We start from the raw sequence: 228,975 nt of genomic DNA, 5'->3' as shown, positions 1-228,975 counted from the left end.
GATGTCATCGGCCTGAACCTGATGAAGCACTGCTACACAGAGTTCACGTTCCTGTCGCGCTTCCTGCCGTCGCTGTACTACGGGGAGCACGCCAATGGGGAAGTGGTGCCTTTGCCCTGGTGACGGCAAGGCCGTTGCGGCCGCCAATGTTGTGCGGATCAAACCATGCAGCAAAGGCGGCTGCTATCGATGGCGGCTGGCGGGCAGCGCAGTGGGGAAAAATGGTGCGTGGACCGACCGATGTGGGACCTTTCCGATAAGCCATAAAGATGGCGGGGACATGCTGCGCGATACCGCTTGATGCCTTGGCCACGCCCGGCGCTGGCCGGCACCTCCGAAAAATCGCGTTCTCACACGGGCCTTCGACTTTATCCGTCGCGCGGCGGTTGGGAGCCGGTGGCGTTGAACTACCGGGCGGCCCCGTCCACCCGATCCAGCATCAACAGCAACACCACGGTAGGCTCAGCGACATTCTCGCCGTTGGGCAGTGCGCCCAGCGCGAAGCTAGCGCGGAGGGCCGTAAGGGCTCACCCACGTGCTGAAATTGAAGCCTGTCTGCGGGGTAGTCTTGTCGCCCTGGATGCGTTGTCTGGATAGCTGCACGCTGGATCCACCTTGATACGGCGTGGCAGCTCTGACGTTGGGACGCAGCCTCCGATGACGTTCTGCAACTCATTGTATGGACCGTTGCACAATGGGGGCAGACAATTCCGGCATATTTTTCCGGCCGACCCCTCATGCGACTCCAATTTTCTGAGCTCTGCGACCTGCTTGGACAACGAATTGACAGCCAACCTGTGCTGTCGATCGCAGAGCGTATTGATGCGAAGCGGCCAAAACCCACGTCTTTTGCCGGTTCCAACTCCATAGGCTACATGCGCGCCAAGGCCATTGACCTGGAAATCGGCTGGAGCCATGAAATTTTGGCACCGGACTACTACCCCCCTCGCAAGACGGGGCGTCATTACATTTGCTGGGTCGACTCAATATGGTTTGACCCACGGTGGCTGGACGCCCTGCCGTTCGGGCTGACGCCCGGTGCCGCAGCCAATGATCTGATCAATGCGGCACCCCGGTACATCAGTCGCGATACACCCGATTGGACGGAGGCACGGATGCCATTTCGGCAGGGCGTTACGCTGACTGTTCCCAGAGAGATCGGTCGCTGGCACATTGAGCTTTCCCAGATGCGCCGATACGCGACGTTGAGCCGTGATGCCGAGGGGAATCCTCGCCCCGTGTTTGACGGATCGCCGCAGCACTACCCCGAACAGATTGACCTAGCTACTGGATTCTTTGTTGAGTGGTGTGAGCGGCAGGGCTTCCTGGGTGAGCGGCACACTCGCGATCACGCAGCGCTGCTAGAGGCCCTGCGTGAGCGCCGGTTGTCAGGAAAGGAATATGCCTACGCAACCTTGTTCGTAGGTGAGCTATGGAGTTGGGATGTCTGCGAGCGTATCCGGGACTTCACCTTTAAGTACTTCGCCGCGCTCTGTAATCGAAACTCTGCTCATCCTCACGTCGGCATGCTGGATCGATGCCATCCTCGTGACGACCTGGACGCCCTACTGAACTATCTCTCGACGAAGGGTGATCCAGGGATTGACGACGAGTGGCAGCTGTTCGATAGGTTCTCGTTTTTGCTGGAAGCGCGCTGGCAGGACTATCTGCTCACCAGCCTTGAAACAGAGGTCAGCGCAATCCAGGCGGCACGGCTCTCCGAGTTGTACGGCAGAGCAGTAGACGATCTGTCCAAGTAGTAGCTACATCGTGTCGCGATGGATGGGCATATTCTGCGATGTTGGTAGTCAGCGGCGCGCAACCATGGCGTGCGCATTGAGATCGGCCCGTGCTGCATGCTAGCGTCGCACTGGGCGCCGTGCCCGTGGACAGGGATTGTCGATGCATCGCACGCTGGTCTTGCTGTTGATCCTGGGGGTATTGGGGGGGTACTGCAGGTAAGGAAACGTTACTTCAGCGCCCCACCGCCGCTGGCCGAGCAGGCCGCGCCTGCCGTTTTCGAGGGCGCCCCCGCGCTTGCCGCGCTGCCGGCCGACGGCCAGTTGGTCGAGGTCTACGGCCGCGATGCCTGCGGCTATACCCGCCGCATGCTGGCCGACCTGCAGGCCGCCAACGTGCCGGTGCGCTACCACGACATCGACCACCCGGCCGAGGAAGCGGCCTTCCATGAACGCTTCGAACATGCCGGGCTGATGCACAACGGCAACTACGCGTTGCCGGTGGTGGCGGTGGCCGGGCAGTCGATGGCACGTCCTTCTTCTTCCAGCGTGGTCTATCGTTACAATGCGCGCTGAGCGCGCCGCTCTTCGGCGTCATGGATCCTGCATGCATACGCTTTCCGATATCGAACAGGCCATCGGCCAATCCTTCCCGCCGCTCTACCGGCAGCTGGATGCCGAAGGCCGGTTGGACTTTGGTGCCCCGCACCCGGAGTGGTCCAAGGTTGTGTTTCCTACCCTGCAGGCCGCGCCGCCGGTGTTGTTGTATGCGTACGACTACGAGCCGATCGCGCGTGAGCACCTGCACGAAGCGTGGTCCGACCTGACCGCAGCCGACCACTACAACCGGCTGCGGTCGGACATGCAGCTGCTGCCGTTCGCCGAGACCGGTGCGGGCGATGCGTATTGCTTCTGGACCAACGCACCCGGCTTTGCCGAGCCGCCGGTGCTGCTGGTCTGGCACGACGACGACCGCGCCGACCTGCTGGCAGCGAATTACCAGGACTTCCTGTTCCGCAAGATGGTGGAGTCGGTGCTGGACCTGGAGGATTCGCTGCTGGACGACGGCGTGCTGGCCGACAACCTGCAGCGCTGGCTGGGCACGCACCGCGCGTGGCTGCGCGCTGACCAGGTGCAGGCGCTGGAAGCATGGTTCGCGCAAACCGAGGCCATTGCCGACGGCGCACTGCACGAAGACCAGGCCCATGCGCTGATCCGCCAGGTGATCGGGTTCGAGCGCATCGACGAGCGCATTCCCTACGTGCAGGCATGACGGCCACCATGCCTGCGCCTGCCGCCGTGCAGCTGGACCACACGGTGTGGCCCTGATGTTGCGGTGACCCCGCGGGGGTAGAGCCACCCCATGGGTGGCTGCACGCAGCAACGGACCGTCCAGCCCGACCTGCGGCATCCCCGGCCCGCGCCGCCCCCGAATCAGCGGGCTGCCGGATAGTCGGTATACCCCTCCGCCCCACCACCGTAATACGTGGCCCGATCCGGCACCGCCAGCGCCACGTCGTTTTCCAGCCGCGCCACCAGGTCCGGGTTGGCGATGAACGGCTGGCCGAACGCAGCCAGGTCGATGACGCCGTCGTCCACCAGCTGCAGTGCCCGCGCGCGGGTGAGGCTGCCAGCCAGGATCAGGGTGCCACCGTAGCTCTGCTTGAACGTGCGCAGGAACGCCTCGCTCAGGACCGACACGCCCCGTGCATGGTTGTCGTTGAGGTGCACGTAGGCCAGGCCGCGCTTGCCCAGTTCCTGCGCCAGGTACAGGTAGGCCGCTTCGTTGCCGACATACTCGGGCATGTCGAACTGCAGGTTGTTCGGTGCCAGCCGCACCCCGACGCGGTGCGGCCCGATCCGCGCGGCCATCGCATCGACCGTCTCCAGGATCAGGCGTGCGCGGTTCTGCAGCGTGCCGCCGTAGCCATCGGTGCGGTCATTGGTCACCGGGTTGAGGAACTGTTCGAACAGGTAGCCGTTGGCCGCATGCAGCTCGATGCCGTCGAAACCGGCGGCGATCGCGTTGTCGGCCGCGCGCGCGAAGTCGTCGACGATGCCGGGCAGTTCGTCGGTGCGCAGGGCACGCGGCGGGGTTGGATCGGCATGCCCACGGCTGCCGTCCTGGCGATACACGAACGAGGTGTTCTTCGGGTCGCTCGCCACCGGGCGGGTGCCCGCGCTGACCGGCTGGCCGCCGTCGGGCTGCAGCGACGCGTGCGACATGCGGCCCACGTGCCAGAGCTGGGCGAAGATGACGCCCCGTTCGGCATGCACGGCGGCGGTGACCTGCTTCCAGCCCTCCACCTGCTCGGCCGACCACATGCCCGGCACGTCGATGTAGCCCTGGCCCTGCGCCGACACCGGAGTGCCTTCGCTGATGATCAGCCCGGTGCTGGCGCGCTGCCGGTAGTACTGCGCAGTAAGGGCATTGGCCACGCTGCCGGGGTTGCGTGCGCGGGTCATCGGCGCCATGGCGATGCGGTTGCGCAGGGGGGTGCCGGCGAGGTCGTAGGGCTGGAAGAGCAGGGCGGTCATAAGGTGGAACTCGTGGGAATGGGGCGCCAGCGGCGCGACCCCTTCAAGATAGGGTTGACTTGGAGGTGCATAAAGCACTTCAATTTCCCGGCAAGCGGGATATTTTGTCCCCAATGGAGCGCGGCGATGCTGCCAATGGAATCGTTGAACGGGCTGGTCACCTTCGTCACCACGGCGCGCTCGGGTACGTTCACCGAAGCGGCTGAGACCCTGGGGATATCGCGCTCGGCGGTCGGCAAGGCGATCGCGCGGCTGGAAGAGCGCCTGGGTGTGCGGCTGTTCCATCGCACCACGCGGCGCATTTCGCTCACCGCCGATGGTCAGGCCTACTTCGCTTCCTGCGCCACCGCGCTGGAAGAGATCGCCTCGGCCGAAGCGTGCCTGGGCTCGGCCTCACACCTGCCCGCGGGCCGCCTGCGCATCGACATGCCGTCCTCGTTCGGGCGCCTGATGATCCTGCCGGTGCTGCTGCGCATCTGTGCCGATCACCCCGAACTGCAGCTCACCATGACCTTCACCGACCACTTCGTGGACCCGGTCGAAGAAGGTATCGACCTGTTGATCCGCTTCGGTGGGCTGGACCAGGCCCAGCACCTGGTCGCGCGACGGCTGGGCACCCAGCAGCTGATCACCTGTGCGTCGCCGGCCTACCTGGACAGGCACGGCACGCCTGGCACCGTGGACGACCTGCATGCCCATCGCAGCATCGTCGGTTATCGGTATGGCCAGCCGGTAGCGTGGCGGATCGGAGAAGACGCTGCACAGGCGCGCTTCATTCCCAGCGGCACCCACCAGCTCAATGATGGTGACGCGGTGATCGAGGCCGCCATCGCCGGCCTGGGCATCTGCCAGATGCCGCACTTCCTGGTCAAACAGCACCTGCAGACCGGCGCGTTGCAGCAGGTACTGGGCCACTGCATGCAACACCATGTGGAAATCCACGCGCTATGGCCGCAGACCCGGCACCTGCGGCCGAAGGTGCGGTATGTCGTGGATGCGCTGGCGAAACTGGCCGATGCCGGTGCATTCGACTGACGAAGCCATCGTCGCTGCAGCTGTCGGTGATGACGAGGCAGTCGCGCAATGACGTGCGCATGTCGTCATGTATACTATCCCCCAGTATAGTTCTATGGTCATTCGCCCGTGCCCCATTCCCCCGAAGAAAAGAAGAAGGTCCTGGCCCGCGTGCGCCGCATCCGCGGCCAGTGCGATGCGCTGGACCGGGCGCTGGAGGGCGGCGCCGACTGCGGCCCGGTGCTGCAGCAGATCGCCGCGATCCGCGGCGCCGTCAACGGGCTGATGTCCGAGGTGATGGAAGCCCACCTGCGCGAAGAATTCGGCCAGCCGGCGCAGTCCGATACACAGCGCGCCGAGCGCGTGCGCGACATGAGCGCGCTGATCCGTTCCTACCTGAAATAAGCGTGCGGGCCACCGCGCGCTGTCCCGTCCTGTTCCCTGTCTTGGAGAGTTTCCGATGAAATCCCGTGCCGCTGTTGCGTTTGGTCCCGGCCAGCCGTTGAAGATCGTCGAGATCGACGTCGCCCCGCCGCAGAAGGGCGAAGTGCTGGTGCGCATCACCCATACCGGGGTCTGCCATACCGATGCGTTCACCCTGTCCGGCGATGATCCCGAAGGCCTGTTCCCGGCCGTGCTCGGCCATGAAGGCGCCGGCATCGTGGTCGAAGTGGGCGAGGGCGTCACCAGCGTCAAGCCGGGCGACCACGTGATTCCGCTGTATACCGCCGAGTGCGGGGAATGCCTGTTCTGTACCTCCGGCAAGACCAACCTGTGCGTGGCCGTGCGCGCCACCCAGGGCAAGGGCGTGATGCCCGACGGCACCACCCGCTTCAGCTACAACGGCGAGCCGATCTACCACTACATGGGCTGCTCGACCTTCAGCGAATACACCGTGGTGGCCGAAGTCTCGCTGGCCAAGATCAACCCGGACGCCAACCCGGAGCATGTCTGCCTGCTCGGCTGCGGCGTCACCACCGGCATCGGCGCGGTGCACAACACCGCCAAGGTGCAGGAAGGCGATTCGGTGGCCGTGTTCGGCCTGGGCGGCATCGGCCTGGCCGTGATCCAGGGCGCGCGCCAGGCCAAGGCCGGGCGCATCTTCGCCATCGATACCAATCCGTCCAAGTTCGAGCTGGCCCGGCAGTTCGGTGCCACCGACTGCGTCAACCCGAAGGATTTCGACAAGCCGATCCAGCAGGTGATCGTGGAGATGACCACCTGGGGCGTGGACCACACCTTCGAGTGCATCGGCAACGTCAACGTGATGCGGGCCGCGCTGGAATGCGCGCACCGTGGCTGGGGCCAGTCGGTGGTCATCGGCGTGGCCGGCGCGGGCCAGGAAATCTCCACCCGCCCGTTCCAGCTGGTCACCGGCCGTTCGTGGAAGGGCACCGCCTTCGGCGGCGTCAAGGGCCGCAGCCAGCTGCCGGGCATGGTCGAGGACGCGATGAAGGGCGATATCGAACTGGCCCCGTTCGTCACCCACACCATGGGCCTGGAACAGATCAACGATGCCTTCGCGCTCATGCACGAAGGCAAGTCGATCCGTTCGGTGGTCCACTACTGATGGCTGCCGGCGGCGTGCCACGCGCCCGCCGCCCGGCCAGGGAGACACCCATGCAACGTATCGAACACCGCGCCGCCTGCGGCGGCTGGCAGGACGTGTACCAGCACCACTCGCAGGTACTGGGCTGCGAGATGAAGGTCGCCGTCTACCTGCCCCCGCAGGCAGCCACGCAGAAACTGCCGGTGCTGTACTGGCTCAGCGGGCTGACCTGCACCGAACAGAACTTCATCACCAAGGCCGGCGCGCAGCGGTATGCGGCCGAGCACGGGGTGATCCTGGTGGCGCCGGACACCAGCCCGCGCGGCGACGACGTTGCCGACGCCGACGGCTATGACCTGGGCAAGGGCGCCGGCTTCTACCTCAACGCCACCGAGCAGCCCTGGGCGGCGCACTACCGCATGTACGACTACATCGTCGACGAACTGCCGGCGCTGATCGAAGCCCATCTTCCGGCCAGCGATGCACGCAGCATCAGCGGCCATTCGATGGGGGGGCATGGCGCGCTGGTGATCGCCCTGAAGAACCCGGGCCGCTACCGCAGCGTGTCGGCGTTCTCGCCGATCGTGGCGCCCACCCGCGTGCCGTGGGGCCAGAAGGCGTTCACCGCCTACCTGGGCGAAGATCGCGCCAGCTGGTCGGCCTGGGATGCCAGCGAACTGGTGGCCACCGCCCAAGAGCGCCTGCCGCTGCTGGTGGACCAGGGCGCGGGCGATGAGTTCCTCGACACCCAGCTGCAGCCGCAATGGCTGCAGGCCGCGTGCACCGCCGCCGGCCATCCGCTGCAGCTGCGCCTGCAGCCGGACTACGACCATAGTTACTACTTCATCAGCAGCTTCATTGGCGAACATATCGCGCATCACGCCAAGGCACTGCAGGGCTGATCGCGACAGCGCGCAGGCGGCAATCGTGCTGCCTGCGCGGTCGGTCACAGCAACGGGTCTGGCGCTGACACTAGTATCGGTAGCTAAACCGTGTGCTGAGAGGTAGAGGCCGATGCCGTTGGAGAGGGTGGTGGCCGATGTGCCCAGCGAGGCTTCGCCGGCGCTGCTTGCGGCGGGGTTGGATGCGTTCAATCGGAATGCTGTCGGCCAGGCCAAGCGCCTGCAGGCTCAGTTGCTGTTTGATTCCGGCGGCAGCGCGGTGCCGGGATGCCTGCGCGATGCCTTGTCGATGGTGGAACACTTCCAATGAGTGTATTTGATTGGATCCAGTTCCCGGAAGGGCGTGCGCGATTTGGTGGCGGCGTTCGCGGATGGGATGAACTCGGCCATGAGACGTTCGCCCTGGAGCTTCGCGGAATCGAATGGTTCGGTGAGATCAAGCGAACGTATCTGGCCAATGGCAACGACTACAACCTCGTCATTGAGTCCTTTGGCTACCGGTGGGAGCGCGACGTAGGTGTGCCTGGGGCGGGGGCGCGTTTTGTCTTTGCGCTTGGTGAAGAGGCTACTGCCCGTAGCTTGATAGTCCAACTCATAGAGGCTGGCCTCAACTTCGAGGCGCCGCCTTACCAGTTGGGCCAGCTGGAGCATTCCCACTTCATGGGGGAGATCATTTTTCAGGGCGGATGGATGCTCGTCGACGCAGGCTATGCCGGGCCGGTTGAGTGACAGAGTTTCCAGCTTCTGTGCTGTGAATAGCACCATTCGAGATGCAGGAAATCTATCACTTCGGATAGTGAGGAATGAGCCCCAGGTCTCCTGCGAGACGATAGCGATTGTGCGAGCATGCAAGCGTCAGCCGCAGCAGGTTGAGCAAATGATTACTTGTCTGAAATCACCGGGAACTGTGTTAGATGATGCAACAAGCTGCGCAAACTACTTCGCTGAAATCGTTGAATTGGATGTGTAACTGCGCATGGCGGCTGGTTGGTTAGTGCATTTTGAGCTAAATTGCATGGCAGTCAAGGCGTTGCGGCCATATTCTATTTGGAATTTCGCGCGGTTCAAATCGGAGGGTTGAATTTGAGTAAGACATTTGATTGGATACAATTCCCGGAGGGAAGGGCAAGGTTTTCTGGGACTTTCCGCTGCTGGGACGAGCAGGGGCGGAAGACTTTCGCCTTGGAACTGCGCAAGAGAGAGTTCTTTGGCGAGATTGAGAGGTTGTATCTGGAGAACGATAGCGACTACAACATCGTTGTAGGCGCTTTCGGCTACGGGCGAGGAGAAGACGTCGATATGCCGGGCGTTGGTGCCCGCGAAACCTTCACGTTGAACGAAGAGGTCAATGCTCGGTCCCTGGTGGTTAAGCTAGTTCAGGCTGGCCTCGATTTCGTCGATCCTCCTACGATTTTAGATCAGGCGGAGGACTCGCGTTTCATGGGCAAGGTCATCTTCAAAGATGGATGGATGCTTGTCGGTTCGGACCATGCTGGGGAATAATGGTGACCGATTTCTCAGCTCATATTGCCCAGATCCAGCAGGCGAGGTCCTTGGAGGAAATCCGGGGGGTTGCGCGTCAGTTCTCGGCTCAGGCTAGTGGAGAGGGTGGAATTCTCTACAGTCGACCTGTTGGCAATGTAAATTCTGAGGTCATTGCGCTTGAGGTCGCCAGGGAAGTAAACGTTCCTATTATTAATTCCACGCCTCGCGCTGAGTTTTTGTCAGGCAGTGATGTCAAGCAGGCAATCGAACGATCGGCGACGAGAATTTTTCGCGCTGAAGGGAATGCCCCAGGTGCAGCAGAAAGACTGGCCGCGAGCTTTCAGTATGGAGACCCGAAAGCCGCTGCCAATTCTCTCACCTCGCTGGACGGTTGCCTCTGGGGCGATGCATCCCGCGAATTCGCCGCTTCCTTGCGCGGTGACATCAAGGTGGTTGCTTCCGCGGCCAACATGGAGCGGGTCTTCGGCAAGGTTGAGCTGCCGACCATCCTGGACAACCCGAATGTCCAGACATTGGGCGGTCGGTCAGTGACAGAGCTGCGCGCTATAGCTGCAAGGGATGGCATGCATGCGTTGCTGGATCCAGTCCAGGCGCAGTTCCTGGATGCTGCCCCACGCGGTATCTACAGAGCACCTGGTGAACTCTCGGTCATGCGGGCTCCCGTAACGCTCTCGCGCGAGTTCGCTGATGCCATGGGTGTCGATTCCAGCAGGTTCCCCCCCGCCGCCAATCTGTCGACCTCCGGCGCGGTGGTGCGCGCCGATATCGGCATGGCATTCCAGGTTGCGCAGGATGAAGTCAGTGTCATGCGTGGATCGGTACTGCGGGAGCATCCGCCAACGCAGGGCATCCGCCTTCCTGGCGTTGCGGTTGAAGAGGTTGCGTCCAGGCCCGCACCTGTAGAGAGAGTCACTGTCCATCCCGGTGGCAGCCCCGGCCTCAAAGCCGCCGGCATCGCCGGCACCGCGCTGCTGGCCCACGACTTCGCCACCTCCGGCCACAAGTGGGTGCAGCTGCAGTCGCAGGGCAACCAGACCGGTGCGGACTCCACCGCCGCGCATTTTGTCGGCCGCAATGTCGGCGGCGCGATGGGTGGGTTCGTGGCTGGCGCCGGCGTGGGCCTGCTGAGCGGCTCCTGGACCGGCCCCGTTGCGCTGGGCGCCGGGCTGGGCGGCGGGGTGATCGGCGCCTATATGGGCGAACGCTGGGCCGAGCAGAAGGATATCGACCGGATCTACACGCAGGAAGATCCGCTGGGCCGGGTGTGGACGCGCCAGCCGGGCGATGCCGATGGGCGTTGGCTGCGCGCTGCGCACCAGCAGCAGGTACAGACCACCGCGCTGGGCGGCGAGGTGGAGGTGCGGCCGGTGCAGACCGCGCTGGGCCAGGACGTGTACTTCCGCGAGCAGTATGTGGCTACCGGGCGGCTGGAGCGGCTGTTGAACTATCAGGCCGCCAACGCCTCTTACGCGTTGGGCCTGACCAACCCGCCGCCGCCGAAGGATCCCTACCGGCTGGACGCCAGCGCGCAGACGCAGCCGCCGCGCGCGCCGTTCGAGCAGCAGCGCGACTTCGTGCGCGATGCGCAGTCCGGGCAGTGGCAGTTGGAGATCAAGGAACTGCTGGACGGCCGTGTTCCCAGTATCCACAAGCACCCGGTGGAGCCCGAACGCGCGCTGGACCTGGACCAGCAGGCGCGCACGGTGATCGCGCAGAACGCGGCCAATACCCCGGCGGCGATGGCGGCACGCTACGCGGTGGCCCATGCGCAGGGCCGCTGGAGCGACTTCGACCCGGCGCTGCCGCCGGCGATCCGCGCCGCGCAGGCGCAGGCCGATACGCTGCGCGCCAGCGACGGCAACGCGTACACCCGCCAGGACGATGGCCAATGGGTGCGCGGCGGGCCGGTGTTCGACAGCACCGCCACGCTCAACCTGCGCGACGAACTGGAACTGACCTGGCAGAGCCAGCAGGCCGGCGTGCAGGACACCCGGGCGATGGCCCGGGAGGCGGCGGCCACCCTGCAGCTGGCCCCGGAAGGCGTGCGCGCGCAGCTGGCGGCGCTGTATGCCCAGCACGGTATCGAACGCAGCGAGGCGCAGCTCGATGCCAGTGCCGCCACGGTGGAACACCACCATGCCCGCGATGGGCTGCAACACGACTTCACCCTGGCACTGATGCCCGACCCGCGCACGCACGCGCCCAGCGCGGACAGCGCCATTGCCAGCTTCGCCGCCGACGGCGGCAACCGCATGCTGCTCAGGAGCACCACCACCGCCGAGGAGGTCGCGCAGCTGCAGGCGCTGCGCGCACCGGCTGGTGCGGGCGGGGAAAACCCGCTGCCCGATGCCCTGGAACTGCGCATCGATGCGCTGTCGCCGCAGCAGCGCGAGGCTTACCAGCAGGCACTGCGCGAAGCCAACCGGCAGGGCGTGTCGACCCAGGCTGCGCAACAGGCGGCCAGCTTTGCGGCGGTCAGTCTGCATGCGCCGCCGGCGGAAGCGACCCGGGCGCCGCAGGCGGTGGTCGAACTGGAGCGGCAGCGCGATGCGCCCGGCCCGCCTGCCGCTGCGGCGCAGGCGGTGCCACCCGGGCCGCCGCCGAGCGTGCCCCACAGCATCCCGGCGCACCTCGCAGCGGCCGGACCGGTCGCGCAACCTGATGCTGCCCAGCCCCGTTACGAGCGGGAAGCGCCGCCGGCACCGGCCGCCACCGAACATGCCGCCCCGCCACAGCCCAGCCAGCCGGCTGCCGGGCAGGCCACGCCAACGCCTGGGACGCCGCCCGCGCCGGAGCATCCGCTCCCACCTGCCCAGCCTCAGGACACAACGCGACAGGCGGTGGCGCCCGCTGCACGGGAACCGCTGGCACCACCGTCGCCACCGGATACGCCGGCCGAGACCATGCAGCGCCACGCTGCCGACGATCACGTCCATCAGCATCCCGGGCTGTCGGGCCACACGGCAGCCTCCGTGCAGGGCGCACCGATGCGCCCGTTGCCGGACGCGGCAGCGCAGGCCACGCCCACCCCGGCGATCACGCCGGATATCCTCCAGGAACGACAGCACCCGCCGGCACGGCATTCCGCGCCAGCCTCCGCGACCGACGCGCGCCCGCACACCGGCACCGAAAGCCCGCACAGCCCGCACCCGCAAAGCACACCACCTCCCACCGCTCCCGCCACGCCCGCAACGGCGTTGACGCCGATGCAGGCCGGCCATCCCGACCACGCGCTCTACCAGCAGGTGCGCGACGGGGTAGCCGCCCTGGACGCCAAACACGGGCGCCAATTCGATGTGACCAGCGAACGCATGACCGCCAGCCTGCTGGTACTGGCCAAGGGCAGTGGGCTGGAGCGGGTGGACCATGTGCTGCTCAGCAATGCCACTGCCCAGCTGCCGGCGGCGCACAACGTGTTCGTGGTGCAGGGCGAGCTGAACGATCCGGCGCACCAGCGTGCGTTGATGCCCACCCTGCAGGCCGCGCAGACCCCGGTGGACGAATCGCTGCAGCAGTTCGATGGGGTCAGCCGCGAGCAGCAGCAACGCCTGCAGGCGCAGCAGCTGGAACAGCAGCTGCATGACGAGCGCGAGCAGCAGGTCATCCAGTCGCGTGCGGCCAGCATGGGCTGAGGCCCGGCCGCGCACCACCGCTGCCGCCGCTTGAATCGCGTCGGCGCTGCTGAGACGATTCCCCGCCGGTGTCCGGCCGCAGCGGTTCGGCGCCGCCGACGGCATGACCGTCTGGATCGGATGGATCTATCGGCTGGCCCATGATGCGGCCGCCACACACGGAGGTAGCGGCATGTTGTTCATGATCGGCCAGGGCAAACGCGTGGTAGTGGTGGGCCCGCCCGAGCCGCGGCATTGCCCGCGTTGCGAGCAGGTCACCGCGTTCGAGCCGCAGCTGAAATACCGCTACGCCGAGTTCGACCTGCTGTTCGGCATGGTCTACGCCAAACGCTATCAGCTGGCCTGCCCGCAGTGCGGCCACGGCTGGCTGCTGGATACGCGGGAAACCGAGCGTAGCCTGGGCGCGGTACCGATCCCCTTCCGGCTGCGCTATGGCCTGTTGATCGGGCTGGCGCTGGCCGCGGGCATCGCCATCGCGGCATGGCGCTTCAACCACGGCGGTTGAACGCGCTGCTGCGCCGCCTCAGTCCTCGTTTTCTTCGGCGGCCTCGCGGCCCTGCTGGCGGATCAGGGCTTCTTCGCGCGCATCGTTGATGGCGTGGCGCACGCTGTCCAGGTCGATGGTGCTTTCATCGTGCACGAAGGTGCCGGTCAACGGGCTGTCCGGCAGCAGCTCGCCTGACTCGAACAAGGCCCACATCTCTTCGCCGTACCAGCTGTCCAGCAGTTCCGGGGCGAACCGGCCCAGGTAGGCGGTGAGGTTGTTGACGTCGCGCAGCAGCATGCTGCGCGCGGCGTTGTTGCCGCCGGCACTGACCACCTGCGGGAAGTCGATCACCACCGGGCCGTCGGGGCCGACCAGCACGTTGTACGGCGACAGATCGCCGTGGATCAGGCCGCAGCACAGCATGCGCACCACCTGGCGGACCAGGATCTGGTGGAAGGCGCGGGCCTGTTCCGGCGGCAGTTCCACTTCTCCCAGGCGCGGGGCGGAGAAGCCCTCGGCATCGGTGACCAGTTCCATCACCAGTACGCCGTGGTAATAGCCGTACGGCTCGGGCACGCGCACGCCGGCGTCGCGCAGCTGGTACAGCGCTTCCACCTCGGTGTTCTTCCAGGCCGTTTCCTGCTGCTTGCGCCCGTACTTGCTGGCCTTGCCAACCGCACGCGCCTCGCGGCTGCCGCGCACCTTGCGGCCTTCCTGGTACTGCACGCGCTGCTGGAAGCTGCGCTGGGCCATGTCCTTGTATACCTTGGCGCAGCGCACATCCTCGCCGCTGCGCACCACGTACACCGCTGCTTCCTTGCCGCTCTTGAGCGGACGCAGTACTTGGTCGATCACGCCGTCGTCGATCAGCGCCTGCAAGCCTTGGGGGGTCTTCACGGAATCTCGGGTCTGGGGCCGGCGCCGATGCGCCCGCCTGGAAGGGGGAGGGATTTTCGCATCTTCGGGGCGCCCGGGCCATCGGCGGCCTGCGGCGGCGGTTCAGGCCGGTGGCCCGGGCGGCTCAGGGCAGGGGCTGCCCGCCCCGCAGCAACGGGTAGGGGTTCAGCGCTTGGCCCTTCCACCACTGCTTTTCCGGGCCCAGCCGGTGGATTTCGAAGTGCAGGTGCGGTGCGTCGGGGCTGGCGTTGCCGGTGCTGCCGACATAGCCGATCACCTGGCCGCGGGTAATGGCCTGGTGTTCGGCCAGGCCCTCGGCGTAGCGTTGCAGGTGGGCGTAGTAGTAGCAGTACTGCCCGCCCGGCTCGAACTGGTACACGGTCAGGCCGCCGCGCTCACTGCGGAACAGTTTCTCCACCGTGCCATCGGCCACCGCCAGCACGGGGGTGCCGGCCGGGGCGAGGATGTCGATGGCATCGTGCACGCGGCCTTCGCTGCGCGCATCGGTGAAGGTGTCGCGCAGCTGTGCGGCGGTGATGCCCTGCACCGGCAGCAGCAAGGCGCCGGGAGCGTCCTGGGCGGCGGCCATCCTGGCCGGGGCCACGGTCGGCGCGGCGGCCGCGGTTGCGGCGGCGGACGGCGCGGTGCGCGCGGGTGTGGCCGGCACCGCCGGGGCAGTCGTCGCCACGGCAGGCGCCGGGGTGCGCGGGCCCAGCCACCACCAGCCGGCTACGCCGATCACCAGCCCCAGCGCCAGCAGTTTTGGCAGGCTCATCGGATCACTCCTGCATCACTACCGGCACCGAAGCATCCACCGCATCGGCCACCTGCAGTGCGTCCCAGTTGGTCATGCGCACGCAGCCGTGCGATTCGGTCTTGCCCACGTGGCCGGGCTCGGGCGTGCCGTGCAGGCCGTAATGCGGCTTGGAAATGTCGATCCAGACCCGGCCGACCGGGTTGTTCGGACCCGGCGGCAGGGTGGCCTTGCTGTCGCCACGCTTGGCGTCCCAGAACAGCTTGGGGTTGTAGTGGAAGGTCGGGTCGCGGGAGATGCCGAGGATCTTCCAGGTGCCGATCGGCAGCGGATCATGCCTGCTGCCCGAGGACACCGGGAACTGCGCATAGACCTTGCCCTGCGCGTCGTACAGCCGCAGCGTGGCATCGGACTTGTCGATCACCAGCTTGGCCGCCTTCGGCAACGCCGCCAGGGCGATGTTGGGCACCTGGATGACGCTGCCGGCGCGGGCCAGGTCCACGCCGGGGTTGAGCGTGCGCAGCAGCTCGGGCGAGGCATGGAAACGCTCGCCCAGGGCCTCTTCCACCGAGCTGTAGCCCAGGGTTTTCAGCGCGGCCTGTTCGGCCGGCCGCTTGGGCACCGGCTGGAACGGGCCGGCCACGTCCTCGGCGGTGAGCGTGTAGCGGGCCAGCACCGGTGTGGCGTCCGGCTGCAATGCCTGCCAGGTGGCCGCGTCGAGTTCACCGCTAACCGCCAGCCCGCGCGCGGCCTGGAAGCCGGCCACCGCGCGGCGCTGGTTGGAGCCGGGCAAGCCGTCGATCTGGCCCGGCGAGAAATGCGCGCGGTCCAGCAGCACCTGGGCATGCAGGTCCGAGCGCGGCGTAGTGGCCACCGCCGGGGTTTCTTCCAGTGGCGCCGGCAGTGCGGCCGGTGCCGGTGCCTGTGCCAGCACCGGGGCGGTGGCGGCCAGGGCCAGGGCGATCAAGCTGGAGGTCAGCGGGCGGTGCAGCGGCATCGGGTGCTTCCAGGGGCAAGGGGTCGGTTTCACCATGCCGCAGCGGTCTGCACGGGGGCCGTGAAAACGCTGACGCGCAGCTGAGTGCGGGGCAGGTGGTGCTGGCGCGCATTGCCGTGTGCAAGCTGTGAAGCGCATCACAGTGGGCGGCGGCGTTTGCCGCGAAAAGCGGTATGGTTGGGCCACACCGCATCCGGATGGGAAGTCGCATGGCGGCATGGTTGGCGGCGTTGTACCTGCTTTGCCACGGACTGGCCATGGCCTTGCTGCCCAGCCACGCCACGGCGCTGTCGTTCTCCTTCCTGGTCGGCGCCCCGCTGCTGGCGGCGCTGGCCTGCCTGTGGCGCATGCGGCGCAGTTCGGCCTGGGTGGGTTGGTTGGCGCTGGCGCTGGGCATGCTGTTGTGGGCCGGTGGCATGGCGCTGAACATGTACCAGGAAATCGGCGCGGGCATGGCCGATGCGGTGCCCGGTGCCAGCATGCTGTTGTATGTGCTGTACGGCGTGCCGCTGACCTTCGCCATGGCGCACCCGCGGCATGAGCCATGGCAGCTGATCGTGATCGACGGAGCATTGGCGCTGCTGCTGGGCTACCTGTTCTTCGTGCACACCTTTTCCTTCGCCACCCTGCACGCCACCGGCGAGCAGGGCATCGCCAGCCTGCGGCTGATGTTCGATATCGAAAACCTGTTCATCGCGGTGTTCGCGCTGGTGCGTTTCCTGGCCAGCGAAGACGCCGCGCGGCGGGTGTTCTTCCGCGCGCTGGCGGTATTTGGCTGGGTCTACCTGGGCGTGGCGGCCTACATCAACCACCTCGCCGCCGACGACAGCTACGGTGGCATGGTGGACCTGCTGATCGATGTGCCGTTCCTGCTGCTGGCGGTGCTGGCCCTGCGCAGCGGCACCAGGGCGGCGGTGGCCACGCCACGGCGGCTGGCACTGGCGGTGCGCGCGGGCAGCCCGCTGATCCTGCCGGCGGGGTTGCTGGTGGTGTCGGCGCTGCTGGTGCGCCCCCATCCCTATCTGGCGGTGATGGGCTTTGCCTTGGCCACGCTGGGCTCGGGGTTGCGCAGCGTGGTGATGCAGGTGCGCTCGCTGGAGCGCCAGGACCAGCTGGACGTGCTGGCGCGGATCGACAGCCTGACCGGGCTGGCCAACCGCCGCCAGTTCGACCAGACGCTGCAGGCCGAATGGAGCCGCGCACGGCGCAACGGCCAGGGCGTGGCGCTGCTGATGCTGGATATCGATCACTTCAAGGCGTTCAACGACCGCTTCGGCCATCCGCTCGGCGATGCCTGCCTGCGCGCGGTGGCCACCGCGCTGGCTGGCTGCGCCACGCGCGGCACCGACGTGGTGGCGCGTTACGGCGGCGAGGAATTCGCGGTAGTCGTGCCGTCGGCCTCCCGCGATGGCGTGCTGGCCCTGGCCGAGACCATGCGCAGTGCGGTGGAGCGCTTGCGCCTGCCTTCGCAGGATCCCCAGCGGCCGGTCAGCGTTACCGTCAGCATCGGCATGGCGCGGGTCGAGGCGGTCGGCGGATCCGACCCGGCCGCGCTGGTGGCGGCCACGGACGCGGCCCTGTACCTGGCCAAGCACCGCGGCCGCAACCAGGTCGCCGAAGGCGCGATGCCGTTGTAACCGACGCCTTCGCCGACCGCAGCGGCAGGCCCGGTTCACAGCCGTTGCAGCAGGGCGCGCGCCACCGCCAGTGCCGATGCCGGGTTCTGGCCGGTGATCAGCTCACGGTCGACCACCACCTTCGGCGTCCACGGCGTAGCGTTGCTCTGGTAGCGCACGCCGGCCTGCTGCAGGGCGCTCTGCGGATAGAACTTCATGCTGCCGCCGCCCAGCTGCGGCTTGGCCTGTTCTTCTTCCTGGTTGCTGATCACGGTGACGTTGTAGTCGCGATAGATCCATTGCGGATCGATGACGGGCCGCTGGCCGGCTTCCATCGCGGCGACGAAGCCACGCGCATCGGGCAGCGTGGACAGCAGTGCGATCGGGCCATGGCAGACCAGCGCGGTGGGTTTGCCGTGGCGGTGGAACTGGGTGAGCAGCCGACCCAGCGCAGGGTCCTGCAGCAGGTCCTGCATCGGCGCGTGGCCGCCGGGGATGTAGACCGCATCGAACTGCGCATGGCCGATCTGTTCGATCCGCGCCAGGCTCAGTACCGGCGAGCGGTTGCGGTCGGTCAGGGCCAGCTGCTGCAGCAGATCGGCATGGGCCTTCATCGCGGTGGCATCGTTGTTGAAGTACATCGGCTGCACCGAAGACGCATCCACGCTGGGGGCCATCCCGCTGGGGGTGGCGAAGGTGAGCTGGTGGCCGGCGTCGAGCAGCAGCTTGACCGGCTGCATCAACTCGTTGAGGTAGAAGCCGGTCTTCAGGACCTGGCCGGCCTGGAGGTCCAGGTGGTCGGCATCGGACAGCACCACCAGCACGTTGTCGGCATGGGCGGTGCCGGTGGTCATGGCAAGGGCCAGGGCAAGGCCAAGGGTGTGCTTCAGGGACATGGTGGGCTTCCGGTCGTGGCGCGGGCTGCGCGGGAGCCGGCACTGTATTGGGTGCCTGGATGCGCATAAACTGGCGCAAAAACAATGTACTTGTTCCCAGGAGGATCAAATGGCGCGCCAGTTCGATTATCTCGGCGACGTGGAGGCCTTCCTGGCCGTCGTCGACCAGGGCTCGTTCACGGCCGCTGCCGTGCAGTTGGCGACCACGCCATCGGTGCTGAGCCGGGCGGTCACGCGGCTGGAAACCCGCCTGGGCCAGCAGCTGCTGCGGCGGAGCACGCGCAGCATCGGCCTGACCGATGCCGGACGCCGCTACCGCGAACAGACGCGCGCGGCGTTCACCCAACTGGAAGACGCCGGACGCGAGCTGCTGGGCGACCCACAGCACGTGACCGGTCGGGTGCGGCTGAGCGTGCCGACCACCTATGGCCATTACCGCCTGCCGGCCGTGCTGGCGCGTTTCAACGCGCGCCACCGGCAGGTGCAGGTCGAGGTGAACATCAGCAACCGCAATGTCGATCTGGTCGCCGAAGGGTTCGACCTGGCGGTGCGCCTGGGGGAACTGCCCGACAGCGGCCTGGTGGCGCATCGGCTCGAAGAAGCGGCGCTGTGCCTGGTGGCATCGCCGGACTACCTGCGCCGCGCGGGCGTGCCGCAGGCGCTGGATGACCTGCGGCAGCATCGTTGCCTGCCCTTCGTGATGCCCAGCAGCGGGCGCATCGCGGTGTGGGCGCTGCGCGACCAGGGCGGTGACGTGGAATGGTCGCCACCGCCAGCGCTCACCGTGTCCGACGATGTATTGGGCGTGGTGTCGCTAGCCGCGGCGGGCTTGGGCATCTGCCAGAGCTACGACTTCATCGTCGGCGCGGCGATCGCGCGCGGCGAACTGGTCGAGGTGCTGCCGGCGCTGCGCGGGCGCAGCCGGCCGTTTTCGGTGGTGTATGCACCGCACCGGCGGCAGTCGGCGGCCAGCCGTGCGCTGGTGGAAGCGCTGCGCGCCGGCTGAGTGTGCAGCGCGACCGCGCGGGGCTCAGGAGCCGGCGTCGCGGACCTCCACCAGCACCGGGCAGGGCGCATGGTCGATGGTCCATTGGCCGACGGAGCGGTCGAACAGGCGTTCCACCCGGGAAAGATGCCGGTGGCCGATGACGATCAGGTCGCAGCCATGCTGCCGTGCCTGTGCGCACAACACCTCGGCCGGGTCGCCGGCCGGATGGCGGGCCACCGCGTCAATGCCACGCTCGCGCAGGTCGGCCAGTGCGGTGTCCAACAACTGCACCGCCTGGCGGCGCTGGTCATCGGCGGCGCGGTACTCGGTTGTGTCGCTGCGCGGTGTGTCATCGTCCAGCGCATAGGAGGGGTCGAGCACGCACACCAGGTGCAGCCGGGTGCGGGGCGTGGCCAGCGAGCCGGCCAGGGCCAGCACCTGTGCGTGCTGGGGACCGCCATCAAGGGCGACCAGGATGTGCTTGAACATGGGGGAGTGCCGCAGAAGCCTGCAAAGGGGGAGCACGATGGTGGCGCAAAGCCGCGCGCGCACCCATGCCGTGCACCGCAGGCAAGGATTGCGTTGAACGCACGGGTGAGGGCGTTGGCATGTCGTAAAGTGACTGCCCCCCCCCCGTGATGCTGCCGCAGCCATGCCCGACCTGAACCTGTTGCTTGCGCTGGATGTCCTGATCGAGGAAGGCAGCGTGGTCGCCGCCGCGCGGCGCATGAACCTGAGCGCGCCGGCGATGAGCCGCACCCTGGGCCGCATCCGCGAGGCGGTGGGCGACCCGGTGCTGGTGCGCTCGGGCCGCGGGCTGGCTCCGACCCCGCGCGCGCTGCAGCTGCGCGAACAGGTGCGCGGGGTGATCGAGCAGGCCCACCTGGTGTTCAATGCCGGCCGCGAGGTCGACATGATGACCCTGGAGCGCACCTTCAGCATCCGCGCCAACGATGTGTTCGTGGGCACCTACGGCGGGCGCATGCGCGAACTGTTCAAGGCGCAGGCGCCGCGCGCGGTGCTGCGCTTCGTGCCCGAGGGCGACGTGGACGACGATGCCATGCAGCAGGGCCGCATCGACCTGAATATCAGCGCGACCGGCAAGCTGGGCGCCGACACCAAAGTGCAGAACCTGTTCAGTACGTCGTTCTTCGGTGCGGCGCGCGCGGACCATCCGCTGTTCGACGAGGACATCACCACCGAGCGCTTCGTGGCCTACGACCACATCGCGGTGTCGCGGCGCGGGCGACCGCATGGGCCCATCGACGAGGACCTGGCCAGCATGGGCCTGACCCGCCGCGTGGCGCAGATCATGCCGACCTTCCATTCGGCGATCTTCGCCGCGGCCGATTCGGACCTGATCCTGCCGCAGATGCCCAGCGTCATGCTGGGCCGACTGGAGCGCCTGGGCGTGCCGCTGCGCCTGTTCGAACTGCCGATCCCGGTGCGCAGCGCGATTGTGGTGCAGGCATGGCACCCCCGCGTGGACAGCGACCTGGCGCATCGCTGGCTGCGCCGCAGCATCAAGGCGATGTGCGACGGCGAGGCTGGATTTGCCTGAGCGCAGGACGCCTGCGGGCGTCCTGGAGTGATCGTGCCAGGCGTGCGCTGCACGCACGCCTGGATTGGGGGATACACCATTTTTCGCAGCATCGGCGCTGCCTAGACTGCCGCTCCCTGTCGTGGAGCGGATTCCATGTCGATGTTGTTGTGCGTCCACCGCGCCGATGCTGGCGGTGCACGATGAGCGTGCTTGCCACGCCCCTGCCGGCGCCCCCCGCCGCACCGCCACAGGTGTTCGGCCTGCGCCTGGCGGTGGGCCTGTGCGGCGTGCTGTTGGCAGTGCTGATCTCGGGCATCAATGAAAACGTCACCAAGGTTGCGTTGGCCGACATTCGCGGTGCAATGGGTTTCAGCGTGGACGACGGCAGCTGGATCGTCGCGCTGTACACCGCGATGTCGGTCGGCGCGATGGCCTTCGCGCCGTGGTGCGCGGTCACTTTTTCGCTGCGCCGTTTCGCGATGTGCATGATCGGCGCGTTCATGCTGTTGGGCGTGCTGTGCCCGCTGGCACCGGACCTGCCCTCGTTTCTGATCCTGCGCGCGCTGCAGGGCCTGTGCGGCGGTGCGTTGCCGCCACTGCTGATGAGCGTGGCGCTGCGCTTCCTACCGCCGGGCATCAAGCTGTACGGCCTGGCCGGTTATGCGCTGACCGCCACCTTTGGGCCCAGCCTGGGCACGCCGATGGCGGCGTTGTGGGTGGAATACGTGGGCTGGCACTGGGCGTTCTGGCAGATCGTGCCGTGGTGCCTGGCGGCCATCGTCATGGTTGGCTGGGGCCTGCCGCAGGACCCGCTGCGGCTGGAGCGCTTCGGCCAGTTCGATGGCTGGGGCCTGGCGCTGGGCCTGCCGGCCCTGGTGATGCTGGTGCTGGGCCTGGTGCAGGGCCCGCGGCTGGACTGGTTCGCTTCCCCGCTGATCTGCACCTTGCTCGGCGGCGGCAGCGGCCTGCTGGCGCTGTTCTTCTACAACGAGTGGTCGCATCCGCTGCCGTTCTTCAAACTGCAGCTGCTGGCCAACCGCAACCTCACCTACGCGTTGATCACCCTGGGCGGGGTGCTGTTCGTGCTGCTGGCGGTGATCATGATTCCGTCCAGTTTCCTTTCCAAGGTGCAGGGCTACCGCCCGCTGCAGACCGCGCCGGTGCTGCTGTGGGTGGCCATTCCGCAGTTGCTGGCACTGCCGCTGGTGGCCACCCTGCTCAACCAGCGCCGGGTCGATTGCCGCTGGGTGCAGGCCATCGGCCTGGCGATGCTGGCGCTGGCCTGCTGGCTGGGCGCACAGCTCACCAGCGAGTGGAACCGCGACAACTTCGTGCTGCTGCAGGTGGTGCAGATCTTCGCCCAGCCGATGGCGGTGCTGCCGCTGCTGATGCTGTCCACCGGCAGCCTGGCCCCGGCCGACGGCCCGTACGCGTCGGCGTGGTTCAACACGGTCAAGGGCTTTGCCGCCGTGCTCGCCGGCGGCCTGCTGGAAGCGGCCACCACCGTGCGCAGCCATTTCCATTCCACCGTGCTGGTCGAACGCCTGGGCAATGCGCCCTGGCTGGACCCGGCCGCGACGCCATCGTTGGCGGCCCGCCTGCACGCGCAGGTGGTCAGCCTGACCTCGGCCGATCTGTACCTGATGGTGGCCGTGGTCGCCATCGCCCTGATCGCGCTGATCCCGTGGCTGCCCTCCCGCATCTTCCCGCCACGTGCCGTGGCCTGAATCCCTCAGAGATCCCCCATGTCCCCGCAAAGAAAACATGTTCCCGTGGTCATCGTCCTCGGCGTGGTCGTGCTTGCCGCCGGTGGTTGGCTGCTGCTGCGCGACGGTCGCCACCAGTACACCAACAATGCCTACGTCACCGCCGACTTCACCGTGGTCGCGCCGAAGATCGCCGGGTTCGTCAGCGAGGTGCGCGTGGCCGACAACCAGCGGGTCAAGGCCGGCGATGTGCTGGCCCGCATCGACGACCGCGACTACCAGGTAGCGCTGGTGGCCGCGCGTGCCGACCTGGCCAATGCGCGCGCGCAGCTGGCCAACGCACGGGCCGCGCTGGCCCAGCAGGGCTCGCTGATCGACCAGGCGCGCGCCAACGTCGATGTCAGCCAGTCCGAACTTACCCTGGCCCAGGCCGACCAGCAGCGCTACCGCGAGCTGGCCCGCGATGGTGCCGGCACCGTGCAGAACGCGCAGCAGGCGCAGTCGCGCCAGGCCGTGGCCAGCGCACACCTGCAGCAGGGCCGTGCCGCGCTGCTTACCGCGCGCCAGCGCACCGATATCCTCGGTGCCGGCGTGCAGGCCGCGCAGGCGGCGGTGCAGCGCGCCGAAGCCGCGCAGGCGCGCGCCGAACTGGATCTGTCGCACACCGAACTGCGCGCCCCCATCGATGGCATGGTCGGCCGCCGCGCGATCCGCGTGGGCGCTTACCTGACCCCGGGCACCGCGGTGCTGGCGGTAGTGCCGTTGCAGCAGGCGTTCGTGGTGGCCAATTTCCAGGAAACCCAGCTGACCCGCATGCGTGCCGGGCAGCAGGTGGACCTGCAGGTGGACGTGTTCCCCGGCCAGCGGCTGCGTGGGCACATCGACAGCATCGCCCCGGCCACCGGCGTTACCTTCGCCGCGGTCGCCCCGGAAAACGCCACCGGCAACTTCACCAAGGTGGTGCAGCGCATCCCGGTCAAGATCGTACTGGACAAGGACCAGCCGCTGGCCGACAAGCTCCGTGCGGGGATGTCGGTGGAGGCCAGCGTGGACCTGGACAGCGGTCGCCGCGGGCTGCCCGGGGAGGGTGCGTGATGGTGTCCGCGACCGCGCGCGTACTGGCCGGCAGCGCGCTGTGCATGGCACTGGCCGCCTGCACGCTGGGACCTGATTTCGTGCGTCCGCAGGCCCAATTGCCGGCGCAATGGCAGGGCACGGCGGTCAGCGCCGGCGCGCTGGCCGATGACAGCCAATGGTGGCAAGGCTTCGACGACCCCATTCTTGCCACGCTGGCCGCACGCGCGCTGCAGGCCAACCTGGATATACAGCTGGCTGCCAATCGCGTGCAGCAAAGCCGTGCCGCGCGCGGGGTTTCCGCTGCTGAGCGCTGGCCCGGTATCAGCGCCGCGGCCAGCGGGGTGCGTGCACGCAACAGCGAGGTCGGCTTGAACGATCCCTCGGGCAATGCCGGGCGCGACGACTACGGTCTGTTCCAGGCCGGGATCGGGTTGAGCTGGGAGCTGGATCTGTGGGGGCGCGTACGCCGCCAGGTCGAGGCAGCCGATGCGCGCGTGCAGATCGCCGGGGAGGATGCGCGCGCGGTGCAGACCGTGGTGCTGGCAGAGACCGCGCGCAACTACCTGCAGCTGCGTGCCACCCGCCAGCTGCGGGTGATCACCGCAGACCACCTGCGCATCGCCCGCGATATCGCACACCTCACACAGGCGCGCCAACGGCAGGGCGTGGCCAGCACGCTGCAGGTGGCCAGCGCGGCCGCGCAGGTGGCCGCGCTGGAGGCGCGGCTGGTACCGCTGCAGCACCGCGACGCGCAGCTGCGCAATGCCCTGGCGCTGCTGCTGGCACAACCCCCGCATGCGCTGGATGCCACCCTGGAAGGCCAGCGCACGGACTGGCCGGCGTTGCCGTCGATGGCCGCCGGCGTACCCGGCGAACTGGCTGCGCGCCGCCCCGACATCCGCCGCGCCGAAGCGGCGCTGCATGCCGCCACCGCGTCGATCGGGGTGGCCAAGGCCAGCTTCCTGCCGCGCATCACCCTCAACGGCGATGCCGGCTTCCAGGCCAGGCAGCTCGACGACCTGGATGGCTGGGATGCACACCGTTTCAGCATCGGCCCGGGCATCAGCCTGCCGATCTTCCAGGGCGGGCGGTTGAAGGCCAACCTGGCACTGAGCCGGCTGCAGCAGCAACAGGCCGCGGTGCAGTTCCAGCGCACGGTGCTGCAGGCGTGGCACCAAGTGGACGATGCGATCGACAGCTACGCGGCCGAGCAGCAGCGTGGCGAGCGCCTGGCGCTGGCGGTGAACGAAAGCGACCGCGCGCTTGGCGCCGCGCAACGGCAGTACCGGGCGGGCGTGGTGGACATGCTGGATGTACTGACCACCCAGCGCATCGCGCTGGACAACCAGGCCGCGCTGGCCGACAGCCAGGCCGCGGCGGCGATCGCGCGGGTGGACCTGTACCGCGCGCTGGGCGGCGGGTGGTGAAGGGCAGTGCCAGCCTGCGGCCGGCACTGCCGGTCAGGATCAACGCACGTCGCGCAGCTCCCAGTGGTGCCCGGCCAGCAGCCGCAGGCGCTGCTTGAACACGTCGCTGTCGATGCGCGTGGTGGCCACCAGGTTGATGCGCAGGTCCTTCTGCTCGCCGGTGACGGTGGCGTCCGGATCGGTGGCGCCCCATTGCGGCTCGACCGCGTCCGGGTCGGGCTGCTTGGCGCGCCACTTTTCAAACAGCGTGGTGCTGCGCAAGGCGTCCTGCAGTTCTTCGGCGAAGCCGGCCGCGCCCTGCGAGTGGAAGGACAGATCCGAATCGGTGCCGCGGGCCTTGGACGGGTCCGGCAGGCTGATGTGGTACTGCGTTGGCATGGTTATCTCCGTGGGATGCGGCAAGGCTGACAGAACCGCGGTGGATTCGGCGTGCACGCCGTGGCCGCCGGCCGGCCTGCGCGGGCGCAGCAATCGTGGCATAGCCACGACCGCGCCTGCCAGCCTCGCTCAGGCATGGAACGTATGCGGTTGGTCGGCAAAGCCAATCGTCAGCGCGCCCTTGCCCACGTTGACCATGCCGGTCAGGCTCATCACCGCTTCGAACACCTCCACCCCATGGCTCTGGCAGGTCTGGCGCAGCGTGGCATAGCCGGGCAGGGCATGCAGGTCGGTCAGTTCGCCGCCGTAGCTGATGCAGACGGTGGGCGTCATCAGCCCGGCCTGGACCCGCTGGCCGACGAAGTCGAACAGCTTCTGCACCGCGTTGTCGAAGCCCTTGATCTTGGCCACCGGCCCGGTCTGCCCGCGGTAGCCGTGCAGCACCGGTTTGATGTCCAATGCGCTGCCCAGCGCGGCGCTGAGCAGGCCTACGCTGCGGTCGCCCTTGTGGCGGGCACGGGCGCGCAGGTAGTACAGGTCGCGGGGAACCATGTAGCCATGCACGTTGAGCGCCAGCTGCTCCAGTCGCTCGCGGATCTGCTGCACGCTGGCCCCGCTGTCGCGCAGCCGCACCGCTTCCACCGCGGTCACGCCCTGCGCGGCGAACAGGTTCTGGGTATCCAGCACCCGCAGCGCGAACGGCGTGTTGAAGCCCGCCGCCTGGCGCACCGCCTTGTAGTCGCTGAGGATGGCGAAGCTGGCCTGCATCGCGTTGTCGTGGATCGGGCTGCGGGTCCTGGCGATGGTCATGCAGAACACATGGTCGTAGTCGATTACCAGCTTGCTCAGGAACAGGTCCCGGATCTGGGCGACGCTGAACGGAATGGTCTCCGCTTCGGCGCCGTTCTCGGCCACGTGGGCATGCAGGAAACTGAGCGTGGCCTGTTCGTCGCGGTGGTCGGCGAGCATGGCCTCGCCGATGCGTACGGTGATCGGCAGCAGCACGATGTGGTGTTGCGCGATGAAATCCTGCGGCAAGTCGCAGGCAGAGTCGACGACGATCCCGATGCGCATCCTGTGAGCCCCCTCCAGGCAGGTTGTGGGTTCGAAGCTATCCCAAAAACGCGGTGACTGTCTGACCAGGCGGTCAGCCCGCCGGGCGGCGGCGCTCGGCCGCGACCGGCAGGTCGTCGATCCGGGCCCACTGCTCCCGGTGCAGCAGGCCGGGGTCGGCCAGCACCGCCTGCATCAACCCATGCGACTCGTTGCCCCAGAACAGCTCCCCGTCGATGGCCAGGGTGGGCACCCCGAATACCCCGGCGCCGATCGCCGCCTCGGTGTTGTGCCGCAGCTGGTCCTTGACCGCCGGTGCGGCCACCGCGGCGGCCACGTCGGCCACGTCCAGCATCGCCCCGGGCAGGGCCAGCGCCGGTGGGCTGTCGGCGGCCTGGCCGTCGCGCCAGATCCAGTTGAACAACACCTCCACCGCCGCGTGGGTGCCGCCGGCGGCCAGGCACAACCGCAGTGCGGCCAGCGGGTTGAACGGATGGGCGGGCGGAAAGCGCAACGTCACGCCCTGCTGCCGGGCCTGCCACAGCGCCTGGCGGTAGATGAAGCGGCGCTTGGCCGGGATCTCGGCCGGGCCCAGGTTGCCCAGGTGCGCCAGCACGGCGCCGAAGGCGATCGGCACCGGGGTGATCTGTTCGAACTGCGGCAGCTGTTTGAGTTGCTGCCAGTGCAGGTAGGCGAACGGCGAGACGAAATCGAAATACCAGCGCAGGTCCATGTCGATCCTCGGCGGTGTCGGGCACCGCGTCGATCATGCCGCAGCCGGGCGGCCGGCGCGAATGCCGGCCGCCGGGGCGCTTACCGCGAGTATGCGCGCGGTTCGCTGCCGGCCGGGGCCAGGTAACGGTCGCGCAGTTCGGTCTGGCGCGAACGCATCGGCATCGCCCGGCCGCCCAGCCACACCTGCTCGGCGTAGTGGCCCACGTCCAGCGGGTCGCCTTCCCACAGCACCAGGTCGGCCAGCTTGCCCACTTCGATGCTGCCGATGCGCTCGCCCACGCCCAGCACCTGCGCCGGCACCCGGGTCAGCCCGGCCAGGCCGTCCTGCCAGGGCAGGCCGTTGGCCACCGCGTTACCGGCCAGCTGGCGCATCTTGCGTGCGTTATGCGAGGCATCGTCGCGCTGGGCGAAGCTGACCGGCACGCCGGCCGCGCGCAGCCGCGCGGCGTTTTCCAGGGTGGCCCCGAGCTGGTCGAAACTGGCCGGCAGGTTGCCCAGCGCATCGACGAACACCGGCACTCCGGCCCGGGCCAGCTGCGGGGCCAGGCGCCAGGCCTCGGCGCCACCGGCGATGGCGATCTTCACCTTCTCGCGGGCAGCCCAGCGCAGCAGCTGGCCGATGTCGGCGGCGCGGTCGACCTGCACCACGATCCGGCCCTGGCCGGCCAGGTAGCGCGCCAGGGTGCTGCGCCCGGCCGGGGTCAGCAGCGCGTGCGGCGAATCGGCCGGTACCCGGCCGCGCGCCTCGCTGACCATCTGTTCCAGCAGCATCCACTGCGCCGCGCGCGAACTGCCGGTGAGCTCGGCACCGGACGCGCCCAGGCGGATGTACAACGCCAGCGGCCCGATCGGCTCGGCACTGCCGTCCAGGCGCACCACGCCGCCCTGGCCGGCAATGAAGCCGCCGCCACTGTTTGCCCCAAGGGCGGTGAAGCCGATCCCGTCCAGGCGTGCCACCGGCACCAGCACCGAGGCCGGGTTGTAGGCCAGGCTGACATCGAACTCCGGCCGCAGCGGTTGGTCGGCCAGTTTCAGGGTGCTGTCCACTGTGGCCGCTTCGCCGGAGACCTCCTCGATGCCGATCTCGGTGATGCCGCCGAACAGGGCCGGGGTCAGCGGCTTGCCGGCCGCCTCCACCACCGCCACCCCGGCCGGCGCGGACAGGCCGCTGCCGACGGCGCGGATCACCCCGCCCTGGACCAGTACATCGGCGTGTTCCAGGCTGCCGCGCGCGCTGACGGTATGCACCGTGGCGTTGCGGATCAGCAGGTCCTGGGCCTGCAGCGGCAGCGCCGCCAGCAGCAGAAGGGTAGTGCCGAGCCATGCCCGGCAACGCACTACCCGGCAACGCACCGCAAGGCGGATCACCGCGCTCATGGGCGGGCCTCCTGGCCGAGCATGAAGTCCGACAGCGGTTGCCGGCCCGGGTCATGGCGGTCGTAGACCTGGTGGCCGTCCACGTACACCTTCTCGGCCAGCGCATAGGAGCTGAAGGGGCTGCCGTTCCACACCACCACATCGCCCATCTTGCCCACCTCCAGGCTGCCGGTCTGCCGTTCCACGCCCAGCGAGCGCGCGGCGTTGAGCGTCAGCCACATCATGGCCCGCTCCGGCGCGATCTCGATGCCGGCACGGCGCGCATTGGCGATCACCTTGGCCGCCTCCTGGTTGAGCCGCTGAATGCCCTCGGGTGAATCGGAGTGCACGATCGCGCAGCTGTTGGCCGGGCGGTCGACCAGTGCGATGTTGTCCTGGATGCCGTCGAAGGCTTCCATCTTGAAGCCCCACCAATCGGCCCACAACGCGCCGCAGACGCCTTCGGCGGCCAGTCGGTCGGCCAGCTTGTAGGCTTCCACCGCGTGGTGGAAGGCGGCGATCTTGAAGCCGAACTCCTTGGACAGGTCCAGCATGGTGGCCATTTCATCGGCGCGGTAGCAGTGGATATGCACGCGGATGTCGCCCTGGATGGCGCCGGCCAGCGTATCGAGCTTCAGGTCGCGCTTGCCACCGGCATCGCCGGCGCTGTCGCCCTTGTCGCTACCGCTGAACCAGCGTTTCTTCTGCGCCGGCTTGCGCGCGGCGTTCTTGGCGATGTACTCGCTGGCATCGATGAAGGCGGCGCGGTAGCCGGCCACGTTGCCCATCCGCGTGCCCGGTGCGATGCCCTTGCCGCCGCCATAGACGCGCTTGGGGTTCTCGCCGCAGGCCATCTTCAGGCCCCACGGCGCGCCCGGGAATTTCATCGCCTGGTAGGTGGTGGCGGCCACGTTCTTCAGGGTGACCCCGCGCCCGCCGACCAGGTTGGCCGAGCCGGGCAGCACCTGCATGGACGTCACCCCGCCGGCCAGCGCGGCGGCAAAACCCGGATCCTGCGGCCATACCGAATGCTCGGCCCAGACATTGGCGGTGACCGGCGCGGTCATCTCGTTGCCGTCGCTGTGCGCGCCCACGCCCGGGCTGGGGTAGACACCCAGGTGCGAGTGCACATCGATGATGCCCGGCGTCACCCACTTGCCCTGCGCATCCACCTGCCGCGCATCGGCCGGCGCGTCCAGCGCGGTGCCCAGCGCGGCGATGCGGCCATCGCGCAGCAGCACGTCGGTGCGTTCCAGCCGCGCCCCGGTGCCGGTCAGCACGGTGGCATTGCGGATCAGCACCGGCGCCGAGGCGATCGGGGCGTAGGTGCTCGGGTAGGGGTCCTGCACGAAGCGCGAGGCGGCCGGTGCCGCCGGCGCGGCCAGTGAGAACAGCGCCAGGCCCAGGCCGGCGGTCAATCGTGTGCGCATGGTTTCCCCGGTATGGCATCGACGTAACAGGCGACGCTAGCGGTGGAACGAGGGTTTGCCAAGTGACCAGGCGCACGGGCGCGGCAGCGGTGCATGGCCGCGCCTGCGCCAAAAGACGGCCCATGGCCGCCTTTTTCTTGCTTGTTCGTCGTGTATCCCCAGAATAGGTGGCCGATGAACCAGGTGCCGCACGGGAACTACAGGATGAAAAGCAAACAGGAAATCGTCGAAAACTGGCTGCCGCGTTACACCGGGGTGCCGCTGGACCAGTTCGGCCAGCACGTGCTGCTGACCAATTTCGCCGGCTACCTGCATGCCTTTTCGCAGCTGACCGGGGCGCCGGTGCAGGGCCTGGACCGGCCGATGGCCAGCGTCACCAGCGACGACATCACCCTGATCAACTTCGGCATGGGCAGCCCCAACGCGGCCATCGTGATGGACCTGCTGTCGGCGGTGATGCCCAAGGCGGTGCTGTTCCTGGGCAAGTGCGGCGGGCTCAAGCGCAAGAACCAGCTGGGCGACCTGATCCTGCCGATCGCCGCGATCCGCGGCGAGGGCACCTCCAGCGACTATCTGCCGCCGGAAGTACCGGCGCTGCCGGCATTCGCGCTGCAGCGGGCGGTGTCCACCACCATCCGCGACCTCGGCCACGATTACTGGACCGGCACGGTCTACACCACCAACCGACGGGTCTGGGAGCATGATGAGGCATTCAAGGAAAAGCTGCGGCTGATGCGCTGCATGGCCATCGACATGGAGACCGCCACCCTGTTCGCGGCGGGCTTTGCCAACCATATCCCGATCGGGGCGCTGCTGTTGGTATCCGACCAGCCGATGATCCCGGACGGGGTGAAAACCGAGGCGTCCGACGCCAAGGTCAGTTCCCAGTTCGTTGAAAACCATATCCAGATCGGTATCGAGGCGCTTAAGCTAATACGGCGCAACGGCAAGTCGGTCCGCCATCTGCGCTTTGATGAGTGATTGCAATGGTACCGGTGGGCGTCTCGGGGACGCACCGCCGACAGGGGTAGTGAATGGACGTGGCGGCACAACAAGTAGTGGAGTTCTGGCACGAGGCGGGACCACAGCAGTGGTTCGCGCGCGATGATGCGTTCGACGCGCGGTTCCGCCAGATGTTCCTCGAGGAACACTACGCGGCGGCGCGCCGTGCCCGTGAGCACTGGCTGGGCACGGCCGACGGCGCGCTGGCGTTGATGATCCTGCTCGACCAGTTCCCGCGCAACTGCTTCCGCGACACCGCCCATTCCTACGCCACCGATGGGCTGGCTCGGCATTACGCGATGCGCGCGGTGGAGGAGGGGCTGGATCTGCAGTTGGTGCCCAAGCTGCGCGCCTTCATCTACCTGCCGTTCGAACATTCCGAAGACCCGCAGGACCAGGAGCGTTCGGTGGCGATGTTCGACGTGCTGGGCGACAAGGAATACCTGCAGTACGCCGAACTGCACCGCGACATCATCCGCCGCTTCGGGCGCTTCCCGCACCGCAATGCGGTGTTGGGCCGGATGCCGACCCCGGAAGAACTGGATTACCTGGCCGAGGGTGGGTTTGCGGGCTGATCCGGCGCTGCGTCATCCACGCATGGCGTGGATCTACGGATGATGTGTTTCGGCAATTGCCACCACCGGCGTGTGGAGGTCCTGCGTGACACCGGGTAGATCCACGCCATGCGTGGATGGCACCCGCCGACGCCACCGACAAAAAAACGCCGGCAATGCCGGCGTTTTTCGTTGGCCGCCTTACCTCTGGCGATCAGTACTTCGGCACGCTGTTGTCCACATCGTTGGACCAGGCGTCGATGCCGCCGGTGATGTTGTGCACGTTGGTGAAGCCCAGGGCGTGGAACTGTTCGGCCGCCTGCGCGCTGCGGCCGCCGTGGTGGCACAGGAAGGCCAGCGCGGTGTCCTTGGGCAAGGCTTCCAGACGCGCGCGGTTGTCGCCGTCGAAGGTGTCGAACGCGGCGTTGATCGAGGCGATCGCACGCTCGTCGGCCGGGCGCACGTCCACCACGGTGATGCTGCCGGCGCGCAGGCGGTCGTCGGCATCGCGCACCGCCAGTTCCTGTACCTTTTTCGGCGCGTTCGGGTTGTCGATCGCCAGGCCCTTGCCGCGGATGTCATCGACCCAGTCGATGGTGATGCCATCGGCGCGGCGTGCGCTGGCCAGGTCGAACTGCACGCGCAGGCCGTTGGATTCGGCGGCGATGGCATTGTCATCGTGCGGGGCCAGCTGGAAGTTCGGCTGGAAGTTGGCATCGATGCCCAGCTGCAGCGACGCGCCCGGGGCGTCGGCCAGCGCACCGCGCAGCATCTCCACCGCAGCCGGGGTCACCGTGATCGACGGCGCGGTGCGGTCCGGTGCGGCCAGGCCGAGCATGCTGCTCAGCTCACCGCTGCCGGCCATCTGCAGCAGGATGTCGCTGCCGCCGACCAGTTCGCCGTCGATGTACAGCTGCGGGATGGTCGGCCAGTCGCCATAGGCCTTGATGCCTTCGCGGATCTCCTGGTCGGCCAGCACGTTGACGTGGGCAAACTCCACGCCCAGGTCCTGCAGCGCGCCCACGGCCTTGGCCGAGAAACCGCACTGCGGCATGCCCGGCTGACCCTTCATGAACAGCACGACGCGGTTGGCGTTGAGGATGGATTCGATGCGCGAGCGCAGGGCGGGTTCAAGGGACATGGCGGTCGGTCCGGCGTTTGGAACCGGACATTCTACGCGGCATGGCATCATGGGGTATGACCGTACCGGAAACGTTGCATCGCATTCCCCGCCACCCGTGGCGTTGGCTGCCCTGGCTGCTGCTGTCCCAATTGCTGGTGGCATGGGCCTGGGTGGCGCTGGGCTGGCTGGCGGGGCTGCCGTTGATGCTGGCTTCGCACGCGCTGTTCATGGTGCCGGTGTTCCTGCCCAACAGCCGCTTCTACGCGCCGGTGCTGAGCCGCCTGCCGGGCCCGGCGCCACGGGTATGGCTGACCATCGATGACGGCCCCTCGCACGAGACCCCGGCGGTGCTGGACCTGCTCGACCGCTACCAGGCCAAGGCCACCTTTTTCCTGGTCGGCGAGCGTGCGCTGGCCCAGCCTGACCTGGTGCGGCAGATGCTGGCGCGCGGGCACAGCCTGGGCAACCACAGCCACGGCCACCCGCAGGCCCGCTTCTGGCGGCTGGGGCCGGCGGCGATGGCCGATGAAATCGCCCGGTGCCAGCAGGCCCTGACCGCCATCGCCGGCCAACCGCCGCGCTGGTACCGCTCGGTGGTGGGCATGACCAACCCGTTCGTGGCCCCGGCCCTGCAGCGCTGGAACCTGACCCGGGTAGGCTGGAGCGCGCGCGGCTTCGATGGCGTGGATTGCCAGCCGCAGGCGGTGGTGGAGCGCATCAACGCCGATCTTGGCCCCGGCGCGATCGTGCTGCTGCATGAAGGCGCCGCGCACGGCCACAACCTGACCATCATCGAGGCGGTGCTGCAGGCCCTGCAGGACCGCGGGCTGCGCGCCGAGCTGCCCGACGCCGCGCTCAGCTGAGCGCGCCGATCACCATCAATCCGGCCGTTCCGAGCAGCGCGCCGCAGGCGAACACCACGCCCAGGATCGCCAGCACCCGGCGCCGGCCGTGCTGCACGATGCCGGCCACACCCAGCGCCAGCGCCACCATTTCCAGCAGCCCGGCGCCGATGATGCCCAGTCCCAGCAGTACCGCCATCGGCGCGCCTTCGTCCAGCCCGCCGGGGGTATTGATCTCGGCATAGCCGGCCAGCACCACCAGCAGGAACAGCACGATCCCGCCGCCCAGCGACAGGATGAACGAGGCGATGCCCAGCCCGGAATGACGTATCTGCATGTGAAACTCCTGTAAGGGGGCCGCCGGGCTCAGGCCCATGCGGCCGGAAGGATGGCCACGGCCACCGGATGGGAATGCCGCCATTGCTGGCGCATCCAGCTGCCCAGCGACACCTGCGCCATCAGCAGGGTGACCGACAGCCCCAGCGCCAGCACCCCGGTCACCCGGCGGCGGCGGTGCTGCAGCAGGCTGCCGATGCCCAGCAGGGTGGCCAGCACGGCCAGGCCGGCGCTGATGCACAGCACCACCAGCAGCACCACCGGCAGCTCGCGCATCTGCGCGTGGGCGGGGGTATGGGCGTAGTGCGCGCTGATGGCGAACATCACCAGCCCGCACAGGCTGACCACCAGCGCGGCGATGCCCAGCGCGGAATGGCGGGGCGCTTGCAGGTTCATGTGGGGCTCCATGCCGGGACGGGGCGTGAGTATGCGCGCGCGGTCACGGTGCCGCAGCGCGCTCGGCGCAGATCAGCCAGTTGTTGAACGGGGTATTGCCGTACAGCGGGGCCATCTGCAGGTGCAGGCCGGCCGCTTCCAGCGGCGCGCGCACGCTGGCCGCATCGGGGTAGTGGCGCGGGCGGGTGCCCATCCAGCCGACCAGGTGGGCCAGCATGTCGGTGATGCGGGTGGTGCGGTCGCGGCGGCTGTTGTCGGCCAGGGTGGTGCGGATCACCAGCCGCCCACCGGGCGCCACGCGGGCGGCGGCCTGGCCCAGCAGCGCGGCCTGGGCCTGCGCTGGCAGGTACTGCAGCACGTCCAGCAGGGCCACGCTGCCGTGGTGGTCGGGCAGCTCGGCGCTGGCATCCAGGCAGGCAAAGCGCGCGTCGGCCAGCCCCGCGCGGGTACCGGCGCATTGCGCGCGCGCGATCTTGTCCGTGTCGATGTCCACGCCCAGGTAGGGCTGCCGCTGCCCGGCCTGGCGCAGCACGTGGGCCAGCAGGCCCAGCCCGCAGCCGATGTCCAGCAACGGCGCCGGGGCCGGGGCCAGCGCGGCCAGCACGCCCGGGTACAGCGGGTCGCTGCCGAGCTTGCCGCGGCTGTAGTAGTAGTCGCGCCGGCTGCCCAGCTGCCGGGAGGGCCGGAAGGCCTCGGCGATATGGCGGGCCTGTTCCCTGGCCAGTGGTGTGGCGTCCGTGCTCAGTGTGCTGCCTCCGCGGCCAGGTGCAGGCGCGCCACCGGGTAGGCGCGCTGGTTCCACAGCGCATACATCGCCGCCGAGGGGTGCAGGCCGTCGTCGGCCAGCATCACCGCTTCGCCGCCGCCGGTGCGGGTGAGGTCGGTGATATCGATGAACGCCACGTCGTGTTCGGCACAGATCGCCGCGGCGGCGGCGTTGTAGGCATCCAGTTCGTGGCCGATCTGGATGCGGTCGCGTCCGGCTTCGGCTGCGAAGGGGGTCACCCCCCAATCGGGGATCGACAGCACCAGCACGCGCTGTGCGCGGTTGCCGGCAAAGCCGAGCGCGCGCTGCAGCAGGGCGGCGAAGCGCGGACGATAGTCATCCACGCTACGCCCGCGGTACTGGTCGTTGACCCCGATCAGCAGGCTGACCAGGTCGAACGGGCCCTGTGGCGCGGCGGCATCGATGCCGGCGTCCAGTTCGTCGGTGGTCCAGCCGGTGGTGGCGACGATGCGCGGGTCGTCCAGCGCGATACCGCCCTTGCGCAGTGCGTCGGCCAGCTGCAGCGGCCAGCGCCCGGCCGGGTCGACGCCTTCGCCGATGGTGTAGGAGTCGCCCAGCGCCAGGTAGGACAGCGCCATCGCTCAGGCCACCGCGCTGCGCGGCTTCAGCGGTACCACCTTGGTGTTGGCTTCGGCGCGGCGGGCCAGGGCACGGTCGATGCGCGCGAATACATCGGCCATGACCTCCGCTTCGGGCAGCAGGGTCACGCGGAAATGGTGGCGGTAGGGCACGTTGAAGCTGGAGCCGGGCACGACCAGCACGCCTTCTTCGTTCATCAGTTCCAGCGCGAAATCATGGTCGTCGAAGCTGCGTGCGGCCGGCCCGACTACGGCCGGGAACGCGTACAGCGCACCGGCCGGGGCCACCAGCGACAGGTGCTCGCTGGCGTTGCAGGCCTCGATCACCGCCCGGCGGGTTTCATACAGGCGCCCGCCCGGCGCGCACAGCGCCGAGATGGTGTCCGGCCCGTTGACCGCCGCGTCGATGGCGTACTGGCCGGGCACGTTGGCGCACAGCCGCAGCGCACTGAGCAGGTCCATCGCCGCGCGGAACTCGCCCAGCCGCTCGGCCGCGCCGGACAGCATCGCCCAGCCCACCCGCCAGCCGCAGGCGCGGTGCACCTTGCTCAGCCCGCTGAAGGTGATGCACGGGTGCTCGCCGGCCATTGGCGCCACCGGATGGAACTGCGCGTCGTCGTAGAGGATCTGGTCGTAGATCTCATCGACCATCAGCAGCAGGTTGTGGCGGGCGGCGATGGCGACGATGCGCTCCAGCAGTTCGCGCGAGTAGCTGGCGCCGCTGGGGTTGTTGGGGTTGATCAGCACGATCGCGCGGGTGCGCGAGGACACCAGCGATTCGATTTCGACCGGGTCCGGCTGGAAGCCGTTCTCCGGCGCGCAGCGGTAATACACCGGGCGGCCGTCGTTGAGGATGGTCGCCGCCGACCACAGCGGGTAGTCGGGCGAGGGCACCAACACTTCATCGCCGGGGTTGAGCAGGGCGCGCAGCGACAGGTCGATCAACTCGCTGACCCCGTTGCCGACGAATACCCGGTCCGGATGCGCATCGGGCGCGCCACGCCGGGCGTAGGCGGCGGCGATCGCTTCACGTGCCTCCGGCAGGCCCTGCTGGTGGGTATACGGGTCGGTACGCCCCATGTCGTCGGCGATCGCGCGCTGCAGGTGCTCGGGCGCGCGGAAGCCGAAGGCGCCCGGGTTGCCGATGTTCAGCTTGATCAGCTTGCGGCCCTGGGCCTCCAGCTCACGCGCTCGTCGCGCCAGTTCGCCGCGGATCTCGTAGCGGACTTCGGACAGGCGCTCGCGGGTGGCGAGCGGCTTCAGCGGAGGCGTGGACATGAACGGGCCGTCATTCAGGCATGGAAACCGCATGGTAGCGGAATTGTTGCGTTGCGGGGCATCGCTTTCCGGGACCAATTCCCAGCCCTGGCGGGCAGTTGCGGGTGAAAGGGCTGCCGGCTCGCCCCCCGCATGCCAGCGCACCGCAGCGACGGCCGGTCGCCACACCCTCTAGAATGGGTGCGATGAGCGAATCCACTGATTACCTTGCCCTGCAGACCATCGGCTGGCCCTGGCCGGGCGGGCCCGAGCTGCCGGCATGGCAGGCCCTGTTCGAACAGTTCCCGCAGGCGCGTCCTGGCCGGGTGATCGAGCAGCACCGCACCGGGTACATCGTGTCCGATGCGCCCGACGCGGCGATCAAGACCGAATCGCCGCCGGAGTGGCAGCGCCCGCGCTTCCCCAGCCATGAGCGCGCCGCGGTGGGCGACTGGGTGCTGCTGGACGGCATCAAGATCGTCGCGCTGCTGCCGCGGCGGACCGCGATCAAGCGCGGCGCGGCCGGCGAGCATTACCACCAGCAGGTGATCGCGGCCAACATCGATACGGTGTTCATCGTCTGCGGGCTGGATGCGGACTTCAACCCGCGCCGGATCGAACGCTACCTGCTGCTGGTGGGCGGTGGCGGCGCGCAGCCGGTGGTGGTGCTGACCAAGGCCGACCAGACCGAATACAGCCAGGATGCCCTGGATGTGCTGGAAGAACTGGCCGCGCAGGACATCCCGCTGCTGGCGATCAACGGCAAGGACCCGGCCAGCGCCTCGGCGCTGCTGCCGTGGCTGGGCGCCGGCCGCACCGTGGTGCTGGTCGGTTCTTCCGGCGCCGGCAAGTCCACGCTGACCAATACCCTGCTGGGCGAGGAGCGGATGAAGACCGCCGATGTGCGCAGCAACGATTCGCGCGGGCGCCACACCACCACCCACCGCGCGCTGATCCCGCTGCCGGCCGGCGCCTGCCTGATCGATACCCCCGGCATGCGCGAACTCAAGCCGACCGGCGAGGAGGCGCTGAGCGAAGGGGGCTTTTCCGACGTTGAAGCCCTGTCGGCGCAATGCCGCTTCCGCGACTGCGCGCACCAGCGCGAGCCGGGCTGTGCGATCCGTGCGGCGATCGACGATGGCTCGCTGGACGAAGAGCGGTTGTTGAACTACTTCAAGCTCAAGGAAGAAGTGGCCGCCGCAGCCGCCAAGCTGGCCGTGCGCCAGGCCCAGCAGGCGATCGAACGCAAGCATGTGGGCAAGGGCGCGCAGTGGCGGCCGGGCGGCAAGGGTGGGCGGCGCTGATGCGCGCTGATGCGCATTCGCGCATCAGCGCCAATGTTTGCAGGGCAAACATCGGGCCCCGGCTCACCCCCTCCGAATCCCCGCGCCTGTCGGCGCGCCCCCTTTACCAAAGGGGGCTGTTCCTCCATTGGGGTGGATGAGGGGCTGGCGGTATCCCGGTAGATCCTCGCCGCGCCTCATGAACGAGGTTTGCCGATATATTGAGCGCATCGCCACGCGAGGAGGTATCTGAATCCACGGGATACGCGTGGTTGCGTGGATGCTCTCCGTTCTGCGGTCATGAACGCTTGAGCGCAGGCTTCGGCCGGTGATCAGCGCCGATGGGATGCCGGAGGCGTCGTTGCCTCGGCTCCGGACGCCTGTGCCGCGCCGCGCGCGGTTTCCACGCGCGGCGTGGATCTAGCCCCGGTTGCCGATGGCTGCGGTGGCGGTGCGGGGACCTGGGCAGTGATCGACGGCCTGTTCACCGTTTACTGCCGACCCTGCTAATGTCCGCCCATGGACACCCCGATGACCGTGGATGGTGAGGTGGCCCGCCACACCGCGCTCGACGCGCAACTGGTGGAGGCGGTGGCCGGGATCAAGCTGCTGGGCCTGACCAGTTGGCCGGCGGCGCTGCAGGCGCCGTTCCTGGCCAGCGTGGCGCGCGGCCAGCCGGTGCTGCCGCAGGTGGACTATCCCAGGCTGGACTTCGGCGATACCCGCCGTGCGCTGGCCGCGATCAGCGCCCGCTGCGATCCGGACCATCCGATCGGCCTGTACGTGCAGCGTTCGGCGCATAGCTGGGACCTGGCCGCAGGCCTGCTTGAATCGCTCGGCACCGCCGCGGTCGACCGCTATTCGGTGCAACTGTTCGGCGCGCCCGAAGACCCGCTGCCGGGCAACGGCCCCAGCACCCGTGAGGCCGCCCGCCACTTCATCCAGATCGCGCAGGAACTGGACCACGAACTGCTGGCGCCGGAAGAACAGGTGCCGGTCTCGGCCACCGCGCTGCAGCTGCAGCTGCAGGGCGACCTGGATGCGTTCTTCGAATCGCGCATCATCAGCGTGCAGCTGGACCCGGAGCTGATCTCCAAGGCCGCCGCCGGCCCGACCCGGATCCGCCTGCGCACCAGTGCGCGCTTCAGTGCCTACGACCGGGCGCAGTTGTTCCACCACGAGGCCTTGGTGCACTCGCTGACCGCGCTCAATGGCCGCGAGCAGCCGCACCTGCCCAGCCTGGCGCTGTCCTCGCCGCGGGTCACCGCCACCCAGGAAGGGCTGGCCACCTTCGCCGAGCAGATCACCGGCAGCATCGACATCGAACGGCTCAAGCGCATCAGCCTGCGCACCGAAGCGATCGCGATGGCGCGCGAAGGCGCCGACTTCATCGCCGTGTTCCGCTACTTCTGCGCGGCCGGGCAGAGCAACGAAGAGAGCTTCGCCTCGGCCCAGCGCGTGTTCCGCGGGGTGCCGCCCGGCGGCGGCGCGGCCTTCACCAAGGACACCGTGTACCTGCGCGGGCTGGTCTCGGTGCACACCTTCTTCCGCCACATGCTGGCCGAAGACCGCCTGCAGGTCTGCCGCTGGCTGTTCGCCGGCAAGATGTCGCTGACCGATGCGATCGCCTTCGCCCCGCTGTTCGAAGAGGGCATCCTGCGCCCGCCGCGCTGGTTGCCGCACTGGGTCAGCCGCGCCAATGGCCTGGCCGGCATGCTGGCGTTTTCGCTGTTCGCCAACCGCATCCGCATGGACCAGCTGGCCGCCGAATAACGCAGCGGCGCCTGTTCCATGCACTGCGTCGCATTTCGTCGGCCGCGCGCGCCACCGTCAAAATGCTTTCATGTTCCGCTCGCATGATGGTCATGTCCCTGCATTGCGCAGGTCATCACCCCCCATGCAACGGATCACCATGCTTACCCGACCCCTGACCATCGCCGTGGCGCTTGCGCTGTGCGCCGCCCACGCCCACGCCCACGCCGCCGATGCAGATGCCAACGGCGAAGCCAATGCCGCGCCCAGCGCGCAGACCCTGGACACCGTGTCGGTGATCGGCCAGGGCGAAACCCGCCAGGTGCAGCGCATCACCGCGGTCGACAAGGAAGTGCTGCCGCCGGGCACCAGTGGCCAGAAGATCCTTGATCGGCTGCCTGGCGTGTCGGTGCAGTCCAACGATGCCTTCGGGGCCAACGAGGAATCGCAGAGCATCAGCCTGCGCGGCTTCGACAAGAGCCGCCTGGGCTATACGCTGGACGGCATTCCGCTGGGCGACAACAGCTACGGCAACTACAACGGCCTGAGCATCGCCCGCGCGCTGATCGCCGAGAACCTGGCCGGCGCCGAACTGTCGCAGGGCATCGGTTCGCTGGGGGTGGCCTCCACCAGCAACCTGGGCGGCACCATCCAGTATTTCTCGCAGGACCCGTCCACCGAGTTCGGCGGCCGTGCCAGCGTCACCGTCGGCGACGACAACCAGCGCCGCGGCTACCTGCGCGTGGATACCGGCGACCTCAACGGCTTCTCGGCGTATGTGTCCGGCGTGCACCAGGACTCGGACATGTGGGCCGCGCCCTACCAGAACCAGACCACCCGCCAGTTCAACGCCAAGGCCGTGTGGAACGTGGGCGACCACCGTTTCGGCGCGTTCGCCGCCACCTCGCGGGTGAGCCAGGCCAACTACGCCTACCTGTCCAAGAGCATGCTCGACCGTGGCCTGGGCTACGACTGGAACATCTACGCACCCGATTGGGACCGCGCCGTGGCCGCCGCCTACTGCGCGCCCGGCACCTACAATGCGCAGAAGTGCGCGTTCAGCGGCGGCGTCAACAGCATCGACGATGCGTACTACCAGAGCCGCGCGCTGCGCGATGACAACCTGTACGCGCTGGATGCCGACCTGGCGCTGGGCGACAACGTGCGGCTGAAACTGCTGGGCTACCACCACGAAAACCGCGGCCAGGGCCACTGGTGGGCGCCGGGCCAGCCGTCCAACCCGGGTACCCCGCAGGCGCTGCCGATCTCCATCCGCAGCAGCAACTACACCATCAACCGCCAGGGCATCACCGCCGCACTGAGCTGGCAATGGGGCATACACGCGCTGGAAGCGGGCCTGTGGTACGAGCGCAACGACCACAACATCGAGCGCAACTTCTATTACATCACCGGCCCGTTCCTCGACGACGGCTACCTGAACCATCCCGACCGCCGCCTGTTCGACCAGGACTTCGACATCCGCACGCGCCAGTTCTACGTGCAGGACCGCATGCGCTTCCTCGACGACCGCCTCACCGTGGATGTGGGCATCAAGAGCCCGAACACGCGCATGACCGCCACCGCCAGGCCGGGTACCGAAGCCAGCTATGCGTCGGGCACGCTGACGGCCAAGAAATCGGTGTTGCCGCAGGCCGGCATCGGTTTCAAGCTGACCCCGAACCAGGAGCTGTTCGCTTCCTACTCGGAGAACATCGCCGCCTTCGTCGGCGGTGGCAGCGGCGGCCCGCTGCAGGTCTCGCCGGAATCGTTCGCGGCCAGCGCCGGGCTGGAGCCGGAGAAGTCCAGGACCCTGGAAGCCGGCTTCCGTACCTTCGGCGAGAAATACCAGGCCTCCATCGCCGCCTACAACGTGGTGTTCGACAACCGCCTGCTGTCGCTCAATCCATGCACCAGCATCGAAGTGGGCACGCGCCCGGAGTGCATTACCCGTTTCATCAACGTCGGCTCGGTCAAAAGCCGCGGCGCAGAGCTGACCTTCATCCTCAAGCCGGTCGACGGCCTGCAGTGGTACAACGCGCTGTCCTGGAACAAGACCACCTACGAGGACGACTACATCTCCGGCGGCGCGGTCGTCCCGGTGGCCGGCAAGATCACCGTGGATACGCCGCAGCGCATGGCCTCCAGCGAAATCAGCTGGAACCGCGACGGGTTCTTCGCCAGCCTGCGCGCCAAGTACACCGGCAAGCGTTACTACACCTATACCAACGACCAGTCGGTGCCGGGCGTGACCACCTTCGATGCGGGCGCCGGCTATTCGTTCGGGCCGGGATTGGGGCTGCGCGATATCAAGGTCTCGCTCAATGCGACCAACCTGACCAACAAGCGCTACGCGGGCCAGTTGAGCGCATTCGCCCCGACCGATCCGACCGGGACGCGCTACGCGATCCACGCCAGCGCGCCGCGGCAGATCTTCATGACGGTGGCGGCGGAGTTCTGAGGCGCTTTGCGCGGTTGCCGCCGCGCACCGACCGGGTCGGCAGGCATGGGAAGGCGTAGGCCCGAGCCGTGCTCGGACAACGTGATGCCGAGACGAAGCGTGTCCGACCACGGGTCGGACCTACCCCGATAGGGTTGTCAGGAACTGGGGCTGTCAGCCCCACACATAGGCAAGAACAAAAAAAAGGTTCTTCGCCCATGTCCGGGGCTACCGCCCAAAGGCTATGGCATTGCAGGAAAGCAGGTAGTGCCGACCGCTGGCCGGATGCCGTTGCTGTGTTGCCGCTTCGCGGTTAGCTTCAAAAGCGTTTCGTGCCCCTTCGGGGCGCGAGTCACTTTCTTGCTCGTGCAAGAAAGTAACCAAAGAACACGCCCCCGTCCGCTCGCCGCCGGGCGTTGCCCGTCGGTGCCCTGCGCTTCTCGCGTCATCGGGGGACGGCGCGGAACTCGCTGCGCTCAGACACCCGCGCCTCTTCGCCCCCGATGCCGCTGCGATGCTCGGCTCGCTTCAAGGGGGAGGTAGATCAAGATCAACAGCAGCAACAGCAACAGCAACAGCAATCTACCAATGGTCGGATTCATGCTGCCCATTCGCCTGCCATCCGCAGGTAGTTCCGACCCGTGGTCGGATGCCGTTCCTTGGGCGTGGCGCTACCAGAGCGTGGCTCGGACCTATGCTTTCCCATGCGCACCGGCCATGTGTGGAGGGTTGGCGTGGGTGGGTTGGCGGGACTGTCGAAAACATGGATGTTTTCGCCAAGCCCCCAGGGATGGGTTCACGGCGTGTCCCGCCAACCCACCCGCGCCAGCCCAATCAGCGCATACGTCGGCACTGCTTTTGATCTAACCCTGCAGTTCGCAGCTGACTTCCCGTAAATCGGTGAAGAACCAAAAAGGCCGCGGCGCATCAGCACCGCGGCGCACCTCGTGGGGGAGGTCCCGCATCACGTGGATGCGTTGAAGCTCAGAACATGTGCAAGCCGCCGTTCACCGCATAGTCCGCGCCGGTCACATACGCGGCATCATCCGAGGCCAGCCAGGCGCAGAGGCTGGCCACTTCCTCCGGCTTGCCCAGGCGGCGCAGCGGTACCGAGCCGGCCAGCCGGTCCAGCACGTCCGGCGGGAAGCTGCTGATCGACTGGCTGGCGATATAGCCCGGCGAAATGGTGTTGACGGTGACCCCGCGCGCGGCCACCTCGTTGGCCAGCGCGCGGCTGAAGCCGTGCATGGCCGCCTTGGCGGTGGCGAAGTTGACCTGGCCGATCTGGCCCTTGTGCGCGCTGACCGAGCCGATGTTGACGATCCGGCCCCAGCCGCGCGTGCTCATGCCGTCGATCACCTGCTTGGTGATGTTGAACAGCGCATGCAGGTTCGAGCCCATCACCGCGTTCCAGTCGTCCTGGCTCATCTGCCGGAACAGCACGTCGCGGCTGCCGCCGGCGTTGTTGACCAGCACGTCGATCTCACCGACCTCGGCCTTGACCTTGGTGAAGGCGGCCACGCTGGAATGCCAGTCGCCGGCATTGCCTTCGGACGCGATGAAGTCGAAGCCCAGCTCGCGCTGCTCGCGCAGCCAGCCGGCCTTGCGCGGCGAGTTGGGCGCGCAGCCGGCGACCACGGTATGGCCGTTGCGGGCCAGTTTCTGGCAGATGGCAGTGCCGACACTGCCCATACCGCTGGTGACGTAGGCGATGCGAAGAGTCATTGCAGAACGCTCCTTGGTAATCCGATCAGGCGGCCAGCGGGTACAGGCCGAACAACAGGCTGCCGACCATCAGCAGCAGGGAAATGGCCACGGCCCACTTCAGGGTGAACTTCTGGTGGTCGGCGAACTCGACCTTGGCCAGGCCCACCAGCAGGTAGGTGGACGGCACCAGCGGGCTGAGCAGGTGCACCGGTTGCCCGGCCAGCGAGGCGCGGGCCATTTCCACCGGGGTGATGCCGTAGTTGCCGGCCGCCTCGGACAGGATCGGCAGCACGCCGAAGTAGAACGCGTCGTTGGACATGAAGAAGGTGAATGGCATCGAGGCGATCGCGGTGATCACCGCCAGGTACGGGCCCCAGCTGTCGGGGATGATCGCCAGGAAGCTGTGCGACATCGCCTCGACCATGCCGGTGTTGTTGAGGATGCCGGTGAAGATGCCTGCGGCGAAGATCAGCGCCACCACCGACAATACGTTGCCGGCGTGGTTGACCACGCGGCGGCGCTGCTCGGCCAGGTTCGGGTAGTTGATCACCAGGGCGATGGCGAAGCCGACCATGAACAGCACCGGCATCGGCAGCACGCCGAGGATCAGCGCGGTCATCAGCGCCACGGTCAGGGCCAGGTTCACCCACAGCAGCCTGGGCCGCTTGGTGTCCTCGGCGTCTTCCACGGTGGGCAGCGCATTGCCGTCGTCGGAGACGCTGCTGTCCATCCAGCTGCCGCCCTGTGGCAGGCTCACCACGCCCAGCCGGCGGCGTTCCTTCAGGCCCAGGTACCAGGCCAGCAGCAGCACGCCGGCGCAGGCCAGCACCATCGACGGAATCAGCGGCACGAACACGTCGGCCGGGTCCACGTGCAGCGCGGTGGCCGCGCGCGCGGTCGGGCCGCCCCACGGGGTGAGGTTCATCACCCCGCCGGCGAGGATGGTCACGCAGGTCATGTTCAGTGCGTTCATGCCCAGCCGCTGGTACAGCGGCAGCATCGCCGACACGGTGATCATGTAGGTGGTCGAGCCGTCGCCGTCGAGCGAGATCAGCATCGCCAGGATGGCGGTGCCGAGCACGATCTTCATCGGGTCGCCCTTGACGAAGCGCAGGATGATCCGCACCAGCGGATCGAACAGGCCCGCATCGATCATCACCCCGAAGTACAGGATGGCGAACATCAGCATCACGCCGGTGGGCGCGATCTTCTTGATGCCTTCCAGCATCATCTCGTCGATGTCCGCGCCGAAGCCGCCGAGCAGGGCGAACACGATCGGGATGGTGATCAGGGCGACCAGCGGCGACAGCCGCTTGCTCATGATCAAGTACATGAATGTAATGACCATGCCAAAGCCGAGGATGCTCAGCATCATCTGCAGACTCCTGGAGGGGTAGACGGAAGGAAGGGCTTAGAAGTCGAACTGCAGGCGGCCGGTCACCGCGCGGGTGCGGTCCACGCTGGCATCGGCCAGGCGGTCGCGGTTGTGGCTTTGGATCAGGTTGAGCATCAGGCGCAGGTTCGGGCGCATGTACCAGTTACCGCCCAGGGTCCAGGCGCTGGTCTGCGCATCGCGCAGGTCCGGCGCGCCGACCAGGTGCTGGTCGCCACGCATCTGGTCGTAGCGCAACGCCAGTTCGAACGCGCCGGCCTTGTGCTGCAGGTCCTTGACCCGCGCAAAGCGACCGGTCTTGCGGTCGTAGGCGCGCGATTCGCCGGTGACGAACCAGCTGAGCATGCCGTAGCCGGCCAGCACCTTGCCGCGCTGGCTGCCATCGTCGAACGTGGCCCCGCTGAATTCGCCCTGCCAGGACAGTGGGCCGCGCACCTGCGCGTATTCCAGCGACCACTTGTTGACGTCGGTATCGCGGCCGGCCGAGAAGTCGACCAGGGTCAGCCGGCTGTTGTCGGACAGGTGGCCGGCCGGGCGCGGGCGGATCTTCAGGCCCGGTACGCCGTTGGCACCGGGGTTGTCGTAGCGCTCGTGGGCCAGCGACAGGCCCAGGTGCAGCACCTCCCCGGCGGTGGCGCCCGGTGCCCAGGTGACCCGGCCACCGGCGGCGCGGCCCTTGACCTGCCAGGCGTCGATGCTTTCCAGGCTGTAGGCGCTGGCCGCCCAGGTCATGTCGCCGCGGGCGGCCTGCCAGGAGGCGCCCAGGCGGTACAGCGGGGCCAGCGTGGTGCCGGCATTGCCGCGCTCCAGGAAGCTGCCGTAGTTGGAGCTGGTGCGGTCATCCAGCGAGAAGAACTGCTTGAACTGGCCCACGGTGAGCTTGCCGGCGTCGCCGAAGCTGCGGCTGACATAGACGTCCTTGGCTTCGACGTGGTCGCCGGAGAAATCGGCTTCCAGCTTGTAGTCGACCGCGAAGAACCTGCCGGACACATCGACCCAGGCGCGGCGGACCTCGGTGTCGTCCTTGTTGGGAGTGCCGCGGCGGTCGTTGTCGAAGTCGGCGAAATCCAGGTGCAGGCGGCCGCCCAGGGTGGCGGTGACCGGACGATCGTCGTCGCTGCCCTCGGCGGCCCACAGCGGGGCGGTCAGCGAGAGCAGCGCGCAGGCGGCCGGCATGCGCCAGCGCAGTGAGTTCAGTTCCACGGACCCTCCCAGGTACACGGTTGTTCGATGGTGTGGCACGGGCGCCGGCAGCAGGCCGCGCGGCGATGGCGCAGCCTAGTGCGGGCAAGCTGTCATCCACCTGTCAGCGCCTGTTGCAGCGCAGCGCGGCCCACACCGCCGGCCGCACGCGCTAGGATTTGTGCACCGTTCCCGATTCCTGGCCGATGCGCATCCTGCTGGTGGAAGACAACCCGGACCTGGCCGACGCCATCGTCCGCCGCATGCGCCGCAGCGGCCATGCGGTGGACTGGCAGCGCGATGGCCTGGCCGCGGCCAGCGTGCTGCGCTACCAGGGCTTCGACCTGGTGGTGCTGGACATCGGCCTGCCCGGGCTGGACGGGCTGCGGGTACTGGCCGGCATGCGCGAGCGCGGCGACAGCACCCCGGTGCTGATGCTGACCGCACGCGACGGCATCGAAGACCGCGTGCAGGCGCTGGACGTGGGTGCCGACGATTACCTGGGCAAGCCGTTCGACTTCCGCGAACTGGAGGCGCGCTGCCGGGTGCTGCTGCGGCGCGCCCGCGGCCAGGCCAGCGACGTGGTGCAGATCGGTGCCTTCCAGTTCGACAATGCCTCGCACCGGGTCAGCCTGGACGGCCAGCCGATCGAACTGCCCAACCGCGAATTCCGCCTGCTGGAAATCCTGATGGGGCGGATCGGCCAGGTGGTCGGCAAGGACGAGATCGGCAACGGCCTGTTCGGCTTCGACGACGAGGCCGGCCCCAATGCGATCGAGCTGTACGTGGGCCGGTTGCGCCGCAAGCTGGCCGACGCGCCGCTGCGCATCGTCACCGTGCGCGGCAGCGGCTACCTGCTCGAGGCGGTGGCTGCCGGCACCGATACCCGCGATGGCGCCTGAGCTGCACCGACGCTGGTCGATCCGGCATACGCTGTGGCTGTACCTGGGCGGGCTGATGGCCTTGTTCGCGGTGGCGCTGCTGTTCGGTGCGCGCGATTACGGCCAGCGCGCGGCCAACCGCTCCTTCGACCACCTGCTGGTGTCCTCGGCGTTGTCGATCATCGATTCGGTGGCGCTGGTGGAGGCGCAGTGGCAGGTCGACCTGCCGTATGCAGCGCTGGACCTGCTGGCGATGGCGCCAGAAGACCGGGTGTTCTACCGCGTCTGGGATGCGCGCAACCAGACCGTGACCGGCTACGCCGACCTGCCGGCGCCGCCGCATGCGCCCAGCGACCGCCCGCAGCTGTTCGATGCGCCCTACAGCGGCGAGACCGTGCGCTTTGTGGTGGTGTCGCGCCGGATCTCCTCGCCATCGGCGCAGGGCGAGGTGCGCGTGCAGGTCGGCCAGACCCGGCGCGCACGCCAGGCCCTGGCCCAGGACATGGTGACCCGTGCCCTGGCGGCGATCGCGGTGCTGTCGCTGTTGTCGCTGGCGCTGGTCGGGTTCGGCGTGCACCGCGCGCTGCGCCCGCTGGTGCGGATGGAGCGCGAGTTGGCGCGGCGCGAACCGTCGGACCTGAAGCCGCTGGATGCGGCGGTGCCGCGCGAGATGGACAAGATGGTCGGCGCGTTGAACCACTTCATGGGCCGGCTGTCCAGCAGCAACGAAACCCTGCGCGCGTTCATGGGCGATGCCGCGCACCAGATGCGCACGCCACTGGCCGCGCTGCGCGCGCAGGCGCAGCTGGCGCTGGACGAGGAAGACCCGCAGGAGATGCGGCGCAGCCTGGAGGCGATCGAGCGCAACGCCACCCATATGAGCCGCCTGCTCAACCAGCTGCTCAGCGATGCCAGCGTGATCCACCGCGCCAATCTGCGCCACTTCGTGGCTGTGGACCTGGCCGAGACCGTGCACCAGGCCCTGCACGATGCGTTGCCGCAGGCATCGCCTGCACCCCGGGTGCAGCTGGCGATGAGCGCGCAGGCGGCCTGGGTGCGGGGCGATGCGCTGCTGCTGCGCGAGGCGATCAAGAACCTGGTCGACAACGCGGTCAAGTATGGCGGCGGCGGTGCGCTGCAGGTCGCGCTGACCGAGGACGCACGGCACTGGGTATTGACCATCGCCGACCATGGCCCGGGGATTGCCGCGGCCGACGCCGAACGGGTATTCGAACGCTTCGCGCGCGGCGAGGGCGCCGCCGCCGGCGGGGCCGGGCTGGGCCTGGCGATCGTCAAGCGGGTGGTCGACAGCCATGGCGGCCGCATCGACCTGGCCAACCGCGTCGACGGTGGCTTGGTCGCCACCCTCCACCTGCCGAGGATGCACCCATGAGAGTTCTGTTGGCGCTGATGCTGCTGGCCGCCAGTACCGCCGCGGCGGCCGCGCCCGGCGACGTGCAGCGGTTCCCGGCCAAGGGCCCGGCGCTGGCGCAGCTGCGCATCCACGGCTCGACCGACATCGAGGTGTTCGCCACGGTGATCGCCGATTACCAGCGCCTGCACCCGGGCACCGAGATCCTCTATGAGGATGTGATCACCCAGGACATCTACGCGCGCTACCTGCGCGACCGCGGCGGCGCGCAGGCGCCGGACATGCTGATCAGCAGCGGCATGGACCTGCAGACCCGGCTGGTCAACGACGGCCATGCGCTGGCGCACCGCTCGGCGCAGACCGACGCGCTGCCGGCGTGGGCGCAGTGGCGGCACGAGGCGTTCGGGATCAGCTACGAGCCGGTGGCGATGGTCTACAACACCCGCACGCTGCCGGCCGCACGGGTGCCGCGCACCCGCCGGCAGCTGCTGGAACTGCTGCGCGCCGCCGACGCACCGTTGCGGGGCAAGGTGGGCACCTACGATGTGGAGCGCAGCAGCGTGGGCTACCTGCTGGCCACCCAGGACGGCCAGCGCGGCAGCATGGCCGGCGCGTTGCTGGGCGCGCTGGGCGACAACCGGGTGCAGCTGGAGGAGCGCACCGGGGTGTTGCTGGACCGGGTCAGCAGCGGCGAGTTGTCGCTGGTCTACAACGTGCTGGGCTCCTATGCGCAGGCGCGCATCGACGCCGGCGCGCCGCTGGGCATCGTCGAGCCGGAAGACTACACGCTGGTGGTGCTGCGCACCGCGGTGATCCCGCGCAGCAGCCGGCACCCGTTGGAAGCGCGCCGTTTCCTGGATTACCTGCTGTCGCCACGCGGCCAGCAGGTGCTCTCGCGCGAGGCGCGGCTGATGCCGATCCTGCCGGCGCAGGGCCAGCAGCGCGGGCGTTCGCCCGAGCGCAGCTACCGGCCGATCCAGCTGGGGCCGGGGCTGCTGGTCTACCTGGACGGGCTGAAGCGGCGCCAGTTCCTGGAGGCGTGGCGCGGCAGCATGCGGCAGGGCCGGTGATGACGGCCAGCAGCTGGCGGCCCTGTTGCCCGCGCCGGTAATGACGGCCGTTGGCCGTCAACCTCACTACAATGACGGCATGAGTGAGCTGAGTATCCTGATTGCCGACGACCACCCGCTGCTGCGCGCGGCCGTGGTGCATTCGCTGCGTCAGGCCATGCCGCAGGTGCGGGTGGTCGAGGTGGCCAGCGCATCGGCGCTGGAGGCGGCGCTGGGCCAGCAGCCGGACATCGAACTGGTGCTGCTGGACCTGACCATGCCGGGCGCCCGCGGTTTCTCCGCGCTGCTGCACGTGCGTGGCGCGCATCCGGATATTCCGGTGGTGGTGGTTTCCTCCAACGACCATCCGCGGGTAATCCGCCGTGCCCAGCAGTTCGGCGCGGCCGGTTTCATCCCCAAGTCGGCCCCGGCCGAGGCCATCGGCCAGGCGGTGGCCGCGGTGCTGGACGGCGGGGTGTGGTTCCCGGCGATGGCCGCCGAGCGTTCCGAGTCCGATGCCCTGCTGGCCGCGCGCCTGGCCCAATTGACCCCGCAGCAGTTCCGCGTGCTGCTGTGCCTGGCCGATGGCCTGCTCAACAAGCAGATCGCCTACGAGCTGGGGCTGGCCGAAAACACGGTGAAGGTGCATGTCACCGCGATTCTGAAGAAGCTTCAATGCCACAGCCGCACCCAGGCGGCGGTGCTGGTCAAGGCGCTGGAACCGGAAGGGGATGCCGGCGCGGGGTTGTAGCCGATACGGCCGCCATCGGCAGCCGCGTCGACGCTGCGGTGAACGCCATGCTGCGGTGAACGCCATGCCTCCGTCGCGCCGATCACCGCAGCGTGCAGTCGACCGGGGTGCGACCCTACCGGGGATCATGCCGTCGTCACTGCTACGTGCCGTCGACCGGGGTACGACCCCGCCGGGGCGGATCAGGTTGCTGTCCGAAGCGGTTTGCGGCGGCTAGCCTTGATGCCGTACCAGAAGCTGCGTCATCAACGCGCGCAGTGCCGGCGGGCGTACCGGCTTGGTCAGGAAACCCCAACCCTTTTCCACCGCGTCGGCTTTCAACGCATCGTCGCGCTCGGCGGTGACCAGGATCACCGGGGGGCGCGCCTGCCACAGGTCGCACAGCTGTTGGTACAGCGCCGGGCCGTGCCATTGGCCCATCCGCACGTCCAGAAGCAGCAACTGCGGTACGTTGAAGGTCGAGGCGATTTCCAGTGCGGCCTGCGGTCCATCGGCCAGTTCCACCGTGCAGCCCCAGCGTTCGAGCAGGGCGCGGGTGGCGCTGCATACGCGCGGGTCATCGTCGATGCACCACACCCGGCATTGCCGCAGCGGGCCATCGCCCTCGTCGGCAGCGACTGCCGGGGCAGGGGCCAGGGCAGGTATCGCGGCGGCCTCGCCCAACGGCACGCTCACCGCGAACACGCTGCCGCGGCCCAGGGTGGAGCGCAGGCGGATCGGGTGGCCGAGCAGGCGCCCGATCCGCTCCACGATCGCCAGCCCCAACCCGGCGCCGCGCTCCTGGTCGACGCCATCGTCGAGCCGGCGGAATTCCTCGAAGATTTCCTGCTGCAGGCTGTCGGGAATACCCGGGCCCTGGTCGTGTACTTCGATGCGCAGCTGCCCGGCGTGGCGCCGGCAGCCGATCAGCACGCGGCCGCGCGGGGTATAGCGCAGCGCGTTGGACAGGAAGTTCTGCAGGATCCGGCGCAGCAGAGCCTCATCGCTGACCACCACCGCGCGCGTGTCCACCCAGTGCAGCTGCAGGCCGCGGCTGTCGGCGGCGATGCCGAACTCGCGGGCCAGGGTTTCCAGCAGCGGCGACAGCGGAAATGCACGGACCTGGGTCTGCAGCGCGCCCGATTCCAGCCGCGAGATGTCCAGCAGGCTGGTCAGGATGGCGTCCTGCGCGGCCAGCGCGGCGTCCACATGCCCGCTCAGTTCGCGCGGCTCGCCCTGCAGCTTGCCGCGCAGCACCGACACGAACATGCGCGCGGCATTCAACGGCTGCAGCAGATCGTGCACCGCCGAGGCGACGAAGCGGCTCTTGTAGCGGTTGGCCCGTTCGGCCTCGCGGCGGGCCTCGTCCAGGTCGCGGGTGCGTTCGGCCACGCGGTGTTCGAGCGCATCGGCCAGTGAGCGCAGCTCGCGTGCGGTGTTCTTGTAACTGGTGATGTCGGCATAGCTGGTGACAAAGCCGCCGTCGGGCAGCGGGTTGCCGCGGATCTCCAGTACGGTGCCGTCGTCCTTTTCGCTCTCGCGCATATGCGGGCGACCGCTGCGCAGATGGTTCAGGCGGCGCTCGATCGCCTCGTCGATCGGCCCGGGGCCGAGCAGGCCGCGGCGGGCGTTGTAGCGGAAGATCTCCTCGATCGGACGGCCGACCCGGATCAGCCCGGTGGGGAACTTGAACAGCTCCAGGTAACGCGCATTCCAGGCCACCAGCTTCTGCTCGTTGTCGATCACCACCACGCCCTGCGGCAGGTGCGCCAGGCTGCGGCTGAGGCCGCTGTCGGCCTGCTGGGCGGCCTGCAGCACGCCGTCCTGGGCGGTGCGCAGTTCTTCGGCGTGCTGGGCCAGCACGCTTTCCAGTTCGCGCCGGCTGCGTTGGCGGTGCGCGGCCAGGCGCCGCCGCTGCTGGATGAACAGCACCAGGAAGCCCAGCGCCAGCCACGCCGCCGCGCCGCCGATCGCCGCGCTGCGCCCGGCACTGGTGGCCGCACCGGCGTCGTGCAGCAGGTGCAGGTTCCAGTGTTCCTCGGGCAGGGCCAGGCTCTGCCAGAGCATGCGCTGCGGCAACGCCGGGTCGAGCAGCCGCACCATGCGGCCGCCGTCGTCGAGTACATCCTCGGTACGCACCCGCAGCGGTTGCAGCGAGCGGTCGGCGTATTGCCGCGCATCGAGCATCTCGCGGCGTTCGCTGGCGCCCAGCGGGCGCAGCAGGCGGTAACGCCAGGCATCGCGGTTGGCCAGGAACACCACATCGTGTTCGTCGCTGGCCAGCACCACGTCCGGGCTGGTCAGCCATTCCTGTTCCAGCGCGGCCAGTTCGATCTTGATCACCACCACGCCGATGCGCCGGCCGCGTTCCTCGATCGCCTGGGACAGGAAATAGCCGGGCACCCCGGTGGTCATGCCGATGCCGTAGAAGCGGCCGCGGCCGCTGGCAATGGCCTGGCGGTAGTAGGGGCGGTAGCTGTAATCCTCGCCGACATTGCTGCCCGGCTGGTCCCAGTTGCTGGCTGCCACTGCTACCCCGTCGCGGCCGACCAGGGTGAGGGTGGAGGCCCGCGTGACCTGGTTGGCCTGCTGCAGTTTCAGGTTCAGGCGCTGCCGCCCGGCCGCATCGGGCACCTGCAGCAGTGCCTGGCGCAGGTCCGGGTCCAGGGCCAGCACCTGCGGCAGGGTGCCGAAGCGGTCCACCCGCTGCTGCAGGCCCTGGCCGTATGCCTGCAGCTGGCGCTGCACCTGGCCGCTTTCGGCGGCCAGTGCGCGCCGCCATGCGTAGTGTCCGGCGGCGGCCGCGCACAGCACGGTACCGCCGACCATCAACAACAGGGTCAGCAGCAGCGTGCGGTGGCGGCCGAGCCAGTACATGGCGGCAGTCTACGGTCGTGCGGCGGGCAGGGGGTGCATGCCCGCCGCCACGGTGCCGATCAGAAGTGCATCTGCGCGCGCAGCTCGAAGATTTCCGGCTGGCTGCGCACGCCGCGGCGGCTGGCGTCGACCTTGACGTAGTTGGCCTGGAACTTGAAGTGGCTGGTCAGGTACCAGTTGGCGCCGATGCTCCAGTCGTGCTGGCGGCCGCCGAGCACGTCGGCATCGTCCAGGTCCAGGCGGCTGTAACGGGCCACCAGTTCCACCGCGCCATAGTCGTGGGCCGGCTTGACGTTGGCCACCGCACCGCCGCTGTAGCCGCGCGATTCGCCGGTCAGCACCCAGCTGGCCATCGCGTACTGGCCGGCACCGGTGAAGTCCGGCTTGCCTTCACGGCTGACCGTGGCCTGCAGGGCTTCGCCCTGCAGCGAGAACGGGCCCTTGATCCAGACCGCTTCCACGCCGCTGCGCATGATCTTGTCGGCCGGGGCCAGCGCCCCGGAATCGACCAGGCGCAGGTCGGTCAGGCCGGCTTCGGGGCGCGCGCGCAGGCGCGCGCTGGCGGCGCGGTGCACGTCGCGGCCGTCGCGGTAGCCGCGCGGGTTTTCCTGCGACAGGGCCAGGCCCAGGTGCAGCACATCGCCGTCGGCCTTGACCGGGGTCCATACCGCACGCACGGCCTGGGTGGTGCCGGGGTTGTCGCCCTGCAGGTCCTTGCCGCCGTATGCGCCGGCCTGCAGCAGGTAGCGCGGGCGTTCCAGCACCCAGTCCACGCCGGTGCGGCGGCCTTCGTAGATGGCCTGGACCGGCAGCGCGAACTCCATGAAGCTGCCGGCGCGCGAGCTGGTCACCGCATCCAGGCCGACCGGGGTCTTCATGTAGCCGAAGCGGAACTTGCCGACGTCGCGGCCGAACAGCGCCTTGCTTTCCAGGCGGACGTAGACGTCCAGCCAGGTGTCGGCCTGGAAATCGTAGTAGACCATCGCGTCATACACGCCCTTCTTCTTCAGGGTCGCGCCGAATTCCTTGCGGCGCACCGCGTCGGCATCGTCGATGCCGCTGCCGCCGGAAAAATCGTTGAGGTCGTAGGCGATGTTGGCGGTGGCGGCCAGTTCGGTGCCGTCGCTGAAGGCGACCTTGGTCGGCCAGTTGTCGAAGTCGGCGGCCGAAGCCAGCAGGGGGGTTGCGGCCAGGCACAGGGCCAGCAGGGTCGGGGTCGGGCGCATGGAAGTGCAGCTCTCTATTTGAGACGGGGACAGGACAACAACGGCCGCCGCGCCGGAAACTGTTGCCCGGCCGTCGGCGCGCGGTCACTTGCCGCCGTGGGGGAGGGCGGTGTGGGGCGCAGTGTAGGCACCGGGCGCCGCCTGAACCGGGGGGCTAGTACCAATAGGTTATCTGCGTTGCGGTGTCCGGCGCGTACAAATGCGTCCATCCACCGCACCCCCCCCGCCAACACCGGGCTGCGGCGTTCCCCACGGAACCGGCCCGGCGCAGTCTGCGGGCCGGACGCGTCAATACCGTCATCCGGAGTCCGCCATGCACATTCCCGCCACCGCCCCGCTTGCGGCCACGCCGCTGCCGTTCTACCGCCAGCTGTACTTCCAGGTCGTAGTGGCGATCGTGCTGGGCGCCATCCTCGGCCACTTCGAGCCGGCTTTCGCCGAATCGCTCAAGCCGCTGGGCGATGCCTTCATCAAGCTGGTGAAGATGATCATCGCCCCGGTGATCTTCCTGACCATCGTCACCGGCATCGCCGGCATGACCCAGCTGCGCACCGTGGGCCGGGTATTCGCCAAATCGATGGCCTATTTCCTGTTCTTCTCCACCCTGGCCCTGATCGTGGGCATGGTGGTGGCGCACGTGGTGCAGCCCGGCGCCGGGATGAACATCAACCCGGCCGACCTGGACCAGACCGCGGTCCACAGCTACGTGGAGAAGTCGCACGAGCTGACCCTGACCGGCTTTGCGATGGACATCATCCCGGCCACCCTGGTCAGCGCCTTCGTCGACGGCAACATCCTGCAGGTGCTGTTCGTGGCGGTGCTGTTCGGCGTGGCCCTGGCCCTGACCGGCGACAAGGGCCGGCCGGTACTGACCTTGCTGGAGGCGCTGACCGCGCCGGTGTTCCGCCTGGTGCACATCCTGATGAAGGCCGCCCCGATCGGCGCCTTCGGCGCCATCGCCTTCACCATCGGCAAGTACGGGGTCGGCTCGCTGGTCAACCTGGCCTGGCTGGTGGGCTCGTTCTACCTCACCGCGTTCCTGTTCGTGGCGGTGATCCTGGGCGTGGTCTGCCGGCTGTGCGGGTTCTCGGTGTTCAAGCTGGCCCGTTACCTCAAGGCCGAGCTGCTGCTGGTGCTGGGCACCTCTTCCTCCGAATCGGCGCTGCCCTCGCTGATGGAGAAGATGGAACGCGCCGGCTGCGCCAAGTCGGTGGTGGGCCTGGTGGTGCCCACCGGCTACTCGTTCAACCTGGACGGCACCAACATCTACATGACCCTGGCGGCGCTGTTCATCGCCCAGGCCACCAATACCGAGCTGACCCTGGGCCACCAGATCGCGCTGCTGCTGGTGGCCATGCTCAGTTCCAAGGGCGCTGCCGGCGTGACCGGTGCCGGCTTCATCACCCTGGCCGCCACCCTGGCGGTGGTCCCGGAAGTGCCGGTGGCCGGCATGGCGCTGATCCTGGGCGTGGACCGTTTCATGAGCGAATGCCGGTCGCTGACCAACTTCATCGGCAATGCGGTGGCCACCGTGGTGGTGTCGCGCTGGGAAGGCGCGCTGGACCGCGACCGCCTGGCCCTGGCGCTGGATGGCCGCGAGGCCGAACTGCCCGCACCGACCACCGCCGACCTGCCGCCGCCTCTGCCTGCCCCGGCCCACTGAGCCGCCGCCCGCTTGTGTGTGTGTTGCAGGGCCTGCTCCCTCCCCCTGGAGCGCAGGCCCTGCTTTTTTTCACCCGCCCGCCCGGCGATGATGCGGCCTGTCATCGGGAGCGGCCACGCTGGCCGCATACGCTGCCGAACGGCTGGAGTATGTGCGGTTGCAGCATGGCCGCGACAGCGTAGCGACAGGTCCACCCACGCCAACGGGGGTATGATCCCCTGTTCCTCTCGCCCATTCATCTGCAGAAAGCGATGTCCAACGAAGATTTCAAACAGGCCGCCCTCGATTACCACCGCATGTCGCCGCCGGGCAAGATCCGCGTCGCCGCGACCAAGCCGATGCTGACCCAGCGCGATCTGTCGTTGGCGTATTCGCCGGGCGTGGCACACGCCTGCGAAGCGATCATGGCCGACCCGCAGCAGGCCAGCGAACTGACCGCACGCGGCAACCTGGTCGCGGTGATCTCCAACGGCACCGCGGTGCTCGGCCTGGGCAATATCGGCCCGCTGGCCGGCAAGCCGGTGATGGAAGGCAAGGGCGTGCTGTTCCAGAAGTTCGCCGGCATCGATGTGTTCGACATCGAGATCGACGAGAACGACCCGGACAAGCTGGTCGACATCATCGCCTCGCTGGAGCCGACCTTCGGTGGCATCAACCTGGAAGACATCAAGGCGCCGGAGTGCTTCATCGTCGAGCGCAAGCTGCGCGAGCGGATGAACATCCCAGTGTTCCATGACGACCAGCACGGCACCGCGATCATCGTCGGCGCCGCGGTGCTCAATGCCATGGTGGTCACCGGCAAGCGCATCGAGGACATCAAGCTGGCCACCACCGGCATGGGCGCGGCGGGTATTTCCTGCGTCAACATGCTGGTTTCGCTGGGCCTGAAGAAAGAGAACATCCTGGCCTTCGACCGCGACGGGGTGATCCATACCGGCCGCACCGACCTGGATCCGGAAAAGGCGCGTTACGCACGCGACACCGACAAGCGCACGCTGGCCGAAATCGTCGAGGGCGCCGATATCTTCCTGGGCCTGTCGGCGCCGGGCATCCTCACCGCGGACATGGTCAAGACCATGGCCAAGGACCCGGTGATCTTCGCCCTGGCCAACCCCACCCCGGAGATCATGCCGGAGCTGGCCCGTTCGGTGCGCCCGGACGCGCTGATCGGCACCGGCCGTTCGGACTACCCGAACCAGATCAACAACGTGCTGTGCTTCCCGTACCTGTTCCGCGGTGCGCTGGACGTGGGCGCCACCGCGATCAACGAAGAAATGAAGATCGCCTGCGTGCACGCGATCGCCGCCATGGCACGCCGCGAGGCCAGCGACCTGGGCTCGGCCTATGGCGATGAAACCCCCAGCTTCGGCCGCGATTACCTGATCCCGCGTCCGTTCGACCGCCGCCTGCTGGTGGAGCTGTCGGCCGCCGTGGCGCAGGCCGCGATGGATTCGGGCGTTGCGACCCGCCCGGTGGCCGACATGGGCGCCTACCGCGAGAAGCTGGCCCAGTTCGTCTACCGCACCAGCCTGATGATGAAGCCGGTGTACGACCGCGCGCGTTCGGACAAGCAGCGCGTGGTGTATGCCGAAGGCGAAGAGGAAGTGGTGCTGCGCGCGGTGCAGAACGTGGTCGACGAGGGCCTGGCCCTGCCGATCCTGATCGGCCGCCCGGACGTGATCGAATCGCGCATCGAGCGCCTGGGCCTGCGCATGCAGGCCGGTGTCGATTTCGACATCACCAACATCAACGACGATCCGCGCTTCAACGAGTACTGGCAGTACTACCACAACCTCACCGGCCGCCGCGGCGTGACCGTGGCCGCGGCCAAGAACCTGATGCGCTCGCGGCCGACGCTGATCGCCGCGGTGATGGTGGCCCGTGGCGAAGCCGATGCGATGCTGACCGGGGTGGTCGGCCGCTTCCACAAGAAGCTGGGCTACGTGCGCAGCGTGCTGCCGCTGGAAGCGAAGGTGACCTCGACCTCGGCGATGACCGGGGTGATCAACCAGCAGGGCGTGTTCTTCTTCGTGGACACCCACGTGCAGGAAGACCCGACCGCCGAGCAGATCTGCGAAGCCACCCTGCAGGCGGCCTACCGCATGAAGCTGTTCGGGATCGAGCCGAAGGTGGCGCTGCTGTCGCACTCCAACTTCGGCAGCCACGATTCCCGTGACGCGCTGAAGATGCGTACCGTGCGCAGCCTGCTGCTCAAGCGCAACCCGCGCCTGAACGTGGACGGCGAAATGCAGGGCGACACCGCCTGGGACGAAGCCCTGCGCCACAAGCTGCTGCCCGACAGCACCCTGAAGGGCCGCGCCAACCTGTTCGTGCTGCCCAACCTGGAAGCGGCCAACATCGCCTACAACCTGGTGCGGGTGTTCACCGATGGCGTGGCGATCGGCCCGATCTTGATGGGCGTGGCCAAGCCGGTGCATATCCTGACCACCAGCGCCACCTCGCGCCGCGTGCTCAACATGACCGCAATCGCCGCGGTGGATGCGCAGATCCGCAAGCAACTGGAGGCGGAGAAGAACGCCTAAGGCGTTCTTTCCACCGCCAGTTGCCAGAACGCGCCCCTCGGGCGCGTTTTGGTTTCGCGAAGCGAAACACCGATCGGGTAGCTACCGACCGTTGGTCGGTAGATCCACGCCATGCGTGGATGCTTTCGCCCGGCGGCCATGCACCCCGCAGGCGGTCTTCTGCCTGGTTTCAACCTCGGCCAGAACCCGCCCCGCGTTGATGCCGGGAGCCTGGAGGCTTGTGCCGCGCTTCGCGTGGTCTCCACGCATGGCGTGGATCTACGCCGATTGCTACGTCGCCGCTCAATACTCCGGTAGCCCCTCCGTCACCACCCTGCAACCTGCCAAAGGCTCAATACCCCCACGCGGCCCGGCCGCGGCGGTGGGCCACTGGCTCCCGCCGCCCTGGGCCCGACCAGACCCCCCAATGGCCAGCCCCGGAGCGATGTCATGCGCACTCGAGCGACGAAACGCTATTTCCAGCAGTTGTTCGCGCTGTACGCCGGCCTGGTCGGCGCGCGCTGAGCCAGCGTACCGACCCGCAACGCCGTACCGACCAACGGTCGGTACCTACCACCCCGATAAATGAACCCGGTAGTGCCGGCCGCTGGCCGGCTCCTCCGCACGCTTGATCGCAAGGCAGGGCGCCACGGCAGGCGCCGGCCGCATCAACGCGCCTGCACGTAGGCCGCCCACAACGCCGGCAACGCCAGCCCGGTGCGGGCCTGCCACAGCGCCGGCGTATAGCGTCCCTCGCGCAACGCGCCATCCAGCGCTTTCACCAATCCCGGATGCCGCGCCTGGCTCCACTTCAGGAATGCACCGGTGACCCGGTAGCCGCTGTCGAAGTTCTGTCCGTCCTTCACCGTCGTCGGCAACGCCCAGCCAGCGGCCGCATTTTCCCGGCCGTAGCGATCACGGGCGTAGTCGGCAATGCCTTCCACCAGCCATCCCGGCACGCGTTCATTGGCGTATTCGGGGTAGCCCTGCACGATGTGCATGGCCTCGTGGGTGACCAGGTCGACGTCGTCGGGGTGCTTGGCCAGCCAGGCCGGATTGATGGTGATGGTGGCCGCGCCCTTGCCTTCGCCGACGAAGGCGATGCCGTCGTAGCCCGGGTCGATCACGATCCGCACCTGCGACGGCGCACCGGGATGGAAGTCGGCGCGCTCGCGCACATACGCGGCAAAGAACGTGTCGATGATGCGCGTGCGCATCGGGGCGGCCAGCGCATCGGCCGGATCGCTGTAGGCCAGCGTCACCCCCTCACGCTGCTGGTTCGCCTGGAACGCAGCAGCATCGAACGCCACCAACGCCCCCAACAACGCGGTAGCGCCGGCCGCTGGCCGGCTCCCGACGATCCAGGCCGCAGTCCGCTTCAGAAAACCACTCATGCCCATTCTCACTGCTCCCCCATCGGTGCCAGCAGTTCCACCTCGGCCAACTGCATCCGCCCCGGCGCGGCAATACGCAGCCGGTACTCGGCGTAGCGGGCGGGTTTGCTGATCGCGAATGGCCGGGTCTGCAGCGCCCAGGCAAAGTCCTCGCCGCGGCGCTCGTCCAGCGTGACCCAGCGGCCGCCAGCGCGGCGGGCTTCCAGCGTCCACGCACCGCCGCCGATCGCGCCGTTGCCACTGGTCAGCGTGTACATCGACGGCGTGCCATCGCTTACCCCGCTGAACACCACCGTGCCCGCGCCCACCGGCACCGTCGTGCCGGCATCGTCGTCCAGCAGGGCCGGCACCGCGCGGCCGTCGGCGAGCTGCGCGCGCGCGCCGCTGCCCAGCAGGTCATGCAGCAGGGCAGGGCGCTGGCCGCGCGCGGTGAGCGAGCGCGGCGCATCGTCCGGGCCGCTGCCCCAGGTCGAGGGCTGGGGTCCCATCACGAAGTCCAGCGTGGCGCCCTTGGCGATCACCTCGTGCGGCACCCAGGTCTTCGTCCACGGCTTGCCGTTGATCTTCAGCGACTGCACGTACACGTTCTCGCGCGAGTTGTTGGCCGCATTCACCGTCAGCACCGCGCCGCCCTGCAGTTCCACCCGTGCATGGCCGAACGCCGGCGAACCGATCGCATATTCGGGCGCGCCCATGCGCAACGGATACAGGCCCAGCGAGGCCAGCACGTACCACGCCGAGGTCTCGCCGTTGTCCTCATCGCCGGGGTAGCCCTGGCCGATCTCGCTGCCCAGGTACAGCCGCGACAGGATCTGGCGCACGTGCTGCTGGGTCTTCCACGGCTGCCCGGCGTACAGGTACATCCACGGGATGTGGTGGGCCGGCTGGTTGCTGTGCGCGTACATGCCCATGCGCACGTCGCGCGCTTCGGTCATCTCGTGGATGGTGCCGCCGTAGGAGCCGGCGAAGGCGGGATCGGCGGTTTCCGGGGTGGCGAAGAAGGTGTCGAGCTTGGCGGCCAGCTGGGCGCGGCCGCCATACAGCCCGGCCAGGCCCTCGCCGTCGTGCGCGGCGGTAAAGGCGAAGGTCCAGCCGTTGCTCTCGGTGTAGTCGTGGCCCCACACGCGCGGGTCATAGTCCTTGGCGGCCAGGCGCCAGTTGCCGTCGGCGGTGCGGCCCTGGAAGAACCCGGCGGCCGGGTCGAACAACGTGGCGTAGGTACCGGCGCGATGGCCGAAGTAGTCGGCCTCGGTGGCATAGCGTTCACGTGCGGCGGCGCTGGTGGCACGCTTGGCCAGGGCCTGGGCCATGTTGGCGATGCCGAAGTCGTTGAGTGCGCCTTCCATCGTCCACGACATGCCTTCGTGCACGTCGGCACTGGCGTAGCCCCGGAAGGTGGACCGGTCCATGCCCTTGCGCCCCACATGGCGGTCCGGCGGCACCACGGTGGCGTTCTTCAGCGCGGCCGCGTAGGCCTCTTCCGGATCGAAGCCGCCGATGCCCTTCAGCCACGCATCGGCGAAGGCCACATCCGAACTGGTGCCCACCATCAGATCGGCATAACCGGGCGATGACCAGCGCGCCACCCAGCCGCCGGCGCGGTACTGCTCCAGGAAGCCCTGCACCAGCGCACCGGCATCGTCGGGGGTGAACAGCGCATAGGCCGGCCAGGTGGTGCGGAAGGTGTCCCAGAAGCCGTTGTTGACGTACACCTTGCCATCGCGCACCGGGGCGAAGCTGCGCGTGGCGCTGCCGTCGGTGTTGTCCTCGGCGGCACTGGCCTGGCTGGCGTAGCGCCAGTCCGGCGCGGCATTGCTGCCGGCGTTCTCGTGGCCGGAGTTGGGGTACAGGTACAGCCGGTACAGGCTGGAATACAGCGTGGTCTTCTGGTCGTCGCTGGCGTCGCCGATCTCGAACCGGGCCAGCCGCGCATCCCACGCATCCTGCGCACGTGCGGCCACGCGTTCCAGGGTGTCGTCGGCGGCCAGTTCCAGCGCCAGGTTGTGGCGGGCCTGCTCGATGGAGATCAGCGAGGTGGCGATGCGCATGTTGACCTGGCGGTCGCTGCCCGGATCGAACTTGATGTAGCCGGTGGGGCGGCCGCTGTCGATCCGCCCGCTGCTGCGCCAGGGCTTGTCGAAGCTGGCCACCACGTACATGCGGGTGGCGCCGTTGGACAGGCCGCTGCGCGTGTCGGTGTAACCGGACAGGGTCTGGGTGGCCGCATCCAGGGTCAGCCCGCCGCGGGCATCGACGTTGTCGAACAGCAGGTTGGCGTCGCCGTCGGCGGGGAAGCTGAAGCGGAACAGCGCAGCGTGGTCGGTCGGGGCGATCGCCGCGTCGATGCCGTTGTCGAAGCGCACCTGGTAGCGGTACGGCCGTGCCAGTTCGTTGTCGTGCGAGAACGACAGCGCGCGCCTGGCGCGGTCGGCCTCGGGCACGCCGCGGCGGTTGGACGGCATCACCTGGAAGGTCTGGCGGTCGCCCATCCACGGGCTGGGCTGGTGGCTCAGGGCCAGGGCCTGCAGCTGCGGCCGGTTGTCGGCATTGTTCTGCTCGTTCCAGCGGTACAGCCAGTTCAGCGCGCCGGCATCGGTCACCGGGGTCCAGAAGTTGAAGCCGTGCGGCACCGCAGTGGCGGGGAAGTTGTTGCCGCGCGAGAAAGTGCCGTTGGCCTGGGTGCCGCGGGTGGTCAGCACCCAGTCCGATGGGCGCTGCGCGGTGCTGCGTGGCTGCGCGTCCAGGCGTACATCGTCGATCCAGCCCGACACCGGCGCGCCGGCCTGGCTGGCCACGTCCAGTTCCACGGCCACCACCCGGCGGCCACGCAGCGCCGGCACATCGCCCAGGCGCACGGCCTTGCGCGCCCATTGCTGCGGGTACAGCGTCTTCGAGTCACCCTGCGCGGCCGCGCCCAGCGCGATGCCATGCTGGTCGCGCGCGGTGCTGGCCGAGACCCGGCTGCCGTCGTCCAGCAGCAGATCCAGCGACACGTAGGTGGAGGCCCGCGTATCGGTGCCGACGATCTCCGGCAGCACCAGCCAGCTCAGCGTGGTATCGGCCTGGATCGCCAGGTCGGTGTCGAACAGGCGCCGTTGCTGGCGGCCGCCGGCACTGGCGTAGTGCAGCGCATGCAGGCCGCTGTAGCCCACCCCGGGCTTGGCCGCATAGGGTGCGCGCGGACCGCTGCCGACCTGTACCTGCAGGGCCTGCGTGCCGCCCAGCGGGGTTGGCTGGCCCGGCTCGAAGGAGGTCTGCATACCCTGGCCGAACGCGGGCATAGCCAGCGTGGCGCAGGCCAGGGCAAGGGCGAACGGCAGCCGGGCAGGGCGGGTGGGGCGCGGGGCGGACACGGTCATGCAGGGACTCCCGGAGAGGGCAGGCGGAGGCAACGCCCGCATCGGCGACCACGGCAGACAGCATCACCCCGCTCGCCCTGGGCGGGCGGGTGGGCGATGCCGGTCCGGTGGGGGCGGGCCATGCGATCGGGACGGGATTGGAAGCGCCGATGCTGCAACAGGCGTGGCGATACTGGCAAGTGCCATTTAGTTCGATCCAAATGCGGGAAACCGGCATGTTGCGCTGCCGATTGACAGTCTTTTTGGATCGATTTAAAAAGACCGGTGCCGTGGCTGGGCACCGGGCCTCCCGGTTGCCGCATGGGGCGGGCCGGGGCACTGCTGCGCCGGCGGCGGATGCTAGAATCGACACCTTCGCAATTCCTTTGTGTGTCCACGCCATGAGCCATACCGCCACTGCGCCCGCCAACGCCGAGAAGCGCTACACCGCGCATCGCGCCGACCTGCCGCTGAGCTGCCCGACCCCGGAAATGGCGCTGTGGAACTCGCATCCGCGCGTGTACCTGCCGATCGAAGACGAGCCCAACGGGGAAGCCAAGTGCCCGTACTGCGGCGCCGTGTTCGTGCTGGCCGACTGAGCCGCGGCCCGCGTTGATGCGCCGGTTGACCGTGGTGCAGCTGCTGCCGGCGCTGCACTCCGGCGGGGTCGAACGTTCCACCCTTGAGATCGCCTCCGCCCTGGTTGCCGCCGGCCACCGGGCCATTGTCGTGTCCGCCGGTGGGCGGCTGGTCGAACCGCTGCTGGCCAGCGGCGCCGAGCACCTCACCCTGGACATCGGGCGCAAATCGCTGCTCACCCTGCGCCATGTGCTCAGCCTGCGCCGCCTGTTCCTGGAAGTGGCCCCGGACATCGTCCATGCCCGCTCGCGGCTGCCGGCCTGGCTGGGGCTGTACGCGCTGCGCAACCTGCCGGCGGCGCAGCGCCCGCACTGGGTGACCACCGTGCACGGGCTCAATTCGCCGGGCCGCTACAGCGCGGTGATGACCAGCGGCGAACGGGTGATCTGCGTGTCCAACAGCGTGCGCGATTTCGTCCAGGCGCATTACCCCGGCGTGCCCGCGCAGCGCCTGCAGGTGATTCCGCGCGGGGTGGACGTGGCGCAGTTCCCGCGCGTACCGCGCCAGGACCGGCGCGCGCGCCTGGCCGTGGCCAGCCAGCACCCGACCCTGGCCGGCAGCGCGCCGCTGCTGCTGCTGCCCGGGCGCGGTACCCGGCTCAAGGGCCACCGCCATGCGCTGGCGCTGCTGGCCGGGCTGCACGCGGCCGGCGTGCCGGCGCGGCTGTGGATGCCCGGCACCCGCGAGCCGGGGCGCGAAAGCTATGTCGCCGAACTGGAGGCACTGGCCGGCACGCTGGGGGTGTCCGAGGCGCTGCTGATGACCGCGCCGACCGCCCGCATCGCCCAGGCCTATGCGGCCAGCGATCTGGTGCTGCAGGTGTCGGACAAGGCCGAAGCATTCGGGCGCACCGTGCTGGAGGCGTTGTCGGTGGGCCGGCCTGTACTGGGCTGGAACCATGGCGGGGTTGGCGAGCTGCTGGCGCAGCTGCAGCCTTCCGGCGCGGTACCCTTGCATGATGACCAGGCCTTGCTGGCGCGCGCGTTGCAGTTGCTGCAGCAACCGCCGGCATTGCCATCGCGGATCCCGTTTACCTTGCAGGCGATGCAGCGTGACACCCTCCAGCTCTACACCTCTCTCGCCGGCTGACCCGGCCTGCGTGCCCGGTTCGCCGGCGTCCCGTGCCGGGCGCTGGGCACCGTGGTGGGTGATCGCCTTCGTCGCGCTGTGGCCGTTGCCCGGCGTGGCCGAAAGCGTGCTGGTGCTTGGCGCGTTGTATGCGGCGGTGTGCATGGTGCAGCTGCGCCTGCAGGGCAAGCAGCGGCTGCTGAGTGCGCCGGCCTGGGCGCTGACCAGCATCCTGTTCCTGGGCTATTGGCTGCCGCAGGCATTTTCCGCCTTCGATGCGATCGACCCGGCCACGGCTTGGCGCAAGGCCGCCGCCGGGCTGCGCTATCTGCCCTTCATGTGGCTGGTGGCCATTGCGGTGGCCACGCCGCAGCGGCGCCGCCTGACCTTGGGCGGCCTGGCGCTGATCACCGCGGCATGGACGCTGGATGCGCTGGGGCAGGCGGTGTCGGGCAGCAGCGCGCTGTTCTGGTCGCTGGACCAGCTCAAGTGGGCGGTCAGCGGCCACGGCCTGTGCACGGCCCAGGAAGCCGCGGCCGCCGACCGCCTGAGCGGCGTGCTGGGGCCGTGCAATCTCAAGTTCGGCCAGGTGCTGGCCAGCCTGTCCCCGTTCCTGCTGTTCGCCGCAGCCCGGCGCGGCGGGGTGTGGGCCTGGGGGCTGGCGGCGGTACTGGTCGGGGTGGTGCTGGTACTGGCCGGTTCGCGCGCGGCCTGGCTCAGCTATGCGCTGGTGCTGGTGTTTTCCGCGCGCTGGTTGCTGGGCACGCGCGCGGCCTTGGCCAGCCTGGCGCTGGGCGCGGTGATCGCGGTGGGGCTGGGGGTGGGCGTGCCGCAGGTGCGCGAGCGCCTGGCGCGCACGGCCATGGCCTGGCAGCAGGGCGGCAGCGAGGGCCTCAACCAGGCCCTGTCCGGGCGCAGCCGGATCTGGGCGGCGGCGGGCTGCATGATCGCCGCGCACCCGGTCAACGGGGTCGGCGCGCGCGGTTTCCGCGATGCGTACCCGGCCTGCAACCACGCCGCCGGCGCCGACGTGTGGGGGGAGGGCCCGGCCCTGCATGCGCACCAGATCGTGCTGGAAATCCTGGCCGAAACCGGGGTGCTGGGCCTGCTGCTGTGGCTGGCCGCAGCAGCGCAGGCATGGCGCGCCTGGCGCTTCGCCGAGCTGCCGGCGCGCGAACGCGCACGGCCGGCAATGCTGGCACTGGCGGTAACGGTATTCCCGTTCAACACACACCTGGCGTTCTATTCCACCTTCTGGGGCGGGCTGACCCTGCTGCTGGCCGCGTTGTATGCGGGCAGTCTGCTGGCCAGGGAAGCGCCGTAGATCCACGCCATGCGTGGATGCTTCTGGTGCGGGCATTCGGGGGAGCGGACGGGCTGCGTATCCACGCATGGCGTGGATCTACGGCGGAGGGGACGTCTGGGGGCGGGCGTGTTGCGGATCCACGCATGACGTGGATCTACGGTCCCTACCGGTAGAAGTCGCTGCGGCCGCCGGGCTGGCGCTTGAAACGCCGGTGGATCCACAGGTACTGGTCGGGCGCTTCGCGGACCATGTCCTCGATCGCCTTGTTGACCCGGGTGGTGTCGGCGGCTACGTCTTCGCTGGGGAAGTTCTCCAGTGGCGCGCCGATCTTCAGGAAGTACTTTCCGCCTTCGCGACGGTGGAAATACGGAATCACCGCACAGCCGGTCATCCGCGCCAACTGGTGGGTGGCGGTGATGGTCGAGGCGGTGTGGCCGAAGAACGGTACGAACACGGTGTCCTTGCCGCGCATGTCCTGGTCGGGCGCATACCACAGGAAACCGCCCTTCTTGAGGTGGCGCACGCTGGCGCGGATATCCTCGTTGGCGAACATGGCCTTGGCATAGCGCAGCCGGCCGAACTTCACCGCCCATTCGTAGACCGGGTTGCGGTGCCTGCGGTACATGCCCGACAGCTCGACGTGGTCGCACAGCAGGCGCCCGCACATTTCCAGGGTCATGAAGTGCCCCGATACCAGCAGCACGCCGCGGCCCTGCGCCTGCATGGCCTTGAGGTGCTCCAGGCCCTCGATCCGCACCTGCGGGCGGATGCTGTCGATGCTGCCCCACCAGGCCCGGGCGAATTCGAAGATGCCCACGCCCAGCGCGTCGAAGCTGTCGCGCAGCAGGCGCTGGCGCCAGGCATCGTCCTTCTCGGGGAAGCACAGCTTCAGGTTGACCTCGGCCGCGCGCCGGCGGCTGCCGGCCAGCCGGTAGGCCACCGTGCCCACCCCGCGGCCCAGCGCGCGCTGCAGCATCCACGGCAGGCGGGCGATGGCGAAGGCGCCCAGCATCACGGCGAACATCGGCCAGTGGCGCGGATCGCGCAGGGAGGGGCGGGTGGCGGTGGAGGCGGTATCGGACATGCCGTCGATTCTAATGGATGCACCCCGATGCGTCCCGGCACCGGCCGTCACGGCGGCACGGCGTGTCTTCGCCGCGCCGCTCCCGTATCCTCTGCGCATGCGTAGAAGCCCTGTCGAATGGATCCTGCGCGGCCTGTACTCGGCCGTGCTGTACCTGCTGCTGCCGATCACCGTGTACCACCTGGTGTGGCGGGGTTTCCGGGTGCGCGAGTACTTCCGGCGCTGGGATGAACGCTATGCGTCCTATCCGCACCCCAGCGGCCAGCCGCGGGTGTGGGTGCACGCGGTGTCGGTCGGCGAGGTCAACGCGGCCGCGCCGCTGGTCAACGCGCTGCGCAAGCTGCGCCCGGATATCCGCTGGGTGGTCACCACCATCACCCCGACCGGTTCGGAGCGGGTGCGCGCGCTGTGGGGCGATGCGGTGGACCATGTCTACCTGCCCTACGACGTGCCCGGCAGCGTCGGCCGCTTCCTCGGCCACTTCAAGCCCAGCCTGGCGCTGATCCTGGAAACCGAGCTGTGGCCGAACCTGCTGTTCGGCTGCCGCGACCGCGGCATTCCGGTGTACATCCTCAATGCACGCTTGTCGGCGCGTTCGTTGCGTGGCTACCGCCTGCTGCGCCCGTTGATCGGCCGCGCGCTGCGCACCGTGACCTGCGTGGCGGCGCAGTCGGCCGACGATGCCGAGCGCTTCCTGCAGCTGGGCGCGCTGCCCGGCCAGGTGCAGCCGCTGGGCAACCTCAAGTTCGACATCGCCACGCCCAATGTGCAGGCCTTCATCGCGCATTTCCATGCGCAGGTGTCGGCCGCGCGCCCGGTCTGGATCGCCGCCAGCACCCACGAAGGCGAGGAACAGGCCACCATCGAACTGCATCGCCGGCTGCGTACGGCGGTGCCCGGGCTGCTGCTGTTGTGGGCGCCACGCCATCCCGAGCGGTTTGCGCGGGTGGAAGCCCTGGCCCGCGAGCAGGGCTGGAACGTGGCCACGCGCCGCCAGCAGCAGTGGCCGCAGGCCGATACCGATGTGTTCGTGATCGATACGCTGGGCGAGCTGATGTCGTTCTATGGCTGCGCCCAGGTGGCCTTCGTCGGTGGCAGCCTGCAGGCGATCGGCGGGCACAACCTGCTGGAACCGGCGGCAATGGGCACCGCCACGGTGACTGGCCCGCACCTGCACAACTTCGCCGAAATTTCGCGGCGCATGCACGAAGCCGGTGCGGTGGTGATCGCCGAGGATGCGCAGGGCGTCGGCGATGCGCTGCTGGAGCTGCTGCGCGATGACGCGGCCCGCGAAGACATGGCCCGCGCCGGCTGCGCGCTGGTCAGCAATGGCCGCGGCGCGCTGGAGCGCACCGTGGCGCTGATCGCCCCGCACCTGCCGCCGCCGGTGCAGTGAACGCCGGCCACCGGCTCACGGCGGTGCGGCGATATTGAACCCCAGCGTGATCCAGTGCCCCTGGCCCGAGGACCGCTGGCGGCCGCCGAGCAGGTCCAGGCTGGCGCCGGGCCACAGCACGCGGCGCAGCCCCACCTGCACGCCGCGGTCGCGCGCGGCATCGTGGGCGACCTCGGCCAGCAACGACCATCGCCCCTGCAGGGCGATCTGCATGCCGATGCCGTCGGTGTTCCCGCCGATGCCATCCTCGCGGGCCAGGCCGAGGTTGAGATGCAGCTGCACGCGGTCCTGCGCGTCCAGGCCGAGCGTCAGCGGCACGCTGAGGTTCCAGTCGGTGCCTGGCGGGTGCTGGCCGCCACCAAGCCCGGCACTGAGGGCCAGCCCCCAGCGGCGTTGATCGCGCGCGACCAGCACGCGCTTGGCGCCAGCCGACCACGCGATGCCGGGCGTGGCGGGGGCGCGGTTCAATCTCAGCGACCACTCGGTGCCGGCCAGCGTGCACGCCGGCACCGCCGTACCGTGCAGGCCGTCCCCGGTGTGGCGCACCCAGCTTTCCAGCTGGCAATGGCCGGCATCGGTAATGCCGGCGTCGTCGACCAGCAGGCTGGCGGCGGCGTGCGCGTCCAAGGACAGCAGGGCCGTGCTCAACAGCAGCGGGACAAGGACACGGCAATGGAACATGGGCTCTCTCCATCCAGACCGAAAACGGCAGCAATGCGCGCGTCGGGGTAGCGCCGCGATCGACGCTGACGGCCTTGGCCGCAACGAACAACCGACGCGGGCGGGGTGGATGGTGGACAGGGTGCGCGCAGGGGTCAAGCGTATTTGGGCGTTTGCATACCAAGGTATCGAGGGTCGATACCGATGCATTGGTATTGGTATTGGTATTGTTTCCGCCTATTGCAGCCTCAGATCAAAGGCAGTGACCGATGTCTGCGCTGATTGGGCTGGCGCGGGTGGGTTGGCGGGACACGCCGTAAACCCATCCGTGGGGGCTTGGCGAAAACATCCATGTTTTCGACAGTCCCGCCAACCCAGCCGCGCCAACCCTCCACACATGGCTGGCACGCACCGGAAAGCGTAGGTCCGAGCCATGCTCGGACAACGTGAAGCCGAGACGAAGCATGTCCGACCATGGGTCGGACCTACTGCAATGGGGTTGCCAAGAACTGGAGCAAGGTCAGACTGCGGCTGGATGCCGTTGCCGTTGCCGTTGCCGTTGCCGTTGCCGTTGCCGTTGCCGTTGATCTTGATCTTGATCTTGATCTACCTCCCCCTTGGAGCGAGCCGAGCATCGCAGCGGCAGCGGGGGCGAAGAGGCGCGGGTGTTTGAGCGCAGCGAGTTCCGCGCCGTCCCCCGATGACGCGAGAAGCGCAGGGCACCGGCGGGCGTAGCCCGCCGGCGAGCGGACGGGGGCGTGTTCTTTGGTTACTTTCTTGCACGAGCACCAGCGCCGCAGGAGCGGCGCGGAACAGCGTAGCTGGCCCGTAGGGTGGCGCACAGGGATGTGCGCCATCAGAAAGTGACTCGCGCCCCGGAGGGGCACGAAACGCTTTTGGACGTTGAACACCGCAAGCGGAAAAACCAACAGCCAAAAAAAAGCCACCCTTTCGGGTGGCTTCCGGTTCCGCACTAGCGCTGCACTCAGTTGGCCTGGGTGCTCGGCGTGGCGGCGGTCTGGGTCAGCAGGCGGTTGATGTCCTGCAGGTCGGCGATGTCCAGCGTACCCACAGCCTGGCCCAGCTGCAGGCGGTTCTGCAGGAAGTTGTAACGGGCCTGCGCGTAGTCCAGCTGCGCCGAGAACAGGATGCGCTGGTTCTGGATCACGTCCAGCACGGTGCGGGTACCCACTTCCAGGCCCACCTGCGAGGCGTCATAGGCGCTCTGCGCCGATACCACGGCCAGGCGGCGCGCTTCCACTTCGCTGATGCCCGCCACCAGGGTCTGGTAGGCATTGCGGGTGTTGCGGTCCAGCGCGCGCTTCTGCTGCTCGTACCCGTCCTGGGCGATATCGCGCTGGGCCAGGGCCTGGCGCACGCCGGACTGGGTGGCGCCACCTGAGAAGATCGGCACGTTCAAGGTCAGGCCGATGCTGTTGGTACGACGATCCGGGCTGAAGCTGCCGTTGTCGCCGACCACATCGCCCCAGCTGGCCGACTTGCCGGCGCTGGCACCCAGCGACAGGGTCGGGTAGTGCGCGCCACGCGCGGCCGACACGCCCTGCTCGGCAGCGTTGACCTTCAGTTCCTGCGCCTTCAGCGCCGGGTTCTGCCCGACCGCCTCACCGACCAGCTGGTCGATGCTGGCGTACTTGGCCGGCAGTTCCGGGCGGAAATCGACCGGCAGCGCGCGCAGGTCGGTGACCGGCTGGCCGGTCAGTTCGGTCAGCGCCTGGTAGGCGTCGGCCAGGGTGTTCTGCGCGATGATGGTGTTGGCGCGGGCCTGGTCGTACTGGGCGCGGGCTTCATGCACGTCGGTGATCGGGGCCAGGCCCACTTCCAGGCGCTTGTCGGCGAAGTCGAACTGCTTCTTCGCGGCGGCCTCGTTGGTCTGCGCCGCAGACAGCGATTCGATCGCCACCAGCACGTTGAAGTACGCCGCCGAACTGCGCACGATCAGGTCGTCGTTGGCCGAATCCAGGGTGAAGTCCGCCGCCCGGCTCAGTTCGCGCTGCGAGCGCAGGTTGGCGAACTGCGACCAGTTGAACAGGGTCTGGCTGCCATTGACCGTGTAGTTGCGGCTCTTGCTGGTGATCGAGCTCGAACTGAGGTCGTGGTTGGGGTTGGTGCGGCTGCGGTTGAGCGAGGCCTCGCCGTTGAGCTGCGGCAGCAGCGCGGCACGCGCCTGCACGGCGCCTTCCTTGTCGTACAGACGGGTCGATTCGGCTGCAGACAGCTGCGGATCGCCGTTGCGCGCCATTTCGTAGACCTGCAGCAGGTCGGCGGCGGAGGCGGTCATCGGCAGCAGGGCGGCGGCCAGCGCAATAGCGAGGGATCGGCGGATCATTGCGGCTTCCTTGGACTCAGAGTTGGAACTGGGGCGCCGGAGCGGCACCGCGCAGGTAGTCGATATCGGTTTCAAACAGGGATTCAAGGCTGCCATCGGCCTGGACCAGCACCGCTTCCATCACCGGCGAACGGCCGCGGATCACGAACAGGCGGCCACCGGGACGCAGCCACTGGGCGAAACGTGACGGGATGGTGTCCACCGCGGCGGTCACGCAGATCGCATCGAAGCGGCGTTCGGTGTCCCAGCTCAGCGCGTCGGCGGTCTCGATGCGCACGTTGTTGCCCAGGCCGGCGGCATCCAGGCGCGCGCGCGCGGTGGTGGCCAGTTCCGGTTCGATCTCCAGGCTCAGCACGTCGCGCGCCAGCTCGCCCATGCAGGCGCTCAGGTAGCCGCTGCCGGTGCCGATTTCCAGCACTTCATCGCCCGGCTGCAGGTCCAGTGCCTGCAGGGTGCGGCCCTCGATCACCGGCTTCATCATCTTCTGCCCCAGGCCCAACGGCAGTTCGATGTCGGCGTAGGCCAGGGCCCGGTGCGATTCGGCGACGAACGCCTCCCGCGGCAAACGTGCCAGTACATCGAGCACGCGAATTTCCAGTACGTCCCAGGGACGGATCTGTTGTTCGACCATCAGTTCGCGGGCGTGGGAGTAATCGATCGTCATGGGCTTCTTCTAATCCAGCGCAGGGGGCCGGCCATTTTACCGGTGCCGGGAGCCGGCGGCGCGATCAAAGCATCGCTGCCGCCGCGTCGGGGTCGCAGTGCCGGAAGTCACCGCGACCTCCGGTCCATTCATATTGCTGTCACAGCCTGGAGCGCGGTGTGTACGCCCTCAGGAAGAACGCGACGCTGGCACGGACGTGCGCATCGGCATCGCAGTCGGCCGGGGCCGGGCGCAGCCCGCACATCATATGCGTATGCAGCTCGCCTTTGATCAGGGTCATCAGCTGCAGCGCGGCGGTCTGGCAGTCGTCGATCTCCAGTTCGCCGCAGGCCACCCGGGCACGCAGCAGCTCGGCCAGGGCTTCGGTGGTGCGTTGTGGGCCGGCCACCCAGAACATCTCGCGCAGGCGGTCGTCGGTGTCCGGGGCCATCATCACCCGCTGCACCGCCACCGCCTCGGCGGAGGTGATCATGCTGAAGAAGGCCAGGCCGATGCCCTCCAGCTGGTCGCGCAGCGGCGCTTTGGCATCGGTCACAAACAGCGCATCGGGCAGCATTTCGGCGCAGGTGGCCTGCACAGCTTCGGTGAAAAGGGTTTCTTTGTCGCCGAAATGGCTGTAAACGGTCAGTTTGGAGACGCCTGCCTGGGCGGCGATACTGTCCATGCTGACCCCGTTGTAGCCCTGCTCCACGAACAAGGCCTTGGCGGCCCCGAGGATGGCTGCACGCTTGCCCAGGTCCTTCGGGCGGCCCGGCCCGGAGGCCTTGGTGGCGGGCTTGTCCAGCGGAAGGGGGAGGCTTGGATCGGTCATGCAAACAATACTAGACCAATCGGTTCGATATTTATACTATACCGACTGGTTCACTATTGGCGGTGCTGCAACAGTATGTTGCGGTCGCCCTCTTCCAGATTTCTTCTCAGGTCCTGTAGCTCATGAAAAGCATGCGTTGGGTAGGCGGTAGTTTGCTGGTGGCGGTGCTGGCGGCATGCGGCAAGCAGGATGCCGAGCCGGCGGCGGCCATTCCGGTGCTGGTGGTGCACCCGGGCACCGTGGCCGGGCAGGAAGCGGCCGCGTATCCGGGCGAAGTGCGCGCCCGCCAGGAAAGCCCGCTGTCGTTCCGGGTCGGCGGCAACCTGGTCAAGCGCCATGTCGACGCCGGCCAGCGCGTGCGCAAGGGCGAGCTGCTGGCCGAACTGGACGCGGCCGACTACGCCTCCCAGGCCAGCGCATCGCAGGCCCAGCTGGCCGCCGCCGAGGCCGACCTGGTGCGCGCCCGCGATGAGCAGAAACGCTATGCCAAGCTGGCCGAGGACCAGCTGGTCAGCCGCTCGGCGCTGGACAGCCAGACCGCCGCCTACAAGGCCGCACTGGGCCAGGCCAATGCCGCCCGCGCCAACCTGGCCGTGGCCCGCAACCAGGCGCAGTACGCCCAGCTGCGCGCGCCGGCCGATGGCGTGATCGCCAGCCGCCAGGCCGAGGCCGGGCAGGTGGTCAGTGCCGGGCAGACCGTGTTCACCCTGGCCGCCGATGGTGGCCGCGAGGTGTTGATCGCGCTGCCGGAAAGCAGCATCCGCGATTACCGGATCGGCCAGCCGGTCCAGGTCGAACTGTGGAACCGCCCAGGCCAGCTGCTGCCCGGCAGCATCCGCGAAATCGCCCCGGCCGCCGATGCGCAGGTCCGGACCTATGCCACCCGGGTCAGCCTGGCTACCGAAGCCCTGAGCGAAGTGGAGCTGGGGCAGAGTGCGCGCGTGTTCGCCACCGCCGGCCGCACCGGCACGCTGCAGCTGCCGTTGGCCGCGGTGTTGCGCGGTGCCGACGGCAAGGCCAGCGTGTGGGTGGTCAACCCCGGCACCGGGGCGCTCAAGGCCACCCCGGTGACGGTGGGGGCCTATGGCGCCACCGCGGTGCCGGTGCTGTCCGGGGTGGTTGCCACCGATTGGGTGGTTGCCGCCGGTGCCCATCTGCTGCGCGAGGGCCAGCGGGTGACTGCGGTCGATCGCCAGAACCGCCCGGTGCTGGCACCGGCGGTCACGCCGGCTGCGCCAGCCGCCAATGGCAAGGGGCACTGATCCGTGCGCCGCTTCAATCTCTCCGAATGGGCATTGGGCAACCGCCCGCTGGTGCTGTTTGCGATGCTGGCCTTCGCCATCATCGGTGCGTGGTCGTACAAGCACCTGGGCCAGTCTGAAGATCCACCGTTCACCTTCAAAGTGATGGTGGTGCGCACGATGTGGCCCGGCGCCACCGCCGAACAGGTCTCACGCCAGGTCACCGAGCCGATCGAAAAGGCGCTGCTGAACACCGGGCAGTACGAGTTCATCCGCTCCTACTCGCGCCCGGGCGAATCGCAGGTGATCTTCGTGGCCCGCGACAGCCTGCGCTCCAAGCAGATTCCGGACCTGTGGTACCAGGTGCGCAAGCGCGTGGGCGACATCAAGCCGACGCTGCCGCGCGAAATCGTCGGCCCATTCTTCAACGACGAATTCGGCGACACCTTCGGCAACATCTACGCGTTGACCGGGCAGGGCTTCGACTACGCGGTGATGCGCGACTACGCCGACCGCATCCAGCTGGAACTGCAGCGCGTGCCGGACGTGGGCAAGATCGAGCTGGAAGGCCTGCAGGACGAGAAGGTCTGGATCGAACTGTCCAACACCAAGCTGGCCACGCTGGGCGTGTCGCTGCAGCAGGTGCAACAGGCATTGGCCGACCAGAATGCCATTTCCGCCACCAGCTTCTTTGAAACCCCGACGGACCGGGTGCAGCTGCGCGTCACCGGTCAGTTCCAGGGCGTGGAGGACATCCGCAGCTTCCCGATCCAGGCCGGCGACCGCACCATTCATCTGGGCGACATCGCTGAGATCAAACGCGGTTTTGCCGATCCGGCGTCGCCGAAGATGCGCTTCATGGGTGAAGATGCGATCGGCATCGCCGTGGCGATGAAAGACGGCGGCGACATCCTCAAACTGGGCAGTACCCTGGATGCCGAGTTCGAACGCCTGCAGAAGACGCTGCCGGCCGGCATGCAGCTGCGCAAGGTCTCCGACCAGCCGCATGCGGTGGAAGAGTCGGTAGGCGAATTCGTGCAGGTGCTCACCGAGGCGGTGGTGATCGTGCTGCTGGTGAGCTTCTTCTCGCTCGGCCTGCGTACCGGCCTGGTGGTGGGCGTGACCATTCCGCTGGTGCTGGCGATGACGTTCTTCGTCATGCATTACTTCGGCATCGGCCTGCACAAGATTTCCCTCGGCGCGCTGGTGCTGGCGCTGGGCCTGCTGGTGGACGATGCGATCATCGCGGTGGAGATGATGGCCACCAAGATGGAACAGGGTTACGACCGCCTGCGCGCGGCCAGCTTCGCGTGGGAGTCCACCGCGTTCCCGATGCTGACCGGCACGCTGATCACCGCCGCCGGGTTCCTGCCGATCGCCACCGCCGCCTCCAGCACGGGCGAGTACACCCGCTCGCTGTTCCAGGTGGTGACCATCGCGCTGGTGGTGTCATGGATCGCCGCGGTGCTGTTCATCCCGTACCTGGGCGACAAGATGTTGCCGGATCTGTTCAACCCGGCCCCGCCCAAGCCGGACAGCCTGGCCGGGCGCTGGCGTGCCAGGCGCGTGCAGTGGGCCGAGCGTCGCCCCGCGCTCGCACGCTGGATCGCGCCGAAGGAACACGCGCATGACCACGATCCGTACCAGCGGCCGTTCTACACCCGCTTCCGCGCGTTCCTGGATACCTGCCTGCGCCACCGCTGGTGGGTGATCGCGGCAACCGCGGCGCTGTTCGTGTTCTCGCTGTTGATCTTCCGCTTCGTACCCCAGCAGTTCTTCCCGGATTCGACCCGCCCGGAACTGATGGTGGACATCGAACTGGCCGAGGGCGCCTCGCTGCAGGCCACCCAGGCACAGGCGACCAAGCTGGAAAAGCTGCTCAAGGACCGCCAGGGCATCAGCAACTATGTGGCCTACGTGGGCACCGGTTCGCCGCGTTTCTACCTGCCGTTGGACCAGCAGCTGCCGGCCACCAACTTCTCGCAGTTCGTGGTGCTGACCGAGAATGCCAAGGCCCGTGAGGCGACCCGCGCCTGGCTGCTCAAGGACGTGATTCCGCAGTTTCCGGACGTGCAGATGCGCGTGACCCGCCTGGAGAACGGTCCTCCGGTCGGCTACCCGGTGCAGATGCGCATCTCCGGCGAACATATCGAGCAGGTGCAGGCCATTGCCCGGCAGGTGGAAGCCAAGGTGCGCGCAAACCCGCACGTCATGAACGTCAACCTGGACTGGAGCGAGCCGAGCAAAGTGGTACGGCTGGTGATCGACCAGGACCGTGCACGCGCGCTGGGCGTGAGCAGCGCGCAGGTGAGCCAGCTGCTGGGCACATCGTTGTCGGGCATGAGTGTGAGCACCTACCGGGAGGGCAACCGCCTGATCGAGATGCTGCTGCGTGGCCCGGACAACGAGCGTGTGCGGCTGGACATGCTCGGCAGCCTGGCCATTCCGACCGCCAGCGGCACCTCGGTGACGCTGTCGCAGGTGGCGCGTCTGGAGTACGTGTTCGAGGATGGCATCATCTGGCACCGCAACCGCCTGCCGACGGTGACCGTACGCGCCGACATCGCCGATGCGATGCAGCCGCTGGACGTGGTGCAGCAGATCCTGCCGACGCTGGAGGGCATCCGTGCCGACCTGCCGTCCGGCTACCTGCTTGAAACCGGCGGCACGGTGGAGGATTCAACGCGCGGGCAGGACTCGATCAAGGCCGGCATGCCGTTGTTCCTGATCGTGGTGGCCACATTGCTGATGCTGCAGCTGCGCAGCTTCTCGCGTGCGGCGATGGTGCTGGTCACCGCGCCGCTGGGCATCATCGGCGCCACCTTGTTCCTGCTGCTGTTCCGCGCGCCGTTCGGCTTCGTCGCCCTGCTCGGCACCATCGCATTGGCTGGCATGATCATGCGCAACTCGGTGATCCTGATCGACCAGATCCAGCAGGACATCGACGCCGGCCACGACCGCTGGCACGCGATCATCGATGCCACCGTGCGCCGCTTCCGCCCGATCGTGCTGACCGCGCTGGCCGCGGTGCTGGCGATGATCCCGCTGTCGCGCAGCGCGTTCTACGGCTCGATGGCGATCTCGATCATGGGCGGCCTGATCGTCGGCACCGTACTGACCCTGGTATTCCTGCCGGCGCTGTATGCGGCGTGGTTCCGGGTGAAGCCGGATGAGGCGAAGACCACGGAAGGCTGATGTTTCCCGGGGCCGACGCAACGTCGGCCCCGCCTGGCGCCGGGCGCTGCCCGGCTGCCCCCGGCTGCGCCTCCGCATTGAACGGGGCGCACCTGCCCATGGCTCTGGCCACGCGCAGGCAGGACAATGGCCGATTGCACCTTGTCGATGTACCCCCTGCCATGTCCACTCCTTCTGTCTGCCTGCCACGGGCCATCGTCGCCTTCGCACTTCTGCTGGCCTGTGCCAGCATCACCGCGTCGCCCGCCGATGCGAGCGCGGCGACCACCTTCCAGCGCGACCTGGTTGCCATCCTGGAATGCAGGGCAGACCCGATGACCAGGCAGACGGTAGGTATAGCACTGCGCGCGGCGATGTATGGCGACGCACAGCAACGCCCCGCCCATCTGCATGGATGGCGGTTCGAACGAGGTGGTGACGAGGATCATCCGGTGACCACCCTCGACATGCCGACCGCAGTGACGGCACAGGGCATCACTACCCGGCGTTTGTTCGTTGACGCCGGGGGCTTCTCGATGCCGATCAATGACCCCCAGCGTGAAAGCATCGTGGCCGCGCACGCGTTGCGCCTGCGCTCCAGTACCCTGCGCGAGCCGTTTCGCGTCTGGTCGCCGCCCGTCGTAGCAGGAGAGGTGCCGCCGCCCGCGGCAGTCGTCGTACGTAGCGATGGCGACGGCTACCGGTTGGGGTGCGATCTGTCCGGCGAGCAGGGCGACGAGGCGGCTCCCGCGCGCCGCCAGCGCGTCGCCGACGCGCATGACCTGGCCGCCGCGGCGGAATGCCGGGCATCCCCGGAAGCGCTGGAACGGGTGGAGGCGTTCTGGAACCTGGCATTGGAGGCTGGCCAGGAGGCGTGGCCGGCGCAGCTCCAGAGCATGGCCTCGCGCGACAGCGGCGAGCTCTACGTGGCGACGCTGTTCGATCCCATCCGCATCCAGGGTGTTCCCACGCGACGGGTCGCGCTGGGCATGGGGTTGTTTGCTGGCGTGATTGATCCGGGCGCCACCGGGCAGGCCGTGCAGGCCGCCGGGATGACCACCGCCGACCGCGCCGAAGCCGGGCTGTGGGAAAAGGAACTGTCCAGCAACCAGGATGCCGGCCGCCAGGTGTCCCGAAGTCTCGTGGTACTTCAGCGTGACGGCATAGACACCCTGGTCGGCTGCATGTACGGCCAGCGCGTCACGATCGATCGCTGACCGACCATGGCGTAGAGCCACGCCATGCGTGGCTGCGTCTTCGTTCCGGCATTGCGTGCAGCCACCCACGGGGTGGCTCTACCGGTGGCAATGCGGTGGGTTACCCGCGCAGCCGCGCCAGCACCGCATCGGTGGCCTGGGTGGTGCTCACCGCCGCGCCCTTGGCCGCCAGGTCGGCGGTGAACACGCCGGCATCCAGCGCCGCATGCACGGCTGCTTCCACGGCAGCTGCTTCGTCTTCCAGCCCCAGCGAATGGCGCAGCAGCATCGCCGCGCTGAAGATGGTGGCGTAGGGATTGGCGATGCCCTTGCCGGCGATGTCTGGGGCCGAGCCGTGGATGGGTTCGTAGATGCCCACCGCGCCAGGCTCGCCCAGCGACGCCGACGGCAGCAGGCCGAGCGAGCCGGCCAGCATCGAGGCCTCATCGGTGAGGATGTCGCCGAACATGTTCTCGGTGACGATCACGTCGTACTCGCGCGGCTTGGCCAGCAGGTGCATGGCCATCGAATCGACCAGCTGGTGTTCCAGTGCGATCTCCGGGAACTCCTCGCGGCCGATCCGTGCGGCCACGTCGCGCCACAGGCGCGAGGTTTCCAGTACGTTGGCCTTGTCCACCGAGGTGACCTTGCCGCGGCGGGTCTGCGCCAGGCGGAAGGCGGTGCGCAGCACGCGCTCGATCTCGCCCACGCTGTAGCTGCACAGGTCGCTGGCGGTGTCGGCGGTGCGCGTCTTCTCACCGAAATAGATGCCGCCGGTCAGTTCGCGCACGACGACGAAGTCCACGCCTTCCAGCAGTTCGGCCTTGATCGGCGAGGCGCCGAGCGCGGCCGCGTGCGTGCGCACCGGGCGCAGGTTGGCGTACAGCCCCAGCGCCTTGCGGATCGCCAGCAGGCCTTGTTCCGGCCGGACCTTGGCGTTGGGATCGGACCACTTCGGCCCGCCCACCGCACCGAGCAGGATGGCGTCCGCCTTGCGGCAGGCCTCCAGCGTGGTGGCCGGCAGCGGCTCGCCGTGGCGATCGATGGCGATGCCACCGATGTCGTGTTCCTGGAACCCGAAGGTGTGCCCGAAACGGGTGGCGACGGCCTCCAGCACCGCCACGGCGGCGGCGGCGACTTCCGGACCGATGCCGTCACCCGGCAATACGACAATCTCAGCGTGCATGTTCATTCTCGTAACGTTCAATGTCAGGGGTACGGCCCAACAGATACCCCAATTGGTCCACGCCTTCCAGCAGGCAGGTCTGCGAGAAGCCATCCAGCGGGAAGGCATACACGCGCCCATCGGGCGTGCGCAGTTCGCGCGCGGCCACATCGATGGTCAGTGCGTCATCGGGGCGCTGCATCAGCGTCTGCACATCGGCTTCGTCCAGCACGATCGGCAGCAGGCCGTTCTTCAGCGAATTGCCGCGGAAGATGTCGGCGATCTCGCTGCTGACGATCGCGCGCAGGCCCAGGTCGGCCAGCGCCCACGGCGCATGTTCGCGCGAGGAGCCGCAGCCGAAATTGCGCCCGGCCAGCAGGATGCTGCGCCCGGTATTGTGCGGCTGGTTGAAGGCGAATGCCGGGTTGGGCGTGCCATCGGCCTGCCAGCGCCAGTCGTTGAAGGCGTGCTTGCCCAGGCCGACCCGCTCGGTGGTGGACAGAAAGCGCGCCGGAATGATCTGGTCGGTATCGATGTTGGTCTCGCGCAGCACTACGCTGGTCGAGGTCAGGGTACGGAAGCCGCTCATCAGGCCACCTCCAGCGTGGCATACAGTTCGCGTGGGTCGGCCACGCGGCCGTTCACCGCCGCCCAGGCAGCCGTCATCGGCGAGGCCAGCAGGGTGCGCGAACCGGGCCCTTGGCGGCCTTCGAAATTGCGGTTGCTGGTGCTGACCGCCAGTTGCCCCGGCGCGACCAGATCGCCGTTCATGGCGATGCACATCGAGCAGCCCGGCTCGCGCCATTCGGCACCGGCCGCGCGCACGATCACATCGATGCCTTCGGCTTCGGCCTGGCGTTTGACGATTTCCGAGCCGGGTACCACCAGCATGCGCACGCTCGGGGCGACGCGGCGGCCCTGCAGCACCTGCGCCACCTCGCGCATGTCGCTGAGGCGGCCGTTGGTGCAGGAGCCGACGAAGACCACATCCACCGGCGTGCCGGCCAAGGTCTGCCCGGCGTGGAAGTGCATGTAGTCCAGGCCCTTCTGCGCGGCAGCGTCGTTGGCGGCCGGAATCGGCTGGTCCACGGCGATCGCGGTACCGGGGTGGGTGCCCCAGGTCAGGGTCGGGCGGATGTCGGCGGCATCGATGTGGACCTCCACGTCGAAGCGCGCACCGACATCGCTGCGCAGCTGCGACCACGCGTTGACGGCGGCCTCGAAGTCGGCGTCCTTGGGACCACGCGGGGTGGCGGCCACCCAGTCGAAGGTGGTCTGGTCGGGGGCGACCATGCCGGCGCGCGCGCCGGCTTCGATCGACATGTTGCACAACGTCATGCGCTGCTCCATGTCCATCGCTTCGATCGCGCTGCCGCGGAACTCCAGCACATGACCGGTGCCGCCGTTGACGCCGATCACGCCGATGATGTGCAGCACCACATCCTTGGCGCCGACGCCCTGGGCCAGCATGCCATCGACGGTGATCGCCATGGTCCTGGCTTTGCGTTGCAGCAGGCATTGGGTGGCCAGCACATGGCCAACCTCGCTGGTGCCGATACCGAAGGCCAGTGCGCCGAACGCCCCATGCGTGGAGGTGTGGCTGTCGCCGCACACGATGGTTATGCCCGGCTGGGTGAAGCCCTGCTCGGGGGCGATCACGTGCACGATGCCGCGGCTGGCCGACTGCAGGTCGAACAGTTCGATGCCATGTTCCGCGCAGTTGGCGGCCAGCATCGCCACCTGTGCTTCGGAGGCGGCGCTGGCGTAGGGCAGCTTGCCGTCGGCACCGGCCGGCAGGGTCGGGGTGGAGTGGTCCATCGTCGCCTTGGTCCGGTCCGGCCGGCGCGGGGAGAGGCCGCGCTCGCGCAGTTCGGTGAAGGCCTGCGGGGAGGTCACTTCATGGATCAGGTGCAGGTCGATGTACAGCACGGCGGGCGCGCTGTCGGTCTCGGGAACGACGACGTGGGCATCCCACAGTTTGTCGTACAGGGTGCGGGGAGCTGGGGTCATGGACTGGCCTTGCTGCGGTTCGGGGTGCTTCATGGGTGCTCAGGCCGCGGCGGTCGCCGCGGGCTGTTCGGTCGTCGCGTTGCGCTGGCGCAGCAGGCGGTTGGCCACGTCCAGCCAGGCCAGCGCCGAGGCTTCGATGATGTCGCGGCTGGTACCGGTGCCTTCGTACTCCACGCCCTCGTGGCGCACGCTCAGGTTGGCTTCGCCGCGCGCATCGGCGCCGATGCCCACGCTGTGCACGTGGTAGCTGTCCAGCATCAGCTGCACGCCGGTAGCGGCCGACAGCGCGCCGAACAGCGCATCCACCGGGCCATCGCCCTGGGCGGTCTCGGCGACGCGGTTGCCGTCCGGATCGGACAGTTCCACCAGCGCGTTGGCGCGGCTGCCGACATCGCTGATGGTCATCGAGGCCAGCCGGTAGCCGTTCTGGGTGGCGCTGCCCTGCATCAGGGTCTGCAGGTCGGCATCGGTGACCACGCGCTGCTGTTCGCACAGCGCCTTGAACTGCTCGAACACCAGCTTCAGCTCTTCCTCTTCCAGCCAGAAGCCCAGCGCGCGCAGGCGCTGGTCGACCGCGGCGCGGCCGCTGTGGCGGCCCAGCACCATCTGCGAGGATTCCCAGCCCACGTCTTCGGGGCGCATGATTTCGTAGGTGCCGCGGTGGCGCAGCATGCCGTGCTGGTGGATGCCCGATTCGTGCGCGAACGCATTGGCGCCCACGATCGCCTTGTTGCGCTGGACCGGCATGCCGACCAGCCGCTGCAGCAGCTGCGAGGTGCCGACCAGGCGCGGGGTATTGATCCGGGTGTCTTCCTCGTAGAAGGCATTGCGTACCTTCAATACCATCGCGATCTCTTCCAGCGAGCAGTTGCCGGCGCGCTCGCCGATGCCGTTGATGGTGCATTCCACCTGGCGCGCGCCGCCTTCGATGGCGGCCAGCGAGTTGGCCACGGCCAGGCCCAGGTCGTTGTGGCAGTGCGCGCTGAAGACGATGCGGTCGCTGTCGGGAACCCCGGCGATCACCCGCTGGAACATGCCGCGGATTTCCTCGGGGGTGGTGAAGCCCACGGTGTCGGGCAGGTTGATGGTGGTGGCGCCGGCGGCCACCGCCACGCGCGCCACTTCGATCAGGAAGTCCTCTTCGGTGCGGGTGGCATCCTCGGCCGAGAACTCCACGTCGTCGACGTACCCGCAGGCCATGCTGACATGCTTGTGCACCGATTCCAGCACCTGCTCACGGCTCATGCGCAGCTTGTGCTCGCGGTGCAGCGCGCTGGTCGACAGGAACAGGTGCAGGCGCGGCTTGGCGGCTGCTTCCAGCGCCTTGGCCGAGGTCTCGATGTCGCCGGCCAGGCAACGCGACAGCACCGCCAGGGTGGTCTGGCGCAGCTCGCGGCCGATCAGGGTCATCGCCTCGCGGTCGGACTGCGAACTGGCCGGGAAACCGGTTTCGATGATGTCCACGCCCAGTTCGGCCAGGGCGCGTGCCATCACCAGCTTCTGCGGCGGGGACATGCTGCAGCCGGGCGATTGCTCGCCGTCGCGCAGGGTGGTATCGAAAATTCTGATGCGGGGGGAGTTGGGCATGGTCACCAGGAGGTCTCCTCGACGGCAATGTCGGATGGGATGGCAGGAATGGCAGGAATGGGATGCGGAACGGAGTCGGGGGGTGTGGCGAGCACGGTTGGTAGCGGGGGTCGCGTGCGCTCGCTGGCGCGGCGGCGTGGTTTGCGCGGTGGCCGCGGGCGGATGTCGGCCAGCAGCTGGGCCAGCACCATGGCGTCGATGTTGCCGCCGGAGACCACCGCGCACTTGCGCTTGCCGGCCACGCGGCGGCCGGCGGCCAACGCCAGCGCGCCGGCGCCTTCGGCGATCACGTGTTCTTCCAGCGCCAGCCGCACCAGGGTTTCGCGCAGCTCGGCCTCGCGCACGATCACCACGTCGTCCAGCAGGGCGCTGCACAGCTTGCGGGTCAGAAAGCCGGGGATCTTCACCTTGACGCCGTCGGCCAGGGTAGCGACCGGGGCGATTTCGCGGACGTCGCCGCGGATCGCGCGGGCCATCGAATCGACCCCTTCGACCTGCGCGCCGACGATGCGCACGCCCTGCGATTTCAATGCCAGCGCCACGCCCGAGGCCAACCCGCCGCCGCCGATCGGCACGATCACCACGTCCGACGCATGCGGGGCCAGTTCGATGCCCAGCGTGCCCTGGCCGGCGATTACGTCCGGATCGTCGAAGGCGGACAGGAAGCGGTAGCCGTGCTGGTCGGCCAGCGCACGGGCGAAGGCATAGGCCTCGTCATAGCTGTTGCCGTGCTGGCGCACGGTGGCGCCCCAGTGGGCGACACCGGCGATCTTGGTGGCCGGTGCGCCGTGCGGCATCACCGTGATCGCCGGGATATTCAGCCGATAGGCGGCCCAGGCCACACCCTGGGCGTGGTTGCCGGCCGAGGCGCAGATCACCGGGCGGTCGTCGCCGCGTTCGCGCCCGGCCAGCAGCGCATTCAACGCCCCGCGCACCTTGTAGGAGCCGGTGCGCTGCAGGTTCTCCAGCTTCAGCCAGACCCCGAAACGTTCGGCGTAATGCAGCGGGGTAGGCGGCAGGTAACGGCGCAGCCGCGCCTGCGCGGCCAGCACGTCGGCGACGCTTACGTCGCCTACCTCCGGTTCCTGAGCAGTGCGGCTAGCCGGCATGGCGCAGCTGGCCACGCTGACAGCCGGCCGCATGAAGCCGCTGGAACGGAATGTCGTCGTGGTGCGACGTCGTGCGTCCTGCACGCGCACCATTTGCACATCCCTGTGCTTCGCGGTGCGACCTTGTGCGTCCTGCACGCGCACCACTCGCACATCCATGTGCTTCGAGAAGACCCCTCCGTACCGGCACCGGGACAACGGTGCGGGCGTTCATGCCGATACTCCGGGGCCGGGTTCCAGTGCGCTGATCCGCACCGACACGCAGTCGTAGATTTTCTCGATCTGCCGGCGCAGGGTCTCCGGCGGGCGCGCGCTGTCCACCACCAGTTGCAGGTGCCAGCGGCCGGCGTCGGCGGCGTTGGGCGCGCCGGCGATCGCGCGCGGGGCGAAGCCGCGGCGTTCGGCCATGCCGATCACGCGCAGCAGCGCGCCTTCGGCCGGGGTCAGCACCAGGTCAAGCCGGTATTGCATTGGGGAACTCCTGGGACTGGTGTGCGGGGTTGCTGTCCAGCATGGTGCTGTTGGCGGTGTTGGGTGGTACCAGCGGCCACACGTTGGCGCGCGCATCGATGCCCACGTGCAGCAGCGCCGGGCCGGGCTGGGCCAGCAGTGCGGCCAGGCCCCCTTCAACATCGTCGCGCGTGTCGATGCGGGTGGCCGGAATGCCGAACACCTGCGCCAGCGCCGCGAAATCGGGGTTGTCGGACAGGTCGATCTCGCTGTACCGCTCGGCGAAGAACAGCTCCTGCCACTGGCGCACCATGCCCAGCGAACTGTTATCCAGCAGCACGATCTTCACCGGCAGGCGGCAGCGGGCGATGGTGACCAGCTCCTGCACGTTCATCATGAAGCTGCCGTCGCCGGAGACCAGTACCACGGTGCGGTCGGGGCAGGCGAACTGCGCGCCCATCGCTGCCGGCAGGCCAAAGCCCATGGTACCCAGGGCGCCGCTGGTCAGGTGGTTGCGCGGGTGGTTGAAACGGCAGTGCTGGGCCACCCACATCTGATGCTGGCCGACGTCGCAGGCGATGATCGCGTCGCTCGGGGCCAGCTCGCTCAGGCGCTTGAGCAGCGCCGGCGCATAGATGTGCTTGCCCGGCGCGTCGTAGCGCGCGGCGAAGCGTTCGCGGTGGCCGCTGCAGCGTTTGCGCCAGCCGTCCTGGGCCGGGGTGGGCGTGTCGCAGGCGGCGGTCAACGCGCGCAACGCGCTGCCCACGTTGCCCGGCACCGCCACATCGGCGGTACGCAGCTTGGAGATTTCATACGCATCGGCGTCGATGTGGATGACCCGTGCAAACGGGGCGAACTCGTTCAACTTGCCGGTGGCGCGGTCGTCGAAGCGCGCACCCACCACCACCAGCAGGTCGCTTTCCTGCACGGCCATGTTGGCCGCGCGGGTGCCATGCATGCCCAGCATGCCCAGGTAGTGCGGGTGCTGCGCGGGCAGCGCACCCAGCCCGCGCAGGGTCAGCACGGTGGGAATCGCACTGGCGTCGACGAAGGCACGGAAGTCCTCGACCGCATCGCCCAGGGCGACCCCGCCACCGGCATAGACCACTGGCTTTTCAGCCGTGGCGATCGCCGCGATCGCCTGCGCGATGGCGTCCGCCTGTGGTGCCGGCGGCGGGTTCACCGCCTGCGGAACATGCGCAGGCAGGTGCGAGGCATCGGCGATCTGCACATCCTTGGGCAGGTCGATCAGCACCGGCCCGGGCCGCCCTTCGCGGGCGATCCGGAACGCCTCGGCGACCACCCGCGGCAGGTCCTCGACACGGCGCACCAGCCAACTGTGCTTGACGATCGGCAGGGTCAGCCCGAACACGTCCAGTTCCTGGAACGCGTCGGTGCCCAGCAGCGGGGTGGCGACCTGGCCGGTGATGCAGACCATCGGTACCGAGTCCAGCATCGCATCGGCGATGCCGGTGACCAGGTTGGACGCGCCGGGTCCGGACGTGGCCACGCAGACGCCGACGTGGCCGCTGGCGCGCGCATAGCCGTTGGCGGCCAGGGCCGCGCCCTGTTCGTGGCGGACCAGGATGTGCTTCAACCCGGAATCCACCAGGGCGTCGTAGAACGGCATGATGGTGCCGCCCGGATAGCCGAACAGCGTGTGCACGCCTTCGGCTTCCAGGGCCTGCGTCAACCAGCGTGCGCCGTTGCGGGGCGCGCTGCTGTGGGCGGAGGTGTTCATGCGGTGACCTTTACGAAAGCGGGTGGGGGAGCCGCGCAGTTACGCGGCTTGACTTTGCAACCAGACCATCTTGGCGCGCAGTTCCTTGCCTACCTTCTCGATCGGGTGCTCCAGGTCGGCCTGCTTGAACTTGTTGTAGTTCGGCAGGCCCGCTTCGTATTCGGCCACCCAGTTCTTGGTGAAGGTGCCGTTCTGGATGTCGGTCAGCACGTCCTTCATGCGCGCCTTGGTGCCGGCGTCGATCACCCGCGGGCCGCTGACGTAGTCGCCGTACTGGGCGGTTTCGGAGATGAATTCCAGCATGCGGGTGATGCCGCCTTCGTAGAACAGGTCCACGATCAGCTTCAGTTCGTGCAGCACTTCGTAGTAGGCGATTTCCGGCTGGTAGCCGGCTTCCACCAGGGTCTCGAAGCCGGCCTGGACCAGAGCCGAGGCACCGCCGCACAGCACGGCCTGCTCGCCGAACAGGTCGGTCTCGGTTTCTTCCTTGAAGGTGGTCTGGATCAGGTTGGCGCGCGCGCCGCCCAGGCCGGCGGCGTAGGCCAGCGCGAACTCGGCCGCCTTGCCGCTCTTGTCCTGGTAGACCGCCCAGATGCACGGCACGCCGCGGCCGATCTCGTATTCGCGGCGGACCAGCGCGCCCGGGCCCTTGGGCGCCACCAGCACCACGTCCAGGTCATCGCGCGGCTTGATCATGTCGAAGTGCACGTTCAGGCCGTGCGCGAACAGCAGTACCGCGCCCTGTTTCATATTGGGTGCGAGCACGTCTTCATAGAGCTTCTTCTGCACCATGTCCGGGGTCAGCACGGCGACCAGGTCGGCGTCCTTGACCGCCTCGGCCGGGGCCTTGACGGTGAAGCCGTCGGCCTGTGCCTTGACTTCGGTGGGGCCGCCCGGGCGCAGCCCGACGACGACATCGAAGCCGGATTCACGCAGGTTCAGCGCGTGCGCGCGGCCCTGGCTACCGTAGCCGACAACGGCGATCTTGATCTGGGGCAGGTCGTTGGTGCTCATGGGGGAGGTCCTTTGGCGGAAAGAAAAAAAGTGGCCGACGGTCAGCGACGCGTCGGCCAGTCAGGGGAAGCGGTGGCATGCGCCGTGCCACGACCGCAGGCACCGGCCGTGCAGGCGGTGGGCATCGAAGCAGTGGTGGCGGGAGGGCGGTTCATGGCGGCAGGGGGCAGTCGAAAGGGGGAGGGGAGGAATGCAGGGGCTCTGAAACGAAAAAACCCGCACCTGGGTGGGTGCGGGTTTTGATGGATACCTGGCAGTCTTGCTTACACGCCGGTCCGTCCCGCACCTGTTGGTTGGGTAATAAGTACGAGGACGAGAAGCGAACGGATCGAGGCGCCGCCGGTGTCGGCGTGCTGGATGGATTCGCGGGTGGCTGTGCGCTGCAACATGAGATCGAGAAAACCACAGGCGTTTTGGCGCTGTCAACCCTGGCGGCCAGATTTCCGACAGTTTCGCCTGCATCCAGCGCAAAGCCTCGCCACGCAAGGATGGTTGCGGTTGAAATCGTTACGGTGAACCCGAATTCACTATTTTGGCGCGGCGTTCTGCGCGGATTCCGGGCCGCCCCGTGCGCCTGGCATGACCATTGTCGGATGTCATCGGGGGCGCGGTGCGGCCACTATCGGGGGGCTACCCTCCATCAGGAACCACCCCGTGTCCCGACATCTTGCCCGCGGCCTGCTTGCCGCCGCCGTGCTGTGTGCCCTGCCGATCGCCGCGATCGGTGCCGACCGCATCACCGGCCATCCCTTCGCCACCCGTTCGGAGGTGATCGCCCCGCACGCGATGGCGGCCACCTCCCAGCCACTGGCCACCCAGATCGCACTGGATGTGATGAAGTCCGGCGGCTCGGCGGTGGACGCGGCGATCGCCGCCAACGCGGCGCTGGGGCTGATGGAGCCGACCGGCAACGGGATCGGCGGGGACCTGTTCGCCATCGTGTGGGACCCCAAGACGCAGAAGCTGTACGGCTACAACGGCTCGGGCCGCTCGCCGAAGTCGCTGACCCTGGCCGAGTTCCAGCGCCGCGGGCTGAAGGAGATCCCGGCCACCGGCCCACTGCCGGTGTCGGTACCCGGCGCGGTAGATGGCTGGTTCGCGCTGCACGAACGCTTCGGCCGCAAGCCGATGGCCGACAACCTGGCCCCGGCGATCGGCTATGCGCGGCAGGGCCACCCGGTCGCCGAGGTGATCGCCTACTACTGGGATCGCTCGGTGCCCAAGCTGTCCAAGTACCCCGGCTTCACGGAACAGTTCACCGTCGACGGCCACGCCCCGCGCAAGGGGCAGATGTGGAAGAACCCGAACCTGGCCAACACCCTGGAGCAGATCGCGCGCGGTGGCCGCGATGCGTTCTACAAGGGCGATATCGCCCGCACCATCGACAGTTATTTCAAGGCCAACGGCGGCTACCTGAGCTATGAGGACCTGGCCAGCCACCATGGTGAGTGGGTCGAGCCGGTGAGCAGCAACTACCGTGGCTATGACGTCTGGGAACTGCCGCCCAACAGCCAGGGCATCGCCGCGCTGCAGATCCTCAACGTGCTGGAAGGCTACGACTTCTCCAAGATCGCCTTCGGCTCGCCCGAACACGTGCACCTGTTCGTGGAGGCCAAGAAGCTGGCCTTCGCCGACCGTGCGCGCTTCTACACCGACCCGGCGTTCCACCCGGCGCCGGTGCAGAAGCTGGTGTCCAAGGCCTATGCGGCCGAGCGGCGCAAGCTGATCTCGATGGACAAGGCGCTGCGCGAAGTGCAGCCGGGCACGCCGAAGCAGCTGCAGGAAGGCGACACGATCTACCTCACCGTGGCCGACGCGGACGGGATGATGGTGTCGCTGATCCAGTCCAACTACCGCGGCATGGGCAGCGGCATGGCACCGCCGGGGCTGGGCTTCATCCTGCAGGACCGCGGCGAGATGTTCGTGCTGCGCAAGGACCACCCGAACGGCTATGCGCCGGGCAAGCGCCCGTTCCAGACCATCATCCCGGCCTTTGTGACCAAGGATGGCAAGCCGTGGATGAGTTTCGGGGTGATGGGCGGGGCGATGCAGCCGCAGGGGCATGCGCAGATCGTGATGAACATGGTCGACTTCGGCATGAACCTGCAGGAGGCCGGCGATGCACCACGTATCCAGCACGAGGGCTCGACCGAACCCACCGGACAGGCCACGGCGATGAGCGATGGCGGTGAGGTCAACCTGGAAACGGGCTTCCCGTACGAAACGGTGCGCGCGCTGATGCGCAAGGGCCATCGGGTGGTGTTTGCCGATGGTCCGTATGGCGGCTACCAGGCGATCCTGCGCGACCCGGACACCGGGGTGTACTACGGGGCGTCGGAGAGCCGCAAGGACGGGCAGGCGGCGGGGTACTGAGCAGGAGCAGCTGCGAAGCGTTCTGCATTTGCCTGGTTTGGGCCGGCGTGGGTGGGGGTGCGGGACACGCCGTAAACCCTTCCTTGGGGGCTTGGCGAAAACTTGCTCGCATGCGCGTTCCTGCGCATCCGGCAAGGCCAGGGTTGGGCGTCCTGCCCAACCCGTCCGGCGCATGCGCCGGACCCATGTTTTCGACAGTCCCGCACCCGCACCCACCCCGACCCTCAAGCCGACAACAGCGAAGCGACCGCTCTTAGAATAAAGAGCGAAAATCTCAAGGTGCCCGAGCAGCCTCGTCCCGTGTCTCTTCCTGCGCGGCAATCTCGCGTTCGATCCAGGCATCCATCATCCGCCGCGCGCGCTGCGCACGGCGGCGCTGCAGCGCGTATTCCATGTCCAGCACCCGGTACAGCGACCACATCACCAGCAGCATCAGCAGCGCGAATGGCAACGCCGCGATCGTGATCATGCCCTGCAGGGCGGTCAGCCCGCCGGCCAGCAGCAGCACCCCGGCAATCAACGCGATCGCCACGCCCCACACCATGCGCCGCGCCAGCGGCGGGTCGCCGGCTTCCTCGGTGGACATCGTGGCCAACACCAGCACCGCCGAATCGGCCGAGGTCACGAAGAAGATCATCAACAGCACCAGCGCGATCACCGACAGCACCATCGGCATCGGCAGGCTGTCGAACATGGTGAACAACACCGTCTCATAGCCATTGCCCAGCGCCTGGGCCAGGTCCACATGGCCGAAGATCTGCGACCACAGCGCCGTGCCGCCAAACACCGAGAACCACACAAAGCCGAGCACGCTGGGGGCGATCACCACGCCCAGCACGAACTCGCGGATGCTGCGCCCGCGCGATACGCGCGCAATGAACGAGCCCACGAACGGCGCCCAGGCGATCCACCACGCCCAGTAGAAGATCGTCCAGTCCGCCACCCAGGTACTGCCCGAGAACGGCGACATGCGCAGGCTCATCGTCACCAGCGAATTGAGGTAGGACCCGATCGTGGTGGTGAACGTGTCGAAGATGAAACCGGTCGGCCCCAGCACCAGGATCAGCGCCAGCAGCAACGCCGCCAGGCCCAGGTTGAAGTTGGACAGCCACTTGATGCCGCGGTTCACCCCGCTGGTGGTGGAAGCCATGTACAGCACGAACGCCACCACGATGATGGTCAGCTGCACCGGCACCGTCGAGCGGATGCCGAATACCCGTTCCACGCCGGCGGCGATCTGGATCGTGCCGAAGCCCAGCGTGGTGGCCACGCCGATCGCGGTGGCCACCACCGCCGCCACGTTGACCACCGTTCCCATCCAGCCACGGTGGTGGGCGCCGATGATCGGCTGCAGCAGGTCGCTGATCAGCCCGCGCCCATTGCGGTTGAACTGGAACCAGGCCATCGCCAGCCCGATCAGCGCATAGATCGCCCACGGATGCAGGCCCCAATGGAAGAATGCATAGCGCATCGAGGCGCGCGCTGCTTCCATGCTCTGTGGCGCCAACCCTTCCGGTGGCTTGATGAAATGCGAGATCGGCTCGGCCGCCCCCCAGAACACCAGGCCGATGCCCATCCCGGCGGCGAACAGCATCGACATCCAGCTGGCGTTGGAAAAATCCGGTTCGGCCTCTTCGCCGCCGATGCGCAGGCTGCCGAAGCGGCCGAACGCCAGGTACATCAGGAACGACAAGGTGATGAACACCACCAGCAGGTACATCCAGCCGGTACTGCGGATCACCGTGGTCAAGCCACTCTGGACCACGTCGTTGAAGGGGCCGGGCGCGATGCCGGCGATCAGCACCAATGCGATGATCAGTGCGATGGAAATACGAAACACCATAAAGGAGTTTCTCCGTACAAAAGGGGCGAGCGAATGCCTGCCGTCTCCAGCACCACCAACCGGCGCTGGGGCGAATCAAGCCGGTCGATGCCGGACAATGCGGAACTCCTGGGCGGCAGGCCACTACCGTGCCGCGCCGCACCATTCTAGTCGATTCACCGTCAGCAGCCTTTCACGTGCAGCGATGCCGCGGCATCCAGGCGCAGCCGCGCACGCCAATGGCGCCGCCGTTGTGGTCTAATTCGCCCCGAAGCGGGGGTACCTGGTCCATCTGGGCCGGGTTGAGACAGTCCCATCGAACCTGATCCGGTTGATACCGGCGTAGGGAAGCTTCGCAACTGCCGATGTATTGCGCCGCAGGGCCCCCGTGCCCGCAGACCGCCCGCAATCCCTCGGCCGTGCGCCGCCGTTTCGTCCCTCCCAACACGAACCCTCCGCTAGCGGCCGTACCGCCAGTTGCCGGGTTCAACCAGGACGATACCGATGAACGCAGCGCTTTCCACCTTGCAGCAGCAGGCCCAGCAACTCTCCGAGTCGGTCACCCGGCCCATTCCCGGTTCGCGCAAGATCCACGTCCAGGGCACGCGCAGCGACCTGCAGGTGCCGATGCGCGAAATCGTGCTGACCCGCACGCCCACCCTGTTCGGCGGCGAAGAGAACGCTCCGGTGACCGTGTACGACACCTCCGGCCCGTATACCGATCCGCAGGCACGCATCGATCTGGCGGCCGGGCTGCCGGCACTGCGCGCGGCCTGGGTCGCCGAGCGCGGCGACACCGAAATACTGCAGGGCCCCAGTTCGGCGTTCGGCCGCGCGCGCGATGCCGACCCGCGGCTGGACGCGGTGCGCTTCCCGGCACGCAGCGCGCGGCGCCGCGCCGTGGCCGGTGCCAACGTCACCCAGATGCATTACGCCCGCCGCGGCATCGTCACCCCGGAAATGGAGTTCGTGGCGATCCGCGAGAACCAGCGGCTGCAGGCCGTGCGTGACGCGGCGCTGCTGCAGCAGCACCCCGGCCAGGCGTTCGGCGCGTCGATCCCGGCCCTGATCACCGCCGAATTCGTCCGCGATGAAATCGCCCGCGGCCGCGCCATTCTGCCCAACAACATCAACCATCCCGAATCCGAGCCGATGATCATCGGCCGCAACTTCCTGACCAAGATCAACGCCAACATCGGCAACAGCGCGCTGTCCTCGGGCATCGCCGAGGAAGTGGAGAAGCTGGTCTGGGCGATCCGATGGGGCGCCGACAACGTGATGGACCTGTCCACCGGCAGGCACATCCACGAAACCCGCGAGTGGATCGTGCGCAACTCGCCGGTGCCGATCGGTACCGTGCCGATCTACCAGGCGCTGGAGAAGGTCGATGGCCGCGCCGAGGAACTGACCTGGGAGATCTTCCGCGACACCCTGGTTGAACAGGCCGAGCAGGGCGTGGACTATTTCACCATCCATGCCGGCGTGCTGTTGCGCTACGTGCCGCTCACCGCCAAGCGGGTCACTGGCATCGTCTCGCGCGGGGGCAGCATCATGGCCAAGTGGTGCCTGGCCCACCACAGGGAAAACTTCCTCTACACCCACTTCGAGGACATCTGCGAGATCATGAAGGCCTACGACGTGGCCTTCTCGCTGGGCGACGGCCTGCGCCCGGGCTGCATCGCCGATGCCAATGACGCCGCGCAGTTCGGCGAGCTGGAGACGCTGGGCGAGCTGACCCGCATCGCCTGGACGCACGATGTGCAGACCATGGTCGAAGGCCCCGGCCATGTGCCGATGCAGTTGATCAAGGAAAACATGGACAAGCAGCTGCGCGAGTGCGGCGAGGCGCCGTTCTACACGCTGGGGCCGCTGACCACCGACATCGCACCGGGTTATGACCACATCACCAGCGCGATCGGTGCGGCGATGATCGGCTGGTACGGCACGGCGATGCTCTGCTATGTCACCCCCAAGGAACACCTGGGCCTGCCCAACCGCCAGGACGTGCGCGACGGCATCATGGCCTACCGCATCGCCGCGCATGCCTCCGACCTGGCCAAGGGCCACCCCGGCGCGCAGGTGCGCGACAACGCATTGAGCAAGGCGCGCTTCGAGTTCCGCTGGGAAGACCAGTTCCACCTTGGCCTGGATCCGGAGAAGGCCAGGGAATTCCACGATGAAACCCTGCCCAAGGACGCGCACAAGCTGGCCCACTTCTGCTCGATGTGCGGGCCGCACTTCTGTTCGATGAAGATCACCCAGGACGTGCGCGACTATGCCGCCGGACAGGACGCGCAGGCGCAGGCCGCGATCGCGGCGGGCATGGCCGAAAAGTCGGCCGAATTCCGCCAGCTCGGCGCCGAGGTCTACCGCCCGCAGTGAGCACGGCGCCGGGGCGGCACCGCGCCGTCCCGGCATGCTCATCCAGCCGTGGCGTGTTCCGCGATAAGCTCGGCGGCGACCGCATGGGGGAACCGGCATGGCGATAGCACGTACCACCAAATGGCTGGCCATCGCCCGCCGCCATCCCTCGGCGTGGTTGTTGGGGGTGCAACTGCTGGGCGTGCTGCTGTACCCGGCGATGGACGAGGCCGGGGCCAGTGGCGCGCTGTTCGGGGCGTTCGGCATCGCCGTGCTCGGCTTGGCCTTGTGGGTGGCGCGGCGCAGCCCGCTGGGGATCGGGCTGGCCCTGCTGCTGGCGATCCCGGCGGTGGCGTGTTCGGTCAGCGGCGCCCTGCTGGGCCGGCCCGGGCTCACCACCGCCGCCCAACTGCTGGAGTGCCTGCTGTATTTCTATACCGCCGGTAGCTTGACCGCCTACATGCTGCAGGACCACAAGGTCACCCGCGATGAACTGTTCGCCGCCGGTGCCACCTTCACCTTGCTGGCCTGGGCGTTCGCCTTCGCCTTCGCGGTCTGCCAGCAGTGGTACCCGGGCAGTTTCCTCGCCACCAGCGAGAGCGAATTGCGCACCTGGATGGAGCTGCTTTATCTCAGCTTCAGCTTGTTGTCGGGGGTGGGGTTGAGCGATGTGGTGCCCGTGCATCCGCAGGCCCGCGCGCTGGTAATGCTGGAACAGTTCGCAGGCGTGATGTATGTGGCCCTGGTGGTGTCGCGTCTGGTCGGATTGACCATGCTGCGGCGTGAACGAAACTGAATCGCAGATAAAAAATTCGCGCCCGAAGGCGCGAATGGTGACGTCATTTATGTGAATTCGTCGGCGAGAGAGAGCCTGGTGTCGTCCACGCGCACAGGCGCGGTTAACCGGCATAGGCTAGTATTCGCGCGCTTCAGTGTTTTTGCGCTTTGCGCTGATGCCTTGTGCGGAATCTGGCGGTTCGTTCGATCGGTGGTTGATTGCGATGAATGCTGCGTTCCCGTTGTTCTGCATTCACTCGTATCACCGGAATGATCAGCATCGATAGTGGGCCACCTTCAGCCGATCAGCTCAGGATCGGCGATTGCACCGTTACCTTGTCCTCGCGTGAGGTCATGGCGCCCGGTGCGCGTCGTCCGCGCCGGCTCACGCCCAAGGCGCTGGGCGTACTGAAGGCCCTGCTGCGTTGCCCCGGCACGGTGGTGACCCGCGAGGAACTGTTCGCCGAGGTGTGGCCCGATACATTGCCCACCAACGACGTGCTGACCCAGGCGGTGACCCAGTTGCGCAAGGCCTTCGCCAGCGACGACGAGGCCGGCACCGCCTACATCGAAACCATCGCCAAGACCGGCTACCGCCTGCTGGTGCCGGTGCGGGTGGTGGAACTGGATCCGGGCGCACCTGCTGCGGTTGCGGTCGAGCCGGATGCGGCAACGGCTGCCGCGACGGCCGGGGCGGTGCCGGCGACCGCGCGCGTGCGCTGGCGGCGGATCCGTCGGCATGTGCTGCTGCTGGTCGGGCTGGGCATGCTGGTGGCGCTGCTGGTGATGGCCGCACTGCTGCTGCAGCGGCCCTCGGCGGCGGTGGCGTCCAGCGGCGTGCTCGAGGACGGCAGCCGGGTGGTGGGCAGCCCGCAGCGCCCCTACCGCCTGATCACCGCCACCGCCGGCTTTGAGACCTATCCGACCTTGTCCCCGGATGGTTCGCAGGTGGCCTATGAGGCCGACAGCACCACACGCAAGGGCAGCACGATCAAGGTCCAGACCTCGGGCAATGCGCCGGCACGGCCGCTGACCGACACCCCCGACGGTGCCTCGGACCGCTTCCCGAACTGGTCGCCCGATGGCCGCGAGATCGCCTTCGCGCGCTTTGCCGCCGACGGCGCCTGCGAAGTGCTGATCGCCAGCGCCACCGGCGGCGCGGTGCGCCACCTCACCCGCTGCGATGGCACCGAGCTGCTCAGTTTCGATTGGACCCCCGACGGCCGCGGCCTGCTGTTCGGGTCGCTGGCCGGGCGCTTTGCCCACCGTGGCATCCGCATCCTGGACATCGCCAGCGGGCAATGGCGCGCGCTGGCCTATACCGTGGCCGAGGACAGTTTCGACTATGCGCCGCGCTACTCGCCCGACGGGCGCTGGATCGTGTTCGTGCGCAACCCGCAGATCGGCGATCTGTGGCGGCTGCCGGCGCAGGGGGGCGTGCCGGAGCAGTTGACCGACGATTCGGCCGAGATCCGTGGCTGGGCTTGGCGCGGCGACAGCCGCCACATCGTGTTCGGCCGCCGCGTGGACAGCGAAGCGCGCCTGTATGAGCTCGACACGCAGACCCGCATGCTGCGCGATGTCGGCATCGACGATGCGCAGTCGCCGGCGGTGTCGCGGCACAACGACATGCTCGCCTTCGTGCACCGCAAGGCGCAGTTCGGCCTGTTCCGGGTGCCGCTGGAGCAGGGCCATCCGGGCACGCCCGAGCGCCTGTTCGCCTCCAATGGCCGCGATGGGCAGCCGATGCTGGCCCCGGACGGCCGGCAACTGGTGTTCACCTCCGACCGCTCCGGCAACTACGGGCTGTGGTGGGCCGACCTGGCCCGCCCCGAGTCGCTGCGTCCGGTCGAAGGGTTGCGCCCGGAAACCCGGCAGGCGGCCGACTGGTCGGCCGACAGCACCCGGTTGCTGGTCTCCGGCCGCGATGCGCAGGCCCGGCCGGTGATCTACGAAGTATCCCCGCGCGATGACTTGGTGGTGCCGCTGCCGGTGCCCGTGGCGCAGCCGTTGCAGGCGCTGTACGCCGGCGATGCCGCGCACGTGCTGGTGGTCGAGCGCGATGCCAGCGAACGCATGCGGTTGCTGCTGTTCGACCGCCGCGACAGCCCCTGGCGCCTGTTGGGCAGCATCGACGGGGTCTCGCAGGCACGCTTCGACCCGGCCGCGCAGCGCGTACTGTTCACCCGGCTGTCGGCCGGTGGGCTGTGGTCGGCCGATGCGTTGCTGGACCCCGGCAGCATCCGCCAGGTCAGCGGGGACCGGCCGTCGCGCTGGCGCTACCGGACCTGGGCGGTGGCCCGCAATGGCAGCGTCGATTACCTGTCCAACCGTGCCGATTGCGCCACCTTGTTCTCGCGCCTCACCCCCGGTGCGGGGCCTGCCGAGTACTGCCTGGATGCCGACCGGTTGAGTGCGGGCAATGGATTCAGTGCGCAGCCCGACGGCAATGCGCTGTACCTGACACTGGCGGTGGCCGACGGTGCCGACATCGGCGTGATGCCGCTGGCCCAGGCCCCGGCCCCGGTCTTCTCGGCCGCAGCCAAGGCGCTGTTTTTCAAGGGAAAATAAGCGTCGTCTTTCCTTCGTACCGGCCTCGTGTCGAATTCGGAGGAATCTCGTAGGTAATTCCTGACCCGGCTCGCCCGATTTGGCAAAACGTTTGCCCAGCAACGGCAAACACACGGTGCAGTCATGCGTCAGCTCTCCCTGGCCGATCGCGGTCAATCGCTCTCCCTGGACAAGATCGTCGACGACGGACCACTGCCCACCTGCCTGGGCGTGGCCCGGCTCGGCAGCCTGCAGACCGCCGGCAGCACCTTCACCGTGTGGATGCAGCTGCGTGGCAGCGCCTGGGTGGAATCCAAGGAAGGCCGCTTCCGCCTGCGCCAGCGCGAATGGATCGCCTTCGAGAAGGAATCCAGGCCGATGATCCAGGCCGGCCGCGATGGCCTGTGCATCGGCCTGAGCCTGACCCCCGAAGCCCTGCGCGCGCTGGGCGAACTGGTCGACAGCAGCCTGTATGCCGGCCGCGGCAGCATGAGCCGCGGCGAAGTGCGGGTGGCGTTGCGGTTGTGGCGCGATGCCCTGGCCAGCGGCCAGCCGGCGCAGGCGCTGCGCCCGGTGCTGCTGCACCTGGCCTCGCTGCAGCACGGGATGGCCATCGGCGTGCAGCGTTGCCCGGGCCGTTCGCGGGTGCGCAAGCGCCAGGTGTTCGGCCGCATGCAGCGTGCGCGCCTGTACCTGGAAGGCAACAGCCACCGCGTGGTGCGCATCGGCGAACTGGCCGAGCTGACCAACTTCTCCAGCTGGTACCTGTCCAAAACCTTCCAGAGCCTGTATGAAGAAAGCCCGCAGTCGTTGTCGGCGCGGCTGCGCCTGGAGCGCGCGGCCGACCTGCTGCGTGACACCGACATGATGATCGGCGAAGTAGCCGCTGCGAGTGGATTTGACAACTGCTGCAGCTTTGCACGGGCGTTTCGGGCCCGTTACGGGCAGTCTGCGTCAGGCTTCCGCCAGACCGCTGGAATGCTCCCGCCAAAGTCGGCAAAGCCTTCGGTGGCTTCCCGCAAATAATTAACTGCAACGCAATCGTAACTTTCCGAGGCGGTTTAACACGCTACTAACGTACCTCGGAGAGATAAATGAATTTTCGTACTCCTGCCGTGCGGCTGGGCCTCCTGCCCGCCGGCATCGCCCTGGCGCTGGCGCCGAGCTTTGTCTCGGCGCAGGAAGCTGCCTCTGGCACCACTGACCTGGATCGCATCTCGGTCACCGGCTCGCGTATCCGCGGCGCCAACATGGAAACCCAGCAGCCGATCCTGACGATGACCCGCGAATCCCTGGAAAAGCAGGGTTTCTCGAACGTCGCTGACGTGCTGAACAACCTCACCTCGGCCGGTTCCCCGGCCATCTCGCGTTCGGAGTCGCTGGCTTCGGGCGAGAACGTGGGCGGCTACTACGTCGACATCCGCAACCTGGGCGCCCAGCGCACCCTGGTGCTGATGAACGGCAAGCGCCTGGGTGCCTCCACCTCCGGCCTGCAGGATCTGAGCCAGATCCCGATGTCGGCTGTCGAGCGCATCGAGATCCTGAAGGACGGCGCGTCCTCGATCTACGGTTCGGACGCCATCGCCGGCGTGGTCAACGTGATCACCCGCAAGAACATCGACGGTGGCGAAGCCAGCGTCCGCGTTGGCCAGTACGGCAACGGCGACGGTGACGAGCAGCAGTACTCGATGACCCTCGGCGCCAAGGGCGAGCGCGGCAGCCTGACCCTGTCGGCCGAATACTCCAAGCAGGATCCGGTGTGGGCCAAGGACCGCTGGTACAGCCGTGACGGCGCGCTGGGTCCGAACTCCACCAGCGACGACTGGAGCCCGGTCAGCCACAACGGCAGCTGGTGCAACCCGCTGCTGTTCGATTGCGCACGCACCTCCAAGACGGCGGTGTACCAGACCCTTAATCCGGGCGGCAATCCGAACAACCCCAATGACTACCATGAGCTGACCCCTGACGAGTACGCCAACGCCAACCAGCAGATGACCCTGCTGACCGGTGTCGAGCGCAAGTCGGTGTACATCAATGGTACCTACGACTTCACCGATTCGATCAGCCTGAACACCGACCTGCTCTACAACGAGCGTCAGACGTTCCAGCAGATCTCCGGCTACCCGTACCAGTCCAACGCGTCCAACATCAACACCCCGCTGTCCGGTTCGAGCGCGTTCAATCCGGTTGGTCAGGACGTCAGCTTCCGTCGTCGCCTGTGGGAAGTGCCGCGCACCACCGACAGCCAGCTGAAGACCCTGCGCTTCGCGCCGACCATCAGCGGCTTCTTCGAAGTGGCTGACAAGACCTTCGATTGGGACGTTGGCGCCCTGTGGAACCGCAATGAGTCGATCAAGACCCAGCGCGGTGACATGAGCCTGATCGGTTCGCGTCAGGCGCTCGGCCCGTCGTACATCGACGCTGGTGGCGTGGCCCGTTGCGGCACCGCAGCCAATCCGATCCTGGGCGACTGCCGTCCGTGGAACCCGCTGCTGCCGTACGGCGTCTCGGGCCAGGGTTCGCTGGCCGACCAGGAGCTGCAGGACTTCCTGTTCCCGACCTTCACCACCCGTGGCCTGACCAAGACCACCAGCTTCACCGCCAACCTGTCGGGCTCGATCGTGACCCTGCCGGCCGGTGACCTGGGCTTTGCCATGGGCGTTGAGCACCGCAAGGAAGAAGGCAGCTACACGCCGGACGCCTTCGCGCAGTCCGGTCAGTCGACCGGCCTGGGCCAGAAGCCGACCCGCGGCGAGTACGATCTGAACGAGGTCTACCTCGAGCTGAACGTGCCGATCCTGGCGGACATGGCGTTCGCCAAGGAACTGACCCTGAACGTGGCCAGCCGCTATTCGGATTACAGCAACTTCGGCGGCACCACCAACAGCAAGTTCGGCCTGACCTGGCGTCCGATGGACGAGCTGCTGGTCCGCGGCACCTACGCCGAGGGCTTCCGCGCTCCGACCATCAGCGACCTGTACGGTGGCCTGAGCTCGAGCTTCGAGTCGTACATCGACCCGTGCGGTGCTACCGCGCCGGGCAGCGTTGCCGGCAACGGCCCGTGCTCGACTGCTGGCGTTCCGGCCGACTACGTGCAGATCGGCCAGGGCAACAAGGTCTGCTCGACCCTGCCGTGCCAGTCCGGTGACCAGTTCATCTCGGGTGCCAACCCGAACCTGAAGCCGGAAACCTCCAAGAGCAAGACCGTCGGTCTGGTCTGGAGCCCGCGTTGGGTGCAGGGCCTTGACGTCTCGCTGGATTGGTACCGCTACGAGATCAGCGACATGATCATCGAAGACAGCGTCGACCGTATCCTGCGTGACTGCTACGTGCTGGGCAACAGCGCACGTTGCGAAAACGTCGTGCGTGCCAACGATGGTCACGTCAGCGCCGTCACCTACGGTACCGCCAACCTCGGCAAGATGATTACCGAAGGTTACGACCTGGGCATCAAGTACCGCCTGCCGGAACTGGCGATCGGTCAGTTCAGCATCGACTGGCAGACCAGCTATCTGTCCAAGTACGACGAAGCCAATCAGAACAGTGCCGGCGACGAAATCATGGTTGGCAAGGTCGGCCAGTCGGGCGACACCACGCTGTTCCGCGTGCGTTCGAACCTGGGCGTCAACTGGGCGATGGGTGACTTCGGTGTCAACTACACCGCGCGTTACTACTCGGGCCTGAGCGAATCGTGCATCTCGATCGGCTGCACCGACCCGGATCGTTACGCCAATGGCGAAGCGGCCCCGCTGCGCAAGACCGGCTCCAACACCTTCCATGACCTGCAGGTCAGCTGGAAGGCGCCGTGGGACGCCACCATCGCCCTGGGCGCGAACAATGTGTTCGACCACAAGGGCCCGCTGATGTACTCGGCGCCGAACTCGAGCTTCGCCTACTACGGTGGCTTCGATATCGGCCGCTTCCTGTACATGAAGTACACCCAGCGCTTCTGATCGATCGAAGTGTTGCAGCAATACCAAGGAGGGCGGACCGCAAGGTCCGCCCTCTTTCTTTTGGCGCTTCGCCGATTGCTGGACCACAGCAGATCAAAGCCCGCGTGCGCGCCAGCCGGTAGTGCCGGCCGCTGGCCGGATGCTCTTGCCTTTGCGGTTGCCACGGCCATTGCCATTGCACGCAATGCCGGGTTCTGCCCGGCTGCTGTTGCACTTCCACCATCCCCACCACCGCTGATCTGCCGCAGCCAGGCAAATGGGTGAAGAACGTCCCGTTCTGGCTACCCGCCGCAGCCCGTGCCAACGGCAACCGGCAGCGGCTATGAAGGCCCTGCCGCTAGCGACTCAAACCAGCACAACAGCATGAAAAGAGTTGATGGCGACGCTGCGTGACGCTGTTTGTCTGTTGGGATTCTTGAGGTTGCAGCCAACTTAAAAGTCCGACATCAACTTCAGATTTTTCCGTAGATAAAATCCAAAAAATCTTTCATCCCAATGCGGCGTCTTCCGATGCGATCACCGCCACCTGATTGCTAGCGTGCAACTCAGGCAACGGCGTGGCCGGTGCGTCCAGCGTGGGGGCTTGGAATGGATGGCGATCGCAGCAAGATGTCATGCCGCCGCAGCGAGGGTGGGGTGGGCAGGGTGTCTGCATGGCGTTGGTGGATGTTGTGGAGTGCCTTGCTGGCGGTGAGTCCTGCGGTTGTTGCGCAGGGATTGACGCCATTGATGCCCTATCAAGAACACGCAAAGAAAATCCGATCAGCGCAGGAAGTCGCGCCGCTGACCTCCGACCTGTTCGGCGATTCCATAAGCCAGTACAACGGTGCGACGGAATTCTCCATCGTCGACGTCGATCTACCCGGCAATAACGCGCTGCCGGTCCAGGTAAAGCGTCGCTTCAAGATCGAGCCTCGTACCGACCTGGAGAATTTCGGCGGATTCGGGGTGTGGGATCTGGATATCCCTTATATCTACGGCAACTTCGACGGACAGGTGAAATGGAGCGAGTGGAACACCGCCGTTCCCAACCCTCGTCGTTGCACCGGCAGCTGGTACCCGCCGATACCCTATCCACCGTTCGACATTGGCGACTTCTACTCGGGAATCCGCATCCATCTGCCCGGCATGGGCGACCGGGATCTGTTGAGGGCCGACTCCCGTAATCCCCATCGCCCCACCGATGGGGCCAGCTATCCGTATGTCGCGCAGGACTTCACCAGCGTGACCTGCGTAACGGGTACCACCAACGGCTACCCCGGCGAGGGCTTCGTGGTGGTCACCTCCGATGGAACGCGCTACACCCTCAATGCCGGTCGCGAGCGTCGTGGCGGCATGCTGTCCAAATATTTGGTGACGTCGATCGGGGCCAACCTCCGCACCCGTGGGCGTACCCAGGTGTTTCTGATGGCCAGCCGGGTCGAAGACCGCCATGGCAACTGGGTCAACTATCACTACAGCGGCGACCAGCTGGCCACCATCGAAGCCAGCGACGGGCGGCGTATCGACCTGAGCTACAGCGGCAACACTATCACCCAGGTGACCGCACATGGGCGGACCTGGCGCTACGCGTACACGCCGATCAAGTTCGGCCTGAACCTGCAGAATCACCTGTTGACCAGGGTCACGCGCCCGGATGGCTCCGCCTGGCAGTACGGGTACGAAGACACCGACGGCTGCACCGGAGTGGGCATGGGCTGTCCGGGCATGCTCGGTCCTGAATATCACCAGTTGGACATCAACACCGTCAACGACCGTACCTGTCCGGAGCCGTTTCCGGCAGAAGATCGCTTCACATTCACCGCGACGCATCCCTCGGGCGCAACCGGGCGCTTCCGCTTTGGATACCATCGAAAGCACCGCACTGGTGTGCCGAGCGGCAGTTGCATTGGCAGGTCGATCCCGTTCTCGCCGCTGTTCGAGTACACCCTGCAGACCCCGGACTATTTCGACCTCTACTCGATTCACGACAAGACCCTTTCCGGCCCTGGTGTGCCTGAGCAGACATGGTCGTACGGATCCAATGGCCCGCAGTGCCGCCACGGCGACCAATGCCCTGATCGCAAGACCACCCGCATCTGGCAGCCCGACGGCTCGATCATCGAACAGGTGTTTGGCATCCGTTATGGCGTCAATGACGGAAAATTGCTGGAATCGCGCACCCTGACTGCCGACGGCAGCGTGCTTCGTTCCGAGGCGACCACCTACGTCAGCAACGAAGACGCGCCGGCGCAGCCCTTCCCGGATATCTATGGCACCAGCTACTACGGTCCCGACGACCCGATGGCGGTGCGACTGCGCCCGGCAAAACAAACCACCATCCAGCAAGATGGCGTCAGCTTCCAGCGCACGGTGACCGCTTTCGATGCACTGGCCCGCCCACTTCAGGTCACCAAGGCCAGCAGCCTGGACTATGGTCGCTACCTGCGTGGCGAGGCCACCACCTATCACGACAACACGGCAAGGTGGGTGTTGGGCCAGGTCCGCACGCTGACCCAGACTGATCCATCCCCGGCAGTGCAGGTCGCGCAGACCTACTACGACACAGCCGACCGGCCCTGGCGGCAGTACCGGTTTGGCTTGTTGCAGCAGACCTTGGGCTACAACGCGGACGGCACCGTGGCCACCGTGCAGGACGGCAATGGCAATGTCACCACGCTGTCGGCGTGGAAGCGCGGTGTCCCGCAGTCGATCCGGCATGCCGACGGCAGCGTGCAGGCTGCAAGCGTGGACGATCATGGCTGGATTCGCACAGTGACCGACGAAAACGGTTATGCCACCGGCTACGACTATGATCCGGCCGGACGCCTGACCCGCATCGATTATCCGGACAACGACAGCGGCGCCTGGCAGCCGACGCTGTCCCATTTCAGCCGGTCCGCAGCAGCGGGGTACGGCCTGCCTGCCGGCCACTGGCAGCAGACGGTCAGCACCGGTAGCGGCCGCCAGGTCACCTACTTCGATGCATTCTGGCGGCCGGTGGTCGAGGAACGCTTCGACGCCGCCGATCCGGGCGGTACCGTGAGCCAGACCGTGCATCGTTACGACCTGCTCGGGCGCAAGGTGTTCCAGTCCTATCCATTGCGTGGGCTGGGTTCGCATGCCGATGCGGTCGGCGGTACGCGCACGGCTTTCGATACCTTGGGCCGGGTGACGCGGCAGGAGCAGGACAGCGAACTGGGACCGCTGGTCACCACCACCGAGTACCTGGCAGGTTTCCGGCAGCGGAGCACAGATCCGCGAGGCCAGACGACCACCACGGCCTACCAGGCCTACGACCAGCCCGGCACGGAGTGGCCGGTTTCCATAGCTCATCCGGAGGGCAGCTTCACCGATATCGTCCGCGATCCCTTTGGCCTCCCGGTTTCGATGCGTCGCCGCAATGCCGACAGCACCGTGGCGGTGACCCGGCACTACGTCTATGACCAGTATCGGCGGCTGTGCAAGAGCATCGAGCCGGAGAGCGCGGCCACCGTGATGGACTACGACGCATCCGGAAACACGCTCTGGTTGGCGGCCGGGCTGAGCCTGACCGATCCGGCGCAATGCAATACCGCGCAGGCGGCCGGCTCGGGCCGTGCGGTACAGCGGCGCTACGATGCCCGCAATCGGCTGGTCGCCATGCTGTTTCCGGATGGCAACGGCGACCAGCAGTGGAGCTACTGGCCAGATGGGCAGGTCCAGGCCATCACCACCCACAACGACGCCATTGCGGTCACCAACACCTACGGCTACAACAAGCGCCGCATGCTGACCGGCGAAAGCGTGGCGCAGGCCGACGGCGCGAGCTGGGCCGTCGGCTATGGCTACACCGCCACCGGTGGACTGGCCGAGCACGTCTATCCCTCGGGGCGCCGCATCGATTACGCGCCCAATGCGCTGGGACAGCCAACCCGGGCCGGCGCCTTCGCCACCGACGTGCGCTATTTCCCCAACGGTGCCATGGCGCGCTTCACCTACGGCAATGGCGTGGTGCATACCCTGCAGCAGAACGCGCGCGGCTTGCCCGAGCGCAGTCGCGATGCCGGCGGCGAGGCGGTGCTGGATGACAGCTACGATTATGACGGCAATGGCAATGTGGCCGCCATCAGCGACGGCCTGCCCGGCAACCGCGGCAATCGGGACATGCACTACGACGGTCTGGACCGGCTGACCGCCACCACCTCGCCGATGTTCGACACGGCGCGCTACCGCTATGACGCGCTGGACAATCTGCAGGCGGTCCAGATTGCAGGCCGCGACCACGCCTATTACTACGACGCGCGCAACCGCCTGACCAATATCATGCAGGCCGATGACGGGGCCACCGTGGTCGGCCTGGACTACGACGATCAGGGCAATCTGGCCAGCAAAAATGGGCAGGCCTACCGGTTCGACGCAGGCAATCGGCTGCGCGAAGCGGTGGATCAGGAGCGCTACCGCTACGACGGCCACGGGCGCCGTATCCAGGCCGACCATCCCACACTCGGCAGCATCACTTCCATGTACGGGCAGGACGGGGTGCTGCGCACCCAGCACGACACGCGTCAGGCCCGGTCCATCGACTACATCCTGCTCAATGGCAGCCAGGTCGCCCAGGTCGAAGGCCTGATCGTGGCTGCAGCCCCCACGCTTACGCTGCCCGGTTACAGCACCGATGGCCGTTACAGCGTCCAATGGAGCGCGGTCACCGGTGCGGCCAGCTATGAACTGCAGGAATCTGACGCGGATACGCCCTGGCAGACGGTCTTTTCCGGCAGCGGGCGGGAGTACGCGGCAAGCGGCAAGCCGCAGGGGCATTACAGCTACCGGGTCCGCAGCTGCAATGCCGCAGGCTGCGGCCATTGGAGTGCAACCGCCGCCATCTTCGTCGGACGCCCGCCAAGCCCACCGTCGGCTATCGACGTACCGGCAATCGGAGTCAGCGGCAACTACCGGATACGCTGGCAGCCCCCGATGCCGCGCGAGACCGGCCCCACCCGCTATGTGCTGCAGGAAGCCGGTGCCGGCACTGCATGGACCGGCCAGTACGACGGCTCCGCGCTGGAGCATACCTTCACTGGCAAGCCGGCCGGCACGTATCGCTACCGCGTCATGGCCTGCAACCCCTATGGCTGTAGCACATACCTGGAGGGCGACAACGCGCTGCAGGTGATCTACCCGCCGCCGATTCCGGATGGCTTGACCGGCCCGGCGGAAAGCCTGACCGGCAGCATCACGCTGCAGTGGGTCGCCAGCACAGGCGCCGCCAGCTATCAGTTGGAAGAAGCCTTCAACGGTGGCAGCTGGACGCAGGTGCACAACGACGCCACGACCCAGATCACCCTCAGCGGTCGCCAGACCGGCACCTACCAGTATCGGGCCCTGGCCTGCAACAACGTCGGCTGCAGTGCGCCATCGGCAGCGCATGCGGTGGCAGTCACCGTTCCACCCCCCATTGCTCCAGCCCTGAGTGTTCCATCCAGCAACACAACGGGGAGTTTCGAGGTGGCGTGGGACGCGCTGGCGCATGTGACCTACTACCAGTTGCAGGAACACCGCGACGGAGCCGCCAACCTGATCCATGAGGGGGGCGAGCGCACCAAGGCGGTCGCCGGAAGAAGCTCTGGTACCTGGGGCTACAGTGTGCGCGGCTGCAACCGGGCCGGCTGCGGTCCGTACTCCAGCCAGGCCCTCGTGCAGGTGCTGCGGATTCCGGATGTGCCGGCCATCACGTTGTCGACCAAGCTGCAAACCAGCCATCCCCCGATCAAGATCGCCTGCCAGGTGAGCTGGACCCCCATTCCATACGCGGACCGCTACCAGTTGTACGCCCACGCCAATGGGCAGCTCTACCAGCAGCAGTACGACGGCCCGAACGCCTCCGCCGGCGGGCTGTGGCTGAACAATCAGCCGCCGTACTCGGCGCAATGCGCACCTGGACATGTAGTGCGCGCCTGCAATGCCAGCGGCTGCTCGGCCTGGTCCGCGCCGGTCACGCAACGCGTGGATATCGTGCCCACCGACCCCGGTGGCGGCGGCATCCCGATCAGAGCAGGGCAGCAGCCATGAACGCGCGCTGGAAGGCCCCACTCGCGTGCCTGATGTTGCTGTTCGCCAGTGCTGCGGCGCAAGCATCGGTGCAAGACACGCTGCAGGAAACGGTCAAGTACATCCATACCGACGCGCTGGGTTCCATCGTCGCGATCACCGATGCCAACGGCCAGGTGATCGAGCGTCGCGAGTACGAACCATACGGTGCGCAGCTGCTCCCGGAGCTGCAGGACGGGCCAGGTTACACAGGGCATGTGCAGGATGCGACTACTGGTCTGGTCTACATGCAGCAGCGTTACTACGATCCGCAGATCGGGCGCTTTCTAAGCTTGGATCCGGTAGAGGAAGACCGGGATAGCGGGGACAACTTCAATCGATACTGGTATGCCAGGAACAGCCCGTACAGGTTTACCGATCCGGATGGCCGTCAGGCGTGCAGGGTTGGAACGATATGCTCAAACAATCCGTTCGAAGGTGATCCATTCAAACGATATTCATTCTCTGGCGGAGGAGTAGCTGCACTTCGGACCTCAGCAAGAAGCGGATTGGACACCGGGGACTTGACTCGTGCAATGTCGGTGGATCCTGCTCCCAACGTAAAGCTTCGGGATGGTGTCCAGCTGAAGGATGACTTTGTGCGAAATGATCTTCAGGCATTGAGTAATAGTTTGGGTGGTAAGGATATAGATGTGATCAGTGGCTACAGAAGCCAGGAGAGGCAGGACGGCTTGATTCGAGATAATAACCCGAGGGCGGCTAGGTCGAGTCAGCATACGAATGGTAGAGCTGCGGATATAAAGGTTGTTGGAATTTCGCAGCGAGATCTCGGCGTGGCGGCATATCGGTTTGGTCGATTTGAAAGGGTCAATGTATACAGTTCTTCTGCCGCAGGCGTGCATGTTGACTACATGGATGTCGGCGAAGGGACGCAGCTATATCGGGACTGGGCGAGGGCCAGGCCATGAATATTTGGCGAGTAGTTCTTCTGTTCGCTTGCACTCTTGCATCTGGTCTTGTGCATGCTGGTGACATTAAATTCTGCGTTCGGCCCGGCGAATCGTTGGAGCGCATGTGGAGCCAGTGTGCAGCGGTCAGGCCGATCACCGAGTACACGGAGGAAGGGGGGGCGACGTCTTATGTCGTGTCGGCAGGAGCATATACAGCCACCGTGGTTCCCTATGGTGGAATTGTCGATGTAGTTAGATTCAGTCAGCATCCTCTGCCAGTTGCAGGTGTGAGGATCGGTGACCGCTTTTCGAAGATTCGACAGAATCATAGGGAAATGGAGCTCGTCTTTCACTGGGAGGAGGGCGGGCACTTGGCGCTTCGTGACAGCGTTGGTGGCGTGTTTATTGTCTTTGATCTAAATGGAATTCCGGACGATTGGAGTCCTGAAATTGGTAGCGAGAGTGCTTTGGCCACGGCAAGGGTAGTCGCCGTTTATTGGGGCGAGCGCAAGTGATTTCTGCTCCGTAATCAAAAAGCGAGTCCTGCGCAAGGGGTCGGGTGTTTTGCGCAGGCGGAGCTCGGCCGTCCCTTCAAGCGATGAAGCGTGATGGTCGGAGAAGAGTTGGTTAGAGGGCTGAAGAGCAAAGGCATCGTGATTCAAGGCCATGATTTCTTCCAAAGACCATAAATTCGCAAGGGCCACCTGTCTGCTCGCCATGGGGCGCGCAAAGGAAGTCCTGAAGATTGCGGATGAGTATCTTGAAAATGAAGATGATGTCAGTCACCTTTCTGGCTACCTTTGTCGTGGCATGGTCTACGAAATTGGGGGCGAGGGGGTCGAGCCAGATCTGGAGAAATCGATAGATAACTATCGACGTGTCAGTCTGATCTCGCCTTGCTCAGCTGCATTCATTGACTTGGCAAGAGTAAGCATGAAGCGGGAAGGAGGCTATCCGGATGCGCGGCGTTTCCTTAACGTCGCCCTGGACTACCCTTTGGTCGCCGAGACCGTGCTGTGTCTTGCTGAGTACTACGAAACGAATCCCGAACCTGATGTGGTGGCCGCCAGACAGTGCTACGCCAAGGCCGCCTGGATGTGGCGGCTTGCCGGGTTCCGCGGCTACTCGCGGGTATCCCGGCGCATGGGGCTGGAGCGGGAGGCGTTTGCGGTGAGCGTGCTGAGGGTGATTGTCACGCCGTTGCTGCTGCTGTTGGTCGGCAATCGCGCGCGATGGACGTTCTAGGGGGTCATCACGACGCCACCAGTGGCCCCGCGTATCCGGCGGACAACAAAAAGGCGGACCCACCCGGGCCCGCCTCTCATGGTCGCAACGTTGCGCGGCACCGGTCCGGGTTACGCCTCGGCCGCCACCAGCCCCATCAGCCCGTTGGCGTGGTCGCGCCACTGCGGCAGCTTGTTGAGCACGCCGGCGCGCTGCAGGTACTCCTCGTCGACCGGGTCGCCGTTGATCAGCGCCAGCGCAACGTGCACCGCACCGGTCACCCAGAAGCTGCGCGTGTTGGACTTCTGCGGCTGCAGGTGGAAGGCCACCGCTTCGATGATCGGCATCGGCAGGCCCCACAGGCCCAGCAGGTAGGCACCGGCCTCGGCATGGCCGGGGCGGTCGTCGGCGGCATCGGCCGGCTCGCCACGTTCGTTGCGCACGCCCGGCAGCAGCAGGCCGATGTCGGCCAGCAGCGCGGCGGTGGCGCCCAGCTCGGCGCTGGAGTCGGGCAGCAGCTTGGCGGCCAGACGCGAGGCCAGCAATGCGCGCTGCTGCAGCGAGTTGCGCTCGGCACCGGACAGCGCCGAGGCGGAGAACACTTCGCTGGCCAGCACCAGGTCGCGCAGGGTCGACAGGCCCAGCCGGGTTACCGCGGTGCGCAGGTCGGAGATGGTCCGGCCGCTGTTGAAGAATGCCGAGTTGGACAGTTGCAGCACCTTGGCCGCAATGGCCGGGTCGGCCGACACCAGCTTGGAGACATCGGCGGTATTGGTGTCGTCGTCGTGTTCCAGGGCCTGGGTCAGGCTCAGGTACAGGTGCGGCGGCGAGGGCAGCTTCTCGATCCGGCCGATCGCGCTGCGCAGGCGCGCGCTGTCCAGCAGCTCGCGCAGCTCTTCCAGGCTGGTCAGGGCCTCCAGCAGCACTTCCGGGGCCAGCGGCAGCGGCAGGAAGCGGTGCGCCACGCCGATCAGGCGCGCCGGCGGCGGGCGGTTGCCCTGCTCGGCGTCGACCAGCGCGATGCGGATGGTTTCCGGGCGCAGCGTACGGATCTGCCCCAGCAGGGTGGTGGCATTGAGATCGGGCAGGGCCGGGCAGGCGATGACCGCATCCACCGCGGTGGCCGCGACGATGCTCATGGCCGACTGCCCATCGGCAGCGGTCAGCGGTTGCCACTCTTCCCCAAGATCGGCAATGAAATCGATCAGCTCAGCCGAGAGGCTGGCCTGGTCCCCAACTAGCAGAATGCGCACGACATGGTCCCCTGTCTGACCACGGTGAAGCCCACCGTGGACGATGTGAAGACGCAATGTACCCAATTCGGCGCAAATAGTGATGTGCCGCCTTCAAAAAACGTGATGCACATCGCTCTGGCGCGGCTGCGCCAGAGCGATGTCGTTCAGTCTCAGGCGATGTTGCCGAGGTAGCGCTGGTGGGCATCGACCAGGATCTGCTTGGCTTCGGCCGCGCCGCCCCAGCCGTCGAGCTTGACCCACTTGCCCTTTTCCAGGTCCTTGTAGTGCTCGAAGAAGTGGCCGATGCGCTCCAGCCAGTGGCTGGATACCTGCCCGATGTCTTCGACGTGGGCGTAGCCGCTGAACACTTTGGAGATCGGCACGGCCAGGATCTTCTCGTCGCTGCCGGCCTCATCGCTCATCTTGAGCACGCCGACCGGGCGGCAGCGCACCACCGAACCGGGCACCAGCGGCAGCGGCAGCACCACCAGCACGTCGGCCGGGTCGCCATCGCCGCACAGGGTGCTCGGCACGTAGCCGTAGTTGCAGGGGTAGCGCATCGGGGTGGACAGGATGCGGTCGACGAAGATCGCGCCGGTTTCCTTGTCCACTTCGTACTTCACCGGCTCCGAGTCCTTCGGGATCTCGATGATGACGTTGATTTCTTCCGGCGGGTTCTTGCCAGGCGAAACGAGTTCCAGACCCATGGTGTGCTCCAGCTGAGGGGGATAAGGGGGCGCAAAGTCCGACATTTTATGCCTTTGCCGCGTGCCGTGCAGCGCCGGCGGCAGGATCGGCCGCGCCGGGTCATCGGCCGTTGCCGGACCGGGCCCGGGTGGGGGTTTGCCGACCCGCCGCCCAGGCTGCAGGCGACGGCCCGGTCCGCACTGGGCTGACGGGCAGTTCCGGGATTGCCGATAGTGCATGGCCGGTGCGCGCGCGATGCTGGTCCCAGCCCTTCTGGAGCATGGCGATGAACCCGATCCTGCGTGTGCTGTCCACCCTGGCGTTGGCCCTGCTGCTGGCCGCTGCCGCTGCCGCTGCCCCGGCGCGCGCGGCCGCCTTCGTCGATCTGATCGATTTCCCCACCCAGGAGGCCAACTGGGTGCGTTTCTACGACCTGCAGGACCGGCTGATCGCCGATTTCGACGAGATCTGCCCCGACACCTACTGCGAAGGCGAGTACAGCAACCTGATCGCGCTGCAGTTCCGCTGTTCGGTACGCGCGGCCAGCGGCACGCTGCAGGGCTGCGTGCTGGTGGTGGGTGGTGGCAACCTGGAGGTGGAGCCTTCCAGCGGCGCCCTGCTGGACGACAACCGCACCTGGGCCTGCGCCGCACCGCTGGCGCCGGATACGCCGGTGGAGGCGTTCCACGCCACGCTGGCCGGGCCACGGCCATTGCTGGCGCCGCTGCCCGGTTCGGGGCGGTCGATCCATGAAGCCCTGTCTGATTGCCTGCATTGAACCCGGGCCGGTCGTGAGGCCGGCTCCCGCTTCTTCCTTCTGCCAGGAGCACACGCGCATGGCTACCCTCCGTACTTCCCTCTCCCGCAGCGCTGCGCTGCTGCTTGTCCTGCTTGCCGTATCGAGCGCCATGGCGACCGCCCCCGCCCAGGCCGCGCCGGCCTATGCGGACGCCCGCGATTACCCCACGCCTGGCGAAGGCTGGGCGCGGTTCCGTGCGGTGGAAGCGCAACTGGTGCGCGGCTTCGACTACATCTGCGGGGACACCTTCTGCGAAGGGGACTACGGCAATCTGCAGGCGCTGCGGTTCCGGTGTTCGGTGGCGGTGGCCACCGGGCGGGTGCAGGCCTGCGCCTGGACGTTCACCGGCAGCTTCGCGTGGGTGGACCAGGTCAACGGCGGCATCGACGTGGATGCGCGCACCTGGACCTGCCCGACGCCGCTGGCGGCGGGAACTTCATTGGAACTGCTGCTGCATACCCTGGAGCAGGCGGGGGACAAGGCACTGCATGTGCCGCTGCCGGGGACCACCGTCAGCATCTATGACGGCTTGACCGATTGCCTGTAGCGGGCGCCGGCTGGCATCGCCAGCGGCCGGTCCACGGACCGTTGCGGGCGCTGCCGGGTCGTTGCAGTCCCTGGGACCGGCACGGCTGGCCCCTGTGGTTGGGGTCAGGCGTGGGTCTGCAGCGCGACGGCGTCGGCATGCAGGGCCTCGCCCAGTTCATCGACGATGATGGCCCAGTCCGCGTCGGATCTGAGCTGCTCGGCCAGGAACTGGCGCTGGCCATCGTTCCAGTACGGCGCATCGACCAGGGCGACCTCGGTGGGCAGCTGGTGGCTGCCGATGAAGCCGGCGATGGCTGCTTCGGAGGCCTCCAGGCCCAGTTGCAGGAACAGATTGGTCATGCGCGGTTCGGTGGTGATCATCGTGGGGTGTCCGGACAGGTGTGGCGGCCCATTATCGGGGCAGGCAGGGGAGGCCGTCATCGCCGGATCGGGGAGGGGCTGCGCGGTTCGGTGCCCGGCCGTTGGCCGGGCACCACGGCCCCCGACGGTGCCGGCCCCATGGCCGGCACCGTCGGAGGCGCTTACAGCAACGGCACCAGCAGCAATGCCACGATGTTGATGATCTTGATCAACGGGTTGATCGCCGGCCCGGCGGTGTCCTTGTAGGGATCGCCGACCGTATCGCCGGTCACCGCGGCCTTGTGCGCCTCGCTGCCCTTGCCACCGAAGTGGCCGTCCTCGATGTACTTTTTGGCGTTGTCCCAGGCCCCGCCGCCGGTGGTCATCGAGATCGCCACGAACAGGCCAGTGACGATGGTGCCGATCAGCAGCCCGCCGAGCGCGCGCGGCCCCAGCAGCAGGCCGACCACCACCGGCACGGCGACCGGCAGCAGCGATGGCACGATCATTTCGCGGATCGCCGAGCGGGTCAGCATGTCCACCGCGCGGTCGTACTGCGGCTTGCTGGTGCCCAGCATGATGCCGGGGATCTCGCGGAACTGGCGCCGCACTTCCTCGACCACCGCCCCGGCGGCACGGCCAACGGCCTCCATCGCCATCGCACCGAACAGGTAGGGGATCAAACCGCCGATCAGCAGGCCGATGATCACCGTGTGGTCGGACAGGTCGAAGGCGAAGGTCTGGCCGGGATTGGCCGCCTGCAGGTTGTGGGTGTAATCGGCGAACAGCACCAGCGCGGCCAGTGCCGCCGAGCCGATCGCATAGCCCTTGGTCACCGCCTTGGTGGTATTGCCCACTGCATCGAGCGGGTCGGTGATGGCGCGGATGTCTGGCGGCAGTTCGGCCATCTCGGCGATGCCGCCGGCGTTGTCGGTGATCGGCCCGTAGGCATCCAGCGCCACGATCATGCCGGCCATCGACAGCATCGCAGTGGCCGCGATGGCAATCCCGTACAGGCCGCCGAAGTAGTGCGCCAGCCAGATCGCCGCGCACACCGCGATCACCGGCAGTGCGGTCGATTTCATCGACACGCCCAGCCCGGCGATGATGTTGGTGCCGTGCCCGGTGGTGGAGGCCTGCGCCACGTGCTGCACCGGCTTGTACTGGGTGCCGGTGTAATACTCGGTGATCCACACGATCAGCCCGGTCAGCACCAGCCCGATCAACGCGCAGAAATACAGGTTCAGCGCGCCATGGTGGTTGTCGGGCATCAACTGGGTGGTGATCGGATAGAACGCGATCGCGGCCAGCACCGCCGAGACGATCACGCCCTTGTACAACGCGCCCATGATCGAGCCGCCAGGCTTCACCTTGACGAACAGCGCGCCGATGATCGAGGCGATGATCGACACCCCGCCCAGCACCAGCGGGTACAGGATGGCGTTGCGCCCGGCCTCGGCGAGCATCAGGCTGCCCAGCAGCATGGTGGCGATCACCGTCACCGCGTAGGTCTCGAACAGGTCGGCGGCCATGCCGGCGCAGTCGCCGACATTGTCGCCGACGTTGTCGGCGATCACCGCCGGGTTGCGCGGATCATCCTCGGGAATGCCGGCTTCGACCTTGCCGACCAGGTCGGCACCGACATCGGCGCCCTTGGTGAAAATGCCGCCGCCCAACCGGGCGAAGATCGAGATCAGCGACGAACCGAACGCCAGCCCGACCAGGGCATGCAGGGCCTGGGCGGTATCCAGCCCCAGGCGCAGCAGCACCGCGTAGTAGCCGGCCACGCCGAGCAGGCCCAGCCCGACCACTAGCATGCCGGTGATCGCGCCGCCGCGGAAAGCCACGTCCATGGCCGCGCCCAGGCCTCGGCGGGCAGCCTCGGCGGTACGCACGTTGGCGCGTACCGAGACGTTCATGCCGATATAGCCGGCCGCGCCGGACAGCACCGCCCCTAGCGCAAAACCGATGGCGGTGTACCAGTTGAGGAAGATGCCGACCAGCACGAACAGCACGGCACCGGCGATGGCGATGGTCAGGTATTGGCGGTTGAGATAGGCGCGCGCGCCTTCCTGGATGGCGGCGGCGATTTCCTGCATGCGGGCATTGCCGGCCGGCTGCCGGAGGATCCAGCGTGCCGACACGATGCCGTAGAGAATCGCGAGAATGGCGCAGAACAGCGCCAGAGAAAGCCCATAACGTTCCAGCATGTCCCCTCCCGGGTGATGGAATGGCATCCAGACGAACGGATGAACCTGTCCACGCGGGGGCACAACGGGCTGCAACCTTGAACCAACCCGTGCAGACCGTGCCCGGTCTTCAAGCGTGTGGCGGTGTTCAGCAATCCCTGGTGGGCGCAGTATGCGGGCACAGCCCGCATACCGGTAGTGCCGGTGATGCGTCATCGCATACGCGCTGTCGCCCCACGCTTTGCTGCGCAAACCATGGGCCCCCTCGTATCAGCATCCAGACCCCCGCCGCTACGCGGCCGCCCCCTGACTCAGGGGGGGGGTGCGTCATCGCATACGCGCTGTCGCCCCATGCTTTGCTGCGCAAACCATGGGCCCCCTCGTATCAGCATCCAGACCCCCGCCGCTACGCGGCCCCCCCTGACTCAGGGGGGCTTGACCACCTGCTTTCAGTGATGGGATGCGGGCTTTGCCGCGCCGTTCAGCCATGGGCTGGCAGCCTCGGCCCATTCCCCGCTGTTGGAGCCCCGCCATGTCCATTCGTCACCTGCTCTGGCTGGCCCTGCTGCCCGCCGTGGCCGCCACCGCAGCCGAGACCCCCGAGGTGAAACGCGCGGTCGGCGCACCGCAGGCGGTGGGCGCGGCGCATACGCTGCGCCAGATCCCCGAAGCCTGCGCGCGGCTGGAAGGCATGTTCACCGCCGATGCGGCGCAGCCGTACACGTTCGCCGTGGTGCGCACCAGCGAACAGTGCCAGGCGCGCGCGCGCTTCGTCGATTTCGACAAGGCCCAGCCCAGCACCGCCAAGGGCTGGAAGCTCAACGATGTGATCCGCGTGCCCAACGCCGGCTGCCCGGCGCAGCAGGCGGTGGTGCAGGTCTGGCGCATGCCGGTGGAGCAGAAGCCGGTGCTGGACGGCCAGGGCCAGTCGCGCATCTATCTGGAAGAGGCCAAGAAACAGGCCGCCGCCGGCAAGATCGCGCAGGTGCCGATGTTCGCCGCGCAGATGAAGGTGGAAGGCAAGCCCTGCCGGTAACCGAGGCAGGGCGCAACGGGCAGGTCCGACCGCGGTCGGCCGCGACCGGACCACCATCGGTGGATTCGACCCATGGTCGGACTTCATTCCCGCGCCACGTTCCGGCGCCGCGGTGTCCGAGCGTGGCTCGGACCTACCCCGGTATCAGCCCTCGAACGGCGGCAATTTCTTCTTTACCGCCACGTTCTTGAGCGTGACGTACTTGGGCAGGCCGTCGGCCCCATACGGCAGCGGCGCCTCGCCCTTGATCAGCGGCGACAGATAGGCGCGCGCCCTGGCGGTGATGCCGAACCCGTCCTTGCCGATGAAGCTGGCCGGCATCTTCTTTTCGTGGTTGGCCACCTTGTGCAGCGGCGCGGCCTCGATCTTCCAGCGGTAGGGCTTGTCGCTGGTACGCACGATCACCGGCATCACCGCGTTGTGGCCCTTCAGCGCGAACTGCACCGCGGCCTTGCCCACCGCCTGGGCCTGTTCCCAGTCGGTTTTGGACGCGATGTGGCGGGCCGACCGCTGCAGGTAGTCGGGCATGGTCCAATGCACCTTGTAACCGAGCGCATCCTTGACCCGCGCGGCCAGCTGCGAGGCCACCCCGCCCAGCTGGGTATGCCCGAACGAATCCTTGCCGCCGCCGGCGTCGGCGATGAAACGGCCGTCGGCGGTCTGGATGCCTTCGGAGGCCACCACCACGCAATAGCCGACCCGCTCGACCACCTGCTTGACCCTGGCCAGGAACGCGGCCTCGTCATAGGCGCGCTCGGGCAGCAGGATGATATGCGGGGCATCGTCGGGGCCTTCACCGGCCAGGCCGGCGGCTGCCGCCAGCCAACCGGCATGGCGGCCCATCGCCTCATAGACGAATACCTTGGTCGAGGTTTCGGCCATCGCCGCCACGTCCAGTGCCGCCTCGCGCACCGACACGGCGGTGTACTTGGCCGCCGAGCCGAAACCCGGGCAGGTATCGGTCACCGCCAGGTCGTTGTCGATGGTCTTGGGCACGCCGATGCAGGTCAGGTCGTAGTCGAACGCCTTGGCCAGCTGGGAGACCTTCCAGGCGGTATCGGCCGAATCGTTGCCGCCGTTGTAGAGGAACCAGCGCACGTCGTGGGCCCGCAGCACCTCCAGCAGGCGCGCGTACTTGGCCCGGTCGGCGTCGATCGACTTGAGCTTGTAGCGGCACGAGCCGAACGCCCCGCCCGGGGTATGGGCCAGCGCGGCGATTGCCGCGGCCGACTCCCGGGTGGTGTCGATCAGCTCCTCGCGCAGCGCGCCGAGGATGCCGTTGCGCGCGGCCAAGACCTTGATTCCCTTGGCCCGGGCGGTGCTGATCACGGCCGAGGCGGTGGCATTGATGACGGCGGTGACGCCGCCTGACTGGGCGTACAGCAGGGTACCGTTGGACATGGTTTCACCGGAGGTGGGGGCGGGACATTGCAGAGACATTACCGGTATGGGGTAAAGTGCGCGTATTGCGGTGCAGCGTGATTGTGGACAATCCCGGGGCACGCGCCCTTCCTTTTTTACCAAGTTGGAGTCAGGTTGATGCGATTGGTTCTGTTGGGACCGCCCGGTTCGGGCAAGGGGACACAGGCAACGCGCCTGAAGGAACATCTGGCCATTGCGCACATTTCCACCGGCGACCTGCTGCGTGCCGAAGTGGCTGCCGGCAGTGAGCTGGGCAAGCAGGCCAAGGCGGTGATGGATGCCGGCAACCTGGTGTCCGACGACATCCTGCTGGGCATGCTGGAATCGCGCCTGGGCCAGGCCGACGTGGCCAATGGCTTCATCCTCGACGGTTACCCGCGCAACGTGGCCCAGGCCAACGCGCTGGACACCCTGCTGGCCAAGATCGGCCAGCCGCTCGATGCGGTGGTGCAGCTGGACGTGCCGACCGAGCTGCTGGTCGAGCGCATCGCCGGCCGCGCCGCCGAGCAGGGCCGTGCCGACGACAATCCCGAATCGGTGCGTCAGCGCCTGCAGGTCTACAACGACCAGACCGCTCCGGTGGTGGATTTCTACGCCGGTCGCGGCACCCTGGCCCGCGTCGACGGCGTGGGCGAGCTGGACGCGGTGGAAGCGCGCATCCGCGCGGCCATCCACGGCTGATCCGGCGCAAAGCACACACGCCCGGCCCCCGAAAGGGCCAGGCGTGCGGTTTGAAGGTGCCAGCGGAGGGGCTTGCTCAAGGCCCCGCAGCATGAGCTCCCCTGGGGACGGCCTCTTGGGGAGTAGGACCTACGGGGTACTGCGGCTGGCCAGCTGAATTGTGTCCGTCTTCACAGAACACCGCTATCGGGGATTCCCCGACACCCTCGGCTATTTCCCTACAGCGATCCAAGGAATTGTCTGATGACAATGTCCAAGACCGCAGGGGATCGGCGACAATCGAGCGCATGAGCAAGATTCATATCCTTGGTATTGCCGGCACCTTCATGGGCGGCGTGGCCGCGTTGGCGCGGGAACTGGGCCATACGGTCCATGGCAGCGACCAGGCGATCTATCCGCCGATGTCGACCCAGCTGGAACAGCTGGGCATCGCGCTGGACCCGGGCTACCGCGCCGACAGCGTCGCGGCCGACTGCGACGAGGTGATCGTCGGCAACGCCTTGTCGCGTGGCAACCCGGCCGTGGAAGCGGTGCTCGATGCCGGCCAGCGGTACATTTCCGGTGCGCAATGGCTGTCCGAGCAGGTGCTGCCGGGCCGCGACACGCTGGCCGTGGCCGGCACCCACGGCAAGACCACCACCACCACCATCCTGACCTGGTTGCTGCAGGCGGCCGGGCGCGAGCCGGGCTTCCTGATCGGCGGGGTGGCCGAGGACTTCGGCGTGTCGGCGCGGCGCGGCCAGGGCCGCGAGTTCGTGGTCGAGGCCGACGAGTACGACACCGCTTTCTTCGACAAGCGCAGCAAGTTCGTGCACTACCGGCCGCTGGTGGCCATCCTCAACAACCTGGAATACGACCACGCCGACATCTTCCCGGACGTGGCCGCGATCCAGCGCCAGTTCCATCACCTGATCCGCACCGTGCCTGCGCGCGGCCGGCTGATCGTCAACGGCGAAGACGCCCATCTGGCCGAGGTGCTGGCGATGGGCTGCTGGACCCCGGTGGAGCGCTTCGGCCTGGATCCGTCGCTGGAATGGCACGCCGAGCTGGTCAACGCCGATGGCAGTGCGTTCGTGGTGCACCATCGCGGCACGCGCGTCGGTGAAGTGCAGTGGCCGCTGCTGGGCCGCCACAACGTACTCAACGGCCTGGCCGCACTGGCCGCCGCGCATGCGGTGGGCGTGGAGCTGGCCACGGTGATCCCGGCGCTGGCGCAGTTCCGCAGCGTCAAGCGGCGCATGGAAGTGATCGGGCAGAGCGGCGACATCACCGTCTTCGATGATTTCGCCCACCACCCCACCGCCATCGCCACCACGCTGGAAGGACTGCGCGCCAAGGTCGGTGCGGCCCGCATCGTGGTGGCGCTGGAGCCGCGCAGCAATTCGATGCGGCTGGGCGCGCATGCGCAGGCACTGGCACCGTCGCTGGCGCTGGCCGACGCGGTGGTGTTCCTGCACCGCCCGGAACTGGCCTGGGATGCGGCCGGCGTGATCGCCGCGGTGCGTGGCCAGGCCCATGCGGTTGCCGACACCGATGCGCTGCTGGCGCAGCTGGGCCGGATCGTGCGCCCGGGCGACCAGGTGGTGTTCATGTCCAATGGCGGTTTCGACGGCGCGCCGCGGCGCTTCCTGGCGCAACTGCAGCAGGCGTGAGCCCGCCGCGGTGCCCTGTACGCCCGCCGGCGATGGGGCGCGGCAGGGCACTGCGGTAAGATTCAACGCAGCTTTCCGTTGATCGCGGCGCGTGCCGCAGGCCATGACCGATACCGCTTCACTGCCCCTGTTCCCGCTGCACGTGGTGCTGCTGCCCGGCGCCGCGCTGGGCCTGCGGGTGTTTGAACGCCGTTACCTGGACATGCTGCGCGAGTGCGGCCGCCAGGACAGCACCTTTGGCGTATGCCTGATCCTGGACGGCGATGAGGTCGGTCGCCCGGCATTGCCGGCCGCTTACGGGGTGGAGGCGCGCATCGAGGACTTCGACGTAGGCGCCGATGGCGTACTGGTGCTGCGCCTGCGCGGCCAGCGCCGTTTCCACGTGCTGCATACCCGGGTCCGCGACAGCGGCCTGGTGCTGGCCGACGTGCAATGGAGCCTGCCCGACCACGACGATGAGCTGCGCCCGGAACATGCGTTGCTGGCCACCGTGCTGGGCCACATCATCGAACAGGCCGGCGCCGCGTTTGCGCCCACCCACCCGGCGCAGCTGGACCAGGCCAGCTGGGTCGGCTGGCGGCTGGCCGAACTGCTGCCGCTGGACGAACCACAGCGGCTGCAGCTGCTGCAGCAGGACGATCCGCACCAACGCCTGCAGGACCTGCTGGGCTGGATTCCGGCACTGTCGTAGTGCCGCTTGCGCCGCGGGACCGACCGGCGGACGGTCGACGAACGCATCGCCAACCCGGCCGGGCAGGGCCCGGCTGCCGCCTTACCGCCCCGGCGTGCGTACCCGAAGTACCGGCATCTGCGTTTCCGGATGGGTGTCCACCTGCTGCGGCAGGCCATCGAGGGCTTCGCGTACCGCGTTCAACGACGGGTCGATGCCGCGCAGCGGTCGCCACATGCCGATGAAGTACACATGCCGCTGGTAGTGCAGGGTCTGCGCACTGCCCAGCCACAACGGCTGCCGGCCGGGTTGCAGCTGTGCCGGCGCCGGCCACAGGCGCAGCGCGAAGATCTCGTTGGGCGCATTGCCCGGGCGCAGCATCAGCAGCGATTCGACCTGGGTATCCAGCGTGGCCGGCAGCACCGGCACCTGTTCCGGCGTGGCCGAGGTGTCCAGCATCAGCAGTGCCTGTTGCCAGCCGGCCTGCGGCTGCACGCGCCAGCCCTGGCTCTCCAGCCGCTGCTGCAACGGCGCCAACGGCCCGGCCACCTGCACATCCAATGGCCAGCGCTGGTCATCGTCGAACTCATTGCGGCGTGCCGGCAGTTGGCGCCAGCCGGTGTCCCACCAGGCCTGCGCGCCGATGTCGGCCGGCGCCGGCTGGGCCGGCTCGAAGCGGGCCAGCTTGAGTGGAATATGCCGCGGCGCGTACCACAGCGCAGCCACCGCGAAGGTGCCGTAGAACAGCCAGGCCACCGGCTTGACCCAGAACGAGCGGTTGAAGCGGCGGCGGTAGGCGATGCCCAGCACCAGCAGCCAGAAGATGCCGAACAGCATCCCGCCGATCACATCGCTGAGCCAATGCGCGCCCAGGTAGATGCGGGCAAAGCCGATCAGGCTGACGATGATGCCCGACAGCAGATACGGCCAGACCCGCGTGCGGCCCGGCAGCTCACGGGCGATCAGCACCGCGAAGAAGCCGAAGGTGATGGTGGCCATGGTCACCGACACCGACGGGAAGCCGAACCCGCTGCTGGCATCGGGCGGGCGCACCACATCCACCGTGGCGCCCAGCAGTTTGCACAGCGCCAACCCGAAGGCCAGCGCCGCCAGCCAGTGCGCCGCGGCCATCCAGCGCCGTCGCCAGGCCAGGTAGCCCAGGCCCACCGCGGTGGCCGGCAGCAGCACCTGCCAGGCCCCCAGCGAGGCCAGCGCCGCCATCGGGTAGTCGGCCAGCGGGTTGCGCAGGGCCAGCATCGCGTGGTGCACGGCCAGGTCAAGGCGCAGCGGTTCGCCGTGGGCGACCACCGCCATCAACAGCGCGAACCAGCACCAGCCCAGCAACAGCAGCATCAGCGCCAGCATCGCCAGCGGCACCGATTCGCGCCGCTGCGGGTCGAACACCGCCACCGAGTAGCGGCCCAGGGTCGGGTGCCGGGTCGACCAGCGCAGCAGCGCGGCCAGCCAGTTGTCCATGCGCGCGGCCGACCAGCGGTAGCCGTACAGCACGATCGCCCAGACCACGCCCATCGACACCGCCAGCAGGCCCAGCACCATCACCAGCCGGCCGGCTACCGCGGCCACCGCGTCGTAGGCCTCGCCCAGTACCCAGCCCGGGGCCAGGAACAGCACCGCCCAGGACACCCCGGCAATCGCGCTGGCCTGCATGTAGCGCGACAGTGGCATTTTCATCATGCCGGCGATGGCCGGCACGAATGGGCGGATCGCGCCCACGTAGCGCGCCACCAGGATGCTCTTGAAGGCATTGCGGCGGAACATCGTTTCACCGCGGTCAAGCAGCTGCGGGTATTTGCTGAAGGGCCAGAAGCCACGCAACCGGTCGCCCCAGCGCCGCCCGATCCAGTAGCTGATGCCGTCGCCGGCGAACGCGCCCAGCGCCGCACAGGCCACCGCATACGGGCCGGAGATCTGGCCCAGGCCAATGAACACCCCCACCGCGAACAGCAACGGCAGCGCAGGCACGATCGCGCCAAGCACGATCACCGCATCGCAGAAGGCGATGAGGAAGATGACCGCGCCGGCAAGCACCGGGTGAGCTGAGATCCACGCAAGCGTGGCATCGATCCATGACGAGTCCATCGCCCGATTATAAGGGGGCGAAAGTGACTGACTGCCGGCCAGGCAGGCGCAATGTGCGGCATCTACGGTGATCGCACGCGATCGCGCCCTAGAATGGCACGATGAACCACCTCCCCGATCCCGCCCCGAAAGCCCTCAAGGCCGACAGTTTCGGCTGCATCCTGCTGATCGAACAGGACGGCGTTCGCTTCGTGCGCCGCGATCTGGGCGCCACGCCCTGGTGGCTGCGGTTGCCGGCCTGGTGGCTGGCCCGGCGCGAGGCGCGCGCGCTGGCGCACCTGGGCGGCATGGCCGACACCCCGGCGTTGCTGGCCTGGAACGGACGGTGGCTGGACCGCAGCTTCATGGCCGGCGACGCGATGTACCAGCGCCCGCCGCGCGGCGACCTGGCCTATTTCCGTGCCGCCCGCCGCCTGCTGCAGCGCGTGCACCGGCACGGCATCGCGCACAACGACCTGGCCAAGGAAGCCAACTGGCTGGTACGCGAGGACGGCAGCCCGGCGTTGATCGACTTCCAGCTGGCGGTGATCGGCAACCCGCGCTCGCGCTGGATGCGCCTGCTGGCCCGCGAAGACCTGCGCCACCTGCTCAAGCACAAGCGCATGTACTGCCGCGACCACCTCACCCCGGTCGAAAAGCGCCTGCTCAAGCGCACCTCGTGGGTGCGCGACCTGTGGTTCCGCACCGGCAAGCCGGTATACCGCTTCGTGACCCGCAGGATCCTGCACTGGGAAGACAACGAGGGGCAGGGGCCGAAGGCGTGAGCGTGGCCAAGACTGCGGTCGTGCCGATCGGCGCCGGCAGCGTGCTGTTCGCGCAGCTGCCCGGTGCCGACTTTGCGCACGCCTGCCAGGTGCCGGTGTCACGCGCCGGCCGATCGGCGCTGCAGGCCTACCGCGACCTGGCCGCCGCCGTACCGGGCTGGTTCGACGGCTTGATGGCGGTACGCAACGGCGGCATGCGCCTGCTCGGCATGAAGGACCTCGGCTCGCTGCGCGCGGTGCAGGAAGCAAACGATCCACAGCCGGGTCAGCGACTGGGCATCTTCACCGTGAAGCAGTGCACACCTGAGGCGATCGTGCTGGAAGACGACGATCGCCATCTGCGCGTACAGCTGGCGCTGCAATGGCAGGACGACCTGCTGCAGGTCGCCACGGTGGTGCATATCCACAACGCGTTTGGACGGCTGTACATGCTGCCGGTGGCACCGGTGCATCGGTTGATCGTGCCGTATCTGTTGCGGCGGCAGGTGCAGCGGTACGGGTAGCTGCACCACCTTTATGTCACACGCGATGGGTCACCTTTGCGGAACCTGCCGCGAAGGCGCCTGCAGGGGGCGCCAGCCAGGCAGTCCGCTGGTAGGGTCGCTCCCCGGACGACTGCCGGTACGGCGTCCCGGCCGATGGTGGGCATGATCGTTGCCGAGGAAGCGTTGCTTCGGCAGGCGTTGCCGCGTCACCGCGCCGATTGGCAGGGTCGGCAGTCGTTTGGGAATCGACCCTACCGCGCAAGCGTTGCTTCGGCAGCCATGGTCGCGCCACCGCGACGGTCAGCCGGGCCTGCGGTTGGCTGGCCCCCGGCCCTGCCGGATGCTGCGTTGCTGGGCATAATGCCGCTCTACAGTGATCGCAACGAGGACGTTCGCATGACCAGTCTGCAAGGCAAGACCCTGTTCATCACCGGCGCCTCGCGCGGCATCGGCCTGGCCATCGCGCTGCGCGCGGCGCGTGACGGCGCCAACGTGGCCATCGCGGCCAAGTCGGCGGTGCCCAACCCGAAGCTGCCCGGCACCATCCACAGCGCGGCCGAGGCGGTCAACGCGGTGGGCGGCCAGGGCCTGGCACTGAAGTGCGATATCCGCGAGGAAGACCAGGTGCGCGCGGCGGTTGCCGCGACCGTGGATACCTTCGGCGGCATCGACATCCTGGTCAACAACGCCAGCGCGATCTGGCTGCGCGGCACCCTGGACACGCCGATGAAGCGCTTCGACCTGATGCAGCAGGTCAATTCGCGCGGCAGCTTCCTGTGCGCGCAGGCCTGCCTGCCGTACCTGCTGCAGGCCCCCAACCCGCACATCCTCACCCTGGCGCCGCCGCCCAGCCTGGACCCGAAGTGGTGGGGGCCGCACACCGGCTATACCCTGGCCAAGATGGGCATGAGCCTGGTCACCCTGGGCCTGGCCGCCGAGTTCGGGCCGCAGGGTGTGGCGGTCAATGCGCTGTGGCCGCGCACCATCATCGCCACTGACGCGATCAACATGATTCCCGGGGTGGACATCGCCGGTTGCCGCACCCCGCAGATCCTGGCCGACGCCGCGCACGCGGTGCTGACCCGCGAGGCGGCCAGCTTCAGCGGCCGGTTCCTGCTCGATGACGAGGTGCTCGCGCAGGCGGGCATCACCGATCTGAGTGGCTACGCGGTGGACCCGTCGCGGCCGCTGCTGCCGGATCTGTTCCTGGATTGAACCGGCGCGCGCCTACGCGTTGAAGGTCTCGGGCAGTTTTTCGCCACAGCCGCGGCAATGCCGCGCGTCTGCTTCATGTCCTTCCAGCCCGCAGTGCGGGCAGCCGCGCGCATCCCGGCGCGCGGCCCGTTCGGCATCGCGCATGGTGTTGGCCAGTTCGGCGGTGTAGATGCCAGTGGGCACGGCGATGATGCTGTAGCCGATCAGGATCAGTACCGAGGTGACGAAACGGCCCAGCACGGTCTGCGGCACGATGTCGCCAAAGCCCACCGTGGCCATGGTCACCACCGCCCAGTACATGCTGCTGGGGATGCTGGTGAAGCCGTGGTTGGGGCCTTCGATCACGTACATCAGGGTGCCGGCGATGATGGTGATGGTGATCACCGTGAACAGGAACAGCAGGATCTTGCGCCGGCTGCGCCACAGCGATTCCATCAGGATGCCGCTTTCCTCGATGTAGCGGGTCAGCTTGAGGATGCGGAACACCCGCAGGATGCGCAGCGCGCGCACCACCAGCAGGCTCTGCGCGCCGGGGATGAACAGCGACAGGTAACTGGGCAGGATCGAGGCCAGGTCGATCACGCCCCAGATGCTGAACGCATAGCGCAGCGGGCGTTTGACCACCACCAGGCGCAGCAGGTACTCGATGGTGAACAGGAGGGTGAAGCCCCATTCGACCACGTACAGCGCGTCGGCGTAGGCGGCATGGAACTGCTGCACGCTGTCGAACATGACCACCGCCACGCTGGCGATGATGGCGTAGACCAGCAGCAGGTCGAAATTGCGCGACGGCCGGGTGTCGTGGCGGTAGATGATGTCGAACCAGGTCCGGCGCCAGCCGGTCTGGGTGGCGGGGTTGAGCTGGGGGGCGGTAAGCGGGCGCATGGGCTGCATTGTGCCCCAGCCGGTGGAGGGGCGAGAATGGGGCCTTTCCCGAACCGCTGACCGCCATGACCGCCGCTGCCACCGATCCGCTGTTGTCCCTGTCGCATTACTACCTGCCGGTGTACAAACCGCGCCAGGTGGTGCTCGAACGTGGCCAGGGCGCGCGCGTCTGGGACAACCAGGGCCGTGAATTCATCGACCTGGCCGCCGGCATCGCGGTGTGCGGGCTGGGCCACAACGACCCGGACCTGACCGCGGCGCTGATCGAGCAGGCCGGCAAGCTGTGGCACACCAGCAACGTGTTCTACAGCGAACCACCGCTGCGCCTGGCCGAGGAACTGGTGACCTCCTCGCGCTTCGCCGAGCGGGTGTTCCTGTGCAATTCCGGCGCCGAAGCCAATGAAGTGGCGATCAAGCTGGTGCGCAAGTGGGCCGCTGCGCAGGGCCGCCCGGCCCACCAGCGGGTGATCGTGACCTTCCGCGGCAGCTTCCACGGCCGCACCCTGGCGACGGTGACCGCCACCGCCCAGCCCAAGTACCAGGAAGGCTACGAGCCGCTGCCCGGCGGTTTCCGCTACGTCGATTTCAACGATGAGACGCAGCTGGAAACGGCGATGGCCGCCGGCGACGTGGCCGCGGTGATGCTGGAGCCGATCCAGGGCGAGGGCGGGGTGATGCCGGCCAAGCCGGGCTTCATGCAGCGCATCCGCGAGCTGTGCGACCAGCACGACGCGCTGATGGTGCTCGATGAAATCCAGGTTGGCATGGGCCGCACCGGCACCCTGTTCGCGCACTGGCAGGACGGCATCACGCCGGACATCGTGACCTTGGCCAAGGCCCTGGGTGGCGGTTTCCCGATCGGCGCGATGCTGGCCGGGCCGAAGGTGGCCGAGGTGATGCAGTTCGGCGCGCACGGCACCACCTTCGGCGGCAATCCGCTGGCGGCGGCAGTGGCACGGGTGGCGCTGCGCAAGCTGTCCTCGCCGGAGATCGGGCACAACGTGGGCCGCCAGTCGCAGGCATTGCGCGATGGCCTGGGCCGGATCAACGAGGAGTTCAAGGTGTTCAGCCAGGTGCGCGGCCGCGGCCTGATGCTGGGCGCGGTGCTGGACCGGGATTTCGCCGGCCAGGCCGGCGCCATCCTCGACCATGCCGCCGAGAACGGCCTGCTGACCCTGCAGGCCGGCCCGGACGTGCTGCGTTTCGTGCCGGCGCTGAACATCAGCGATGAAGAAATCGCCGAGGGGCTCAAGCGCCTGCGTGCGGCGATTGCCTCGTTTATCGCTTCGCGATAAACCTCGCTTCTTCGCTGACGCGAAGAAGACCCGGATCTGCGGCGCAGATCCGGGTGCGCGGACATTGCATCCACAACCCCGCGGCTGTCGCCGCGTCCCCTTGACTCAAGGGGGCGCTTCATCAATGGGTTGTGCGGCCAAGCCGTAGCGTTTGAGCACCTTGTTGAAACCTCGGCTGTCGTTCGCGGTTTCAGCGTGTAGGCCGGCCAGGCGCGCACCGCGCACGTTGACGAACAGGTCATCGATGAACAACGTGCGCTCGGCGCGGGCGCCGAGCCGGGCCAGGGCCTGCGCGTACACCGCCGGATCGGGTTTGCGTCCGCCCAGTGCGCCGCTGCACAGGATGCGGCCGTGCAGGGCGGTGGCCAGGGTGGGCAGGATCAGCGGGATGGTCTGGGCCATCAGCGCGCCGTTGTTGGTCAGGATGGCGATGGGCAGGCGGCGCGCGATGCGCTGGACGCGTTCGACCACGCCGGTCTGTGGCGGTGAGGCGGCGATGCGTGCGGCCTGCCAGTGCGCAACGCTGACCGGGGTGTGCAGCGCCACCCCGAGCTGTTGCAGGTAGTCGGCGCTGTCCAGCCCGGCGTCGTGCTGTTGCTCCAGCCCGCTGTCGAACAGCGCGGCCTGGATCTGCGCGGCACTGCAGCCCAGGCTCGCGGCCAGGTGGCGCACGCGCAGGTGGCGCGCATGGCGCACCAGCACGCCGTCGAAATCCAGCAGCAGGCAGTCCAGTACAGGGGGCATGGCAACATTCGCGCAGATCCAGCGCCGACCGTAACCCAGCCGGTGCCCGCACTCCAAGGACGTGCTGCGACATCGGGTCGCATCACGCCGACGGGCATGCTGACTAGAATCGCCGGGACTGCCCGATGGAGATTGCCGTGAAACTGCTTGTTCCCGTTGTGCTGGCCGGCCTGGCGTTGGCCCCGGCCGCACACGCCCGCGTGTGCGCGGTCAGCATCGACAGCACCGACCAGATGCGTTTCAGCCAGGACCAGATCAAGGTCGCCGCCGATTGCAGCCAGGTCAAGCTGACCCTGCGCCATACCGGCAAGCTGGCGGCCACCGCGATGGGCCACAACTGGGTGCTTACGCGCACGCCGGATTACCAGCCGGTGGCGATGGCCGGCATGCGCATGACCCTGGCCGACAGTTACCTGCCCAAGGCCGATGCGCGGGTGCTGGCGCATACCGCGGTGATCGGCGGCGGGCAGAGCACCAGCGTCACCTTTTCCACCGCCAGGCTGGCCAAGGGCGGGGACTACACGTTCTTCTGCTCGTTCCCGGGGCATTTTGCGATGATGAAAGGCCGTTTCGTTTTCGGTTGAAGACCGGAAACGAAACGGCCGGTAGCTACCGACCGTTGGTCGGTAGACGAGGTGACGACCAACGGTCGTCATCTACCGCGGTGATCGGCAGGCAACCGCGTGACGACCAACGGTCGTCACCTGCCGGCGGGTTCCGCGCCGCCACCGATGGCGTGGCGCCGCGTTCGATTACCCCTTGACCACCTTGAACGCCTCGCGCGCCGCCGCGATGGTCGCATCGATCACGCTGTCGTCGTGGGCGCTGGACATGAAGCCGGCTTCATACGCCGACGGGGCCAGGAACACGCCGCGTTCCAGCATGGCGTGGAAGAAGGTGTTGAACGCGGCGATGTCGCAGGACGTGGCCTGGGCGTAGGTCTCCACCTTCTGGTCGGTGAAGAACAGCCCGAACATTCCGCCGACCTGGTTGGTGGTCACCGCCACGCCGGCCTCGGCTGCGGCTGCTTCCAGCCCGGCGCACAGGCGCGCGCTGGCCGCGCCCAGGCGGTCATGGAAACCCGGTTCCTGCACCAGCTGCAGCATCGCCAGGCCCGCCGCCATCGCCACCGGGTTGCCGCTGAGGGTGCCGGCCTGGTAGATCGGGCCGGCCGGGGCGATCTGCGCCATCAGGTCGGCGCGGCCGCCATAGGCGCCCACAGGCATGCCGCCGCCGATGATCTTGCCGAAGGTGGTCAGGTCCGGGGTGATGCCGTAGTAGGCCTGCGCGCCGCCCAGGGCGACCCGGAAGCCGGTCATCACTTCATCGAAGATCAGCAGCGCGCCGTACTGCGTGCACAGCGCGCGCAGGTGCTGCAGGTAGCCCGCGCGCGGCGGAATGCAGTTGGCGTTGCCGACCACCGGCTCGATGATCAGCCCGGCGATGTGTTCGCCCTGTTCGGCGAACAGCGCGGTGGCCGCATCGACGTCGTTGTAGGGCAGGGTCAGGGTCAGTTCGCTCAGGCTGGCCGGCACGCCCGGCGAGGTCGGCACGCCCAGGGTCAGCATGCCGCTGCCGGCCTTGACCAGGAACGAGTCGCCATGGCCGTGGTAGCAGCCTTCGAACTTGACGATGCGGTTGCGGCCGGTGGCGCCGCGCGCCAGCCGGATCGCCGACAGCGTGGCCTCGGTGCCGGAGTTGACCATGCGCACCATCTGGCACGACGGGATCAGGCCGGTGAGGGTCTCGGCCATGGTCACCTCGGCCTCGCACGGGGCGCCGAACGACAGCCCGTTGCCGAGCGCCTGCTTGACCGCTTGGCGCACGCTGGGGTGGTTGTGGCCGACGATCATCGGGCCCCATGAACCGACATAGTCGATGTAGCGGTTGCCGTCGACGTCGTACAGGTACGGGCCATCGGCGCTCTTGACGAAGAACGGCTCGCCGCCGACCGACTTGAACGCGCGCACCGGCGAGTTGACGCCGCCCGGCAGCAGCGTCTGGGCGCGGGTGAACAGGGCGTGGGACTGGTCGTGGTTCATGCGGTCGGATCCTGGAAGCAAGCGAGATAGGCGCGCAGCGTGGCGACCAGGTCGGGCGCGGCGTACACGCTGCTGATGACGGCCACCAGGTCGGCGCCGGCATCGATGATGGGACCGACATTGTCCGGGCTCAGCCCGCCGATCGCCACCCGCGGCACGCCCAGTGCGGCGCTTTGCCGCAGCAGCGCCGGGGTGGCGCGGCTGCGGGTGACCTTGGTGGTGGTCGGGTAGAACGCGCCGAAGGCCACGTAGCTGGCCCCGGCCGCCACGGCGCGCTCGGCATTGGCCAGCTGGTCGTAGCAGGATGCGCCGATGATGGCGTCCGCGCCGAGCAGGGCACGGGCCGGGCCGATGTCGCCATCGGTGCCGCCCAGGTGCACGCCGGCCGCGCCCACCGCATGCGCCAGCGCCGGGTCGTCATTGATGATCAGCGGCACCGCGTGCCGGGCGCACAGTGCCTGCAGGGCGCTGGCCTGCTGCCGCTGCAGCGCGGCATCGGCGCGCTTGTTGCGGTACTGCAGCCAGGTCACGCCGGTGGCCAGCAGCGGCGCGGTGCGCGCCAGCAGGCGGGCGGTGTCGGCCTCGTCGGGGGTGATCAGGTAGACGCCGCGGGGGCGTGCGGTGGAGGCTGAAGCAGGGGTCATCGGTAGCTACCGGTAGCACGGCGGGAGTGGGACAATGGCCTTCGCCCGTTCTTGTCCAGCCGTGATTATCCAATGACCGATGCCACCGCCACCACTTTCCGCACCTGGATGTGCGTTGTCTGCGGCTTCCTGTACAGGGAAGAAGACGGCCTGCCCGAAGAAGGCATCGCGCCGGGCACGCGCTGGGAAGACATCCCCGACACCTGGACCTGCCCGGATTGCGGCGTGACCAAGGACGATTTCGAGATGGTCGAGGTCGATTGACCGGTAGGTATCCACCGTTGGTCGATACGCGGCGGTGGATCGCGGGTCGATACGGCCCCACCTAGTGCAACCGTGGTGCCCGCCCGCCCAGTTCCACCAGTTTCTCGCGCACCCACTGGGTATCGGTGGCCTGGCCATTGCGCTGCAGGTACTGGCCCAGGTCGCGGTGTGCACCGGCCTGGTAGCCCAGCTGCAGGTAGGCCAGGCCGCGGTCGCGCAGGGCATCGTCCTGCTCGGGGGCCAGTTTCAGCAGGCGGTCGGCGCTGCGTGCGGCACGGTCCCATTCGCCGCGTTCCACGTACACGCCATGCAGGTTGCGCAGCATCCGCATCAGGATCGCGCGCGCCGGGGCGGCGTCCAGGATCTGTGCCAGCACGTGGTCGTCGGGGGTTTCCCCGCCCAGATGCGAACGGGCGCGCTCGCGCAGTTCCTCCACGTCCAGCGGGCGGCCGCCGTTGAACGGGTCCATCACCAGCATGCCGTCATCGACCGGCAGCCGCACCAGGAAGTGCCCGGGGAAGGACACCCCGTCCAGCGGGATGCCGAGCCGGCGCGCGACTTCCATCTGCACCAGGGCCAGTGAGATCGGGTTGCCCAGGCGGCGTTCGAACACCTGGTTGAGGTAGCTGTTGCGCGGGTCGTAGTACTCGCCGTGGTCGCCGCCGTAGCCCAGCTCGTCGAACAGGTGGCGGTTGACCGCGGCGATCTTCAGCGGCCAATGCTCGATGGTGTCCACCTCGGTGCGCAGGTGGTCCGCATGGCTCTGCACCAGCGCGTCGTAGACCCCCGGGTCCAGGTCGGGGTACTCGTCCTGGGCGATCAGCAGCGCGGTCGGCAACAGGGGCAGCGCCTCGTCGTCCAGTTCGGCCAGGGAATCCCACGCCGGCAATGTGATCTGCGCCTGCATGGCTACAGACTGGCGACAAACGCGGCCGGTTTCAAGCTGCCCGGTGTGAAAAAACCGGGCGCGCATGTCATCCATGCCGCCCTCCGAACGGCGCGGTGGCACATGGGCGCGTGGCGACGCGTTGAATTCGGCGGCGCGCCGGCGTCCAGACGGCGCGGCACGGATCTAGCGGTCGGCGATGCCCGGGCCGAAGACGATCTCGGTGCCGTCCTTCAGGCCCAGCTTCTCGGCCTGGCCGGCGTTGAGCTCCAGCACATAGCGGGCCGGGCCGCTGCTGGGGTAGGGCGGGCAGCGGTCGCCGGCCGAGCACGGCGGCACGTCGCGCTGCTGGCTGACCAGCCGGCGCTGCTCGTCGAAGTACAGGATGTCCAGCGCGATCTTGGTGTTCTTCATCCAGTACGCCTGCAGTTCCTGGCGTTCGTGCAGGAACAGCATGCCGTGGTCTTCGGGCATCTGGTCGCGGAACATCAGCCCGCGTGCGCGGCTGGCGTCGTCGGTGGCCAGTTCGACTTGGTAGCGGGCACCGCCCAGTTCCACCCAGTGGCGGGCGCCGCTGCTGGCGCAGCCGGTCAGGGTCAGCAGGAGCAGCAGGGGCAACAGGCGCAGCATGGACATCGGGCTACCTCTAAAAGGAGGGGCCGGCCCGGTGGGCCGGCCCTGGGATCAGATTACCTGCGGCGGCTGCCCGCCGATGATCACCACATCGGCCGGCCGCCGCGCGAACAGGCCCACGCTGACCACGCCCGGGAGCTGGTTGAGCTCGCGCTCCAGCGCGACCGGGTCGGTGATCTGCAGGTGGTGGATGTCCAGGATCGCATTGCCGTTGTCGGTGACCACCCCTTCACGCCAGGCCGGCTGGCCGCCGGTCATGTCCATGATGCGGCGCGCGATCAGGCTGCGCGCCATCGGGATCACTTCCACCGGCAGCGGGAAGCCGCCCAGCACCGGCACCTGCTTGCTCGGGTCGATGATGCAGACGAAGCGCTCGCTGGCCTCGGCGATGATCTTCTCGCGGGTCAGCGCGGCGCCGCCGCCCTTGATCAGGCACTTGTTGCCGTCGCACTCGTCGGCGCCATCCACATACAGCGACAGGTTGCCGGTGTGGTTGAGCTCCATCACCTCGATGCCGTGCCCGCGCAGGCGCGCGGTGCTCTGCTCGGAGCTGGACACGGTGCCCTTGATGCGGTGCTGGATACGGGCCAGGCCGTCGATGAAGTAGGCAACGGTGGAACCGGTGCCGACCCCGACGATCATGCCGTCTTCGACATATTCCAGGGCTTTTTCGGCAGCCAGGCGCTTGGCTTCGGACATGGCGGGAAACTCTTGAGGGAAAGGGGAATCAGCGTTTTTCCAGCGACAGCAGCGTTTTCCACTGCGCCGCGGTCACCGGCAGGATCGACAGCCGGTTGCCGCGCGCGATGAGCGGGAAGCCCTCGCCCAGCGCATCGGCATGCAGCTTGATCTCATCCAGCGAAATGGTGTCGCGCAGTTTGCGCTCGAAGGCCACGTCCACCAGCATCCAGCGCGGTTCTTCGCGGCTTGCCTTGGGGTCGTAGTAGTCCGATTTCGGATTGAACTGGGTATCGTCCGGATAGGCCTCGCTGGCCACCGTGGCGATGCCGACGATGCCGGGCACCTTGGTGTTGGAGTGGTAGAACAGCACCCCGTCGCCGACTTTCATGCCATCGCGCATGAAATTGCGCGCCTGGTAGTTGCGCACGCCGTTCCAGGGCTCGCGGCCGACGCGCTGCAGGTCGTCGATGGAAAAGGCGTCCGGTTCGGACTTCATCAGCCAGTAGCGTTTGCGTGCGGTCATGCGTCTTTTCTATCGCGGTAGGTGCCGACCATCGGTCGGTACAGGAACAAGGGTAGAAACCTCGGTGCAGATCGCATCCACCGCGACGTCCCAGGGCTGCACCGGCAGGTCGTCGACCTGCTGCACCGAGAAGCCGACGCCGACCAGCCACGGCGGGGCCGGGCGCTGCTGGCGGAATGCGAAGCTGCGATCATACCAGCCGCCTCCCATGCCCAGGCGCCGGCCCAGCGGGTCGAAACCGACCAGCGGCGCGACCACCAGGGCCAGCTGTTCCGGGGCCAGGGCATCGTCGATGGACAGGTCCGGTTCGGGGATGCCGTAGCGGTTGGCGGTCAATGCCTGGCCCGGGCGCCACGGCGCGAAGCGCAGGGTGTCGCCGGCCAGCATCGGCAGGCAGTACTGCACGCCGGGCGGCAACTGCATCTGCCAGCGGTGCAGGGCGATCTCGCCATCCATCGCCCAGTAACCGGCGACCAGCCCCCGGGTGGGCGCGAACGGCAGCTGGAGCAGGGCATCGGCGAGCTGTTCGGCCGCGGCCAGGCGTTGCACGGCGGGAATTTCGCGGCGGCGTTGGCGCAACTGCTGGCGCAGTGCGGAGCGCGGGTCGGTCATGCCTGGGTCCGGGGCGTGGTACGGGCGCGGATAAAACAAGAGCGACGTCCCGGTAGGGGCGTCGCTCTTGCAGGAATACTGCATTCTCCGCGGTGACGATGCGTGCGAAACGACCTTGAACCCGGGGTTCAAGTGGGTACGCTGGGGTTCCTTCGGGCTTCCCGCTACAAGGCGGACTTGCACTCCCGGCGCCGTCGCGCACCCGTGGTCGTAATTAAGGGACAAGGCGAATGTTTGCACACGCCGTCGTTCACAGCAGAGAACGCACGGCCATTATAGCCAAGCGCGCGCCGAGCGACAGGCCGTTCGTCGGTCGAATTACACGCCAATTCAGATCGATGATGGCCACGCGAGCGCCTGGAGCGATGGAACCCCGCGTGGAACAGCGTGGAGCCGGCGGCAGGTCGGCTCCAAGCACGCGTGGCAACCCATCGACGCCGGCTCAGGCGCCGTCAATTGCCCGGTCGCCGCGCGCATGCGCATTCGCGCATCCGCCCCACGGTTTGCGCTGCAAACCGCGGGCCCCGCTTCACCATCATCCGATCCCCGCGCCTGTCGGCGCGCCCCCTTACCAAGGGGGCTGAGTACACCCGGCGCTCAGTTGGCCCCGTCGATGGCCCGATCCAGCCGTCGGTTCAGATCGGCCAGGGTCTGCTGCAGGGCGATTCCCTGGCGGGCGTGCTCGTCGCGCAGCTGCTGCAGCTCATGGGCCAGGTTCAGCGCGGCCAGTACGGCCACCCGGTCCACCGCGGCCATCCGGTTGCTGCCGCGGATCTCGCGCATCTTGGCGTCCAGCAGCCGCGCCGCGGCGGTCAGGCTCTCGCGCTCTTCGGCGCCCACGCCTACCGTGTATTCACGGTCCAGGATGCGGACACTGACCGGTTCGGTCTGGCTCATGTGTGCTGCTCCAGGGACTTGAGGCGGGTGATCATCGCTTCGACCCGGGAGCGGGCCTGTTCGTTCTTGGCCAGCAGCTGCGAGCGTTCGGCCACCAGCTGTTCCTGCTGGTGGCGCAGGCTGCGGTTTTCCTCGGCCAGGCGCTGGTTGCGTTCCAGCAATGCCTCCACCCGGGCGGCGAAGGCCTGCAATTGGGCGATGGCGTCGGAGGGTTCCATGTCCGGCACGATAGGCAAGGGCGGTGGAGGCGGTCAAGTGAATTAATGAAGGCACGCGCCGCGGCGGCACGCCCGGCCCGGCTGGCGCCCCCGGCCGGGGCGATGGCGACCCGGAGCGCATGGGGGGATTGCTACACTGTGAAGCTCGCCAACCGTAGTGATCGGCTGCGGTGACACCTTTTTCTGATCGAGCCCCAAGATGACCGAACTTCCGAGTGTCGATGACGTAAACCAGGCCAGCCAGGCATTGGGCCTGGGCGCCAATGCGGCCGAGCTGCATGGCGGCCTGTGCGGCTGGCTGTCCGCCGGCGGTGCGCCGGTACGTGAATGGCCGGCTCGCGTGCTGGCCGATGACAACCTGCCGACCCCGGCCGAAGGCGATGCGCTGGCGCGGCTGCTCGATGCCAGCGTGGCCCAGCTGGAAGACCGCGATTTCGCCTTCGAGCTGCTGCTCAGCGACGCCAGCGACACCGCCGTGCAGGCCGATGCGCTGTTTACCTGGGCGCGCGCGTTCCTGGGCGGTTTCGGGCTGGGCGCGGGCAGCCAGCGTCCGCCGCTGTCCGAAGAGGGCGAGGAAGCCCTGACCGATATGGCCAAGCTGGCCCAGGCCTCCAGCGAAGACTTCGAAAGCGGCAATGACGACGACGAAGACGCCCTGGCCGAAATCGAGGAGTTCATCCGGGTGGCGGTGCTGCTGCTGCACGGCGACTGCGTGATGGCCGCGCGCCACCGGCAGCGTCTGAACTGAGCATGGATATCCGGCAGCTGACCGGCATTTCCGCCGCCGAATACACCCGTCGCCGCCAGCAGTTGATGGAAATGGCCGGCGACGATGCGATCCTGGTGCTGCCGGCCGCCGCCGAGCGGGTGCGTAGCCTGGATACCCACTACCCGTTCCGGCAGGATTCGGATTTCTGGTACCTGTGCGGCTTCCCGGAGCCGGATGCGGTGCTGGTGCTGATTCCCGGCCGCCGCCATGGCGAGGTGATCCTGTTCTGCCGCGAGCGCGATGCCGAGCGCGAAGCCTGGGATGGCGCGCGCGCCGGCCAGGAGGGGGCGGTGTCGCAGTACGGCATGGACGATGCGTACCCGATCGACGATCTGGACGACATCCTGCCCGGGCTGCTGGAAGGCCGCTCGCGGGTGTACTACCACTTCGGCCGCGATGCCGAGTTCGACCTCAAGCTGATCGGCTGGGTCAACCGGGTCCGTTCGCAGGTGCGCCATGGCGCGCAGCCGCCGCATGAGTTCCTGGAACTGGGCCACCTGCTGCACGAGCAGCGGCTGTTCAAGTCGCCGGCCGAAATCGCGCTGATGCAGCGCGCCGCCGACATCAGCGTGCAGGCGCACCGGGTGGCCATGCAGGTTGCCCGGCCGGGCATCTGCGAATACGAACTGCAGGCCGACCTGGAACGCCAGTTCCGCGCCAACGACGCCTGCGCGGCCTACAGCAGCATCGTCGGCGCCGGCGCCAACGGCTGCATCCTGCACTACCGCGACAACGCCGCGCGTTCGCGCGATGGCGAGCTGGTGTTGATCGATGCCGGCGCCGAATACCGCGGCTATGCCAGCGACATCACCCGGACCTTCCCGGTCAACGGCCGTTTCAGCGTCGAGCAGCGCGCGCTGCACGACCTGGTCGGCGCGGCGCAGGCGGCAGCGCTGGCCCAGGCGCGGCCGGGCAACGCCTATGAAGCCGGCCACCTGGCCGCAGTGGAAACGCTGACCGAGGGTCTGCTGCGCCTGGGCCTGCTCAAGGGCAACCTGGAGGAGAACATCGCCGAGGGCCACTACCAGCGGTTCTACCGCCACAAGACCGGGCATTGGCTGGGCCTGGACGTGCACGATGTGGGCGACTACCGCCTGGCCGGCGAGTCGCGGATGCTGGAGCCGGGCATGGTGTTCACCATCGAGCCGGGCCTGTACGTGTCGCCGGACGACCGCAGCGTGGAGCCGCGCTGGCGCGGCATCGGCATCCGCACCGAAGACGACGTACTGGTTACCGAAGACGGCCACCGGGTGCTGACCGCAGCATTGGCGCGCAGCGCCGATGAGATCGAAGAAGAAATGGCGACGCGCTGATCCGCGGCGATGGTAGAGCCACCCCACGGGTGGCTGCACGGTGCGTAACCAAGCAGCCGGCCGCTGGCCGGCTCCACGTGGCATCCAGAGATCCGGTAGTGCCGGCCGCTGGCCGGCTGCTCATGGCACCGGACATCGTGAAGCGCCGGCCAGCGGCCGGCACTACCCCGATGTATCGGCTCAGCTGGCCGACGCAAACACCGGACGGGTCAGGTTGTCGGCATCGCCATCGGTGCACAGCACTTCGTCCTCGATGCGGATGCCGCCATACGGGCGGAAGAAATCGACCCGGTTCCAGTCGATGCTGGCGCCGTTGCCGGCCTGCTTTACTTCGTCCAGCAGCATGTCGATGAAGTACACGCCCGGTTCGATGGTGACCACCATGCCCGGCTCCAGCACGCGGGTCAGGCGCAGGTAGGGGTGGCCCTGCGGGCGCTCGATGCGGCCGCCGCGGTCGCTGGCGGCGAAGCCGGCCACGTCGTGCACCTGCAGGCCGATCAGATGGCCCAGGCCATGCGGGAAGAACGCCGCGCTGACGCCGGTGGCCAGCGCCGCTTCCGGCGAGACCCTGAGCACGCCGAAGTCCTTCAGGATGCCCATCAACGCCAGGTGCGCGTCCACGTGCAACTGCCTGTAGTCGACCCCGGCACGCACGCCGGCGGCCATCTGCTGCTGGGCCGCGTCGACCGCGTCGATCATCGCCTGGAATTCATCGTGGCCGCTGGCCGCATAGGTGCGGGTGATGTCGCTGGCATAGCCATGCGCGCTGGCACCGGCATCGATCAGGAAGCTGCGCAGCGGGCTCGGCGCGCTGCGGCCCAGGTCGGTGTAGTGCAGCACCGCGGCATGTTCGTTGAGGCCGATGATGTTGCCGTAGGGCAGTTCATTGGCATCCTGGCCGACCGCACTGCAGTAGGCCATGTGGATCTGGAATTCGCTGGCACCGGCGCGGAACGCCGCCTCGGCGGCGCGGTGGCCGCGCACGCCCAGGCGCTGGGCCTGGCGCATCAGCGCGATCTCGTAGGGCGTCTTGCAGCCGCGCTGCCAATCCAGGTAATCGATGACCGGCGCCGGGTTGTTGGGTACCAACGCACCGAGTGCGCTCTGCGGCTCGCCGAGGATCGCGCAGCGCGCCGCCGCCTTGGGCAGCAGCGCCAGGGCATCTTCCGGCGTGCGGATGATCTCGATGTCGACATGCTCCACCCACCAGCCGTTGGGCGCGTCGGGCACCACGTGCCAGTAGTCGAACGGCTGGTGGAACAGCACCTTCGGCCGCTGGCCGGGGGTGTAGACCAGCCAGCTGTTGGGCAGCTTGGTCAGCGGCAGCCAGGCCTTGAAGTTCGGGTTGACCGCATACGGGTAATCGCGGTCGTCGAAGGCCTGGTAGTGCGCGGTGCCGCTGGGAATCACCAGGTGGTCAAAGCCGCCGCGCGCCAGGGCCTCATCGGCGCGCTGGCACAGCACGGCGATGTGATGGGAATACAGCGCGGCGAGGTCTGGCTGGTTCATCGCGGGGGCTCGTTGGACAGTGCGGAGTGCAGCCCTTGATTCTGCCGCAATCGCGCCGGCCGCGCTGTGCCGGAACCGGCACTCAGGCCGCCGAAGTTTCCTGTGCGATCCACGTGCGCAGCTGTTCGCGATGCTCCCGGCCCAGGGTCAGGAAGCGGAACCCCACCCAGGCCTGGCCGGGGGCGTGGGTCTGCTCGCACCACAGCAGGTGGGCGCCCACGTCCAGCGCCAGCGGCTGGCCATGCGGGCCGGGAATGGCGAACTGCAACTGGTACAGCGCGTCTTCCTGCAGCGGTACCGAAGCCAGCATCAGCATGCCGGTTTCGGACACGTTGCCGAGCCGGCCGATCACGGCCTCGGCCATCATGTCGGTGACCGGCACCAGGTCGGCGACCTGGCGGCGCGGCGCGCAGCGGGTATCGGTCTCGGTACTCATTGTGCGCTCTCCACGGCGGGGCTGTTGCCGGCCAGCGAACGCAGGGTGCGCAGGGTAGCCTGCCAGGCACGGTCGATCAGCCGGCTCTTGTCTTCGCTGACGATGCGTACCTGGCCGCTGGCCATCAGCCGCGCCAGCGCATCCAGCGAATGCTCGCCGACCTTCTGCCCGCGCGGGTTGACGAACAGCGCGTTGTCGGTGAGCAGGCTGTACCAGGACAGGCGCTGGCGGCGCAGGTCGCCCTGCTGGTTGGTGGTGAACTCGAACCAGGTGCCGAACGGCAGCGTGCGCAGCTGGCGGTAGCGGTCTTCCTCGGCCGGGCTGCGCGCCAGCGGGGTGGCCCTGTGTGCCTCGCTGCCTTCGGCCTGTTCGCCCAGCCGGGTGCGGGCGCGGATGCGCGCGGTCAGTTCGGTGCGCGAGCTGCTGTCGTCCTCGCCACCGGGCGTGGACAGCCGGCGCGCGATCGCGGCGGCTTCGTCCTGGTGGTAACCGACCTGCAGCAGCGCGGTTTCGACCTGGCCACCGAGCTCGGTATCACTGGGTGCCGAGCCGGGCGGCAGGCAGGTGACCTCGGCGATGCGCGCGGTTTCCTGCTGGCGCTGCTGCCATTGTTCGGAGCCTTCGCCACTGCGCAGCAGGGTCAGGGTCAGTACGTCCGACCAGGCCTGTTTGAGCAGCGATTGCACAAAGCGCGGCGGTTCGGCCTGCACGCATAGTTGTTCGATGCTGGTCGCGGCCTGCTGTTTGGCCGTTTCCAGGCGTTCCTTGCCGCGCGCGGCTTCGACGTGGCGGCGCTCGGCCAGTTCGGCCTTGTGCGCCAGCGCGCGGAAGTGCTGCTGGATGTCTTCGTTGGCGGTCTCGAACACCGCCGCATCGCCCTGGTAGTCGTTGACCACCTGGTCCACGGCCCGGCCCAGCTTGTGCACCAGCTGCGGGTCGATGTCCTCCTCGCCCAGCCAGTTGGCGCCGGCTTCGGCCACGGCATTGAGCAGTTCGCGTGCCGGATGCTGGTCGCGCACGAAGAACGCCGGGTCGGACAGCGCCGCGCGCGCCACCGGCACCTGCAGCCGGGTCAGCAGGTCGGCGGCCACCGCGTTGGGGCGCACTTCGTGCTGGATCTGCCCGTACAGCATGTCCAGCAGGTCGAAGGTGTCGTTGTCCTTGACCGTCAGGGCGGCCTGCGGGCCGTGGTCGGCGCGCATCTGCGCGAGCAGGGCGTTGTGCAGGTCGGCCATGCTGCGCCGCGCCCCGCCGATCGCGGCGGTCTGCGCCTGCAGCTTGGCCAGGGTGGCGTGCACGGCTGCATTGGCCACCGGCACCGCTGCCGGGGCGGCCGCGGTGCTGCCTTCGGCGCCCTGCGCCGGCACGCTGCCCGACGCGGCCGCCGCCTGCCCGGCAGGACCGGTCGGCGCGTCCGCCGCCGTGTCGGCCACTGCACTGCCGTGGGCAGCGGCATGGGCCTGGCGTGCGGCACCGAGCAGCTGGTGCAGGGCCGACATCGCCGGGGCGGCCAGGTCCGGCGCCGCGCCGCTGCCCGGTGCCGCCTGGACGGGGCTGGACAGGGCGGCCTGCAGCGAGGCCGGCAGGCTGGCGATCGCCTCATTGGTCATCGCCGCCCAGCCACTGCTGCCGCCCGAGCCGCTCCAGCCGGTCAGCGGGCGCTGCGCGCCGCCTTCGCGGGGCGGGTTGCCGGCGCTGCCGCGTTCGTTGCCGGTGACGATCCGGCGGGTGGTCGCCGAGCGGGCCAGGTACGGCGTATACACCAGGCCGGGCAGCACGCCTTCATGGGCCAGCAGGATGTTGGCGCGTTCCAGCAGCTCGCCCAGGCGCTCGATCAACTGGCGGTCGAACACGCGGTACAGCGCCAGCTGGGTTTCCAGCCCGAGCGCGAACTGTTCGCCGAGGTCGCGCAGGATCCGGCACAGCACATGCGGGCCGAACGGCAGGTCTTCGGCATCGAACTCCGGGCCGGCGGCCAGCACCGCAAAGCGCTGGCCCAGCAGCTGCAGGGCGCTGGCCGAACGCTGCGCCTCGCGGCGGACGATCTCCGCCAGCACGATGTCGCGGTCGATATCGGTGTCGGTGACCAGGGTCAGGGTGCTGGCCGACATCGGGGCGGCGGCCGCGGCGGGCAGGTGGCGCTCGCGCGGCTCGCGCAGGCTGGCCAGGGCGCCGGCCAGGGCTTCCAGGAAGCGCGGGGCGAACTGTGCGTTCACCTCGTGCAGGCGCCGGGTCTGGGCGTAGATGTCGGCCTGGATCTGGCTGTTGCGCGCGCGCTCGGCGTCGCGGAACAGCTCGCGTTCCAGTTCGACGATGGTCAGCTTGAGCGGGTTGCTCAGGGTCTGCACGGCCAGCGCATGCAGGGCGGCCAGCAGCCGGCGCACGCGTGGCGGGACGGCGACGTTGGCGAACCGGGCCGGGTCGGGCTGGGACGATGACGGTGCGGACGCAGACATCCGTGAGTGGTTCCGGCTCCCCTGGGAACAGGGAATCTAACGTTTTCGCCCTGTTCCCGCCAGAAGGGATGTCCTGGCAGGGGCTTCTGCCTTCCTTAAAGGAACAGCTCGACCACGTCGTTGGTGAAGCGCCGGCCCAGCTCGGTGGGCTGGAAGTGGTCGCCGTCGCGGGTCAGCCAGCCGCGGGCGAGCGCGGCCTGCAGCGGCACCGCGATCCGCGCCGGGTCCAGCCCGGTGCGCGAAGTGAAATCCTTCAGGCCGAAACCCTCATGCAGGCGCAGCAGGTTGAGCATGTACTCGAACGGCAGCCGGTCCGCACCGATCACCTCATCGCCGCCGATGCCCGCGGCCGTATCGGCATGGTCCATGAAGGTCTGCGGGTGCTTGTGCTTCCAGCGGCGCAGCACGTGCTGTTCGGCACCACTGCTGATCTTGCCGTGCGCGCCGGCGCCGATGCCGAGGTAGTCGCCGAAACGCCAGTAATTGAGGTTGTGCTGGCTCTGCCGGCCCGGCCTGGCATAGGCGCTGACCTCGTACTGCGCGTAGCCGGCCTCGGCGAGCAGGCGCTGGCAGTGCTCCTGGATGTCCCAGGCCGAATCCTCGTCGGGGATGCCCTGCGGCGGCCGCGCGAAGAACACGGTGTTCGGCTCCAGGGTGAGCTGGTAGTGCGACATGTGCGTGGGCTGCAGCGCGAAGGCGCGTTCCAGGTCGTGCTCGGCCTGGGCCAGGGTCTGCTGCGGCAACGCATACATCAGGTCGATGTTGAAGTTGTCGTAACCGGCATCCTGGGCCAGCTTGACCGCACGCTCGGCCTCGTTGCTGTCGTGGATGCGCCCGAGCCGCTTGAGGGCGTCGTCGTTGAAGGTCTGGATGCCGAAGCTGATGCGGTTCACCCCGGCCGCGCGGTAGCGGTCGAAACGGCCGTGCTCGGCGGTGCCCGGGTTGGTCTCCAGGGTCACTTCCAGGTTGGGCGCAAAGCGCAGCCGCGCCGAGGCGGCCTGCAGGAAGCGGTCGATCGCCTCGGGCGGGAACAGGCTGGGGGTGCCGCCGCCGAAGAACACGCTGCTCACCACCCGGCCCCAGACCAGCGGCAGGTCCTGGTCCAGGTCGCGGATCAGGGCATCGATGTAGGCCTCGAACGGCAGTTCGCCCTTGGCCGCATGCGAGTTGAAATCGCAGTACGGGCATTTGCGCACGCACCACGGCAGGTGCACGTACAGCGCCAGCGGCGGCGGCACCAGCGGCGGCGCGTGGTCGTGGTCCCCCGAACAGGCTTCGCCGGGAAGGTGGGAGCAGGAGGCGTGGGGCATCACAGCAGCTCGGGCAGCTTCTGCTTGAGCAGCTGCAGCGCCTTGGCGCGGTGGCTCATCGCGTTCTTCAGGTCCGGCGCCATTTCCGCGGCGGTCTGTGCCAGCACCGGGTCCAGGAACAGCGGGTTGTAACCGAAGCCATGGCTGCCGCGCAGTTCATCGACGATCACGCCTTCCCAGCTGCCTTCGCAGATCAGCGGCTGCGGGTCGTTGGCATGGCGCAGCAGCACGATCACCGCGAAGAAACGGGCGCTGCGGCGTTCGGCCGGCACCTCGCGCATCGCCTCGAGCAGCTTGGCGTTGTTGGCCGCATCGTTGGTCGGGCTGCCGGCATAGCGCGCGCTGTACAGGCCCGGCGCGCCGTCGAGCGCATCCACGATCAGGCCCGAGTCGTCGGCCAGTGCGGGCAGGCCGGTACTCTGGCAGGCATGGCGGGCCTTGATCAGCGCGTTCTCGACGAAGGTCAGGCCGGTTTCCGGGACCTCGCTCACGCCCAGTTCGCCCTGCGCCACGATCTGCAGCGGCAGGTCGGCCAGCATGGCCTGCAGTTCCTTCAGTTTGCCGGCGTTGCCGCTGGCCAGTACCAGTTTCATTGCTTGGGCTCCAGCAGGTCCCAGGTGTTGCCGTACAGATCGGCGAAGACCGCGACCGTGGCGTACGCCTCTTCGCGCGGGGTTTCGCGGAACGCCACGCCACGCGCGGTCATCGCGGCGTGGTCGCGCCAGAAGTCGTCGGTGTTGAGGAAGAAGCCGACCCGGCCGCCGGTCTGGTTGCCGATCCGGCTGCGCTGTTCATCGGTGCTGGCGCGTGCCAGCAGCAGCGCCGCGGTACTGCCGTCGGCCGGGCCGACCACGACCCAGCGTTTGTCGCCCTGGTCGATGTCCTGGAGCAACTGGAAGCCGAGCTTGCCGGTGTACCAGGCGATCGCCTGGTCGTAGTCGGCCACGACCAGGGTGGTCAGCGCGATGCGGCGGTTCATGCCGATGCCAGGGCGGCCTGCTGTGCCGCGAATAGCTCGCCGATGCCCTTTTCGGCCAGTACCAGCAGGGCGTCCAGCTCGTCGCGGCGGAACGCATGGCCTTCGGCGGTGCCCTGCAGTTCGATGAAGCCGCCGCCGTCGTTCATGACCACGTTCATGTCGGTATCGCAGTCGCTGTCTTCGGCATAGTCCAGGTCCAGCACCGGGGTGCCGCGGTAGACGCCCACCGACACCGCCGCCACCGCGCCGAAGATCGGGTTGCGCTTGATGTCGCCGCGCTTGATCAGGAAGTTGACCGCGTCCACCAGCGCCACGTAGGCGCCGGTGATGGCCGCGGTACGGGTGCCGCCATCGGCCTGCAGCACGTCGCAGTCCAGGGTGATGGTGCGCTCGCCGAGTGCGCCGCGGTCGACGCAGGCGCGCAGGGTGCGGCCGATCAGGCGCTGGATCTCCAGGGTGCGGCCACCCTGCTTGCCGCGCGCGGCCTCACGGTCGTTGCGGGTGTGGGTCGAGCGCGGCAGCATGCCGTATTCGGCCGTCACCCAGCCTTCGCCCTTGCCGCGCAGGAAGCCCGGCACGCGGTTTTCCACGCTGGCGGTGCACAGCACGCGGGTCTGCCCGAAGCTGATCAGCACCGACCCTTCGGCATGGCGGGTGAAGGCGCGTTCGATGCGCACTTCGCGCAGCTGGTCGGCCTGGCGGCCGCTGGGACGGGGATCGGACATGCTGTGGGGTTCCGTGAAGGCTGGGGAAACGCGACCACGCCCGCACCCCGGGGGATGGCAGGCAGGGAGGCTCGAATGAGACCGCTAGGGTACCATTCCCCCTTTGGGAACATCGGAAAACCCACCATGATTCGAAGCATGACCGCCTATGCCGGCGGCGAGCGCGCCACCCGCTGGGGCACGCTGGCCTGTGAGCTGCGCTCGGTCAACCACCGGTTCCTGGAGGTGGGCGTGCGCCTGCCCGAGGAACTGCGTGCGTTGGAACCGCAGCTGCGCGAGCGCGTCGCTTCCCGCTGCAGCCGCGGCAAGATCGACCTGGTGCTGCGCCTGCGCGCGCCGGAGGTGACCGGTGCGCTGGTGGTCAACGAGGCGCTGCTGGGCCAGCTCGGCGAACTGGCCACGCGGCTGTCGGCGGGTTTTCCCAGCCTGCAGGTCAGCTTCACCGAGTTGCTGCAGGTACCCGGGGTGATGCAGGGCGAGGCGGTCGACGCCGCCGCGCTGCAGGCCGAGGCGCTGGCCCTGCTGGACACCGCCCTGGATGGGTTCGTGGCCGCGCGCGAGCGTGAAGGCGACAAACTGGCCGCGGCGATCCAGGAGCGGGTGGACAGCATCGAGCGCATCGCCGCCGAGGTCACCACCTTGATTCCGCTGATCCGCGAAGGCCAGCGCGCCAAGCTGGCCGCCCGTCTGGCCGACCTGCCGCACCCGGTCGACCCCGGCCGGGCCGAACAGGAACTGGTGATGTGGCTGCAGAAGCTGGACGTGGATGAAGAACTGGACCGCCTGGGCAGCCATATCGTGGAGATCCGCCGGGTGTTCACCCAGCGCGAGCCGGTCGGCCGGCGCCTGGACTTCCTGCTGCAGGAGTTCAACCGCGAAGCCAATACGCTGGGCTCCAAGTCGGTGGACAGCCGCACCTCCAACGCGGCGGTGGAGCTGAAGGTGTTGATCGACCAGATCCGCGAACAGGTGCAGAACATCGAATGAGCAGCCAGCCCACCCTGAGCGCCGAGCCGGCGCGCGGCACCCTGTACATCGTGGCGGCGCCTTCCGGGGCCGGCAAGAGCAGCATCGTCAACGCCACCCTGGCGCGCGACCCGCAGATCGCGTTGTCGATCTCGTTCACCTCGCGCGCCACCCGCCCCGGCGAAGTCAACGGCGAGCACTACCACTTCGTCAGTGCCGCCGAGTTCGAGCGGATGATCGCCGCCGGCGACTTCTTCGAGCACGCCTGGGTGCATGGCGACTGGAAGGGGACCGCGCGGCAGTCGGTGGAGCCGCAGCTGGCTGCCGGCCAGGACGTGTTGCTGGAGATCGACTGGCAGGGCGCCCAGCAGGTGCGCCAACTGGTGCCGGGCACGGTGACGGTGTTCATCCTGCCGCCGTCGCGCCAGGCGCTGCAGGACCGCATGCGCAAGCGCGGGCAGGACAGCGAGGCGGTGATCGCCCAGCGCCTGGCCGCCGCGCGCGAGGAAATGCTGCATTTCAACGACTTCGACTACGTGATCGTCAACGAAGTGTTCGACACCGCAGTGGACGAGCTGTGCGCCATCTTCACCGCCAGCCGGCTGCGCCGGGAGGCCCAGAAGGTGCGCCACGCCGGGCTGATCCAGGCCCTGTTGACCCAGGAATCGGGCCCAACTGACTGATTTGCAAAGCGGTGGTAGCCGGTCGGCTTGATTTTGTCCAGCCCTGGCCGGTACAATCGCTCCCCTTTCCCTCATTCGATTGCGCAGCCCTCACCGGCTGCCGGGAGCCCGCATGGCCCGCATCACCGTAGAAGATTGTCTGGAAGTCGTGAACAACCGTTTCGAACTGGTCATGATGGCGTCCAAGCGCGCCCGTCAGCTGGCCAATGGCGTCCAGGCCACCCTGGACAACAGCGAAACCGACGACAAGCCGACCGTGCTGGCGCTGCGCGAAATCGCCGCCCGCAAGATCGACAACGCCCTGATCGATGAAGTCGAGAAGGCCGAACGCGAGCGTGCCGAGCGTGAAGCACTGGAATGGGCCGCTGCCGAAGTCGTCGCCGACGAAGACATGTCCAAGAACGACGACTGATCGCTTCGGCGTTCACCCCGTTGTTGCCCGAACAGCCCGCCCTTGGCGGGCTGTTCTGCGTTGCGGGCATCGCGCTGGGCGGACACGGCGTGCCGGGGCGTAGGACATGGCTCAAATGCCTGTTCAGGGGTTTGCCGTTATCCCGCCGCTGGCATAGTCTTCAGCCATGAACCCAGGCCCCACTGCCAAGGTCGCCGCTCCTCCCGGTGCGGCCGTACCCGACTATGTCCTCCAGCTCGAACGCGCGGCGCACTACCTGCCGCCCGAGCAGCTGCCGTTGCTGCGCCGTGCCTGGGAAGTGGGCGCCGCCGCGCATGCCGGCCAGACCCGAAAATCGGGCGAGCCCTACATCACCCATCCGGTCGCGGTGGCGCAGGTGCTGGCCGAGCTGGGCCTGGACGTGGAGGCGTTGATCGCCGCGATCCTGCACGACACCATCGAAGACACCCCGCTGACCCGTGAGGAGCTGGCCGCCGAGTTCGGTGAAGCGGTGGCCGAACTGGTCGACGGGGTCACCAAGCTGGACAAGCTGAAGTTCCGCGACCGCCAGGAAGCGGCCGCCGAGAGCTTCCGCAAGATGCTGCTGGCGATGTCGCGCGACCTGCGCGTGATCATGATCAAGCTGGCCGACCGCCTGCACAACATGCGCACGCTGGGCGCGCAGAGCCGCGAAGCGCGCGGTCGCATCGCCCGCGAAACGCTGGAAATCTACGCCCCGATCGCCCAGCGCCTGGGCATGAGCCTGGTCAAGAGCGAGCTGCAGAACCTGGGTTTCAAGGCGCTGTACCCGTGGCGCCACGCCATCCTGGAAAAGCACATCCGCAGCCAGCCGGTGGTGCGCCGCGAGGCGATGGCGCAGGTGGAAGTGCAACTATCCCAGCGCCTGGCCAAGGAAGGGCTGGAGCACCGCCTGGTCAGCCGGATCAAGACCCCGTGGAGCATCTACAACAAGATGCACGACGAGAACAAATCCTTCGACCAGGTGATGGATGTCTTCGGCTTCCGCCTGGTCGTGCGCAGCGTGCCCAACGCCTACCACGCGCTGGGCGCGGTGCATGCTACCTTCAAGCCGCTGGACGGGCGCTTCCGCGATTTCATCGCCATCCCCAAGGCCAACGGTTACCAGTCGCTGCACACGGTGCTGTTCGGCCCGTACGGTTCGCCGATCGAAGTACAGATCCGCACCGAGGAAATGGACCTGATCGCCGAGCGCGGCGTGGCCGCGCACTGGACCTACAAGTTTGGCGGCGATTCGCCCAACAGTGCGCAGAGCCGCGCCCATGCCTGGATCGTGGAGCTGATCGATTCGCAGCGCGCGGCCGGTTCGTCGCTGGAGTTCCTGGACAACGTCAAGGTCGACCTGTTCCCGGACGAGGTCTACCTGTTCACCCCGAAGGGCAAGATCCTGGCACTGCCGCGCAATTCCACCGCGCTGGATTTCGCCTATGCGGTGCATACCGACGTGGGCAACATGGCGGTGGCCTCGCGGGTGGACAAGAAGCTGGTGCCGCTGCGCACCAAGCTGGTCAGCGGGCAGACGGTGGAAGTGATCACCGCGCGCTCGGCCACGCCCAAGCCGCAGTGGCTGGAGTTCGTGGTCAGTTCCAAGGCGCGCACCGCGATCCGCCACCAGCTCAAGCAACTCGAACACGAAGATGCCGTGCAGCTGGGCCACCGCATGCTCGACCGCGCGCTGGAGGCGATGGACAGCTCGCTCGAACGCCTGCCCAAGGGCCGTTTGGATGCCTTCCTGGCCGAACACCGCTACCCGCGCCTGGAGGCCCTGCTGGCCGAAGTGGCGCTGGGCAACTGGATGCCCAACCAGGCCGCGCAGGCATTGATGGCCTACGCCGAACTGCGCGGCGGCGTGCATTCCAGGCATTCACAGGAAAAGATCCTGATCAACGGCAGCGAACGCGGCGTGGTCACCTTCGCCAACTGCTGCCAGCCCATTCCCGGCGACGAGATCATGGGCTACCACACCGCCGGCAAGGGCATCGTGGTGCATCGGCTGGATTGCCCGAACCTGGCCGAGCTGCGCAAGTCGCCCGAACGCTGGGTGCCGATCGGCTGGGACACCACCGTGTCCGGCGACTACGACACCGCGCTGGTGGTGGAAGTGGAGAATGGCACCGGCGTGCTGGCCCAGCTGGCCGCGGCGATCGCGCAGAGCCATTCCAACATCGAACGGGTGGATTACCTGGACCGCGATTTCAACGCGGCGGTGCTGGCCTTCAACATCCAGGTGCGCGACCGCAACCACCTGGCCGAAGTGATGCGCCGCCTGCGGCGCTTGTCGGTGGTGCAATCGGTCAGGCGCCAGTAGATCCGACCCATGGTCGGATGCTTCGGGCCCCGGCACCGCGATGCCCGGGCATGGCCCGCCCTACGGTTGGCGTTGCATCGGCGCGATACAATCACGCTCCCCCCTTCAACATCGTGGAGCTTCCATGTCCCGCCAGATCATCACCAGCGCCAAGGCACCGGCCGCGATCGGTCCGTATTCGCAGGCCGTGCGCGCCGGCAATACCGTGTATTTCTCCGGCCAGATTCCGTTGGACCCGGCCACCGGTGACATCGTCGGTGCGGGCGATATCGAGGCGCAGGCCCGTCGCGCCTTCGACAACCTCAAGGCCGTGGCCGAGCAGGCCGGCGGTTCGCTGGACCAGATCGTCCGCCTGGGCCTGTACCTGACCGACCTGGCCGAGTTCGCCAAGGTCAACGCGGTCATGCAGGACTACTTCACCGCGCCGTTCCCGGCCCGCTCCACGATCGAAGTGTCCGGCCTGCCCAAGGGCGCCAACTTCGAAGTCGATGCGGTGATGGTGCTCGACCAGGCCTGACGTGGCCAGGTCACGGGCTCCTGCGCCGGCACTGGCCGCGGCCGGGGAGGCATCGCTTGCGATGCTTCCCGGGATCGGCCCGGCGGTGGCCACCAAGCTGGAGGCCCGTGGCCTGTCATCGCTGCAGGACCTGTGGCTGCACCTGCCGCTGCGCTATGAAGACCGCACCCGGCTGACCACCATCGCCCAGTTGCAGCCGGGCATGGCCGCCCAGGTGGAAGGGCGGGTCAGTGCGGTCGAGCGCGGTTTCCGTGGCCGACCGGTGCTCAAGGTCGCGATCGAAGACGATTCCTACGGCACCCTGGTGCTGCGCTTTTTCCACTTCCGTGCCCAGCAGGTGGCGCAGTTCGCCATCGGCGCGCGGATCCGCTGCTACGGCAGCGCCAAGCCCGGCCACAACGGGCTGGAGATCGTCCACCCCAGTTACCGGGTGATGGGCGGCCAGGACGATGACGAACTCGGCGACAGCCTCGACCCGGTCTACCCGGCGGTCGAGGGCGTCGGCCCGGCTACGCTGCGCAAGTTCATCGGGTTGGCCCTGGACCGCCTGCCGGAAGAGTCCACGCTGGAGCTGCTGCCCTCGGGGTGGCTGTCCGGCCTGGGCCTGCCGTCGCTGCGCAGCGCGCTGCTGACCGTGCACCGGCCGCCACCGGATGCCGACCTGGCCGCGTTGGCCGCCGGCCGGCACCCGGCGCAACGGCGCCTGGCGATCGAAGAACTGCTGGCCCACCACCTCAGCCTGCGCCGCCAGCGCATGGCCCTGCAGGCCCATCACGCGCCGTCGCTGCGCGGGCAGGGCGCGCTGGCCAGGCAACTGCGCGACAGCCTGCCGTTCCAGCTTACCGGCGCGCAGCAACGCGTGTTCGAGCAGATCCGCAAGGACCTGTTCAAGGCCCATCCGATGCTGCGCCTGGTCCAGGGCGACGTCGGCTCGGGCAAGACGGTGGTGGCCGCATTGGCGGCGATGCTGGCGGTGGAGCGCGGCAAGCAGGTGGCGTTGGCCGCCCCGACCGAACTGCTGGCCGAGCAGCATCTGAACAATCTGCGCGCCTGGCTGGAGCCGCTGGGCGTGCGCACGGCGTGGCTGGCCGGCAAGGTCACCGGCAAGGCGCGCAGCAAGGTGCTGGCCGAGGTCGCCTCGGGCCAGGCGCAGGTGGTGGTCGGCACGCATGCGCTGATGCAGGACAGCGTTGTGTTCAAGGACCTGGCCCTGGCCATCGTCGATGAGCAGCACCGCTTCGGCGTGCACCAGCGACTGGCGCTGCGCGACAAGGGGGCCGACGGGCGCAGCGTGCCGCACCAGTTGGTGATGACCGCCACCCCGATTCCGCGCACCCTGGCGATGTCCGAATACGCCGACCTGGATGTCTCGGCAATCGATGAACTGCCGCCCGGGCGCACCCCGGTGCAGACCGTGGCACTCAACAACGACCGCCGCCCGGAGCTGATCGAACGCATCGCGGTGGCGTGCCGCGAAGGCCAGCAGGTGTACTGGGTGTGCACGCTGATCGAGGAAAGCGAAGAACTGGACGCGACCCCGGCGCAGGCCACGTTCGACTCGCTGCAGGCGCTGTTGCCCGGGGTGCGGGTGGGGCTGGTGCACGGGCGGCTGAAGGCCAGCGAGAAGCTGGCCACGATGGTGGCGTTCAAGGCCGGCCAGATCGACCTGCTGGTGGCCACCACCGTGATCGAAGTGGGCGTGGACGTGCCCAATGCCTCGTTGATGGTCATCGAAAACGCCGAGCGCCTCGGCCTGGCCCAGCTGCACCAGCTGCGCGGGCGGGTAGGGCGCGGCTCGGCGGTGTCGCGCTGCGTGCTGCTGTACCAGGCACCCTTGTCGGCCATGGCCCGCGAGCGGCTGGAAACCATGCGCCAGACCAACGATGGCTTCCTGATCGCCGAGAAGGACCTGGAGCTGCGCGGGCCCGGCGAACTGCTGGGTACGCGCCAGACCGGGCTGGCGGCGTTCCGCATGGCCGACCTGGCCCGCGATGCGGACCTGCTGCCGGGCGTGCACGACCTGGCCGAGCGCCTGCTGGCCGAGGCGCCGGAGGTGGCCGACAGGGTGGTGCGGCGCTGGATCGGCACGGCGGTGCGGTATGCGTCGGCGTAAAACGTCGCCGCATACCGCCAATGCCGCTGATTTGCCCGCCACGACTCCGATACTTCGCCCATCAGCGTATCCGTGCCCACGTGGCCGGCAACGCCTCGGCTGACGTGCTTGGTTCCGCAAGCCAGGCCGCTTCGGGGCCGGTAGGCCTTTCGGCAAAGTAAAGGAGGAGGTAGCCGCCGTCAGGCGGATACCGGGGGACATTTGCAGAAAGGCCTACCGGCCCCGAAGCGGCCCATCCGGTCGCCGGTGACTCAGGCGAAGCGGCAGCCTCGGGCTTTTTTCAAGCGAGTACCGACCAACGGTCGGTACCTACCCATCCGTGCTGCGCACGTATGGGCGCCGGCCGGCGGCCGGCGCCTTTCGCACCTCCGATTGCCCCGCCTTGTATTTGTCATGGCAGGGTGCGAAAGTCCCTCGCCGACTATCAAGACGGCAACGATGACCAAGAAGATTCCGCTGTTGATCGATACCGACCCGGGTGTCGATGATGCCCTGGCCCTGTTGATGGCCTTTGCCGATGAGCGCCACGATATCGTTGGCCTGACCATCGCCGCCGGCAACGTTGGCCTGGACCATACCGTCCGCAATGCCCTGAAGCTGTGCGAAGTGGCTGGCCGCGACGATGTGCCGGTCTACGCCGGCACCGCCGATCCGCTGCTGCACCCCTCCGTCGATGCCGCCCACGTGCACGGCGCCGATGGCTTTGGCGACGTCAACCTACCGGCCGCCAAGCGCCAGGCCGAGGCCGAGCACGCCGCGCTGGCGATCCTGCGCCTGTCGCACCAGTACGCCGGCGAGCTGTTCCTGGTCGCGCTTGGCCCGCTGACCAACCTGGCCCTGGCGCTGAAGCTGGATCCGACCCTGCCGCAGCGCGTGAAGCGCTTCCTGGTGATGGGCGGGGCGGTGACCTGCCACGGCAACATCACCCCGGCGGCCGAGTTCAACATCGCCTTCGACCCGGAGGCGGCGCACATCGTGTTCAGCGGCTTCCCGCATATCGAAGTGGCCGACTGGGAAGCCACCGTCGCCCACGGCCTGCTGCACAAGGATGTCGAGCAGTGGCTGGGCGCCGACAGCGACAAGGCGCGCTTCTATGAACTGATCTCGCGCCAGACCCGCCTGTGGTCCGAAGACAGCCGCGGCGAACGCTGGTACGCCGCCGACGCCCTGGCCATGGCCTGGGCGCTGCAGCCCGAAGGCGCGCTGCGGGTGGAATCGCGCCCGCTGAACGTGGAGCTGGCCGGGGTCCACAGCCGGGGTGCTACCATTGTCGACTGGAACCGCCAGACCGGGCAGCCGGACAACACCCGGCTGCTGATGGCCTATGACCAGGGGCGCTTTGAAGCCCAGGTCCGGGCTGCGCTCGGCGTCGTCTGATGCCGCCATGGCGGCCCTTTCGCACGGTTGATGGTCCCGGCTTGCCCTTGGCGGCAAGCGGGGCTATAATGCCGCTCTTGACCACCAGCCCTTATTACGGTGCGCGCCCATGAAGGCCGATATTCATCCTGTTTACCGCGACGTGGTTTTCCACGACGTTACCTCTGATTTCAAGATCCTGACCCGTTCGACCATGTCCACCAAGGACACGGTCAAGTGGGAAGACGGCAACGAGTACCCGCTCGTCAAGGTGGAAATCTCCTCGGCTTCGCATCCGTTCTACACGGGCAAGCACAAGGTGATCGACACCAGCGGCCGTATCGACAAGTTCCAGAAGCGTTTCGGCAAGCCGGCGCCGACCGCAGCCTGATCTGCCGACACAGCTGTCCAGAAACAACGGTCGCCCTGGCGGCCGTTGTTTTTTCGTGCGCGCGGCAAAAATGAACGCCGGTTAATGCCGTGTCGGCCGCCGGCGGAACGCTGTGTGCCCGGGGCCGTGGCGCGGCCGTCTTGCCCTGTCCGGTGGTGCGTTGGGCCCTGCCTTCTACGACTTCCGTCCTAGGGCGTCGAAAATGTTGCTGTGCGATAATGGCCGGATCCACGATAACGATCGTGGACTTCCTTCACGTGCCTGCCCCATGCGCTTGGGCGGGCGCCTTCCCTCGAGGAGCGCACACAGTGTCCGATCTTGATCAGGTCACGCTCAACGCCGGCGATACGTCGGTTGTTCTGCCCGTCATCAAACCTACGCTCGGCAACGATTGCGTCGATATCTCGAAGCTGACCAAGGAAACCGGTCTCTTCACCTACGACTCCGGTTACACCGCCACGGCCAGCTGCAAGTCCGCCATCACCTATATCGACGGTGACAAGGGCGTGCTGCTGTACCGCGGTTACCCGATCGAACAGCTCTCGGAAAAGTCGAGCTACGTCGAAGTGGCCTACCTGCTGATCCATGGCGAGCGTCCGAGCGCCGAACAGCTGAAGGCCTTCACCGATGAGCTGGCTGCCGAGGCCAATGTCGATGCATCGGTCAACGCACTGATCGCCAGCTTCGCCACCGATGCCCATCCGATGGCCATCCTGGCCGCTGCCATTGCGCAGCTGTCGGCCAAGTACCACGCCGCGCTGGACCTGTCCGATGCGCAGCAGCGCCGCCAGGCCGCGGTGCGCCTGATCGCCAAGGTGCCGACCCTGTCGGCGCTGATCTACCGCCACGGCAAGGGCCTGCCGGCCAACACCCCGGACACCTCGCTGGATTACGTCAGCCGCTTCCTGAAGCAGACCTTCGAGTCGGCCGACGGCCAGTACGAGCTGAACCAGGACGTGGTCAAGGCGCTGGACCTGCTGTTCATCCTGCACGCCGACCATGAGCAGAACGCCTCGACCTCGACCGTGCGCCTGGTCGGTTCGACCGGTGCCAACCCGTACGCCTCGGTCGCCGCCGGCGTCACCGCGCTGTGGGGCCCGGCCCACGGCGGTGCCAACGAAGCGGTGCTGAAGATGCTCGAAGAGATCGGTTCGGCCGACAACGTCGAGTCGGCCGTGCTCAAGGCCAAGGACAAGACCTCCGGCTTCCGCCTGATGGGCTTCGGCCACCGCGTGTACAAGAACTTCGACCCGCGCGCCAAGGTGATCGGCGAGATGACCGGCAAGGTGCTCAAGCAGCTGGGCGTGCAGGATCCGCTGCTGGACGTGGCGGTGAAGCTGGAGCAGGCCGCGCTGCAGGACGACTACTTCGTCGCCCGCAAGCTGTACCCGAACGTGGATTTCTACAGCGGCATCATCTACAAGGCGCTGCAGATCCCGACCGAGATGTTCACCGTCATGTTCGCCCTGGGCCGTACCTCCGGCTGGGTGGCGCATTGGCTGGAGCAGCAGGTCGACCCGGAAATGAAGATCGGCCGCCCGCGCCAGGTCTACACCGGCCACGACGTGCGCGACTACCAGGGCTGATCCCCGGCGGCCGCTGCAATCAGAACGCCTCCGCAAGGAGGCGTTTTTTTTTGGTTCTTCGCCCATGCCTGGGGCTACCGCCCAAAGGCCATGGCATTGCAGGAAAGCAGGTAGTGCCGGCCGCTGGCCGGATGCCGTTCCTTGGGCATGGCGCTACCAGAGCGTGGCTCGGACCTATGCTTCCCCATGCGCACCGGCCATGTGCGGAGGGTTGGCGCGGGTGGGTTGGCGGGACTGTCGAAAACATGGGTCCGGCGTATACGCCGGACGGGTTGGGCAGGACGCCCAACCCCGGCCTTGCCGAGTGCGCAGGACAGCGCACCCGAGCAAGTTTTCGCCAAGCCCCCATGGGTGAAGGCGCATTGCTTGCGAGGCACTGCCTCGCATGCGACTGAACGCACAGCCGCCGGCGGCTGGGCCGGGCCGCGGAGCGGGGTTCACGGCGTGTCCCGCCAACCCACCCGCGCCAGCCCAATCAGCGCATACGTCGGTCATTGCCGTTGATCTGAGGCTTTAGTGCGCAGCTGACTTCCCGTAAATCGGCGAAGAACCTATTTATGGATGGGTCGGACCTACCGGTCCAGGTAGCCGGCGATCTCTTCGGTGGCCAGCAGCTCGCGCAGCTGGGCCAGCGAGGCGCGCCGCATCGGTTTTTCATCGATGGGCGACAGCGGTGGTTGGCGCAGCGCGTCGTAGGGCAGCACGGCGATGTCGAAGCTCAGTTCCTCGGCGCTGAACACCCACACCGGCGCGTCCAGGGTGCGCTCGCGGTCCAGCCGCAGGCGCCGCGAACGCGATTCGGCCGGGATGCCGTGCTCGTCCAGGAAACGCTGCAGCGCGTCCGGGTCGTCGCTGTGCACCTGCAACTGCACCGGGCTGTTGGCGTCGGCCGTGCCGTCCAGCACCGGGCCACACAGGCGCGGGGCGAAGTCGTGCAGGAATTCCATCGCGCGCAGCGCGGCCTGGCGGCGCTGGTGCAACTGTTGACCGTGGTCGGCACCGGCGAACAGGCGCTGGTACTCGCGCAGGGCGTGTTCGATCTCGGCATTGCGCGGCAACGAGGCATCGTCGTGGATGTCCAGCCGGGCGGCGGCCTTGAGCTTGGCCTGGTGGTAATCGCGGATCCCGCCTTCGGCCATCAGGCGGGCGGCTTCATGGGCGAGCCGGTGGCGGCGCTCGCGGGTCTGGGTGGCTGCATGCTGAGGGGCTCGATGCATGACCGGGATTCCTTGGCGACCTGCCGCGACTGTACACCGCGGATGTGACAAGGGGGTAGAGCCCGGCCACGCCTGGCTGCCCGCGCGATCGGGCATGGGGAGACGGCCGGGCCAGCGCACAACGAAACAGGCCGGGCTATGCCCGGCCTGTTCGATCACGGTGACACGCCGGCGTCAGAAGATATCGAATGCGGCGTCGTCGGCCTGCGGTACCTGGGCTTCGACGTTGAACTCCTCGATCTTGTCCATGTCCTCGACCTTGACCCACTCGGTGGCACCGTTGAGGGTGGCCTGGACCATGCCCGACGGCGGCTCGTTCTGCGCGATCGGCACGTCCTTGAGCGCGGCGCGCATGTAGTCGATCCAGATCGGCAGCGCGGCCTTGCCGCCGTACTCGCGGTAGCCCAGCGAGCGGAAGTCGTCGCGGCCTACCCATACGGTGGTGGCATAGGGGCCGCCAAAGCCGGAGAACCAGGCGTCGCGGTGGTCGTTGGTGGAGCCGGTCTTGCCGCCGACGTCGGCGCGGCCGAGTACCTTGGCCGCGGTACCGGTGCCGCGCTGGACCACGTCGCGCATCATCGACACCAGCTGGTAGGCGGTGCGCGCATCGATCGCCCGCGGTGCCACCCGCGCATCCGGGTTGACCGGCCTGGCCGGTTCGGCCGGCTGCTGCGGCTTGGCCGCGGTGGTGGGGGCCGGCGCTGCGGCGGCGCCGAAGTTGAAGCCGTCCACCACTTGGCTGACCGGCGCGCCGCCGCTGGTGCCGGCGCAGTCGCGGCAGGCCATCGCCGGGTTTTCCTTGAACACCACGTTGCCGTCGCGGTCGGTGACCTGGTCGATCAGCCAGGTCTCCACGCGCGAGCCGCCGTTGACGAACACCGCATAGCCGCGCGCCACCGACAGCGGGGTCAGCGAGGCGGTGCCCAGCGACATCGACAGGTTCGGCGGCAGTTCGGCCTCGGCGAAGCCGAATTCGCTGATGTACTTGCGCGCGTAGTCCACGCCCATGCCATCCAGCAGGCGCACCGACACCAGGTTGCGCGACTGCACCAGGGCTTCGCGCAGGCGCATCGGGCCGCGGAAGCCGCCGCCGTCGTTCTGTGGCGACCAGGTCTTGCCGCGGCGGTCGCGGAACACCACCGGGGCGTCGAGCACGATCGAGGCCGGGTTGAAGCCCTTGTCGAACGCCGCTGCATAGATGAACGGCTTGAAGCTGGAGCCGGGCTGGCGGCGCGCCTGGGTGGCGCGGTTGAACTTGTTGCCGGAGAAGCTGAAGCCGCCGACCAGCGCCTTCAGCGCGCCGCTTTCGGCGTCCAGCGAGACCAGCGCGGACTGGCCGCGCGGGATCTGGTCGAGCAGCCACTCGCCTTCCTTCTCGCCGCGGCGCACCCGCACCACGTCGCCGCGGGTGAGCAGCTTGGCCGGGGTCTTGTTGGCCCAGCGGCTGGCGGTGGCCGGCAGCACCAGTTCGCTGCGGTTGGCCAGCACCACGGTGGCACTGCCATCGGCGGCGGTGCCGGCCACGATCGCCGGCAGCAGCCCGGACTGGGCCACGATGCCCGACAGCTTGGCGGCCATCGCCTTGGCGTCGGCATCGGCGGGCAACTCGACGTGCTGTTCCACCCCGTGCCAGCCGTGGCGGTGGTCGTAGGTGCGCAGGCCGTCGAACACCGCCTGGTTGGCCGCGGTCTGCATGGTCGCGTCGATGGTGGTGGTGACGTGATAGCCCTTGTTGACCACGTCGCCGCCGAAGCGGGCGATCATCTCCTGGCGGACCAGCTCGGCCACGTACGGGGCCTCCACCTGCACCGGCGGCTCATGCGCGCTGGCATGCATCGGCACCGCCTTGGCGGCGTCGGCCTCGGCCTGGCTGATGAAGCCCAGGTCGGCCATGCGCTGCAACACGTAGTAGTCGCGCCGTTCGCGGGCGCGCTCGGGGTTGCTGATCGGGTTGCCGCTGGACGGGAACTTGGGAATGCCGGCCAGCGAGGCCATCTCGTCCAGGTCCAGCTTGGCCAGCGGCTTGCCGTAGTAGAACTCGGCCGCAGCGGCCACGCCGTAGGCGCGGTTGCCGAAGAAACTCTTGTTCAGGTACAGCTCGAAGATCTCGTCCTTGCTCAGCTCGGCCTCGATCTTGCGGGCCAGCAGGATCTCGGCCAGCTTGCGGGTGTAGCTGTACTCGGAGCTGAGGAAGAACTGGCGGGCGACCTGCTGGGTGATGGTGGACCCGCCCGGCACGCGCTTGTCGCTGGTGGTGGCCAGCAGCCACACCGCCCGTCCGATGCCCTTGTAGTCGACCCCGCCATGCTCGTAGAAGCGGGCGTCCTCGGTGGCCAGGAAGGCCTGCTTGAGCCGTTCCGGGACCTCCTTCATGGTGATCGGGGTGCGCCGGGACTCGCCGAACACGGCCATCAGCTTGCCATCGCTGGCATACACGTACATGGGCTCCTGCATCTCGATGTTGCGCAGGCTCTGCACATCCGGGAGCTTGGAGGAAATGGCGTAGTAGAGGCCACCGGCAACGGCGGCGCCGATCAGGCCCAGGACCAGGAAGGCGACCAGCAACCAGCGCAGCCAGCGGCGAAAGCGTGTCATCAGTGACAGATTCCGATTGCGAATTTCGTGGCCGCAGAGTATAGATTACACAAGGGAACGGCTGGGGTTGTTCCTGGGGAGCGCAGATCGATCACCGTCTGGGGACGCGTGAAAGTGTGTCGAAGTCCACACTTCATGGCGTGATGGTTGCGATTTGCAAAAAAAACGTTATTAATGCGCGGACGCAGGTTCTGCGTTCAAGTGCCCGTCGGCAGGGGAGAAACCGTGGGGCTTATCCCAAAAAGCCAGTCGCCGCTTATTGGCGTCGACATCAGCTCGACTGCAGTAAAGCTCTTGCAGCTTTCCCGCAGTGGCAATCGTTTCCGTGTGGAACATTATGCTGTGGAACCACTTCCGCCGAATGCGGTGGTGGAGAAGAACATCGTGGAAGTGGAAGCCGTCGGCGAGGCGATCCGCCGCGCCGTGAACCGTTCAGGTACCAAGGCCCGGCATGCCGCCGCCGCCGTGGCCGGCTCGGCGGTGATCACCAAGCTGATCCCGATGCCCGCCGACCTGGACGAGAACGACATGGAAGCCCAGGTCGAGCTCGAAGCGGTCAACTACATCCCGTACCCGATCGAGGAAGTGAACCTCGATTTCGAGGTGCTGGGCGCCATTCCCAACAACCCGGAAATGGTCCAGGTGCTGTTGGCCGCGTCGCGTTCGGAGAACGTGGAGCTGCGCCAGTCGGCGCTGGAGCTGGGCGGGCTGACTGCCAGGGTGATGGACGTGGAGGCCTTCGCGGTCGAGAACGCCTTTGCCCTGGTCGCCAGCGAGCTGCCGATCGCCAGCGATGGCGTGGTGGCCCTGGTCGACATCGGCGCCACCATGACCACGCTCAATGTCCTGCGCGGCGGGCGTAGCCTGTACAGCCGCGAACAGGTGTTCGGCGGCAAGCAGCTGACCGACGAAGTGATGCGCCGTTACGGCCTCACCTACGAGGAAGCCGGCCTGGCCAAGCGCCAGGGCGGGCTGCCGGAAAGCTACGGGATGGAAGTGCTGGAGCCGTTCAAGGAAGCCACGGTCCAGCAGATCAGCCGCCTGCTGCAGTTCTTCTATGCCGGCAGCGAGTTCAACCGGGTCGATCACATCGTGCTGGCCGGCGGTTGCGCGGCGCTGGCCGGTCTGCCGGAGATGGTGGAAGAGCAGCTGGGCGTGGCCACCGTGGTGGCCAACCCGCTGGCACAGATGACGCTGGGCCCCAAGGTACAGGCGCATGCCCTGGCCCAGGACGCACCGGCGCTGATGATTGCCACCGGTCTGGCGCTGAGGAGCTTTGACTGATGGCAAGAATCAATCTATTGCCCTGGCGCGCCGAGCGGCGCAAGCAACGCCAGCGTGATTTCTACGGCATGCTCGGGTTCGCCGCCATCGGCGGGGTGCTGCTGTCGCTGTTGATCTGGTTCTACTACGACCGTCAGGTCAGCGGCCAGGGGGATCGCAATACGTTCCTGCAGGCCGAGATCGACAAGGTCAAGGAGCAGAACAAGGAGATCGACCGCCTCGACCGCCAGAAGGACCGCCTGCTGGCGCGCAAGAAGGTGATCGAGGAACTGCAGGCCAAGCGCTCGCAGATGGTGCACCTGTTCGATGCGCTGGTGCGCACCATCCCCGACGGGGTGGTGTTGACTGCGCTCAAGCAGGAAGGCGACATCCTCACCCTGCAAGGCCGTACCCAGTCCAATGCCCGGGTCAGCGCTTACATGCGCAACCTGGAGAACTCCGGCTGGATGACCAAGCCGGAACTGACCATCATCGAGGCCAAAAAGCCTGACGAGAAGGACGGCAAGGCGACCGGGCCGGTATCGGACATCACCGCATTGCCGTACATGTTCGAGGTCAAGGTGACCCTGCCGGCGCAGAGCGAGCCGGTGGATGGCGTGGTGGTGGAAGGCGGCATGCCCGCTGTGGCCGACCCGGCCGCGGCCCCGGCGGCAACGCCGGCGGTGGCACCGTTGTCGCCGGGCCCTGCGCCCGCAGCGCCACCGGCACCGGCAGGCCCGGCCGCTGCGCCGGCCGCCGATCCGGCCAAGCCGGCCGGCAGCCGCCTGGTTCCGCCCGCCCCGGCCGCACAACCGGCGGCATCCAGCGTGCTGCAGAAGGGGGCCGCATGAGCCAGAAGATCAACATCAAAGAGCTGGATTTCAACAACATCGGCAACTGGCCGCAGCAGGCCAAGGTGGTGTTCTGCGCGCTGCTGTCGCTGCTGATCGTGCTGTTGGCCTGGTTTGCCCTGATCAGTGGCAAGCGCGAGGAACTGGCGGGCCTGGAACGCACCGAGACCGAACTGCGTACCGAGTTCGAGAAGCAGCAGGGGCGTGCGGTCAATCTGGAGCCGCTCAAGCAGCAGCTGGCACAGATGGAGCAGGTGCTGCAGCAGATGCTGCGCCAACTGCCCAGCAAGACCGAAATGCCGGACCTGATCATCGACATCTCGCAGACCGCGTTGTCCAGCGGCCTGGTCAACGAGCTGTTCCAGCCCGGTGCCGAATCGCCCAAGGAGTTCTACGCCGAAAAGCCGATCGCCCTGCGCATGGTGGGCAGTTACCACCAGTTCGGTGCGTTCGTCAGCGGCGTGGCTTCGTTGCCGCGGGTGGTCATCCTGACCATGCATGACATCAACCTGAAGCCGAAGGACCCCAAGACCGGCATCACCGCCCGCAGCGGTGCGCTGGAACTGTCCGGCACGGTCAAGACCTACCGTTACCTGGACGACCTGGAAATGGAAGCACAGGAAAAAGCCGCTGCCGCCGCTGCCAAAGACGGGGGCGCGAAATGAGCCTGGGCACGACCGTACGGGTGTGTGGACTGCTGGTACTGGCCCTGCTGGCCGGCTGTGCGCGTGGCGTGAGCAGTACGCCGGGCGATGCGCCGAACCTGGAAAAGTGGGTGGCCGACGTGCGCGCGCGTCCGGCCCCGCCGCTGGAGCCGCTGCCGGTGATGCAGCAGTTCGAAACGTTTGAATACTCCGCGCAGGGGATGCGCGATCCGTTCACCGATGCCTGGACCAATCCGCAGGGCGGCTCGGGACTGCGTCCCGATCCGAACCGCCGCAAGGAGCCGCTGGAAGCCTTCCCGCTGGACGCCTTGGACATGGTCGGCTCGATCGGTAGCGGGGGCGGGCTGGTCGCGCTGGTGATCGCGCCGGACAAGGTCACCTATCGGGTGCGTCCGGGCGTGTATCTGGGGCAGAGCGACGGCCGCGTGACCGGGGTCTTCGAAGACCGGATCGAACTGATTGAACTGGTGCCGGATGGCGCGGGCGGCTGGCTGGAACGGCCTGCATCGCTTGCGCTTGAAGATCAATGAATGATTATGGGGATAGCACGATGACCTTTTCCAACGCCATGCGGCAGCGTCCCGACCGGCGCCCGAAGCTGATCCACCTGTGCGCGCTGGGAGTCGCGCTCATGGTGGCCAATGGCACGTTGCTGGCGGCCACGCCCGTCGCCGCAGCAGTAGCACCGACGGCGGCGGCAGGCGCACCGGCCGCGCCTGCAGCGCTGTCGGTGTCCAAGATCGACTTCAAGCGCGGTGAAGACGGCGCCGGCCGGCTGATCCTGCAGTTCGACGGCAAGGGGGCCAACCCGGACCTGCGCAACCAGGGCAACAGCGTGCTGATCGATGTCGGCAACGCGCGCCTGCCGGAGAACCTGCAGAAGTCGATCAACGTGACCGACTTTGCCACCCCGGTGCAGCGCATCGATCCCAAGCCCTATGGCGGCGGCACCCAGCTGGTGCTCAACACCAATACCGCATTCGATTCGCTGGCTTACCAGAGCGGCAACGAGTACGTGGTGGAGATCAGCCCGCGCAAGGCCGCGCCGGCCACCGGCGCGATCAACGCCACCACTGTGACCCAGGCGGCCGCTGCGGTGTCGCAGCGCGGCTACAGCGGCAAGCCGGTGACCTTCAACTTCCAGGACGTGCCGGTGCGCACGGTGCTGCAGTTGATCGCCGAGGAGTCCAACCTGAACGTGGTGGCCTCCGACAGCGTCGAAGGCAATGTCACCCTGCGCCTGGTCAATGTGCCGTGGGACCAGGCGTTGGACATCGTGCTGCGCGCCAAGGGCCTGGACAAGCGCCGTGACGGTGGCGTGGTGTGGGTCGCCCCGCAGCCGGAGCTGGCCAAGTTCGAGCAGGACAAGGAAGACGCGCGCATCGCCATCGAGAACCGCGAAAACCTGGTCACCGACTACATCCAGATCAACTACCACAGCGCCACGGCGATCTTCAAAGCCCTGACCGAAGCCAAGGGCATCGGTGGCGGTGGCGGCGGTGGTAGCGGTGGCGGTGGTGGCAACGGCAGCTCGCAGGAAGACAGCGGTTTCCTGTCCTCGCGCGGTCGAATCGTCGCCGATGAGCGCACCAACACGCTGATGATCAGCGACATCCCCAAGAAGCTCACGCAGATGCGCGAGCTGATCAACGTGATCGACCGCCCGGTCGACCAGGTGCTGATCGAAAGCCGGATCGTGATCGCCACCGACACCTTCGCACGTGAACTGGGTGCCAAGTTCGGCATCACCGGCAGCCGCGACAACGTGTTCTTCGGTGGCAATGTCACCAGCAACCACGCCAACATCACCGACCAGGCCAAGGTCAACAACGACTACCAGAAAGCAATCAACGAGTGGGATGCCGGTGGCCGTACCGGCGCGGTGCCGGTACGCGCACCCAATACCATCAACACCGGTGGGCTGAACTGGAACCTGCCGGTAGCCGCTACCAGCAACCCCGGCTCGCTGGCACTGTCGATCCTCAACGCCGGTTACCTGCTCGACGTGGAACTGTCGGCGATGCAGCAGGAATCGCGTGGCGAAGTGATCTCCAACCCGCGCGTGGTCACCACCAACCAGCGTGAGGCGGTGATCAAGCAGGGCAAGGAAATCGGCTACGTCACCATCAGCGGCGGCGGTGCGGCCGGCGGCGCGGCGCAGGCCAACGTCCAGTTCAAGGAAGTGGTGCTGGAGCTGAAGGTCACCCCGACCATCACCAACGACAACCGCGTGTTCCTGAACATGTCGGTCAAGAAGGACGAGGTGGAAAGCTACATCGTGCTGGAAGGCTACGGCCAGGTCCCGACCATCAACCGCCGCGAAGTGAACACCGCAGTGCTGGTGGACGACGGCCAGACGGTGGTGATCGGCGGCGTGTACGAGTTCACCGACCGCAACAGCGTCAACAAGGTACCGTTCCTGGGCGACGTGCCGTTCCTGGGCAACCTGTTCAAGAAGCGCAGCCGCAACAAGGACAAGGCCGAACTGCTGGTGTTCGTGACCCCCAAGGTGCTGCGCGTGGCCAAGACCAACTGAGGTCGGCCGCCGCTGTACCGCCAAAGGGCCGCCTCGTGCGGCCCTTTTGCTTGATGCTTCGCCGGTTTGCGCGGCCAGGGCAGCCCGACGGCCGTGGGGATGGCCGGCGTAGCCGGTAGGTCCGGCCCGAGGTCGGACGCTTTTCATTCCGGCACCGCGCTGTCCAATCCTGGGCCGGGACTGCCGGGCGGCGAACCCGGCCCGCTTCATCCTGCCTTCGGGAACGGGGCAGGGGACCGCGCTATGCTGGGCACTGTTTCGTCCCAAAGCAGGTGAACTCCATGGCAGCGGCCAACTGTTCGAGCTGTGATGCGCGGTGTTGCCGGCTGACGGTGGTGCTCGATGCCTCCGAGCGCATTCCGGCGCACCTGACCACGGAAATGTCCGGTGGCCTGCGGGTGATGGCGCGGGCCGAGGACGGATGGTGCGTGGCGCTGGACCGGGTGCGCATGAACTGCGGCATCTACGAGGAGCGGCCGTCGGGCTGCCGGCGCTTCAAGATGGCCGGGCCTTATTGCAGCGCGATCTACTCCGGCGCTGCAACGCGCCCGAACGCCGCATAGGCGGTGTTCGGTAGGCCATGGTTGCCGCGTTCAGGCAATCTTGATGCGCAGCGGGTTCCCGGCCTGCCATCATGTCGACGGAACCTTACGCGTGCCGCGTGGGTCACATGGATGCCATGACTCTGCCACCCCCCATGCCCGATACCGACGCCCCCACCCTTGCCGCCGCCGTCGCACCCGATCGCCTGCATGATGCCTTCGGCGCGCTGCGCGATGCGCTGTCGGCCGAGATCGTCGGCCAGGGCGCGCTGGTCGAGCGCCTGCTGACTGCCCTGCTGGCCGATGGCCACCTGCTGGTCGAAGGGGCGCCCGGGCTGGCCAAGACCACCGCCATCCGCGCCCTGGCCGCGCGGCTGGAAGCCGATTTCTCGCGCGTGCAGTTCACCCCGGACCTGCTGCCGGCCGACCTGACCGGCACCGAGATCTGGCGTCCGCAGGAGGGCCGCTTCGAGTTCGTGCCCGGGCCGATCTTCCACCCGATCCTGCTGGCCGATGAGATCAACCGTGCCCCGGCCAAGGTGCAGTCCGCGCTGCTGGAAGCGATGGGCGAGCGCCAGGTCACCGTGGGCCGGCACACCTATGCGCTGCCGGCGCTGTTCCTGGTGATGGCCACGCAGAACCCGATCGAGCAGGAGGGCACCTTCCCGCTGCCCGAAGCGCAGCTGGACCGGTTCCTGATGCATGTACGCATCGGCTATCCCGATTCGGATGCCGAAGCGGAAATCCTGCGGCTGGCGCGCGACCGTGCGCGCGATGCACTGGGCAGCGCGCCGCCGGCCCCGGCGCGGATGCCGATGGCCGATGTGTTCGCCGCGCGCAAGGCAGTGCTGGAACTGCATATGGCGCCGGCGCTGGAACGCTACCTGATCGAACTGGTGCTGGCCTCGCGCGATGCGCGCCGTTACGACCCGGCGCTGGCGCGGCGGATCGCCTGGGGCGCAAGCCCGCGTGGTTCGATCGCGCTGGAGCGTTGCGCGCGGGCCCGTGCCTGGCTCAACGGCCGCGATTTCGTCACCCCCGACGATGTGCGCAGCGTGGCCCCGGACGTGCTGCGCCACCGCGTGTTGCCCAGCTACGAAGCCACCGCCGAAGGCTGGGACGGCGACCGCCTGGTCGCCGAACTGCTGGCACGCGTGCCGGCACCCTGAGCGGCGCATGAGCGCTTCCGAAGACAGCGCGGCCAGCCCGGCACGGGGCGATGGCCTGCGCCCGAACCTGGCCGAACTGGTCGCGCTGCGGCGCAGTGCGCATCGCCTGGCGCCGGCCCGGCGCGGCCGGCTCGGCCATGCCGGCAGTGCGCCGGCACCGATGCGCGGGCGCGGCATGGAGTACGCCGAGTCGCGCGAGTACGTGGCCGGCGATGATGCCCGGCACATCGACTGGCGGGTCACCGCGCGCACCGGGCGGGCGCATACCAAATTGTTCCAGGCCGAGCGCGAACGGCTGACCCTGCTGGTCGCCGATACCGACCCGGTGCTCTATTTCGGCACCCGGGTGCGCTTCAAGTCGGTGCAGGCCGCCCGCGTGGGCGCGATCGCGGCCTGGCTGGCGCAGCGCCAGGGCGACCGGCTGGGCGCGTTGCGCGGCAGTACGGTCGAGGCCCCGCTGGCACCGGCCGGGGGTACCCGCGGCGTGCTGCGCGTGCTCGATGCGCTGACCCGCTGGTACGCCCAGCCGCCGGCCGACGATGCCGGGCTGGACCGTGCGCTGGAACACGCCGCGCGGCTGCTGCGCCCCGGTGCGCGGGTGGTGGTGCTGGCCGACCCGACCCGCGCGGCGGCCATCAGCGTGTCGCGCTGGACCGCATTGGCGCTGCATCACGAGGTGATGGTGATGCTGCTGGTGGACCCGCTGGAACTGGCGCCGCCGTCGGCCGCGCTGGCGTTCCAGTCGCAGGGGCGGCGGGTGCTGCTCGACCTGCACAGCGCCGGCGTGCGTGAGCACTGGCGGCAACGCTTCGTCGCGCCGCTGGAAGAACTGCAGCGCACGCTGGCGTCGCGGCGCATCCAGGTCCATGTGGTCGCCTCCGACGATGCCAGCGACTGTTGGCTGGGCGCGTTGCCGTCGGCGGTGGTGGCATGAGCGCAGCCACCGCGCTGCCGCTGCGCGATGTGCAGTTGCCGCCGCCGCCGGCATGGTGGCCGCCGGCGCCGGGCTGGTGGATGGTGTTTGCCGCCGTGCTGGCGGTGGTGGCCGGCCTGTGGGCATGGCAGGCCTACCGGCAGCGCCGGCGGCGGCGTTGGTTGAACACCTTCGACAACGCGGTGGCGCAAGCCGCCGACCCGGCCGCGCAGGTGGCCGCGATCGCCGAACTGCTGCGGCGCGCCGCACGCACGCGCCAACCCGGTGCGGAACTGCTGCAGGGCCGCGAGTGGCTGGCATTTCTCGACGCACCGGGCAGCCGGGCCTTCGCCGAGGGCGACGGCCGGCTGCTGCTGGATGGCGCCTACCGCCGGCAGGTGGATGCCGAAGCGGTGCAGCGCCTGCGCGTGCTGGCGCGTACGCGCTTCCTGGCGCTGATGGCGGGGCGCGCGCGATGATCGCGATGAGCCTGCCGGGTTGGCTGTCGTGGCTGGATGCGCTGGCCTGGCCGTGGCTGCTGTTGGCGCTGCCGTTGCCGCTGCTGATGCGCTGGTGGCCGCTGCGCGCCGACAACGCCGCCGCCCTGCGGGTGCCCTACGACGCCGACCAGCTGCAATCGCTGGGCGTCGCTGCCGGCGGGGCGTCGCTGGGCGTGGGCCGGGTACTGCTGTGGCTGGCCTGGACCTGCCTGTGCGTGGCCGCCGCGCGCCCGCAGCAGCTCGGCGAGGCGGTCACGCCGCCGCAGCAGGGCCGGCAGATGATGCTGGCCGTCGACGTGTCCGGCAGCATGAGCGAGCCGGACATGCTGCTGGGCAACCAGGTGGTCGAGCGGCTGACCGCAGCCAAGGCGGTGCTGGCCGATTTCCTGGACCGCCGCGCCGGCGACCGGGTCGGCCTGCTGATCTTCGGCGAGCGCGCCTATACCTTGACCCCGCTGACCCAGGACCTGACCAGCGTGCGCCAGCAATTGACCGACAGCGTGGTCGGCCTGGCCGGCCGCGAGACCGCGATCGGCGATGCGATCGCGCTGGCGGTCAAGCGCCTGCGCGAACAACCGCAGGGCCAGCGCGTACTGATCCTGCTCACCGACGGGGTCAGCAACGCCGGCGTGCTGCAACCGCTGCGCGCGGCCGAACTGGCCCAGGCCGAAGGCGTGCGCGTCTATACCGTGGCCTTCGGTGGCGACGGCGGCTACAGCCTGTTCGGGGTGCAGATCGCCGCCGGCGACGATCCGGTCGACGAAGCCACCCTGCGCAGGATCGCCGAGCTGACCGGCGGCCGTTCGTTCCGTGCGCGCAATACCGATGAGCTGGCCGGCATCTATGCCGAACTGCAGCGCCTGGAACCGGTCGCCTCGGCCGGCCCGACGGTGCGCCCGCGGATCGAACGCTACGCCTGGCCGCTGGCGCTGGCCCTGCTGCTGGGCGCACTGGCCTGGCTGCTGCCGAGGCGCTGGGCATGAACATCGACTGGAACGCGCTGCACCTGGTCCGCCCCGAGGCACTGTGGGCGTTGCTGGCGCTGCCGCCGATCGCGCTGCTCTGGCACTGGCGGCGCCGCCGCGGCAATGCCTGGCAGGCCAATGTGGATGCGCACCTGCTGCGCCATCTGCTGGTGGCCGGTGGCCGCCGCGCCTGGGGCGGGCTGGCGCTGCTGTTGGCCGGCTGGACGCTGGCGGTGCTGGCGCTGGCCGGGCCGTCCTGGCGCCAGGTCGCCCAGCCGTTGTGGCAATCGCCGTCACCGCTGGTGGTGGCGCTGGATCTGTCCTCGCGGGTGACCGCCACCGACCTGCCGCCGTCGCGGCTGCTGCAGGCCCGCGCCAAGCTGGCCAGCCTGCTGCGGCAGCGGCAGGGCGGTGAAGTAGCGCTGCTGGCCTATGCCGACGATGCCTACACCGTGGCACCGCTGACCGAAGACATGGCCAACGTGGCGCTGTACCTGGACGCCCTGGCGCCGACGGTGATGCCCCGCGATGGCCAGCGCGCCGAGCGGGCGCTGCAGGCGGCGGTACTGTTGCTGCAGCAGTCCGGTGCACGCAGCGGCGACATCCTGCTGCTCACCGACCGAGTGGACAGTGGCGACGACCGTGCCGCCGGCAGTGCACGCGCGCAGGGGTTCAGGGTGTCGGTGCTGGGCCTGGGTACGCCGACCGGCGCGGCCTACCGCAGCGGCGACGGGCAGATTCTGCAGGCGCGGCTGGAAGAGGCGCCGTTGCGCGCGCTGGCCACTGCGGGTGGCGGCCGCTACGCGCGCATCGCCAACGACGATGCCGACCTCAAGGCGCTGGGGGTGTTGACCCCGACCATCAGCGCCGATGACCGCCGCGATGGCGACGGCCTGGCCTGGCGCGATGAAGGCTTCTGGCTGTTGCCGCCGCTGTTGCTGCTGTCGCTGTGGGCGTTCCGCCGACGTGGCCTGGCGATGCTGCTGGTGGCGTGCGTGGCGTTGCCGCTGGCAGCACCGGCACCGGCACAGGCGGCTGAAGGCACGCTGTGGCGGCGCGCCGACCAGGTCGACCAGACCCGCCTGGGCGCAGGCGTGGAGGCGTACCGGCGCGGCGATTTCAAGGGCGCCCAGCAGCAGTTCGAGGGCATCGACAACGCGCCGGGCTGGTACAACCTGGGCAATGCGCTGGCTCGCCAGGGCCAGTACGACGCGGCCATCGAGGCCTATGACAAAGCCCTGCGCCGGGCCCCGGGCATGCCCGACGCGGTGGCCAACCGCGCCGCCGTGGACGCCGCGCGCAAGCGCAAGCCACCGCCTGCTCCGCCGGGCGGCGATGGCCGGCAACCGCCCAAGGCGCCCGGCGCGCAAGGCAAAGGACAGCCGGGGCAGGACCCGGGCAAGCCATCGCCCGGGCAGCCGCAACCGGCCGACAACGGCCCACCGCCGCCGCAACCGGAGCCGGGCCGGGAAAAGGACGGCCAGGCCAAGCCTGCTGCCGGCAACCCCGATCCGGCCGCGCAGGCGCGCGCCGATGCGGCGCAGCGCGAACAGATGCAGCAGGCGCTGCAGCGCCAGGGCAAGGACAGCAAGGACGCCCCCGCGCAGCGGCAGGCCGCCGAAAGCCCGCAGCAGCGCGAACAGCGCCAGGCGGTGGAAGCCTGGATGCGGCGCGTGCCCGATGACCCGGGCAGCCTGTTGCGGGCCAAATTCCAGTTGGAAAACGAACGCAGGAAACGGGAAGGACGATGAGCGCAGACACCTCCACGCGGCGATGGGCACGCGCCTGCGTCTGGCTGCTGCTGGCCGTCAGCGGATGGGCCCAGGCGCAGCCGCGGGCCTGGCTGGACCGTGACCAGATCAGCGACACCGACACGGTGACCCTGACCATCGAAACCGACGCCGGCGGCGCGCCGGACTATGGCCCGTTGCAGGCCGATTTCGAGCTGGGCGCACAGACCAGCAGCCGCCAGGTGCAATGGAGCAACGGCTCGACCCAGTCGCACACGCGCTATGCGGTGACGTTGTCGCCGCGGCGCAGCGGCACCCTGCAGATTCCCCCGCTGCAGGCCGGCAACGGCCAGACCGCGGCGCTGGTGCTGCAGGTCAGCGCCGATGCGGCGGCGGCACGCGGCGACGCGGCGGTGTTTATGGACGTCGAAGTCGATGATGCCACCCCGTACGTGCAGCAGAGCGTGGGCGTGGTGGTGCGGCTGTATTACGCCACCCAACTGCTGTCCGGCGAGCTGGTGCTGGATACGCCGCCGGGCGCCTCGATGCAGCGGGTGGGCGAGGACCGCAGCCTGGTGCGCGAGGTCAATGGCCGCCGCTACAACCTGGTCGAGCGCCGTTTCCTGCTGATCCCCGAGCGCAGCGGCACGCTGGTGCTGCCGGCGGCGCAGTTCAACGGCCGCAGTGCCGGCGGCTTCATGGACAGCATGTTCGGTGGCGATGGCCGGCTGCGTGCGCGTGCGCCCGAACGCACCTTGCAGGTACAGGCGCAGCCGGCGCAGGCGCCGCAGCCGTGGTTGCCGCTGCACGATCTGCGCCTGCGCTATACCGCCGCGCCGCGCAGCGGCCGTGCCGGCGAGGCGGCCACGGTGGTGATCGAAGCGACCGCCCAGGGCGCCACCCGCGCGCAGTTCCCGGAATTGCCGGAACTGGATGTCGGCCGGGACGCGCAGGTGTTTGCCGAGCCGGCGCAGTACGACGAGAGCTTCAACGGCAGTTCGCCGCAACTGAAGCTGACCCGGCGCTATTCGATCGTGCCGCGCCAGGCGGGAACCCTGCACGTGCCCGGGCCGCGCATGGCCTGGTGGGACGTGCAGGCCGGGCAGGCGCGTACCGCCGAACTGCCGGACCTGAGCCTGGCCGTGGCCGCCGGCGGTGCCACCGGCAGTGCGGCACCGATCCCGCTGGACACCACATCGGCCTTGCCGGACGGGGCCGCTGCGGCCTCCAGCGCCGTGTCGGTCGCCCCGCTGCCGGCACAGGCACGGCCGTGGGGCTGGATCGGCGCGACCGCCGGCTTTGCCGCGCTGTGGCTGCTGACCCTGCTGTGGGGCTGGCGCCGGCGTGGGCGTGCGCGCCCGGCGGCCGGCCCGGTGCGCGGCCCTGGCCTGGTCCCGGCGGGCACGCCCAGCCTGGCCGAGCTGCGCCGGGCGCTGGAAAGCGAGGGGCTGGACGAGATCGTGGCGCTGCTGTGCGCGATGGGCGGGGTGCAGGGCCTGGAGGCCTTGTTGGCGCGTCTGGCCGATCCGCGCCAGCGCGACAGCCTGCTGGCCATGCAGCAAGCGCGATGGAGCGCAGGCAATGGCGATGTCGGGCAGGCCCGGCAGGCCCTGCGTGTCGCGTTCCGTGACGGACCCCACTGGCACGCCCCTGCGGTGGCGGAAAACAATGGCTTGGCACCTCTATACCCTTCGGGGCCGTGAGGGTGCCGCCGGCCATGGGGGCCGGCTTTGTTAAGCTGATTCCACATCTTTAAAGGAAAGCCGTTCCATGACTGAGGCCGCAACGACCCGGCAGAAACTGCCCCTGCACTGGAAAATGGCCATCGGCTTCGTGATCGGCCTGGCCCTGGGGCTGACCGTGCATGCCCTCGGTGGAACTCCTCCCGACCCAGGCAGCACCGACAGCCTCACCGCCCTGCAGGCCGTGGTCAAGTGGGTGATTGATTACATCACCTCACCGGCCTCGAACCTGTTCCTCAACCTGATCTTCATGCTGATCGTGCCGCTGATCTTCTCGGCGCTGATCATGGGCGTGTCGGAGATGGGCGACATCCGCGCGCTGGGCCGGATCGGCTGGAAGACGCTGGCCTATACCATCGTGCTGTCGGGAATCGCGGTGGGCATCGGCCTGGTGCTGGTCAACGTGCTCCAGCCCGGTGCCGGCGTGGACCCGCAGGCAGCGGCGCAGATGCTGGCCCAGAACGCCGAGCGCAGCAAGGCCATCGTCGCCGGCATCCATGGCACGCCCAAGGGCATGGACATGCTGCTGTCGATCGTGCCGAGCAATGTGCTCAAGGCCGCCTCGGACAACGGCGCGATCCTGTCGCTGATGTTCTTCGCGCTGATGTTCGGCATCGGCATGGTGCTGACCGACAACGAAAAGGTGGCCCCGCTGCGCCGCGCGATCGAGGGCGTCTTCGAGATCTCGATGACCCTGATCAACCTGGTCATCCGCCTGGCCCCGTACGCGGTGGCCTGCTTCATGTTCAACCTGGCCGCGCTGTTCGGCTTTGAGCTGATCATCCGCCTGGGCGCCTACGTGGGCGTGGTGGTGCTGGCGCTGGGCCTGCACATGGTGGTGACCTACGGCATCGCGGTGTGGTTGTCCGGGCGCTCGCCGCTGGCGTTCTTCCGCGATACCCAGGAAGCCACGGTGATGGCCTTCTCCACCGCCTCCAGCAACGCCACCCTGCCCACCGCGCTGCGGGTGGCCGACCAGATGGGCCTGCCGCAGAAGGTCTCGCGCTTCGTGCTGACCGTGGGCGCCACCGCCAACCAGAACGGCACGGCGCTGTTCGAGGGCGTGACGGTGATCTTCCTGGCCCAGTTCTTCGGGGTGGACCTGAGCATCGGCCAGCAGATCATGGTGATGGCCGTCTGCATCCTCGGTGGCATCGGTACCGCCGGCGTGCCCTCCGGTTCGCTGCCGGTGGTGGCGATGATCTGCGCCATGGTCGGGGTCGACCCGCTGGGCATCGGCCTGATCCTGGGCGTGAACCACTTCCTGGACATGTGCCGTACCGCGCTGAACGTCACCGGCGATCTGGCCCTGACCACCCTGGTGGCCAAGGGCGAAGTGGACGATGGCCCGGTGGCGCGGGCATTGCCGGTGGAAAACGGCGAGCGTAATTGAACAGCGCATCGTTGCCATGGATACTTGCCCGGCGCATGGAAGGCGCCGGGATCGGCGCCGTGCGGACAGGAGCTGAGATGAGGATTTCGTATCTGACGGTGGCCGCTTTGGCGCTGCTGGCGTTCGACGCCAGTGCCCAGAAGGCCTGTGAAACCAACTATGTCCAGGAAGGCAGTTTCTTTGCCGGACGCAAGTTCACCACCTGGGAGGTGGTCCCGGTGGCGCCGGCCCAGGCGTTCAAGCGGATCAAGATCGAGGGCGTGAAGTCCGGCCTCACCCTGAAGACCTCCGACGAGGAATCGGGTCTGCTGATGTTCGAGCAGAACGCCCAGGGCAGCAAAGGCCAGGTCACCCTGCCATGGAACGTGCTGATCGAGCCGGAGGGCAAGACCTCCTCCAAGATCACCGTCACCAAGCTGACGCCGGGTGGCTATGCCACCAGCGAAAAGTTCCAGCGCGAATCGACCTGCGGCGTGATCCAAGCCGCTTCGACCAAGTAATCCGCCGCCAGGCCGGTTGCCTTGACGCCCCGCCCCGCGGGGCGTCTTCGTTTATCCCCGGTGGAGCCCTTCACAGGGCGGCCCCGCAGGCGGTACCGGCCTGACCCCGCCGTTGGTCTGTGGGACAATGGGCAGCCCGCAGTTCCGCGGGAGCCTCCCGACTCTCAGAACCATGACGCAGCCTACCCGCCGCCAGTTGGCCAACGCCATCCGCTTCCTAGCCGCTGATGCGGTCGAAACCGCCAAGTCCGGGCATCCCGGCATGCCGATGGGCATGGCCGATATCGCCGAGGTCCTCTGGAACGACTATCTCCGTCACAACCCGAAGAATCCCAAGTGGTTCAACCGCGACCGCTTCGTGCTGTCCAACGGCCACGGCTCGATGCTGCAGTACGCGCTGCTGCACCTGAGCGGCTACGACCTGCCGATCGAGCAGCTCAAGCAGTTCCGCCAGCTGGGCAGCAAGACCGCCGGCCACCCCGAACACCATGAAACCCCCGGGGTGGAAACCACCACCGGTCCGCTCGGCCAGGGCCTGGCCAACGCGGTCGGTTTCGCGCTGGCCGAGAAACTGCTGGCGCAGCGTTACAACCGCCCCGAGCACGAGATCGTCGACCACCGCACCTGGGTGTTCCTGGGCGACGGCTGCCTGATGGAAGGCATTTCGCACGAAGTGGCATCGCTGGCCGGCACCTGGGGACTGGGCAAGCTGGTCTGCTTCTGGGACGACAACCACATCTCCATCGACGGCAACACCGAAGGCTGGTTCACCGACAACACCCCCGAGCGTTTCGAGGCCTATGGCTGGAACGTGGTGCGCGGCGTCGATGGCCACGACCCGGACAGCATCAAGTCCGCCATCGACAGCGCCCTGGCGCAGTTCGACAAGCCGACCCTGATCTGCTGCCGCACCACGATCGGGTTCGGTTCGCCGGGCAAGGCCGGCAAGGAATCCAGCCACGGCGCGCCGCTGGGCAAGGACGAGCTGGAAGCCACCCGCAAGCAGCTGGGCTGGAACTACGGCCCGTTCGAGATTCCCGAAGAGATCTACGCCGGCTGGCGCGCCGGCGGTACCGGCACCCTGCGCCAGGCCGAGTGGGAACAGCAGTTCGACAAGTACGCCAGGCAGTTCCCGGCCGAAGCCGAAGAACTGACCCGCCGCTCGCACGGTGAGCTGCCGGCCGACTTCATCGCCAAGGCCGATGCCTATATCGCCCAGGTCCAGGCCGAAGGCCAGACCATCGCCTCGCGCAAGGCCTCGCAGCTGGCGATCGAAGCGTTCGCGCCACTGCTGCCGGAACTGGTCGGCGGTTCGGCCGATCTGGCCCATTCCAACCTGACCCTGTGGAAGGCCAGCAAGTCGGTGGCTACCGACGACCCGAACGCCAACTACGTGTATTACGGCGTGCGCGAGTTCGGCATGACCGCGATTGCCAACGGCCTGGCGCTGCACGGCGGTTTCATTCCGTTCGACGCCACCTTCCTGGTGTTCAGCGACTACGCCCGCAACGGCGTGCGCATGAGTGCGCTGATCCCGGCGCATGCGATCCACGTCTATACCCACGACTCGATCGGCCTGGGCGAAGATGGCCCGACCCACCAGCCGGTGGAGCACCTGGCCTCGCTGCGCTACATCCCCAACAACGATGTGTGGCGCCCGTGCGATGCGGTCGAGTCGGCGGTCAGCTGGAAGTCGGCGATCACCCGTACCGACGGCCCGAGCTGCCTGGTGTTCAGCCGCCAGAACCTGCCGCACCAGCCGCGCAGCGCCGAGCAGGTGGCCCAGATCGCGCGCGGTGGCTACGTGCTGGCCGACGCCGAGGGCGGCGTGCCGGACGTGATCCTGATCGGCACCGGTTCGGAAGTGGGCCTGGCGGTGGCGGCCAAGGCCGAGCTGGATGCGGCCGGGATCAAGACCCGCGTGGTGTCCATGCCGTCCACCGATGTGTTCGAACGCCAGGATGCGGCCTACCGTGAGTCGGTGCTGCCCAACGCGGTGCGCAGGCGGGTGGCGGTGGAAGCCGGTGTCACCGGGTTCTGGCGCCAGTACGTGGGCCTGGACGGCGCGGTGATCGGCATCGACACTTTCGGTGCCTCGGCGCCGGCCGACGCGTTGTACAAGCACTTCGGCATCACCACCGAAGCCGTGGTGGCTGCCGCCAAGGCGCTCTGACCCCAGCGGCATTCGCGTCGGTGCCCAGAAGGCCGGGGATTTCCCCGGCCTTCTGCGTTTGCGCGGCCCGACCCTGGGCCGGACCTACCCGGCGGTGCGGGCCAGGCCCAATCGCACCAGCCGCGCCTGGATGCGCTCGCCCAGATCCTTGGGCGCTTCCAGCCCCATCCGCTGCAGATACGTCGCATCGCCGTCGCCGGCCGGCTGCATCAGCGCGGCCAGCACGGTGCGCAGTTTGGCCGCGCGCGTAGCGGTGTTCTGCTTCAACCAGCCCAGCGCCTTGACCAGGTGCTGTTCGACCTCGGTGAAGTCGCTGCCCAGCGGGTAGTCGGGCAGCAGCCCGGCCTGGCGGAATGGCGCCAACGCCGCACGGACGGCCGCAGCGGTATTGCGCTGCTGCCAGTGCGCCGGGGCGAGGAAGGCCGCGTCCAGCTTCTTCGCTGCCTGGGCGGTCTGCAGCAGCCCGGCCTGGAAGGCGGCATCGGTGATGCCGGCCATGCCGATCACGCAGTCCTCGTCGGTCAGCCCGCGCAGGTCGGCGATGCCGTATTCGTTGATGTAGATATCGCGCAGGTGGCGCGGGATGGTGGTATGGCCATAGTTCCAGCGCACGTTGGACTGCAGCCGGCCCTTGTCCTCGCGCACGGCGCGGAACAGCAGTGCGCTGCGCGCTTCGGGCAGGGCGTGGGCCATCGCCACGAAGTTGTACTGGCCGCCCACGCCGGACACCACCCGGCCGTCCTCCAGCGCATCGGATACCGCCGCGCCCAGCGCGGTGGCCATCATGCACGAATTGAAGAAACGCGCATGCCGGCGCTGCAGCCGTTCCAGGGCTTCATTGCCGCCATACAGCTGGTTGATCTCGCTGATCCGGCGCATGCCGATCGCACTGCGTTGTTCGTCGGGCAGCTCGCGCAGCCACTGGTAGAACTCCGGCGAGCCCAGGTAGAACGCGCCATGCAGGTACTCGCCCTCGGCCTCCAGGGTGGCGTGGTCGATGGTCAGGGTACTGCCGCTTTCAATGCGTTCCATCAGCGCCAGGTCGTCGTGCACCTTGCGCCGGATCACCCCGGTCTGCACCAGCCGGCGGAAGCCTTCGTTGAGCATTTCGCTGCAGCCGTACAGGCCGATGTCGAACGGCTCCAGGCCGCCGCATTCCAGCACCGCCGGGTGGCTGGCCAGGCGCGGGTCGAGCGCATGCAGGATCTGCCGGTAACGGGCGTTGTCGGTATGCCGCAGCACCAGTGCGTGGCTGATCGCATCGGCCAGGGTGCCGATGCCGATCTGCAGCGTGCCGCCGTCGCGGACCAGCGCGCTGGCATACAGGCCGATGGCGTAGTCGGCGTCGCCGACCGGTTGGCGCGGCAGGCCGAACAGCTCGGGGTAGGGCCCTGGCGGGGTGATCACCAGGTCGAAGAAGCTCACGTCCACCGTGGCCGAGCCGCCCAGGTAGGGCAGCTGCGGGTCGATCTCGGCGATCAGCAGCGGCCGCGGCAGGCCGCGCGCGGCCATCGCATCCAGGGTGTCCTGGGTGATGTCGTTGTTGCACGACAACGACAGCCGACGGTCGTCCGGGCGCATCGCCACCTTCTGCACGATCGCATGCGGCGCGCGCTGGGCCACCGCATCGGCGGCGTGGGTGTAGTTCAGGCTGGTGTAGTTGCGCTGCGCCTGCGCCGAGCCGAGCAGGGCGCCGGACTGCATGTAGAACTCCTCCACCTGCACATGCGCGGGCAGGCGGTCGGCGGCCACCGCATCGGCATAGGCCAGGCGCGGGAATTCCGCGCCGAAATGACGCTGCGCGAACGGGGCCATGAAGCGCGCTTCCAGCCCATCGGCGCCGGCCCTGGGCGGATTCAACGACAACGCGGTATAGATCTGCAGCGGCCGCGACGCGTCGTGCTCCACGCGCGCATACAGGGCATTGAGCAGCCGGTGCGGCTTGCCCAGCGCCAGTGGCGCACCGATGCGCAGGGGGCCATCGACGCGCTGCAGCAGCCAGTCGATCGCAGCGTCGAGGTCGGTGAGGTGTTCGGTCATCCAGCGCCATCCTGCAGAGGTATACGGGCCATTACAGCATTCCGGGCTTGAACAGACCGCGACGGGAGACTTCCGCGCCGGACCGCATGAACTGCCCATCGCCACGGTAATGCAGGGTTTTCGGCAGTTTGGGTACTTTGGCCACGTGCGCCTTGACCACTTCCCAGATGAAAAGGCCATGCCGTTTGACCTGGCTGGCGTCGTGCAGGCGGCATTCGAAACTGGCCGGGCACTGCGCCAGCAGCGGCGCGTCCACCGCGCTGGCGGGGGTGGTGTCCAGGCCGAAGCGCTCGAATTTGTCCACCTCGGCCCCGCTGCAGTTGCCGATCCCCACGACCGTGTCGAGCAGGTCGGCGGTGGGCAGGTTGAGCACGCACTGGCGGCTGCGCCGGATCAGTTCGAAGCTGTGGTTGCCGCTGGAGATCATCGTGCCCAGCAGCGAAGGGGTGAATTCCAGGACCATGTGCCAACCCAGGGTCATTACGTTGCGTTGGCCCTTCCAGGCCGAGCTGACCAGTACGACCGGGCCGGGCTCGAGGAAGCGGCGCACCTCGGCGACCGGATAGTCCAGCTTTCGATAGCGTCTCATCACAGCCTCCAGGCAATGGCCCGATCCTCGCAGTGGGCGCATGAACCGGCCGTGGAAGGGCTTGACACGGGGAGCAATTACGTCCGTAATCGATCCGTCGATTACGGATGTAAATGATGAGCCAGATCAGCGAAGCCGAAGCCGTGGTAATGGACGTGTTGTGGCGCAACCATCCCTTGGGCGCCGATGAGGTGGTGGCCGCGCTGGCCGGCCGCGACTGGGCCGAGCCCACCATCAAGACCCTGCTCAATCGCCTGCTGACCAAGGGCGCGATCAGCGCCGGCCGCGACGGCCGCCGCTATCTCTACTCACCGGTGCTGCAGCGCCAGGCATGGGTGGCCGAGCAGAGCACCGGCATGCTCGACAAGCTGTTCGATGGCCGGGTGGCGCCGCTGGTGGCGCATTTCAGCCAGCGCGGGCAGCTGAGCGCACAGGACATCGCCGAACTGAAGCAGCTGATCCAGGCGCTCGACCATGACTGACCTGATCAATGGCGTGGTGCAGGCCAGCGTATGGCTGGCGGTGGCGGTGCTGCTGCTGGCCGCGGCGCGGCCGTTGCTGCTGCGCCTGGGCGGAGCGGCGTTGGCCTATCGCAGTTGGTGGTTGCTGCCCTTGGTGCTGGCGGCGTTGTGCTTGCCACTGCCTTCCGCGCCGATGGCCGATGCGGCGCCGATGCGGGCCATCGGCGGCGTCTTGCGGGCTCCGGTGGTAGCGGCCGACGCCGCGCTGTGGCCCATGCTGGTGCTGGCGGCGTGGCTGGCCGGCGCGCTGGCGATGGCGGTCGCCGGCTGGCGCGCGCAGCGCCGCTTCGAACGTGCGATGGGCCCGCTGCAGCCGCGCGGCGATGGCAGCTGGCGGGCCAGTGCCGACCCCGGGCTGCCCGCGCTGGTGGGCCTGTGGCCGCCGCGCATCGTGGTGGGCCCTGCCTTCGAGCAGGACTTCAGTCCCGCCGAGCAGGATCTGATCCTGCAGCACGAACGCAGCCATCGCCGCCACGGCGACCCCTGGGCCAATGCCGGGCTGGCGGTGCTGCGCTGCGTGTTCTGGTTCCACCCGTTGCTGCCGTGGGCGGCGCGCCGGTTCCTGCGCGACCAGGAACTGGCTTGCGATGCACGCACGGTCGACCCGCATCCGGCCCTGCGCCGGCTCTATGCCAACGCGCTGCTCAAGGCGCAGTTGGTTCACCCGGTTGCGCCGATGGCCTGCCACTGGCGCAGCCAACCGCTGTTGAAGGAGCGTATTGCCATGTTGAAGGAACACAAGCCCAAGGCATTGCCGTGGATTGCCGGGCAGGTGCTGGTGGTGGGGGTGAGCGTGGGATTGGCGGCGGTGGCGTGGGCCAGCCAGGCGGAGGCCGGTGCCAGGCCGGCCTCCGTCACCGAGAGGGTTGAACCGGTGCAGGCCGGGCCGTCGACGACCACCGGCGACCGGCCGGTAGTGCCCGACAGGATGGCCCCGCCCAGCTTCCCCAGACAGGCCTTCGAACAGGGCCTGTCCGGCAAGGTGGTGCTGCGGGTGGAGGTGGATGCCCAAGGCGCGGTGAGCGATGTACGGGTACTCAGTGCAAGCAATCCCGGCGTGTTTGAAGAAAGCGCGGTGACCGCCGCACGTACCTGGACCTACCAACCCGCGCTCAGGAATGGCAAGCCGGTGGCGGCGGCAGTGCGCATTCCTGTTACCTATGAATTCGACCCGTCGGCGCCCACGCAATGAGGCTCGCAGGGGCGGTAGTGCTGGCGCTGGCCCTGGTCGGCTGCGCCGGCCATGACCAGATCACCACGGTGGACACCCGCGCCGAGAACGTCGGCCTCCAGCGCCTGCGCAGCGATGGCGGCGGTGCAGGGCAGGTCCAGCCGTATCGGCTGCAGCCAAGCGAGGGCTACCGGATGCCGCAGTTGTACGCCGCGCCGGACCCGGTGGTGGGCACGCGTGATCCACGCCGTGAACTGCCGCCGACGGTGGTGTGCCTGCAGGTAGTGGTCGATGCCGAGGGCAGGGTGGAGCGCAGCGTGGCGTTGACCGATCGGCCCGAATGCGCGGCGAGCGCCGCAGCGGAGAACCTGCCGTTGCTGGAGGCCGCACAGGAGGCGGTAGCGCAGTGGCGCTATTCGCCGGCGGCGGTCTGCCACTACCCTGCGGGCGGCACGGCGGACAGCCGCGGCAATTGCCAGGGCGCCGAGCGGGTGGAGCCGGTAGCGGTCAGCCTGTTGTACGCCTTCACCTTCGAGATCGTGCACGGCCAGCACACCGTGCGCCGCCAGGGGCGCTGATCGCCATGCTGTCCGCGGCCGGCATTACGACCGGTCCGGTCCGCCCTGCAGGTTGGCCTTCACCGCCGGGTGCATCAGCCTGGGTTGGTCCAGGCCGGCATCGCGGGCCTGGCGGGTGGCGACGAACTCCGCTTCGCTGACCCCCTCATGCAGGTGGATGTTGTGCGCGCGCTGTGCGCCGATGGTGGTCTGGTTGGCCACCGCGCGGCCGCCGGGGCCGTAGTCGTGGCAGATGAACACGCGGGTGGGGTCGGGCAGCGCGAACAGGCGCTGGATCGAACGGTACAGCTGCGCGGCATCGCCACCGGGGAAGTCGCAGCGGGCGGTGCCGCCGTCGGGCATGAACAGCGAGTCGCCGGTGAACAGCGCATCGCCGATGCGGTAGGCCACGCTGTCGCTGGTATGGCCGGGCACGGCGATCACTTCGGCATCGACGTTGCCAAGCGCGAAGCGTTCGCCGTCGGCGAACAGGTGGTCGAACTGCGAGCCGTCGGTGGGCACCTCCAGCGCATAGCGCGGGGCGAAGCTGCGCTGCACTTGCACGATGCCGCTGCCCATCGCCAGCGTCGCCGCCGGCCATTGCTGCTTGAGCCAGCGGCCGGCACTGATGTGGTCGGCATGGGCGTGGGTTTCCAGCAGCCAGCGCACCTGCAGGGCGTGGTCGCGTACGTGGGCAAGCAGCGGTTGCAGCGCGCCGGTGCCGAGCGCGTCGGTGTCCGGGTCGTAGTCCAGCACCGGGTCGATCACCGCCGCCTGCAGGGTTGCCGGATCGTGCACCACGTAGCTGAACGTATGGCTGTCGGGGTGGAAGAAACTGGCGACGTGCGCGGACATGGTGGAAACCTCAGCGTTTGCCCAGGGTGGCGTTGAGCAGCACCGCCAGGCGTTCACCGGCCAGGCGCAGCTCCTGCTCCGCGACCGGGCGGTAGGTGGCGGCGTAGTCCGGGCCAAGCGTACGCCTGGCCGGGTAAACGCCGGGTGCAATGGCGATGCGGCAGCTCGCTTGCGCCCATTCCACCGCGTCGGTGGCGATGCTGGAGCGCTGGCCCAGCCTGGGCGCGGGCAGGGCCAGCAGGCGCTGCAGGTACTGGTCATCGTCCAGCCTGGTTTCATTGAGCATGCCGCTGTCCCACAGCGAGTGCAGGTTGGTACCGCGGTTGTTGAACTGCACCTGGAAGTCGTTGCCGCCCTTGTCATGGCCGTAACCGGCATGCATGGGCTGGTGGATGTCCCCGGCGAAGTGGACGACGAACTTCAGTGCCTGCGCGCGTTCGGCATCGGACTTGCTGCGGTCGCCGAGGATGGCGGTCTGCGCCTTGAGCGCTTCGACCACGCAGTTGCCGCCCTTGCAGTGCTTCTGGGCCTGGTAGCGGCAGTCGTCCTCGCCGATGTTGACGTAGTGCCAGCTGGCCGAACGCTTGCCCAGGCCGGGATCCTTTGCGCGCAGCTGGTCGGCCCAGGGGGCGATGGCGTGCAGGGTGGGGTCCGGTTCGCCGGCCAGCAGGCGGTCCACTTCGGCCTGCGCCTGCGGGGTGAGCCGGGCTTCGGCGACGCGGGCGACCAGCCGGTGGCCCTGTGCGCCCCAGGCCAGGGCATCGGTGGAAACGAAGGTGAGGGCCAGTGCCAGGGCAGTGGCCGGAATCAGGGAGGCGATCTTCATCGGCTGCATTCTAGCGGGCGGCCCGGCCGCCGGGCTTGCCCGGATCTGGCCGACCGCGGCGCCGGACCGGTACGCTGGGGCCGTGGCCAACCATGGGAGCGGCGCCGATGCACAAGGTTCTGGGTTTGATCGGGGGCATGAGCTGGGAGAGTTCGGCGCACTACTACCGGATGATCAACGAGCAGGTGCGCGATGCGCTGGGCGGGACGCACTCGGCGCGGCTGCTGATGTGGTCCTTCGACTTTGCCGACATCGAGGCGCTGCAGCGGGCCGGCGACTGGCCGGCGGCGACCGCGGCGATGGTCGATGTGGCGCGCCGGTTGGAGGCGGCCGGGGCCACGGCGATCGTGATCTGTACCAATACGATGCACTTGATGGCCGAGCAGGTGCAGGCCGCGGTAGGCGTGCCGTTGCTGCATATCGCCGATCCGGTGGGGGAGGTGATCCGGGCCGCAGGACTGCAGCGGGTGGGGCTGCTGGGCACGGCGTTCACGATGGAGCAGGATTTCTACCGGGCGCGGCTGGCGCAGCGGTATGGGCTGGAGGTACTGGTGCCGCCGGCGGACGATCGCGCGCAAGTGCACCGGATCATCTACGAAGAACTGGTGCAGGGCAGGGCGCTGCCGGTTTCGCGCGAGGCCTATCGCGGGGTGATGCAGCGGCTGGTGGGCCGTGGCGCGCAGGCGATCATCCTGGGCTGTACGGAGATCATGCTGCTGGTCGACGCCGACGATGCATCGGTGCCGTTGTTCGATACGGCCGCGCTGCATGCGCAGGCGGCGGCAGCGCATCTTCTTGCGGCCGGGTAGGTAGCAAAAGCACGGTTCTTCGCCCATGTACGGGGCTACCGCTCGCTATAGACCGTGGGCGCTGCTGGTACACAGGCAGTGCCGGCCGCTGGCCGAATGCCGTTGCTGTTGTTGTCGCTTCACCGTGAAGTCCAACGTCAACAGCTTTCGTGCCCCTGCGGGGCGCGAGTCACCTTTCTTTGCTCGTGCAAAGAAACGTAACCCAAAGAAAGCACGCCCCGTCCGCGATCCGGCGGGCTGCGCCCGCCGGTGCCCTGCGCTTCTCGCGTCGGCAAGGGACGGCGCGGAACTCGCTGCGCTCAAACACCCGCGCCTCTTCGCCCTTGCCGCCACTGCGATGCTCGGCTCGCTCCAAGGGGGAGGGAAGTCAAGATCAACAGCAACAGCAACGGCGTCCAACCAACGGTTGGCCTTACTGCTCCAGTTCCTGGCAACCCATCGCAGGTAGGCCCGACCCGTGGTCGGACACGCTTCGTTCCGGCATCACCTTGTCTAAGCGTGGCTTGGGCCTACGCTTTTCCCATGCGTGCCAGCCATGCGTAGAGGGTTGGCGTGGGTGGGTTGGCGGGACTGTCGAAAACATGGATGTTTTCGCCAAGCCCCCAAGGAGGGGTTCACGGCGTGCCCCGCCAACCCACCCGCGCCAGCCCAATCAGCGCATACCGTGGATCACGGCCTTTGAACGTTCTCTGATATGAGGCTGTAGTTCGCAACTTACTCCCCGCAAATCGGCGAAGAACCAAAAAAATCCCCGGCTGAAGCCGGGGAAAGCGTTGCTGCGAGGGTGTTGCGCTGGTACGACCTGATAAGCCGATCAGAGCCCGCCGATCAGAACTTGAACACGTAGGACACGCCGTAGGCCAGCGGGTCGATGTTGACCGTGCCGATCTTTTCGCCGTTGAGCTTGACCTTGCTGTCGATGTCGATCCAGCGCACGTCCACGCGCAGCGAGCCCTTGTCGTTGATCGCAACGTCCAGGCCCGCGTGCGCGGCCAGGCCCCAGGAGTCTTCCAGCTTCAGCGTGTTGCCGGCCAGCGCGCCGCCGGTCTTCTCGCTGAAGAAGGTGGTGTAGTTGATGCCGGCGCCGACGAACGGGGAGACCTTGCCCTTGCTGTTGAAGTGGTACTGCAGCGAGACCACCGGCGGCAGGTGCTTGGTGCTGCCCACGCCGCCCAGGCCGTCGATGCTGATGTCGTGCTTGAACGGCAGCGCGGCCAGGATCTCGATGCCCAGGTTGTCGGCGATGAAGTATTCGCCGGTGATGGTCGGCTTGATGTCGTTGTCGACGTCGACCTTCAGGGTGCCGCCGGCCAGTGAACCGTTGTTGGACTTCGGGGCGACCTGGTGCACGCCGGCACCGATGGTCCAGTCGCCCTTGGACTGGGCCATGGCCGGGGCGGCGGCCAGGGCCAGCGCGGCGGCCAGGCTGGAGAGCAGGAGGGGGGAGGGCTTGCGCATGAGCGTGTCTCGTTGCGGGGTGGAATGGGGCCAGTTTTGCCGTCCCGGCCCCGCTGCGCCTTGATCCGGATCAATCCACGCGATTGCGCCTGTAACCGCTTCCCATCCGGTTCCGGGGGGCCGGTCCCGGTCCGGCCCTGCTAGAATGAACGCCCCTTTCCATCGGCGCCGCACCGTCGCGGCTGCAGGAGCTTGTGAACATGGCAATCAAGGTTGGCATCAACGGTTTCGGTCGCATCGGGCGCAACGTGCTGCGTTCGGCCGTGCTGAACTTCGGCAATGACATCGAAATCGTCGCCATCAACGATCTGCTGGAGCCGGACTACCTGGCCTACATGCTGAAGTACGACTCGGTGCACGGTCGCTTCAAGGCCGATGTGTCGGTGTCGGGCAACGACCTGCTGGTCAATGGCAAGAAGATCCGCCTGACCCAGGAGCGCGATCCGGCCAACCTGAAGTGGGACGAAGTGGGCGTGGACGTGGTGATCGAATCCACCGGCCTGTTCCTGACCAAGGACACCGCGCAGAAGCACATCGATGCCGGCGCCAAGAAGGTGATCCTGTCGGCCCCGTCCAAGGACGACACCCCGATGTTCGTGTTCGGCGTGAACGACAAGACCTACGCCGGCCAGGCGATCGTCTCCAATGCATCGTGCACCACCAACTGCCTGGCGCCGCTGGCCAAGGTGATCAACGACAAGTGGGGCATCAAGCGCGGCCTGATGACCACCGTGCACGCGGCCACCGCCACCCAGAAGACTGTCGACGGCCCGTCCAACAAGGACTGGCGCGGCGGCCGCGGCATCCTGGAGAACATCATTCCGTCCTCCACCGGTGCGGCCAAGGCCGTCGGCGTGGTGATCCCGGAGCTGAACAAGAAGCTGACCGGCATGAGCTTCCGCGTGCCCACCTCGGACGTGTCGGTGGTCGACCTGACCGTCGAGCTGGAAAAGGAAGCCACCTACGCCGAGATCTGCGCCGAAGTGAAGGCGCAGAGCGAAGGCGCGCTGAAGGGCATCCTCGGCTACACCGAAGACAAGGTGGTGGCCACCGATTTCCGCGGCGAGACCCACACCTCGGTGTTCGACGCCGATGCAGGCATCGCCTTGGACAGTACCTTCGTCAAGCTGGTGTCCTGGTACGACAACGAGTGGGGCTATTCCAACAAGTGCCTGGAAATGGTCAAGGTCGTCGCCGCGTAATACCGGCCAGCCGATGCCTTGAGGCAATCAACGGCGGACCGCAGGGTCCGCCGTTTTTTTGCCCGGCCCCCGGCCCTGATTCAGTTAGCATGGCCGCGTGCCTCGGTACCGCGCGGTCGGGCGGGCGCCGGGGCCCCTTTCGAGGATGGCGTGGAATGGAAGCTCTGATTGCCCTGGTGGTGCTGGTCCTGCTGCTGGTTCCGGTGCTGCTGGTGGTGGCCCTGGTGATGATTTCCGGGCTGCGCCGGCGGGTGGCAGCCCTGGAACAGCAGCGCCTGGACGCGACGGCGGCCCGGCCCGAGACGCCGATCCCGACAGCACAGCCGCTGCCCTGGACGGAACAACCGTCTCGGCCGGCTGCCCACGCCGCACAGGTTGTCGCGGCGGCCGCCACGGTCGGAGGCGTCGACCTGCCGCCACCCTTGCCGCCCCTGGCACCGCCCGCCGCCGCTGCGGTGGCGCCACCTCCGCCGCCGGCCGGCCCCGGCCTGGCCGAACGGGTGCTGGGCACGGTCAAACAGTGGTTCACCGAGGGCAATGTGCCGGTCAAGATCGGCATGCTGGTGCTGTTGGCCGGTGTGGCCGCGCTGCTCAAGTACGCCAGCGACCAGGGCTGGTTGAACGCGCCGATCGAACTGCGCCTGGCCGCGATCGCGGCCGGTGCGCTGGGCGGGCTGGTGTTCGGCTGGATCCAGCGCGACCGCCGCCGCCTGTTCGCCCTGGCGCTGCAGGGCGGGACGATCGGCATCCTGCTGCTGACCATCTTCGCCGCCTTCAAACGCTACGACCTGATCGAGGCGCTGCCGGCCTTTGCGATGAGCGTGCTGCTGGTCGCCGGGGTGGGCGTGCTGGCGGTGCTGCAGAACTCGCGCACGCTGGCAGTGCTGGGCATCCTGGCCGGGTTCATGGCGCCGATCTGGCTGTCCACCGGCAGTGGCAACCATGTCGCGCTGTTCTCGTATTACGCCGTGCTCAATGGCGCCATCCTGGCCATTGCCTGGTGGCGGCCGTGGCGGGTGCTCAACCTGCTGGGCTTTGCCTTCACCTTCGGCATCGGCACGGCCTGGGGCGTGCTGCAGTACCAGGCCGACAAGTTCGCCACTACCGAACCGTTCCTGCTGTTGTTCTTCGCCTTCTACCTGTTGATCCCGATCCTGTACGCGCGCCGCCAGCCGGCCGAGAAGCGCGACCTGGTCGATGGCAGCCTGGTGTTCGGCACCCCGCTGATCGCGTTCTCGCTGCAGGCCGGCATGCTGCACCAGGACCGTCTGCTGCTGGCGCTGTGCGCGCTGGCACTGGCCACGCTGTACGCCGCACTGGGCTGGGCGCTGATCCGGCGTCCGCGCTATGCCGCGTTGGGCCAGTCGCATGCGGTATTGGCGGTGGGGTTTGCCACGCTGGCGGTGCCGCTGGCGTTGTCGGCACGGGCCACCGCCAGTGTGTTCGCGCTGGAAGGGGCGGCACTGGCATGGCTGGGCCTGCGCCAGCGCCGCTGGTTGCCGCAGATCGCCGCGGCCCTGCTGCAGCTGGGCGCGGCGTTCGGCTTTGTGGTCGGTGCCGATTACTGGCACAACGATGCCAACGCGATCGCCAACCCGACGTTCATGAGCGGCCTGCTGCTGGCGGTGGCCGGGTTCGCTTCGGCATGGAGCTACCGGCGTGCGCGGCAGGATGCGCCGGCGCTGGTGTATTACCTGTGGGGCCTGCTGTGGTGGCTGGGCGGGGCGGTGCATGAAGTCGGCCGCTTTGTCGTGCACGACAGCCGCCCCGACGCGTTGCTGATCGCGGTGGCGGCCACCGCCTGGATCGCCGCCGAAGTGCATCGGCGGGCGCCTGCGCGCGCGCTGGCGCTGACCACCCTGGCGATGCTGTTGAGTGCGTTCCCGTTGGCGCTGTGGCAGGCCGATGTGCACCAGCAGCCGTTCGCCGGTTATGGCGCGCTGGCCTGGGCGGTGTTCGCCGCGCTGGGCGTGCGCAGCCTGTGGTGCCTGCGCGATGGACAGGGCCGGGCGGCGCTGGCGGCGCAGTTCAGCTGGTGGCTGCTGTGGCCGACGGTGCTGTCGCTGGCCTGCATGTGGCTGGCCGACCGCTTCGGCCTGGCCCAGGGCTGGTCGGTGGCATTGGCGTTGCTGCCCTGGTTGCTGTTGGCCGGTATCGCCCTGCTGCGCTGGCCGTGGCTGGCAGTCCCGCTGGGCACGCGCTTCGATGTGCTGCGCCAGGCGCTGACCACCACCGTGTTCGTGGTACTGGGCGTGAGTTGGCTGTGCCTGTTGTTCGCGCCGGCATCGGCCGTGCCGCTGCCGTGGCTGCCGCTGCTCAATCCGATGGAACTGGCCCAGCTGGCCGTGCTGGCCCTGGCGGTGCGCTGGCTGTGGTCGGTGCAGGCGCCGCCGGTACTGGGCGCCAGGCGCGTGCCGTTGCTGGCCATTGCCGGTTTCATCCTGCTCACCAGCACCACCCTGCACACCGTGCACCACTGGGGCGCGGTGCCGTGGAACGGCCGGCTGTGGTCCTCGACCCTGGCCCAGACCAGCCTGACCGTGGTCTGGAGCGTGCTCGGGGTGATCAGCTGGGTGTGGGGCTCGCGCCGTGGCCAGCGCACGCTGTGGCTGGTCGGTGCGGTGCTGATGGGCGTGGTGCTGGCCAAGCTGGTGCTGATCGACCGCCAGCACCTGGGCAATCTGCTGGGTATTTCTTCCTTCATCGCCTACGGCCTGCTGTGCACGGTCGTGGGTTACCTGGCGCCGGCCCCGCCGCGCGCGCCCGATGCCGACCTGGAGCAACAGCCGTGAACACTCTGCGTACCCTGATCGCGGCCCTGGCGCTGGTGGCGGCACCGGCGCTGGTGCTGGCCGCCGACGCGCGCCAGGACTATCGTCAGCAATGGCCGTTGCAGCTGTCCCAGCCGCAGGCCGGGGCCTACCGGCTGATGCTGGACGAAGCGGTGTACCGCAGCGCGGTATCGCCGCGGCTGGCCGATGTGCAGGTGTTCAACGCGCAGGGCCAGACCCTGCCGTCGGCGCTGCTGGCGGCCGACCAACCCCTGGCGCAGGCCGCGCAGTGGCAGGACCTGCCGTGGTTTCCGCTGCCGGCGCTGAGCGGTTCGGCCGCCGATGACCTGCAACTGCTGGCCGAGCGCAATACCGATGGCAGCGTGCGTCGGGTCGAGGCGCGGCTGGGCCGTGGCGGTGCCGCCGCGCAGCCGGCCGGGTGGTTGATCGATGCCGCTGCCCTGCGGGTCGAGGTGCAGGCCCTGCGCCTGGACTGGCAGACCCAGGCGGCCGTGCAGGCGCGGGTGCGGGTGGAGGCCAGCGACGACCTGCGCGACTGGGACCGCATCGCCGATGAGGTGGCGCTGGTGGACCTGCAGCACGACGGCCGCCGGCTGCAGCAGCGACGCATCGAGATCGGGCGCAAGGCGCGCTACTACCGCATCCTGCCGCTGGGCACGCAGGCCTTGCCGACGCTGTTGGCGGTGCAGGCTGAACTGGCGCCGGCCGCGCAGTCGGTGGACTGGCGCTGGCAGTCGCTGGCCGGCCGTGCCGGCAAGCCGGGTGAGTTCGAGTACCAGCTCGACGGCCGCTTCCCGATCGCGCAGGCCGATATCGCCACCGCCGACAACAGCGTGGTGCAGTGGACCCTGCTCAGCCGCGACGATCCCGAACAGCCCTGGCAGGTGCGCGCCGGGCCGTGGGTGGCCTACCAGCTGCAGGATGCCGCGCAGCGCCGCCAGTCGCAGGCCCAGCCGCTTGCAGTGGCCAGCCGCGACCGCTACTGGAAGCTGATGGCCGCCCAGGCGCAGCCGAGCCAGGCGCCGACCCTGAAGCTGGGTTACCAGCCCGAGGCGCTGGTGTTCCTCAGCCAGGGGGAGCCGCCCTACAGCGTGGTCGCCGGCAGCGTGCGGGCCGCGCGCAGCGACGCGCCGGTGGGCACGGTGATCGCGCAGCTGCGCCAGCAACAGGGCGCGCAGTGGCAACCGGCGCTGGCCACCGTGCAGGGGCCAGCGCAGGTGCTGGCCGGCGATGCTGCACTGACGGCGCCGCGCGACTGGAAGCAGTGGCTGCTGTGGGGCTTGCTGGTGCTGGGCGTGCTGATCGTCGGCGGATTCGCGCTGAGCCTGCTGCGGCAGAAGCCGGTCGATCCGGCGTAACGCGCGACGGCCGGCGATGACCAACGGTCATCGCCGGCCCATTTGCGATGCACCCGCGCAGCCCGGACAATGGGCATCTGCGCCGTGCGCGGCGCCCTTTCCTTTCCCGCCAAAGAGTTGCCCCATGTCCATCGTTCGCATGACCGACCTCGATCTCTCCGGCAAGCGCGTGTTGATCAGGCAAGACCTGAACGTGCCGATCGAAGACGGCCGCATCACCTCCGAGCAGCGCATCAGCGCATCGTTGCCGACGTTGAAGCTGGCCCTGGAGAAGGGCGCGGCGGTGATGGTCACCTCGCACCTGGGGCGGCCGAAGGAAGGGGTATGGAGCGAAGCCGACTCGCTGGCGCCGGTGGCGCTGCGCCTGTCGGCCCTGCTTGGCGTGGACGTGCCGCTGGTGCGCGACTGGGTCGATGGCGTGGCAGTGGCGCCGGGATCGATCGTGCTGCTGGAAAACTGCCGCATGAATGTCGGCGAGGGCAAGGACGATGAAGCGCTGGCGGAGAAGTACGCCGCACTGTGCGATGTGTTCGTGATGGATGCCTTCGGCACCGCGCACCGCGCCCAGGCTTCCACCCACGGGGTGATCCGCTTCGCCCCGGTGGCCGCCGGTGGTCCGTTGCTGATGGCCGAGCTGGACGCGCTGGCCAAGGCGCTGCTGGCCCCCGCACCGCCGCTGCTGGCCATCGTCGCCGGCAGCAAGGTCAGCACCAAGCTGGAGCTGCTGTCCAGCCTGGTCGGCAAGGTCGACCAGCTGATCGTCGGTGGCGGCATCGCCAATACCTTCATCGCCGCGGCCGGCCATCCGGTCGGCAAGTCGCTGTACGAGCCGGACCTGCTGGAGACCGCGAAGAAGATCGTGGCCGATGCGAAGGCGCGTGGCGCCGAGATCCCGCTGCCCACCGATGTGGTGGTGGCCAAGCAGTTCCTGCCGGATGCCGAAGCCACGGTGAAGGCCGTCGCCGACGTGGCCGAGGACGACCTGATCCTGGACATCGGCCCGGACACCGCCCAGCACTATGCGGGCCTGATCGCCAAGGCCGGCACCGTGGTCTGGAACGGCCCGGTCGGCGTGTTCGAATTCGAGGCCTTCAGCCATGGTACCGAAGCGCTGGCCCGTGCCATCGCGGCCTCGCCGGCATTCTCGATCGCCGGTGGTGGCGACACCCTGGCCGCAGTCGACAAGTACGGCATCGCCGGCGAGGTGAGCTACATCTCCACCGGTGGCGGCGCGTTCCTGGAGTTCCTGGAAGGCAAGACCCTGCCGGCGGTGGCCGCGCTCGACGCCCGGGGCGCGTGATGGCGGAGGAGCGGTCGGTGACGGGCGACGCCCGGTGGATGACGACCGTTGGTCGTCATTCCGATGAACAGCGCGCAGCGCTGTTCTTCGACCTCGACGGTACGCTGATCGATTCGGCCGTGGGCATCACCCAGTGCGTGGCGCATGCGCTGACCCGGATGGGCAAGCCGGTGCCGCCGCTGGAGCAACTGCGGCACTGGATCGGGCCGTCGCTGCGCACCAGCTTCGCGCCGCTGTTCGATGACCCGGCCGATGTGGAGCAGGCGGTGACCTACTACCGCGAACGCTTCGACGTGGTCGGCTGGCGCGAGCATGAGGTGTACCCGCGGATCGGCGAGGTCGTGCAGGACCTGCACGGCCGCGGCCACCGGCTGGCCATCGTCACCGCCAAGAACGAACCGCACGCGCGCCGCATCATCGCGCACCTGCCGTTCGGCGGGTGCTTCGAGGAGGTGGTCGGGGCGACCATCGACGGCAGCCGCAGCGAGAAGCCGCAGCTGGTCGCCGAGGCGCTGCAGCGGCTGTCATTGACGCCCGGGCAGTGCTGGATGATCGGCGACCGGCGCATGGATATCGCCGGCGCGCGCCATCACGGCATGCGCAATATCGGCGTGTTGTGGGGATTTGGCGGCGCCCAGGAGCTGCAATCGGCCGGCGCGCAGCACCTGGTGAGCGCCCCGGATGAGCTGCTGGCCGTGCTCGCCTGAGGCATCCGGCGGCGTCCCGTACGCCGCCGCATGTCGCGCGCAAAGCCAGCCGGGTCGGGGCTTGCTGCGGCATCGCGGTCGACCGATGTCCGCCCGGCGGTCCGCCGCTGTCTGCAGGACATCGGCAAGAACCAGCTGCGCCAAGGCTGTAAACGTATTCATGGGACGTGAAGGGTGTGCTAATTTCAGTTCTTTCCCGGGAGCCCATTTACCATGATTGAGCGTCAGCGCCGCACCAAGATCCTCGCCACCCTCGGACCGGCGACCGACCCGCCGGGCGTGCTGGAGGATCTGTTCCGCGCCGGCGTGAACGTGGTGCGTTTGAATTTCAGCCACGGCGATCCGTCCGGCCAGGCCAAGCGCGCCGCCGACGTGCGCGCCGCCGCGCAACGCGTGGGCGTGGAAGTGGGCATCCTGGCCGACCTGCCGGGCCCGAAGATCCGCATCGAGCGTTTCACCGAAGGCAAGATCAAGCTCAAGGCCGGCGACCGCTTCGACCTGGTGGCCTCGGCCACCCCGCCGCCGGGCGACACCACCCAGGTGGGCGTGAGCTACCTGGGCCTGCCGCAGGACGTGGTGGCCGGCGACGTGCTGCTGCTCGACGATGGCCTGATGCAGCTGCAGGTGCTTGAAGTGCAGGGCGAGCGCATCATCAACACCGTGCTCAACGACGGCGTGCTGTCCGACCGCAAGGGCCTGAACAAGCAGGGCGGCGGCCTGTCGCTGGGCGCGCTGACCGAGCGCGACAAGGAACTGATCGGCATCGTGGCCAAGATCGGGGTGGACTTCATCGCCGTCTCGTTCTGCCGCAATGCGCAGGACATGAACGACGCCCGCGAGATCGCCGAATCGCACGGCTGCTACGCCGCGCTGGTGTCCAAGATCGAGCGCACCGAAGCGATCGAGAACCTGGAAGAGATCATCGACGCCAGCGACGTGGTGATGGTGGCCCGTGGCGACCTGGGCGTGGAAATCGGCGATGCCGAACTGCCGGGCCTGCAGAAGAAGATCATCAAGGCCTCGCTGGCGCAGAACAAGGTGGTGATCACCGCCACCCAGATGCTGCAGTCGATGGTGGAAAGCCCGATCCCGACCCGCGCCGAAGTCCTGGACGTGGCCAACTCGGTCATCGACGGTACCGATGCGGTGATGCTGTCGGCCGAAACCGCCGCCGGTGCGTATCCGGTCAAGGCGGTCGAAGCGATGGCGCGGATCTGCCTGGGTGCCGAGCGCCAGTTCCAGACCGAGACCGACTTCGGCGCCTCGCCGCGCGGGCTGGAGCGTGCCGACCAGGCCATCGCCATGGCCACCATGTTCCTGTCCCAGCACGTGGGCGTGCGCGCGATCGTGGCGATGACCGAATCCGGTGACACCGCGCGTTACCTGTCGCGCTTCCGTGCCTCGGCCCCGGTGTTCGCGGTGACCCGCCACGATGGCGCGCGCCGGCAGATGGCGCTGATGCGCGATGTGTTCCCGATCAACTTCGACAGCCGTGGTTTCACCCCGCGCGAAGCGGCCCGCGGCAGCATCCGCCTGCTGGTGGAAGCCAACCAGCTGCAGGCCGGCGACCGGGTGGTGTTTACCAGCGGTGAGCACATGGAAACCCATGGCGCCACCAACACCCTGCGCCTGCTGGAAGTGGGCGAAGACGGCCGCGCCAGCGGCCTGGGCGAGCTGTAGGGGGATACGCGCCATCGCATGCGCGCTGTCGCCCCACGGTTTGCGCTGCAAACCGTGGGCCCCTTCTTATCAGCACCCACACCCCGGCCGCTTCGCGGCCGCCCCCTGACGCAGGGGGCTTTCACCCGGACACATCCCCGAATACGCGCTCTGCATGGGTGAAAGCGTTTCCAGATCGCGTGTACAGCCAGTTCACGGGGGCGGCCCGCTATAATTGGGGTTTTCCCGCACCCGCCACAGGAAATACATGAGCATCGAACAGCTGGCTGAAACCGCCCAGGCCATGGTCGCCCCGGGCAAGGGCATCATCGCGATCGACGAATCCACCGGCACCATCGGCAAGCGCTTCGCCAGCGTCGGCCTGGAAAACACCGAAGAGAACCGTCGCGCCTACCGCGAAATGCTGCTGACCACGCCGAAGCTGAACGAGCATATCTCCGGCGCGATCCTGTACGACGAAACCATCCGTCAGTCCACCAAGGACGGCGTGCCGTTCGCCAAGTACATGGCCGACCACGGCATCATCCCGGGCATCAAGGTCGACAAGGGCGCCCACGCGCTGGCCGGCTGCCCCGGTGAGCTGGTGACCGAAGGCCTGGACGGCCTGCGCGAGCGCCTGCAGGAGTACTACAAGCTGGGTGCGCGTTTTGCCAAGTGGCGTGCGGTGATCAACATCGGCGAGAGCATCCCGTCGGGCACCTGCATCGAGTCCAACGCGCATGCGCTGGCCCGTTATGCGGCGCTGTGCCAGGAATGCGGCCTGGTGCCGATGGTCGAGCCGGAAGTGATCATGGACGGCGACCACGACATCGAGACCTGCTACGAAGTCACCGAAGCCACCCTGCGTTCGCTGTTCGACGCGCTGTACCAGCAGAACGTGCTGCTGGAAGGCACCATCCTGAAGGCCTCGATGGTCATCTCGGGCAAGGGCTGCGAAGAGCAGGCCGACGTCGAGGAAGTGGCCGAGTCGACCGTGATGTGCCTCAAGAGCACCGTGCCGGCGATCCTGCCGGGCGTGGTGTTCCTGTCCGGCGGTCAGACCGACGAACAGTCCACCGCGCACCTGGATGCAATGAACCAGATGGGCAACCTGCCGTGGCCGCTGAGCTTCTCCTACGGCCGCGCCATGCAGCAGGCCGCGCTGAAGCTGTGGGCCAAGGACACCAAGGCCAACATCGCCAAGGCCCAGCAGACCGTGTACGACCGCGCCAAGGAAAACGGCCTGGCCGCACAGGGCAAGTGGAACGGCTGATACCGGCCTGACCGCGAATGAAGAAACGCCGGCCTCGCGCCGGCGTTTTTTTTGGTTCTTCGCCTATTTCCGGGCTACAGTCCGTCAAATGCTGCGGCATTGCGGGGGACATGCCACCGGGTAGGGCCGGCCGTTGTCCGGTTGTTGCCGCTGCTGTTTCCGCTTCGCGGATAACTTCAAAAGCGTTTCGTGCCCCTCCGGGGCGCGAGTCACTTTCTGATGGCGCACATCCCTGTGCGCCACCCTACGGGCCAGCTACGCTGTTCCGCGCCGCTCCTGCGGCGCTGGTGCTCGTGCAAGAAAGTAACCAAAGAACACGCCCCCGTCCGCTCGCCGTCGGGCTGCGCCCGCCGGTGCCCTGCGCTTCTCGCGTCATCGGGGGACGGCGCGGAACTCGCTGCGCTCGCGCCCCCAGACCAGCGGACGCCCGTTGTTCCAGCGCGTCGCCACGCGCCCATGTGCTGCCGCACAGACCTCAGCACGCTTCATGCTTGGCCGCGCCTCTTCGCCCCCGATGCCGCTGTGATGCTCGGCTCGCTCCAAGGGGGAGGTGGATCAAGATCACGAGCAACAGCAACAGCAACAGCTGTCCGACCACGGTCTGACGTTGCTCCAGTTCCTGGCAACCCCATCACAGGTAGGTCCGACCCATGGTCGGACACGCATCGTCTCGGCATCGCGCTGTCCGAGCGTGGCTCGGACCTACGCTTTTCCATGCGTGCCAGCCATGTGTGGAGGGTTGGCGCGGGTGGGTTGGTGGGACTGTCGAAAACATGGGTCCGGCGTATACGCCGGACGGGTTGGGCAGGACGCCCAACCCCGGCCTTGCCGAGTGCGCAGGACAGCGCACCCGAGCAAGTTTTCGCCAAGCCTTATCTGTTCGGAATCTGGCAGCGTAGGCGTCGAGAGCCGGCGTGGGCCGCCGTGCAAGCCTGGATCTCGACGATCGTCATGGAGCTTGGCGCCCACGCCGGAATCTCCCTTGATCCGCCCGAACAGTTGCTGGAGCTGACACTCGCAGTGATAAGACTGGGCAAGCGGGGGAGCTCTCGACCCTTCCAGACTATACGGAGTCGGGCGATGAACGGGATCGGGATTGATGTCAGCAAGCGCCAGCTTGATGTTGGCACGACGGACGGGGAGACCCTGCGGGTCAGCAATACCCGCTCTGGCTTTGCTGAATTGGACGCTTGGCTGAGGAAACACCCGGCGATCCAGATCGTGCTGGAGGCCACCGGCGGCTACGAGCAGCCCGTGCTGGACTTCCTGCACAAGGCAGGTCATCCGGTGGTCCGGGCCAATGCCCTGCGGGCCCGAAAACTGGCCCAAGGCCTTGGCCAGGTGGCCAAGACCGACCGTTTGGACGCCTATGCATTGGCGCAGATGGCTGCCTTGGTGAAACTGCCTTCCTATCAGCCGCTGGAGCCTTGGCAGCAGAAGATGCGGGAATTCGTGTGCGCACGTCGACAGGCGATGCACGCGCTAACCGTCGCGCGGCAGCAACAGGAAATGGTGGGCAATCGTGAATTGCGCCAGCTGCTGCAGACCAATATCACACGCCTGCATACGCTGGTTGAACGACTGGGAAAGCAGATTGCCGAGCAGGTCTCTCAGCAGCCTCAACTGGCTGTGCTGAAGTCGATGAAAGGCGTCGGTCCAGGGCTGCAGGCGGTACTGGCCAGTTATCTGCCCGAGCTGGGCAAGATCAGCGGCAAGGCCATCGCCAGTCTGGTTGGGGTGGCGCCGATGTCCCACGACAGCGGGACGATACGTGGGAAACGAAGCATCCATGGCGGCAGAGCCGAGATCCGTCAGGTGCTTTATATGGCCAGCATGTCGGCCATGCGGCATGAACCGCGATTGCGCGACTTTTATCAGTCGCTGCGAGCTCGCGGCAAGGAAGGCAAAGTGGCCATCGTGGCGGTGATGCGGAAGATGCTGGTGATCCTCAACGCCCGCGTGCGCGACGCCCAAAGCGGATCGATCCCCGCCTGACGCGCGCCCGTAGGGCCTCAAAAGGCTGCCGGCCAGCGGCCGGCACTACCGTGCCTGCGCGCCGGGCACGGGGAAGCTCCCCGGCAACACAGTTGCTCCACGGATGGATTTACGGCGTGTCCCGCAAACCCACCCGTGCCAACCCAACCAGCGCATATGTCGGTCACTGCCTTTGATCTGACGCTGTAGTTCGCAGCCGACTTCCCGTAAATCGGCGAATAACCTTTTGGCCAACCTCCCGGTGCTCTGTCACGATGCACTCCATCGTTTGCCTGGATCGATCCGATGATCGTACGTGCCTGTGCTCTGCTGCTGTCACCGCTGCTCCTTGCCTGCGCCGTCGCGCAGGCCGCGCCGTCGCGCGGATTCGATGTGCTGCACTACGCGATCGCGCTGGTGCCCGACATCGCCGCCAAGCGCGTACAGGGCCGGCAGACCATCCGCTTCAGGGCCGAGCAGCCGCTGCCCACGCTCACCCTGGATGTGGGCGAGCTTGAGGTGACCGCAGTGATGCAGGGCGATCGCGTGCTGGCCTTCGAACAGGGCGACCAGCAGCTGCGCATCCGCTTCCCCACGCCGCTCAAACGCGGCGCCGTGGCCGAGCTGCGGATCCTCTACCAGGGCACGCCGGCGTTCGGCCTGGAATTCGCCCCTGCGCGCGAAGAGGTCTATACGATCTTCTCCACCCGCCAATGGATGCCCTCGGTGGACGCACCGGACGAGCGCGCCACGCTCGACCTGTCGGTGACGCTGCCGCCGGCGCTGCTGGCCACCGGCACCGGGCGCGCGCTGCCCGTGCGCACGCTGGCCGACGGACGCCGTGAACATCGCTGGCGGCTGGATACGCCGATGCCCGCCTATGTGTATGGCTTCGCGGCAGGCCGCTACCAGCAGGCCACGCAACCGCATGGGGCGGCCCAGCTGCGTTTCCTTTCCGTGGACCGTACGCCGGCCCAGTTGCGCCGCGTTTTCGCGCGCACCGGCGACATGCTCGACTTCTTCGCCGCGCGCGCCGGCCTGCCGTATCGCGGCCACTACCAGCAGGTACTGGTGGCGCGCACCATCGGCCAGGAGATGGCCGGGCTGTCGCTGATGTCCGAGGCGTACGGTCAGGATGTGCTCGGCGATGCCAGCCAGACCGCGCTGATGGCCCATGAGGCCGCGCACCAGTGGTGGGGCAACCGGGTGACCTGCGCCAGCTGGCAGCATTTCTGGCTCAATGAGGGGTTCGCCAACTTCATGACCGCCGCCTACCTGCAGCAGGCGCAGGGCGAGGCGGCCTATCAATCGCAGGTGCAGCGCTGGCGCACGCGCTGGGAGGCCGTGCGTGCGAAGGGCGCCGACCATGCGCTGGTCTATGCCGACTGGGATTCGCCCAGCGGCGACGACCGCACGGTGGTCTATCAGAAGGGGGCCTACGTCCTGCATCTGCTGCGCAGCGAACTGGGCGAGGAGGTGTTCTGGCGCGGTATCGGCCACTACACCCGGGCCAACGACGGCCGTTCGGTGGTCACCGCCGATTTCCAGCGCGCCATGGAGAAGGCCGCGGGACGTTCGCTGCAGCCGTTCTTCGAGCAATGGGTCTACACCGCAGGTGCAGCGGCGGGGTAACCGGCCCCGGTGGCGCCCTCAGTGCGCGGCCGCCGGTGGCAGGCCGAGCTCCAGCGACGGCAGCAGCGGCGAGGGCGGGGCATCGATCGGTTGGCCCTGTGCGGCCAGCGCCGACTGGTAGGCCTTGAACGTGGCCGCGTTGTAGGCCACCAGGATGATCCGCCGCGGTTGCTGGTGCGAACGCTGCCAGGTCAGGATCTCGGTGGCGGCGATCTGCGCGGCCTGGTGCAGCGGGTAGCCGAACACCCCGCAGCTGATCGCCGGGAACGCGATCGACTGCACGTCCAGCTTTTCGGCCAGCTGCAGCGACTTCCAGTAGCAGTTGGCCAGCAGCGCCGGTTCGTCGCGTTGGCCGTCCTGCCAGACCGGGCCGACGGTATGGAAGACATGTCGTGCGGGCAGCTGGTAGGCCGCCGTGGCGCGGACCTCGCCGGTGGTGCAGCGGACCCCCGGGCGGATTTCGGCCAGCGCCTGGCATTCGGCCAGCAGCTGTGGGCCGGCCGCGCGGTGGATCGCGCCGTCCACGCCGCCGCCGCCGAGCAGGGATTCATTGGCCGCATTGACGATCGCATCCACCGCCAGGGTCGTGATGTCGCCCTGCCACACTTCGATCTTCATGCGTACCACTCCTGACTGAAACCGGGTCCATGCAACGGGATGCCACCTCGACCCCTGCACGTTAGCGGGCAGGGCGTCCAGACTGCGTCATCGTCGTCTCAGGCAGTGCGACCCGGCGCGCACTGCCCCGCATTCACACGATGGGGGGCGCTGCCTTCACCGCAGATGAAGGCGGAATCGCCGCCTGAATACGAACACGCCCACCAGGAGGTGGGCGTCGGTGGGATATGCAGGACAACGCGGGGATCAGGGCAGACCGGCCAGCCAGTCGTCGTCGGAGCCGTCATTGATGTCGGCAAACAGCGGCGTGGAGAAGTAACGCTCGCCGGTGTCGGGCAGCATCGCCAGGATCACGCTGCCCGGCGCGGCGCGCTCGGCGATGTCCAGCGCACTGGCCACGGTGGCGCCGGCCGAGATGCCGACGAAGATGCCTTCCTCGGCAGCCAGCCGCCGCGAGGTGTCGATCGCGCGGGCATCGTCGATGCTCAGCAGTTCGTCGTAGACGTTGCGGTTGAGCACGTCGGGCACGAAGTCCGGGGTCCAGCCCTGGATCTTGTGCGGCTTCCATTCCTCGCTCTTGAGCAGGGCCGCGCCGGTGGGTTCGGTGGCCACGATGCGGGTGTCCGGTCGCGCCACCTTGAGCACTTCACCCACCCCGGTCAGCGTGCCGCCGGTGCCCCAGCCGGTCACGAAGTAGTCCAGCCGCCTGCCGGCGAAGTCGCGCAGGATCTCCGGGGCGGTGGTATTGCGGTGGTAGGCCGGATTGGCCGGGTTGGCGAACTGGCTGGCCAGGAACCAGCCGTGCTCCTCGGCCAGTTCCTTCGCCCGGCGCACCATGCCCGAGCCGCGCTCGGCGGCCGGGGTCAGGATCACCTTGGCGCCGTAGGCGCGCATCAGCTTGCGGCGCTCGATCGAGAAGGTTTCCACCATGGTGGCCACGAACTTGTAGCCGCGCGCGGCGGCCACCATCGCCAGCGCCACGCCGGTGTTGCCCGAGGTCGCTTCGACGATGGTGTCGCCGGGCTTGAGCACGCCCCGGGCTTCGGCGTCGAGGATGATCGCCAGCGCCAGCCGGTCCTTGACCGAGCCGCCGGGGTTGAACGACTCGACCTTGGCATACACGGTGACATGCGCCGGGGCGAGGCGGTTCAGGCGCACCACCGGGGTGTTGCCGATGGTGTCCAGGATCGAGTTGTACAGGGCCATGGGTTGCTCCGAGGTAGGTCCGGCCGCCGCATCGGGGCGGCGGCGCGCAGGAAGGGCCGGTTGCCGGCCCGGCCAAGATCGATCAGACCGTAGCGCCGGCATATGACAGCGCGAAATGACCTGATTACCTTCTTAAACAACATTTGGTTATAAGCTGGTGACGGCAATTGCCCTACAGTCGGATTGCCCTCCCTTCGCCTGCCGTGCCGCACGCCCATGACGCTGACCCAACTCCGTTATCTGGTGGCCATCGCCGACGCCGAGCTGAACATCACGCTGGCCGCTTCGCGTGTTCATGCCACCCAGCCCGGCCTGTCCAAGCAACTCAAGCAGCTGGAGGACGAACTGGGCTTCCTGCTGTTCGTGCGCAAGGGCCGCAGCCTGGAAGCGGTGACCCCGGCCGGGGTGGAAGTGATCGGCCGTGCCCGTGCGGTGCTGGGCGAAGCCAACAACATCCGTACCTATGCCGCCAACCAGCGCCGCGAAAGCCAGGGCCAGCTGGTGCTGACCACCACCCATACCCAGGCGCGGTTCGTGCTGCCGCCGGCGGTGGCGCGGATCAAGCAGGCCTATCCGCAGGTCAGCGTGCATCTGCAGCAGGCCGCCGAAAGCGATGCGCTGGACCTGCTCAGCCAGGGCGATGCGGACATCGCCATCATCTCCACCGCCGGCGCCGAACCCGGTGCCGGCATCGCCATTCCGCTGTACCGCTGGCGCCGGCTGGTGCTGGTGCCGCGCGGCCATGCACTGGACCGCCCCGGCGCGGCGCCGGACCTGCAGGCGCTGGCCGGCCATCCGCTGATCAGCTACGAATCTTCCACCCGCGGCAGCTCTTCGTTGCAGCGTGCCTTCGCCAGTGCCGGGCTGACCCCGGACATCGCCCTGACCGCGCTGGACGCGGACCTGATCAAGACCTATGTACGCACCGGCCTGGGCGTGGGCCTGCTGGCGGAAATGGCGGTCAATGCCGGCGACGAAGACCTGCGCGCCTGGCCGGCGCCGGCGCCGATCGACGAGTGCATCGCCTGGGCGGTGCTGCCGCGCGACCGGGTGCTGCGCGACTACGCGCTGGAGCTGGTGCACGTGCTGGCGCCGCAGATCGATACCCGCGACCTGCGTCGGGTGATCGACGGCAACCAGGAAGCCAACTGGCCGTTGCCGCCGACCTGGGAATCGCTGACGCAGACCATCACCGTCTGAGAAGCGACGGTGATGGCCGCGCATGCTTCCTCTACCCCGCGCCTTTGGCGCGCCCCCTTCAACAGAAGGGGGCTTTTCTCCAGACGGGGTGAGGGAATCGGCCGGGGCTTTGCAGAGGCCGCTGCGACGGTTGGTCGCAGGGCTTTGGGCTGCCCGACCAACGGTCGGGCGCTACCATGACGGGGTGAATGTCCGCCGTCGCCCGTACGCCGTCCTGCTGCAGCTTGCCTTCGTGGCGACGCTGCTGATGGCGCTGGCGCCGCTGGTCAGCCGCTGGCAGCAGGCCCATGCCGAGGCGCCGGTGATGCTGATGCCGACCGGCATGACCCACGCGCTGCCGGCGCTGCCGGATGCCCACGCCGGACACGGCATGCCGCAGCACGACGAGCAACATCACGCCATGCAGCACGGCGACATGCAGCACCCTGGCATGCAGCACCACGAGATGGCGATGCAGCACACGCCGATGCACGCCACGCCCGGTGCCCATGACGCCCCCGTACCGTCGCCGCCAATGAGCGAGCACGCCGGGCATGGTGACGCCTGCGAATACTGCATGATGGCCTCGCGCCTGATGCCGTGGCTGGCGGTCCTGATCCTGTTGTTGCCGGCGATGCCGGTCATCGCACCGCGTGTCCTGCGCGCAGTGCCCACGCCCCGCAGCCTGCGCTGGCCGGCCCACGCCGCCCGCGGCCCGCCCGCGATCTCCTGAAACCACCACCCTTCCTGCCCGTGTCGCCGTGATGGCGACGCGTGCCTGCGTGCTTTTCTGGAGTTCCACCATGAATGTTTCTTCCCGCAGCGCGGGCGCACTGACGCGCCTGTCTGTTTCCCTGTCGCTGGCCCTGATCGCGTTGCCGCTGCAGGCCGCCGCCGACGATGCCCGCACCCTCGATACGCTGGTCGTCACCGCCACCGCGCCGTCCTCGCCGCTGCACTGGGTCACCGACCCGCGGCTGCCGCGTCAACCGGTGCCGGCCAGTGATGGCGCCGACTATCTGAAGACGGTTCCCGGTTTTTCCGCGATCCGCAACGGCGGCACCAACGGCGACCCGGTGCTGCGTGGCATGTTCGGTTCGCGGCTGAACATCGTCAGCAACGAGGGCAATCTGATCGGCGCCTGCCCGTCGCGGATGGACAACCCGCTGTCCTATATCGCCCCGGAAACCTTCGACCGGCTGACCATCATCAAGGGCCCGCAAAGCGTGCGCTGGGGTGCCGGTGCGTCGGCCGGCACGGTGCGCTTCGAACGCGACACCCCGCATTTCGATGCCCCCGGCATCGACCTCAACGCCAGCGCCCTGGTCGGCTCGCGCAACCGCAACGACCAGGTGCTGGACCTCACCGCCGGCGCATCGCAGGGCTATGTGCGGGTCAACGGCAACCGTTCCGAAGCCGACGACTACACCGACGGCAACGGCGAGGTGGTGCCATCGAAGTGGCGCAAGTGGAACAGCGACGTGGCCGTCGGCTGGACCCCCGATGCCGACACCGTGCTGGAACTGTCGGCCGGCAGCGGTGATGCCATCGCCCGTTATGCCGGGCGTGGCATGGATGGTGCCGCGTTCAAGCGCACCAGTTACGCCGCCCGCTTCGAGAGGGACAACCTGCCCGGCGCCTGGGACAAGCTGCTGGCCAACGTCTACTACAACGACGCCGACCACCTGATGGACAACTACACCCTGCGCACCCCCAACCCGGCCAGCAGCATGCCGATGCCGATGGCCGCCAACGTGGACCGGCGCACCCGCGGTGGCCGCATCGCCTCGGAATGGCGCTGGCAGGGCATCGCGATCGTGGCCGGCGTCGACGCGCAGGACAGCCGCCACCGCAGCCGCAACGGCATGGGCCGCAACACCTACCGCCAGCAACCCTGGGAGACCGACGCACGCTTCGAAAACCTGGGCGCCTTCACCGAAATCACCCTGGGCGAGGGCACCGCCCGGCGCTGGGTGGGCGGCCTGCGTATCGACCGCGCCGAGGTCACCGACCAGCGCGCCAGCACCGGCATGATGGCCATGCCCAATCCCACCGCCGGCCAGCGGCGCCGCGAAAACCTCGGCAGCGGCTTCCTGCGCATGGAACGCGACATCGCGCCGGCGCTGACCTGGTATGCCGGCATCGGCCACAGCGAACGCATGCCCGACTACTGGGAACTGTTCTCCCCCGACAGGGGACCGGTCGGCACGGTCAACGCGTTTTCCGCCATCGCGCCGGAGAAAACCACCCAGCTCGATCTTGGCCTGCAGTACCGCAGCGAGCGCCTCAACGCCTGGGTATCGGCCTATGCCGGGCGCCTGCAGGACTACATTCTGTTCACCTACCGGGACGGCGGCATGATGGGCAGCATGAGCCAGGCCAGCAACGTCGATGCGCGCATCGCCGGCGCCGAAGCCGGCGCCGACCTGCGCCTGGGCCAGCACTGGAAACTCGGCGGCACGCTCGCCTATGCCTGGGGCGAGAACCGCAGCAGCGGCGGCCCGCTGCCGCAGATGCCACCGCTGGACGCCCGCCTCAGCGCGAGCTGGGAAGGCGAGCGCTGGACCCTGGGCGCACTCGGCCGCGCCGTGGCCCACCAGCACCGTATCGCCGATGGCCAGGGCAACGTGGTGGCGCGCGACCTGGGGCCCAGCGCAGGTTTTGCCACCCTGGCGCTCAATGCCGGCTATCGGCTCGGTGAGGGGCTGCTGCTCAGTGCCGGGATCGACAACCTGTTCGACCGCGCCTACAGCGAACACCTGAATCTGGCCGGCAGTGCCGATTTCGGCTTCCCGGCCGACCCGGTGCGGATCAACGAGCCGGGCCGGACGGCATGGATGAAGGTGAATTACCGCTACTGACCTGCCAGGTGGCGCCGGGCAGGGCCCGGCGCCACCGCGGCCCGCCCGACACCTGCCGATACATGTTGACACACAGCGGCGGCCCCAGCACGAAAGGGGTTGCGGCCGTCACCCGGTGCCGGTAAACGCTTGGCACATATGCCCGGAGGGTCCCCGCCCGTACACTCGGCGGTCGTGCAACAACCGGGATTGTTTTTCATGTTGGGACGCAATACAGGGCGCTTCGCCGCTGGCCTGGCCCTGGCCCTGCTGGCCGGGTGCGGCAGCAAGGACCAGGCCGCGCGTGGGCCGGCCGAGGTCGTGCCGGTCACCACCCAGGTGGTGCAGCCCTCCGCATGGAGCGACACCCTGCAGGCGCTGGGTACCGCCAAGGCCCGCGAGTCGGTGACCATCACCGCCAAGGTCAGCGAAATCATCGAGACCGTGCACTTCGAAAGCGGCCAGCAGGTTGCCGCCGGCACGCCGCTGGTCACCCTGCGCGGGCAGGCCCAGGAAGCGGCGCTGCTGCAGGCCCAGGCCACCTTCGCCGAGGCCGACCAGCTGTACAAGCGCCAGCGAGAACTGGCCGCCCAGCAACTGGTGGCCAGCGCTACCCTGGATACCCAGCGCGCGATCCGCGATGCGGCTGCCGCGCGCGTACGTGAAATGCAGTCGGACATCGGTGACCGCCGGGTGCGGGCGCCGTTTGCCGGCGTGCTCGGCATCCGCCAGGTCAGCGCCGGTTCGCTGCTGACCCCGACCACCACGATCGCCACGCTCGACGATATCGAGCGCATGCACATCGACTTCCAGGTGCCCGAAGCCGAACTGGCCGCGCTGTCGCAGGGCGACAAGGTCAGCGCCACCAGCGTGGCCTATCCCGGCCGGCAGTTCGACGGAGTGGTGGCCACCATCGATACCCGGGTCGACCCGGGCACGCGCGCGGTCACCGTGCGCGCCGACTTCGTCAACACCGACCACGCGTTGCGCCCGGGCATGCTGCTGGATGTGCGCATGTTCCGCCCCGAGCGCCAGGCCCTGGTCATCCCCGAGATCGCCGTGGTCCAGGTTGGCCGCGATTCGTTCGTGTACCGGGTCAAGGCCGACCAAAGCGTGGAACGCATCGACATCAGCAGCGGTGCGCGCCGCGCCGGCGTGGTCGAAATCCGCAGCGGGCTCAAGGCCGGCGACCGCATCGTGGTCGACGGCACCGGCAAGCTGCGCCCGGGCCTGAAGGTGGATGACCGCCCCGATCCCGCCGTGGCGGCAACCAAGCCCAGCGGCGCCGCCGGATGAAGCTCTCCGACGTCTCCATCCAGCGCCCGGTGTTTGCCGTGGTGATGAGCCTGCTGCTGGTGGTGCTGGGCATCATGTCGTTCACCCGGCTGACCCTGCGCGAGCTGCCGGCCATCGACCCGCCGATCGTCTCGGTGTCGGTGGACTACACCGGCGCCTCGGCCGCGGTGATCGAAAGCCGCATCACCCAGGTGCTGGAAGACGCGCTGGCCGGCATCGAAGGCATCGACACCATCAACGCGCGCAGCTCCAACGGCCGCGCCCAGGTCAGCATCGAGTTCACCTCCAACCGCGATATCGAAGCGGCGGCCAACGACGTGCGCGATGCGGTCAGCCGGGTCGCCGACCGCATGCCCGAAGAGGCGCGCCCGCCGGAGATCGCCAAGGTCGAAAGCGACGCCGACCCGATCATCTGGTTCAACATGACCTCCTCCAGCATGGACACGCTGGAGTTGAGCGACTACGCCGACCGCTACGTGGTCGACCGTTTCTCCAGCCTGGACGGGGTGGCCCAGGTACGCATCGGTGGCCGCCAGCGTTACGCCATGCGGATCTGGCTGGACCGCGACCAGTTGGCCGCGCGCGGCTTCACCGTGGGCGACGTGGAAACCGCGCTGCGCAACGAAAACGTCGAACTGCCGGCCGGCCGGATCGAATCGACCGACCGCGATTTCACCCTGCGGGTGGAGCGCAACTACGTCAAACCCGAGGACTTCGCCACCATTCCGCTGGGCAAGGGCGCCGATGGCTACGTGGTCCGCATGGGCGATGTGGCCAAGATCGAGCTGGCCTCCTCCGAGCGCCGCGCCTATTACCGCAGCAATGGCGAGCCGGGCATCGGCCTGGGCATCGTCAAGACCTCCACCGCCAACTCGCTGGACGTGGCCCGCACCGCGCGCGCCGAAGCCGAGCGGGTCGGGCTGACCCTGCCCGAAGGCACCCACATCTTCGTGGCCTTCGACAACACTACCTTCATCGAAGCGGCCGTGGACCGCGTGTATGCCACGCTGGTGGAAGCCATGCTGCTGGTGCTGGTGGTGATCTGGCTGTTCCTGGGCAGTTTCCGCGCCGCGCTGATTCCGGCGGTGACCGTGCCGGTGTGCCTGGTCGCCGCGTTCATCGCGCTGTATGCATTCGGCTTCTCGATCAACCTGCTGACGTTGCTGGCGCTGGTGCTGTGCATCGGGCTGGTGGTCGATGATGCGATCGTGGTGGTGGAGAACGTGCAGCGCCGCATCGACCTGGGCGAGCCGCCGCTGGTGGCCTCCAAGCGCGGCACCGCGCAGGTCGCCTTCGCGGTGATCGCCACCACCGCGGTGCTGGTGGCGGTATTCCTGCCGGTCGGCTTCCTGGAAGGCAACACCGGGCGCCTGTTCCGCGAGCTGGCCGTCGCCCTGGCCGCGGCGGTGGCGTTGTCGGCGTTCGTGTCGCTGACGTTGACCCCGATGATGGCCTCCAAGCTGCTCAAGCCGCATACCGGCAAGGCGCCGCGTGGCCTGCACGGGGTGATCAACCGCAACCTGGACCGGGTTTCGGCCGCCTACGGGCGCGTGCTCGATGCGCACGTGGGGCGCACCTGGATCTACGTGGTGGTGATGGTGCTGTCGTTGCTGGCCAGCGGCTTGCTGCTCACCGTGCTGCCTTCCGAACTGGCGCCGGCCGAAGACCGCGGCTCGTTCCAGATCATGATCGATGGCCCCGAAGGCGCCGGCTACGACTACACCGTGGCCCAGGTGCAGCAAGTGGAGAAGGTGGTGGCCGGTTTCGTCGGCGACGACAAGCCGATCGTGCGCGCCAACCCGCGCGTGCCCGGTGGCTTCGGTGCCAGCGAGGAAATGCATACCGGCCGCATCAGCGTGTTCCTGCAGCCGTGGCGGCAACGCGCGATCGGCACCCCGGAGGTGGCCGCCGAGCTGCAGACGCATTTGAACGATCTGCGCGGCGTGCGCGTGCGCACCCAGGTCGGTGGCGGCCTGGTGCGCAGCCAGGGCCAGCCGTTCCAGATCGTGCTGGGCGGCCCGGAGTACGCCGAGATCGCGCAGTGGCGCGACCGCCTGCTGCAGCGCATGGCCGACAACCCCGGCCTGGTCGGCGCCGATTCGGACTATAAGGAAACCCGGCCGCAGATGCGTGTCAACATCGACCGCCAGCGCGCGGCCGACCTGGGCGTGTCGGTCACCGCGATCGGCAGCGCGCTGGAAACCATGATGGGCTCGCGCCGGGTCACTACGTTCGTCGACAACGGCGAGGAATACGACGTGCTGGTCCAGGCCGGGCGCGACGGCCGCGCCTCGCCAGCCGACCTGGCCGCGATCCGGGTGCGCGCCAGCGGCGGTGAGCTGGTGCCGTTGTCCAACCTGGTCACCCTCAGCGAAGTGGCCGAAGCCGGTTCGCTGAACCGCTTCAACCGGCTGCGCTCGATCACCATCAGCGCCGGCCTGGCCCCGGGCTATCCGCTCGGCGAGGCGATCGCCTGGGCGCAGCAGACCGCCCGCGAAGAGCTGCCCCAGCATGCCCAGCTCGACTGGAAGGGCGAGTCGCGCGAGTACCAGAACGCCGGCGGCGCGGTGCTGCTGACCTTCGCGATGGCCCTGCTGGTGGTGTTCCTGGTGCTGGCCGCGCAGTTCGAAAGCTTCATCCACCCGCTGGTGATCATGCTGACCGTGCCGCTGGGCGTGCTCGGCGCGTTGCTGGGCCTGTATGTCAGCGGCGGCAGCATCAACCTGTTCAGCCAGATCGGGATCGTGATGCTGGTCGGCCTGGCAGCCAAGAACGGCATCCTGATCGTGGAGTTCGCCAACCAGCTGCGCGATGAGGGCCGCAATGTGCACCAGGCCATCGTCGAATCGGCGATGGTGCGGCTGCGCCCGATCCTGATGACCTCCATCGCCACGGTGGTCGGTGCGGTGCCGCTGGTGGTCGCCGGTGGCCCCGGTTCGGCCAGCCGCGGCACGATCGGCATCGTGGTGATCTTCGGCGTCGCGGTGTCCACCTTCCTGTCGCTGTTCGTGGTGCCGGCGTTCTATGCGCTGCTGGCCCCGTACACGCAGTCGCCTGAAACGGTGGCGCGCGAGCTGGAGCGGCAGGAGCGACAGACCCCCTCGGTGGGCGGGCATGCCTGAGCCGGCGCCGCGCGGCGTGGCCCGCGGCGGGCACCGGCTGCCCTGAGCGGCCGGCGGGCCGGGCCCCGGGCCGGTGCCGCCACGCCGGGCGGCCTGGCCCTGCTGCCGGAGCGACCCGGCACAATCGGCGCTACCCGTGGCGGCCGCGATCAGGGAGAATCGACCCGGTCCCCTCCAGCCGTCGGGACGTCCTTCATTTTCCGCCGACTGGAGAGAGTGCGTGGAAGCAACCGTAGAGTTCATCAACAGCATCATCTGGAGCAAGGCGCTGATCTTCCTGTGCCTGGCCGCCGGCCTGTACTTCAGCGCCCGCACCCGCTTCATGCAGATCCGCGGTTTCTTCGAGATGTGCCGGCTCACCGTGCAGGGCGAGAAATCCGAGGCCGGCGTGTCTTCGTTCCAGGCCCTGGCCATGTCGATGGCCGGGCGCATGGGCATCGGCAACATCGCCGGGGTGGCCACCGCGATCGCCTTCGGCGGCCCCGGCGCGATCTTCTGGATGTGGATCATGGGCTTCCTCGGGGCCTCCACTTCGTATGTGGAATGCACCCTGGCGCAGATCTACAAGACCAAGGATGCCGAAGGCCGCTACCGCGGCGGCCCGGCGTACTACATCGAAAAAGCGATGGGCCTGAAGTGGTATGCGCTGGCCTTCGCGGTGGCCACCATCGCCGCGGCCGGCTTCCTGATGCCGGGCGTGCAGGCCAATGCGATCGCCGACAGCATCATCAATGCCTGCCGTGGCGGTGCGCTGTGCGGGCCGCTGGATGGCCAGTTCATGGGCATGGCGTCGGAGCAGGCGCTCAAGCTGGGCATCGGCGCCGTGGTGGCGCTGCTGCTGGGCGTGGTCATCTTCGGCGGGGTCAAGCGCATCGCCAACTTCGCCGAGGTGGTGGTGCCGTTCATGGCCGCTGCCTTCATCCTGATGGCCATCGTCATCATGATCATCAACTACGACCGCGTGCCGGACATGTTCCGCACGGTGTTCAGCAGCGCCTTCGGCGCGCACGCCGCGTTCGGCGCGATGATGGGCCTGGCCGTGGAGTGGGGGGTCAAGCGCGGCATCTACGCCAACGAAGCCGGGCAGGGCACCGGCCCGCACGCGGCGGCGGCCTCGGAGGTCTCGCACCCGGCCAAGCAGGGCTACGTGCAGGCCTTCGCGATCTACTTCGACACCATGCTGGTGTGCACCTCCACCGCCTTCCTGATCCTGGCGGCGGGCACCTACAACGTGTACTCGCCGGTGGCCGGCGGCGCACCGGTGTTCGCCGGCCTGGCCGGCGTTTCCGAAGGCGCCGGTTATGCGCAGGCGGCCGTTGAGACCGTGCTGCCGGGCTGGGGTTCGGCGTTCGTGGCGATCGCGATCTTCTTCTTCGCCTTCACCACGATCATGGCCTATTACTACATGGCCGAAACCAACCTCAGCTACATCAACCACAATCGCAAGCGCCCGCTGACCGTGCTGCTGCTGCGCCTGGGCATCATCGGCATGGTGGTGTTCGGTGCGTTCCACAACGCCAAGATGGCCTGGGCGCTGGGCGACATCGGCGTGGGCCTGATGGCGTGGCTGAACATCATCGCCATCCTGATCGTGCAGAAGCCGGCACTGCTGGCGCTGCGCGATTACGAGAGACAGAAGAAGCTCGGCCTGGATCCGACCTTCGATCCCGATGCCCTGGGCATCAAGAACGCCGATTTCTGGCGTCACCGCAAGCTGGAGCCGTCCCGTAGTGAATGATCCCTGGAAGAATGCCCGCCGCCCGTCGGCGCGACCGCCGCGGGCCACCCCGCTGCCGCCGCGCGAGGGCGCTGGCGCCCCGCCGCCGGGGCGCGGCAACGACGAGCTGCGGCTGTACGGCTGGAACGCCGTGCAGGCGCTGTTCGACAAGCGCCCGCAGGCACTGCGCAAGCTGTACCTGGTGGAAGCACTGATCCCGCGCCTGCAGCCGTTGCTGAAGTGGTGCGTGGCCAACCGCGTGGGCTACCGGGTGGTGGAGGAGGGCGACCTCAACAAGCTGGCCGCCACTACCCACCACGAAGGCGTGGTAGCCGATGTGTTGCGGGCGCCGATGCTGGAGCTGGCCGACTGGCTGGACAGCCTGCCGGCCGGCCAGCCGATGCTGGCGCTGTGGCTGGACGGGGTAGGCAACCCGCACAACTTCGGCGCGATCCTGCGCTCGGCCGCGCATTTCGGCGTGGCTGGCCTGTTGCTGCCACCGGGGGCGACGCTGGCGTTGTCCGGGGCGGCGGCGCGCGTGGCCGAGGGCGGTGCCGAAGCGGTGCCGCTGGTGCGTCTGCCGGCACTGCCGCAGGCGATGGCGCAGCTGCGGGCGGCCGGTTTCGGCCTGGCGGCGACCCTGGTCGAGGGCGGCGATGATCTGTTCGCCAGCACGGTGCCGGCACGCCTGGTGTATGTGATGGGCGCCGAAGGCGAGGGCATGGACCGCGAGTTGGCGCAGGACTGCGACCAACAGTTGTCGATCCCCGGCAGCGGGGCGGTGGAAAGCCTGAACGTGGCCTCGGCGACGGCGGTGCTGCTGGCGCACTGGTACGGGCAGAAGGCCCGCTGAGGCCGTGGTTTTCGGGCAGCGCGCCTGCGCGCTTGCCCCACGCGGAGCGTGATATGGGTCACTGATCGCATCGTGACTACACGCGATTCGGATTTTTCGCATAGTGCACGGGCGTGACCCCGCGCACAGTGCGCAATGACGCCGTGCTGCGTAGGTGAGGAGAGACACCCACCCAGCGCGGCGCCGTTGTCCGGACCGCAGTGACATCTGTGGCACTCACCGCGTGGGGTGTGTCGAGTCCCGGTAACCCGGTCGCAATGCGGCCGGGTTTTTTTGTTGTTGGATCCGGGCCGGGTGCAGCGGTGTCCGGGCATGGCCCGGACCTACGGTGGCTCCAGCCCGCGCAGGCAACCGCCCGCAGCTGCGCAACGGCCTTTCCTGCATTGCACATGGGGATCGATAATCCGCTGGCTATTTGCAGCGCATTGGGTTTTCCTGCGCCATCGCGAAGGGTGTAAAACCAAGTCCGTGTGGTCGTTCACAGATCCGCACTTTTCACGATTCTGGATATTCTCCCGCGCCTGAATGCAGGCGCAGATTGTCGCCGCGGTGTGATCGACATCGCCGCCTCGCAATCTTCTGGGAGAGACTCCATGATCCTGCATCCGTTGCGCTCCATCCGTGTGGTTCCCCTTGCCGCTGCCGTTGCCTTCTGCAGCTTTTTCCCGTTATCGGCCAGTGCCCAGCAACGCACGCTGGAGGGCGTCAACTTCACCGGCCCGCTGATCACGCCCAATCCGGCCGGCGTGCCGAAGGGCCATTGGTACATCGAACCGTATCTGGTTCGCGTCGACAGCAGTGACTACTACGACGGCAGCGGACAGCGCCGTCGCAGCGATGAGGACAGCGGTGCCTGGGTCACCGTGGTGCCTTTCATCTACGGCTTCGGCGAGCGCGTCACCGGCCAGGTCAACCTCAGTGCGTCCACCGCCGAGTCCGGGCGCGCGCGCAGCAGTGGGTTCCGCGCCGGCGATACCACCGCCAAGCTGCAATACCTGTTGCAGGCGCCCAGCGCCGATGGCACCCGCCCGGCGGTGTCGGTGGCCTTGAGCCAACGCTATGCCACCGGCAGCTATGACCGCATCGCCGGCAATCCGCTGAACGCGCAGGGCGACGGCGTGCAGCGCACCAGCCTGTCGCTGGCCGCCCAACAGGTGGTGTGGATGTCCAACGACCGCCCGCTGCGCTGGCGCGGCCAGCTCACCGCCAGCCCGGCACCGTCACGGGTGGCCCTGCATGGCAGCAGTGTGTACGGCACGCCGGACGGCTTCCGCGGCAGCATCGCGCGCGGCTCCTTGCTGGGCGTGTCGGCAGCAGCCGAATACAGCTTCAATTCGCGCTGGGTCGGGGTGATGGAGGTGTCCGCCAGCCGCGAATCGCAACGGCAACTCACCGGCTATGCGCCCGACGCCGATGGCGTGGCCCAGCGCATCGACGAGCGGCGCCCGTCCAGCAGCAGCATCACCCTGGCGCCGGCCGTCGAATACCACTTCAACTCCCGCTTCGGCCTGATCGCCGGGGTGGAATTCAGCGTGGCCGGGCGCAACAGCGGCCACTTCATCAGCCCGCAGGTCGCACTGGGGATGTTCTTCTGAGCCGCCAGCGGTGGCCTGTTCCGGCGCTGCAGGGGGGCGCCGGTTTCTCGGTAACAAGGAGTGTGACATGAACGTGGAAGCTGTCATTGGCTGGATCCTGGCGGTGGTCTGGAGCCCGGCACTGGTGGGCCTGTGCCTGTTGGCCGGGCTGTATTTCAGCGTGCGTACCCGCTTCATCCAGTTGCGCGGGCTGCCGGACATGCTGCGCCTGATGTTCCGTTCGCCCAGTTCGGCGGCCGGGGTGTCCTCATTCCAGGCCTTGAGCATTTCGCTGTCCAGCCGGGTCGGGGTGGGCAACATCGCCGGGGTGGCGATGGCGATCGCCTTCGGCGGCCCGGGCGCGATCTTCTGGATGTGGGCGGTGGCGTTCTTCGGCGCCTCCAGCGCCTTCATCGAATCGACCCTGGCGCAGATCTACAAGGACCGCGATGCCGACGGCCTGTACCGCGGCGGGCCGGCGTACTACATCGAAAAAGGCCTGGGCATGCGCTGGTATGGCTGTCTGTTCGCGTTGAGCACGATCGTCGGCGGCGGGTTGTTCCTGCCCGGCACCCAGTCCAACGCGATCGCCGCTGCGCTCGACCATGCCTGGGGCGTGCCGGCCTGGGGCGCGGCGGCCGGTGTGGTCGCCCTGCTGGCGCTGGTGATCTTCGGCGGCGTGCGCCGCATCGCCCATGTGACCCAGGTGGTGGTGCCGTTCATGGCGCTGGGCTACCTGCTGGTGGCGGCGATCGTGGTGGTGCTGAACCTGCCGGCGGTGCCGGAGATGTTCATGCTGATCGTGCGCAGCGCATTCGGTACCGACGCTGCGTTCGGCGGAATGATCGGTGCGGCGATCCAGTGGGGCGTGCGCCGTGGCGTGCTGTCCAACGAGGCCGGCATGGGCAGCGGTGCGCATCCGGCCGCGGCGGCCGAAGTCAGCCACCCCGTCAAGCAGGGCCTGGTGCAGTCGTTCTCGATCTACATCGACACCCTGGTGGTATGCAGCGCCACCGCCTTCCTGATCCTGTCCACCGGCGCCTACAACGTGCACGACCCCAGCCCGGCCGCTGCCGGCGAGGCGGCGCGGATGATCGTGGCCAATGTGCCGGCACTGGAGGCCGGGCCCAGCTTCGTGCAGCACGCGGTGGAATCGGTGCTGCCCGGCTTCGGCTCGTCGTTCATCGCGCTGGCGATCCTGCCGTTTGCGTTCACCACGATCCTGGCGCTGTACTACATCGCCGAAACCAACCTGGTCTACCTGCGCCGCAGCCAGCGTTCGCCCCGGCTGCTGCTGGCGTTCCGGCTGGCCTTTCTCGGCGGGGTCACCTATTCGGCGCTGAACACGGCCACGGTGGCCTGGTCGCTGGGCGATATCGGGGTGGGGATGATGGCCTGGTTGAACATCATCGCGCTGATCCTGCTGCACAAGCCGGCGCTGGCCGCGTTGCGCGACTACGACGGCGCGCGTGCGCGGGGGCTGGACCCGTGCTTCGATCCGGAGCGGATCGGCATACGCAATGCGCCGATCTGGGCCGACATCGCCGCCGTCCGCGTCGAGGCGAAGTAACCGCGTGACCGGGCGCGGCCTTGCCGGCCGCGCCCGGTGCACGGTTCACTCGTTGGGCGGGGTGGTCGGCTTGGCTTCGCTGCCGAAGCTGCCGTCGGCCTCGGCGGCCAGGTAGGCGAAGACGGTGTAGGCGGCCACGTTCTGGGCCAGCGCCGCCGGGTCGATCTTGTCCAGGGTGTCGTCGGCGGTGTGGTGCAGGTGGAAGTAGTCGCTGCCGTCCTGCGCCAGCCACGCCCAGGCACCGCCCTTGGCCGCCAACGGGCCGACATCCGGGCCGGGGCCGCCCTTGTCCGGTGCGTAATCGATGCCCAGCGGCTTGAGCACCTCGGCGATCTGCCGGGTAGCCTCGCGCGAGCCGGCCGGATTGGGCGAGCCGGTGTTGAAGGCATAGATGCGCCCGGCACCGAAGTCGCTTTCGGCGGCCAGCTGGTGCAATACCACGTCCTTGGCATGCGCCTGCGCGTACGCCTTGCCGCCGTACAGTCCCTGTTCCTCGTTGGCGAAGGCCACCACGCGGATGCTGCGCTTGGGCGCCTGCTTGAGTTGGCCGATCAGATGGCCGGCGGCCATGGTGATGGCCACGCCGGCGCCGTCATCGACCGCACCGGTGCCCAGGTCCCAGGAATCGAGGTGGCCGCCGATCACCACCACTTCCTTGAGCAGGCTGCGTCCGTTGATCTGCCCGATCACGTTGTAGGAGGTGGCCGTGCCGTCCCAGCCGCAATCCAGGCTGAGCTTGAGCGTGGTGCTGCCGAGGGCGAGCAGGCGTGCCAGCTGGTTGGCGTCGGGCACCGACAGCGCCGCCGACGGTACCGGGGTCAGGCCATCGTCGAAGCGGGTGATGCCGGTATGCGGCACGCGGTGCGAATCGGTACCGGCAGAGCGCATCACAAAGCCCACCGCGCCCTTGCGTATCGCCTCGGACGGGCCCTTGCTGCGCACCGCGCCGCCATTGCCGTAATCGCGGCCGTCGCGGTAGGCGGTCATCTGGTAATCGACGAATGCGATCTTGCCCTGCAGCGAACCGGCCGGTGCGGCCTGCAGCGCGGCCAGGTCGGCAAAGCGCACCACCTCGGCCTCGACCGTGCCGCCCGGGCTGCCGCCCAGGGCGGTGATGCTCAGCGGCTGGGCGTGCCTGCCGGTGACCTGGGCGTGTTCGCTGCGGCGCTCCCACTTGGGGAAGGTCACCGGCTCGGTCCAGACCTTGTCAAAACCCAGTGCCTTGAACTTGGTCACGGCCCAGGCCACGGCGCGGGCATCGGCCTCACCACCGGCGATGCGCGGGCCGATTTCGGTAGTCAACGATTCGACCACCTTCCAGCCGGTGTCGTCCTTGAGCGCCTGCTCGCGCAGCTGCGCAGCAGTGCCCAGCGAGGCCGGCGGCAGGGTGGTGGCAGCCGGTGCGGCGAACGCCGGCGACGCCAGCAGGGCAAGGGCGGATGCGAGGGCAACAACGCGGGCACGCATGGCAACTCCGGTAGGCAGGGCGTAAGCCCCAGAGCTTAACAGTCCGTGTCTATCGCACATGGCCGGGAGGTCATGCTCCGGTGAATGCTGTTTTCTGCAGGTAGGTACCGACCGTGGGTCGGTACGCCGGGGGCGGCGACCAACGGTCGCCGCCTACCGGGCGTGGGTGCCGTTGCCGGCACCGGGTGCTCATTTCTTGAGGTTGTCGCGGATCTCGCGCAACAGCAGCACTTCTTCGGCCGGTGCGGCCGGTGCGGCGTCCTTCTTGCGGGCCAGGCGGTTGATCACCTTGATCACCAGGAAGATCGCAAACGCAACGATGACGAACTGCACCAGGGTGTTGAGGAAATCGCCGTAGCCGATCACCACCGCCGGGATCTCCTTGCCGTCGGCCCCCGGCCGCGCCGGCGCCAGGGTCCAGGCCAGTTGGGAGAAATCGACCCGACCGATCAGCCAGCCCAGCGGCGGCATGATGATCTTGTCGACCAGGGCGGTGACGATCTTGCCGAACGCGGCACCGATGACGACACCGACCGCCAGGTCGATGACGTTGCCACGCATGGCAAATTCCTTGAACTCGGTAAGCACTCCCATCGGAGTCTCCTGTGGTGGTAATTAGAGGGCAGCGCAGCGTAACCCAGCGGTCGTCATCCAGCGATGATGCCGTGGCGTTCGGCGACATTCTCCAGCCGCGCGCTGAAACGGTCGCCCGGCTGCAGCGCGGCCACCCCGGCCGGGGTGCCCATGAACACCAGGTCGCCGGCGCGCAGTGCCCACAGCTTGGACAGCTCGTGCAGGATCTCCGGCACGTTCCAGATCATCTGGTCCAGCAGCGACTGCTGGCGGACCTGCCCGTTGATTTCCAGCGACAGGTTGAGCGCGGCCAGGTCGCCCACTTCGCCGGCCGGGACCAGCTCGCTGACCGGCGCGGAATGATCGAAGCCCTTGGCCGGATCCCACGGATGGCCCTTGGCCTTGGCCGCGGCCTGCAGGTCGCGGCGGGTCAGGTCCAGGCCGACGCCATAGCCGAACACCAGCGCCTCGGCCTGTTCGACCGGCAGTACGCCGGCCGGGGCATCGCGGCCGATCGCCACCACCAGTTCCACTTCGTGGTGCAGCTCGTGGGTGGCCGAAGGGTAGGGGATCACATCGTCGTGCCCGACCACGATCGCATCGGCCGGCTTGCTGAAGAACATCGGGCGGCCACGGTCATCGGCGGCAGGCACCGCGGCCCCCATCTCGCGCGCATGGTCGGCGAAATTGCGCCCGACGCAGTAGATGCGGCGCACCGGGAAGGTGCCGCCACCGGCAACCGGAATGCGCGGTCGCGCGGGAGTGGGGATTACATCGGTCATGCTCGCGTCCTGTCACCAAGGGTCATGGGCAGTCTAGAACGAGCGTGCGCGAGGTGCCACGCTAAACGTGGCGTTACCCGGTGCGGGCGAAGGGCTGCGCAGCAGCGCGGCGTGAACTCAACGCGACAGCGGCAATGCCGGCTTGCGGACCACGCGGTACTCGGCGTCGACCACCTGCGGATCGCTCTGGCGGCCGGCCTGCTTGCGCTGGGCCAGCAGCTTCCAGGCCAGCCCGGCGATGATCATCGCCGCGCCCACGAACACCCCCACGAACACCAGCGCGGCCAGGATCGCCAGGCCCAGCAGGCCCACTGCAACGCGCACCAGCGGATGGCGGGGCTTGCGCGGCGCGAACAGGGTACGGAACGTGTTGAACTGGAAGTAGCGGCTGTACATGGTGGCGGCTTGGCTGAAGTCAGCGAGCCATGAGTATCCGGGGTGGCCTCTGTCATTGAGTGAAAAACTCGTTAATTGTGGCCGTCGTTCATTTCAAATCAATGACTTGTGTTCATCGCAGGGCCAGCCACGTGAGGGCATGAGAGAATGCCGGCCCATTGAATCCGTGTGCCGACATGTCCGTTTCCGATACCGCTGCCGCTCCGTTGATCGCGCTGGAGGCCATTGCCGACCAGGGGTTCGCCGAGGTCGAAGCGACCGTGGACGGCGACAGCGAATCGGTGGTGCTGTACCGCCACGGCGGGCAGGTACGTGGCTGGCTGAACATCTGCCCGCATGCCGGGCGCCGGCTGGACTGGGCGCCGGGGCAGTTCCTCAAGAGCCGCGAGGGGCATCTGGTCTGCGCCGCGCATGGGGCCTCGTTCGCACTGGACGACGGCAACTGCGTGGCCGGCCCATGCAAGGGCGACCGCCTGCGCGCGGTGCCGTTGCAGGTACGCGATGGGCAGGTGTGGTTGGGGTGATGGCGTGCGTGCCGCCGCGTACCGACCAACGGTCGGTACCTACGGCGGTGACGAGCGGTCGCCGCCGGCGGGGATGACGCACAGCGCGCGGTAGGTAGCGACCGTTGGTCGCTACGCGCCGCCTCAGAACATCAGGTTGATCATCAACACCACCACGGCGGTGTAGACCAGCGACAGCGGCGCGCCCACCCGCCACAGTTCGCGCGGGGTGTAGTTGGCCGGGCCGGTGATCATCGAGATCACCGGGTTGGACGCGGTCATCAGGTTGTTGGAGGCCGACAAGGCCACGATCAGCGCGAACGCGGTCGGGTTGCCGCCCACCGCCAGGGCCAGGTTGACCGCGATCGGCACCATCACGATGGTCGCCCCCACGTGGCTGATCACCAGCGAGAAGACCGTGGTCAGCAGCGCCAGCGCGATCTCCAGCACCCACACCGGTATGCCGGTGGGCAGGCGGTCGATGGTATGCCCGGCCACCCAGGCCGCCGCACCGCTGCTGTCCATCGCCCAGCCCAGCGGAATCAGCCCGGCCATCATGAAGATGGTCTTCCAGTTGATCGACGCATACGCCTCGTCCATGCGCAGCACCCCGGTCAGCAGCATGCCGGCCACGCCGGTCATCAGGGTCAGCGCCACCGGCAGCTTGGAGGTCAGCGCGATCAGGATGGTGATGGCGAAGATGCTCATCGCGATCTTGAATTTGTGCGGGCGCTGCTCGCCCTTGGGGTAGTCGGTGACCACCACGAAGTCGCGGCTCTTGGCCGCCTGCGCCAGGTCGGTCCAGATGCTGTGGAACACCAGCATGTCGCCGGCGCGCAGCGCCACGTTGCGCACGTCCTCGCGGATCACCTGCTTGTCGCGGTTGATCGCCAGCAGGCTGATGCCGCGCTGCTTGCGCAGGCGCAGTTCCGAGGCGGTCTTGCCGATCACGTCCGAGGTCGGCGGCACCACCGCCTCGGAAATGCCGGCGCGGCTGGGGTTGAACAGGTCGCCCAGGTGCTTCAGCCGCGAGGACATGCGCAGGAACTGGTTCTGCGCGAAATCGCTGACCTGCTGGCGCGCGCCCATCACCCCGAGCACGCTGCCCACCCAGATGCGCATCTCCGCCGGCGGCGCCAGCCGGGTATCGTTGCCGGTCTTCAGGGCCAGCAGCAGCGGCGCATCGTGCACGTTCTCGGCCTCGCCCAGGGTCATCCCGACCAGCGGGCTCTCGGCGCTGACCACCAGTTCGAAGACATCGCCTTCGATGCCATAGGTCTTGGCGAAGTAGCTCTCGGTGCGTGCCGGGGTGACCCCGTCGTTGGCCAGGGTTTCCTCTTCGACCAGCTTGCGGTCACCGAAGTAGCGGAAGTACAGCAGGGAGGCGGCCAGCAGCGCCAGGCCGATCGGCAGCGGCGCGAACATGCGCAGCGGCTCAATGGTGACCAGGCCCGAGGGCAGGTTGTTGTTGGCCGAGGCCAGCAGATCGTTCAACAGGATCAGCGGCGAATTGCCGACCATGGTCAGCGCGCCGCCCATCACGATCGCCGCGGCGATCGGCAGCAGCAGCCGCTGCAGGGTCAGCCCGGTGCGCGCGGCCAGCCGCGAGGCCACCGGCAGGTACAGCGCCATCACCGACGGGTTCTGCATGAACGAGGAATTCAGGCCGGCGATCGCGGTGGTCATCATCAGCAGGCGGGTTTCCACCCCATGCCCGCGCCGCAGCAGCCAGGCCGCCAGCCGGTTCAACGCCCCGGTGCGGTCCAGGCCCGCACCGAGGATGGTGGTGGCGATGATGCTCATCACCGCGTTGCCCGAGAAACCGCCGAAGATCTCTTCCGGCGCGATCAACCCGGTCACGCCCAGCACCACCAGCACCACCAGCGCCACCACGTCGGCGCGGATGCGCTCGAACAGGAACATCGCCATCGTGAAGCCGACCAGCCCGAGCACGAGCTTCATATCGGTGGTCAGCGTCAGCGCGGTATCCATGGGGTGGCGCGTTTCCTTGGTAAGGGATCAGGTACGGTCGTACAACAGGTCCCACACCCCATGGCCAAGCTTCTGGCCACGGGTTTCGAAGTGGGTCTGCGGGCGCCACGCCGGGCGTTCCACCTGGCCGCGCGGACCGGCGCGGTTGCTCAACCCGGCGGTGGCGTCGAGCACCTCCCACATCTGCTCGGCATAATCTTCCCAATCGGTGGCGCAGTGCAGGCGGCCACCGACGCGCAGCTTGCGCACCAGCAGCTCGGCAAAGCCGGGCTGGATCAGGCGGCGCTTGTTGTGGCGCTTCTTGTGCCACGGATCGGGGAAGTAGATGCGCACCTCGTCCAGCGCGCCATCGGCGATTTCCTGCTCCAGTACTTCCACCGCATCGTGGTGGTACAGGCGCACGTGGTCGGCATTGTCGTCGGCCAGCGCATTGAGCAGGCGGCCCACGCCCGGGGCGTGTACTTCGATGCCGATGTAGTCGCGGCCGGGATCCTGCTGGGCGGCAAAGCGCAGCGCGGCGCCGTTGCCGAAGCCGATTTCCAGCACCTTGGGCGCGGTGCGCCCGAAGGTGGCGTCCAGGTCGCGCCGCTGCCCGGTGAAATCCAGGCCGAAGCGCGGCCAGCGGTCGTCGAACGCGCGCTGCTGGGCGGGGGTGAAGCGGCCCTGGCGCAGCACGAAGCTGCGTACCTCGCGGCGGCCTTCGGTGATGGTGAACGGCTTGGCCGGGGCCTTGGCGCCGGCGCTGTCGAAGGGATTGGTCATCAGCCGATCAACCCGTCCACCGGCGAGGACGCACTGGCATAGCGTTTGCGCGGAATGCGCCCGGCCAGGAAGGCTTCGCGGCCCGCTTCCACGGCCTTGCGCATCGCGCTGGCCATCAGCACGGGGTTGCGCGCGCCGGCGATGGCGGTGTTCATCAGTACGCCGTCGCAGCCAAGTTCCATCGCGATGGCCGCATCGGAAGCGGTGCCCACGCCGGCGTCGACGATGATCGGCACCTTGGCGTCTTCGATGATCTGCAGCAGGTTGTACTTGTTCTGGATGCCCAGCCCCGAGCCGATCGGCGCGGCCAGCGGCATCACCGCCACGCAGCCGATCTCTTCCAGGCGCTTGGCCAGGATCGGGTCGTCGGAGGTATAGACCATCACCTCGAAGCCGTCCTTGACCAGCTGTTCGGCAGCCTTGAGGGTCTGCACCACGTCCGGGTACAGGGTCTTCTGGTCGCCCAGCACTTCCAGCTTGGTCAGGTTGTGCCCGTCCAGCAGTTCGCGGGCGAGCCGGCAGGTGCGCACCGCATCGTCGGCGGTGTAGCAGCCGGCGGTATTGGGCAGGATGGTGTAACGGTCCGGCGGCAGCACGTCCAGCAGGTTCGGCTCGCCCGGGTTGTGCCCGACATCCTGGTTGAAGAACGGGGTGCGGCGGATCGCCACGGTAACGATCCGGGCCCCGGCCGCCTCGGTGGCCAGGCGGGTTTCTTCCAGGTCCTTGAACTTGCCGGTCCCGGTCAACAGCCGGGAACCGTAGGTCTTGCCGGCAATCACCAGCGAATCAGTGGAGGCATATGCATTCATGGGCTGAATTATCGCCTATCGCGCGTCACGATGCTGCGCGTGCGCGCAGGCCGCCGCCGCGCTGCCAACGCCGCGCGCGCGGCGCCGTGGGCCCGCGGAAACCCGGCCGCCGCGACCCCGGCCAACGGCACCGCCGCGGCGATGGCCATGATGGCGCGGCGATGGCCCGAGACGCGCCCGACAGGACCGGCGCGATGTCAGCCGCCACCCAGCGCGTGCACGATCTCGACCACGTCGCCGTCGCGCAGCGGGTGGCTGGCATGGTGGCTGCGGGTGATGATCTGGCCGTTGACCTCCACCGCGACCCGGCGCTGGAGCAACTGCTCGTGCAGCAGCAGGTCGTGGACGGTGGCGCTTTGCGGAAGCTGGCGGGTGTTGCCGTTGAGCACGATGTTCATGTCGCCATTGTCCCTGAATGCCGCTGCGCTGCGTACCCTTGCCATCCCGTGGACGGCGTGCCGGGCCTGTTGCGGCGGGGGCTGCGCCGATCGCGCCCGACCTCATGCCGCAGCGCAGCGTGAATTGACCTGGGGCCGGTGAAACCATGGCACCGTGCGCCGGCGTACGTCGGCCGTTCCCACCCCCTCCAAGGAGCTTTACATGCAGATCCGCAAGCGACCGCTGCGTTCCCTGATGGCCGTCGCCATCGCCCTGGCCGCCGCGCCGGCCATGGCGCAATCGCCCTATTCCAAGTCCGTGGTCATCGGCGACAGCCTCAGCGATGCCGGTTATTTCCGTCCGCTGCTGCCGGCTGCCTCGCGCCCGGTGATCGGCCAGTTCACCACCAACCCGGGCTGGACCTGGGCGCAGTACGTGGCCCATTACTACGGCGTCAACGGTGCAGCGCACGGCAACGGCCAGAACGGCGACAACTACGCCATCGGCGGCGCCCGCGTCGGCGTGGACACCAGCCTGGTGCTGGACCCGCGCCTGCCGGCAGTGCCGGTGTATTCGATGAAAACCCAGACCGCGCAGTACCTGGCCGCCAACGGCGGCAAGGCCGACGCCAACGCGCTGTACACCGTGTGGGGCGGCGCCAACGACCTGTTCGCGATCCAGCGCGGCGCGCCGCTGCAGGCCACCCTGGCCGGCGCAGTCACCGACCAGGTCGGCATCGTGGCCACCCTCAAGGGCGCCGGCGCGCAGTACGTGGTGGTACCGACCATTCCCGACATCGGCCTGACCCCGGGCGCCCGCGCCGGTGGCCCGGCGGCGATGGCCGCCGGCACCGCGCTGGCCAAGGCCTACAACGATGCGCTGTTCGGGGGCCTGAAGGCCGCCGGCCTGCAGGTGATCCCGGTCGACACCTTCCACATCCTGCAGGAAATCGTCGCCAGCCCGGCCACCTACGGCTTCACCAACGTCACCAGCCCGGCCTGCACCGATGCCAGTTCGCTGACCTGCAGCCCGCTCAGCTACGTGACCCCCAACGCGGCCAACAGCTACGTGTTCGCCGACGGCGTGCACCCCACCAGCGCCACCCATGAAATGCTGGGCCAGTACACCCTGTCGATCCTGGAAGCCCCGCGCAACCAGCAGATCCTGACCCATTCGGCGCAGACCGTCGGCCGTTCGCGCGCCGACCAGGTCAGCTGGCACCTGGCCGGCCGCCCGGCCGATGGCCTGAGCTGGTGGGGCAACCTGCGTGGCGACATGCAGCGTTACGCCCACGCCGACCTGTACGACGGCATGGCCCCGGCCGGCCTGTTCGGCGTGGATTGGGCGCGCGACGGCATGGTCGCCGGCGGCTTCGCCGGCTATGGCCGCATGGATGCCGATTTCGGCAACAGCAAGGGCGATTTCACCCAGTCCGACACCACCCTGGGCCTGTTCGCCGGCTGGTATGGCGAGCGCGCCTGGGTCAACGGCCAGGTCAGCTACAGCTGGCTGGACTATGACGTGACCCGCAAGGTCCAGCTCGGCCCGGCCACCCGCGAGCACACCGGTTCGCCCGAAGGCAGCAACCTGACCGCCGCGTTGAACGCCGGCTACGAGTTCGGTACCGAAGGCGGCTTCCGCCACGGCCCGGTCGCCGCGGTGATCTGGCAGAAGGTCAAGCTGGACGGTTACGCCGAAAGCAACACCAGCGCCACCGCGCTGGGCTACGCCAGCCAGGATGTGGATTCCACCGTCGGCCGCGTCGGCTGGCAGGCGCGCTTCGACGGCGGCAGCATCAAGCCGTACGTGCAGGTCACCTACGACCATGAGTTCGAGGACGGCCAGCAGGCCAGCGCCTGGCTGCAGAGCATGCCGGAAGTGGGCATGTACAAGGTGCCGGGCCTGGAGTTCGACAAGAACTACGCCACCGCCGTACTGGGTGCGCGCCTGAACCTGTGGGGCCTGAACAGCAACATCGGCATGAGCACCACCACCGCGCAGAAGCGTGCCCGCGACGTGTCGCTGTTTGCCAGCTTCAGCGGCAGCTTCTGATCCACCGCGCGCAGCGCCCCGCCCGGGGCGCCGCGCACGGCAGGCGAAAGCCTGATGCAACGGGCGGCCAGGTGCCGCCCGTTGCCTTTTGACCGCCGCGCCGCATAAACTTGCCCGGCACGACGCGGGTGTAGCTCAATGGTAGAGCTGTAGCTTCCCAAGCTACTGACGAGGGTTCGATTCCCTTCACCCGCTCCAGTCTCCGCCGATAGCACGCGGAAGACCTCTCCAGCGTGCCCCTCTACCTTTTTGCGGCGCCGGCGTATACCGACCGGATATAGGCCGGGTCCATGCCCGGATGCGCGCGTTCGAAAGCTGCCAGGATGCTTGATGCCCTGTCATCGCCGCGATCTCTGGCCAATGCGACCCCCGCGGCCACCGGCTCCGGAGGTGCCCCCCCCCCCCAAGTGCCAGCCGAAAGCGTGCGTCCGTATACATAGGCAGCGAAAGGACTGTCCGAGGCTCTGAGTGCCTGCAGGGCTGCCGTGTTGGATCTGGCGAAGCCGGTGATGATGTCATTCTCCGGCAGGGCGGGCTCCACATCCGGGCGGCGCGAGGCTTGAATCGGCGCAAGCCGCTCGCTGATTCTGTCGGCGAGGAACAGCTTTGCGTTGACATCACCAGCGTCGGCCATTGCGGCGAGATCTTCATCGGACAGGTCCCGGGCGGCAAGCCATTCCTCCGGCATCGGATAGCCCTGTGCGATCAGCCGGCGCTGCTCATCCGCATCCCGGAACTGAAGGATCCCAAGATAGCGATCGTCAACGCGCTTCATATAGTCGCGGTCGGAGTCGCTGAGTTCGGCAAGGCGCGCATTCCAGGAGGGGGCTGCCTTGATCTTCGCGCGGTCGGCGAAGTGTGGCGAATTCTGCGCCTGCAGCGCGCTGCCGCTGGCGGCCTGAGGCGGTGCACTGTCTGGCAGGTCGGGGCGGGAGGGTTGGGTTGCATTTGCTGGTTGCGATGCTGCGAGGTCATCGGTCCTGTCGACGCAGCCGCAGAGTGTGCCGATTGCAAAAAGCAGGCTCCAGACAAGCACGGTCTTATTGGACATCGTTGTTCTCCGGGATGTCGCTGGCCCAGGTGGCGGATGTGTTGCGCTGGTCATCATCGCCATTGTTCGGCTTTCTCAGGCACTGCTGGCGTTCCTGATCCGGAATATTGAAGACTGTACTGCAAGGGTTGAGGGGGCGTTGGAACCGATCAGGCCGACGCTTCCCAGGCAAGCTCCGGTCGATCTGCGACGGTCTTGGCCACAAAGTCCATGACCGCGCGTACGGCGGCGGAATGGCGCAGGTCGCGATGCACTACCAGCCAGATCTCGCGCGAGAACATCGCCCCGTCGTTTGCCAACCGGGTCAATCCGGGGTCGTGGTCGCCCAGAAAGCACGGCAGGCCGGCGACGCCGGCGCCGGCCCGTGCCGCACCCAACTGGCTGCTGATGTCGCTCAGTTCACAGCCCACCGCGCGCGTGCCGGCCAGATCCAGCAGCCATTGCTGCTGCGGCATGTCGGCAAACTGCGTGTCGTAGGCAATGAAGGTCCAGTCGTCGGCACGGTGGCTTGCCAGGTACGCCGGGCTTGCGTACAGCGCGAAGGGCATCCGGCCGAGCTTGCGGACCACGCTGCTGGCTTCCTTCGGGCGCACCAGCCGCAGTGCCACGTCGGCCTCGCGGCGGCTGAGCGAGACCTGCTGGGCCTGCGCTGACACGGACAGTTGAATGCCAGGATAGGCGTCGCGGAACTCCGCCAGCCTGCCTGCCAGCAGGTGGGTGACCAGGACCGGAGGCGCACTGAGGGTGACCCGGCCGTGCATCGGGTCCTGGCGCGCGCGGGCCAGGCGCGCGGCCGTGAAGGCGGCCGTCTCCATTGCCTTTGCCTGCGCATGGAGCTGCTCACCCATCGCGGTGAGCCGGCAGGCGCGCGGCAGGCGGTCGACCAGTGCGACCTCAAGCTCTGCTTCCAGCGCGGCCAGGCGGCGGCTGACGGTGGCATGGTCCACCTGCAGCGCCCGGGCTGCGCCGGACAAGGTGCCGGCACGTGCCACCGCGAGGAAATGACGCATGTTTTCCCAATCGAACATCTGTGCGTTTTCGCAAGTATGAGCTGCGGTTTCTGGGAATTTTCGCCGGTACAACCGCAGCCTAGCATGGGCCGTCATCGTTTCCCTGGACCCTTCCATGGCTTTCAACTCTCCTTCGGCGCGCGGCACGTTGGTCGCCGCCGCGCTGGGCTTCGTGGTCGTTCTGCTGGACATCAGCGTGGTCAACGTGGCGCTGGAGGCCATGCGCGACGAACTGGCCACCGATGTGGCCGGCCTGCAATGGGTGGTCAACGCCTACACGCTGGTGTTTGCCGCGCTGTTGTTGACCAGCGGCGCGCTGGGCGATCGCTTCGGCGCGCGACGCCTGTTCCTGCTGGGCCTGGCGGTGTTCACCCTGGCCTCGGTCGGTTGCGGGCTGGCCGGCAGCCTGCCGGCGCTGGTCGCGGCGCGGTTGGCCCAGGGATTCGGCGCGGCGCTGCTGGTGCCCAACTCGCTTGCCATGCTGCAACAGGCCTACCCGGACCAGGCCAGGCGCAATCGCGCGGTCGGTTGGTGGGGCGCCTTTGGCGGGATGGCGCTCGCGGCCGGTCCGGTCCTGGGCGGGTTGCTGGTGAGCCAGGTGGGGTGGCGCAGCATTTTCCTGATCAATCTGCCGATCGGCGTGATCGGGTTCTACCTGACGCTGCGCCATGTCGCGCCGCGGGCCGGCAGCCATCGCCGCAGCCTCGACTGGGGCGGCCAGGCGTCTGCCATCGTGGGGCTGGCGGCGATGACCATGGCGTTGATCCAAGCCGGCCCGTTGGGCTGGGGCCATTGGCTGGTGCGTGCCGGCCTGCTGCTGGCCCTGCTCGCGGCCCTGGCCTTCGTCTGGATCGAAAACCGCGGTGCCTTGCCCATGCTTCCCCTGGCCCTGTTCCGGATTCCGACCTTCGCCGTGGCCTCGGCAGCGGGCGTGGTGGTGAACTTCGCGTACTACGGGTTGATCTTCGTTTTCAGTCTGTTCTTCCAGATGCAGCAGCACTTGTCGGCACAGCTGACCGGGCTGGCGTTCCTTCCCATGACCGTGGTGTTGATGGGGGTCAATGTACTGGCCGGCCGGCTGATCACCCGCATCGGCCCACGCCTGCTGATGGTGCTGGGCCTGGCTCTGGCGGCGTTGGGCTACCTGCTGCTGATGCCGGTCAGCATCGACG

General features: G+C 68.0%; 192 protein-coding genes, 1 tRNA gene, 1 other RNA gene and 1 riboswitch (2 of these 195 running past the window's edge). Of the genes, 112 read left to right on the top strand and 82 right to left on the bottom strand.

Going from position 1 to position 228,975, the window contains the following annotated elements; translation table 11 throughout:
* From AC3ITM_RS15845 to AC3ITM_RS15830, 4 genes are all read left to right on the top strand, one after another.
* Positions 1-123 carry the end of a DAPG hydrolase family protein gene (locus AC3ITM_RS15845; protein WP_489266368.1) on the top strand. 573 nt of this gene lie to the left of the window's left edge, so 123 of the gene's 696 nt are visible here — the last part of the coding sequence; its start codon lies off the left edge, out of view; it ends in the stop codon at positions 121-123.
* 674 nt (positions 124-797) lie between these two features.
* Positions 798-1,760, top strand: a complete 963-nt coding sequence (locus tag AC3ITM_RS15840) for a DUF7832 domain-containing protein (RefSeq protein ID WP_489266367.1) — start codon at positions 798-800, stop codon at positions 1,758-1,760.
* A gap of 303 nt (positions 1,761-2,063) precedes the next feature.
* On the top strand, positions 2,064-2,315 hold the full coding sequence (locus tag AC3ITM_RS15835; RefSeq protein ID WP_489266365.1) for a glutaredoxin family protein: 252 nt from the start codon (positions 2,064-2,066) through the stop codon (positions 2,313-2,315).
* A gap of 31 nt (positions 2,316-2,346) precedes the next feature.
* Positions 2,347-3,012: an SMI1/KNR4 family protein gene (locus AC3ITM_RS15830; RefSeq protein WP_489266363.1), complete on the top strand. Its 666-nt coding sequence runs from the start codon at positions 2,347-2,349 to the stop codon at positions 3,010-3,012.
* 161 nt (positions 3,013-3,173) lie between these two features.
* Here AC3ITM_RS15830 and AC3ITM_RS15825 read toward each other — a convergent pair whose 3' ends face one another.
* Positions 3,174-4,277: an alkene reductase gene (locus tag AC3ITM_RS15825; protein WP_489266362.1), complete on the bottom strand. Its 1,104-nt coding sequence runs from the start codon at positions 4,275-4,277 to the stop codon at positions 3,174-3,176.
* Positions 4,278-4,403: 126 nt separating this feature from the next.
* Between AC3ITM_RS15825 and AC3ITM_RS15820 the strand changes: the two genes are divergently transcribed.
* The 9 genes from AC3ITM_RS15820 to AC3ITM_RS15780 all read left to right on the top strand — a co-directional run bounded on the left by AC3ITM_RS15820 (position 4,404) and on the right by AC3ITM_RS15780 (position 13,385).
* A complete protein-coding gene (locus AC3ITM_RS15820) occupies positions 4,404-5,312 on the top strand; it encodes a LysR family transcriptional regulator (protein WP_489266360.1) in 909 nt (302 codons plus the stop codon).
* Positions 5,313-5,420: 108 nt separating this feature from the next.
* Positions 5,421-5,696 carry a formaldehyde-responsive transcriptional repressor FrmR gene (frmR, locus tag AC3ITM_RS15815; RefSeq protein WP_228885408.1) on the top strand — a complete coding sequence of 92 codons (276 nt, stop codon included), beginning with the start codon at positions 5,421-5,423 and terminating at the stop codon, positions 5,694-5,696.
* 55 nt (positions 5,697-5,751) lie between these two features.
* Positions 5,752-6,861, top strand: a complete 1,110-nt coding sequence (locus tag AC3ITM_RS15810; RefSeq protein ID WP_489266359.1) for an S-(hydroxymethyl)glutathione dehydrogenase/class III alcohol dehydrogenase — start codon at positions 5,752-5,754, stop codon at positions 6,859-6,861.
* A gap of 50 nt (positions 6,862-6,911) precedes the next feature.
* Positions 6,912-7,742 carry an S-formylglutathione hydrolase gene (gene fghA, locus AC3ITM_RS15805; RefSeq protein WP_489266357.1) on the top strand — a complete coding sequence of 277 codons (831 nt, stop codon included), beginning with the start codon at positions 6,912-6,914 and terminating at the stop codon, positions 7,740-7,742.
* A 130-nt stretch (positions 7,743-7,872) separates the two neighbouring features.
* The gene (locus AC3ITM_RS15800) at positions 7,873-8,052 is read left to right on the top strand and encodes a hypothetical protein (RefSeq protein ID WP_489266356.1); all 180 of its coding nucleotides are present in this window, start codon (positions 7,873-7,875) and stop codon (positions 8,050-8,052) included.
* Entirely contained in the window at positions 8,049-8,471 is a 423-nt protein-coding gene (locus tag AC3ITM_RS15795) for a hypothetical protein (RefSeq protein ID WP_489266354.1), read from the top strand. Before AC3ITM_RS15800 ends, AC3ITM_RS15795 begins: the two co-directional genes overlap by 4 nt.
* A gap of 453 nt (positions 8,472-8,924) precedes the next feature.
* Positions 8,925-9,245 carry a hypothetical protein gene (locus tag AC3ITM_RS15790; protein WP_489266353.1) on the top strand — a complete coding sequence of 107 codons (321 nt, stop codon included), beginning with the start codon at positions 8,925-8,927 and terminating at the stop codon, positions 9,243-9,245.
* A gap of 653 nt (positions 9,246-9,898) precedes the next feature.
* Entirely contained in the window at positions 9,899-12,880 is a 2,982-nt protein-coding gene (locus AC3ITM_RS15785; protein ID WP_489266351.1) for an XVIPCD domain-containing protein, read from the top strand.
* A 172-nt stretch (positions 12,881-13,052) separates the two neighbouring features.
* A complete protein-coding gene (locus tag AC3ITM_RS15780; RefSeq protein WP_489266349.1) occupies positions 13,053-13,385 on the top strand; it encodes a hypothetical protein in 333 nt (110 codons plus the stop codon).
* An 18-nt stretch (positions 13,386-13,403) separates the two neighbouring features.
* Here the strand turns inward: AC3ITM_RS15780 and AC3ITM_RS15775 are convergent, their stop codons facing one another.
* From AC3ITM_RS15775 to AC3ITM_RS15765, 3 genes are all read right to left on the bottom strand, one after another.
* Positions 13,404-14,264, bottom strand: a complete 861-nt coding sequence (locus AC3ITM_RS15775; RefSeq protein WP_489266348.1) for a PA4780 family RIO1-like protein kinase — start codon at positions 14,262-14,264, stop codon at positions 13,404-13,406.
* A 124-nt stretch (positions 14,265-14,388) separates the two neighbouring features.
* A complete protein-coding gene (locus tag AC3ITM_RS15770; protein ID WP_489266346.1) occupies positions 14,389-15,039 on the bottom strand; it encodes a M23 family metallopeptidase in 651 nt (216 codons plus the stop codon).
* Between the two features lie 4 nt (positions 15,040-15,043).
* Positions 15,044-16,015, bottom strand: coding sequence for a L,D-transpeptidase family protein (locus AC3ITM_RS15765; protein WP_489266344.1), 972 nt, complete (start codon positions 16,013-16,015; stop codon positions 15,044-15,046).
* 257 nt (positions 16,016-16,272) lie between these two features.
* Between AC3ITM_RS15765 and AC3ITM_RS15760 the strand changes: the two genes are divergently transcribed.
* A complete protein-coding gene (locus AC3ITM_RS15760) occupies positions 16,273-17,652 on the top strand; it encodes a GGDEF domain-containing protein (RefSeq protein ID WP_489266343.1) in 1,380 nt (459 codons plus the stop codon).
* Positions 17,653-17,687: 35 nt separating this feature from the next.
* Here AC3ITM_RS15760 and AC3ITM_RS15755 read toward each other — a convergent pair whose 3' ends face one another.
* Complete coding sequence (locus AC3ITM_RS15755; RefSeq protein ID WP_489266341.1) at positions 17,688-18,527, bottom strand: type 1 glutamine amidotransferase domain-containing protein; 840 nt, start codon at positions 18,525-18,527, stop codon at positions 17,688-17,690.
* Positions 18,528-18,636: 109 nt separating this feature from the next.
* Between AC3ITM_RS15755 and AC3ITM_RS15750 the strand changes: the two genes are divergently transcribed.
* Entirely contained in the window at positions 18,637-19,533 is an 897-nt protein-coding gene (locus tag AC3ITM_RS15750) for a LysR family transcriptional regulator (RefSeq protein WP_489266339.1), read from the top strand.
* A 24-nt stretch (positions 19,534-19,557) separates the two neighbouring features.
* On the opposite strand, the gene AC3ITM_RS15745 is transcribed toward AC3ITM_RS15750, so the two are convergent.
* Positions 19,558-20,004, bottom strand: a complete 447-nt coding sequence (locus tag AC3ITM_RS15745) for a universal stress protein (RefSeq protein WP_489266337.1) — start codon at positions 20,002-20,004, stop codon at positions 19,558-19,560.
* Positions 20,005-20,167: 163 nt separating this feature from the next.
* On the opposite strand from AC3ITM_RS15745, the gene AC3ITM_RS15740 reads away from it, so the two are divergent.
* The 4 genes from AC3ITM_RS15740 (at position 20,168) to AC3ITM_RS15725 (ending at position 25,268) form a co-directional block, all read left to right on the top strand.
* Positions 20,168-21,076, top strand: a complete 909-nt coding sequence (locus AC3ITM_RS15740) for a LysR family transcriptional regulator (RefSeq protein ID WP_489266335.1) — start codon at positions 20,168-20,170, stop codon at positions 21,074-21,076.
* 182 nt (positions 21,077-21,258) lie between these two features.
* Positions 21,259-22,785 (top strand): MFS transporter, encoded by a 1,527-nt coding sequence (locus tag AC3ITM_RS15735; protein ID WP_489266334.1) that lies wholly within the window; start codon positions 21,259-21,261, stop codon positions 22,783-22,785.
* A gap of 18 nt (positions 22,786-22,803) precedes the next feature.
* Positions 22,804-23,859, top strand: coding sequence for an HlyD family secretion protein (locus tag AC3ITM_RS15730; RefSeq protein ID WP_489266332.1), 1,056 nt, complete (start codon positions 22,804-22,806; stop codon positions 23,857-23,859).
* On the top strand, positions 23,859-25,268 hold the full coding sequence (locus tag AC3ITM_RS15725) for an efflux transporter outer membrane subunit (protein ID WP_489266331.1): 1,410 nt from the start codon (positions 23,859-23,861) through the stop codon (positions 25,266-25,268). The genes AC3ITM_RS15730 and AC3ITM_RS15725 overlap by 1 nt, the downstream gene beginning before the upstream one ends.
* Before the next feature lie 39 nt (positions 25,269-25,307).
* On the opposite strand, the gene AC3ITM_RS15720 is transcribed toward AC3ITM_RS15725, so the two are convergent.
* The 5 genes from AC3ITM_RS15720 to AC3ITM_RS15700 all read right to left on the bottom strand — a co-directional run bounded on the left by AC3ITM_RS15720 (position 25,308) and on the right by AC3ITM_RS15700 (position 30,220).
* Positions 25,308-25,646 carry a hypothetical protein gene (locus tag AC3ITM_RS15720; RefSeq protein ID WP_489266329.1) on the bottom strand — a complete coding sequence of 113 codons (339 nt, stop codon included), beginning with the start codon at positions 25,644-25,646 and terminating at the stop codon, positions 25,308-25,310.
* 129 nt (positions 25,647-25,775) lie between these two features.
* Positions 25,776-26,720, bottom strand: a complete 945-nt coding sequence (locus tag AC3ITM_RS15715; protein ID WP_489266327.1) for a DegV family protein — start codon at positions 26,718-26,720, stop codon at positions 25,776-25,778.
* Between the two features lie 73 nt (positions 26,721-26,793).
* Positions 26,794-27,432: a 2-hydroxychromene-2-carboxylate isomerase gene (locus AC3ITM_RS15710; protein ID WP_489266326.1), complete on the bottom strand. Its 639-nt coding sequence runs from the start codon at positions 27,430-27,432 to the stop codon at positions 26,794-26,796.
* 80 nt (positions 27,433-27,512) lie between these two features.
* Positions 27,513-28,811, bottom strand: a complete 1,299-nt coding sequence (locus AC3ITM_RS15705) for an amidohydrolase family protein (protein WP_489266324.1) — start codon at positions 28,809-28,811, stop codon at positions 27,513-27,515.
* Positions 28,808-30,220, bottom strand: a complete 1,413-nt coding sequence (locus tag AC3ITM_RS15700; protein ID WP_489266322.1) for an amidohydrolase — start codon at positions 30,218-30,220, stop codon at positions 28,808-28,810. The genes AC3ITM_RS15705 and AC3ITM_RS15700 overlap by 4 nt, the downstream gene beginning before the upstream one ends.
* Before the next feature lie 204 nt (positions 30,221-30,424).
* On the opposite strand from AC3ITM_RS15700, the gene AC3ITM_RS15695 reads away from it, so the two are divergent.
* Positions 30,425-31,201, top strand: a complete 777-nt coding sequence (locus AC3ITM_RS15695; protein ID WP_228885431.1) for an AMP nucleosidase — start codon at positions 30,425-30,427, stop codon at positions 31,199-31,201.
* A 53-nt stretch (positions 31,202-31,254) separates the two neighbouring features.
* Positions 31,255-31,797 (top strand): DUF924 family protein, encoded by a 543-nt coding sequence (locus AC3ITM_RS15690; protein ID WP_489266320.1) that lies wholly within the window; start codon positions 31,255-31,257, stop codon positions 31,795-31,797.
* A gap of 193 nt (positions 31,798-31,990) precedes the next feature.
* On the opposite strand, the gene grxD is transcribed toward AC3ITM_RS15690, so the two are convergent.
* Complete coding sequence (gene grxD, locus AC3ITM_RS15685) at positions 31,991-32,917, bottom strand: Grx4 family monothiol glutaredoxin (protein ID WP_489266318.1); 927 nt, start codon at positions 32,915-32,917, stop codon at positions 31,991-31,993.
* 56 nt (positions 32,918-32,973) lie between these two features.
* On the opposite strand from grxD, the gene AC3ITM_RS15680 reads away from it, so the two are divergent.
* The gene (locus AC3ITM_RS15680; RefSeq protein WP_489266316.1) at positions 32,974-33,762 is read left to right on the top strand and encodes a polysaccharide deacetylase family protein; all 789 of its coding nucleotides are present in this window, start codon (positions 32,974-32,976) and stop codon (positions 33,760-33,762) included.
* Here AC3ITM_RS15680 and AC3ITM_RS15675 read toward each other — a convergent pair.
* Genes AC3ITM_RS15675 through AC3ITM_RS15655 form a run of 5 tightly spaced genes read right to left on the bottom strand, consistent with a single transcriptional unit; the run spans position 33,755 to position 37,116 of the window.
* Complete coding sequence (locus AC3ITM_RS15675; RefSeq protein ID WP_489266315.1) at positions 33,755-34,078, bottom strand: hypothetical protein; 324 nt, start codon at positions 34,076-34,078, stop codon at positions 33,755-33,757. The two genes, AC3ITM_RS15680 and AC3ITM_RS15675, sit on opposite strands and share 8 nt — an antisense overlap.
* Positions 34,079-34,107: 29 nt before the next feature.
* Positions 34,108-34,473 carry a hypothetical protein gene (locus tag AC3ITM_RS15670; protein WP_489266313.1) on the bottom strand — a complete coding sequence of 122 codons (366 nt, stop codon included), beginning with the start codon at positions 34,471-34,473 and terminating at the stop codon, positions 34,108-34,110.
* A 43-nt stretch (positions 34,474-34,516) separates the two neighbouring features.
* Positions 34,517-35,197, bottom strand: a complete 681-nt coding sequence (locus tag AC3ITM_RS15665; RefSeq protein WP_489270121.1) for a class I SAM-dependent methyltransferase — start codon at positions 35,195-35,197, stop codon at positions 34,517-34,519.
* A gap of 17 nt (positions 35,198-35,214) precedes the next feature.
* A complete protein-coding gene (locus tag AC3ITM_RS15660) occupies positions 35,215-35,838 on the bottom strand; it encodes an SGNH/GDSL hydrolase family protein (RefSeq protein ID WP_489266312.1) in 624 nt (207 codons plus the stop codon).
* Positions 35,839-35,841: 3 nt separating this feature from the next.
* Positions 35,842-37,116: a pyridoxal phosphate-dependent aminotransferase gene (locus tag AC3ITM_RS15655; protein ID WP_489266311.1), complete on the bottom strand. Its 1,275-nt coding sequence runs from the start codon at positions 37,114-37,116 to the stop codon at positions 35,842-35,844.
* A 185-nt stretch (positions 37,117-37,301) separates the two neighbouring features.
* Between AC3ITM_RS15655 and rsgA the strand changes: the two genes are divergently transcribed.
* The 3 genes from rsgA (at position 37,302) to AC3ITM_RS15640 (ending at position 42,588) form a co-directional block, all read left to right on the top strand.
* Positions 37,302-38,399 carry a ribosome small subunit-dependent GTPase A gene (gene rsgA, locus AC3ITM_RS15650; protein ID WP_489266310.1) on the top strand — a complete coding sequence of 366 codons (1,098 nt, stop codon included), beginning with the start codon at positions 37,302-37,304 and terminating at the stop codon, positions 38,397-38,399.
* Between the two features lie 510 nt (positions 38,400-38,909).
* Positions 38,910-40,151, top strand: a complete 1,242-nt coding sequence (locus AC3ITM_RS15645) for a flavohemoglobin expression-modulating QEGLA motif protein (RefSeq protein WP_489270120.1) — start codon at positions 38,910-38,912, stop codon at positions 40,149-40,151.
* 139 nt (positions 40,152-40,290) lie between these two features.
* Entirely contained in the window at positions 40,291-42,588 is a 2,298-nt protein-coding gene (locus AC3ITM_RS15640; RefSeq protein ID WP_489266308.1) for a TonB-dependent receptor, read from the top strand.
* Between the two features lie 963 nt (positions 42,589-43,551).
* Here the strand turns inward: AC3ITM_RS15640 and phbB are convergent.
* The 3 genes from phbB to AC3ITM_RS15625 are packed head-to-tail and all read right to left on the bottom strand — an operon-like array spanning position 43,552 to position 46,843.
* Positions 43,552-44,292 (bottom strand): acetoacetyl-CoA reductase, encoded by a 741-nt coding sequence (phbB, locus tag AC3ITM_RS15635; protein WP_228885442.1) that lies wholly within the window; start codon positions 44,290-44,292, stop codon positions 43,552-43,554.
* 25 nt (positions 44,293-44,317) lie between these two features.
* Positions 44,318-45,646, bottom strand: a complete 1,329-nt coding sequence (locus AC3ITM_RS15630) for a CitMHS family transporter (protein WP_489270119.1) — start codon at positions 45,644-45,646, stop codon at positions 44,318-44,320.
* A gap of 39 nt (positions 45,647-45,685) precedes the next feature.
* The gene (locus tag AC3ITM_RS15625) at positions 45,686-46,843 is read right to left on the bottom strand and encodes an OprO/OprP family phosphate-selective porin (protein ID WP_489270118.1); all 1,158 of its coding nucleotides are present in this window, start codon (positions 46,841-46,843) and stop codon (positions 45,686-45,688) included.
* Between the two features lie 212 nt (positions 46,844-47,055).
* Between AC3ITM_RS15625 and AC3ITM_RS15620 the strand changes: the two genes are divergently transcribed.
* The 4 genes from AC3ITM_RS15620 (at position 47,056) to AC3ITM_RS15605 (ending at position 50,902) form a co-directional block, all read left to right on the top strand.
* Positions 47,056-47,751, top strand: coding sequence for a response regulator (locus AC3ITM_RS15620; protein WP_489266307.1), 696 nt, complete (start codon positions 47,056-47,058; stop codon positions 47,749-47,751).
* Positions 47,741-49,123 (top strand): sensor histidine kinase, encoded by a 1,383-nt coding sequence (locus AC3ITM_RS15615; protein WP_489266306.1) that lies wholly within the window; start codon positions 47,741-47,743, stop codon positions 49,121-49,123. The genes AC3ITM_RS15620 and AC3ITM_RS15615 overlap by 11 nt, the downstream gene beginning before the upstream one ends.
* Positions 49,120-50,172, top strand: coding sequence for an ABC transporter substrate-binding protein (locus AC3ITM_RS15610; RefSeq protein WP_489266305.1), 1,053 nt, complete (start codon positions 49,120-49,122; stop codon positions 50,170-50,172). The genes AC3ITM_RS15615 and AC3ITM_RS15610 overlap by 4 nt, the downstream gene beginning before the upstream one ends.
* 79 nt (positions 50,173-50,251) lie before the next feature.
* Entirely contained in the window at positions 50,252-50,902 is a 651-nt protein-coding gene (locus AC3ITM_RS15605) for a LuxR C-terminal-related transcriptional regulator (RefSeq protein ID WP_489266303.1), read from the top strand.
* Positions 50,903-51,115: 213 nt separating this feature from the next.
* Here AC3ITM_RS15605 and AC3ITM_RS15600 read toward each other — a convergent pair whose 3' ends face one another.
* The gene (locus tag AC3ITM_RS15600) at positions 51,116-53,758 is read right to left on the bottom strand and encodes a hybrid sensor histidine kinase/response regulator (RefSeq protein ID WP_489266301.1); all 2,643 of its coding nucleotides are present in this window, start codon (positions 53,756-53,758) and stop codon (positions 51,116-51,118) included.
* A gap of 59 nt (positions 53,759-53,817) precedes the next feature.
* Positions 53,818-54,984, bottom strand: coding sequence for an OprO/OprP family phosphate-selective porin (locus AC3ITM_RS15595; RefSeq protein ID WP_489266299.1), 1,167 nt, complete (start codon positions 54,982-54,984; stop codon positions 53,818-53,820).
* 313 nt (positions 54,985-55,297) lie between these two features.
* On the opposite strand from AC3ITM_RS15595, the gene AC3ITM_RS15590 reads away from it, so the two are divergent.
* Both AC3ITM_RS15590 and AC3ITM_RS15585 read left to right on the top strand, forming a co-directional pair.
* The gene (locus tag AC3ITM_RS15590) at positions 55,298-56,647 is read left to right on the top strand and encodes a dicarboxylate/amino acid:cation symporter (RefSeq protein WP_489266297.1); all 1,350 of its coding nucleotides are present in this window, start codon (positions 55,298-55,300) and stop codon (positions 56,645-56,647) included.
* Positions 56,648-56,898: 251 nt separating this feature from the next.
* Positions 56,899-59,190 (top strand): NADP-dependent malic enzyme, encoded by a 2,292-nt coding sequence (locus AC3ITM_RS15585; RefSeq protein WP_489266295.1) that lies wholly within the window; start codon positions 56,899-56,901, stop codon positions 59,188-59,190.
* A gap of 647 nt (positions 59,191-59,837) precedes the next feature.
* Here the strand turns inward: AC3ITM_RS15585 and AC3ITM_RS15580 are convergent.
* On the bottom strand, positions 59,838-60,569 hold the full coding sequence (locus AC3ITM_RS15580) for a basic secretory protein-like protein (protein ID WP_489266293.1): 732 nt from the start codon (positions 60,567-60,569) through the stop codon (positions 59,838-59,840).
* A 2-nt stretch (positions 60,570-60,571) separates the two neighbouring features.
* A complete protein-coding gene (locus tag AC3ITM_RS15575; RefSeq protein WP_489266291.1) occupies positions 60,572-63,922 on the bottom strand; it encodes a GH92 family glycosyl hydrolase in 3,351 nt (1,116 codons plus the stop codon).
* A 380-nt stretch (positions 63,923-64,302) separates the two neighbouring features.
* Between AC3ITM_RS15575 and AC3ITM_RS15570 the strand changes: the two genes are divergently transcribed.
* The 3 genes from AC3ITM_RS15570 to AC3ITM_RS15560 are packed head-to-tail and all read left to right on the top strand — an operon-like array spanning position 64,303 to position 66,932.
* Positions 64,303-64,500, top strand: coding sequence for a zinc-finger domain-containing protein (locus AC3ITM_RS15570; RefSeq protein ID WP_228887719.1), 198 nt, complete (start codon positions 64,303-64,305; stop codon positions 64,498-64,500).
* Between the two features lie 16 nt (positions 64,501-64,516).
* Positions 64,517-65,629, top strand: coding sequence for a glycosyltransferase (locus AC3ITM_RS15565; protein ID WP_489266289.1), 1,113 nt, complete (start codon positions 64,517-64,519; stop codon positions 65,627-65,629).
* Positions 65,592-66,932, top strand: a complete 1,341-nt coding sequence (locus AC3ITM_RS15560; protein WP_489266287.1) for an O-antigen ligase family protein — start codon at positions 65,592-65,594, stop codon at positions 66,930-66,932. The genes AC3ITM_RS15565 and AC3ITM_RS15560 overlap by 38 nt, the downstream gene beginning before the upstream one ends.
* Positions 66,933-67,077: 145 nt before the next feature.
* On the opposite strand, the gene AC3ITM_RS15555 is transcribed toward AC3ITM_RS15560, so the two are convergent.
* The gene (locus AC3ITM_RS15555) at positions 67,078-67,998 is read right to left on the bottom strand and encodes an LpxL/LpxP family Kdo(2)-lipid IV(A) lauroyl/palmitoleoyl acyltransferase (protein ID WP_489266285.1); all 921 of its coding nucleotides are present in this window, start codon (positions 67,996-67,998) and stop codon (positions 67,078-67,080) included.
* Positions 67,999-68,095: 97 nt separating this feature from the next.
* Here AC3ITM_RS15555 and waaA point away from each other — a divergent pair, with 97 nt between their 5' ends.
* Entirely contained in the window at positions 68,096-69,394 is a 1,299-nt protein-coding gene (waaA, locus tag AC3ITM_RS15550; protein ID WP_489266283.1) for a lipid IV(A) 3-deoxy-D-manno-octulosonic acid transferase, read from the top strand.
* 15 nt (positions 69,395-69,409) lie between these two features.
* On the opposite strand, the gene AC3ITM_RS15545 is transcribed toward waaA, so the two are convergent.
* The 4 genes from AC3ITM_RS15545 to AC3ITM_RS15530 form a co-directional block, all read right to left on the bottom strand.
* On the bottom strand, positions 69,410-70,075 hold the full coding sequence (locus AC3ITM_RS15545; RefSeq protein WP_489266281.1) for a hypothetical protein: 666 nt from the start codon (positions 70,073-70,075) through the stop codon (positions 69,410-69,412).
* Between the two features lie 964 nt (positions 70,076-71,039).
* A complete protein-coding gene (locus tag AC3ITM_RS15540) occupies positions 71,040-72,401 on the bottom strand; it encodes a TolC family outer membrane protein (protein ID WP_489266279.1) in 1,362 nt (453 codons plus the stop codon).
* Between the two features lie 16 nt (positions 72,402-72,417).
* On the bottom strand, positions 72,418-73,065 hold the full coding sequence (locus AC3ITM_RS15535) for a protein-L-isoaspartate O-methyltransferase family protein (RefSeq protein WP_489266277.1): 648 nt from the start codon (positions 73,063-73,065) through the stop codon (positions 72,418-72,420).
* A 139-nt stretch (positions 73,066-73,204) separates the two neighbouring features.
* Positions 73,205-73,876, bottom strand: coding sequence for a TetR/AcrR family transcriptional regulator (locus AC3ITM_RS15530; RefSeq protein WP_489266275.1), 672 nt, complete (start codon positions 73,874-73,876; stop codon positions 73,205-73,207).
* Between the two features lie 122 nt (positions 73,877-73,998).
* Here AC3ITM_RS15530 and AC3ITM_RS15525 point away from each other — a divergent pair, with 122 nt between their 5' ends.
* The 3 genes from AC3ITM_RS15525 (at position 73,999) to AC3ITM_RS15515 (ending at position 79,508) form a co-directional block, all read left to right on the top strand.
* Positions 73,999-75,138 carry an efflux RND transporter periplasmic adaptor subunit gene (locus tag AC3ITM_RS15525; protein ID WP_489266273.1) on the top strand — a complete coding sequence of 380 codons (1,140 nt, stop codon included), beginning with the start codon at positions 73,999-74,001 and terminating at the stop codon, positions 75,136-75,138.
* Between the two features lie 3 nt (positions 75,139-75,141).
* The gene (locus AC3ITM_RS15520; RefSeq protein WP_489266271.1) at positions 75,142-78,312 is read left to right on the top strand and encodes an efflux RND transporter permease subunit; all 3,171 of its coding nucleotides are present in this window, start codon (positions 75,142-75,144) and stop codon (positions 78,310-78,312) included.
* A 161-nt stretch (positions 78,313-78,473) separates the two neighbouring features.
* On the top strand, positions 78,474-79,508 hold the full coding sequence (locus AC3ITM_RS15515; RefSeq protein ID WP_489266269.1) for a hypothetical protein: 1,035 nt from the start codon (positions 78,474-78,476) through the stop codon (positions 79,506-79,508).
* Between the two features lie 100 nt (positions 79,509-79,608).
* Here the strand turns inward: AC3ITM_RS15515 and leuB are convergent, their stop codons facing one another.
* From leuB to ilvC, 8 genes are all read right to left on the bottom strand, one after another.
* The gene (leuB, locus tag AC3ITM_RS15510) at positions 79,609-80,673 is read right to left on the bottom strand and encodes a 3-isopropylmalate dehydrogenase (RefSeq protein ID WP_489266267.1); all 1,065 of its coding nucleotides are present in this window, start codon (positions 80,671-80,673) and stop codon (positions 79,609-79,611) included.
* Positions 80,663-81,241 carry a 3-isopropylmalate dehydratase small subunit gene (leuD, locus tag AC3ITM_RS15505; RefSeq protein ID WP_489266265.1) on the bottom strand — a complete coding sequence of 193 codons (579 nt, stop codon included), beginning with the start codon at positions 81,239-81,241 and terminating at the stop codon, positions 80,663-80,665. Before leuD ends, leuB begins: the two co-directional genes overlap by 11 nt.
* Complete coding sequence (gene leuC / locus AC3ITM_RS15500; RefSeq protein WP_489266263.1) at positions 81,241-82,662, bottom strand: 3-isopropylmalate dehydratase large subunit; 1,422 nt, start codon at positions 82,660-82,662, stop codon at positions 81,241-81,243. Before leuC ends, leuD begins: the two co-directional genes overlap by 1 nt.
* A 39-nt stretch (positions 82,663-82,701) precedes the next feature.
* A complete protein-coding gene (locus AC3ITM_RS15495; protein ID WP_489266261.1) occupies positions 82,702-84,249 on the bottom strand; it encodes a 2-isopropylmalate synthase in 1,548 nt (515 codons plus the stop codon).
* Positions 84,250-84,251: 2 nt separating this feature from the next.
* A complete protein-coding gene (locus AC3ITM_RS15490) occupies positions 84,252-85,358 on the bottom strand; it encodes a threonine dehydratase (RefSeq protein WP_489270117.1) in 1,107 nt (368 codons plus the stop codon).
* A gap of 210 nt (positions 85,359-85,568) precedes the next feature.
* Entirely contained in the window at positions 85,569-85,829 is a 261-nt protein-coding gene (locus tag AC3ITM_RS15485; RefSeq protein WP_228887316.1) for an ACT domain-containing protein, read from the bottom strand.
* Positions 85,813-87,549, bottom strand: coding sequence for an acetolactate synthase 2 catalytic subunit (gene ilvG, locus AC3ITM_RS15480; protein WP_489266259.1), 1,737 nt, complete (start codon positions 87,547-87,549; stop codon positions 85,813-85,815). Before ilvG ends, AC3ITM_RS15485 begins: the two co-directional genes overlap by 17 nt.
* Before the next feature lie 39 nt (positions 87,550-87,588).
* Positions 87,589-88,608, bottom strand: coding sequence for a ketol-acid reductoisomerase (gene ilvC / locus AC3ITM_RS15475; RefSeq protein WP_489270116.1), 1,020 nt, complete (start codon positions 88,606-88,608; stop codon positions 87,589-87,591).
* Positions 88,609-89,217: 609 nt separating this feature from the next.
* Between ilvC and ggt the strand changes: the two genes are divergently transcribed.
* Complete coding sequence (gene ggt, locus AC3ITM_RS15470; protein ID WP_489266257.1) at positions 89,218-90,936, top strand: gamma-glutamyltransferase; 1,719 nt, start codon at positions 89,218-89,220, stop codon at positions 90,934-90,936.
* Between the two features lie 274 nt (positions 90,937-91,210).
* Here ggt and AC3ITM_RS15465 read toward each other — a convergent pair whose 3' ends face one another.
* The gene (locus AC3ITM_RS15465) at positions 91,211-92,779 is read right to left on the bottom strand and encodes a BCCT family transporter (RefSeq protein WP_489266255.1); all 1,569 of its coding nucleotides are present in this window, start codon (positions 92,777-92,779) and stop codon (positions 91,211-91,213) included.
* Between the two features lie 244 nt (positions 92,780-93,023).
* A riboswitch (TPP riboswitch) is annotated at positions 93,024-93,125 on the top strand.
* A 137-nt stretch (positions 93,126-93,262) separates the two neighbouring features.
* Between AC3ITM_RS15465 and thiC the strand changes: the two genes are divergently transcribed.
* The 9 genes from thiC to AC3ITM_RS15420 all read left to right on the top strand — a co-directional run bounded on the left by thiC (position 93,263) and on the right by AC3ITM_RS15420 (position 110,603).
* A complete protein-coding gene (gene thiC, locus AC3ITM_RS15460) occupies positions 93,263-95,140 on the top strand; it encodes a phosphomethylpyrimidine synthase ThiC (protein ID WP_489266253.1) in 1,878 nt (625 codons plus the stop codon).
* Between the two features lie 97 nt (positions 95,141-95,237).
* On the top strand, positions 95,238-95,915 hold the full coding sequence (locus tag AC3ITM_RS15455; protein ID WP_489266251.1) for an ion channel: 678 nt from the start codon (positions 95,238-95,240) through the stop codon (positions 95,913-95,915).
* Positions 95,916-96,166: 251 nt separating this feature from the next.
* A complete protein-coding gene (locus AC3ITM_RS15450; RefSeq protein WP_489266249.1) occupies positions 96,167-98,467 on the top strand; it encodes a winged helix-turn-helix domain-containing protein in 2,301 nt (766 codons plus the stop codon).
* A 123-nt stretch (positions 98,468-98,590) separates the two neighbouring features.
* Positions 98,591-99,472, top strand: a complete 882-nt coding sequence (locus tag AC3ITM_RS15445; RefSeq protein ID WP_489266247.1) for a helix-turn-helix transcriptional regulator — start codon at positions 98,591-98,593, stop codon at positions 99,470-99,472.
* 68 nt (positions 99,473-99,540) lie between these two features.
* On the top strand, positions 99,541-102,399 hold the full coding sequence (locus tag AC3ITM_RS15440; RefSeq protein WP_489266245.1) for a TonB-dependent receptor plug domain-containing protein: 2,859 nt from the start codon (positions 99,541-99,543) through the stop codon (positions 102,397-102,399).
* Positions 102,400-103,065: 666 nt separating this feature from the next.
* Complete coding sequence (locus tag AC3ITM_RS15435; RefSeq protein WP_489266243.1) at positions 103,066-108,429, top strand: RHS repeat protein; 5,364 nt, start codon at positions 103,066-103,068, stop codon at positions 108,427-108,429.
* Positions 108,430-108,461: 32 nt separating this feature from the next.
* Positions 108,462-109,376, top strand: a complete 915-nt coding sequence (locus tag AC3ITM_RS15430) for an RHS repeat-associated core domain-containing protein (RefSeq protein WP_489266241.1) — start codon at positions 108,462-108,464, stop codon at positions 109,374-109,376.
* Positions 109,373-109,873 carry a hypothetical protein gene (locus tag AC3ITM_RS15425; protein ID WP_489266239.1) on the top strand — a complete coding sequence of 167 codons (501 nt, stop codon included), beginning with the start codon at positions 109,373-109,375 and terminating at the stop codon, positions 109,871-109,873. Before AC3ITM_RS15430 ends, AC3ITM_RS15425 begins: the two co-directional genes overlap by 4 nt.
* 151 nt (positions 109,874-110,024) lie before the next feature.
* A complete protein-coding gene (locus tag AC3ITM_RS15420; RefSeq protein ID WP_489266237.1) occupies positions 110,025-110,603 on the top strand; it encodes a tetratricopeptide repeat protein in 579 nt (192 codons plus the stop codon).
* A gap of 110 nt (positions 110,604-110,713) precedes the next feature.
* On the opposite strand, the gene AC3ITM_RS15415 is transcribed toward AC3ITM_RS15420, so the two are convergent.
* Both AC3ITM_RS15415 and ppa read right to left on the bottom strand, forming a co-directional pair.
* The gene (locus AC3ITM_RS15415) at positions 110,714-111,835 is read right to left on the bottom strand and encodes an HDOD domain-containing protein (RefSeq protein ID WP_489266235.1); all 1,122 of its coding nucleotides are present in this window, start codon (positions 111,833-111,835) and stop codon (positions 110,714-110,716) included.
* A 152-nt stretch (positions 111,836-111,987) separates the two neighbouring features.
* A complete protein-coding gene (gene ppa, locus AC3ITM_RS15410; RefSeq protein WP_228887304.1) occupies positions 111,988-112,524 on the bottom strand; it encodes an inorganic diphosphatase in 537 nt (178 codons plus the stop codon).
* 266 nt (positions 112,525-112,790) lie between these two features.
* Here ppa and AC3ITM_RS15405 point away from each other — a divergent pair, with 266 nt between their 5' ends.
* Positions 112,791-113,282 (top strand): hypothetical protein, encoded by a 492-nt coding sequence (locus tag AC3ITM_RS15405; protein WP_489266233.1) that lies wholly within the window; start codon positions 112,791-112,793, stop codon positions 113,280-113,282.
* A 58-nt stretch (positions 113,283-113,340) separates the two neighbouring features.
* A complete protein-coding gene (locus tag AC3ITM_RS15400) occupies positions 113,341-113,850 on the top strand; it encodes a hypothetical protein (RefSeq protein ID WP_489266231.1) in 510 nt (169 codons plus the stop codon).
* A gap of 104 nt (positions 113,851-113,954) precedes the next feature.
* Here the strand turns inward: AC3ITM_RS15400 and AC3ITM_RS15395 are convergent, their stop codons facing one another.
* Positions 113,955-114,212 (bottom strand): DUF2789 domain-containing protein, encoded by a 258-nt coding sequence (locus tag AC3ITM_RS15395; protein ID WP_489266229.1) that lies wholly within the window; start codon positions 114,210-114,212, stop codon positions 113,955-113,957.
* A gap of 161 nt (positions 114,213-114,373) precedes the next feature.
* Complete coding sequence (locus AC3ITM_RS15390; RefSeq protein WP_489266227.1) at positions 114,374-116,401, bottom strand: sodium-translocating pyrophosphatase; 2,028 nt, start codon at positions 116,399-116,401, stop codon at positions 114,374-114,376.
* 511 nt (positions 116,402-116,912) lie between these two features.
* Here AC3ITM_RS15390 and AC3ITM_RS15385 point away from each other — a divergent pair.
* Positions 116,913-117,416, top strand: coding sequence for a hypothetical protein (locus AC3ITM_RS15385; protein WP_489266225.1), 504 nt, complete (start codon positions 116,913-116,915; stop codon positions 117,414-117,416).
* Between the two features lie 144 nt (positions 117,417-117,560).
* On the opposite strand, the gene AC3ITM_RS15380 is transcribed toward AC3ITM_RS15385, so the two are convergent.
* Complete coding sequence (locus AC3ITM_RS15380; RefSeq protein ID WP_489266223.1) at positions 117,561-118,817, bottom strand: 6-phosphofructokinase; 1,257 nt, start codon at positions 118,815-118,817, stop codon at positions 117,561-117,563.
* 138 nt (positions 118,818-118,955) lie between these two features.
* On the opposite strand from AC3ITM_RS15380, the gene AC3ITM_RS15375 reads away from it, so the two are divergent.
* From AC3ITM_RS15375 to AC3ITM_RS15365, 3 genes are all read left to right on the top strand, one after another.
* A complete protein-coding gene (locus AC3ITM_RS15375) occupies positions 118,956-119,519 on the top strand; it encodes an adenylate kinase (RefSeq protein ID WP_489266221.1) in 564 nt (187 codons plus the stop codon).
* Between the two features lie 287 nt (positions 119,520-119,806).
* On the top strand, positions 119,807-121,171 hold the full coding sequence (gene mpl, locus AC3ITM_RS15370) for a UDP-N-acetylmuramate:L-alanyl-gamma-D-glutamyl-meso-diaminopimelate ligase (RefSeq protein ID WP_489266220.1): 1,365 nt from the start codon (positions 119,807-119,809) through the stop codon (positions 121,169-121,171).
* A 103-nt stretch (positions 121,172-121,274) separates the two neighbouring features.
* A complete protein-coding gene (locus AC3ITM_RS15365) occupies positions 121,275-121,862 on the top strand; it encodes an LON peptidase substrate-binding domain-containing protein (RefSeq protein ID WP_489266218.1) in 588 nt (195 codons plus the stop codon).
* A gap of 81 nt (positions 121,863-121,943) precedes the next feature.
* Here the strand turns inward: AC3ITM_RS15365 and AC3ITM_RS15360 are convergent, their stop codons facing one another.
* Positions 121,944-123,941 (bottom strand): bifunctional DedA family/phosphatase PAP2 family protein, encoded by a 1,998-nt coding sequence (locus AC3ITM_RS15360; protein ID WP_489266217.1) that lies wholly within the window; start codon positions 123,939-123,941, stop codon positions 121,944-121,946.
* Positions 123,942-124,042: 101 nt separating this feature from the next.
* Here AC3ITM_RS15360 and AC3ITM_RS15355 point away from each other — a divergent pair, with 101 nt between their 5' ends.
* The 3 genes from AC3ITM_RS15355 to AC3ITM_RS15345 all read left to right on the top strand — a co-directional run bounded on the left by AC3ITM_RS15355 (position 124,043) and on the right by AC3ITM_RS15345 (position 126,405).
* Complete coding sequence (locus AC3ITM_RS15355) at positions 124,043-124,705, top strand: protein kinase family protein (protein ID WP_489266216.1); 663 nt, start codon at positions 124,043-124,045, stop codon at positions 124,703-124,705.
* Between the two features lie 2 nt (positions 124,706-124,707).
* Positions 124,708-125,208: a DUF2867 domain-containing protein gene (locus AC3ITM_RS15350; protein ID WP_489266214.1), complete on the top strand. Its 501-nt coding sequence runs from the start codon at positions 124,708-124,710 to the stop codon at positions 125,206-125,208.
* A 378-nt stretch (positions 125,209-125,586) separates the two neighbouring features.
* Positions 125,587-126,405 carry an SDR family oxidoreductase gene (locus AC3ITM_RS15345; RefSeq protein WP_489266213.1) on the top strand — a complete coding sequence of 273 codons (819 nt, stop codon included), beginning with the start codon at positions 125,587-125,589 and terminating at the stop codon, positions 126,403-126,405.
* Between the two features lie 12 nt (positions 126,406-126,417).
* Here the strand turns inward: AC3ITM_RS15345 and AC3ITM_RS15340 are convergent, their stop codons facing one another.
* Positions 126,418-127,290: an ion transporter gene (locus AC3ITM_RS15340; RefSeq protein WP_489266212.1), complete on the bottom strand. Its 873-nt coding sequence runs from the start codon at positions 127,288-127,290 to the stop codon at positions 126,418-126,420.
* A 65-nt stretch (positions 127,291-127,355) separates the two neighbouring features.
* On the opposite strand from AC3ITM_RS15340, the gene AC3ITM_RS15335 reads away from it, so the two are divergent.
* Complete coding sequence (locus tag AC3ITM_RS15335; protein ID WP_489266210.1) at positions 127,356-128,585, top strand: acetylornithine transaminase; 1,230 nt, start codon at positions 127,356-127,358, stop codon at positions 128,583-128,585.
* Positions 128,586-128,690: 105 nt separating this feature from the next.
* On the opposite strand, the gene AC3ITM_RS15330 is transcribed toward AC3ITM_RS15335, so the two are convergent.
* Positions 128,691-129,329 carry an HAD-IA family hydrolase gene (locus AC3ITM_RS15330; RefSeq protein WP_489266208.1) on the bottom strand — a complete coding sequence of 213 codons (639 nt, stop codon included), beginning with the start codon at positions 129,327-129,329 and terminating at the stop codon, positions 128,691-128,693.
* A gap of 125 nt (positions 129,330-129,454) precedes the next feature.
* Between AC3ITM_RS15330 and azu the strand changes: the two genes are divergently transcribed.
* Positions 129,455-129,913: an azurin gene (gene azu, locus AC3ITM_RS15325; RefSeq protein ID WP_489266206.1), complete on the top strand. Its 459-nt coding sequence runs from the start codon at positions 129,455-129,457 to the stop codon at positions 129,911-129,913.
* A 168-nt stretch (positions 129,914-130,081) separates the two neighbouring features.
* Here azu and hemL read toward each other — a convergent pair whose 3' ends face one another.
* Complete coding sequence (hemL, locus tag AC3ITM_RS15320; protein WP_489266204.1) at positions 130,082-131,371, bottom strand: glutamate-1-semialdehyde 2,1-aminomutase; 1,290 nt, start codon at positions 131,369-131,371, stop codon at positions 130,082-130,084.
* Positions 131,368-132,015: a thiamine phosphate synthase gene (thiE, locus tag AC3ITM_RS15315; RefSeq protein WP_489266202.1), complete on the bottom strand. Its 648-nt coding sequence runs from the start codon at positions 132,013-132,015 to the stop codon at positions 131,368-131,370. Before thiE ends, hemL begins: the two co-directional genes overlap by 4 nt.
* Positions 132,016-132,087: 72 nt before the next feature.
* Here thiE and AC3ITM_RS15310 point away from each other — a divergent pair, with 72 nt between their 5' ends.
* Positions 132,088-132,279 (top strand): rubredoxin, encoded by a 192-nt coding sequence (locus AC3ITM_RS15310; RefSeq protein ID WP_037553342.1) that lies wholly within the window; start codon positions 132,088-132,090, stop codon positions 132,277-132,279.
* Between the two features lie 61 nt (positions 132,280-132,340).
* Here AC3ITM_RS15310 and AC3ITM_RS15305 read toward each other — a convergent pair whose 3' ends face one another.
* From AC3ITM_RS15305 to AC3ITM_RS15270, 8 genes are all read right to left on the bottom strand, one after another.
* Positions 132,341-133,186 (bottom strand): SirB1 family protein, encoded by an 846-nt coding sequence (locus AC3ITM_RS15305; RefSeq protein ID WP_489266199.1) that lies wholly within the window; start codon positions 133,184-133,186, stop codon positions 132,341-132,343.
* 165 nt (positions 133,187-133,351) lie between these two features.
* Positions 133,352-133,801: a DUF192 domain-containing protein gene (locus AC3ITM_RS15300; protein ID WP_489266197.1), complete on the bottom strand. Its 450-nt coding sequence runs from the start codon at positions 133,799-133,801 to the stop codon at positions 133,352-133,354.
* A 48-nt stretch (positions 133,802-133,849) separates the two neighbouring features.
* Positions 133,850-134,497 (bottom strand): ribose-5-phosphate isomerase RpiA, encoded by a 648-nt coding sequence (gene rpiA, locus AC3ITM_RS15295; RefSeq protein WP_489266195.1) that lies wholly within the window; start codon positions 134,495-134,497, stop codon positions 133,850-133,852.
* A 28-nt stretch (positions 134,498-134,525) separates the two neighbouring features.
* On the bottom strand, positions 134,526-135,002 hold the full coding sequence (locus AC3ITM_RS15290) for an EVE domain-containing protein (protein ID WP_489266193.1): 477 nt from the start codon (positions 135,000-135,002) through the stop codon (positions 134,526-134,528).
* A 9-nt stretch (positions 135,003-135,011) separates the two neighbouring features.
* Positions 135,012-135,614 (bottom strand): 5-formyltetrahydrofolate cyclo-ligase, encoded by a 603-nt coding sequence (locus AC3ITM_RS15285; protein WP_228887280.1) that lies wholly within the window; start codon positions 135,612-135,614, stop codon positions 135,012-135,014.
* An 80-nt stretch (positions 135,615-135,694) separates the two neighbouring features.
* Positions 135,695-135,879: non-coding RNA, 6S RNA (gene ssrS, locus AC3ITM_RS15280), on the bottom strand.
* A gap of 332 nt (positions 135,880-136,211) precedes the next feature.
* Positions 136,212-136,511, bottom strand: coding sequence for a cell division protein ZapA (locus AC3ITM_RS15275; RefSeq protein WP_489266191.1), 300 nt, complete (start codon positions 136,509-136,511; stop codon positions 136,212-136,214).
* Positions 136,508-136,729, bottom strand: coding sequence for a TIGR02449 family protein (locus tag AC3ITM_RS15270; RefSeq protein ID WP_228887278.1), 222 nt, complete (start codon positions 136,727-136,729; stop codon positions 136,508-136,510). Before AC3ITM_RS15270 ends, AC3ITM_RS15275 begins: the two co-directional genes overlap by 4 nt.
* Positions 136,730-136,928: 199 nt before the next feature.
* Between AC3ITM_RS15270 and AC3ITM_RS15265 the strand changes: the two genes are divergently transcribed.
* Together AC3ITM_RS15265 and AC3ITM_RS15260 are read left to right on the top strand one after the other, a co-directional pair.
* Positions 136,929-137,477 carry a UPF0149 family protein gene (locus tag AC3ITM_RS15265; RefSeq protein WP_489266188.1) on the top strand — a complete coding sequence of 183 codons (549 nt, stop codon included), beginning with the start codon at positions 136,929-136,931 and terminating at the stop codon, positions 137,475-137,477.
* 8 nt (positions 137,478-137,485) lie between these two features.
* Positions 137,486-138,811, top strand: a complete 1,326-nt coding sequence (locus AC3ITM_RS15260; RefSeq protein WP_489270115.1) for an aminopeptidase P N-terminal domain-containing protein — start codon at positions 137,486-137,488, stop codon at positions 138,809-138,811.
* 180 nt (positions 138,812-138,991) lie between these two features.
* Here the strand turns inward: AC3ITM_RS15260 and pepQ are convergent, their stop codons facing one another.
* The 7 genes from pepQ to rph form a co-directional block, all read right to left on the bottom strand.
* A complete protein-coding gene (gene pepQ / locus AC3ITM_RS15255) occupies positions 138,992-140,320 on the bottom strand; it encodes a Xaa-Pro dipeptidase (protein ID WP_489266186.1) in 1,329 nt (442 codons plus the stop codon).
* Positions 140,321-140,402: 82 nt separating this feature from the next.
* Complete coding sequence (locus AC3ITM_RS15250) at positions 140,403-140,756, bottom strand: PilZ domain-containing protein (RefSeq protein ID WP_489266184.1); 354 nt, start codon at positions 140,754-140,756, stop codon at positions 140,403-140,405.
* Positions 140,753-143,212, bottom strand: a complete 2,460-nt coding sequence (locus AC3ITM_RS15245) for a DUF1631 domain-containing protein (RefSeq protein ID WP_489266183.1) — start codon at positions 143,210-143,212, stop codon at positions 140,753-140,755. Before AC3ITM_RS15245 ends, AC3ITM_RS15250 begins: the two co-directional genes overlap by 4 nt.
* Before the next feature lie 95 nt (positions 143,213-143,307).
* Complete coding sequence (hemW, locus tag AC3ITM_RS15240) at positions 143,308-144,522, bottom strand: radical SAM family heme chaperone HemW (RefSeq protein WP_489266181.1); 1,215 nt, start codon at positions 144,520-144,522, stop codon at positions 143,308-143,310.
* Positions 144,522-145,115 (bottom strand): RdgB/HAM1 family non-canonical purine NTP pyrophosphatase, encoded by a 594-nt coding sequence (gene rdgB / locus AC3ITM_RS15235; RefSeq protein WP_489266179.1) that lies wholly within the window; start codon positions 145,113-145,115, stop codon positions 144,522-144,524. Before rdgB ends, hemW begins: the two co-directional genes overlap by 1 nt.
* The gene (locus AC3ITM_RS15230; RefSeq protein WP_489266178.1) at positions 145,112-145,501 is read right to left on the bottom strand and encodes a VOC family protein; all 390 of its coding nucleotides are present in this window, start codon (positions 145,499-145,501) and stop codon (positions 145,112-145,114) included. The genes rdgB and AC3ITM_RS15230 overlap by 4 nt, the downstream gene beginning before the upstream one ends.
* The gene (rph, locus tag AC3ITM_RS15225; protein WP_489266177.1) at positions 145,498-146,226 is read right to left on the bottom strand and encodes a ribonuclease PH; all 729 of its coding nucleotides are present in this window, start codon (positions 146,224-146,226) and stop codon (positions 145,498-145,500) included. The genes AC3ITM_RS15230 and rph overlap by 4 nt, the downstream gene beginning before the upstream one ends.
* Positions 146,227-146,352: 126 nt before the next feature.
* On the opposite strand from rph, the gene AC3ITM_RS15220 reads away from it, so the two are divergent.
* The 9 genes from AC3ITM_RS15220 (at position 146,353) to AC3ITM_RS15180 (ending at position 156,576) form a co-directional block, all read left to right on the top strand.
* Positions 146,353-147,213: a YicC/YloC family endoribonuclease gene (locus AC3ITM_RS15220; RefSeq protein ID WP_489266176.1), complete on the top strand. Its 861-nt coding sequence runs from the start codon at positions 146,353-146,355 to the stop codon at positions 147,211-147,213.
* Complete coding sequence (gmk, locus tag AC3ITM_RS15215) at positions 147,210-147,875, top strand: guanylate kinase (protein WP_489266175.1); 666 nt, start codon at positions 147,210-147,212, stop codon at positions 147,873-147,875. The genes AC3ITM_RS15220 and gmk overlap by 4 nt, the downstream gene beginning before the upstream one ends.
* A gap of 112 nt (positions 147,876-147,987) precedes the next feature.
* Positions 147,988-148,287 (top strand): DNA-directed RNA polymerase subunit omega, encoded by a 300-nt coding sequence (rpoZ, locus tag AC3ITM_RS15210; RefSeq protein ID WP_017357259.1) that lies wholly within the window; start codon positions 147,988-147,990, stop codon positions 148,285-148,287.
* A 166-nt stretch (positions 148,288-148,453) separates the two neighbouring features.
* Positions 148,454-150,613: a RelA/SpoT family protein gene (locus AC3ITM_RS15205; protein WP_489266173.1), complete on the top strand. Its 2,160-nt coding sequence runs from the start codon at positions 148,454-148,456 to the stop codon at positions 150,611-150,613.
* A 124-nt stretch (positions 150,614-150,737) separates the two neighbouring features.
* Positions 150,738-151,130, top strand: coding sequence for a RidA family protein (locus AC3ITM_RS15200; protein WP_489266172.1), 393 nt, complete (start codon positions 150,738-150,740; stop codon positions 151,128-151,130).
* Between the two features lies 1 nt (position 151,131).
* Positions 151,132-153,243, top strand: a complete 2,112-nt coding sequence (recG, locus tag AC3ITM_RS15195) for an ATP-dependent DNA helicase RecG (protein ID WP_489266171.1) — start codon at positions 151,132-151,134, stop codon at positions 153,241-153,243.
* Between the two features lie 438 nt (positions 153,244-153,681).
* Entirely contained in the window at positions 153,682-154,620 is a 939-nt protein-coding gene (locus tag AC3ITM_RS15190; RefSeq protein ID WP_489266169.1) for a nucleoside hydrolase, read from the top strand.
* A gap of 109 nt (positions 154,621-154,729) precedes the next feature.
* On the top strand, positions 154,730-154,990 hold the full coding sequence (locus AC3ITM_RS15185) for a type B 50S ribosomal protein L31 (RefSeq protein ID WP_228887263.1): 261 nt from the start codon (positions 154,730-154,732) through the stop codon (positions 154,988-154,990).
* A gap of 308 nt (positions 154,991-155,298) precedes the next feature.
* On the top strand, positions 155,299-156,576 hold the full coding sequence (locus AC3ITM_RS15180; protein ID WP_489266167.1) for a citrate synthase: 1,278 nt from the start codon (positions 155,299-155,301) through the stop codon (positions 156,574-156,576).
* Between the two features lie 572 nt (positions 156,577-157,148).
* Here AC3ITM_RS15180 and AC3ITM_RS15175 read toward each other — a convergent pair.
* Positions 157,149-157,793, bottom strand: coding sequence for a hypothetical protein (locus AC3ITM_RS15175; protein WP_489266166.1), 645 nt, complete (start codon positions 157,791-157,793; stop codon positions 157,149-157,151).
* 174 nt (positions 157,794-157,967) lie between these two features.
* The gene (locus tag AC3ITM_RS15170; protein ID WP_489266165.1) at positions 157,968-160,388 is read right to left on the bottom strand and encodes a penicillin-binding protein 1A; all 2,421 of its coding nucleotides are present in this window, start codon (positions 160,386-160,388) and stop codon (positions 157,968-157,970) included.
* A gap of 225 nt (positions 160,389-160,613) precedes the next feature.
* Between AC3ITM_RS15170 and AC3ITM_RS15165 the strand changes: the two genes are divergently transcribed.
* The 15 genes from AC3ITM_RS15165 to tkt all read left to right on the top strand — a co-directional run bounded on the left by AC3ITM_RS15165 (position 160,614) and on the right by tkt (position 177,330).
* Positions 160,614-161,672: a pilus assembly protein PilM gene (locus AC3ITM_RS15165; protein ID WP_343238305.1), complete on the top strand. Its 1,059-nt coding sequence runs from the start codon at positions 160,614-160,616 to the stop codon at positions 161,670-161,672.
* Positions 161,672-162,502 carry a PilN domain-containing protein gene (locus tag AC3ITM_RS15160; RefSeq protein ID WP_489266164.1) on the top strand — a complete coding sequence of 277 codons (831 nt, stop codon included), beginning with the start codon at positions 161,672-161,674 and terminating at the stop codon, positions 162,500-162,502. The genes AC3ITM_RS15165 and AC3ITM_RS15160 overlap by 1 nt, the downstream gene beginning before the upstream one ends.
* Positions 162,499-163,167 carry a type IV pilus inner membrane component PilO gene (locus AC3ITM_RS15155; protein ID WP_489266162.1) on the top strand — a complete coding sequence of 223 codons (669 nt, stop codon included), beginning with the start codon at positions 162,499-162,501 and terminating at the stop codon, positions 163,165-163,167. Before AC3ITM_RS15160 ends, AC3ITM_RS15155 begins: the two co-directional genes overlap by 4 nt.
* Positions 163,164-163,697, top strand: a complete 534-nt coding sequence (locus tag AC3ITM_RS15150) for a pilus assembly protein PilP (protein ID WP_228887626.1) — start codon at positions 163,164-163,166, stop codon at positions 163,695-163,697. The genes AC3ITM_RS15155 and AC3ITM_RS15150 overlap by 4 nt, the downstream gene beginning before the upstream one ends.
* A gap of 20 nt (positions 163,698-163,717) precedes the next feature.
* On the top strand, positions 163,718-165,703 hold the full coding sequence (locus tag AC3ITM_RS15145; RefSeq protein WP_489266160.1) for a type IV pilus secretin PilQ: 1,986 nt from the start codon (positions 163,718-163,720) through the stop codon (positions 165,701-165,703).
* Between the two features lie 281 nt (positions 165,704-165,984).
* Positions 165,985-166,266: a YkgJ family cysteine cluster protein gene (locus AC3ITM_RS15140; RefSeq protein WP_489266159.1), complete on the top strand. Its 282-nt coding sequence runs from the start codon at positions 165,985-165,987 to the stop codon at positions 166,264-166,266.
* Positions 166,267-166,382: 116 nt separating this feature from the next.
* Positions 166,383-167,414 (top strand): AAA family ATPase, encoded by a 1,032-nt coding sequence (locus AC3ITM_RS15135; RefSeq protein WP_489266158.1) that lies wholly within the window; start codon positions 166,383-166,385, stop codon positions 167,412-167,414.
* A 7-nt stretch (positions 167,415-167,421) separates the two neighbouring features.
* Positions 167,422-168,348, top strand: a complete 927-nt coding sequence (locus AC3ITM_RS15130) for a DUF58 domain-containing protein (RefSeq protein ID WP_489266156.1) — start codon at positions 167,422-167,424, stop codon at positions 168,346-168,348.
* On the top strand, positions 168,345-168,806 hold the full coding sequence (locus tag AC3ITM_RS15125; RefSeq protein WP_489266154.1) for a DUF4381 family protein: 462 nt from the start codon (positions 168,345-168,347) through the stop codon (positions 168,804-168,806). The genes AC3ITM_RS15130 and AC3ITM_RS15125 overlap by 4 nt, the downstream gene beginning before the upstream one ends.
* A 5-nt stretch (positions 168,807-168,811) precedes the next feature.
* On the top strand, positions 168,812-169,810 hold the full coding sequence (locus AC3ITM_RS15120) for a vWA domain-containing protein (RefSeq protein ID WP_489266152.1): 999 nt from the start codon (positions 168,812-168,814) through the stop codon (positions 169,808-169,810).
* Complete coding sequence (locus tag AC3ITM_RS15115) at positions 169,807-171,543, top strand: VWA domain-containing protein (protein ID WP_489266150.1); 1,737 nt, start codon at positions 169,807-169,809, stop codon at positions 171,541-171,543. Before AC3ITM_RS15120 ends, AC3ITM_RS15115 begins: the two co-directional genes overlap by 4 nt.
* Positions 171,540-173,225, top strand: coding sequence for a BatD family protein (locus AC3ITM_RS15110; protein ID WP_489266149.1), 1,686 nt, complete (start codon positions 171,540-171,542; stop codon positions 173,223-173,225). The genes AC3ITM_RS15115 and AC3ITM_RS15110 overlap by 4 nt, the downstream gene beginning before the upstream one ends.
* Before the next feature lie 67 nt (positions 173,226-173,292).
* On the top strand, positions 173,293-174,657 hold the full coding sequence (locus AC3ITM_RS15105; protein ID WP_489266147.1) for a dicarboxylate/amino acid:cation symporter: 1,365 nt from the start codon (positions 173,293-173,295) through the stop codon (positions 174,655-174,657).
* A gap of 77 nt (positions 174,658-174,734) precedes the next feature.
* Complete coding sequence (locus AC3ITM_RS15100) at positions 174,735-175,157, top strand: hypothetical protein (protein ID WP_228887618.1); 423 nt, start codon at positions 174,735-174,737, stop codon at positions 175,155-175,157.
* A 172-nt stretch (positions 175,158-175,329) separates the two neighbouring features.
* Entirely contained in the window at positions 175,330-177,330 is a 2,001-nt protein-coding gene (tkt, locus tag AC3ITM_RS15095) for a transketolase (RefSeq protein ID WP_489266144.1), read from the top strand.
* Between the two features lie 84 nt (positions 177,331-177,414).
* Here the strand turns inward: tkt and AC3ITM_RS15090 are convergent, their stop codons facing one another.
* Positions 177,415-179,370: an acetyl-CoA hydrolase/transferase C-terminal domain-containing protein gene (locus tag AC3ITM_RS15090; RefSeq protein WP_489266142.1), complete on the bottom strand. Its 1,956-nt coding sequence runs from the start codon at positions 179,368-179,370 to the stop codon at positions 177,415-177,417.
* Positions 179,371-179,401: 31 nt separating this feature from the next.
* Positions 179,402-179,959, bottom strand: coding sequence for a flavin reductase family protein (locus tag AC3ITM_RS15085; RefSeq protein WP_489266140.1), 558 nt, complete (start codon positions 179,957-179,959; stop codon positions 179,402-179,404).
* A gap of 116 nt (positions 179,960-180,075) precedes the next feature.
* Here AC3ITM_RS15085 and AC3ITM_RS15080 point away from each other — a divergent pair, with 116 nt between their 5' ends.
* Genes AC3ITM_RS15080 through AC3ITM_RS15070 form a run of 3 tightly spaced genes read left to right on the top strand, consistent with a single transcriptional unit; the run spans position 180,076 to position 182,229 of the window.
* Positions 180,076-180,441: a BlaI/MecI/CopY family transcriptional regulator gene (locus AC3ITM_RS15080; RefSeq protein WP_489266139.1), complete on the top strand. Its 366-nt coding sequence runs from the start codon at positions 180,076-180,078 to the stop codon at positions 180,439-180,441.
* Entirely contained in the window at positions 180,434-181,672 is a 1,239-nt protein-coding gene (locus tag AC3ITM_RS15075) for a M56 family metallopeptidase (RefSeq protein ID WP_489266137.1), read from the top strand. Before AC3ITM_RS15080 ends, AC3ITM_RS15075 begins: the two co-directional genes overlap by 8 nt.
* The gene (locus AC3ITM_RS15070) at positions 181,669-182,229 is read left to right on the top strand and encodes a hypothetical protein (protein ID WP_489266135.1); all 561 of its coding nucleotides are present in this window, start codon (positions 181,669-181,671) and stop codon (positions 182,227-182,229) included. The genes AC3ITM_RS15075 and AC3ITM_RS15070 overlap by 4 nt, the downstream gene beginning before the upstream one ends.
* Before the next feature lie 24 nt (positions 182,230-182,253).
* On the opposite strand, the gene AC3ITM_RS15065 is transcribed toward AC3ITM_RS15070, so the two are convergent.
* Entirely contained in the window at positions 182,254-183,063 is an 810-nt protein-coding gene (locus AC3ITM_RS15065) for an MBL fold metallo-hydrolase (RefSeq protein ID WP_489266133.1), read from the bottom strand.
* Positions 183,064-183,073: 10 nt separating this feature from the next.
* Positions 183,074-183,898 carry a S1/P1 nuclease gene (locus AC3ITM_RS15060; protein WP_489266131.1) on the bottom strand — a complete coding sequence of 275 codons (825 nt, stop codon included), beginning with the start codon at positions 183,896-183,898 and terminating at the stop codon, positions 183,074-183,076.
* A gap of 98 nt (positions 183,899-183,996) precedes the next feature.
* On the opposite strand from AC3ITM_RS15060, the gene AC3ITM_RS15055 reads away from it, so the two are divergent.
* The gene (locus tag AC3ITM_RS15055; RefSeq protein ID WP_489266129.1) at positions 183,997-184,698 is read left to right on the top strand and encodes an aspartate/glutamate racemase family protein; all 702 of its coding nucleotides are present in this window, start codon (positions 183,997-183,999) and stop codon (positions 184,696-184,698) included.
* An 828-nt stretch (positions 184,699-185,526) separates the two neighbouring features.
* Here AC3ITM_RS15055 and AC3ITM_RS15050 read toward each other — a convergent pair.
* A complete protein-coding gene (locus AC3ITM_RS15050) occupies positions 185,527-186,156 on the bottom strand; it encodes an OmpW/AlkL family protein (protein WP_489266127.1) in 630 nt (209 codons plus the stop codon).
* Between the two features lie 200 nt (positions 186,157-186,356).
* On the opposite strand from AC3ITM_RS15050, the gene gap reads away from it, so the two are divergent.
* The 9 genes from gap to AC3ITM_RS15005 all read left to right on the top strand — a co-directional run bounded on the left by gap (position 186,357) and on the right by AC3ITM_RS15005 (position 200,053).
* Entirely contained in the window at positions 186,357-187,358 is a 1,002-nt protein-coding gene (gene gap / locus AC3ITM_RS15045; protein ID WP_489266125.1) for a type I glyceraldehyde-3-phosphate dehydrogenase, read from the top strand.
* Positions 187,359-187,513: 155 nt separating this feature from the next.
* Positions 187,514-190,150, top strand: a complete 2,637-nt coding sequence (locus AC3ITM_RS15040) for a DUF2339 domain-containing protein (protein ID WP_489266124.1) — start codon at positions 187,514-187,516, stop codon at positions 190,148-190,150.
* Positions 190,147-191,508 (top strand): DUF3999 domain-containing protein, encoded by a 1,362-nt coding sequence (locus tag AC3ITM_RS15035; protein WP_489266122.1) that lies wholly within the window; start codon positions 190,147-190,149, stop codon positions 191,506-191,508. The genes AC3ITM_RS15040 and AC3ITM_RS15035 overlap by 4 nt, the downstream gene beginning before the upstream one ends.
* 124 nt (positions 191,509-191,632) lie before the next feature.
* Positions 191,633-192,808, top strand: coding sequence for a phosphoglycerate kinase (locus tag AC3ITM_RS15030; protein ID WP_489266121.1), 1,176 nt, complete (start codon positions 191,633-191,635; stop codon positions 192,806-192,808).
* Between the two features lie 38 nt (positions 192,809-192,846).
* Positions 192,847-193,515, top strand: coding sequence for an HAD hydrolase-like protein (locus AC3ITM_RS15025; protein ID WP_489266119.1), 669 nt, complete (start codon positions 192,847-192,849; stop codon positions 193,513-193,515).
* Between the two features lie 213 nt (positions 193,516-193,728).
* The gene (pyk, locus tag AC3ITM_RS15020; RefSeq protein ID WP_489266117.1) at positions 193,729-195,195 is read left to right on the top strand and encodes a pyruvate kinase; all 1,467 of its coding nucleotides are present in this window, start codon (positions 193,729-193,731) and stop codon (positions 195,193-195,195) included.
* 247 nt (positions 195,196-195,442) lie between these two features.
* The gene (locus tag AC3ITM_RS15015) at positions 195,443-196,447 is read left to right on the top strand and encodes a class I fructose-bisphosphate aldolase (protein ID WP_228887433.1); all 1,005 of its coding nucleotides are present in this window, start codon (positions 195,443-195,445) and stop codon (positions 196,445-196,447) included.
* A gap of 1,080 nt (positions 196,448-197,527) precedes the next feature.
* Positions 197,528-198,442: an IS110 family RNA-guided transposase gene (locus tag AC3ITM_RS15010; RefSeq protein ID WP_489266115.1), complete on the top strand. Its 915-nt coding sequence runs from the start codon at positions 197,528-197,530 to the stop codon at positions 198,440-198,442.
* 285 nt (positions 198,443-198,727) lie between these two features.
* Positions 198,728-200,053 carry a M1 family metallopeptidase gene (locus AC3ITM_RS15005; RefSeq protein ID WP_489266113.1) on the top strand — a complete coding sequence of 442 codons (1,326 nt, stop codon included), beginning with the start codon at positions 198,728-198,730 and terminating at the stop codon, positions 200,051-200,053.
* 18 nt (positions 200,054-200,071) lie between these two features.
* On the opposite strand, the gene AC3ITM_RS15000 is transcribed toward AC3ITM_RS15005, so the two are convergent.
* A complete protein-coding gene (locus AC3ITM_RS15000; RefSeq protein WP_489266111.1) occupies positions 200,072-200,671 on the bottom strand; it encodes an O-acetyl-ADP-ribose deacetylase in 600 nt (199 codons plus the stop codon).
* 246 nt (positions 200,672-200,917) lie between these two features.
* Positions 200,918-201,877, bottom strand: a complete 960-nt coding sequence (gene cysK, locus AC3ITM_RS14995) for a cysteine synthase A (protein ID WP_489266110.1) — start codon at positions 201,875-201,877, stop codon at positions 200,918-200,920.
* 216 nt (positions 201,878-202,093) lie between these two features.
* On the opposite strand from cysK, the gene AC3ITM_RS14990 reads away from it, so the two are divergent.
* From AC3ITM_RS14990 to AC3ITM_RS14950, 9 genes are all read left to right on the top strand, one after another.
* The gene (locus tag AC3ITM_RS14990) at positions 202,094-203,077 is read left to right on the top strand and encodes a LysR family transcriptional regulator (RefSeq protein ID WP_228887429.1); all 984 of its coding nucleotides are present in this window, start codon (positions 202,094-202,096) and stop codon (positions 203,075-203,077) included.
* A 184-nt stretch (positions 203,078-203,261) separates the two neighbouring features.
* Positions 203,262-203,789 carry a hypothetical protein gene (locus AC3ITM_RS14985; RefSeq protein WP_489266108.1) on the top strand — a complete coding sequence of 176 codons (528 nt, stop codon included), beginning with the start codon at positions 203,262-203,264 and terminating at the stop codon, positions 203,787-203,789.
* A 70-nt stretch (positions 203,790-203,859) separates the two neighbouring features.
* Positions 203,860-205,917, top strand: a complete 2,058-nt coding sequence (locus tag AC3ITM_RS14980) for a TonB-dependent copper receptor (protein ID WP_489266106.1) — start codon at positions 203,860-203,862, stop codon at positions 205,915-205,917.
* Between the two features lie 198 nt (positions 205,918-206,115).
* On the top strand, positions 206,116-207,192 hold the full coding sequence (locus AC3ITM_RS14975) for an efflux RND transporter periplasmic adaptor subunit (protein WP_489266104.1): 1,077 nt from the start codon (positions 206,116-206,118) through the stop codon (positions 207,190-207,192).
* Positions 207,189-210,314, top strand: coding sequence for an efflux RND transporter permease subunit (locus tag AC3ITM_RS14970; RefSeq protein ID WP_489266102.1), 3,126 nt, complete (start codon positions 207,189-207,191; stop codon positions 210,312-210,314). Before AC3ITM_RS14975 ends, AC3ITM_RS14970 begins: the two co-directional genes overlap by 4 nt.
* 220 nt (positions 210,315-210,534) lie before the next feature.
* Complete coding sequence (locus tag AC3ITM_RS14965) at positions 210,535-212,052, top strand: alanine/glycine:cation symporter family protein (protein WP_489266100.1); 1,518 nt, start codon at positions 210,535-210,537, stop codon at positions 212,050-212,052.
* Positions 212,045-212,884 (top strand): TrmH family RNA methyltransferase, encoded by an 840-nt coding sequence (locus tag AC3ITM_RS14960; protein WP_489266098.1) that lies wholly within the window; start codon positions 212,045-212,047, stop codon positions 212,882-212,884. Before AC3ITM_RS14965 ends, AC3ITM_RS14960 begins: the two co-directional genes overlap by 8 nt.
* A gap of 593 nt (positions 212,885-213,477) precedes the next feature.
* Positions 213,478-214,479 carry a hypothetical protein gene (locus AC3ITM_RS14955; protein WP_489266096.1) on the top strand — a complete coding sequence of 334 codons (1,002 nt, stop codon included), beginning with the start codon at positions 213,478-213,480 and terminating at the stop codon, positions 214,477-214,479.
* A 67-nt stretch (positions 214,480-214,546) separates the two neighbouring features.
* Positions 214,547-216,028, top strand: coding sequence for an alanine/glycine:cation symporter family protein (locus AC3ITM_RS14950; RefSeq protein WP_489266094.1), 1,482 nt, complete (start codon positions 214,547-214,549; stop codon positions 216,026-216,028).
* 45 nt (positions 216,029-216,073) lie between these two features.
* On the opposite strand, the gene AC3ITM_RS14945 is transcribed toward AC3ITM_RS14950, so the two are convergent.
* The 4 genes from AC3ITM_RS14945 to AC3ITM_RS14930 form a co-directional block, all read right to left on the bottom strand.
* On the bottom strand, positions 216,074-217,495 hold the full coding sequence (locus AC3ITM_RS14945) for a M28 family peptidase (protein WP_489266093.1): 1,422 nt from the start codon (positions 217,493-217,495) through the stop codon (positions 216,074-216,076).
* A 189-nt stretch (positions 217,496-217,684) separates the two neighbouring features.
* Positions 217,685-218,089 carry a large-conductance mechanosensitive channel protein MscL gene (mscL, locus tag AC3ITM_RS14940; RefSeq protein ID WP_489266091.1) on the bottom strand — a complete coding sequence of 135 codons (405 nt, stop codon included), beginning with the start codon at positions 218,087-218,089 and terminating at the stop codon, positions 217,685-217,687.
* Positions 218,090-218,142: 53 nt separating this feature from the next.
* The gene (locus tag AC3ITM_RS14935) at positions 218,143-218,850 is read right to left on the bottom strand and encodes a fumarylacetoacetate hydrolase family protein (protein ID WP_489266089.1); all 708 of its coding nucleotides are present in this window, start codon (positions 218,848-218,850) and stop codon (positions 218,143-218,145) included.
* Between the two features lie 117 nt (positions 218,851-218,967).
* Complete coding sequence (locus AC3ITM_RS14930; protein WP_489266087.1) at positions 218,968-219,246, bottom strand: hypothetical protein; 279 nt, start codon at positions 219,244-219,246, stop codon at positions 218,968-218,970.
* A gap of 176 nt (positions 219,247-219,422) precedes the next feature.
* On the opposite strand from AC3ITM_RS14930, the gene AC3ITM_RS14925 reads away from it, so the two are divergent.
* On the top strand, positions 219,423-219,770 hold the full coding sequence (locus tag AC3ITM_RS14925) for a Rieske (2Fe-2S) protein (protein ID WP_489266086.1): 348 nt from the start codon (positions 219,423-219,425) through the stop codon (positions 219,768-219,770).
* A 123-nt stretch (positions 219,771-219,893) separates the two neighbouring features.
* Here the strand turns inward: AC3ITM_RS14925 and AC3ITM_RS14920 are convergent, their stop codons facing one another.
* The 4 genes from AC3ITM_RS14920 to thiS all read right to left on the bottom strand — a co-directional run bounded on the left by AC3ITM_RS14920 (position 219,894) and on the right by thiS (position 223,710).
* Entirely contained in the window at positions 219,894-221,741 is a 1,848-nt protein-coding gene (locus tag AC3ITM_RS14920) for an SLC13 family permease (protein WP_489266084.1), read from the bottom strand.
* A gap of 27 nt (positions 221,742-221,768) precedes the next feature.
* Entirely contained in the window at positions 221,769-222,503 is a 735-nt protein-coding gene (gene trmB / locus AC3ITM_RS14915; protein WP_489266082.1) for a tRNA (guanosine(46)-N7)-methyltransferase TrmB, read from the bottom strand.
* Positions 222,503-223,312, bottom strand: a complete 810-nt coding sequence (locus tag AC3ITM_RS14910; RefSeq protein WP_489266080.1) for a thiazole synthase — start codon at positions 223,310-223,312, stop codon at positions 222,503-222,505. The genes trmB and AC3ITM_RS14910 overlap by 1 nt, the downstream gene beginning before the upstream one ends.
* Positions 223,313-223,509: 197 nt before the next feature.
* Positions 223,510-223,710: a sulfur carrier protein ThiS gene (thiS, locus tag AC3ITM_RS14905; protein WP_489266078.1), complete on the bottom strand. Its 201-nt coding sequence runs from the start codon at positions 223,708-223,710 to the stop codon at positions 223,510-223,512.
* Between the two features lie 202 nt (positions 223,711-223,912).
* Between thiS and AC3ITM_RS14900 the strand changes: the two genes are divergently transcribed.
* The gene (locus tag AC3ITM_RS14900) at positions 223,913-225,742 is read left to right on the top strand and encodes an autotransporter outer membrane beta-barrel domain-containing protein (protein WP_489266077.1); all 1,830 of its coding nucleotides are present in this window, start codon (positions 223,913-223,915) and stop codon (positions 225,740-225,742) included.
* 124 nt (positions 225,743-225,866) lie between these two features.
* A tRNA-Gly gene (locus AC3ITM_RS14895) sits at positions 225,867-225,940 on the top strand.
* Positions 225,941-225,983: 43 nt separating this feature from the next.
* Here AC3ITM_RS14895 and AC3ITM_RS14890 read toward each other — a convergent pair.
* Positions 225,984-226,793: a hypothetical protein gene (locus tag AC3ITM_RS14890; protein ID WP_489266075.1), complete on the bottom strand. Its 810-nt coding sequence runs from the start codon at positions 226,791-226,793 to the stop codon at positions 225,984-225,986.
* A 149-nt stretch (positions 226,794-226,942) separates the two neighbouring features.
* On the bottom strand, positions 226,943-227,821 hold the full coding sequence (locus tag AC3ITM_RS14885) for a LysR family transcriptional regulator (protein ID WP_489266073.1): 879 nt from the start codon (positions 227,819-227,821) through the stop codon (positions 226,943-226,945).
* 97 nt (positions 227,822-227,918) lie between these two features.
* On the opposite strand from AC3ITM_RS14885, the gene AC3ITM_RS14880 reads away from it, so the two are divergent.
* Positions 227,919-228,975 carry the 5' portion of an MFS transporter gene (locus AC3ITM_RS14880; protein ID WP_489266071.1) on the top strand. 314 nt of this gene lie beyond the right edge of the window, so the window shows 1,057 of its 1,371 coding nt (coding positions 1-1,057); its start codon is at positions 227,919-227,921; its stop codon lies beyond the right edge, outside the window.

The sequence above is a fragment of the Stenotrophomonas sp. KH_029 genome, from assembly GCF_057839765.1.
This window is presented reverse-complemented; position numbering and strand designations above follow the sequence as displayed.

Excerpts from the sequence above, each read along its gene's own strand:
- AC3ITM_RS15530 (WP_489266275.1), bottom strand. The coding sequence starts at position 73,876 with ATGACCGATCCAAGCCTCCCCCTTCCGCTGGACAAGCCCGCCACCAAG.
- leuC (WP_489266263.1), bottom strand. The coding sequence starts at position 82,662 with ATGACCCCAGCTCCCCGCACCCTGTACGACAAACTGTGGGATGCCCAC.
- AC3ITM_RS15395 (WP_489266229.1), bottom strand. The coding sequence starts at position 114,212 with ATGATCACCACCGAACCGCGCATGACCAATCTGTTCCTGCAACTGGGC.
- AC3ITM_RS15735 (WP_489266334.1), top strand. The coding sequence starts at position 21,259 with ATGAGCGTGCTTGCCACGCCCCTGCCGGCGCCCCCCGCCGCACCGCCA.
- AC3ITM_RS15005 (WP_489266113.1), top strand. The coding sequence starts at position 198,728 with ATGATCGTACGTGCCTGTGCTCTGCTGCTGTCACCGCTGCTCCTTGCC.
- AC3ITM_RS14935 (WP_489266089.1), bottom strand. The coding sequence starts at position 218,850 with ATGACCGATGTAATCCCCACTCCCGCGCGACCGCGCATTCCGGTTGCC.
- AC3ITM_RS14980 (WP_489266106.1), top strand. The coding sequence starts at position 203,860 with ATGAATGTTTCTTCCCGCAGCGCGGGCGCACTGACGCGCCTGTCTGTT.
- AC3ITM_RS15450 (WP_489266249.1), top strand. The coding sequence starts at position 96,167 with ATGATCAGCATCGATAGTGGGCCACCTTCAGCCGATCAGCTCAGGATC.
- AC3ITM_RS15765 (WP_489266344.1), bottom strand. The coding sequence starts at position 16,015 with ATGCCGCTGCACCGCCCGCTGACCTCCAGCTTGATCGCCCTGGCCCTG.
- AC3ITM_RS15125 (WP_489266154.1), top strand. The coding sequence starts at position 168,345 with ATGAGCGCAGCCACCGCGCTGCCGCTGCGCGATGTGCAGTTGCCGCCG.
- AC3ITM_RS15590 (WP_489266297.1), top strand. The coding sequence starts at position 55,298 with ATGCACATTCCCGCCACCGCCCCGCTTGCGGCCACGCCGCTGCCGTTC.
- AC3ITM_RS15780 (WP_489266349.1), top strand. The coding sequence starts at position 13,053 with ATGTTGTTCATGATCGGCCAGGGCAAACGCGTGGTAGTGGTGGGCCCG.
- AC3ITM_RS15820 (WP_489266360.1), top strand. The coding sequence starts at position 4,404 with ATGCTGCCAATGGAATCGTTGAACGGGCTGGTCACCTTCGTCACCACG.
- AC3ITM_RS14925 (WP_489266086.1), top strand. The coding sequence starts at position 219,423 with ATGTCCGTTTCCGATACCGCTGCCGCTCCGTTGATCGCGCTGGAGGCC.
- AC3ITM_RS15335 (WP_489266210.1), top strand. The coding sequence starts at position 127,356 with ATGACCGCCGCTGCCACCGATCCGCTGTTGTCCCTGTCGCATTACTAC.
- azu (WP_489266206.1), top strand. The coding sequence starts at position 129,455 with ATGGAGATTGCCGTGAAACTGCTTGTTCCCGTTGTGCTGGCCGGCCTG.
- AC3ITM_RS15365 (WP_489266218.1), top strand. The coding sequence starts at position 121,275 with ATGACCGATACCGCTTCACTGCCCCTGTTCCCGCTGCACGTGGTGCTG.
- AC3ITM_RS15740 (WP_489266335.1), top strand. The coding sequence starts at position 20,168 with ATGCCCGACCTGAACCTGTTGCTTGCGCTGGATGTCCTGATCGAGGAA.
- AC3ITM_RS15025 (WP_489266119.1), top strand. The coding sequence starts at position 192,847 with ATGACGACCGTTGGTCGTCATTCCGATGAACAGCGCGCAGCGCTGTTC.
- AC3ITM_RS15600 (WP_489266301.1), bottom strand. The coding sequence starts at position 53,758 with ATGTACTGGCTCGGCCGCCACCGCACGCTGCTGCTGACCCTGTTGTTG.
- AC3ITM_RS15055 (WP_489266129.1), top strand. The coding sequence starts at position 183,997 with ATGCACAAGGTTCTGGGTTTGATCGGGGGCATGAGCTGGGAGAGTTCG.
- AC3ITM_RS15355 (WP_489266216.1), top strand. The coding sequence starts at position 124,043 with ATGAACCACCTCCCCGATCCCGCCCCGAAAGCCCTCAAGGCCGACAGT.
- AC3ITM_RS15085 (WP_489266140.1), bottom strand. The coding sequence starts at position 179,959 with ATGAGACGCTATCGAAAGCTGGACTATCCGGTCGCCGAGGTGCGCCGC.
- AC3ITM_RS15670 (WP_489266313.1), bottom strand. The coding sequence starts at position 34,473 with ATGAACCTGCAAGCGCCCCGCCATTCCGCGCTGGGCATCGCCGCGCTG.
- AC3ITM_RS15445 (WP_489266247.1), top strand. The coding sequence starts at position 98,591 with ATGCGTCAGCTCTCCCTGGCCGATCGCGGTCAATCGCTCTCCCTGGAC.
- tkt (WP_489266144.1), top strand. The coding sequence starts at position 175,330 with ATGACGCAGCCTACCCGCCGCCAGTTGGCCAACGCCATCCGCTTCCTA.
- AC3ITM_RS15205 (WP_489266173.1), top strand. The coding sequence starts at position 148,454 with ATGAACCCAGGCCCCACTGCCAAGGTCGCCGCTCCTCCCGGTGCGGCC.
- AC3ITM_RS15070 (WP_489266135.1), top strand. The coding sequence starts at position 181,669 with ATGAGGCTCGCAGGGGCGGTAGTGCTGGCGCTGGCCCTGGTCGGCTGC.
- AC3ITM_RS15485 (WP_228887316.1), bottom strand. The coding sequence starts at position 85,829 with ATGCAATACCGGCTTGACCTGGTGCTGACCCCGGCCGAAGGCGCGCTG.
- AC3ITM_RS15040 (WP_489266124.1), top strand. The coding sequence starts at position 187,514 with ATGGAAGCTCTGATTGCCCTGGTGGTGCTGGTCCTGCTGCTGGTTCCG.
- AC3ITM_RS15710 (WP_489266326.1), bottom strand. The coding sequence starts at position 27,432 with ATGGACCTGCGCTGGTATTTCGATTTCGTCTCGCCGTTCGCCTACCTG.
- AC3ITM_RS15490 (WP_489270117.1), bottom strand. The coding sequence starts at position 85,358 with ATGCCGGCTAGCCGCACTGCTCAGGAACCGGAGGTAGGCGACGTAAGC.
- grxD (WP_489266318.1), bottom strand. The coding sequence starts at position 32,917 with ATGTCCCTTGAACCCGCCCTGCGCTCGCGCATCGAATCCATCCTCAAC.
- AC3ITM_RS15310 (WP_037553342.1), top strand. The coding sequence starts at position 132,088 with ATGACCGATGCCACCGCCACCACTTTCCGCACCTGGATGTGCGTTGTC.
- AC3ITM_RS15330 (WP_489266208.1), bottom strand. The coding sequence starts at position 129,329 with ATGCCCCCTGTACTGGACTGCCTGCTGCTGGATTTCGACGGCGTGCTG.
- AC3ITM_RS15065 (WP_489266133.1), bottom strand. The coding sequence starts at position 183,063 with ATGTCCGCGCACGTCGCCAGTTTCTTCCACCCCGACAGCCATACGTTC.
- AC3ITM_RS15050 (WP_489266127.1), bottom strand. The coding sequence starts at position 186,156 with ATGCGCAAGCCCTCCCCCCTCCTGCTCTCCAGCCTGGCCGCCGCGCTG.
- AC3ITM_RS15170 (WP_489266165.1), bottom strand. The coding sequence starts at position 160,388 with ATGACACGCTTTCGCCGCTGGCTGCGCTGGTTGCTGGTCGCCTTCCTG.
- AC3ITM_RS15695 (WP_228885431.1), top strand. The coding sequence starts at position 30,425 with ATGAAAAGCAAACAGGAAATCGTCGAAAACTGGCTGCCGCGTTACACC.
- AC3ITM_RS15610 (WP_489266305.1), top strand. The coding sequence starts at position 49,120 with ATGAGAGTTCTGTTGGCGCTGATGCTGCTGGCCGCCAGTACCGCCGCG.
- AC3ITM_RS15595 (WP_489266299.1), bottom strand. The coding sequence starts at position 54,984 with ATGCGCCCGACCCCGACCCTGCTGGCCCTGTGCCTGGCCGCAACCCCC.
- AC3ITM_RS14930 (WP_489266087.1), bottom strand. The coding sequence starts at position 219,246 with ATGTACAGCCGCTACTTCCAGTTCAACACGTTCCGTACCCTGTTCGCG.
- AC3ITM_RS15060 (WP_489266131.1), bottom strand. The coding sequence starts at position 183,898 with ATGCAGCCGATGAAGATCGCCTCCCTGATTCCGGCCACTGCCCTGGCA.
- AC3ITM_RS15605 (WP_489266303.1), top strand. The coding sequence starts at position 50,252 with ATGAGTGAGCTGAGTATCCTGATTGCCGACGACCACCCGCTGCTGCGC.
- AC3ITM_RS15120 (WP_489266152.1), top strand. The coding sequence starts at position 168,812 with ATGAGCCTGCCGGGTTGGCTGTCGTGGCTGGATGCGCTGGCCTGGCCG.
- ppa (WP_228887304.1), bottom strand. The coding sequence starts at position 112,524 with ATGGGTCTGGAACTCGTTTCGCCTGGCAAGAACCCGCCGGAAGAAATC.
- AC3ITM_RS15030 (WP_489266121.1), top strand. The coding sequence starts at position 191,633 with ATGTCCATCGTTCGCATGACCGACCTCGATCTCTCCGGCAAGCGCGTG.
- AC3ITM_RS15785 (WP_489266351.1), top strand. The coding sequence starts at position 9,899 with ATGCGGGCTCCCGTAACGCTCTCGCGCGAGTTCGCTGATGCCATGGGT.
- phbB (WP_228885442.1), bottom strand. The coding sequence starts at position 44,292 with ATGACTCTTCGCATCGCCTACGTCACCAGCGGTATGGGCAGTGTCGGC.
- AC3ITM_RS15145 (WP_489266160.1), top strand. The coding sequence starts at position 163,718 with ATGACCTTTTCCAACGCCATGCGGCAGCGTCCCGACCGGCGCCCGAAG.
- AC3ITM_RS15375 (WP_489266221.1), top strand. The coding sequence starts at position 118,956 with ATGCGATTGGTTCTGTTGGGACCGCCCGGTTCGGGCAAGGGGACACAG.
- AC3ITM_RS15275 (WP_489266191.1), bottom strand. The coding sequence starts at position 136,511 with ATGAGCCAGACCGAACCGGTCAGTGTCCGCATCCTGGACCGTGAATAC.
- cysK (WP_489266110.1), bottom strand. The coding sequence starts at position 201,877 with ATGGCCCTGTACAACTCGATCCTGGACACCATCGGCAACACCCCGGTG.
- AC3ITM_RS15455 (WP_489266251.1), top strand. The coding sequence starts at position 95,238 with ATGGCGATAGCACGTACCACCAAATGGCTGGCCATCGCCCGCCGCCAT.
- AC3ITM_RS15680 (WP_489266316.1), top strand. The coding sequence starts at position 32,974 with ATGACCGTACCGGAAACGTTGCATCGCATTCCCCGCCACCCGTGGCGT.
- pepQ (WP_489266186.1), bottom strand. The coding sequence starts at position 140,320 with ATGAACCAGCCAGACCTCGCCGCGCTGTATTCCCATCACATCGCCGTG.
- AC3ITM_RS15190 (WP_489266169.1), top strand. The coding sequence starts at position 153,682 with ATGACCAAGAAGATTCCGCTGTTGATCGATACCGACCCGGGTGTCGAT.
- AC3ITM_RS14950 (WP_489266094.1), top strand. The coding sequence starts at position 214,547 with ATGAACGTGGAAGCTGTCATTGGCTGGATCCTGGCGGTGGTCTGGAGC.
- AC3ITM_RS15390 (WP_489266227.1), bottom strand. The coding sequence starts at position 116,401 with ATGCTGGAACGTTATGGGCTTTCTCTGGCGCTGTTCTGCGCCATTCTC.
- AC3ITM_RS15405 (WP_489266233.1), top strand. The coding sequence starts at position 112,791 with ATGAACCCGATCCTGCGTGTGCTGTCCACCCTGGCGTTGGCCCTGCTG.
- AC3ITM_RS15435 (WP_489266243.1), top strand. The coding sequence starts at position 103,066 with ATGTTGTGGAGTGCCTTGCTGGCGGTGAGTCCTGCGGTTGTTGCGCAG.
- AC3ITM_RS15825 (WP_489266362.1), bottom strand. The coding sequence starts at position 4,277 with ATGACCGCCCTGCTCTTCCAGCCCTACGACCTCGCCGGCACCCCCCTG.
- AC3ITM_RS15810 (WP_489266359.1), top strand. The coding sequence starts at position 5,752 with ATGAAATCCCGTGCCGCTGTTGCGTTTGGTCCCGGCCAGCCGTTGAAG.
- AC3ITM_RS15300 (WP_489266197.1), bottom strand. The coding sequence starts at position 133,801 with ATGTCCATGCTGCGCCTGTTGCCCCTGCTGCTCCTGCTGACCCTGACC.
- AC3ITM_RS15380 (WP_489266223.1), bottom strand. The coding sequence starts at position 118,817 with ATGTCCAACGGTACCCTGCTGTACGCCCAGTCAGGCGGCGTCACCGCC.
- AC3ITM_RS15720 (WP_489266329.1), bottom strand. The coding sequence starts at position 25,646 with ATGCCAACGCAGTACCACATCAGCCTGCCGGACCCGTCCAAGGCCCGC.
- AC3ITM_RS15675 (WP_489266315.1), bottom strand. The coding sequence starts at position 34,078 with ATGCAGATACGTCATTCCGGGCTGGGCATCGCCTCGTTCATCCTGTCG.
- rpoZ (WP_017357259.1), top strand. The coding sequence starts at position 147,988 with ATGGCCCGCATCACCGTAGAAGATTGTCTGGAAGTCGTGAACAACCGT.
- AC3ITM_RS15080 (WP_489266139.1), top strand. The coding sequence starts at position 180,076 with ATGAGCCAGATCAGCGAAGCCGAAGCCGTGGTAATGGACGTGTTGTGG.
- hemL (WP_489266204.1), bottom strand. The coding sequence starts at position 131,371 with ATGAACCACGACCAGTCCCACGCCCTGTTCACCCGCGCCCAGACGCTG.
- AC3ITM_RS15400 (WP_489266231.1), top strand. The coding sequence starts at position 113,341 with ATGGCTACCCTCCGTACTTCCCTCTCCCGCAGCGCTGCGCTGCTGCTT.
- thiC (WP_489266253.1), top strand. The coding sequence starts at position 93,263 with ATGAACGCAGCGCTTTCCACCTTGCAGCAGCAGGCCCAGCAACTCTCC.
- leuD (WP_489266265.1), bottom strand. The coding sequence starts at position 81,241 with ATGAGCGGCTTCCGTACCCTGACCTCGACCAGCGTAGTGCTGCGCGAG.
- AC3ITM_RS14910 (WP_489266080.1), bottom strand. The coding sequence starts at position 223,312 with ATGAATGCATATGCCTCCACTGATTCGCTGGTGATTGCCGGCAAGACC.
- AC3ITM_RS15795 (WP_489266354.1), top strand. The coding sequence starts at position 8,049 with ATGAGTGTATTTGATTGGATCCAGTTCCCGGAAGGGCGTGCGCGATTT.
- AC3ITM_RS15585 (WP_489266295.1), top strand. The coding sequence starts at position 56,899 with ATGTCCAACGAAGATTTCAAACAGGCCGCCCTCGATTACCACCGCATG.
- AC3ITM_RS15730 (WP_489266332.1), top strand. The coding sequence starts at position 22,804 with ATGTCCCCGCAAAGAAAACATGTTCCCGTGGTCATCGTCCTCGGCGTG.
- AC3ITM_RS15750 (WP_489266339.1), top strand. The coding sequence starts at position 18,637 with ATGGCGCGCCAGTTCGATTATCTCGGCGACGTGGAGGCCTTCCTGGCC.
- AC3ITM_RS15150 (WP_228887626.1), top strand. The coding sequence starts at position 163,164 with ATGAGCCTGGGCACGACCGTACGGGTGTGTGGACTGCTGGTACTGGCC.
- AC3ITM_RS15715 (WP_489266327.1), bottom strand. The coding sequence starts at position 26,720 with ATGCGCATCGGGATCGTCGTCGACTCTGCCTGCGACTTGCCGCAGGAT.
- AC3ITM_RS14885 (WP_489266073.1), bottom strand. The coding sequence starts at position 227,821 with ATGTTCGATTGGGAAAACATGCGTCATTTCCTCGCGGTGGCACGTGCC.
- AC3ITM_RS15725 (WP_489266331.1), top strand. The coding sequence starts at position 23,859 with ATGGTGTCCGCGACCGCGCGCGTACTGGCCGGCAGCGCGCTGTGCATG.
- AC3ITM_RS15515 (WP_489266269.1), top strand. The coding sequence starts at position 78,474 with ATGTCCACTCCTTCTGTCTGCCTGCCACGGGCCATCGTCGCCTTCGCA.
- mpl (WP_489266220.1), top strand. The coding sequence starts at position 119,807 with ATGAGCAAGATTCATATCCTTGGTATTGCCGGCACCTTCATGGGCGGC.
- AC3ITM_RS15075 (WP_489266137.1), top strand. The coding sequence starts at position 180,434 with ATGACTGACCTGATCAATGGCGTGGTGCAGGCCAGCGTATGGCTGGCG.
- leuB (WP_489266267.1), bottom strand. The coding sequence starts at position 80,673 with ATGCACGCTGAGATTGTCGTATTGCCGGGTGACGGCATCGGTCCGGAA.
- thiE (WP_489266202.1), bottom strand. The coding sequence starts at position 132,015 with ATGACCCCTGCTTCAGCCTCCACCGCACGCCCCCGCGGCGTCTACCTG.
- AC3ITM_RS15105 (WP_489266147.1), top strand. The coding sequence starts at position 173,293 with ATGACTGAGGCCGCAACGACCCGGCAGAAACTGCCCCTGCACTGGAAA.
- AC3ITM_RS15100 (WP_228887618.1), top strand. The coding sequence starts at position 174,735 with ATGAGGATTTCGTATCTGACGGTGGCCGCTTTGGCGCTGCTGGCGTTC.
- AC3ITM_RS15690 (WP_489266320.1), top strand. The coding sequence starts at position 31,255 with ATGGACGTGGCGGCACAACAAGTAGTGGAGTTCTGGCACGAGGCGGGA.
- AC3ITM_RS15440 (WP_489266245.1), top strand. The coding sequence starts at position 99,541 with ATGAATTTTCGTACTCCTGCCGTGCGGCTGGGCCTCCTGCCCGCCGGC.
- AC3ITM_RS15220 (WP_489266176.1), top strand. The coding sequence starts at position 146,353 with ATGATTCGAAGCATGACCGCCTATGCCGGCGGCGAGCGCGCCACCCGC.
- AC3ITM_RS15705 (WP_489266324.1), bottom strand. The coding sequence starts at position 28,811 with ATGAGCGCGGTGATCCGCCTTGCGGTGCGTTGCCGGGTAGTGCGTTGC.
- AC3ITM_RS15630 (WP_489270119.1), bottom strand. The coding sequence starts at position 45,646 with ATGCTGAGCATCCTCGGCTTTGGCATGGTCATTACATTCATGTACTTG.
- AC3ITM_RS15420 (WP_489266237.1), top strand. The coding sequence starts at position 110,025 with ATGATTTCTTCCAAAGACCATAAATTCGCAAGGGCCACCTGTCTGCTC.
- AC3ITM_RS15570 (WP_228887719.1), top strand. The coding sequence starts at position 64,303 with ATGAGCCATACCGCCACTGCGCCCGCCAACGCCGAGAAGCGCTACACC.
- AC3ITM_RS15270 (WP_228887278.1), bottom strand. The coding sequence starts at position 136,729 with ATGGAACCCTCCGACGCCATCGCCCAATTGCAGGCCTTCGCCGCCCGG.
- AC3ITM_RS15645 (WP_489270120.1), top strand. The coding sequence starts at position 38,910 with ATGACCGTGGATGGTGAGGTGGCCCGCCACACCGCGCTCGACGCGCAA.
- AC3ITM_RS15015 (WP_228887433.1), top strand. The coding sequence starts at position 195,443 with ATGAGCATCGAACAGCTGGCTGAAACCGCCCAGGCCATGGTCGCCCCG.
- AC3ITM_RS15385 (WP_489266225.1), top strand. The coding sequence starts at position 116,913 with ATGTCCATTCGTCACCTGCTCTGGCTGGCCCTGCTGCCCGCCGTGGCC.
- AC3ITM_RS15625 (WP_489270118.1), bottom strand. The coding sequence starts at position 46,843 with ATGCCGGCCGCCTGCGCGCTGCTCTCGCTGACCGCCCCGCTGTGGGCC.
- AC3ITM_RS15185 (WP_228887263.1), top strand. The coding sequence starts at position 154,730 with ATGAAGGCCGATATTCATCCTGTTTACCGCGACGTGGTTTTCCACGAC.
- AC3ITM_RS14900 (WP_489266077.1), top strand. The coding sequence starts at position 223,913 with ATGCAGATCCGCAAGCGACCGCTGCGTTCCCTGATGGCCGTCGCCATC.
- AC3ITM_RS15495 (WP_489266261.1), bottom strand. The coding sequence starts at position 84,249 with ATGCCCAACTCCCCCCGCATCAGAATTTTCGATACCACCCTGCGCGAC.
- AC3ITM_RS15130 (WP_489266156.1), top strand. The coding sequence starts at position 167,422 with ATGAGCGCTTCCGAAGACAGCGCGGCCAGCCCGGCACGGGGCGATGGC.
- AC3ITM_RS15830 (WP_489266363.1), top strand. The coding sequence starts at position 2,347 with ATGCATACGCTTTCCGATATCGAACAGGCCATCGGCCAATCCTTCCCG.
- AC3ITM_RS15135 (WP_489266158.1), top strand. The coding sequence starts at position 166,383 with ATGACTCTGCCACCCCCCATGCCCGATACCGACGCCCCCACCCTTGCC.
- AC3ITM_RS15115 (WP_489266150.1), top strand. The coding sequence starts at position 169,807 with ATGAACATCGACTGGAACGCGCTGCACCTGGTCCGCCCCGAGGCACTG.
- AC3ITM_RS15745 (WP_489266337.1), bottom strand. The coding sequence starts at position 20,004 with ATGTTCAAGCACATCCTGGTCGCCCTTGATGGCGGTCCCCAGCACGCA.
- AC3ITM_RS15755 (WP_489266341.1), bottom strand. The coding sequence starts at position 18,527 with ATGTCCCTGAAGCACACCCTTGGCCTTGCCCTGGCCCTTGCCATGACC.
- AC3ITM_RS15360 (WP_489266217.1), bottom strand. The coding sequence starts at position 123,941 with ATGGACTCGTCATGGATCGATGCCACGCTTGCGTGGATCTCAGCTCAC.
- AC3ITM_RS15345 (WP_489266213.1), top strand. The coding sequence starts at position 125,587 with ATGACCAGTCTGCAAGGCAAGACCCTGTTCATCACCGGCGCCTCGCGC.
- AC3ITM_RS15340 (WP_489266212.1), bottom strand. The coding sequence starts at position 127,290 with ATGCGCCCGCTTACCGCCCCCCAGCTCAACCCCGCCACCCAGACCGGC.
- AC3ITM_RS15700 (WP_489266322.1), bottom strand. The coding sequence starts at position 30,220 with ATGCGCACACGATTGACCGCCGGCCTGGGCCTGGCGCTGTTCTCACTG.
- AC3ITM_RS15575 (WP_489266291.1), bottom strand. The coding sequence starts at position 63,922 with ATGACCGTGTCCGCCCCGCGCCCCACCCGCCCTGCCCGGCTGCCGTTC.
- AC3ITM_RS15200 (WP_489266172.1), top strand. The coding sequence starts at position 150,738 with ATGTCCCGCCAGATCATCACCAGCGCCAAGGCACCGGCCGCGATCGGT.
- AC3ITM_RS15555 (WP_489266285.1), bottom strand. The coding sequence starts at position 67,998 with ATGTCCGATACCGCCTCCACCGCCACCCGCCCCTCCCTGCGCGATCCG.
- AC3ITM_RS15110 (WP_489266149.1), top strand. The coding sequence starts at position 171,540 with ATGAGCGCAGACACCTCCACGCGGCGATGGGCACGCGCCTGCGTCTGG.
- AC3ITM_RS15290 (WP_489266193.1), bottom strand. The coding sequence starts at position 135,002 with ATGACCGCACGCAAACGCTACTGGCTGATGAAGTCCGAACCGGACGCC.
- AC3ITM_RS15155 (WP_489266162.1), top strand. The coding sequence starts at position 162,499 with ATGAGCCAGAAGATCAACATCAAAGAGCTGGATTTCAACAACATCGGC.
- AC3ITM_RS15230 (WP_489266178.1), bottom strand. The coding sequence starts at position 145,501 with ATGAACCGCCGCATCGCGCTGACCACCCTGGTCGTGGCCGACTACGAC.
- AC3ITM_RS14890 (WP_489266075.1), bottom strand. The coding sequence starts at position 226,793 with ATGTCCAATAAGACCGTGCTTGTCTGGAGCCTGCTTTTTGCAATCGGC.
- thiS (WP_489266078.1), bottom strand. The coding sequence starts at position 223,710 with ATGAACATCGTGCTCAACGGCAACACCCGCCAGCTTCCGCAAAGCGCC.
- rpiA (WP_489266195.1), bottom strand. The coding sequence starts at position 134,497 with ATGTCCGAAGCCAAGCGCCTGGCTGCCGAAAAAGCCCTGGAATATGTC.
- pyk (WP_489266117.1), top strand. The coding sequence starts at position 193,729 with ATGATTGAGCGTCAGCGCCGCACCAAGATCCTCGCCACCCTCGGACCG.
- AC3ITM_RS15660 (WP_489266312.1), bottom strand. The coding sequence starts at position 35,838 with ATGGCGCTGTCCTACCTGGCGCTGGGCGACTCCTACACCATCGGCGAA.
- AC3ITM_RS15465 (WP_489266255.1), bottom strand. The coding sequence starts at position 92,779 with ATGGTGTTTCGTATTTCCATCGCACTGATCATCGCATTGGTGCTGATC.
- AC3ITM_RS14970 (WP_489266102.1), top strand. The coding sequence starts at position 207,189 with ATGAAGCTCTCCGACGTCTCCATCCAGCGCCCGGTGTTTGCCGTGGTG.
- AC3ITM_RS15140 (WP_489266159.1), top strand. The coding sequence starts at position 165,985 with ATGGCAGCGGCCAACTGTTCGAGCTGTGATGCGCGGTGTTGCCGGCTG.
- AC3ITM_RS15010 (WP_489266115.1), top strand. The coding sequence starts at position 197,528 with ATGAACGGGATCGGGATTGATGTCAGCAAGCGCCAGCTTGATGTTGGC.
- AC3ITM_RS15265 (WP_489266188.1), top strand. The coding sequence starts at position 136,929 with ATGACCGAACTTCCGAGTGTCGATGACGTAAACCAGGCCAGCCAGGCA.
- rph (WP_489266177.1), bottom strand. The coding sequence starts at position 146,226 with ATGTCCGATCCCCGTCCCAGCGGCCGCCAGGCCGACCAGCTGCGCGAA.
- AC3ITM_RS15250 (WP_489266184.1), bottom strand. The coding sequence starts at position 140,756 with ATGAGTACCGAGACCGATACCCGCTGCGCGCCGCGCCGCCAGGTCGCC.
- AC3ITM_RS14990 (WP_228887429.1), top strand. The coding sequence starts at position 202,094 with ATGACGCTGACCCAACTCCGTTATCTGGTGGCCATCGCCGACGCCGAG.
- AC3ITM_RS15580 (WP_489266293.1), bottom strand. The coding sequence starts at position 60,569 with ATGGGCATGAGTGGTTTTCTGAAGCGGACTGCGGCCTGGATCGTCGGG.
- AC3ITM_RS15545 (WP_489266281.1), bottom strand. The coding sequence starts at position 70,075 with ATGTTCCATTGCCGTGTCCTTGTCCCGCTGCTGTTGAGCACGGCCCTG.
- AC3ITM_RS15655 (WP_489266311.1), bottom strand. The coding sequence starts at position 37,116 with ATGTCCACGCCTCCGCTGAAGCCGCTCGCCACCCGCGAGCGCCTGTCC.
- AC3ITM_RS14920 (WP_489266084.1), bottom strand. The coding sequence starts at position 221,741 with ATGGATACCGCGCTGACGCTGACCACCGATATGAAGCTCGTGCTCGGG.
- AC3ITM_RS15425 (WP_489266239.1), top strand. The coding sequence starts at position 109,373 with ATGAATATTTGGCGAGTAGTTCTTCTGTTCGCTTGCACTCTTGCATCT.
- AC3ITM_RS15430 (WP_489266241.1), top strand. The coding sequence starts at position 108,462 with ATGTTGCTGTTCGCCAGTGCTGCGGCGCAAGCATCGGTGCAAGACACG.
- AC3ITM_RS14975 (WP_489266104.1), top strand. The coding sequence starts at position 206,116 with ATGTTGGGACGCAATACAGGGCGCTTCGCCGCTGGCCTGGCCCTGGCC.
- AC3ITM_RS15615 (WP_489266306.1), top strand. The coding sequence starts at position 47,741 with ATGGCGCCTGAGCTGCACCGACGCTGGTCGATCCGGCATACGCTGTGG.
- AC3ITM_RS14955 (WP_489266096.1), top strand. The coding sequence starts at position 213,478 with ATGATCCTGCATCCGTTGCGCTCCATCCGTGTGGTTCCCCTTGCCGCT.
- AC3ITM_RS14945 (WP_489266093.1), bottom strand. The coding sequence starts at position 217,495 with ATGCGTGCCCGCGTTGTTGCCCTCGCATCCGCCCTTGCCCTGCTGGCG.
- AC3ITM_RS15770 (WP_489266346.1), bottom strand. The coding sequence starts at position 15,039 with ATGAGCCTGCCAAAACTGCTGGCGCTGGGGCTGGTGATCGGCGTAGCC.
- rsgA (WP_489266310.1), top strand. The coding sequence starts at position 37,302 with ATGAGCGAATCCACTGATTACCTTGCCCTGCAGACCATCGGCTGGCCC.
- ilvG (WP_489266259.1), bottom strand. The coding sequence starts at position 87,549 with ATGAACACCTCCGCCCACAGCAGCGCGCCCCGCAACGGCGCACGCTGG.
- trmB (WP_489266082.1), bottom strand. The coding sequence starts at position 222,503 with ATGACCAATCCCTTCGACAGCGCCGGCGCCAAGGCCCCGGCCAAGCCG.
- AC3ITM_RS15245 (WP_489266183.1), bottom strand. The coding sequence starts at position 143,212 with ATGTCTGCGTCCGCACCGTCATCGTCCCAGCCCGACCCGGCCCGGTTC.
- AC3ITM_RS15640 (WP_489266308.1), top strand. The coding sequence starts at position 40,291 with ATGCTTACCCGACCCCTGACCATCGCCGTGGCGCTTGCGCTGTGCGCC.
- rdgB (WP_489266179.1), bottom strand. The coding sequence starts at position 145,115 with ATGAAACTGGTACTGGCCAGCGGCAACGCCGGCAAACTGAAGGAACTG.
- gap (WP_489266125.1), top strand. The coding sequence starts at position 186,357 with ATGGCAATCAAGGTTGGCATCAACGGTTTCGGTCGCATCGGGCGCAAC.
- AC3ITM_RS15000 (WP_489266111.1), bottom strand. The coding sequence starts at position 200,671 with ATGAAGATCGAAGTGTGGCAGGGCGACATCACGACCCTGGCGGTGGAT.
- gmk (WP_489266175.1), top strand. The coding sequence starts at position 147,210 with ATGAGCAGCCAGCCCACCCTGAGCGCCGAGCCGGCGCGCGGCACCCTG.
- mscL (WP_489266091.1), bottom strand. The coding sequence starts at position 218,089 with ATGGGAGTGCTTACCGAGTTCAAGGAATTTGCCATGCGTGGCAACGTC.
- fghA (WP_489266357.1), top strand. The coding sequence starts at position 6,912 with ATGCAACGTATCGAACACCGCGCCGCCTGCGGCGGCTGGCAGGACGTG.
- AC3ITM_RS15090 (WP_489266142.1), bottom strand. The coding sequence starts at position 179,370 with ATGACCGAACACCTCACCGACCTCGACGCTGCGATCGACTGGCTGCTG.
- AC3ITM_RS15525 (WP_489266273.1), top strand. The coding sequence starts at position 73,999 with ATGAAAAGCATGCGTTGGGTAGGCGGTAGTTTGCTGGTGGCGGTGCTG.
- AC3ITM_RS15175 (WP_489266166.1), bottom strand. The coding sequence starts at position 157,793 with ATGCATCGAGCCCCTCAGCATGCAGCCACCCAGACCCGCGAGCGCCGC.
- waaA (WP_489266283.1), top strand. The coding sequence starts at position 68,096 with ATGCGTAGAAGCCCTGTCGAATGGATCCTGCGCGGCCTGTACTCGGCC.
- AC3ITM_RS15305 (WP_489266199.1), bottom strand. The coding sequence starts at position 133,186 with ATGCAGGCGCAGATCACATTGCCGGCGTGGGATTCCCTGGCCGAACTG.
- AC3ITM_RS15535 (WP_489266277.1), bottom strand. The coding sequence starts at position 73,065 with ATGACGATCGATTACTCCCACGCCCGCGAACTGATGGTCGAACAACAG.
- AC3ITM_RS15160 (WP_489266164.1), top strand. The coding sequence starts at position 161,672 with ATGGCAAGAATCAATCTATTGCCCTGGCGCGCCGAGCGGCGCAAGCAA.
- AC3ITM_RS15620 (WP_489266307.1), top strand. The coding sequence starts at position 47,056 with ATGCGCATCCTGCTGGTGGAAGACAACCCGGACCTGGCCGACGCCATC.
- hemW (WP_489266181.1), bottom strand. The coding sequence starts at position 144,522 with ATGCCCCACGCCTCCTGCTCCCACCTTCCCGGCGAAGCCTGTTCGGGG.
- AC3ITM_RS15760 (WP_489266343.1), top strand. The coding sequence starts at position 16,273 with ATGGCCTTGCTGCCCAGCCACGCCACGGCGCTGTCGTTCTCCTTCCTG.
- AC3ITM_RS15285 (WP_228887280.1), bottom strand. The coding sequence starts at position 135,614 with ATGACCGACCCGCGCTCCGCACTGCGCCAGCAGTTGCGCCAACGCCGC.
- AC3ITM_RS15540 (WP_489266279.1), bottom strand. The coding sequence starts at position 72,401 with ATGATCCGCCGATCCCTCGCTATTGCGCTGGCCGCCGCCCTGCTGCCG.
- AC3ITM_RS15565 (WP_489266289.1), top strand. The coding sequence starts at position 64,517 with ATGCGCCGGTTGACCGTGGTGCAGCTGCTGCCGGCGCTGCACTCCGGC.